This is a genomic window from Nocardiopsis mwathae, assembly GCF_014201195.1.
GTDB lineage: Bacteria > Actinomycetota > Actinomycetes > Streptosporangiales > Streptosporangiaceae > Nocardiopsis_C > Nocardiopsis_C mwathae.
In genome coordinates, this window is the sequence record NZ_JACHDS010000001.1 from 2417804 (window position 1) to 2648489 (window position 230686).

Genomic DNA, 230686 nt, shown 5'->3' on the forward strand with positions numbered 1-230686 from the left:
TCGATGCGCACGATGCCGCTCTCCCGGGCCGCGTCCAGTGCCCGCGCCACCTTGAACCGGCTGAGCCCGAACTCCTTGGCGATCTCCACCTTGGAGTGCCCGTCCAGGTAAAAACGTCGCGCGATCGCGGCCACCTGGACCAGTTCCGCCGGGCCCCGCGCGGGGGCGCCTTCCCCGCCCACCGGGGGGATCTCGCCTTCGACCGACTGCCGCCCTGCCATCTCGCTCATGTGAGTCCGCCCATGCTCATAGGCAAACCATACATTGACATCGGCTTTCACATGTGTTTTACATGACATTAGACATATGAGAACACTACCGCTCACATGAGCATGAATCTCGGTGGGCGGACGGCAAGGAGCGACCGTGCGCGCAGCCATCATCGAGCAGCCTGGATCGATCACCGTCGGTGAGCGGCCCGACCCCGCACCGGGTACGGAGGGGGTCGTCGTCCGGGTCGGTGCGTGCGGCATCTGCGGCACCGACCTGCACATCGCCGACGGCGAGTTCCCGCCCAGCCCCTACCCGCTGGTCCCCGGGCACGAGTTCGCCGGTGAGATCGTCGCCGTCGGCGCCGACGCGCCCGGCGGACTCCGCGTCGGCGACCGGGTCGCCGTCGACCCCTCGCTCTTCTGCGGGCACTGCGACTACTGCCGGGCCGGACGCGGCAACCTCTGCGCCGACTGGGGCGCCACCGGCGACACCGTGGACGGGGCGTTCGCCGAATACGTCGCCGTCCCCGCCGCCAACTGCTACCGGATGCCCGAAGCGATGGGCTTCCGCGAGGGCGCGCTGGTCGAGCCGCTGTCGTGTGCGGTGCACGGCGTCCGCCGCATCGGCGTGAGCGCGGGCGAGCGGTTCCTGCTCGTCGGCGCGGGGACCATGGGCCTGCTGCTGCAGCAGCTGCTCCAGCACAGCGGCGCCCGCGTCACCATGGTCGACCGCAACGCCGAGCGGCTGAAGATCGCCGCCGACCTCGGCGCGCACGCGGTGGCCACGGACACCGCCGACCTCCACGACGAGCTCTTCGACGCCGCCGTGGACGTCACCGGCGCCCCGCCCGCGATCGAGGCCGCGTTCAACGCGCTGCGGCGCGGCGGGCGCCTGCTCATCTTCGGCGTCGCCGCCGACGACGCCCGCGTCAACCTCTCGCCGTTCCGCATCTACAACGACGAGATCACCGTGGTCGGCTCGATGGCCGTGCTGAACAGCTTCGGCGCGGCCCTGGATCTGCTGGCCGCGGGCGTGGTCCGCACCGCGCCGCTGCTCAGCCACGCCCTGCCGCTGGAGGACTTCCCCGCCGCACTGGACCTGACGCGGTCGGGTGCGGGGGTCAAGGTGCAGGTCGTCCCCGACGTCACCGCGGCGCGCCGGTAGCGCGAGCCGCCGCGACCGGGCCGGAAGGAATGCCACGTGAAGCACAGCGATCCGCGCACCGCCGCCCGCGGCCTCCTGCCCGCCGCCGCGCTCACCGCCGGAGCCCTGCTGCTCACCGGCTGCGCCGGGGCCGGTGCCGTGGCCGACCGCAACGGCGAGAGCTCGATCGTCATCGCGATCGTCGCCAACCCGCAGATGCAGGACGCCATCTCGCTGCAGTCGCGGTTCGAGGCCGAGAACCCCGGTGTCAAGGCGAACTTCGTGTCGCTTCCGGAGAACGAGGCGCGCGCCAAGATCACCACCTCGGTCGCGGCGGGCGGCGGCGAGTTCGACGCGGTCATGATCAGCAACTACGAGACCGCGCAGTGGGCGGAGTTCGGCTGGCTGGAGAACCTCGGCCCCTACATGGAGCGGACCGAGGGCTATGACGCCGACGACTTCATCCCCTCCATCCGCGAGGACCTGTCGTATGAGGGCGACATGTACTCGGTGCCGTTCTACGGCGAGACGTCGTTCGTCGCCTACCGCGAGGACCTGTTCGAGCAGGCCGGGGTCGAGATGCCGGACGACCCCACCTGGCCGGAGATCGCCGATCTCGCCGCCGCCCTGGACGGCGTCGAGCCCGGCGTCGCGGGCATCTGCATGCGCGGGCTGGCCGGGTGGGGCGAAGTCCTGGCCCCGTTCAACAGCCTGCTGCACACCTTCGGCGGACGCTGGTACGACGAGGACTGGAACGCCCGACTGGACTCCGCGAAGTTCCGCGAGGCCGCCGAGTTCTACGTGGACCTGGCCCGCGAGCACGGCCAGCCAGGCGCGGCCAACAGCGGCTTCGGCGACTGCCTGAACCGCTACAGCCAGGGCAGGGCGGCGATGTTCATCGACTCCACGTCGATGGTGAGCACCGTCGAGGACGCGGACGCCAGCACCGTCGTCGGCAGGAGCGGGTACGTGCCCGCGCCGGTACTCGACACCGACCAGGGCGGCTGGCTCTACACCTGGTCACTGGCGATCCCCGCGTCATCCGAGCACAAGGACGAGGCGTGGGCCTTCCTGTCCTGGATGACCGACAAGGACTACATCCGGCTGGTCGGCGAGGAGTACGGCTGGCAGCGGGTGCCCCCGGGCAACCGGCTGTCCACGTTCGACATCCCCGAGTACCAGGAGGTCGCCGGGGCCTACGCCGACCCGATGCTGCGCGGTATCGAGGGCCTCGACCCCGCGGACCCCACCGTGGACCCCGTTCCCTACTCCGGCATCGGATTCCTGGCGATCCCCGAGTTCCAGGACCTCGGAACGCGTGTCAGCCAGCAGCTGAGCGCGGCCATCGCCGGGCGCATCAGCGTGGAGGAGGCGCTGGAGCAGAGCCAGCGCTACGCCCAGGTCGTGGGCGACGGCTATAAGGAGGAGGGCCGATGAGCCCGACGACGCACGCGGCCGCCCGCCTGGACCCGCGGTCGGCGGAGCGGGCCCGCGGCTGGGCCCGGCGCGCCCCGCTGATGCCGGCGCTGATCTTCATGATCGTGGTCACCCAGCTGCCGTTCCTGTTCACGATCTTCTACTCCACGCAGTCCTGGAACCTGGTGCGCCCCGGTTCCCGGGAGTTCATCGGGCTGGCCAACTACGCGGCGGTGCTGACCGACGCCACGTTCCTCACCGCCGCGCTCAACACCGTGCTGATCACGGCGTCGTGCGTGCTGGTCTCGATGGCGCTGGGCATCGGCCTGGCCTTGCTGCTGGACCGCGGGTTCCAGGGGCGCGGGGTGGTGCGCACGCTGCTGATCACCCCGTTCCTCATCCTGCCGGTGGCCACGGCGCTGCTGTGGAAGCACATCATGTTCGAGCCGGTGTTCGGGCTGGTCAACTTCGTCCTGTCCCCGTTCGGGGCGGGGAACGTGGACTGGGCTGCCCAGCACCCGGTCATCGCGGTGGTCACCGCCATGGTGTGGCAGTGGACGCCGTTCATGATGCTGCTGGTGCTGGCCGGGCTGCAGAGCCAGGGCCGCGACGTCATCGAGGCCGGGGAGGTCGACGGCGCGAACCGCTGGCAGATGTTCACCGCCATCACCCTGCCGCACCTGCGCCGCTACATCGAGCTGGGCGTGCTGCTCGGGTCGATCTACGTGGTCAACACCTTCGACACGATCTACATGATGACCCAGGGCGGGCCCGGGACGGCCAGCGCCAACCTGCCCTTCTACATCTACCAGCGCACGTTCCTCGGTTTCGACATCGGCCAGTCCGCCGCCATGGGCGTCATCGTCGTCGTCGGCACCGTCATCGTGGCCATGCTCGCGCTGCGGTTGATCTTCCGGTCGTTCATGGCCGGCCAGGAGGCGATGTCGTGACCACCGCAGCTCCCACCGGACCCGCGGCGTCGGCGAGCCGTGCCGGGGGCGGGCGGGCCGGGACCACCGGGGTTCCGCGCCGTGTCGGCCGCCCGCGCGCCCGACGGCGCAAGAGCGGCGCCCGCGGCATCGCATTGACCGCGCTGACCTGGGGCATCGCCCTGCTGTTCGTCTCACCCGCGCTGTGGATGGTGCTGACCGCCTTCAAGCAGGAGGGCGATGCCGCCACCGACCCGCCCACGGTGCTGTTCGAGCCGACCCTGGAGCGGTTCGGCGGTGTGGTCGACTCCGGCATCCTGCCCTACCTCGCCAACTCGATGGTCGCCACGCTGGTCTCGACGTCGCTGGTGCTGCTGCTGGGGGTACCGGCCGCCTACGCGCTGTCGATCCGCCCGATCAAACGCACCCAGGACGCGCTGTTCTTCTTCATCTCGACGAAGATGCTGCCGGTGGTGGCGGTGGTGGTCCCGCTGTACGTCGCCGCGGCGCAGGTGCGGATGCTCGACAACGTCTGGACGCTGGTGGTGCTCTACACCGCGATGAACCTGCCGATCGCGGTGTGGATGCTGCGCTCGTTCTTCCTGGAGGTACCCAAGGGCATCGTCGAGGCGGCGCAGATGGAGGGAGCGGGGCTGCCCCGGGTGCTGTGGTCGGTGATGCTGCCGGTGATGGCGCCCGGCATCGCCGCGACCGCGCTGATCTGCATGATCTTCTCGTGGAACGAGTTCTTCTTCGCGGTGAACCTGACCGCGGTGCAGGCGGCCACGGCGCCGGTGTTCATGGTCGGCTTCATCACCAGTGAGGGGTTGTTCCTGGCCCAGCTGTCGGCCGCGGCCACCCTGGTGTCGCTGCCGATCGTGGTGGTCGGCTGGATCGCCCAGCGCCAGCTGGTCCGGGGTCTGTCGATGGGCGCGGTGAAGTAGCCGACCCGCGGCCGCGCCCCTGTGGGCGCGGCCGCCCGGTTCAGCCCCGCACGGCCCCGGTCCCGGTCCGCCCGGCCGGGGCCGGGCCGCAGCAGCCGGCCTCCTCGGTGGGGTCGGGCTCCTCGGTGAGTCCCGAGCCGCTGCACACGCCGGTTTCGGGGAGGGTCAGCTCGACGCGCGCGGCCGCCTCGTGGTCGCCGGCGATCCGCGCGGCGATGCTGCGCACCTGCTCGAACCCGGTCAGGGCGAGGAAGGTGGGGGCACGGCCGTAGGACTTCATGCCCGCCAGGTAGAAGCCGGGCTCGGGGTGGGCGAGCTCCTCGGCCCCGTGTGGGTAGACCGTGCCGCAGGAGTGCATGTTGGGGTCGATGAGGGGGGCCAGCCCGACCGGTGCCTGCAGGGCGGGGTCGAGGCCGAGCCGGACCTCGGAGAGCCAGGACAGGTCGGGGCGGAAGCCGGTCAGGGCCACGACCTCGTCGACGGGGCCGAGCTCCCGCCCGCTGTCGTCGGCCAGCACCACGCGGCCGCCCTCGCACCGCACCGCGGCGGTCCGGAAACCGGTGGCCAGCTCGATGCGCCCGGCGTCGACCGCCGCCTTGGCGCGAATGCCCAGCGCGCCGCGGGCCGCCAGCCGGTCGGCCTCCCCACCGCCGAACGCGTCGCCGACCTCACCCCTGCGCAGCACCCAGAGGACCCGCGTGCCCGGCTCGGCCTCGGCCAGCTCCGACAGCGCCACGAGTGTCGTCAGCGCGGAGTGGCCGCGCCCGACGACGGCGGTGCGGCGGCCCCCGTAGCGCCGCCGGGCCTCGGCGTCGGCGAGGTCGGGGATGCGGTGGGAGATGCCGTCGGAGACGGAGGCGTCGAGCTCCCCGAGAGCGGGCAGCCCGTCGGCGCCGAGCGGGTTGGGGGTGGTCCAGGTTCCGGAGGCGTCGATGACGGCGCGGGCGAGGATCCGCTCCTCGGCCCCGTCGGCCCCGCGGATGTGAACGGTGAACGGCTGCTCCGAGCGCCCGGCGTCGACGACCCGGTCGCGGCCGCGCCGCGCCACGCCGATGGCCTCGGTGCCGAACCGGAGGCGGACGCGGCCCCGGTTTCCCAGGGCGTCGGCCAGGGGGCGCAGGTAGGTCCGCACCCACTCGGCGCCGGTGGGGTAGGCCGCGTCGGCCGGGCGCTGCCGACCCTCTGCGGCGAGGATCTTCTCGGCGGCGGGGGCGATGAGGTCGCGCCAGGAGGAGAAGAGGCGGACGTGGCCCCATTCGCCGACCGCCGCCCCGGCGGTCGCGCCCTTTTCCAGGACCAGGACGGGCAGGCCGCGCTGCTCCAGTTCGGCCGCTGCGGCCAGCCCCACCGGGCCCGCGCCGATCACCGCGACCGGCAATCCGTCGACCATGGCACACCTTTCCATCGATGAATGTCGATTGAGTTGGACTTTATCGACATCCATCGATTGATGCAACCATCGATCGTGGTCGATAATGAGGCCATGACCGTGACGACGCCCGCGCCCGACGCCCCCGCCCTCGACCCCGCCGACGCCGCGACCTATGCCTCCTGGTTCGCCTGCCTGGCCGAACCCACGCGCGTCCGGCTCCTGCACGCCATCGCCTCGCGCCCCGGAACGAGCAGCGTCGGGGAGCTGGCCGACAGCCTGGGCATCGGCCAGCCGACCGTCTCCCACCACCTGCGCAAGCTCGCCGACGTCGGCTTCGTCACCCTGGCCAAGGAGGGCACCTCGACCCGGGTCGCGGTCAACCCCGCCTGCTGCACCGGGCTCCCGCACGCGGCCGACGCCGTCATGGGCATGGTGGCCGCACGCCCCTGCTGCCCCGGCGACCTGCCGGACGACGTGACGGTGCGCGCGATGGAGCCCGGCGACATGGACGCGGTGCGCCGCATCTTCGCGGAGGGCATCGCGACCGGCGAGGCCACCTTCGAGACCGAGGTCCCCGACGCCGCGACACTCGACGCGACATGGCTGGCCGACCACCGGTGGGTGGCCGAGATCGACGGGGCGGTGGTCGGGTGGGCCGCGGCCGGCCGGGTCTCGAACCGGGAGGTCTACTCAGGCGTCGCCGAGACCTCGCTCTACGTGGACGAGGCGGAGCGCGGACGCGGTGTCGGCAAGGCGCTGATCCACCGGCAGGTCACCGAGGCCGACCGGCAGGGCCTGTGGACCCTGCAGTGCTCGGTCTTCCCGGAGAACAAGGCCGGCCTCGCCCTGCACCACTCGGCCGGGTTCCGAACGCTGGGAGTGCGCGAACGCATCGCCCGGCACCGCGGCCGGTGGCGCGACACGGTCCTGCTGGAACGCCGACGCCCCGACGGTGAGGTGTGCGGCGGCCGGGACTGAGCCGACCGCCCACCGCGCGGGCGGCCGTGCCGGTCTCCGCGGTCGGAGCGGTCAGAGTTCCGCGGCGATGCGGGCCACGATCTCGGCGGCGGGGGCCTCGGCGGCCGAGCGGAAGCCGATGCCCGCCCAGAGGTGGAGGGTGTCGGCGTCCCCGGCCTTGGCGGCGGCGGCGCGCATCGGTCCGGTCAGGTAGTGGACCTGCGGATAGGCGCCGGGAGCCGCCTCGCCGTGGGTGCGCAGGAAGCGGTTGACGATGCCTCGGGCGCGGCGGCCGCTGAAGGCGCGGGTGATGGCGGTCTCGGAGAAGCGGGCGTCGGCCAGGGCCTGCTTGTGGGTCGCGCTGGCGCCGCACTCGTGGCAGCGGAGGAACGCCGTACCGAGCTGGGCGGCGACGGCGCCACGGGACAGGACGGCGCGGACTCCCTCGGGGCCGGTGATGCCGCCCGCCGCGACGAGGGGGACGTCGACGGCCGCGCGCACCTCGGTGAGGAGGTCGAGCAGCGGCACGGTCCGCTCCTGGTCGTCGACGAACGAGCCCTGGTGCCCGCCCGCCTCGGCGCCCTGCACGCACAGGGCGTCCGCCCCGGCCTCGACGGCGATGCGGGCCTCGGCCGGGGTGGTGACGGTGACGACGACGGCGCTGCCGGCCGCCCGCAGCAGGGCGATGTCACGCGCCTCGGGGCAGCCGAAGGTGAAACTCACCACGGGGACGGGCGAGGCGAGGAGGGCGTCCAGTTTCGCCGAGTAGTCGTCATCCCGCCACTCGGCCGGTCCGGGCGCGGCGCCCAGTCGCTCGGCCTCGGGGGCGATCCGCTCCCGGTAGGCGGCGACCTGCGTCTCGGGGACGGCGCTGCCGCGGTCGGGCATGAAGATGTTGACCCCGAAGTCGCGCGAGGTCAGCGTGCGCGTCTTCGCGATCTGCTCGGCCATCGACTCGGCGGTCCGGTACCCGGCGGCGAGGAAGCCGATCCCGCCCGCCCCGTTGACCGCCGCGACCAGCTCCGGCGTGCTGGCGCCGCCCGCCATGGGAGCCGCCACGACCGGAACGCCGATCCCATCGAAAATGCCCACTGTCCACTCCCCCGCGACCGTCGAACGGACCATTGCGAAAAGTAAGCATCAGACTCCCATACCCCCCGGACCGCCGATGGCGGGGGTCCGCTCCCGGCACCCCGCGCGGGTCGGCGGGCCTTCGGCCCGGCACGCCCCGTCGACGCGAACCGTGGTATGACAGAGTTCACGGCCGCAAACAGTGACAACCGAAGTTAACAGTGATTACTCTTGGAGGTGTCAGCGGACCGAGCCGCGCCCCCGGCGCGGAGAGAAGGCGGAGATCCCCATGATCGACACCGCACTCCTTACCACCGTCATCTGGATCACCCTCGTCGGCATCGGGCTGACCTTCGCGATCGGCCTCGCGGTCATCGCCGACCAGGCGATGCGCCACCGCGAGGCACGCGCAGACCGCACCGCACCGCTCCCGGCGGGGACCCGGGAGAACGGAACGCAGCCCCGTCACGCGGCGGACACGGCCGGTGGGGCGGCCGTGGACCGGGCCGCGGCGGAGAAGCAGCCGGTCTGAGGTGGAGCGGCCGGGTCGGCCGAGTCGGCCGACTCGGCGCCACCGGCCCGATGATGACGGCGCCCTCCTCCGGGGGCACCCGCGGCAGCGGGGCTCCACGGGGGAGGGCGCCGTAGGTCGTACGCGCCTCTTCGCTACAGGTCGTCGCTCTGGCCGGTCAGGACCGTAGCGGCCAGGAGGACCGGATCGACGTTGCCTCCCGAGACGACGGCGACCGTGTTCCCCGCCGGGGCGCGCCCCGACAGCACGGCCGCGGCGGCCAGGGCGCCACTGGGCTCCGCCACCACACGGGCCCGCCGTGCGATCCGGCCCATCGCCGCCCGGATCTCCTCCTCGGTGACGGTGAGGATGTCGTCCAGGCGTTCCCGCAGGTGGGCGAATGTCCGGTCGGACAGCCCCACGCGCACGCCGTCGGCGGCGGTCCGGGCGGTGCGCTCCGGCGACCAGGCGATCCGGCGGCCGACGGCCAGGCTCTCCGCGGCGTCGGCAGCCAACTCGGGTTCCACACCGATCACCGCGGCGTCCGGCTTCAGCTCTTTGACCGCGGTGGCCACCCCCGAGGCCAGCCCCCCGCCGCCGACCGGGAGCAGCACCGTGTCCACGGCCGGCAGGTCCTCCAGGATCTCCAGGCCGACGGTGCCCTGCCCGGCGATCACGGCGTCGTCGTCGAAGGGCGGAATCAGTGTCAGGCCGCGCTCCCCGGCCAGCCGCCGCGCGGTCTCCGACCGCTGCGCGGGGGTCACGATGACCACCTCGGCGCCGAGCTCCCGCATCGCGTCCGTCTTCACCTGCGGCGCGCCCTCGGGCACGACGACGACGCAGGCGACCCCGACGGCGCGGGCCGCGTACGCCAGGGCGCGGCCGTGGTTGCCCGACGAGTGGGTCACGACCCCGGCGGCGCGGGCCTCGTCGTCCAGGAGCGACAGCGCGTTCGTGGCGCCGCGGATCTTGAAGGACCCGACGGGTTGCAGGTTCTCCGCCTTCAGCCAGAGCGGCGGGCCGCCGCGCACCACGGGCATCGGCAGCAGCGGGGTACGCATGACGCCCCGCCCGCCCGCACCGTCCGCACCGTCCGCACCTCCGGTGCCGCTGACCGCGCCGCGCGGTGCGATGCGGTCGGCGGCGGCACGGATGTCGTCCAGGGCGATGAGCCCGGTCTCGACGTACTCGGTTCTCTCCATGCCCAACGGTATTCCCACACCGCACGCGTCCGATGACGGCCCGCGTGGCATGATCGTGGTCTGATGCGTACTGACCTGACTCCCGAAGACCTGCCCGGCCGCGCCTTCTACCGGCTGCTCACGGCGGTGGTCGTTCCGCGCCCCATCGCCTGGATCTCTACGACGTCGGCATCCGGGGTGGACAACCTGGCCCCGCACTCGTTCTTCACCGTCTCCTCGGTGGAGCCGCCGATCGTGCAGTTCACCTCGGTGGGCCGCAAGGACCACCTGCGCAACGTCGAGGAGACCGGCGAGTTCGTGGTGAACTTCGCCCCGGAGCACCTGCAGCGGGAGATCAACGCCACCGCCACCGACTACCCGCCGGAGGTCAGCGAGTTCGACGCGGTCGGCGTCACCCGCGAGCCCAGCAGCGCGGTCAAGCCCCCGCGGGTGGCCGCCTCCCCGGTGGCGCTGGAGTGCCGACTGCACTCCACCCTCCTCTTCGGCGACTCCACGGTGGTCTTCGGGCGGGTCGTGCACGCAGCGGTCGACGCCGACGTCCTCACCGGCGGGCACCCCGAGGTCGCCCGCTTGCGGCCGATCGCGCGGCTCGGCAAGGACGAGTGGGGCACCCTGGGTGAGGTCACCTCGCTGCCGCGGGTCCCCTATGCGGACCTTCCCGTCGGCGCCCCGGAGGCCGACCGGGGCTGATGCGGTGCGGGCGGTGCGGGCGGTGCGGGCGGTGCGGATGGCCGACGCCCGCGCACCGCCCGGACCGTCCCGGTTTCACCCGGAATTGGTAAATATTGCTTTCGATTCCCCCGAGTCACCCTGACGACCCCTGGCCGCCACCCCCGCACCGGCGATAACGTTCCGGCTGGGGTGGTGCCGCGGTTCCCCCTCCCCGCGGCACCACCTTCCGCTCCGCCTCGGCCGGCGCGGCACGCTAGAGGAAGTTGACGCCCTGCGCCAGCGGCAGCTCGTCGGAGTAGTTCACCGTGTTGGTCGCCCGGCGCATGTAGGCCCGCCACGCATCCGAACCGGACTCGCGGCCGCCCCCGGTGTCCTTCTCCCCGCCGAAGGCCCCGCCGATCTCCGCACCCGACGTGCCGATGTTGACGTTGACGATGCCGCAGTCCGACGCGGCGAGGAAGCGCTCGGCCTCCCGCTGGTCGGACGTGAAGATGGCGCTCGACAACCCCTGCGTGACACCGTTGTGCAGCTCGACGGCCTCCTCCAAGGTGCGGTAGGTCAGCACGTAGAGGATGGGCGCGAAGGTCTCCTCCCGCACGATCTCGCTCTGCTCCGGCATCCGCACGACCGCCGGCTCCACGTAGTAGGCGTCGGGAGCGTCCTTCTCCAGGCACCGGTCCCCACCGGTGAGGACCCGCCCGCCGTCGGCGACCGCCCGGTCGAGCGCGGCGCGCAGCGCGGTGTGCGCGCGCTCGCCGATGAGCGGGCCCACCAGCGTCTCCTCGTCGAACGGGTCGCCGATACGCGGGCGCAGCTGCCCGTAGGCGGCCACGATCCGTTCGGTGAGCCGGTCGGCGACGTCCTCGTGCGCGATGATCCGGCGCAGCGTGGTGCAGCGCTGCCCCGCCGTCCCCGCCGCCGCGAACACGGTCCCCCGCACGGCCAGGTCGAGGTCGGCCGACGGGGCGATGACCGCCGCGTTGTTGCCCCCGAGTTCGAGCAGGCACCGCCCCATGCGGGCGGCGACGCGCGGCCCGACCTGCTTGCCCATCGCCACCGACCCGGTCGCCGACACCAGGGCCACGCGCGGGTCGTCGACGATCTGCTCGCCGACCTCCCGCTCCCCCAGCACGACCCGGTGCACCCCTTCGGGGGCGCCCACGTCCGCGCAGGCGCGGCGGAGCAGGCCGTGGCAGGCGAGCGCGGTCAGCGGGCTCAGCTCGGAGGGCTTCCACACGATGGTGTTGCCGCATACGAGAGCGACCGCGGTGTTCCACGACCACACCGCCACCGGGAAGTTGAACGCGGTGATGATCCCGACGACACCCAGCGGGTGCCAGGTCTCCATGAGTCGGTGCCCGGGGCGTTCGGAGGGCATCGTGCGCCCGTAGAGCTGGCGGGAGAGACCGACCGCGAAGTCGCAGATGTCGATCATCTCCTGGACCTCGCCGGCCGCCTCGGACCTGATCTTCCCGGCCTCGATGGTGACGAGGTCGGCGAGGTCGTCCTTGTGCTCGCGCAGCAGCTCCCCCAGCCGGCGTACGAGGTTTCCGCGCTGCGGGGCGGGGGTGTCGCGCCAGACGGCGCGGAACGTCTCCTGCGCGGCGCCGATGGCCTGGTCCGTCTCGGCCGCGGTGGCGTAGGCGATGTCAAAGAGGGGGTCACCGGTGATGGGTGTGCGTGCGCTGTGACCGGTGGGGGCCGACGCGATGTACCCCGAAGCGCCACAGCGCTCCAGGGCGGCCTTCGCGCGTTCGGTGAGCCGGGCGGTGGTGGGGAGGGTGCTCATCATCGTCTCTCTCCGTTGAGAGGATCGGGTCATGGTGCGGGAGTCATCTTCCCTTCCCCGTGCCGGATTAACCGCCCGTCCGCACGCCCGCGCCCGGTCGAGGCGCCGACCAGGGGCGGGGTGCGTATCCGGGGTGGTCAGTCCCGCATGCCCAGGTGCGGCTGCGGGCCGGTACCGGTCAGCCGGGGCTGCGGCCCGGTCGCGACCGTCCGGCCGCGTGCGAAGGGGACGGCCTGCTCCGCCGGGCGCGATGCGGATCCGTTCGGGGACGGACGGCGCATCAGGCCGACGGCCAGCAGCTGCCAGGCGGTGTAGGCCACCGTGTAGACGGCGACGGCGGCCGCCAGGACCACGGCCGCATCCACCGCGGTCATCGCGAGCTTGGCCCACACCAGCTCACCTTCGGCCTGCCACCGGTTGAGCCGGAAGGCCTCGGCGGGAACACGCGCCGCATCGACGACGGCCAGCCCCACGACCAGCGCCATACCGCTCCACACCGGAAGCCGCCACCACCGCGGCAGGCCGACCGTCGGCTCGTCCTCGACGGGAACGGCGCGCAGCATCCACGCCACGATCCAGACGGCCATCGCCACCCCCAGCACGACGCTCAGGCCGTCCTGCACCACCTGCTGGCGGGACACGCCGCCGACCACCGCCTCGGTCGACGGCCACGGCACGACGTCGCCGTGCGTGATGCCGTCGAGCAGGATGTGGGTGACCGCGCCGAGGAACACCGACAAGGCGGCCCACCCCAGGGTCCGCCCGTCCCATCGGAACCCGCGCGCCGGGCCGGCGAGTCGACGTCGGGCCCAGCCGGGCGCCAGCGCCACCAGGGGACGTTTGAGCAGCGCCTGGAAGACGACGAAGACGGCCATTCCCAGCAGGGACCCCAGCAGCAGGTCGGAGATCTGGTAGCCGAGCCCGTCGAGCACCGCCGGCACCGCGACCGGAACGAACTTCCCGAAATCCGGCGACATCGCACCGATCGCCAGCGCGGACGGCAGCAGCCGATCCCGTGACATCGGAATCGCCACAGCGGCGTGGCACAGCGTGAACGGCACCGTAGATCTCCTTCTTCGCACATGGCCGCGAATCGGACGCACGGCGCCCGCGTGCCCCCTCCGCGGGCGCCGTGCGTCCCTGACACGACCCCTATCGCCGCGCCCCGGTGGACCGGTTCCCGCACGGGATGCGATCCGGGTCATACTTCCGACTTCCGCTACCGACGCGGCGCCCGGTGCCGGGTGCGGGCGCCGGGGCCGCGCGGGGTAAACTCCGCACCGGCCGCAGGCCCGACCGCGCCGCCGGTGACGCGTGCGAGGAACCCGAGTGCGAAAGGCCGCCCCAGTGAATGCCACCGAGCCCACCGTCGAGGAGAGCCGAGCCGAGCTGGACGCGCCGCAGCTGCTGCTGCGCCGCTCCGGATTCGGCGCCGCGGCTCCCCTGTTCTCCGCCGATCTGGCCGGAGCCGGGAGCCTCGACGTCGCAGAGCAGGTGGTCACGTCGCACGGACGCCGCCTGTGGTCGGAAGCGGTGCGGGAGAGCGGCGACGTCATCGACGACCGTCCGCTGTACTGGGCGCGGCTCACGCTCAGTGCGCGGCTGCGGTCCTGGCAGCCCGAGTTCACGCTCGACGAGCGCGAGCGCGGCGCGCTGCTGACCCGGCTCGAACACGCCTCGCGCGGCCACGACGACCTCGTCTTCGCCCCCGGAGACCGGCAGCTGCGCGTCATCGTCACCGGGTTCGACCCGTTCGACCTCGACACCGACGTCCGCGCGTCCAACCCCTCCGGTGTCGCCGCCCTCACCCTGCACGACGCGACCTTCGACATCGGCGGGTACACGGCCGTGGTGCGCACGGCCCTGTTCCCGGTACGGTGGCGCGATTTCACCGACGGCATGGTCGAGCGCGTCCTCCTCCCCCACTACACCGCCGACCCGGGCAGCTCGGCCGCGGCCGACGCCGTCATCACGGTCAGCCAGGGCCGCGAGGGCCGCTTCGACCTGGAGGCCCACAACGCGGCCTGGCGCGGCGGGCGTGCCGACAACGAGGGCCGCACCGCGCCCGGCCCCGTTCCGCTGGGTGCGGAGGCGCCGCGCGTGGACCCGCGGCCGGAATGGAGCACCTCGTCCCTGCCCCGGCGGGCCATCGTCGCCCAGGCCACCGGGCGCTTCCCCGTGCACGACAACACCGCGGTCACCGAGATCCCGGCCGGCGAGGGGCCGGAGGGATCGACCGTGCACCGCCCGAACGGCCCCACCCCGGGCTCGTGGGCACGGGGCGGCGGAGGCGGCGACTACCTCTCCAACGAGATCGCCTACCGCAACACGCTGCTGCGCGACGCCATCGGCCGCCCCCTCCCGGCCGGGCACGTGCACACCCCGGCGCTGCACCCCGGCAGTGCCGACCCGGCCACGCTGACCGACCCTGCCTTCGAGCGCGACCGCGCCGACATCGTCGGGCAGCTGCGCGCGATCATCGCCGCCGCGCTTCGCCCCACCGCCCAGGGGTGATCCGGTTCCGCTCCGGTGGACAGGGGCACACGGCCGGAAGCGGTCACCGCCGCCCGGTGCCGCCCTCCCCCTCGGCCTCCCCGTCCATCAGGCCGCTGCGGTAGGCCCACGCCGCGATCTCCACGCGGTTGCGGGCGTGCAGCTTTCCCTGGACACTCGCAAGGTGGGTCTTGACCGTACTCAGCGAGACGAACAGGCGCTCGGCGACCTCGACGTTGGTCAGGCCCTCGGCGACCGCGCGGACGATGTCGACCTCGCGGTCGGTCAGCCCCCGCTCGCGCGGGTCGGCGCCGCCGCGGGCCGCGGCACCGCTCTGCCGGGCGAAGTGGCGCAGCAGCCGGACGGTGATCCGCGGTGAGACGAGGGCGTCGCCGCGCGCCGCCGCGCGCACGGCCTCGATCAGCAGGGGCGGCCCCGCGTCCTTGAGGAGGAAGCCGACCGCGCCGCCCGCCAGCGCGGCGTGCACGTATTCATCAAGGTCGAATGTGGTGACCACGACGACCTTGAGCGGGTCGGGCACGCCGGGGCCGGCCAGCCGCCGGGTGACCTCCAGCCCGTCGATTCCCGGCATGCGGATGTCCATCAGGCACACGTCGGGGCGGACCTCGCGGGCCAGCCGCAGCGCCTCGATACCGTCTCCGGCCTCGGCCACCACCTCGATACCGTCCTCGGCGTCGAGGATGTACCGGAACCCCGTCCGCACCATGCTCTGGTCGTCGGCCAGCAGCACTCTGATCGTCATGTCTCCCCTTGTGCACCATCCCCCGGGGCCGGTCGGAGGTCGCCCGCACCGGTGGGCAGTTCGGCGCGCACGGTCCATCCCGGGCCGCCGTCGGTGGCCGGCCCGGCGGTACAGGTGCCGCCGAGCAGTCGGGCACGCTCGGCCATGCCGATCAGACCGTACCCCCCGCCGTCGCCGAACGGCGAACCGCCGCCCCCGCCGTCATCGCGCACCTCCAGTCGGACGCGCCCCTCGGAGGTGTCGGCGGTGACCCGGATGCGCGTGGCGTCGGGGGCGTAGCGGCGGGCGTTGGTGACCGCCTCCTGGGCGATGCGGGCCACGGCCGTTCCGACATCGGGCGCCAGTCGTGCCAGGTCCCCGGCCATCCGCACCTCCACGGGCGGACCGCCGCCGTCGCCGGCCCCCTCCAGTGCCCGCAGCGCCGCCGGGAGGTCCGGTGCGTCCAGCGGTGCGGCCCCCTCCCGCAGCGCGCCGACGAGGCGCCGCATCGCGGTCAGCGCCTGGGCCCCGGCCGACTCGATTTCGGGCAGCGCCTTGACCACCGTCTCCGGGTTGCGCGCCCCGATGTGCTGGAGCGCCTGGGCCTGCACCACGATGCCGGTGACCTGGTGCGCCACGACGTCGTGCAGGTCGCGGGCGAGTGCGATGCGCTCCTCACGGCGGACTTCGGCGATGTGCCGCTCATGCTGGGCCGAACGCCACCGCAGGTAGAAGCCGGGCGCGAGCATCAGCAGCACGGCCGTCGTCGACACGGTGGGGTCGAAGTCCACGATCTCGCCACCCTGCAGCGCCGCCGCGAGCTGCCCGCTGCGCAGCGTGTCGGCGAACAGGCTCGACACCGCCAGGAGGCCCGCCCCGGCGATGGCCCAGGGGCGGCAGCGCAGCGCCACCAGGGTCAGCAGCAGGAACAGCGCCATGCCCTCACTGGCGCCGAAGGCGTAGCCGAACAGTCCTTTGGGCCCCGGTGCCAGGGCGGCGGACGTCGCGAGCATCACCGCGATGCCCGCCAGCGCGCTCAGGCCGGTGCGCCGGGGGCCGGTGGTGTGCGGCACGGCGCTCAGTGCGATCAGGCTCATCACCCCGCCCGAGGCGACGTGCAGGTAGTCCCGGTAGGAGGGCGGCGGGCCGACCCAGTCGGGCTCCCGGTTCGGCAGCCCCAGTGCCAACCCGAGGTCGCCGACCCACACCGCACCGAGCACTCCGAGCGCGCCGAGCACCAGAACGGTGTCCAGCCCCCGTGACCGCTCGCCTCGCGCCACCCGCCGCAGCGCCCCCCTCACCGTGCCTCGCATAACGCCAGGTTAGGGGTGTTCCCCCGGCACACGCCTCAGCCGATCGGCCCAGGATCGGCCAGACGGTTCCCGCCACCACGTCTTTCGCCGAACCCCTGCGGACGTGTCCGCCACGCTCTACGTCGAGTAGCTCGGGATTCAGGAGACGGAGCGGCCGTGTTCCACACCCTGCAGATGCACATCCGATTCGCCCCCGACCTCCGACCGCCCGGATCTGCGACGGCGGAGAGGTTCGACCTGTTCGTCGATCGTGTCGGCGACGCGCTCTGGGCGTTGGAGCACGCCGATTCCGCGGTCGCCGACCCTGACACCGGCGCCGATCCGGCCGAGCGCTCGCTGGTGGTCGGCATGCGGATCAGCGCGGCCACTCTCCAGGATGCCCACGAGGTCCTTCTCGCACATGTGCGCCACGTTGTGTCCATCGCTGAGCGGAGGGGCGGCGCAACGGTCGGCTTCCGCGCCGAGAGGAGGCCGGCCGTCCGGGACATCGGCCTCGTCTCGGCGTAGGTCGTCACTGGTCCGTCGGATGCCGACCGGCGCAGGCCCGCGCCTGTTCGGACTTGGCTGCACCTCAGGATGCGGCGAGTACCCAATAGAGGATCATGGCGAACGAAATCAGCAAACCTACGCCGAATGCGATCCACGCCGCCAGGGTGCATTTGCGCGCGGAGCCGGGGCTGCTGCTCGCGGTCGCCAGGCCGATGATCGCGAGGACGACCCCGACGATGCCGAGCGGCCAGCACAAGAGGATCCCGACGACGTTGGCGATGAGCGCGGCCACCGCTGAACCGATGCTCGCAGGAGGCTCGCCCAGTGGGTGGCCGCCGGGGCCGAAGCCGGGGGGCGGCGGAGGCATACCCGGCCCGCCCGGCGGAGGCATGCCCGGGCCACCGGGCCCTGGAGGCGGGGGCAGCTGCCAGCCGCCGTTGGGTGGTCCTCCCGGTCCGGGACCGTACGTCATGGCATTCCTCTTCTTCGTCATTCCACTTCGACCGGCCGATCGTGCTTCGATGGCCGGGAACGAACCGGACCGCGCCGACTCGGTGTCGACGCGGCCGCGAGTTTTGCGAGGATTGCAGAGAATTACCGGATTGTCACCTTGCCGACGTCGACTCCAGCCCCATGTCCTTCTCGGCGCGGAGCCGGTCGGCGATGGCGGTGATCTGGTCGACCGTGCCGTTCATCAAGGTGGCCGCGTGCTCGGTGACGGTCTCGATCGGCCAGTTCCACCAGGCCGCTTCCACCAAGCGGGCGGCGTCCCGCTCGCTGTAGCGCCGCTTGACGACGCGGGCGGGGCTGCCACCGACGACGGTGTAGGGCTCGACGTCGCGGCTGACCACGGCTCCGGCCGCGACGATGGCGCCGTCACCGATGGTGACGCCCGGCATGACCATGGCGTCGCGCCCGATCCACACGTCGTTGCCGACCACCGTGTCCCCCTTGGAGGGGTGGTTGGCCAGGAACGTGTCCACCGTGGCGTCCTGCCAGGCGCCGGAGAACATGGTGAACGGGAAGGCCGAAGGCCCGCTGCTCATGTGGTCGGCGTACAGCAGGAACCGGCTGCCCGCCGCGATCGCGCAGAAGCGGCCGATGACCAGCCGGGCCGACCCGAACGCGTAGAGCATCCGGTCCTCCTCGAAGGTGCCGGGGTCCTCCGACGCGTCGTAGTAGGTGTACTCCCCCACGTCCAGCAGGTCGGAGGTGACCGTCGGCCGGATGAAGACGCAACGGCGCTCTCCCTCGGCGAGCGGGAAGGGGTCGGCCGGGTTCGGTGCGGTCATGTGGTGTGGTGCTCCTTGCCGTCGTTCGTCGATGTCGTTTCCGCGGTGGCAGGGGGCGGGCGCCGGGAACCGCCCGGCGCCCGCCGCGCGGTCAGCGCGCCGTGATCCGCTCACGCACCCTGCCGCCGTCGAGCCGCAGCTCCGGGCCGTCCCAGCCGCGGCGCAGCCAGCGGTCGTGGCTGGCCACGACGACCGCGCCGGGGGCGCTGCCCAACGCCTCCTCCAGCTCCCCGGCGAGGCGCAGCGAGATGTGGTTGGTGGGCTCGTCGAGCAGTAGGACGTTGGGGGCGTTGCCGACCAGCAGGGCCAGGGCCAGGCGGCGGCGCTGCCCCACGCTCAGCTGCCCGACCGGGCGGTCGACGTCGCGCTCGGCGACCAGGCCCAGCTCGCCGAGCGGCGGGACCCCGGTCCGCCCGGCGGTCATCGCCGCGTAGTAGCGGCGCGGCGTCAGGTCGGGCCGCTGGTAGTGCACGTCCTGTTCGAGGAGGGCCGCGGTGGTGCCGCGGCGCCACTGGACGCTCCCCCGCGCCGGGGCGATCCGGCGCGCCAGCACCTGCAGCAGCGTCGACTTGCCCGCCCCGTTGGGCCCGGTGACCAGCAGCCGCCCGTCGGCCGGAAGGTCGAGGTGGTCCAGGGCCAGGCGCCCCGGAACCTCGATTCCGCGGGCGATGAGCGCGTTGCCGCCGGCGGCGGATTCGCCGGTCAGCGCCGAGTCGAAGCCGAGCGGCCGGGGCGGCTTGGCCACCTGGTCGCGCTCCAGTTCGGTCAGCCTCCGCTCGGCGTTGCGGACCCGGCGCGAGATCTGCTTCTGAACGGCCTCTCCCATCCCGTCGTAGTCCATCTTGTTGCCGTCCTTCATCGGCCGGAACTGCCCGACCTTCCGGGCGGTGGAGTGCACGGAGCGGCGCAGGCGGCGCAGCTCCTCCTGTTCGGCGCGGTGCTGCTGCTCCCAGCGCTCCCGCTCGACCCGCTTCTCCCGCAGGTAGAAGGTGTAGGCACCGCCGTAGTAGGTCGGGCCGCTGCGGGAGGGGTCGAGGTCGAGGATGCCGGTGCACACTTCGTCCAGGAACAACCGGTCGTGGCTGGTCACCACCACCGCGCCGGGCATGCCGCGCAGGTAGCGCTCCAGGAACTCCACGGCGGCGTCGTCCAGGTGGTTGGTGGGCTCGTCCAGTAGCAGCGCTCGGGGCCGCCGGATGAGCAGCGCGGCCAGTCCCAGCCGGGTGCGCTGCCCGCCGGACATCTCCGCCAGGCGCCGTCCGGGTTCGAGCGCGTCGAGCCCGAGCCCGGCCAGGACGAGGCCGGCCCTGCGGTCGGCGTCCCAGACCTCCTGCGCCTCGGCCCGTTCGAGGGCCTCGGCGTAGGCGGCGAAGACGGCCGTATCGCCCGGGCGGTCGTTCATGTCGGCGGCCAGCCGGGCCAGCCGGTCCTCGACGGCTCGGCTGGGGGCCAGCGCCTCCTCGACCACCTCGGCGAGCGACATGCGGCCGGGGTAGGGCACCTCCTGGTGCAGGAAGCCGGTGTCGGAGGGCCGGGCGACCGCGCCGCCGTCAGGGTCCTCGATTCCTGCGAGCAGCCGCAGCAGCGTGGACTTGCCGGCGCCGTTCTCCCCGACGAGGCCGAGGCGCTGCCCGGGCGCGACGTCCAAGCAGACGCCGTCGAACACCGGCTCGTTGCCGTAGGCCTTGGCCAGGTCGCGGGCGTGGAGCAGCGGCGCGGGGCCGGCGTCGGCGGGGGTGGCGGTGGAGCGGTGGGTCTGCGTGGTCTGCAAGGGCGACCACCTCCTGTCCTGGTCGAAGGCGGAGGCGGGCCTCGGTACGTGAAGGCGCGGCGGTGCACCCCGGAGGAGTGGAAGAAGAGCGCGCTACACGAAAAAAGACACCGAGGCCGCACCGAAGGATCTTCGGGCTGCCCGCCGGGCACCGGCTCCAGCCCCTGGCCGCTGAGGACCGGGCGAGCCGCCGCGGACGCGGGCGTGGTCTCGATGTCAGTTACGCACGAAGAGGAGGTTAGGTGGAATTCGCCCAGAACGCAAGTTTTCTCCCACCGCTACCGCGCCCCTCCCCGATGGCCTCGGGGAGGGGCGGCATGGGTCAGGAGGTTCCGGGGGCGTGCTCCCGCAGCTCCCCGAGGAATCCCTCGACCGTGGTCACCGGGGCCCTCCAGCCCAGCTCCTCGGCCAGGCGCAGCATCTGCGGCGGCTCGACGCGTGCTTGGGTGAGCTTCTCCGCCTGGGTGAACACCACGTCGGCGGTGCCGTCGGCGATCACCCGGCCCTGCGCCATGACCACGACCCGGTCGAAGTTCTCCGCGACGAAGTCCATGTCGTGGCTGACCGCGAGCACGGTGATGCCGCGCTCGTGCAGCTCACCGATGATCCGCGCGATCTGGGTGACCGCGACGTGGTCCTGGCCGGTGGTGGGCTCGTCGAGGACGATCACGGGGGTGTCCATGGCCAGGACGGACGCCAGGGCGACGCGCTTCCGCTCGGCCGGGGACAGGTGGTAGGGGTGGTGCTCGGCGTGGTCGGCGATGCCGGTGGCCGCCATGGCCGCATCGGCGAGCCGGTGCACCTCCTCCTCGCTCTTGCCGAGGTTGCGCGGCCCGAACTCGACGTCTGCGCGGACCGTCTTGGCGAACAGCTGGTCGGCCGGGTTCTGGAAGACGTAGCCGACGTGCGCCGACAGCTGCGCGATGCTCCGCCCGGCGGTGTCCTCGCCGCCGATGCGGATCGTGCCGCCCGAGGGCGTGTAAATGCCGTTGAGGTGGCGGGACAGGGTGGTCTTGCCGGCCCCGTTCTGGCCGATGATCGCGACGCGCTCGCCGCTCGCGACCTCCAGGTTCACCCCGTTGAGCGCGGTGACGCCGCTGGGGTAGGTGTACACCAGGTCGGCGATGCTGATGGCGGTCATTCCTGCTCCCCCTTGATCGCCGCACGGAACCCTTCTGCCGCGCCGTCCAGCGTCACGGGCAGCGCCCGCTCCTCCGGCCACGCACCGTCGCGGCGGGCCTCGGTGGCAGCCACGGTGAAGCGGGTGCGCCCGATGCCCCACTCGTCCATGCGCGGGTCGGTGAGAATGTCGGCGGGCGCGCCCTCGGCGACGATGCGGCCGTCGGCCACCACGTGCAGCTCGTCGGCGTGCTCGGCGAGCAGCTCCAGCTTGTGCTCGACCAGCAGGACCGTCATGCCGGTGGCGCGGATGGCGGCCAGCGCTTCGACGACCATGCGGGAGCCGCCGGGGTCGAGCTGGGAGGTGGGCTCGTCGAGGATGAGCACGTCGGGACGCATGACCAGCATGGAGGCGACCGCGACGACCTGCTGCTGCCCGCCGGAGAGCTCGTAGGGCGAGCGGTCGGCGAGGTGGGTGATCCGCAGCCGCTCCAGCACGTCGGAGACCCGGGCGCACATCTCGTCGCGCTCGATGCCGAGGTTCTCGCAGCCGAAGGCGATCTCTTCGCGGACACTGAAGCGCGCACCGGAGATCTGGTTGAACGGGTCCTGCTGGACCAGCCCGACCCGGGTGACCAGCTCGGGCAGCGGGGTGTCGGCCACGGTGAGGCCGCCGACGGTCACACTGCCGGTGTGCTCGCCGCCCTGGGCGTGCGGGATGAACCCGGCGGCGGCCATCGCCAGCGTCGACTTGCCCGACCCGCTGGCCCCGATGAGCCCGTGGAACCGGCCCGGGCGGACCTCCATCGAGATGTCGTGCAGGACCGGCGCCTCGCTGGTCGGGTAGGCGTAGGTGAAGTCGCGGAAGGTGATCATCCTAGAGGACCCCCAACGTGTGCAGGGCGATCGCGAGGACCGCGAGCAGGATCATCGCCCAGCGGGCCGCACGCTGCGCGGCGCTGTCGGGGACGATGGTGAATGCGGTGGGCCGCTGCGGCGACCCGAAGGCGCGCGACTCCATTGCGATGGAGCGGTTCTCCACGTCGGTGAGCGCGCCGAGGAGCAGCGGGCCCATCAGCGGGACGAGCCTGCGGGCGCGGGTGAGCGCCCCACCGGAGCCCAGGTCGAGCCCGCGCGCCTGCTGGGCCTGCATGATGGCTCCGGCGCGGGCCTGGAAGGACGGGATGATCTGCATGGTCGCCGAGATGACGTAGGCGATCTTGGGCGGAAGCCCGGCCTGCTGCATGGCCGACATCAGCGTGCCCGGGTGGGTCGTCAGCAGCAGCACGATGAACGCGCTCACCATGACGAGCAGCCGCAGCGCGGTGGTCCCGGCGAAGACGAGGCCCTCGGTCTTGACCGCGAGCGGGCCGAGCTCGACGAGGACGGTCCCGGGCTCGGGGTAGGTCAGCCCCTGCAGCAGGAAGAGGATGACCAGGAACGGCGCGAAGAAGCCGAGGACGAGCTTGACGAAGCGCTTGGCGACTCCGGCCAGGACCGCGGCCGGAACCTCCAGAAGGAGGAAGAGCAGCGCCGGCCACCACAGGTTGTCGACGCCGAAGGCGGCGATCGTGACGGCGGCGACGAAGGCCAGCTTGGTGACCGGGTTGAGCCGGTGGATCCAGGTCGTGCCGTCCTGGTAGAAGCTGAGCGTCTGGCTCACGACCGTCCTCCTTCCTCGTCCTTGGCTGCGGTGGTGCCGGTGGTGCCGGGCGCGGCGCCGTCCGTGCCGGCGGCGGTGGGCGCGGTGGCGGCGATCGACGCCGGGACCGGGGCGCGGTCGCGGTCGTCGAGCACGTCGACCGTGCGGGCTCTGGCCAGTACCGAGGCGCTGCGCGGCGCGAACACCGAGTTCTCGCGGGCGAACGGGAATCGCTGGGAGAACCGGCTGGGCAGCGCGCGCAGGATGATCACCGCGACGAGGAACGCGATCGACTTGTCCAGCGGGTCGACCGTGAGGCCCTGGGCGATGGACGCGCCGAGCGTGTCCAGGCCGAGGGTCTGGAAGACCGCGACGATGGCCGAGCGTCCGGCCGAGGCGTTGGCGCCGCCGAAGATGAAGGCGGAGATGGGGCCGGAGACGAACGCGGCCACGACGCCGGTCGCCACACCGGCGGCGACGGCCGTCGGCACCCGGCGGGTCCACCCCCAGCGGGCGAACAGCCCGGCCAGCAGGCCGATGACGACCTGGGTGGTGGAGTACGGCAGGGATGCGGGGCTGATGCTGATACCCCAGATGACGTTGCTCAGCGCGCCGGTGGCGGCACCGGCCGCCGGGCCCGCCAGCAGCCCCACGAGCACGGTGCCGATGGAGTCGAGGTAGAGGGGCAGGCCGACCATGTTGTTGATCTGGCCGGCCACGATGTTGATCGCGATCGCGATGGGCAGCAGCGTCACCGTGGAGGTGGGCATGCGCGCCATGGCACCGGCGATGATGAGCCCCGAGCCGATGAGGTACCCGACGAGCGCGATGAGCGCGGCCGGACCCACGCCGGCCCCGCCCACAAGGCTTTCGGGCTGCCACACCACCAGGTACAGGTAGGTGGCGATGATGACGGCCGATCCCGCCGTGATCAGCATCCACGGTGGATAGCGCCGCGTGGTCGGCATATTGCTCATGGGTTCCCCTGGTCCGTATCCCCTGGTGCACGGCGAAGGAGAGATCGGGGCGGTGTCGGAGGCGGCGGCATCCCGGCGGAAACCGAAGGCCGCGTAACAAACTTCGCTTTGATCTCGTGCTGTCACAAAAGACAACATTTCGCCGGATCGACCTTACCGGCCCGGCGGGGGTAGCCCGACCACGCGCGATCAGACGACGCGCTCTTTCACCAGTTCGTTGCACTTGCGCCCATCACGTCGTATTTTCACTTTACGGGGTTAAGAGGTGACTTTCTGTGCCTACGACTCCGCGGCACCTTCACCCATCCATCCCACAACCCGATCCCTGGACGGGGCCATGTTCGTGTCCGAGCACGCATCGACCGGTATCCGACGCCTTCTCACCGCGGGCATGGCCCTGCCGCTGCTCACGGCGGCCGGGTGCGCCGCCGGCGGCGACGCCGAGACCGCCAGGCCGCTCACGGTGCAGCCCGAGTGGATCGACGGCCTGAGAGTCGACGAGCGGTCGCTGGACCACGAGGGCCTGCGGATCAGCACGGCCCACCCGGTCGTCCCGGGAGCCCGGCCGTTCAGCACCGAGATCCGCACGACCATGGCCGAGGAGCAGACCGCGTTCATCACCGCGCGCAACGGGGACGACGAGGCCAGCCTGGAGCAGGAGGCGGAGTTCCTGGTGGCCGCCAACGACGTGCTGGGCGCCCGCATCACCACCCGCCGCGACGGCGGCGGGGACCGGCCCGGAGTCTCGGCCACCACCCGCTGGTACGACGCGTCCTCCGGCGAGGTCCTACCGTGGACCGCCCTGTTCGGCGGCGCCGAGGCCGTCGACGCGGCGGCCGCGGAGGTCGCCCGGCTGCTGCACGAGGAGGAGGGCGTCGAACTCGACGACCAGCCCGAGGGGTTGGGCGCGGCCGCCGTCGCCGCCTCCCCCGCGGAACCGCCGTCCGAGCCGATCGACCTCCCCGCGGAGGAGGCCTGGGACCTGGCCGAGGAGCTGGACGGCTCGCCGTTGGAGAACATCGGCTTCGCCGACACCGGCGCCCTCGTGGTGGAGTTCCCGGGCGCGGGCGGACCGGCGGACGGCGGGGAGGGGGGCGGCGAGCGCGCGGTCGCCCTCGACGCCGACACGGCCCGGCCGCTGCTCTCCGCCTTCGGCGAGCGCGCGATGGAGGCCGCCACCACCGAGGAGAAGAAGGTCGACCTCGGGCGGCCCGGCGCCGACGGCGACCCGGCCCACACGCTGGACTGCGACCGCGTCCCCTGCGTGGCCCTCACCTTCGACGACGGGCCCGGCGAACACACCGAACGGCTCCTGGACGAGCTGGCCGCCTTCTCCGCCAAGGCCACCTTCTTCGTCCTGGGTTCCGCCACCGAGGAGATGCCGGAGGTGGTCGCCCGCACCGCCGAAGAGGGGCACGAGGTCGCCAGCCACACCTGGAACCACGACGACCTCACCGCCGCGTCCGGCTCCGCCGTCGCCGCCGACCTCAAGCGGACGGCCGAGGCCATCGAGAAGGCGGCGGGCTCGGCACCGCGCAGCATGCGCCCGCCCTACGGGGCCGTCGACGACGCCACGCTCAAGGCCATCGACCACCCGGTGATCATGTGGGACGTCGACACCTTCGACTGGCGCCACCGCGACACCGCAAAGATCATCAGGACCGCCGACAAGGAGACCGGGCCCGGCAGCATCGTGCTCCTCCACGACATCCACGAGCCCACCGTGGACGCCGTCCCCGAGGTACTGCGCCGCCTGCACGGGCGGGGCTACCACTTCGTCACCGTCGCCGAGCTGTTCGCCGACACGGAGCTGAAGCCGGGCACGGTCTACCGGCGCCGGGGCTGACCCGGCACCGACCGGTCGCGCAGGACCCTGGTTCTCCGCCGCCCGGCACCGCCGCATTGACATTCGATGTGATCTGGTTCACTCTGCGGTTCGTCGAACCGGTGACGACGAGACGAGGAGACGCCGATGACGGACGGCTACCGCACCTTCGGCCATGGCGACCACAGGGTTATGGCCCTCAACGGCTGGTTCGGCTCGGCCGAGGCGTGGCGCCCGCTGCTCCCGCACCTCGATCCCCAGGCGTTCTCCTTCGTGTGCATGGACTACCGGGGCTACGGTGCACGCAAGGGCGTCGCCGGAGAGTACTCGCTGGCCGAAGCCGCACGGGACGCCCTGGCGCTCGCCGACGACCTGGGCTGGGAGCGGTTCTCCGTCATCGGGCACTCCATGGGCGGCAGCGTGATGCAGCGGATCCTCGCCGAGGCACCGGAGCGGGTCTGCGCCCTGGTGGGCGTCTCACCCGTCCCGGCCAGCGGCATCCCCTTCGACGCGCAGTCCTGGAAGTTGTTCACCGGTGCGGTGGACGACCCGCTCGACCGGCGCACGATCATCGACTTCACCACCGGTGGCCGACTCACCGGCGTGTGGCTGGACGCGATGGTCGAGCACTCCGTGGCCAACTCCGAGAAAGCGGCGTTCGCCGCCTATCTGGAGGCCTGGGCGCGCACCGACTTCCACGCCTCGATCGCCGGGAGCCCGGTCCCCATCAAGGCGATCGTGGGCGAGCACGACCCCGCCATCAGTGCGGAGGTGGTGCGCTCCACCTTCGAGAAGTGGTATCCGAACCTTGAGGTCGACGTCCTCGCCAACGCCGGTCACTACGCGGTCGACGAGACGCCGATCGCGCTGGCCACCAGCATCGAGCGGTTCCTGGCGGAGGTGCGGTGACCGCGCGCGGGCCCGCGCCGCCTTCCGTCGGCCGCTCACCCGGCTGCACGCCGCCTGGACCGACGCGCCCGTGGCCCGGCTGACGACGGACCTCACCGAGGGCAGGCGATACGCCGGTCCGCCGGACGCCGCGGTCCTCAGCGGCGGCGCCCCCGCTCAGGACCGCGCCTGGACGGGGGCGAGCGGGTCGCCGGAGCCGGTGGTGCCGGGGATCGGCATCGCGAAGGAATAGGGGGCCCACGGGCCCGACACCACGACCCGCACGTCCCGGGGGGCACCGGCCCGCAGCCGCTCGGCGATCCGCAGCACCCGCGGGGTGCGTTCGGCCGGGACGAGGTAGGAGGCGTTCATGACGGTCGTTCCGCCGGCGGCGGAGAGCGGGGCGTCCAGCGGGGGGTGGTCCTCGCGCGCCTCGGCGAGTCCGCCCACCAGGTCGTCGACGCGCCGGGCCAGGGCGACGGCCGCGTGCCAGGGCTCGTCATGGATCGCGTGGGGTGCGCGCCCTCGGCGGGCATCGTACGGGCGGCGCGGCGCGGACGGGGAGGACGCTCCGGCGTTCGGGCGCGGTCCGGGCGCCCCCGGCGACCGGGTGGCGATCCGGACGCGCCACTCGACGCGGCCGCTCAGCCGGGCCAGGATCGCGGTGAACCGCCCGTGCTCCGCGCGCAGGAGCTCGCGGACGTGCTCGGCGCTCTCGCGGACGGTGGCCAGTGCCAGCGGGATCACGGCGGCGTGCTGGGAGACCTCGTCGACGACGCGGTGGTGGGCGCGGGCGACGGACTCCAGCCAGTCAACGTCGGCCAGGCGGGCCCGGAACGCCGCCTCGCCGTAGGCGCTCAGGGGAACGGTGCTGACAGCGGCCGCGAGGTCGCCCTCGGCCACCAGGCCCACCGGGCGGCCGTCGACGCCGCGGGCGCCACCCAGTCCGGTCTGCGGAAACGGCCGCGCGACCGCATAGACGTATACCGAGTTCCTTTCCTCCACGAGTCCATTCCTCTCCTTCAGTACGGGGGTGTTCGTCTACCTATGTCCGATGCCGCGCCAGCCCGCTGTGTTCGCGGGAACACGTGGCCGCCCTGCGCCACGCGCAGCCGAGCGACAGTCATCCCATCATCGGATCTCTCTTTTCCCGTCTCGCCTTCGCCGGTCGCGCGGGGATCGACCGGACCACGGCGGGCACCGCGTCGACATCCCCGAGGTCTGCGGAAGGGGTGGGAAAGCCGGAGCGGAGGTCAGGAGTCGGGGGTGCCGGTGCGCTCGTGGTAGGTGCTGCGGGTGCGTTCGGTGTGGTCGCGCATCAGGCGCGCCGCCGCATCCTCGTCGCCCGACTCCACCGCGTCGACGAGCCGGTCGTGCTCGTCCCACGAGGAGCCGCCGCGAGTGCGGGCGACCGGAGTGTAGTACCAGCGCACTCTGCGGTCGACCTGGGCCGCGAGTTCGGCCAGGACCGCGTTCCCGGATGCTTCGGCGAGTGCGCGGTGGAAGTCGGCGTTGGCGGCGACCACCGCCTCGACGTCGTCGGCCGCGAGTGCGGACCGGCCGACGGCGATCAGCTCGCGCAGCCGCGCGACCTGGTCCGGTTCGGCGTGGTGCGCGGCCAAGCGGGCCGCCTCGGCCTCCAGCAGCGCGCGGACGGCCAGCAGCTGGTCGGCCTCGCTCTGTGTCGGGGTGTGCACGAACGCGCCGTAACCGGGCCGCAGGTCGACCCAGCCCTCGTTGCTGAGGCGCTGCAGGGCCTCGCGCACCGGCTGCCGGGAGACGCCCAGCTGCCCCGCGAGCTCGGTCTCGACCAGGTGCTGGCCCGGGGGCAGGCGGCGCGCGGCGATCAGGTCGAGGATCGCCTCGTAGACGGTCTGCCGGAGCGGCGCCGGACGCTGGACGGGAGCCGCGGCCACGGCCTTCAGCACCTGCTTGGTCATGGAGCCGCCCTTCGACGCGGGGATCTGCTCGACGGTGGTCGACAGTATACGAAGATCCCTCCGGCGCTCGCCCCGTCGCGCGGCGCCGGGCCGCCGGATGCGCGCGGCGCGGGTCCGTGGCAGGCTCGGAGGTAGGTGGCGGAACACAAGGGTGAGGAAGCCGGAGGCGCAGCGGCATGGGACGCGTGACGACTCGTGAGAAGCTCCTGCGGGTCAGGGACGGCGCGGTCAGCGAACGCGTCGACACCCTGGTCGTGGAGGAGCCGCTGGAGGTGCGGCTGGACGGCGAACCGCTCACCGTCACCATGCGCACCCCCGGCCACGACTTCGACCTGGCCGCCGGTTTCCTGGTGAGCGAGGGGGTGGTGGCGCGCTCCTCCGACATCGCCGCCATCCGCTACTGCGCCGGGGCCGCCGAGGACGGCGCCAACACCTACAACATCCTGGACGTGGCGGTGGCGGCGGGCGTCGCCCTGCCCGAAGCCTCGCTGCAGCGGAACTTCTACACCACGTCCTCCTGCGGACTGTGCGGGAAGGCCAGCCTGGAGGCGGTGCGCACCACGAGCCGCTGGACGGTGGCCGACGACCCGGTGCGGATCGACCACCGGGCGTTCGCCGCGATGCCGGAGCGGCTGCGCGCGGCGCAGCGGGTGTTCGACCGCACCGGCGGCCTGCACGCCGCCGGGCTGTTCGACGCCGCGGGCGAGCTGCTCGCCCTGCGCGAGGACGTCGGACGACACAACGCGGTCGACAAGCTCGTCGGGTGGGCGGTGCGCGAGGACCGGCTGCCGCTGCGTGGCACGGCGCTCATGGTGTCGGGTCGCGCCTCGTTCGAGCTCGCCCAGAAGGCGGTGATGGCCGGCATACCGGTCCTCGCCGCGGTGTCGGCTCCCTCGTCGCTGGCCGTCGGCCTCGCGGCCGACGCGGGCCTGACCCTGGTGGGTTTCCTCCGCGGCGCGTCGATGAACGTCTACGCGGGGCGCCACCGCGTCGTCGTGGAGAGGGACGCCGCGGCGCAGGCGCCCGCGACCGCGCGGACATGACGCCGGGCATGCCGCGGGCGGGCGCGCCTCAGCCCTTCCGTGCCTTGGCCGCGGCCTTGGCGCTCTTCTTGTACGCGCGGACCTCGGCCAGGGTCTGCTCGTCCAGGACATCGGCGATGGAGCGGCGCGCCTCCTCTTCGCCGTAGGGGCCTGCGGCCTCGCGCCACCCCGCGGCCTGGAGCCCGAACTGCTTGCCGAGCAGCGCCAGGAAGATGCGCGCCTTCTGGTCCCCGTAACCGGGCAGGGCCTTGAGCCGGCGCAGCACCTCGCGGCCGTCCGGGTCGCCCTCGGTCCACAGCCGCTCGGGGCGGCCGTCGTAGGACTCCACGAAGTACCGGCAGAGCGCCTGGATCCGCTTGGCCATCGAACCGGGGAAGCGGTGCACGGCGGGGGTCTGCGCGCACATCGCCGCGAACTGCTCGGGGTCGGCCTCGGCGATGGCCCGGATGTCCAGCCCGCCCATCCGGTCCGCGATCTTCTTCGGGCCGGCGAACGCCGTCTCCATCGGCACCTGCTGGTCGAGCAGCATGCCGATGAGGAGTGCCAGCGGGTCCCCCGCCAGCAGCTCGTCGGCTCCGGGTTCTCCGGCCAGGTACAACCTGCGTGTCATGCCTCCGATCCTCCCACGTCAGCGGCGAGATCGGCGCGAAGCCACCGCTCGACCTCCAGGACGTGCATGGTGGCGGCGGCGCGGGCGGCGTCGGGGTCGCGGGCCTGCAGGGCGCGGAAGATGCGTTCGTGGTCCTCGCGCAGGCGGGCGGTGATCCCGGCCGCACGGTGGCCCCGCCAGACGCGGGCGTTGAAGGTGCGCGAGGACAGGCCGTCGTTGATCGCGGCCAGGGTGGCGTTGCCGGTGATCTCCACGATGGCCTGGTGGAAGGTGAGGTCGGCCGAGGCCGTGCCGGCTTCGGCATCGGCGGCGTCGCCGCCGTCACCGCCCGCGTCCATACGGTCGAGGATCCCGCGGAGGCGGCGGAGCTGGGCGTCGTCGGCGCGGGCCGCGGCCAGCGCGGTCGCCGCGGGTTCGAGCATGCGGCGCACCTGCAGGACCTCGATCAGGGTTTCCCCCTGGGAGACCTCGGCGAGGACGGAGAACGTCTCCAGGAGGTCGGCGGGGCGCAGCGCGGTGACGTAGACGCCGGCGCCGTGCCGCGCCTCCAGCACGCCCAGTGTGGTCAGGGCGCGGATGGCCTCGCGCATGGAGCTGCGCGACACCCCCAGGTCGGCCGCGAGGTCCCGCTCGGTGGGCAGCCGGTCGCCGGGGGCGAGGGTGCCGTCGGCGATGCGCGCCTTGATCCGGTCGACCGCGCGCTGCGTCACGGGCACGCTGCGCCCGGCCGCATCGGACGCGCCGGGCACGGCCGGCGGAGTCGCGTCCGGTGCGGCGTCGGGGATGGTCACGCGTCGTCCTCCAGGTCATCGACGGGCCGGGCGGCGACCGGATGGCCACCTGGACACCGGGCCGCATGGATCCTCCCATCTTGACACCTCTCCCCTCGCACGCGTACAAGTGATCCGACCAATCAGATCCAGTGTGTCGCTTCCCATAAGTGATCACCAGGAGAACGACAATTGTCGGTACTCACGAACGCGATAGTCATCAGACCAATCATCGTGGGCGTGGAGCACGAGTCGTACGGGAGCAACGTGAAGTTCTTGAGGATCGGACCCCCGGGTGCCGAGCGGCCGGCGGTGCTCGGCGCTGACGGCACCCCGCTCGACCTGTCCGCGATCACCCCCGACATCGACGGCGCCTTCCTCTCCGGCGGCGGCGTCGAGCGCGCCCGGGCCGCACTCACCGCCGGGCACCTGCGGCCCGCGGCACCACCGCAGGCAGCGGGCGGGGCCGGGCGGCGTGTCGGCGCCCCGGTGGCCACCCCGGGCAAGATCATCGGAATCGGGCTGAACTACACCGACCACGCCGCCCGGACGGGAGCCGCACCACCGACCGAACCGATCGTCTTCATCAAGCCCAGCGACACGGTCGTGGGACCGGACGACGACGTCCTCATCCCCCGCGGCAGCAGCAAGACCGACCACGAGGTCGAACTGGCCGTCGTCATCGGGCGTACCGCCCGCTACCTGGCGGACTGCGATGAGGCGGCCGGTGCCATCGCCGGGTACACCATCGCCAACGACGTCACCGAGCGCGAGTTCCAGTTCGAACGCGGCGGGCAGTGGGACAAGGGAAAGTCGTGCGAGACGTTCACGCCGCTGGGCCCCTGGCTGGTCACGCCCGACGAGGTCGGCGACGTCACGTCCCTGGGGCTGCGTCTCACGGTCAACGGCACCGCCGCCCAGGAGGGCACCACACGGGACATGATCTTCGGTGTCCACCACCTCGTCCGGTACCTGAGCCGGTTCATGGCGCTGCGCCCGGGCGACGTCGTCATCACCGGCACCCCGGCCGGTGTCGCGATGGGCAGCCCCGACCGCTCCTTCCTGCGCCCGGGCGACGTCATGGAACTGGAGGTCGACGGCCTGGGGCGGCAGCGCCAGCGCCTCGTGGCGGCCTGAGCCGCCCCTCCGCCACGGAGCCCACGGAGGAGGACACCACGCATGCGGATCGCCCTGTTCATCACCTGCCTCAACGACACCCTGTACCCCGACACCGGGCGGGCGGTGGTCCGGCTGCTGGAGCGGCTCGGCCACGAGGTGGTCTTTCCCGAGTCGCAGACCTGCTGCGGCCAGATGCACTACAACACCGGCTACCGGCGCGACGCGCAGCGGCTCGCGGTCCGGTTCGCCGAGACGTTCGGCGACGCCGACGCCGTGCTGGCGCCCTCCGGGTCGTGCGCGGCCATGGTGCGCGACATCCACCCGCGGCTGGGCCGCCCCGGCAGCCCGCTGGAGCGCGCGGCGTCCCGGCTCGCGCCCCGCGTCCACGACCTCTCCGAACTGCTGGTCGACGTGCTGGGGGTGACCGACGTCGGCGCCTACTTCCCGCACACCGTCACCTACCACCCCACCTGTCACGGCCTGCGCATGCTCGGGCTGGGCGACCGCCCGTACGCGCTGCTGCGCGCGGTGCGCGGGCTGAAGCTGGTCGACCTGCCCGAGGCACACGAGTGCTGCGGGTTCGGCGGTACGTTCGCGGTGAAGAACCCCGACGTGTCGGCCGCCATGGGCACCGACAAGGCCCGCAACGTCGCCGCGACCGGCGCCGAGGTGCTGTGCGCGGTCGACAACTCCTGCCTGATGCACATCGGCGGCACCCTCGACCGGCAGCGGGCCGGAGTCAGGGTCCTCCACCTCGCCGAGATCCTCGCCTCCACGGAACAGGAGCCCACCCGGCTATGAGCCGCACGTTCATCGGTATGCCGGCGTTCCCCCGGGCCGCCCGCACCGCCACCGCCGACGCCCAGCTCCGGCACAATCTCCGTGCGGCCACGCGCACCATCCGCGGCAAGCGGGCGGCGGCCGTGGGCGAACTCGACGACTGGGCGGCGCTGCGCGCCGCCGGAAAGGCCGTCAAGGAGCGCACACTGCGCCACCTCGACCGCTATCTGGAACAGCTGGAGGCGTCGGTGACGGCGGCGGGCGGCCACGTGCACTGGGCCGCCGACGCGGCCGAGGCCAACCGCATCGTCGCCGACCTGGTGCAGGCGACGGGCCACAGCGAGGTGGTGAAGGTCAAGTCGATGGCCACCCAGGAGATCGGGCTCAACGACGCGCTGCGGGAGGCGGGCATCACCGCCTACGAGACCGACCTGGCCGAACTCATCGTGCAGCTCGGCGACGACCTGCCCTCACACATCCTGGTCCCGGCCATCCACCGCGACCGGGCCGAGATCCGCGAGATCTTCCTGCGCCGCATGGCCGGGTGGGGGGTTCCCGCGCCCGAGGGGCTGACGGACGACCCGCGCGCGCTGGCCGAGGCGGCACGGGTGCACCTGCGCGAGAAGTTCCTGAACGCGCGGGTCGCCGTCTCCGGGGCGAACTTCGCCGTCGCCGAGACCGGCACCCTCGTCGTCCTGGAGTCGGAGGGCAACGGGCGGATGTGCCTGACGCTGCCCGAGACGCTGATCTCGGTGGTCGGCATTGAGAAGACCATACCGACCTGGGCCGACCTGGACGTCTTCCTGCGGACCCTGCCGAGGTCCGCCACCGGGGAGCGGATGAACCCCTACACCTCCACTTGGACCGGCGTCACGCCGGGCGACGGACCGCAGGAGTTCCACCTGGTGCTGCTGGACAACGGGCGGACCGACGTGCTCGCCGACGAGGTGGGGCGCCAGGCGCTGCGCTGCATCCGCTGCTCGGCGTGCCTCAACATCTGCCCGGTCTATGAGCGCACGGGCGGACACGCCTACGGCTCCGTCTACCCCGGACCCATCGGCGCGATCCTCACCCCGCAGCTGCGGGGTACGGGCGGGGAGCCCGAGGCGTCGCTGCCCTATGCCTCATCGCTGTGCGGCGCCTGCTACGAGGTGTGCCCCGTGGCCATCGACATTCCGGAGGTCCTGGTGCACCTGCGCGAACGGGTGGCCTCCGCCGGAGGCGCCGGGCACCGCGTCGAGAAGGCCGCCATGGCCGCGGCCGGGTGGGTGCTCGGCGACGGCCGCCGGCTGGGCGCCGCGCAGCGGGCGGCGGCCGCGGCGCGCTCCCTGGTTCCCCGGCGGCTTCCCGGCCCCGCGGGCGCCTGGACCGACACCCGGGACCTCCCCGCGGTTCCCGGGGAGTCGTTCCGGCGGTGGTGGCGCGACCGCAGGGTGGGCGGCGCCGATACGGAGGCGGAGTCATGAGCGGATCACGCGAGCGGATCCTGGCCCGGGTACGCGCCGCGCTGGCCGATGTCCCGGCCGGTGAGCGGCCGGCCGACGTCGAGGTACCGCGCATCGATGCGCGGCCCGCCGGGCGCGGAGGGCTCGACGTGCTGGTCGACCGCCTGAGCGACTACCGCGCTCTCGTGCACCGGGTCGCCCCCGAGGAACTGCCCGGTGCCGTGGCCGCCGCACTGCGCCGCCGGGGTGCCCGCCGGGTCGTGGTGCCCTCCGACCTGCCGCCGCGGTGGACCGGGGCGTGGGCCGACACGGATTCCGGCGGCACGTCCCCGGCGGGGGCGCGGGTCCTCCGAGACGCGGGGACCGGCATCGCGGCCCTGGACGCGGTCGACGGGGTGGTCACCGGCTGCGCCGTGGCGATCGCGGAGACCGGCACGATCGTCCTCGACTGCGGCGAGGCCCAGGGGCGCCGTGCGCTCACCCTGGTCCCCGACTACCACCTGTGCGTGGTCCGCGCCGACCAGGTGGTCGACGACGTTCCCCGGGCCGTCTCCCTGCTCGACCCGCGCCGCCCGCTCACCTGGATCAGCGGGCCGTCGGCCACCAGCGACATCGAGCTCGACCGGGTCGAGGGCGTGCACGGCCCCCGCACCCTGGAGGTCCTCATCGTCGGCTGAGGGGCGCCCGGACGGCCGACGGCGGCCGCCCTCCCCTGCCTAGCGGGGTGTGCGGCCGCCGTTCACGTGCCGTCGCGGGAGCGCACCGGGCGGGTCGGCCGTCGGAAGCGGATCGTCGCTCAGGCCGCGGTATCGATGCGCTTGGCGGCGAGCCGGCTCTCGTTGGGCCAGCGCACGTTCCACGCCCAGCCGAGTTTCTCGAACATCCAGATCACCCGGGCGCTCGGGTCGATCTGGCCCTTGAGCACGCCGTGGCGGGCGCAGGTGGGGTCGGAGTGGTGCAGGTTGTGCCACGACTCGCCGAAGGACAGGATGGCCAGCCACCACACGTTGCGGGACTTGTCGCGGACCTCGAAGTGCTCCTCGCCGAAGGCGTGGCAGATGGAGTTGATGGCCCAGGTCACGTGCTGGAGAAGGAAGAGCCGGACCAGGGCGCCCCAGAAGAAGGCGGTCAGCGCGCCCCACCACGACATCGTCACCAGGCCGCCGATGAGCGCGGGGAGGAAGAGCGAGACGCCCGCGATCGGCAGGAAGAGCCGGGAGATGCGCGCGACGTCCTTGTCGGCGAGCAGGTCGGGGCAGAAGCGCTGGACCGAGGTCCGCTCACTGGCGAACAGCCAGCCGAACTGGGCGTAGACGAGGCCCTTGCCCAGGGCCTTCCAGTCGCTGCCGAAGCGCCACGGCGAGTGCGGGTCGCCTTCGCGGTCGGCGTACTTGTGGTGGCGGCGGTGGTCGGCCACCCAGTTGATGACCGGCCCCTCGATGGCGAGGGTCCCGGCCACGGCCAGCGCGATGCGCAGCGGGCGGTTGGCCTTGAAGGAGCCGTGGGTGAAGTAGCGGTGGTACCCGACGGTGATACCGAGGCCGGAGATGATGTAGGCGACCACGAAGATCGAGACGTCGACCCAGGTCAGACCCCATCCCCAGGCGAAGGGGACGGCCGCGACCACCGCGAGGATCGGGAGCCCGATGTACACGCCCAAGAGGAACTTCGCGCCCGGACCCTTCGGGGCGTACTCCACATCGCGTTCCAGCTGGGACGTTCGTCGATCCGCTGTCGCAACGGCGGTTTGGGACTCTCCCATGGGGGTCGACTCTCCTTCAGACGGCTGTGTGAACCTACGCCACCATAACCTACGGCCCCGTAGGTTACGCAAGCGAAGGTAAGTAAAGCCTTAGCGGTGATCCGGCGACCGGGACGAGGCGGCACGAACTGGGCGAATGCGCGACGGTTCGCGGCCTCGCCGTCACCGCCCACCGGCTCTCGGAAACGTGTCCACTCGCCCGCTAACCTGAGCCATGCGCTACATCGACGCGGTGGGCACCACCCGCCGCTACTCCAAGATCGGGTTGGGTACCTGGCAGTTCGGCTCGCGGGAGTGGGGCTACGGCCCCGAGTACGACGGGGCCGAGGCGGCGCGGATCGTACGGCGGGCGCTGGAGCTCGGCGTGACCGTGTTCGACACCGCAGAGCTCTACGGCTTCGGCCGCAGCGAGCGCATTCTCGGCGCCGCCCTGCGCACGGCGCTGGAGCAGACCGGGACCTCGCGCGAGGACATCGTCGTGGCCAGCAAGATCCTGCCGGTCCTCCCGGTGTCACCGGTGGTGCAGCAGCGCGGGGTGGCCAGCTGCGCGCGGCTGGGGCTCGGCCCGATCGACCTGTACCAGGTCCACCGTCCCCACCCGCTCGTCCACGACGCCAGCACGATGCGCGGCATGCGGGCGCTGCGCGAGGCCGGGGTGATCCGCGACGTGGGGGTCAGCAACCACCCGGTGGCCCGGTGGCGGCGCGCCGAGGCCGAACTCGGCTCCCCCGTGCTCACCGACCAGGTGCACTACAGTCTGCTCGCCCGCACCCCCGAGCGGCGGGTCATCCCCTATGCCGAGCGCGCCGGGCGGATCGTGATGGCCTACAGTCCGCTCGCCCAGGGCCTGCTGACCGGCAAGTTCGACGCGCACAACCGGCCCGCCCGCGGCATCCGTGCGATGAACCCGCTGTTCCTGCCCGAGAACCTGGACCGGGTCCGCCCGCTGCTCGGCCTGCTGCGCGACATCGCCGACGCCCACGGGGCCACCCCGGCCCAGGTCGCACTCGCCTGGACGATCCGCCACCCGGCGGTGATGGCGATCCCCGGCGCCTCCGGCGTCGAGCAGCTGGAGTCCAACGCCGCCGCCGCCGAGCTCGACCTGACCCCCTCCGAGACCGACGCGCTCTCCGAAGCCTCCCGGGGGCTGGGCGACCTCGACCGGGTACGGGAGCTGCCCCGCCTGCTCCGCGACCGCCTCTCGCGCCGGCCCCGAGGCCGGTGACCTCGGCAGGAGGGTTCGCCTCCCGGCGGCCCCGATTCCGCCTCCTCCTTCGAGATCGACGTCCGAGATCAACGGGGGCCGGGGGTCGCGACGACCGTGAAGGAGGCGCCGGGCAGGTGCAGCACCGCGCCGGACTCACCCAGGAGGCCGGGCGGCGCACCTCCGCGTGCGAGCGCCCCGTTCACCGCCGAGAGCAGGACGTCGCGGACCGGGGCGTCCAGGGCCACCTCGGCCGCGACCGGGCGCAGGTTGCAGGCCAGCCGCAGCCGACCTCGGCGCAGCACCAGCAGGCGGCCGTCCTCGGAGGCGTCCACACCGAACCGGTCCAGCCGCGGGTCGGCCAGCTCGGGATGGCCGCGGCGGAGCGCGATCAGCGCCCTGTACACCTCCAGGACCTCGCGGTGCGGTGCTGCGGCGCGCTCGGCCCACCGCAGCACCGACCGGTCGCGGGTGGCCGGGTCCATGGGGTCGGGCACCTCCGCGGCACCCCACCCGTGGGCGGCGAACTCACGGCGGCGCCCCTCCCGCACCCCGTCGGCCAGTTCCGCGTCGGGGAACGAGGCGAAGAAGCACCACGGGCTGGACGCGGCCCACTCCTCCCCCATGAACAGCATCGGCGTGTAGGGCGAGCACAGCACGATGGCGGCCCCGCACGTCAGCGGGCCCGGCGGCACGGACGCGGCCAGGCGGTCGCCGCACGCCCGGTTGCCGACCTGGTCGTGGGTCTGCAGGTAGGCGAGGAAGCGGTGGCCCGGAACGCACCCGGCCGCCACGCCCACCGGGGCACCGTGGGTGCGCCCGCGGAACGCGGAGTAGGTGCCGTCGTGGAAGAACACGCGGCGCAGGGTGCGGGCGGGGGCGTCGGGCACGGCGAAGTCGGCGTAGTAGCCGTGGTCCTCCCCCGTGAGGGCGGTGTGCAGGGCGTGGTGCAGGTCGTCGGACCACTGCGCGGTCATGCCGTGCCCGCCGGCCTCGCGGGAGGTGACGGTGCGCGGGTCGTTGAGGTCGGACTCGGCGATCAGCGCGAGGGGGCGGCGCAGCCCGGCGGCCAGGGCGTCGACCTCGGCGGACAGCTCGGCGAGCAGGTGGACGGCGCGGCGGTCGCGTAGGGCGTGCACGGCGTCCAGGCGCAGGCCGTCGAGGTGGTAGTGGCGCAGGAGCCCGGTGACGGTGTCCAGTACGTAGCGCCGAACCTCGTCGGAGCCGGCACCGTCGAGGTTGAGCGACGGCCCCCACGGGGTCCGGCCGTCGAAGTACGGGCCGAAGCGGGGCAGGTAGGCGCCCGAGGGGCCGAGGTGGTTGACGACCACGTCGAGCAGGACGCCCAGGCCGCGGGCGTGGCAGGCGTCGACGAAGCGCTTGAAGCCGTCCGGCCCGCCATAGGGCTCGTGTACGGCGCCCCACAGGACCCCGTCGTACCCCCAGCCGTGGGTACCGTCGAAGGCGTTGACCGGCATCACCTCGACCAGGTCGACGCCGAGGTCGGCAAGGTGGTCGAGGCGGCCGATCGCGGCGTCGAAGGTGCCTTCGGGGGTGAAGGTGCCGATGTGCAGCTCGTAGAGGACGGAGCCGGGCAGCGCTCTGCCGGTCCAGGCGGCGTCGTTCCAGGGGAACTCGGCGTGGTCGTGGCGGCGGGAGGGCCCGTGGACGCCGTGCGGCTGCCGCTGGGAGCGGGGGTCGGGCAACGGGGTGGGATCGTCGTCGAGGAGGAAGGCGTAGTCGGTGCCCGGCGCGGCACCCGGCACGTCGGCCTGCCACCACCCCTCCCCGGCGGGCGCCATCGGGTGGTCGGCGCCGCAGGCACGGACCCGCACGCGCTCGCACCCCGGCGCCCACACCGAGAACCGCTCCCACGCCTCACCCACGGCCTGTGCCTACCCGGTCCGGAGCGGCGCCACTCCGCTGTCAGGCGGGCCGGTGGACCGAGATGAGGAAAGACGCGGTGACGGGGGCGGGGTCGGGCAGGTCGGCGATGCGCCGTTCCAGCTCACCGGGTCCGAGGTGGCGCGCGCTGGGGCCCATGCCCACGGCGGTGGCGACGGCGGTGTGCGGCAGCCGCAGGGGGTGGTCGAGCTCTTCGCGGTGCGCGGGCGAGAAGTGGCCGCCGAGCGTCGAGGCCAACCGCTCCTCCTTGCGCGCGTCCACGGTGACCAGCCCCAGCGCCTCGATGAGTTCGCGCAGATGGCGACCGGTGGGGGTGACGACGATGAGCGCGCCGTCGGCGCGCAGGACGCGGTGGAACTCCGCGCCGCCGCGGGGCGCGAACACGTTGAGGAGCAGCCCGGCGGCGCCGGTGCGCAGCGGCAGGCCCCGCCAGGCGTCGCAGGCGGCGGCCCCGGCGCGCGGGTGGGCCTTGGCGGCGCGGCGCAGCGCGTACTTCGACACGTCCAGGGCCAGACCGGTGGCACCGGTGCACCGCTGAAGGACCTCGCGCAGGTAGTAGCCGGTCCCGGCGCCGACGTCGACGACGGGCCCGGGCGCGGCCTCCCCGCCGCCCGCGGCGCCGGGGAGGTGGTCGGCGGCCAGGTCGGCGAGCCGCCGGGCGAGCGGGGCATAGTGGCCGGCCTCCTGGAACTCCTGCCGGGCGCGGACCATCTCCTTGGAGTCACCGGTCCCGGTGGGCGGCCGACCGGTCAGCAGGCCGACGTACCCCTCGCGGGCGACGTCGAAGCCGTGGCCGCGGGCGCACGCGAGCGCGTTCCCGGCGGGGGCGAGCCCCTCCCCGCAGTGCGGGCAGGCGAGTGCGTCGAGAACGGGCGGGGGCATCCGCAGGCGGGTGCGGACATCGGGGTGTCCGCCGTCGGCGGGGTGCGGGGAGGGAGCGGGACTGGTCATGATCGCCGCCAGCCTATCCGCGTCGGCCGGTCGCCGGGGTCAGCGCACGCCCGGCGGTGGGCGCCCACGGTGGATCCGGGCGGCCGGACGGACGGGAGATCATCGGCGGTCGGCCTCCGCGTCGTCCGTCCGCCGGACGAGCAGGGCGACCGGGTAGGGGTCGAGTACATCGGCGAGGCGGGCGGCGGTGAAGCCGTCGGTGCGCTCGGGGGCCAGGTCGCGTCCGGTGAGCAGGTCGCGCCACAGTCCGGGGCCGCCCGGTAGGGGGACCGAGGTCGTGCGCCAGCCTCCCGCCGCGGCGAGGCGCAGCGGGAGGCGGGTGGCGATGGTGACGGCGTCGAGGCCGGGGCCGCGGGCGAAGGCCACGGCGTGGTCGGCGGCCGGCCCGGTCGGGCCGAGGGGGCGGTAGCCGCGCATCGGGTGGCCGCGGCGGAGCAGCAGCGCCTGCCGCACGACGTGGAGCTTGACGGCGCCCGCCGCGTCCACGGGCGGCAGCCAGCCGGACTCCAGGCGCTCCAGGATCATCGTGCGGGTGGCGAAGTCGACCGGCCGGCGGTTGTCGGGGTCGACCAGGGACAGGTCCCACAGCTCGGTGCCCTGGTAGACGTCGGGCACGCCCGGCGCGGTGAGCTGGACGAGCTTCTGCCCGAGCGCGTTGCTCCACCCTGCCGCGCGGATGCGCCCGACCAGCGCCGCCACATCGGCTGCCAGCGGCGCGTCCGACAGGACCCGCTCGGGCCAGGAGCCCACCTCCGCCTCGAAGGCGGGGTCGGGGTGCAGCCACGAGGTGCGCAGCTTGGCCTCGCGCGCCGCCTTGAGCAGGTAGCAGCGCAGCCGGGCCGCGCTGATCGGCCAGGCTCCCACCAGGGTCTGCCACGCCAGCAGGTTGAGCGAGGGCTCGCCGAGCCCGCACCGGGCGGTCCAGTCGCGGACGGCCGCCGCGAAGTCCTCGGGGATCTCGGTGAGCGCCGCCAGGCGCGCGCGGACGTCCTCGGAGCGCTTGGTGTCGTGGGTCGACAGCGTGGTCATGGCCGACGGCCAGGACGCCTCGCGGCGGGCGGCGGCGGTGTGGAACTCCGCGGGGCCGGTCCCGAAGCGGTCCGGGGCTCCGCCGACCTCGTTGAGCGCGATGAAGCGGGTGGCCCGGTAGCAGGCGGTGTCCTCGGTGCCCTTGGCGACGACCGCGCCGCTGGTCTGCTGGATCCGACGGGCGAGCTCCCCGCGGGGGTCGGCGCGCACGCGGGCGTCGATGCGGTCCAGTTCGCCGACGAGGTCGGGGCGGGCGCGTCGGGCGCGGTCCACCGCCAGGGCCCAGTCGGCCTCCCTCTCGGGGAGGTAGGAGCGGTAGCAGGGGAAGCGTGCCAGCAGCTCGGCGACGGCCTCCTCGGCCGACGCGACGGTGGCGGCGTGGTCGTCGCCCGCCCCCCGCGCGGCCTCCGCCGTGTCGCCGAGCAGGGCGGCGATGCGGCGCACTTCGGGCTGCAGCAGCGTGGCGGCGGCCTCGTACCGGCATCGCGCCTCCACCGCTCCGGTGTCGGCGGGGACGCCCAGGGCGTCGGCCAGCTCGGTGAGGGGGCGTTCCGCCGCCGGGTCGATGAACAGCCCGCCCACCTCGCGCAGCGCGTCGTACCCGGTGGTCCCGCCCACCGGCCAGGAGGCCGGCGGGGTCTCCCCCGGAGCGAGGATCTTCTCCACGACGATCCACCCGCCGAAAGCGTCGCGCAGCCGCCGCAGGTAGCCGCCGGGATCGCTGAGTCCGTCGACGTGGTCGACGCGCAGGCCGTCCACCTCGCCGCGCTCGGCCCAGCCCAGGATGCGGGCGTGGGTGGCGGTGAAGACGTCGGGGTCCTCCACGCGGACGGCGGCCAATCCGCTGATATCGAAGAACCGCCGGTAGCGCAGGTCGGTCGCGGCGCGGCGCCAGGACACCAGCCGGTAGTGCTGGCGCAGGTGCACCTCACCGGGGTCGTCGCCCGGGGCGAACGTGCCCGGGGCCAGGGGGAAGCGCTGGTCGGCGCAGCTCAGGCAGTCGTCGACGACGGTCAGCCCGCCCAGGGCGGCGGCGCCGTCGTCCCCGTCGTCGGGCAGGACGGGCAGCGGGAGCGGGCCGCTCGCCCAGTCGATGTCGAAGCAGCGGGCGTAGGGGGAGCCGGGGCCCAGGCGCAGCACGTCCCACCACCACGGGTTGGCGGCGGGCACCGCGACCGACATGTGGTTGGGCACGATGTCGACGACGAGGCCCAGGCCGAGCCGCCGCAGCCGGTCCACCAGTGCCGCCCGGCCCTCCTCACCGCCCAGTTCCGCCGAGACCCGCGCGGGGTCCACGACGTCGTACCCGTGCGGGGAGCCGGGGGCCGCGGCGAGGATCGGCGACACGTACACCGCCCCCACGCCGAGGCGGTGCAGGTAGTCGGCGAGGTCCGCGGCGTCGGCGAACGTCCGCCCGGGGCCGAGCTGCAACCGGTAGGTGGAGGCGAGTGTTCCCATCGCGGATTCTCATGCCCGCTCGGTGCTCCGATCATGCCGTGTCCGGGCGGCGCCGGGCGGCCCCGGCGTGTCGGCCGCTCCCCCACCGCCCACCCGGCCGACTAGGCTGGCGCTGGTCAGTACCGGGGCGCCGGCGTCCACCGCGCCCCACCCCGACCCACCGAAGGGCCTCGCCGTGCCGGACTCCACGCCGCTGCCGACCGTGCTGCTGCTGAACGGGCCGAACCTCAACCTGCTGGGCGAACGCGACCCGGAGCAGTACGGGAGCACATCGCTGGCCGACATCGAAGCGGGGGTGACCGCGCTGGGCAAGGAGCTCGGCGCCACGGTGGTCTGCGCGCAGAGCAACCACGAGGGCGACCTGGTCGAGCACATCCACGCCGCCCGCGACCTCGACGGCATCGTGTTCAACCCGGGGGCCTTCGCCCACTACAGCATCGCCCTGCGCGATGCCGTCGACGCCGTGGACACTCCGTGCGTGGAGGTGCACATCTCCAACGTGTACGCACGGGAGCCGTTCCGGCACCGGTCGGTGACGGCACCGGTGATGCAGGGGTACATCGCCGGATGCGGGGTGGCCGGCTACGAGCTGGGGCTGCGCGCCGTCCTGCGGCGGATCGAAGAGGCCCGGCCGACCGGCTCCTGATGGGGCGCCCCATTCCATCGGCGCGCCCCGCGGCGGAGCCGCGGCCACCGGGGTGAGTGGCACCACAGCGCCCCCGTTCGGCATCCGACGTCGCCTCTTGTTACATTGCTCGACGGCGGTCGATCACCGCTTCTTCCGGCAATCGCCATCGGATCGTTCTACGTGGGCACACTGGGTCGCCTGCACGTGACACTAGGGAGACTGACTCAACCGTGCTCCGGTCCACCTCGCGCAAGCTGTCCGCCACCGCGCTCGCCGGCGCCCTGGCGGTGACGGCAGGGTGCGGCAGCGACGAGGCGGTGCGCGGCGGTGAGCCGTTCCCCATGCCCGCCGACCTGGCCTGCTTCGACGGCAACATCTCCGGGGCGGGTTCCAGCGCCCAGGAGAACGCGATGCGGACCTGGGTCGCCGCTTACCAGACCAACTGCGAGGACGCGCAGGTCTTCTACGACGCCATCGGGTCGGGTGGCGGCCGCAGCCAGTTCATCGACGGGGCGGTCCACTTCGCCGGGTCCGACGCCGCGATCTCGCCCGAGGAGGTCGAGGAGGCGGCGCCGCGATGCGAGGGCTCCGATGCGATCAACATCCCGGCCTACGTGGTGCCGGTGGCGGTGGTGTTCAACCTGGAGGGCGTCGACTCGCTGAACCTGACGCCGCAGGTGATCGCCCGGATCTTCGACGGGAAGATCACCCGGTGGGACGACCCGGCGATCGCCGGGTCCAACCCCGGCGCGGACCTGCCCGACACCCGCATCACTCCGGTGTCGCGGTCCGACGAGTCAGGCACGACGGAGAACTTCACCGAGTACCTGCACGCCGCGGCCGGGGACGACTGGCCCTACGAGCCCGGTGGGCGCTGGCCGGTGCCCCCCGTGGAGGCGGCGCAGGGCAACAGCGGCATCGCCGACACGGTCAAGGGCGGCGAGGGGACGATCGGTTACGTCGAGGCCTCGCATGTCGGCCGCATGCACGCGGCCGCGGTCGGTGTCGGCGACGCGTTCGTGGAGCTGTCCCCGGAGTCGGCCGCGCGCGTGATCGCGGGGTCCGCGCAGCGTGCGGGCGGTAACCCGCTCGACCGCGCGATCGATATCGATTTCGCGACGACCGATGCCGAGGCGTACCCGATCGTGCTGGTCACCTACGAGATCGTCTGCCTGGAGTACGAGCGGGCCGAGGACGCCGAGCGGGTCCGCGACTTCCTGAGCTACGTCATCAGCCCGGAGGGCCAAGAGGCGGCGTCCAAGGAGACCGGATCGGCCCCGCTGCCCGAGGACATCCGTTCCGACCTGCAGGAATCGATCGACGCGATCAGCGGGTCCTGAGGCAGGGACTCGCGTCGGACGGGAAGAGGCCGCAACACGCGGCCTTTTCTTTTCAGCCGAAACCCTCACCTGATGTGGCTCGGTTGTGGCACAGTGTTATGGCTGTCCGCGGAACCGGGGTCCGCCCGATCCCGCTCGGCCGATGTCTTCCCCCATCGGCCGGGAGAGCGGGGGGACCCCGGACAGCCGCCGACCGCGACCGTCAGGCGCGCGGACGGCGCGGGATCCGCCCCGGCCCCAGGGCGCCGAGCAGCCGCCGCAGGACACGGCCCCGTCGCGCGGTCGGTGCGGCACTGCGATCGGGTGCCGCCCCGGGGCACTCGCCCGCCGACGCGCCCTCCGACTCCTCTGCCCGGTGGTCGCCCGCATCGCTCCGGCCGCCCGCCGGAGGCGGCGTGCCCACGCCGTCGTGTGCCGACCGGGGCGCGATCAGGTCCTCCAGTGACGCCTCGTCGGCGTGCATCCGGTACCGGCCGTGCACCTCGGCGACGACGTCGGCCATGGGTTCGCCCGGGGTGCGGACGCGCAGCGCCCGGGTGAGGGCGCGGGTGCGCCACAGCCTGATTCCGGCGCCGCGCGTCGGCGCGGACTCGGGGAACAGCTCCACCAGCCCGGCCCGGGAGCGTTCGGCGCGGGCGACGAGCCGCGCCAGCGTGTCGCGGCCCAGCCCCCAGGCGACGGGAACCTGCAGCAGGTAGGGCGCGGGAAAGCCGGTACGGGGTGCGACGGCGGAGAAGGAGACGCGGGGATCGGCCAGGTAGCGGGCCTGGACCAGGCGCAGGTCCAGGCGCGGGTGCTCGGGCGCGCCGCCGTGGACGCCGCCGTCCCAGTCGGCGACGAGGGTGACCCCGACGTCCTCCTCGCTGCCGTTCAGCAGCCGGTCCACACACGCGCTGACGGTCTCGTAGCGGGCACCGGCCACGTCGACCACGGCGCGGACCAGGGGGACGGGCCGGCCCGCGGTCGGCGGCGCGTGGCGCCGCACGCGGTCCCGGTGCGGGCGGGGGTGGGGCATGAGCGGGGCCAGCACGTCGGTCCGGAAGCGGGAGGAAGGTATCCGGGTGCGGGCGGGCGTGGCCTGGCCGATGTGCCAGGCGGGTGCGGCGTGCTCGGGCAGGAACAGCCCTCCCGCCTGCCACAGGCGGTAGGCGAACTCGGTGTCCTGGCCGAGGTCGAGCGCCGGGTCGACCCCGCCGGCCGCCTCGTACAGCGAGCGCCGCAGCGACGCGGCGGCGCCCACATAGGCCTGGAAGCCGAGGCGGTCGGCGCCGCGCAGGTCATCGCTGTGCTCCAGCAGCCGGTTCACCCCGGCGTGGTCCCGCGAACCGGCCAGCGCGGAGGACAGCCCGCCCGAGCGGGCGAGCCCGGCCAGCGCGGTGGGGTCCTCCGGGCCGCGGGGGCAGTGCAGCACCCGGCCCAGGGACACGCACTCGGCGTGCGCGTGCTGCCAGCGCACCAGGGCCTCGACGAAGCGCGGACCGACGACCATGTCGGGGTCCAGCCAGCAGATGACCGCGCCGGACGTGACGTGCGCCCCGTAGGCTCGGGCGTGCCCGGCACCGCTCCCGGTGGCGGGCGCGCGTTCGATCCGGCACCGCGCCGGCCGCAGCGGGGGCAGTGCGAGTGGCGGCCAGGTGCGGTCGTCGACCACCACGACCTCCAGGAGGCGGGCGGGGTAGGTCTGCCCGGCCAGCGCGGCGAGCGTCACCGCCAGTCGCGGGGACGGGCCGCGCGCGGGGATGACCACGCTGACGCTCAGCCGCGGCTCCCACGCCCCCAGCCGGGGCGGAGCCAGTGCCCCCCAGTCGTTCCGGAAGATCCGCGTGGGGACCTGCTCGGCGCGCCCGCGGTGGGTGACACCGTCAGCTCGCGACTCTATGTATTCGAATGACGACACAGCGTGACTATAGCTCCCGGTCACGCCCGAGCGCCACCGCAGGGCGGCCCTGGCCGACCACGCTGCACCGGTCGCCGACCGCTGGCGGCGCGAGCCCGACGCCGCGGGCGGGGTGGCGCGCTCCCACCCGGACACCCGGTTGGGACCGATGCGTGGCTGCCTTGCCATGATTCGATCCGTTTCGTACCGGCCGCCCCGGCCGATCGGCGGACGGATCGGCGACACCACGGCCGCACCTCCCCCACGGACCGGCCGCCATGGAGAGAATTCCATACGGAACCCGTGTCCGGCCCCCATGACCGGTGGGGCCGGACACGGCGTCGGCCCGGGCCGCCCCGCAGCCCGGCCGGACCGCGGGGCGGGGCTCACCCGGTGCGGCGCTCCCCGTCGCGCGCGGCCGGACCTCCGCAGGGCAGTCGGCCGCGTTCGAGGTCGGTCTCGATGTGCGTGCACAGCCACGCGTGCTGGGCGAAGACGACCCGCAGCGCCAGTGCCCGGTGCCAGGCACCGCAGGCGACGACGGCGCTCACCTCGACGACACCGGGGACGGCCGCCGGACGGACGACGGCTCCGCGGAGCCGGGCACGGTGCTCGGAGGAGGCGTAGCCGCCCGCACGGCGCACGAGGTGCTCGTAGGCGGTGGTGCAGAAGAGGTTGCGCAGGTGCCCCGGTGGGCGCTCTCCGGCCAGGACCTCGGCCGTGTGCTGGGCGAACCGGGACAGCTGGTGTGCGCGGCGCCGGTCGAGGGCGCCGTTCCGACGGACAACGGGACAGGGGTGTCGTGGCCGAGAGAGCTGAGGGGGCATCTGGGGGTTCCCTTTCCAGCCGTGGGTGCGTGGACGGGCCGCCGACCCGCCCACGCACTAGGGGCTCGCAGCCGCCCCTCCCAGCCACCCGGAATTCCAGCTTTTTCGGCGACGCCCGGCCCGGGGCGTTCCCTCCCTCCACCTGCGCACCACCGGCCCCGCCCCACCCCGCCGTTGCCCCGCGTCGGGTGCCACCCCATACTTCTGGTGTCAACCTCTCGGCCTTGAAGGAGCCCGCTGTCCGAAAAGGCCGGGATCGTCCGCTAGGAACCTGATGAATCACGGCTATTTCGACCTCCCCACCCCCATCGGGCTGGCCCACCGCGGCGGCTGGCTGACCGATGAGGCCGGTCGGATCCGCACCGAGCTGGAGAACACGGCGCTCGCCTTCCAGAACGCGATCGATCTGGGCTACCGCTACCTGGAGACCGACGTGCACGCCACCCGCGACGGCGTGCTGCTGGCGTTCCACGACGCCACCCTGGACCGCACGACGGACCGATCCGGGGCCATCGCCGATCTGCCCTACGACGAGGTCGCCCGCGCGCGGGTGGGCGGGAGCGAACCGGTGCCGGTACTGGAGGACCTGCTCGGGTCCTGGCCCGAGGCGCGGTTCAACATCGACATCAAGTCCGACGCCGCCGTCGAGCCGCTGGTCCGGGTGCTGCGCCGCACCTCGGCCTGGGAGCGGGTGTGCGTCGGCTCCTTCGACCAGCTGCGGCTGGACCGCGCCCGGCGGGCGTTCGACCGCCCGGTCGCCACCTCCTGCGGCCCGGTGGACGTCGCGCGCCTGCGGTTCGCCTCGTTCACCCCGCTGCTGGGCTGGCTGGCGCGGCGGGGCGTGGGCGCCGTGCAGATCCCACTGCGGGCGCGCGGCTTCCCGCTGGTGAGTCGGGACCTCATCGCCACGGCGCACCGGCTCGGCATGCAGGTGCACGTGTGGACGATCAACGACCCGACGCTGATGGCGCGCCTGCTGGACCTGGGAGTGGACGGCATCGTGACCGACAACATCACCACCCTGCGCGAGCTGCTGATCGAACGCGGAAACTGGCAGAATTCTGGTCATAGCGACAAATAGGACGGATGCCGCCCTCCCATGAACTCACCGCCCACCGCGCAGGTCCCGGGCAACGCCCCGTCCGCGGATCCCGCGCAACGACGCCGCGAGCAGTACGGCTGGTATGTCTACGACTGGGCCAACCAGGTGTTCATCACCTCGGTGGTCACGGTCCTCATCGGCCCCTACCTGAGCGGGCTGGCGTGCACCACGGCCGGCGCCCCGGACACCGCCACCTGCACAGGCGGCGCCTACTACGTCCACCCGCTGGGCGTCCAGCTGCACGCGAACGCGGTCTACCCGGCGGTCACCACCGTCGCGATCCTGATCCAGATCCTGCTGCTGCCGCTCATCGGCGCCCTGGCCGACCACACCAAGCACAAGAAGCGCTGGCTGTTCTGGCTGGCCTTCATCGGCTCCGTCGCCGTGTCCATGCTCTACTTCACGGGCGACGACTACGCGACGGCGTCCGCGCTGTTCCTCCTCGCCAACGTCGCCTATGGCGCCTCCCTGGTCGTCTACAACTCCTTTCTGCCGGAGATCGCCACACCCGACGAGCGCGACCGGGTCTCCACCACCGGCTGGGCCATCTCCTACCTCGGCGGTGCCCTGCTGCTCGCCGCGCACCTCGTCCTGGTGCTGCAGGCCGACTCCCTGGGCGTCACCGAGGGCGAGGCGGTGCGCATCGCGTTCGCGTCGGTCGGGATCTGGTGGGTCGGCTTCACCATCATCGCGCTCAAGCCGCTGCGCAACCGCTACGGCGAGCTCGCCGCCCACGCGGCCCGGCCCAACGTGCGCATCTCCACGGTGCAGCTCGTGCACACCGTCAAGGAGATGCGCAAGTACCCGCAGACGCTCCTCTTCCTGCTCGCGTTCATCTTCTTCAACGACGGGATCCAGGCCGCGGTCCGCTACGCCGCCCCCTTCGCCGCTCAGGACCTGCAGCTGGACCAGGGTGTGCTGATGGGGACCATCCTGATGATCCAGTTCGTGGCGTTCGGCGGAGCGCTGATCGTCGGGCTGATCGCGCGGCGCATCGGGGCCAAGAAGGCGGTGCTGGGCACCCTGAGCGTGTGGTGCGTGCTGGTGACGCTGGCCTACTTCCTCCCCGCCCAGCGCCCGCTGCTGTTCGTCGCCATGGGCATCGGCATCGCCCTGGTGCTGGGCGGCGTGCAGGCCCTGGCCCGCTCCATGTACTCCCAGCTCATCCCGCGCGGGCGGGAGGCCGAGTACTTCAGCCTCTACCAGATCAGCGACAAGGGGTCGACGTTCCTCGGATCGCTGGCCGTGACCATCGCCGTCACCCTGACCGGCGGCTACCGGGTCGCGATCTTCTCGCTGATCGTGTTCTTCCTGCTCGGCGGCTACCTGCTGTGGAAGACCGACATGCGGCGCGGTATCCGCGCCGTCGGCAACGAGATGCCCGCGCGCATCTGACCGGTGGCCGGGGCGTGGCCTGCGCGCACGCCCCGGCGCACCCTCCGCCTGCCGCGGAGGGCCTCGGCTACCGCCGGTGGCGCCGCTCCGAACGCAGGGCGTCACCGGCCGCGTCCAGTTCCGAGGCGACCGGCGCCCGCCGGAGCGTCACCTCCCCCTCCAGACCGGCCCACCGCCGGACCGCCGCCGTGGCCGCGGCCCCGTCACCGGGCGCCAGCCGCGCGATGTCGGCCCCGTGATTGGCCCGGGGCGCGACGAACCGCATCGTGTCGCGGGCCGCGGAGCGCACCCGGAAGGGCTCGGCACCCCACGGGTCGAACTCGCCGTCCACGAACAGCATGCGCTCGCTGCTCCTGTACACCCAGTGGTCGATGTCGGGCATGGCGCGCCGGTCGAAGGGCCGGATCGCGATGTCGTCGGGCACGTAGGTCGCCGCCCCGAACTGCCCGGGGTACCGCAGCAGGTCGTCGAGATGGCCGGTGGGCACGCTCGGCGACCCCAGCTGGGTCGCGGCCTGGTAGTAGTAGGTGATGTAGGGCTCGGTGCCCTGGTCGGTGTAGAAGCCGAACCCTCCGACGTCGTCGAGGAACGCCGCGATGTCGGCCGTGTCGGCCTCCGTGCCCGGGATGTCCGCGCACCGCTCGTCGCCCCGGTACTGCCAGAACGCCCACGGGGTGTCGAGGACGAGCATCTCGAAGGCGGCGTCGGCGCTCCCGATGGTCCGGTCGAAGGTCCACCCGTTGGCGGCCGCGAGCCCCTCGTAGTGTCCGACCAGCTCGTCGCGGCGCTCCAGCGACTCCCGCTGCACATCGGCCAGGCTCTGCTGGCACGCCGAGTCGGTCCCGACCGTGTCGAAGAACTCCAGGTAGGCGCTGTCCTCGTGGTTGCGGACGTCGTTGGGCGCGACGTAGGCGATCGTGCCGTCGATGTCATCGGGGTAGAAGCGGCGGTGGTAGACCGACGTCATCCCGCCCTTGGACGCGCCGGTGGACAGCCACGCCTCGGTGTAGATGTCGTCGAGGGCGCCGACGATGCGGTGGTGGTCGGTGGCGGCCTGCCTGATGTCCAGCTTCGACCAGTCGGCGGGGTCCGGCCGGGAGGGCTCGAAGAACCGCTGCTCGGTCGAGATCTGGTTGCCGTCGACGATGCGGGTGGGTTCGGCCCGGAACGGGAAGTCGGGGACGTTGTACCCGGTCGTGTGCAGCACCGTGGGCCGGTCCAGGCCGCGGTGCAGCAGGGTCAGGCGCTGCTCGAACGTCGCGCCGTCGGGGTCATCGTGGTCGGCGGGCTGCTCGTAGCCCAGCACGAAGAAGCGGAAGCCGGGCTCGGTGTCCCGCTCCTCCACGATCCTCAGGCCGGGGACGGCCTCCAGGCGTTGGACGATGCCGTCGTCGGAGGGCGCCGTGCCCGCGTCGGCGGGGTGGGGGTCGGCGCTCGCCGGCGCCAGGGACAGTACCAGTGCCGACGAAGTGAGCACGGCCAGGGTGGTGGCGCGCCACGACGCCGGGGGATGCTTTCGGGGGGTCACCCGGTCAACCTCCTGCGAACCGATGGGATGGGGGGTGGGGCTCAGTAGCGGGGTACGAAAGCGGCATCCGGTGATTCGGTTGTGTATCGACCGATTCAGTCGACGGACCGATCATTGGGGGGCCGCGCACCCCGCGTCAAGGGCCGGAAGCACCCGACCGCGGGCCCTGCACGGCCCGGAAAGCGGGCGCCCTGCGGCCCGGCGTGCACCGACGTCCGCGGCGAAGGGGTGATCCACTTCTCCGCTAGGCTGTCTCCGGGGAGAAACGCGCGCTCCGACGGCGTTGCGGCCGTTTCGGCGCGGCGCGCCGCACCCGGCTCAGGCGGGGACCGACCTCCGTGAACGGGGCCGCACCCCTGACATGTCACCGGCGGCACCGGAGGTAGGCGAAAATCATTGCCATGCGGTTCGGCATCCTCGGCCCCCTGGAAGCGCACTCCGGCGACGGGCAGCCCGTCACGATCAACGGTTCGCGGCTGCGCGGACTGCTGATCCTCCTGCTCCTGGAATCGGGCCAGGTGGTCGGTACCGAGCGGCTGATCGACGGCCTGTACGGCCACACCCCGCCGGAGGGCGCGGCCAACGCCCTGCAGTCGCTGGTGTCGCGGCTGCGCCGCGGACTGGCCGGTCCGGGCGGGGAGGGCCCCGCGATCGAGTTCCACCCGGCGGGCTACCGGCTCGCCGTCGACCCCGGTGCCGTCGACGCGCACCGCTTCGAACGGCTCGCCGCCGACGGCCGCGCTTCGCTGCGCACCGGGGACCACGCCCACGCCGCCGCCGTGCTGCGCGACGCCCTGGCCCTGTGGCGGGGGCCCGCCCTCGCCGACGCGGGGCCGACCCCGTTCGTCCGCGCCCAGGCCGAGCGGCTGGAGGAGCTGCGGCTGGCCGCCCGCGAAGACCTCAACGAGGCGGAACTGGAGCGCGGCGAGCACCGCGCCCTGCTCACCGAACTCCGCGACCTCGTGGCCGCCCACCCGCTGCGCGAGCGCCCGCGCGCCCAGCTCATCCGCGCCCTGTACGGGGCGGGCCGCCAGGCCGAGGCGCTGGCCGAGTTCGAGGACACCCGTCGGATGCTGGCCGAGGAGCTGGGCACCGACCCCTCCCCCGAGCTGGCCGAGCTGCACCTGGCCGTGCTGCGCGGCGACCCCGCCCTCAGCGCCCCGGCCGCCCCCGACCCCGAACCACCGCGGCAGCGGCTCCCGGCCCAGCTCACCAGCTTCGTCGGGCGCGAGGCCGAGCTGGAGCGCATCGACGCGCTCCTGGGCAGCCAGCGCCTGGTCACCCTCACCGGGCCGGGGGGCGTCGGCAAGACCCGGCTGGCCGTCGAGGCGGCGGCCCGCTACCCCGGCGAGGTGTACCTGGCCGAGCTGGCTCCGCTCGGTGACGGGGCCGACCTGCCCCTGGCGGTGCTCAGCGCGCTCGGCGCACGCGACACCGCACTGCCCACGCTGATGCCGGGCCGCCCCGGGCAGGCGCCCGACGCGCTGGGCCGGCTGACCGGGGTCGTGGCGCAGCGTCGGCTGCTGCTCATCCTGGACAACTGCGAACACCTGATCGGCGACGCCGCCCGGCTCGCCGACCGCATGCTGCGCGCCTGCCCGGGTGTGCGGATCCTGGCCACCAGCAGGGAGCCGCTGGGCCTCACCGCCGAGCGGCTGTGCCCGGTGCCCCAGCTGGCCTCCCCTCCGGCCGACAGCGCGCCGTCGGCGGCCCTGGACTACCCGGCGGTGCGGCTGTTCGCCGACCGGGCCGCCGCCGTGCGCCCCGACTTCACCGTGGAGGACGGCACCGCCGAGGCCGTGCTGCGGATCTGCTCGGCCCTCGACGGCCTGCCACTGGCCCTGGAGCTGGCCGCGGCGCGGCTGCGCTCACTGCCGGCCACCGAGGTGGCGGCGCGCATCGGCGACCGCTTCGGGCTGCTGTCCCGGGGCGACCGCGCCGCCCAGCCCCGCCACCAGACGCTGCGCGCCGTCGTCGCCTGGAGCTGGGACCTGCTGGGCACCGACGAGCGCCGACTGGCCCGGCGGCTCACCGTCTTCTCCGGTGGGGCCACACTGGAGGCGGCCGCGGGGGTCTGCGGGATCCCCGAGTCCGAAGTCGTCGACCTGCTGACCGGGCTGGCGGAGAAGTCGCTGGTGGAGACTTCCGGCGGGCGCTACCGGATGCTGGAGACCATTCGCGCGTTCTGCGCCGAGCGGTTGGAGGAGGCCGGTGAGCGCGACCGCTTCCGGAGCGCGCACGCCCGGTACTTCCTCGACTTGGCCGAGACCGCCGAGCCGCACCTGCACCGCGCCGAACAGGTGGACTGGCTGCCGCGACTCGCCGCCGAGCAGGAGAACCTGCACGGGGCGCTGCGCTGGGCGGTGGAGTCCGGCGACCTGGACGCCGGGCTGCGCTTCGTCGGCGCGCTGTCGGCCTACTGGTGGCTGCGCGGGCTGCGCGGCCAGGCGGGTCCGCTGTCCGGTGAGGTCCTGGGAGCGATCCCGGCCCCGCCCGGATCGGCTCCGTCCCCGACGGACGGCCGCGCCGAGGAGTACGTGCTGTGCGTCATCAACGCCGCCGCGGGAGGGCTGGACGCGCGCGAGCTGGAGCCCCACCTTGCGGTGGCCGAGGCGGTGGTCCGCGACACCCCCCGCCCGCTGCGGCTGCCCCTGATCGACATGCTGTGGTCGGTGGCCAGCGGCGCCCCCGAGCGGCAGTTCGACATCGCCCCCCTGATGCGCGACAACCTGGAGGCGCCCGACCCGTGGACGCGGGCCATCGCCCACGTCCAGCTCGGCTACGCCGCGTTCGCCGGGGACGTGGCCGAGGAGGCCGAGCGCGCCTTCACCGCCGGCCTGGAGGGTTTCCGCGGGCTCGGCGACCGCTGGGGGATGGTGCTGGCGCTGACCGGGCTGGCCGGGCTGGCGGAGCTGCGCGGTGACAGCGAGCGGTGCATCGCGCACGCCGACGAGGCGCTGGCCATGACCGAGGCACTGGGCGCCACCGAGGACACCGCCGAGATCCTGACCCTGCGCGGCTCCGGCCGGGCGGCCATGGGCGACCTGGACGGCGCCGAGGCCGACCACCAGCACGCGGCGGAGATCGCCCGCCGCGCCGGTATCCCCGAGGCCCTGGCCGGGGCCTACCGCCGGCTCGCGGAGGTGGCGCTGCGGCGCGGCGATCCGGCCGAGGCACGGCGGCTGTGCAGCGCCGCGCTGGCCGAGTGCCGCGCCGGGTCGAGCGCGGTGATCGAGACGCGGGCGCTCATCCACGTCACCCTGGGCGGGATCGCCGCCGCGGAAGGGGACACCGCCCGTGCCCGGTCCGTCTACCGGCAGGCGCTGGAGGCCATCCCCGGTGCCCGGATATCCGCCCCGGTGGCCGACGGGCTGGCCGCCGCCGCGCTGAAGGACGGCGACGCCGAGACCGCGGCGGTGCTCCTGGGAACGGCGGCCGCCCTGCGCGGTGCTCCCGGCTCGGTCCCCCCGGACAGCCGGGCCGTGGCCGAACGGTGCCGTACCGCCCTGGGCGACACCGCCTTCGACAAGGCCCGCTCCCGCGGCGCCTCGATATCCCTCGGCGAGGCCCTGACCCTCGTCGGAGCGGCCCCCTCCGGCTCCGCCCATCGCTGACCCCTGTCGTCGTCCGCGGTGAAGCGCACCGACCACATGCGGTCTTCCGGCGCGCTTCACCGCGGACGACGACAGGGCGGGTCGGCCGTGTGCGCGGGCGGTCAGCGGGCCCGACGGCGCGGTCAGCGGGAGGTGCGCGGGCGGTCAGCGGGGGTCGCCACGGTGGGAGCATGGACACAACCGCGACAACCACGACCTCCGGTTCCGGCCAGCGGGCCGGACGCAAGGAATGGATCGGGCTCATCCTGCTGGTGCTGCCCGGCATGCTCGTCTCCATGGACATGTCCGTGCTCTACATGGCCCTGCCATGGCTCGGCGCCGACCTGCGGCCGAGCAGCACGGAGATGCTGTGGATCATCGACATCTACGGCTTCCTGCTGGCCGGGCTGCTGATCACCATGGGCACGCTGGGCGACCGCATCGGCCGGCGCCGGGTACTGATGGCCGGCGCCGTGCTGTTCGCCATCGGGTCGCTCGCCGCGGCCTACTCGACCAGCCCCGAGATGCTCATCGCCGCCCGCGCGCTGCTCGGTATCGGTGGTGCGACGCTGGCGCCGTCCACGCTCTCGCTGATCCGCAACATGTTCCACGACCCCCGGCAGCGCCGCACCGCGATCGGCGTGTGGACCGCCGGGTTCAGCGGCGGCGCCATGCTGGGGCCGATCGTCGGCGGCCTGCTCATGGAGGTCTTCTGGTGGGGCTCGGTCTTCCTCATCAACCTCCCGGCGATGGCCCTGGTCCTCCTCCTGGCCCCCTTCATGGTCCCCGAGTACCGCGACCCCAAGGCCGGGAAGTTCGACCTTCTCAGTGCGGTGCTGTCGCTGGCCGCCGTACTCCCGGTGATCTTCGGCATGAAGATGATCGCCACGCACGGATTCGCGTGGACCTACGTGCTCTCCCTCGTCGTCGGCATCGCCCTGGGCGCGGCGTTCCTCCGCCGCCAGCGCACGGTCGACCACCCCATGATCGATCTGGACCTGTTCCGCTCCCGCGCGTTCAGCGCCTCCCTCGGCGCGGTCACGCTCGCCATGTTCGCGATGTTCGGCGTCATGTTCTTCATGTCGCAGTACCTGCAGCTCGTGCTCGGCCTGCGGCCGCTGATGGCCGCGCTGTGGACCATGCCCTCGCTGCTGGGCATGATGGTCGGCGTCACCGTCGCCACCATCGTGGTGCGCTTCGTCCGGCCCGGCCACGTCGTCGGCTCCGGCCTCGCGCTGGCCGCGGTGGGTGTGCTGGTCATCACCGGCATCAGTGCGGAGTCCGGCCTGGTGTACATCGTCATCGGCGGCATCCTGATGTCCGCCGGCCTGGGCGCGGTGACCGCTCTGATCACCGACCTGATCGTGAGCTCGGCACCACCGGAGCGGGCGGGTGCGGCCTCGGCGCTCTCCGAGACCGCCAACGAGTTCGGCGGCGCGGTCGGCATCGCCGTCCTGGGAAGCATCGGCACGGCCGTCTACCGCTCGCACGTCAGCGCCGACGCGCCGACCGGGCTGCCGGACGCGGCCCTGGACGCCGCCCGTGACACCTTGGCCGGTGCGGCGGGTGTGGCCGCCGAGCTGCCCTCGGCCGCGGCCCAGGAGCTGCTGGGGGTCGCCCGCGAGGCCTTCACCCACGGGATCCACGCGAGTTCCTACGCCGGTGCCGGGGTATTGATGGTGACGGCGGTGCTCGCGGCCGTCCTGCTGCGGCACACCCGCCCGCACGGCGACGGCGGCTCGGCGGCGGATGCGGCCGAGGAGGCGCCCGACCCGCAGGGCGGCGACGCCCACGGGGCCGGGACCGGTCCGGCCGACGTCCGCACCGGGGGCACCGGGGGGAGCTCGGGCCCGGCCGCCGCGGCACCGCGATCCGGGGCCTGACCCGGCCCCGGTCACCACGGCAACGGGGAGGAACACATGGTGCTCTTCGGCAGGGAACACGTCGAGCGCTACCAGGCGAGCGACGGCGAGGAAGGACACGACTGGTTGAAGGGCACCACCGTCCTTCTCCTGACCACGACCGGGCGGAGAACGGGCAAGAGCCGCACGACCCCGCTCATCTACCGCACCGACGGACCGGACTTCGTGGTCGTCGCCTCCAACGGCGGTGCCCCGGACTCCCCCTCCTGGTACAAGAACCTCACGACCCATCCGGAGGTCGGGGTCCAGGTGAAGGGGGACCGGTTCACCGCACGCGCGCGCACCGCCTCGGAGGCGGAGAAGGAACGCCTGTGGCCGCGCATGGCCGCGGTGTGGCCCGACTACGACGAGTACCAGGCCAAGACCGACCGTCCGATCCCGGTCGTCATCCTGCAGCGCACGGCGTGAGGCAGGCCCCGCCCGCGCGTTCCCGGCACGTCGGGAATGCGCGGGCGGGTCTGTTTTGTTCCTGTGCCGGACGGGCAGAACCGGGGAGAACAGAGCGTGAACACATCCCCGGACGGCACACCACCACCCCCCGGCAAAGATTCGCCAAAGCATCGGCCGACCAGGGGCGATGTGCCGTAACGCGGAGGACGCGCGGGGCGGGAGAATAGCCCCGTCGTGACACTGAGCGATAGGTTGGTCACGGAAGACCGAACATTATCGCACGGTTGGATCACCGCTGTCAGGGGAATCTTGACACGGACCAACGCGTTACACCCACGGAGACCGCTAGAGCGCCTGGAGGCACCCACACGATGGCCGAGCGAGCACTTCGCGGCACACGACTCGGGGCGACCAGCTACGAGAACGACCGCAACACCGACCTGGCACCTCGCCAAGAGGTCACCTACGACTGCCCCCGGGGCCATCGCTTCTCCGTCACCTTCGCCACCGAGGCCGAGACCCCGGCGAACTGGGAGTGCCGCTTCTGCGGCGACAACGCCCTGATGGTGAACGGGGAGGAGCCGCAGGAGAAGAAGGCGAAGCCGGCACGTACGCACTGGGACATGCTGCTGGAACGCCGGAGCATGGAGGACCTGGAGGAGGTCCTCGCCGAGCGCCTCGCCCTGCTGCGCGCCCGCCGCAAGGAGGAGCAGGAGCACCTGGAGGCGATGGCCGAGCAGCGCCAGACCGCCTGACGCACGCGCCCGCACATTCGACGAGGGGCGGTGGCCCGAACGTGGCCACCGCCCCTCGTCGTGCGCGCGCCCCGAGCACGGGCGCTTCGCCCCCTCAGTCGGCCTCGGTCCCCTGCGACGGACCGGCCGTCGCACGCGGCAGCTCCGCCTCACCCGACCAGCCCGCGCCGAACGGCTCGGCGGTGGCGCCGATGAGGTCGGCGATGGAGTCCAGGACCCGCGTCGGCCGGTAGGGGAACAGGTCGGCGGTCCGGGCGTCGGAGATGCCCGAGAGGACCAGCAGCGTGTGCAGCCCGGCCTCCAGTCCCGACCGCACGTCGGTGTCCATCCGGTCGCCGATCATCAGCGTGTTCTCCGAGTGCGCGCCCAGCGCGCGCAGGGCCGAGCGCATCATCAGCGGGTTGGGTTTGCCCACGTAGTAGGGGGCACGCCCGGTGGCACGCTCGATGAGCGCCGCGACCGCGCCGGTCGCCGGCAGCGACCCTTCCCGGCTGGGGCCCTTCTCGTCGGGGTTGGTGGCGATGAACCGGGCGCCGCCCTCCACGAGCCGGATCGCGCGTGTTATCGCCTCGAAGCTGTAGGTGCGGGTCTCCCCCAGCACCACGTAGTCCGGGTCGCGGTCGGTCAGCACGTAGCCGATGCTGTGCAGGGCGGTCGTCAGCCCGGACTCCCCCACCACGAACGCCGAGCCGCCGGGGCGCTGCTGCTGGAGGAAGCGGGCGGTGGCCAGCGCGGAGGTCCAGATGGACTCCTCAGGGATGTCCAGACCCGTGCGCAGCAGGCGTGCCCGCAGGTCGCGCGGGGTGTAGATGGAGTTATTGGTCAGCACCATAAAGCCGATGCCTTTGTCCCGAAGCTCGGAGACGAATGTATCGGCGCCGGGGACGAGGTGCTCCTCGTGTACGAGCACGCCGTCCATGTCCATGAGGTAATTCCACCGGGTTTGTTTGCTCACGGGTCTGATTGTCCCGCGATCATGCGCATGACCGCCACCCCGGACACCCCGTTGAGCGGGAACGATGGCACCGGACCACGCCCACTCGGGGCCTCAGGCGCCCCGGAAGTCCCGGTTTCGGTCCCGATCGGGTCGCCTCAGTCGCGCCGGGTGAGCCCGTCCCCCTCGCCCTCGCCGGTACCGGGCTCGTCGTCCTCGACGATGCGGCCCGGAACGACCCGGCCGGTACCCGGACGCTGCCCGGGAACGTGTTCGCCGCCCGGCGCGAAGGTGCCGTCGACGGTCACGCCCATCCGGCGGATCCTGCGCTCCGCCCATGCGACGAAGGCCCAGCGCAGCGCGGGCCGGGTGAACGGCAGCGCGAGCACGGCGCCCACCGCGCCGGTGATGAACCCGGGGGTGACCAGCAGGATGCCGCCGACCATCACCATCAGCATGTCCAGCAGCCCGCCCTGCGGCGCCTTGCCCGTGCGCATGGCCTCATCGGCGTCACGGTAGGCCTTGGTCCCCGCCCCGCGCAGCGCCAGCACGCCCGAAACGCTCAGCAGGAACAGCGCGGCGATCGTCCACGGCACACCGATCTGCGACCCGACCAGGATCATCAGCCAGATCTCCAGGAAGGGCAGCGCCATCAGCGCGAGAACGATCAGCAGCGGCATGGGTACCTTCCTCGACAGCACACGGTTCCCTCGCCACAACGTCCCGTCCCGCGGGATCGTTCCCACCACGGAGTCCCGGGCCCCGCGGTCTCACCGGGTGTCGGAGGCGGTCCCGTCCCGCTCCCCGCCGTGGCCGCGGGCGCGACCGCGGGCGCGGCGCGCACCGACCGCCGCGGCGATCACCGCGGCCGCCGCGATGGCGCTCAGCACCGCCTCGGGCAGCGCGCCGAGCCGGGCCGCCGGGGTGAGTCCCGACATCGCCGTGAGCTCCGCCACGTGCACGGCCGGCGCGTTCTCCGGCGAGCGGTAGGTGACGGTGCCGTCGGGCTCGACCACGGCGCTGATACCGCTGGTCGAGGCGACCACCGCGGGCCGCCCGTGCTCGACGGCGCGCAGCTGGGTGATGGCCAGCTGCTGGTCGGACTGGCCGGTGAAGTTGTAGTTGGCGTTGTTGGTGGGGACCGCGATGATCTGGCCCCCGGCCTCCACCGCCTCGCGCACCGGCCGGTCGAAGGCGACGTCGAAACAGATGGCGGTGGCCAGCGTGGTGCCGCCCAGCGCCACCGCGCCCGGCTCGGTGCCGGGGACCGCGTCGCTGCCGATCTTCTCCAGCCGGGAGATGAACCCGGTGAAGAAGTCGCGGTAGGGGATGTACTCGCCGAAGGGGACGAGGAAGCGCTTGGTGTAGTAGTCGCCGGGCCCGTCCTCGGGGTCCCACACCACGCTGCGGATCTCGCGCTTGGCGCCGTCGTCGTAGAAGCGTGTCAGCCCGAAGAGCAGGGGCGCGTCGACGTCCTGGGCGGCCGCGGAGATGAGTGCGGCGGCCCGGGGGTCGTTGTAGACGTCGATGTCGGCGGAGTTCTCAGGGAGGATCACCAGGTCGGGCTGGTCGACCTCGCCCGCGCGCACCCGGCGGGCGAGTTCGTGCACGCCGTCGACGTGGTTCTGCAGCACCTGCATGCGCTCGCCGAGGATGTCCATGGTGCCCACACGCGGGACGTTGCCCTGGACGAGCGCCACGGTCGCGGTGTGGTCGCGGGCGGGGGCACCGACCATCGGGGCGGCCATGCCCGCGGCGCCGATGGCGAGTGCCGCGGCCAGCCCCGCCGCCAAAGGCGGGACGGCGCGCCACGGCCCGCCCTCCCGGCGGGCGCGCGCGGCGCGCAGGAGCCCGGCCAGCAGGACCGTTCCGGCCAGCGCCACCATGAACGTCACCAGCGCCGAGGAGCCCCATGCGGCGTACCCGCTGAAGGGGGTGTCGGGCTGGGCGAAGGCGAGTTTGCCCCAGGGGAAGCCGCCCAGGGGGAACCGGGCGCGCACCGCCTCCTGCAGCACCCACAGCGCGGCGGTCCACACCGGCCAGGCGCGCAGCCGGGCCGCGCAGGCGATCCCCATGGCCATGGGGATGTAGTACGCGGTCTCGGCGGCGGCGATCAGCAGCCAGACGTCGGTGCCGAAGACGTCCTGCCACTTGATGAGCGGGACCATCAGCGACGCGCCGGACAGCAGGCCGAGCCAGGCGGCACGGCGCATCCGCACGCCGAGGACGGCGAGTGTCAGCAGCGCGGCGCTGAACGGCCCCAGCCACCACAGTCCGTAGGGCGGGAGGGCGAGCAGCTGGGCCAGTCCGGACCCCACCGCGGCCAGTATGCGCACGGCGAGGCGGATGCGGTCCCGGTGTGCGGTGGCCCGCGCACCTCCGGCGTCCCCGGCCCGTCCTGTGTCGGACTCCGCCGGTTCCTGCCGGATGCCCTCAGCCACCACGCGGCTCGCCCTCTCCACCTACGTGTAAGGGGGACGCGGAAAAGGCCCGGGACCACCCTTCGGACCGGATCCGTCTCGTCGGCGGCGAGCGCGGAGACCGTTGTCTACTGGATGTCCGGGCCTTTTCCGGGTCCAACCCCCCGCCCGGTCGCGGAACCCCGATTCCCGCCGAACCTCCGACCGCACCTGGTGCGTGGTGCGACGTCCGGTAAGACGAGAAGCGGACCGGTCGACCGGTCCGTCCAGTGCTGGACTGGTCAGTAGATTACCCAGACTCCCGGCCCTCCGCTGCAACCCCCGCTGCCCGTGTCGGGCCTCGGTCCGCGCCCGCGGGCGCGAAGACCGGGCATTGCCGCCCAAGGCCGTCGAGCGCACGAAGTGACTGGAATCGGATAACCGCCGACAGGCTAACGCACCTGCCGAATCCGTGCCAGTCCAGCCGCTCCGCCCCTTGTACGAGCAGTGTATTCACCGTGGTAGGGGGACGCCGACCGGGCGGCGGGTCACCGCGCGGCCGGGGACCGCGGGAACCTCCGACGCCTCGGCCCCCACCTCCCCCGCGATCGGCATATCTCACATCATGGAACCTGGATGATCGAAATCCTGCAAACTCTCGACAGAAGATGCCCGTTTGGTGTTCACTTGAAGCAGCGATTCGAAAAGAATCGATCATCAACGCGAAGCAGCCGCTCGTTCCGGGCCTCCGGGCGGGCCACGAGCACGGGAGATGGTCGCCCATGGCGAAGATCGTCCTCGACGGCGTCGACAAGGTGTACTCGGGCAACGTCAAGGCCGTCGACGATCTCAACCTGGAGATCGACGACGGCGAGTTCATGGTCCTGGTCGGCCCGTCCGGCTGCGGCAAGTCCACCGCGCTGCGGATGATCGCCGGGCTGGAGGAGATCACCGACGGCGACCTGCACATCGGCGACCAGGTGGTCAACGACCTCCCGCCCAAGGACCGGGACATCGCCATGGTCTTCCAGAACTACGCGCTCTACCCGCACATGACGGTCGAGCAGAACCTCGCCTTCGGCCTGAAGCTGCGCAAGATCCCCAAGCCCGAGATCAAGCAGCGGGTCGACCAGGCCGCCGCCATGCTCGGGCTGGAGCCCTACCTCAAGCGCAAGCCCGCCGCGCTCTCCGGCGGCCAGCGCCAGCGCGTCGCGATGGGCCGGGCCATCGTCCGCGAACCCCAGGCCTTCCTGATGGACGAGCCGCTGTCCAACCTGGATGCCAAGCTCCGCGTCCAGATGCGGGCCTCCCTCAACCAGCTGCACGAGCGCCTGGGTGTGACCACCGTCTACGTCACCCACGACCAGGTCGAGGCGATGACGCTGGGCGACCGCGTCGCCGTGCTGCGCGACGGCCGCCTCCAGCAGGTCGACACCCCCAAGAACCTCTTCGACAACCCCGTCAACCTGTTCGTCGCCGGGTTCATCGGCTCACCCGCCATGAACTTCGTCCTGGCCGAGCTGCAGCAGGACGGCGACGGCGCGCAGCTGAAGTTCGCCGACCACACGCTGCCCGTGCCGCCCGCCGAGCTCGACGCCCGCCAGGGCCTGCGCGATTACCTGGGCCGCCAGATCATCCTCGGGCTGCGCCCCTCCGACTTCGAGGACGAGGCGATCTCCTCGCACGGTTCCGCGGCGATGACCGTCACCGCCGACGTCACCGAGGAGCTCGGCACCGAGATCAACGTCATCTTCACCGTGAACGCGCCGCCCGTGCAGCACGAGGACGCCGCGGCGCTGGCCGCCGACGCGGCCGGGGACGGTGAGGAGGCCGAGTCGGCCGCGCTGCCGCTGGGCGGGGACAAGACGCTGTTCACCGCCCGGGTCAGCCCGCGCAGCGGGGTCCGCCCCGGCCAGGCGGCCACGCTCAGCGTCGACGTCACCCAACTGCACTACTTCGACCGGGAGAGCGGGCTGGCCATCGGCCACCCCGCCAACCGCTGAGCCCGTCCCCACACGTACCGCCCGGCCCGGTAGGGTGCGCCGCCGCGTCCCGCCGGGCCGCGCCGTTCGCGCGCGGGGACGGGGCCGGCGCTATTTGACCGCGCCGGCCATGACGCCCTGCACGAAGTAGCGCTGGAAGGCGAAGAACACCACCAGGGGCACCACCATGGACAGGAACGCCCCGGAGGAGATGACGTCGATGTTGGCGCCGAACTGCCGCATCTCCGACTGCAGGGCCACGGTCATCGGCTGGTTGGCCGCGTCGGCGAACACCAGCGCCACCAGCAGGTCGTTCCACACCCACAGGAACTGGAAGATCCCCAGCGACGCGATGGCGGGGCCGCCCAGCGGGAGGATCACCCGGCGGAAGACGGTCAGCTCCCGGCCGCCGTCCATCCGGGCCGCCTCCAGCAGGTCACGCGGGATCGCGGCGAAAAAGTTGCGCAGCAGGAAGATGGCGAAGGGCAGCCCGAACCCCACGTGGAACAGCACCACGCCGGCGATCGAGCCGTAGATCCCCAGCGGGCCGTACACCTGCGCGATGGGGATCAGCGCCACCTGCAGCGGCACCACCAGCAGCCCGACCACGCCCAGGAAGAGCCAGTCACGGCCGGGGAACTCCATCCACGCGAACGCGTAGGCGGCCAGCGACGCGATCACCACGATCAGCACCGTGGCCGGGACCGTGATGAGGATCGTGTTGAAGAACGAGCCGACGAACGCCGCGTTGTCCAGCAGGCCCGCGTAGTTCTCCAGGGTGAGCCGCGTGGGCTCGGCCAGGACCGTCCACCACCCCGACGCGGCGTTGTCCTGCGGGGTGCGGAGGCTGGAGACGAACAGACCCAGCGTGGGCAGCAGCCAGAACAGGGCGATGAGCACCAGCAGCACCTGGACCGCGCCCGAGCTCACGCGGGCCACGATCCGCGCCGCCAGGGTCCGCTGCGGCCCGCCCTCGGCCGCAGCGCCGCCGCCCGGTGACGGGGGCGCCCCCGGCCCGCCCCGGCGCGTGTCCTCGCGTGTACTCATCGGCTCGCCTCCGATTCCGCCGGTCCCGCCCGGCCCGGCATCCTCACTGGTTCTCCCGCCGGAACCGCCGGATCTGGAACACCATCGCGGGGACCACCAGCGCGAGCAGGAACACCGCCAGCGCGCTGCCCAGCCCCTGGTCGTTCCCGCCGCCGAAGGACACCCGCCACATCTCCACGGCCAGCACGTTGGCGTCGCGCTGCACCGACCCGGGCGCGATGATGAACACCAGGTCGAAGATCTTCAGCACGTAGATCATGAGCGTGACGAACACGACCAGCAGCACCGGGGACAGCAGCGGCACGGTGACCCGGCGGAACACCTGCCACTCGGTGGCCCCGTCGACGCGGGCGGCCTCCAGCGCGTCGCGCGGGATCGCCGCGAGCCCGGCCGCGATCAGCACCATCGCGAACCCCGCCCACACCCACAGGTAGGCGCCGATGATCGACGGGGTGATGAGGGTGGGACCGAGCCAGGTGAGGCCGCGGTAGGGCTCGGTGAAGTTGTCCGCGGCGAGTCGCAGGGTGTAGGGGCCGTCCGTGTCCGGCCCGGTGATCTCGAACGTACCGTTTCCCTCGGTGAACGCCTCACCGACCACCTCGCCGTCGCGCAGCGCCTGCACCCGCATGTCGGGCAGGCCGAACTCGGTGGGGTCGATGACGCCCTCCTCACCGCCCCCACCGCGGGTGAAGTCGAGCCACACGGTCCCGGTCAGGCCGTCGGCGGCGGCCGGCGCCGGCGCCGCGGGCTTGGCGCCGCCGGGCAGGTCGTCGGCCTGCACGCCGACGAGCGGCAGCAGCACGCTCTCCCCCGGGCGCACCTCGCCGACGAGCTCATAGCCTCCCCCGGGCGCCTCGGTGAGCGGCGCCTCGGGGCGCGGGCGGGCGTCGGGGTAGACGGCGGACGGGGAGACCGTGTCCTGGACGGTGGTGATGATCGCGTTGGCAAGGCCCCGTTCGGGGTCCTGCTCGTAGACGAGCCGGAAGATCACGCCGGAGGCCAGGAAGGAGATGGCCATCGGCATGAACACGACGACCTTGAACGCCGTGGACCAGCGGATGCGTTCGGTCAGCACCGCGAAGACCAGGCCGGTGAAGGTCACCACGACGGGGGCCACCACGACCCAGATGACGTTGTTGCGCAGCGCGATGAACGTCTCCGGGTTGGTGAACATCGTGAGGTAGTTGCCGAGCCCGACGAACTCCAGTCCCGGGGCGTCCCACAGGCTCCGGTACACGGAGAAGAGGATGGGATAGACCATGTAGGCGCCGAGGAAGAGCAGCGCCGGCAGCAGGAAGACGAGGGCCCGCCATGGGGGCGGCCCCAGGCGGCCCGTGCCGCCGGGCGGCGGTTCGCTCCCGGGTGCGGGCGCCTCCGCCCCCGGCCCGCCCGGAGATGTTCCGGTCGTCGCCATCGAACCTCGCTTTCCGGCCGGCCGGCACCCCGAACCCCTGCGGCTGGGGCTCCTCTAGGACTCCGAGGCGGCCTTCTCCAGCGCCTCGGCCGCGGCCTCGGGGTCGGTGGTGCCGCGCAGCAGGTCCTGCAGGATCGACCACATGCCCCGGCCCTCGGTCGCGCCGAACCGGCTGGGCACCTGGTCGGAGAGGTCGTAGCGGACGTCGTCCCCGGCCGCGAGGATGGTCTCGGACAGGCCCCGGGTGAACTCGTCGGCATAGGCGTCGGCCGGAACCTCGGAGTTGGCCGACAGGTAGCCGCCGAGTCCGGCCCAGGTGGTCTGCGCCTCGGGCGAGGCCAGGTAGGCCATCAGCTCCCGGACGCCCTCGTCGTCGGTCATGGCCACGGCGATGTCGCCCCCCACGACCACGGGCGCCTCGTCGCCGACCGCGGGGAACGGGAACGCGACGGCGTCGCCGCCCACCGTGGCGCCCGCCTCCGCGGCGCTGGCGCCGACGAAGTCGCCCTCGAAGACCATGGCCGCGGCCTTCTGGCCGTAGACGTCGGATACGCAGGACGGGAAGTCGGTCTGCACGGCGCCCTTCCGGCCGCCCTTCATCATGTCGTCGTCGCCCCATACCTCGTCGAGCTTGGTGAGGGTGCGCACCACGGTGTCGTCGGTCCAGGGGATCTCGTGCTCGGCGAGCTTGTCGTAGTTCTCCGGCCCGGCCTCGGAGAGGTAGGCGTTCTCGAACCAGTCGGTGAGCGTCCAGCCCGAGGCACCGCACATCGCGAACGGGGTGATGCCGGCGTCGGAGAGAGTGGCGGCGGTGGTGCCGACGAGCTCGTCCCAGGTGTCCGGCGGTGTCACCCCGGCGTCGTCGAAGGCGTCGGGCCGGTACCAGATGATCGACTTGTGGGCGGCCTTGAGCAGCACGCCGTAGGGTTCGCCGTCGACGGACCCCAGGTCGCGCCAGTAGTCGGTGTAGTTGTCCTCCAGTGCGGTGGCCGCCTCACCGGTGAGGGGCTTGAGCGCGCCCTGCTCGGCGTACTCCCGGACCAGGCCGGGCTGCGGGAGGGCGGCGATGTCCGGCGGCTCCCCGGCCTCGATCTTGGGACCGAGGTAGGCGCCGGTGTCCTCACCGGTGGCCTCGTAGTTGACGGTGGCCCCGGTGTCCCGCTCGAAGGCGGCCAGGACCTCCTCGAAGTTCTTCTGCTCCGCGCCGGTCCACTTCGCGGCGACCGTCAGGGTGACGCCGTCGAGGTCCCCGGCCTCGCCGGTGGGGCCGGTGCCCGGACTGCATGCGGTCGCCGCCAGCAGCCCCCCGAGGGCGGCCGCGGCCAGGCCGCGGGTTCGCCACGGTCTGCGCGGGCTCGGTGCGTTCGACGTGTGCTCAGGCATGTGTGCCCTCCCTGTCACTGCTGCGGGACACCGGGTCCCCCCAGATGCCCGCACCCGTTTCGGGGTCGAAGAAGTACAGTCGCGCCGTGTCGACGCGGACCCGCACCGGCCGCCCCGTCGCGGTGGGCGAGCGCGGGCTGAAGCGTGCCGTGATGTCGGTTCCGGTTCCGGCCGCGGCATCGGCGTCCACATCCGCACCGACGTCGCGGGCGAGTTCGCGGGTGTCCTCGGTGACGACGGGCGGGGCGTCCAGGCGGAAGTGCACGAGGAGTTCGGAGCCCAGCGCCTCGACGAGATCGGTGGTGGAGTCCAGCACGGCCCCGTCGGCGTCGGCGGAGAGCTCGGCGTCCTCCATGTCCTCGGGCCGGATGCCGACCGCGATCTCGCGCCCCACGAAGGGGTCCAGGCCGCGTTCGCGCACGGTCGCGGCGGGCACGTCCAGCGTCTGCCCGCCCAGGACCAGCCGGGCACCGCCGTCCTCAGGGCCGCCGGATTCCAGCCGCCCCTGCAGCAGGTTCATCGCCGGGGAACCGATGAACCCGGCGACGAAGATGTTGGCGGGGCGCTCGTAGAGCTCCTGGGGCGGGGCGACCTGCTGCAGGACGCCCTTCTTCAGCACGGCGACGCGGTCGCCCAGCGTCATCGCCTCGACCTGGTCGTGGGTGACATAGACGGTGGTGACGCCGAGGTCACGCTGGATGCGGGAGATCTCCGCGCGCATCTGCACCCGCAGCTTGGCGTCCAGGTTGGACAGGGGCTCGTCCATCAGGAACGCCTTGGGGTTGCGGACGATGGCCCGGCCCATGGCCACCCGCTGGCGCTGCCCGCCCGAGAGGTTGCGGGGCCTGCGGTCGAGGTGCTCGGTGAGCCCCAGTGTCGCGGCGGCCTCCTCGACCCGGGCCTTGATCTCGGCTTTGGGACGTTTGCGCAGCTGCAGGCCGAAGCCGATGTTGTCCCGGACCGACAGGTGGGGGTAGAGGGCGTAGCTCTGGAAGACCATGGCGACGTCGCGGTCGCGGGCGGGGGTGCGGTTGACGACGCGGTCGCCGATGGTGAGGGTGCCGGCGGTGATCTCCTCCAGCCCGGCGACCATGCGCAGCGCGGTGCTCTTACCGCAGCCGGAGGGGCCGACGAGGACGAGGAACTCCCCGTCGCCGATGTCGAGGTCGAGGCCGCTCACCGCGCTGGTGCCGTCAGGGTAGGTCTTCGAGACCCCCGCCAGCTGGACTCTCGCCACGATCCGCCTCCATCGGCCTCACTATGGGCGCCCCGTGGGGGCGCGGGTCCGACCTCCGGGACACCGGCGAGTGCGACGTGTGCCCCGCTGGCTCCTGAACATGTCGTATCAGCGAATGTTCACACATAACAGAGGCCGGAATCCCCTGTTACCAATCCGTGTCGGGCAATCGGTTCCCCTGCTACAGGGGTGGTTGCCGCGCCGGGTACGGCAACCGTTCGCAGCGTGGACGGCATCGCTCGACGACGGGATCAGCACCGACCCGGCGCGGCCGGGCCGGTCATTCCCCCCTGGCGAGATGGCGGCCGATGACCAGGCGCTGGATCTGGTTGGTGCCCTCGACGATCTGCAGCACCTTCGCCTCGCGCATGAGCCGCTCGACCGGGAAGTCGCGGGTGTAGCCGTAGCCGCCGAGGACCTGGACGGCGTCGGTGGTCACCCGCATCGCGGTGTCGGTGGCGAACAGCTTGGCCATGGCGGCCTGCCGGCCGAAGGGCCGGCCGGCGTCGCGCCTGCGGGCGGCCGCGAGGTACAGCTCGCGGGCCGCCTCGACCCCGGTGGCCATGTCGGCGAGCATGAAGCTCAGGCCCTGGAACTCGACGATGGGCCGACCGAACTGCTCGCGCTCGCGCGCGTAGGCGAGGGCGGCGTCCAGGGCGGCCTGGGCGACCCCGACCGCGCAGGCGGCGATGCCCAGGCGCCCGGAGTCCAGGGCGGCGAGCGCGATGGGGAACCCCTGGCCCTCCGCACCGATGCGGGCGTCGGCCCCGACCTCGGCGCCGTCGAAGCGCATGACGGCGGTGGGCGACGCGCTCATCCCCATCTTCTTCTCCGGTGCGTCGGCGGAGACGCCGGGAGTGGCGGCGGGGACGTGGAAGCAGCTGATGCCCTGGCTTCCGGAGTCGGGGGCGCCGGTGCGGGCGAACAGCGTGTAGAAGTCGGCGTGCCCGCCGTGCGTGATCCACGACTTCGCCCCGTCGATCCGGTACCCGGAGTCGGTGGCCTGCGCGCGGGTGGACAGCGCGGCGGCATCCGACCCGGAGTGGGCCTCGGACAGGCAGTAGGCCCCGAGCAGCTCGCCGCCGAGCATGTCGGGCAGCAGCGCGGCACGCTGCTCCTCGGTGCCGTAGGCGGCCACCGGGAAGCAGGACAGCGTGTGCACGCTCAGCCCGAGCCCGACGGCCAGCCAGGAGGTGGCGAGCTCCTCGACGACCTGCAGGTAGACCTCGTAGGGCTGGTCCCCGCCGCCGTACTCGGAGGGGTAGGGAAGACCGAGGAGCCCCGAGCGGCCGAGCAGCGTGAAGAGGTCGCGGGGAAACGCGGCATTCTCCTCATCGGCCGCAACACGCCCCGAGAGCTCCTTGCTCGCCACTTCCCGAACAAGCTCCAGCAGGTCTGCTGCCTCCGACGTCGGAAGCGTGCGGTCCACGGCCATGTGTTCCTCTCCTACGCCACGGACGACCGAGCATTTAGTAGGTCGTCCAACTATATCGTGACGCAGAGCACCCTATCCCACGATACGTCCGAACCCGGCAGCACCCCAGAGTTCAGACAAGAGGCCGCAATTCAGTCAGCCGGGCACATGGGCCACGTCTCTCACAAGCGACGCTTATAGATCTCAGATCGGTGTCCGACCTCGACCACCCAGATGATCAACTCTCCGTTGTCGACCGTATAAATGACGCGATAGTCACCCACCCGCAGCCGCCGCCGCTCAGGCCGAGAGACCATAGAGGTCGAGTTGCAACCATATGGGTCCGCTTGCAACTCAGTGAGCTTGCGAAGGATGGTCATCGCGGGGCGCTTCGGGATCTTGCGGAGGTCGCGCCGAGCCTCCTCATGGAACCTGGTGCGGAAGGTGGTCACTCAGACCTCGCCAGGGTCTCAGCGATCACGTCCTCAAGCGGCACGCCGGGACCAGGGTCGGACATACGCTCGTCGACGATCCGGTTGAGGTGCTCCTCTTCCCACTGCAAGAACAGGCGCAACGCGTCGATGGGGATGATCGCCCCGACCTCCTTGCCTCGACGCGTGATGACCGTCGGGGACTCAGTGGAGTTCACGCGGTCGATAACTTCGGACAGGTGGTCACGTAGGTCGCGAATCGATTCGCTGGGGAGTCGCTCTTCCATGTACCGATAGTACCAACGGTACACATCCCTATGCGGCTCGAAAGAGTTCTTCGAGGCGCTCGGCTGACATATCCCAGGTCCACTCCTTCAACACGCGTTCCCGGCCGCGTTGGCCCATGGCCTTGGCGTAGTCCGGGTCGCTGAGGAGGCGGACGAGTTTGGTGGCGAGGGGGCGGGGTTCGCGGCCGTCGACGACGAAGCCGGTTTCGCCGTGGCGGACGGTGTCCGGGGCTCCGCCGGACGAGCCGACCAGCACGGGCAGCCCGCTCGCGGCCGCCTCCAAGAAGACGATGCCCAGGCCCTCCGCCTCCAGGCCCGCCTTCCGCGTGCGGCACGGCATGGCGAACACGTTCGCGGCCGCGTAGAACGACGGCATCTCGTCGTGGCCGTGGCTGCCGGCGAAGACCACCTCCTCGCCGACGCCCGCCCAGGAGGCGAGCCGGCGCAGGCGCTTCTCATCGGGGCCGCTCCCGACGACGACCAGGCGCGCGTTCGGGATCGCCTGGCGCACCCACGTCATCGCGCGGATCAGCGTGTCGACGCCCTTGCGCGGGACCAGGCGGCACGCGCACAGGATGACCGGCCCCTCCCCCAGCCCGTACCGCTCCCGGACCGGGGTCCCGTCGCCCTTCGCGGTGAACGCCTTCGGGTCGACGCCCGGGGCGAGTCGGGCCATCCGCTCGCGGTCCACCGGCCGCAACGCCCGCCCGATCTCGTCGCGGGTGAAGTCGCCCAGGTAGGTCATGACGTCGACCTTCTCCCCGATGCGCCGCAGCACCGAACTCGCCCCCGGCACCCGCGCCCACCACACCTCGTGGCCGTGCGACATCGCGATGATCCGCCGCGCGCCCGCGTCGCGCAGACCGCCCGCCAGCAGCCCCAGCGGCGCCGCCGCGCCCACCAGCACACGCTCGCACCCATGCTGGTCCAGCAGCTCGGCCGCCCGCCGCGCCACTCTTCGCGTCGGCAGCAGCATCCGCGAGGTGTCGCGGACCACCGGGAACGGCTGCTGCCCGTCGAAGCGGCGCTCCGCCTCCTCCTGCCCCTCGGTCCGCGAGGTATAGACGACCACGCCCCCGCCGTCCGCCCCGGGCATGCGCCGAGCCATCTCGTAGCAGAACGTCTCGATCCCGCCCCGACGTGGCGGGAAGTCGTTGGTGATGAGCAGAGTGCGCGGTTGCATGGGGCAAAGACCTACATTCCGGCCCGGAGACGGAAGGGAGACGGACTCGTCCGCGCGACGACGGCGAGCCATCCCGGACGATACCCCGTCCCACCCCCACCGAAGACCTGGCACATGGACGTTTCCCCGGTGATACCACGGGACATCACCACCGGCATGAGCGCTCCCCGAGACACCCCCGCGAACGACGAGTGGTGGCGCGACGCCGTCATCTACCAGATCTACCCGCGCAGCTTCGCCGACGGCGACGACAACGGCACCGGTGACCTGGCCGGCGCGACGCAGCGCCTCGGGCACCTCGCCGACCTGGGTGTCGACGCCGTGTGGCTGTCCCCTTTCTACCCGTCCCCCATGGCCGATGGCGGCTACGACGTGGCCGACCACCGCGATGTCGACCCGCGCTTCGGCTCCCTGCCCGACTTCGACGCCCTGGTGGAGGCCGCGCACGCGCGCGGGATCCGCGTCTACATCGACATCGTCCCGAACCACACCTCCTCGGCGCACCCCTGGTTCCAGGCGGCTCTGGCCGCTCCGAAAGGGTCGCCGGAGCGCGACCGCTACGTCTTCCGCGACGGCCGCGGCGCCGACGGCGACAGCCCGCCGAGCAACTGGGCGTCGCGGTTCGGCGGCCCGGCCTGGTCGCGGACGGCCGACGGGCAGTGGTACCTGCACCTGTTCCACCAGGACCAGCCGGACCTCGACTGGTCCTCCCCCGCGGTACGCGCGGAGTTCGAGGACATCCTGCGGTTCTGGTGCCGACGCGGCGTCGACGGTTTCCGGATCGATGTCGCCTACGCCATGGCCAAGGACCTCGACGAGCCGCTGCGCGACGTCGTCATGGTCCCGGCGCATGCCGATGAGGTCGCGGCCAACCCCGACCACCCGTTCCTCGACCGGCCCGAAGTGCGGGAGATCCACCGCGAGTGGCGGCGGGTCCTTGACTCCTTCACGCCGCCGCGCGTCGCCATCGGCGAGATCTGGCTGCCGACCGACCGGCGGGTGCGCTACCTGGGACCGGACAAGCTGCACCAGACGTTCGACTTCGACTTCCTGCTGTGCCCGTGGGACGCGGCGGCCTACCGCGAGGTGATCGACGAAGCGGTGCGCGGCGCGACCGCCGCAGGGAGCGTGCCCACGTGGGTGCTGGGCAACCACGACACCGTGCGTCCGGCCACGAGGTTCGCGCTGCCGCCGGGCACCGACCCCGTGGCCTGGTTGATGAGCGATGGCACCGAGCCGCCCGCCGACCCCGCCACAGGCCTGCGCCGCGCGCGGGCGGCGGCGCTGCTGAAGCTGGCACTGCCCGGTTCGGCCTACATCTACCAGGGTGAGGAGTTGGGCCTGCCGGAGGTCGCCGATCTCCCCCGCGACCGGCTGCAGGACCCGGTGTGGGAGCGCAGCGGGCACAGCGCCAAAGGCAGGGACGGCTGCCGGGTCCCCATCCCCTGGGAGAAGTCCGGCCCGTCACTCGGCTTCGGCCGCGCGACCGGGTGGCTCCCCCAACCCGAGGGGTGGGCGGAGCTGTCCGTGGCGGCCCAGACCGGAGACCCCGGTTCCACCCTGGAGATGTACCGCACGGCGCTGCGCGCCCGGCGCGCGCTCACGCATGACAGGGCGTTGGTCTGGGACCCCGTACTGAACACGGGCCACACCCTCGCCTTCCGCCGCGACGACCACCTGGTCATCGTCAACACCGGGAGCGCCCCGATCCCACTGCCCCGGGGCGAGGTCGTGGTCGCCAGCGCGGAGCTGCCGGGCGGCGATATCCCGGCGGACACGTCGGTCTGGCTTCGAACCGGGTGACCCGTTCACCCGGCGCCACCGTCCCTTCCAGGCCGCCTTTGCGCGGCCTGGACCACGGATTTGCCGTCGCTGGGGAGAGCCCGCGGCCGCTGCCGGGCAGGCTTCTCACCGACGTGTCCGCAGCTGGGAAGGAAGGTCCGCGATGTCCGAAGCCGTACTTCCTCCGCCCCTGGATCGCTTTTGGGCGGCGGTGAACAACGGAGACTCCCCGGGGTTTCTCGACTTCTTCGGTGCCGACGGGGTGGTCAACGACTGGGGCCGCGAGTTCAAGGGGCGCCACGAGATCTCCGGATGGAACGACCGGGAGTTCATCGGGGTGAACATGCGCTTCGACGCCCACAACGTGGAGCAGCGCGGCTCCGAGACCGTCGTCACCGGCCAGGTCACCAGTGACGGCTTCAACGGCCCGTCCACGTTCACCTTCGTCCTCGACGGCGACCAGATCAAGCTGATGCGGATCACCGCCTGAGGGTGACGAGTGCGCGCAAGCGGTGGTGCCCAACGGCCGCAGGCCCCAACACACCACCGGTGCAGCAAACGAGGAACCCGAAGGCGAGGAAAACACCGCCTGAGGGTGACGAGTGCGCGCAAGCGGTGGTGCCCAACGGCCGCAGGCCCCAACACACCACCGGTGCAGCAAACGAGGAACCCGCCTCCTCCGTTGATCTCGGGGATACTGGGGCGAAAATCGCCGCTGAGACCCCGTTATCTCCGAGATCGACGGAGGAGGCACCCCTGCGTGGTCAGCCCACCGACGAGTACGCCACGACACCGCGGCGGACGAGTTCGATGGCCTTGCGGGCGTTGCCGCGTACCTTGCTGTCCTCCGGGGCGGCGCCGGCGATCTGGCCGAGCATGTCGATCAGCTGCTTGGTGGTGCGCACGAAGTCCCCCGCCGGCATGTCGGCCTCCATCAGGATCCGGTCCAAGCGGTCGCCGCGCGCCCAGCGGTGGGTGATCCACACGAAGCCGAGGTCGGGGCGGCGCAGGAAGCCCACCTTGTGGCCGTACTCGACCTCGTGCAGCTCACCCCACAGCCGCTCCATCTCCTCCAGGACCTCGGCCGGGGCGCCGTCGGGCACGCGCGGGAACGGGTCGTCGTTGCGCCGCGACTCATACACCAGCGACGACACGCAGGTCGCCAGGTCCTGCGGGTCGAGTTCCTCCCACAGGCCGCGGCGCAGGCACTCGGCGATCAGCAGGTCGAGCTCGGAGTAGACCCGGGCGAGACGGCGCCCCTCCTCGGTGACGGTGTCGCCGTCGAGGTAGTGCAGGTCCTGCAGCACCCCGCACACACGGTCGAAGGTTCGGGCGATCACGTGTGAACGGCCCTCGACCCGGCGGCGCAGGCTCTCGGTCTCCTTCACCAGGCGGAAGTAGCGCTCGGCCCAGCGGGCGTGGTCCTCGCGGTCGGCGCAGCCGTGGCAGGGGTGGGCGCGCATCTCCCGGCGGATCCGGGTGATCTCGGGGTCCTCTCCCCCGCTGTCGCCCCGACCGCCCTTGGGGGGCCGCCCCTCCCCTCCGGTCTCGTTGAGGCGGTTGCGCAGCGACGAGGCGAGGTCGCGGCGGTCCTGCGCGGAGCGCGCGGAGAAGTTCTTCGGGATGCGCAGCCGCCCGGCAGGTTCCACCGGCACCGGGAAGTCGGCCGCGTTCACCCGCTTGACCTGCCGGTTGGAGGTCAGCACCAGCGGCGCGGGGACCTCGCCGCGGGTACCGGGGTCCAGTACCACGGCGAAGCCGGTGTGCCGCCCTGCGGGGACCCGGATGATGTCGCCCGGGCGCAGCCGCTCCAGACTGGCCACCGCCTCCTCTCGGCGCCGCGACGCCCGCCCCTTGGACGCCTGTGCCTCGCGGTCACTGAGGTCCCGGCGCAGCCGTGCGTAGTCCATGAAGTCGCCGAGGTGGCACTCGGCGGCCTTGGCGTAGCCCTCCAGCGCCTCCTCGTGCTTGCGCAGCTGCCGCACCAGGCCCACGACGGCGCGGTCGGCCTGGAACTGGGCGAAGGACGCCTCCAGCATGTTGCGGCTGCGCTCCCGGCCCACCTGGCCCACGAGGTTGACCGCCATGTTGTAGGACGGCTGGAAGCTGGAGTTCAGCGGGTAGGTGCGGGTGCTGGCCAGGCCCGCGACGGCCTCCGGGTCGGTGCCGGGCTGCCAGATGACCACCGCGTGCCCCTCGACGTCGATACCCCGCCGCCCGGCGCGCCCGGTGAGCTGGGTGTACTCCCCCGGGGTGAGCGCGGCATGGGTCTCGCCGTTCCACTTGTCCAGCTTCTCGATGACCACGGTGCGGGCCGGCATGTTGATGCCCAGCGCCAGCGTCTCGGTGGCGAACACCGCGCGGATCAGCCCGCGGGAGAACAGGGTCTCCACGACCTCCTTGAAGGTCGGCAGCAGGCCGGCGTGGTGGGCGGCCACACCATGCTCCAGTGCGCGCAGCCACTCGTGGTAGCCGAGGACGGCGAGGTCGGCGGGCGGGATGTCGGAGCACTGCCGCTCGGCGTACTCGCGGATCTCCTCGGCTTCCTCCGGGGTCGTCAGGGTGAGCCCGGAGGCCAGGCACTGGCGCACCGCGTCATCGCACCCGGCCCGGCTGAAGATGAACGTGATGGCGGGCAGCAGGCCATCGCGGTCCAGCTCGTCGATGATCTGCACCCGGCTGGGCGGCGCGAACTTGGCACGGGGCCGCGGCCCGCCGCGCGCCCGGTTCTGCGGGTGGCGGCGGCGGTGGGCGAGCTGGGTGATCCGGTCGTCCTCCTGGGCCAGTCGGATGAGCCGCGGGTTGATCCGCTGCTTCTCGCCGTTGAAGACGACCTCGACGCTCGGGCCGCCGTTCTCACGGCGGTCGCGCTTGCGCTTGCGCTTCCGGCCGCCGTCGCCGCCCGCACCGGCGCCGTCGCCTCCCTCGGCGGTCGCGTCCTCCAAGGGGACGAACAGGTCGTGGATGCGGTTGCCCGCCATCACGTGCTGCCACAGCGGTACCGGGCGCTTCTCGTCGACGATGACCGTGGTGTCGCCGCGCACCTGCTGCATCCACTCGCCGAACTCCTCGGCGTTGCTGACCGTAGCCGACAGCGCCGCGATCTGCACCGACTCCGGCAGGTGGATGATGACCTCCTCCCAGACCGCGCCGCGGAACCGGTCGGCGAGGTAGTGCACCTCGTCCATCACCACGTACCCGAGCCCGCCGAGCGTGTGCGACCCGGCGTAGAGCATGTTGCGCAGCACCTCGGTGGTCATGACCACGATCGGCGCCTCGCCGTTGACGCTGTTGTCCCCGGTGAGCAGGCCGACCCGTTCCTGGCCGTAGCGGCGCACCAGGTCGGTGTACTTCTGGTTGGACAGCGCCTTGATCGGAGTGGTGTAGAAGCACTTGGCGCCGTCGCGCAGCGCGAGGTGCACGGCGAACTCGCCGACGATGGTCTTGCCCGACCCGGTGGGCGCCGCCACCAGCACGCCGTGCCCCGACTCCAGCACCTTGCAGGCGCGGACCTGGAACGGGTCGAAGTCGAAGCCGTAGAGACCCTGGAACTCCTCGATCGTCCCGCTGGATTCGGCCTGGCGCCGACGGAATTCGGCGTAACGCGCGGCGTGCGTACTCATATCGATCAAGCCTATGGCGTAGAAACGGGTGGCGCGCACAGCCGGCCGGCGTGGTCCGCCGGTGACGGGCGCCCTACCGCCGGGCGGCGACGGGACCGGTCACGGAGGGGCTCCGGCCGGTCACCGCAGCACGCGCACCGATCCGGGCACCACCTCGCAGGTGACCGGCAGCTCACTCAGCCGCTCACCGTCGGCGTACCCGACCACCGGCCGGCCGGCGGGTCCGGCTGCGCTGATGGTGACGGTGCGCCCGCGCAGGACGGTGACCTCGTCCAGTCCGGTGTGGCTGCCGTCGAAGACCCGCGGGAAGAAGCGCAGGAACGACGCCCGGGGAACCGCGTGGACGAACACGACCTCCAGTCGGCCGTCGTCGGCCACCGCCTCCGGGCAGATGCGCATTCCGCCGCCGTAGGAGGTGGTGTTGCCGACCGCCACGAGCATCCCCTCGGCCTCCAGCCGCTGACCGTCGACCTCCACGGTGAAGGGGATCGGTGTGAACGACGACAGTTCGGCGGCGAGCCCGATGAGGTAGTTCGCCCGGCCCAGCCCGAACCGGAAGCCGTTCACCCGCTCGTTGACCCGCGAGTCGAAGCCGCAGGCGAGCACGCTCAGGTAGTGGCGGCCGCCGGCGCGCACGGTGTCGGCGTCGGCGGCGCCGCCGTCGAGGATCGCGGCGGCCGCGCCGGGGACGGTGCGGGGGACCTCGAAGGCGCGCGCGATGTCGTTGCCGGTTCCGGCCGGAACGATGCCGAGCGGGACATCGGTGCCCACGACGGCCTGCAGTGCGCCGTGGACGAGGCCGTCTCCGCCGACCACCGCCAGCGCGTCGGGTCCCGCCGCGACCGCCTCGCGGGCGAGCCGGACGCTATCGGCGGGGCTGCGGCCGATGTGGACGGTGACGTCGGCGCCGCGGCTCCGCAGCTCGCGCAGCAGGCGGGAGCCGACCACGGCGGAGCGGCCGCGGCCGGAAGCGGGGTTGACCAGGAGCGCGATCTGCTGAGCCATGGCGGTTCCGATCAGAGGTGTCACAGGGGCGTCGAGGACCCGGCCCGGGGCCGACCCACGGATGCCGCCGCCCAGCGGCCGCTTCCACCCACCGGCTCCGTTGCGGTACCTGCGTCCTCTATCTCTACCCGGCACGACCCGATCGGCGCTAGGGCATGCTCCACAGAACACGCCCCAAGGCGCGTTCCGCGGATCACGCTCTAGTCCGACGTCTCCGCCGGCTTCGCCGTGTCCTCTCCCCTGCCGGAGTCGGCGGAACCGGCGGTCCTGGTGTTGTTGGGTGAGGGGACCGCCGTCACGGGCACCTCGCCGCGCTGGATGGCCGCCTCCTCGGGCGTCAGATACTCCTCCGGGATGTCGAACTCGCCGTCTTTGGCGCCGAGCACGAACGCCTCCCACTCTGCGGGGGTGAAGAACAGGATGCCCTTCTCGGGGTTCTTTCCGTCGCGGACGGCACGGAAGCCGTCGTCGAACTTGGCGACCTCGACGATGGCGTCGGAGTCCTCACTGGACAGCGAGGATCGCATCCACACCGCGTCGGTGGTGTCGTGCCACTTCTCGTTGCCCATCGCCTCGGGCGGAAGCTCGCGCTCGGTCTGTCCGGCGGGCTTGTCGCTCATCGTGCTCGCCTCCTGCTTCTCGGAGTGTCTTCGGGCGGATTCCGCTGGGATCCGGCCGAAACCGGACCGGATCCGTGGAAGACCCTAGCGCTTCGGCACTCCCCGGGCGCCCTCTTCCTCATTCTCGCCCATGACGCCGTCCAGGTCGGAGATCTCGTCGTCGCCGAGGTCGGCCATGGGGTCGGCGGACCGGTTCCGCCGGTCGTTGATGTAGCAGAAGAGTTCCGCCAGCTCGAACAGGAGGATGATCGGGATCGCCAGCGCGAGCATGGAGATCGGCTCGGCCGGGGTGAGGACCGCGGCCAGCACGAACGAGAAGAAGATGATGACGCGGCGCCACTTGGCGATGGCCGCGTGCGGGAGCACGCCCATGAGGTTGAGCAGCGCCACCAGGAGCGGCAGCACGAACCCGACGCCGAACACCATCATCATCAGCAGCATGTAGCCGAGGTAGTTGTCGATGGTGATCATCGGCATCACATCGGCGGGCGCGAAGCCGAAGAGCACCTTCATCGCCAGCTCCGTGATGACGTAGGCGAGCGCGGCGCCGCAGAGGAACAGGATGACGGCCAGCGGCACGAAGACGTAGGTGAACTTCCGCTCCCGGCCGCGCATGGCCGGGGCGACGAAGGCCCAGATCTGGTAGAGCCAGAACGGGCTGGAGACCAGGATCCCGACGATCACCCAGACCTTGAACGCGACGAAGAACGCGTCGAAGACTCCGGTGAAGATGAGGTTGCAGGAGTCGCCGTCGACCGCCTGGGCCTCCGGCAGCGCGCAGTAGGGCGCCTTGAGGAACTCCCATACGGGCTTGTAGACCCAGTAGCCGAACGCGGTGCCGAGCGCGACGGCGATCATCGCCTTGACCAGTCGGTTGCGCAGTTCCCGCAGATGATCCATCAGCGGCATGCGCCCTTCCGGGTCCTTCATCCGCCGCTGTCGCCGCAGCTGCATCGCCCGTCTACGCTCCTCGAACCCTCAACACACGTGGTAACCGGCCCCACCCGCCGCACGCGGGCGCCGCCGGCCTTGGCTGGTCGCACTCTTCGGCCCTGGCGTTGGTCTCGGGAGAAGGCGCCGCCGCGGCGGCGCCTTCTCCCGAGACCAACGGGGGGTGTCAGGGATGGTGGGGGTGGATTCCGGTGCCGTGTTCACCGATTCCGGATCCGTCCCGCTGGACGGCGGCCGTTGCGGTCGGCCGTCCTGGTCGCTGCTCGTCGGTCCTAGTCGTTGTAGCTGCGGCGGACCGGTTCACCGTTCTCGTTCACGATCCGCTGGCCCGACGGAAGCTCCGGGTATCCGCCCGTGGCGGGCTGCGGACCGTTGCTCACCGGCCCCTGCTGGGGATCGTAGGCCTGCGGTGCGGGAGCCGCGGCCTGCTGACCCGGCTGCTGTGCGGACGCCGTCCGCTCACCCTGCTGATCGCCGGTGTCCTCGTCCATGAGGCCCTTGCTCTCGGCCTTGAGGATCCGGGCGCTGCGGCCCAGCGATCGGGCCAGCTCGGGCAGCTTCTTGGCACCGAACAGCACCAGTGCGATGAGCACCAGTAGTGCAATGGTCCTAGCATCCATCCCCATGGCTCAACCTCTCTTCGGGGCGCTACCTGCGCCATCGATGGTACGCGCAGTGCTCGCGTGCACCACGCGCACCTGCTCGCGGGCACGCTCGCCCGCGTCGCGCACTGCCGCGTAGCGGGGGGCGAGCTCGTCGCCGGTCCGCGCCAGCGCCGCACGCAGTCGCCGCATCTCCGTCAGCATCCGGACGACGAGGACCGCCACGACAGCCGTTCCGACCAGGGTCACCACCGCGAGGCCGACGAACACAAGCACCATTTCACCTTACTCCGTTACGTCCGAAATCCACCCGACACCCGGACGAACCCGGCATGGCCCCCGCCGGAACGCCCTGCCCCGCGCCCGTTCTGTGGTGTTCATCGCTTCCTCCTCCGATGATCTCGGGAGGAGGAGCGGAACGGCGACATCGCGGGTGCCGGGTCAGGGGTAGGCGGACAGGGCGCGCCGCGCGTCCTCGCGCACCCGCTCCGCCAGGTCGGCCGGGGCCACCACCCGAGCCTGCGGCCCCAGGCGCAGCGCAAGGCGGCATACCCAGGCCGGGGCCGGGGTCCGCAGGGTCGCCCGGAGCCGCCCGTCGGGCAGCTCCCGCACCGCCGAGCACAGGTAGTCCTCGGTCACCCAGCGGGCCGACGCGTCCAGGTCCAGCGTCACCCGCGCATCGTCGTCGGAGAGCTGCAGCACACCCCCGCTCAGGTCACGGCGGCGCGCCCGCGACGGCACCTCGGCCGGGTAGGGCAGCACCGTCAGGTCCAGCACCCGGTCGAGCCGGAACAGCCGCACGTCCTCGCGCAGGCGGCACCAGCCCTCCAGGAACGTGTGCCCGTCCTGCACCACCAGTCCCATCGGGTCGACGTCGCGCTCGGTCACCGCGTCCACATAGCCCGACAGGTAGCGCAGGTGCACCAGCTGGCCCGCCTTCAGCGCCTCGTCACAGCGGCGCTGCAGCTCGCGGACCTCCTCACTGAGCTCGATCCGCACCCCCACGGAGTCGACGAACCGGTCGGCGGCGGCCCCCGCGGCGGCACGCAGCTTCTCCCCGGCCCGCTTCAGCGCGTCGCTGCCGCCCATCCCCGGCAGCTCACCCAGCAGCTCGACCCCCACGACCAGGCTCGCCGCCTCGTCAGCGGTCAGGCGCAGCGGCTGGGCGATGGTGTCGGCGTTGCCGATGATGATCTCCCCGGTCGCCTCCGCCGCCTCCAGATCCACCTCGATCAGGTCGCCCGGCGTGTAGCCGGGCAGCCCGCACATCCACAGCAGGCTCAGGTCCTTGAGCACCTGGGCCTCTGTGAGTCCGAAGTGCTCGGCTACCTCGGGAACGCGCACATCGTGGCTGAGCGCGTAGGGCACCAGCATCAGCAGCCGGCGCAGCTGCTCGGCCGCCGAGCCCGTGCGGCGCGCCCCCGGCTCCGGCTCGGCGCCGCCCGGGGGCTCGGGCTGCGCCTCCGCGGGCTCCTGCCCGGCCACGGCCGACAGATGCCGCACCACCGCATCGCGCGCGTCCTCCGGCGCCTCGATGCGCACCCGGTCACCGAACCGGGCCACGGTGCCCACCAGCTGATCCAGGTCGGTGTAGGGGTAGTCCACCACGTCCCAGCGGTGGTGGCCCTGCTCGGCCGCGCCCGGGACGATGCGCAGGGCGCCGCGGCGCAGCTCGTGCCCGGAGTCGGCGTGCACACGCAGCCGCGCCACCCGCTCCGGCTCGGTCGGCTGGCCGCTGACCACCGACCGCACGTCCACTCCCTCGGGCACGCGCACCGGCGAGCCGCCGGCCAGCTGCCGTACCGGTCCGGTGATCCGGCCCAGCCGGAAGACGCGGCGGGCTTCGCGCTCCCGGTCATACCCGGCGACATACCAGTGGCCCCTGACGTTGACCACACCCCAGGGCTCCAGCTCCCGCCGGGCGGCGACCTGCTGCCCCGGCTTGCGGTAGTCGAACGCCACCGCACGGCCGTCCCGCACCGCCTGCCACATCGGCAGGAACGCCGGCTCGTCGGTGCCCAGGACCGGGGTGATCCCCGGCGCGGCGTCGGAGTCCACCGGGACCCCCGCCGCGCGTAGCTTCATGACCGCGTTCGCCGCCGCGTCGCCCAGCGCCGCGTGCCGCCACGCCCGCGCCGCCAGGCCGAGAACGGCCGCCTCGTCGGGAAGCAGCTCGATCTCCGGCAGTTCGTAGTCGGCCCGCGAGATGCGGTAGCCCTCCTCGTCGCTCCAGACGTCGCCGCCACCGGTCTCGATCGGGATGCCGCTCTCACGCAGCTCCTTCTTGTCCCGCTCGAACATCCGCTTGAACGCGGCGTCGCTCTCGGCCTCGGAGTACCCGGCGACCGTCGCCCGGATCTCCCGCGCGGTGAGGAACCGCCGCGTGGCCAGCAGGCAGATCACCAGGTTGAGCTGCCGTTCGGTCTTCCTCCGCGACATCGCCGCATCCTTTCTCCCGCGCCCGCAGGCCGTTCTCGCGCGTTGTCCCCGTACGCCTCTGGGGCATGACGGTACCGTGCCAAGCGTGATCAAATGGCGCGCAGGAGAAGTCACCGGTATCCGACGCACCTGGCCCGGGGCCGCCGAACTCGATGTCCGCATCACCGACGGCGACGCCACCAGCGACGACACCAGAGCAGCCGCGGACGAGGAGGGCGCTGAGATCCGGGAGGACATCGCACCGCGCACCTGCCGAGCGCTCGCCTACACCGACCTGGTCGGCCGCCCCGAGGTGGGTGACCGCGTCCTGCTCAACACCACGGCCCTGGACATGAGGCTGGGCACCGGCGGCTACGCCATGGTCATCGCACTGCCCGACCGCCTGCCGCCCGACCCGTCCCCCGCGCCGGGGCACCTGGTCAAAGCCCGCTACACGCCGCTGCAGACCACGGTACTCGGGGCCGACGAACAGGACTCGCCCCACCACGCCGCACTGCGCGACGCCGAGGGCATCGACGGCATGCCGGTGGTCACCGCCGACCTGCACTCGGCACTGCCCGCGATCCTCGCCGGAATCCACCACAGCCGCCCCGAAGCCCGCGTCGTCTACGTGATGCTCGACGGCGGCGCGCTGCCCGCCGCATTCTCCCGCTCCCTCGCCGACCTGCGCGCGGCCGGGCTGCTGGCGGCGACGGTCACGGTCGGCCAGGCGTTCGGCGGGGATCTGGAGACGGTGACCGTGCACACCGGGCTGCTGGCCGCCCGGCACATCCTCGGCGCCGACATCGCGATCGTGGCCCAGGGCCCCGGCAACCTCGGCACCGGCACACCGTGGGGTTTCTCCGGGGTCTCGACCGGTGAGGCGGTCAACGCCGCGGCCGTGCTCGGCGGCCATGCCGTCGCGTCCCTGCGCGTCAGCGAGGCCGACGCGCGCGAACGGCACCGGGGTGTCTCCCACCACAGCATCACCGCCTACGGGAGGGTGGCGCTGGCCCCGGCCGACGTCGTGGTCCCCCAGCTCCCGGGCGCGTTCGGCACGCGCGTACGCTCGGAGGCCGCCCCGCTGGCCGAGCGCCACCTGGTGGTCGAGGTCCCCATCGACGGCCTGAAACAGGCGCTGCACGACCTCCCCGTGCGCCTGTCCACCATGGGCCGCTCCCTGGACGCGGACGCGGCCTACTTCCTGACCGCGGCCGCAGCCGGACGCCACGCGGCCGGTCTCCTCGTGCCGCCCTGACCTCAGATCCGGTCCGGATGGCGGTTCAACGCCACGGAAGCGCGACGGCTCCCCGCGGGCGAACCGCGGGGAGCCGGCAGGAGAAGCTCGGTCGAGAGGAGTCGGCGCGCGGTCGGCGCGGAGCCGACTACCGGCCGCCGTCGTCCTCGTCGCTCTCGTCGTCGCTCTCGTCGTCGCCCTGCTCGTCGTCGCCCTTCTTGGCGTCGTCCGCGCCGTCCTCCGGCTCGGCCTGGGGCGGCGGGGTGCTGTCGACGGCGCCGAGGATGTCGACGACGAAGACGAGTGTGCCCGCGGGAGAGCCGGTCTGCGCGGCGTCCTTGCCGTAGGCGAGGTCCTCCGGGATCACCAGCATCACGCGGCTGCCGACCTTCTTGCCCTCCAGGCCCTGGTCCCAGCCCTTGATGACCTGCTCCAAGCCGATCGCGAAGGTGAAGGGGATGCCGCCGCGGTCCCAGGTGGAGTCGAAGACCTTGCCGTCGTCCCAGCGGGCGCCGGTGTACTGGACGACGACCTGCTGCTCCTTGGCGACCTCGGGGCCGTCGCCCTCGACGAGGTCGACCGTCTCCAGCTTCTTCGGCGGGTCGGTGTCCTCGGGGATGGTGATCTCGGGTTTGCCCGGCCCGGAGTCCGGCGATGTGGGCAGGCCGTCGCCACCGTCCGTGGTCTGCTTGCCCGGGACGACGTCGCCCTTGCCGTAGCGCTTCTCGACGTCGACGACCGACACCGAGTCGCCGGGCTCCGGCTCGGGCTGGCCCATCGCCGCCGCCTCGTCGGGGTCCTGGCCGGGGAAGACGAACACGACGCGGCTGCCGACCGGCTGGTTCACCAGGTCCTTGCGCAGCTCGTCGCTCATCTCCTCCATCTTGAGGAGCACCGGAGCACCGGCCTCATACGAGGACTGGGTCTGCTCCGCCTCCCCCTTGCCGGTCCACTGGTAGTCGACGATCTGGACTTGCAGGAGGTCGTCCTGGCGGATCAGCGCCCCCTCTCCGGGGCCCTTCTCGACCAGCCCGGACAGCTGCTCACCCGGGGGTGCCTTGTCCCCGAAGTCGACCTCGGGTGCCGTGCCGACCTCGCCGGTGACGGTGGGCAGCCGGGCGTCCTTCTGGTCGGCGTCCGACTGGAGGAAGGCGGGGGTCTTCCACTCCTCAGGGATCGACGCACAGCTGGTCATCGCCAGCAGCACGGCTGAGAACGGCACCGCAAGGGCGGCGGCACGTCGTCGCATAGGTCACTACCTCAATAATCCGGCTCGGGTCCCCGACACACTATCGAAAGGGCAATAGTGCCGTCTCCGGGTGAGAGCCCGGTAAGAGGCGGGCGTCCCCGACCGCCCGCCGAGGGGATCACATCCCGGCGATGAGCTTCTCCACGCGCTCGTCCACCGCCTTGAACGGGTCCTTGCACAACACGGTGCGCTGCGCCTGGTCGTTGAGCTTGAGGTGGACCCAGTCGACGGTGAAGTCGCGCCGCTTCTCCTGTGCCCGGCGGATGAACTCGCCGCGCAGCCGCGCCCGGGTGGTCTGGGGCGGGATCGACTTGGCGGCGAAGATCTTCAGGTCGCCGATCACGCGGTCCATCTGGCCCTTGCGCTGCAGCAGGTAGAACAGGCCGCGGTCGCGGTGGATGTCGTGGTAGGTCAGGTCCAGCTGGGCGACGCGCGGCGACGACAGCGACAGGCCGTGCTTGGCGCGGTAACGCTCCAGCAGCTTGTACTTGGCGACCCAGTCGATCTCGCGCGACACCAGGTCGAGGTTCTGCGTCTCGACCGCTTCCAGAGTGCGCTGCCACAGTTCCAGCACCCGCTTGCCGGTGGCGTCGGTGCCGTTGCGGTCGACGTAGACCTGCACCTTCTCCAGGTACTCGCGCTGGATCTCCAGTGCGCTGGCCTCGCGCCCGTTGGCCAGCCGCACCTTGCGCCGACCGGTCATGTCGTGGCTGACCTCGCGGATCGCCCGGATGGGGTTCTCCAGGGTGTAGTCGCGCATGACCACACCGGTCTCGATCATCCGCAGCACAAGGTCGGTGGAGGCGAGCTTGAGCAGCGTGGTGGTCTCGCTCATGTTGGAGTCGCCGACGATGACGTGCAGCCGCCGGAAGCGCTCGGCGTCGGCGTGCGGCTCGTCGCGGGTGTTGATGATCGGCCGGGAGCGCGTGGTCGCCGAGGACACGCCCTCCCAGATGTGCTCGGCGCGCTGGCTCACGCAGTACAGCGCGCCGCGCGGCGTCTGCAGCACCTTCCCGGCGCCGCAGACGATCTGCCGTGTCACCAGGAACGGGATGAGGATGTCGGCGAGCCGGCCGAACTCGCCGTGCCGCCCGACGAGGTAGTTCTCGTGGCAGCCGTAGGAGTTGCCCGCGGAGTCCGTGTTGTTCTTGAAGAGGTAGATCTCGCCCGCGATCCCCTCTTCGTGCAGCCGCTGCTCGGCGTCGACCTGCAGGCCCTCCAGGATCCGCTCCCCGGCCTTGTCGTGGGCGACGAGGTCGGCGAGGTCGTCGCACTCGGGGGTGGCGTACTCCGGGTGGCTGCCGACGTCCAGGTAGAGGCGCGCTCCGTTGCGGAGGAAGACGTTGCTGCTGCGTCCCCAGGAGACGACCCGCCGGAACAGGTAGCGCGCCACCTCGTCCGGGGACAGCCGCCGCTGCCCGCGGAAGGTGCAGGTGACGCCGTACTCGTTCTCCAAGCCAAAGATCCGACGTTCCATGCGGTCTCACCCGTCTCCCGTCCATGGCCACAGCGGTCGGCGAACGCCGCGGTAGCGCAACGACTCCACCCTATTTATCGGCCGCGGAGCGGCCCCGGAAACGACCGGTGGGCGAGCTCCGTGCGGACGGACTCGGGTCCGCGGGACGGGCTGTGGTCCCCGTCCCCGCCGACCCGGCGTCCGTCAGTGCCCGTCACCGCCCGTCCGGTGTCCGTGCAGTGTCCGTCAGGAGGCGTCGCCCTCCCCGGACGCCTCGGTGGTACCGGAGGAGCCGCCCTTCTCCGCCTCCTGGGCGGCGTGGCCCTCGTCGATGAGGCGGGTCAGCCGCTCCCCCTGGATCCGGCGGAACTTGCGGTGCTCGCGCGCCCGCTCCAGGATCGCGACCTCCAGGCTCCCGGCCTCCAGTTCGCGCTGCTCGCCGTTCTCGTGCTTGAGCGCCTGCATCGCCGAGACCAGGGCGGTGGACAGCGGCGCGCCCTTGTCGAATCGCTCCTTGAGCGCGCTGCTGACCCGGTCGGCCGAGCCGCCCATGGCCAAGAACCCGCGCTCGTCGACGACCGAGCCGTCGAAGGTGATGCGGTAGATCTGGTCGCTTTCGGAGTCGTCGCCCACCTCGGCGACGACGATCTCCACCTCGGCCGGCTTGTTGCTCTCGCTGAACACCGACCCCAGCACCTGGGCGTAGGTGTTGGCCAACTGGCGGCCGTTGACATCGCTGCGGTCGTAGGCGTAGCCGCGCACGTCGGCGAAGCGGACGCCCATCAGGCGCAGGTTCTCGAACTCGTTGTACCGGCCGACTGCGGCGAACGCGATGCGGTCGTAGAGCTCGCTGATCTTGTGCAGGGTCCGGGACATGTTGTCCGCCACGAACAGGATGCCGCCGTCGTACTGCAGTACCACGGCGCTGCGGCCACGCGCGATTCCCTTGCGCGCGTAGTCCGCCTTGTCCTTCATGCTCTGTTCGGGCGAGACGTAGAACGGCATCGTCACCGCAGATCGTTCCTTTGCTCAGGTCGTCGGGGTCGGGGCGCCGGTGCGCCGCCGGCGGTTCGGCGTCGGGGCATCAGCGCAGCGGCGCGGTCGGTCCGTCGGGGTGCTCCGCGCGCCCCTCGACGACCCGTGTGGCCAGTCGCTCGATTTCGTCGGCCGGGAGCCGCGCGTGGCCGTCCTCGGTGATCACGTCGACCAGGGGGTAGATCTTGCGGTGCACGTCCGGCCCGCCGGTTGCGGCGTCGTCGTCGGCGGCGTCGTACAGCGACTGGATCGCCGCGTAGACGGCGTCCTCCTGGCTGTAGTCCTCGCGGTAGAGCTTCTTCAGCGAGCCCTTGGCGTACACGGAGCCGGACCCGATGGAGTGGTAGCGGTGCTCCTCGTAGCGGCCGCCGACGGGGTCGTAGCTGAAGATCCGCCCCTCCCCGCATGCCTGGTCGTAGCCGACGAGCAGCGGGACCACGACGAATCCCTGCAGCGCCATCCCGAGGTTGCCGCGGATCATGGTGGCCAGGCGGTTGGCCTTGCCCTCCAGGGAGAGGGAGCGGCCCTCCATCTTCTCGTAGTGCTCCAGCTCGACCTGGAACAGCTTGGCCAGCTCGATGCCGATGCCCGCCGCCCCGGCGATCGCCACGGCGGAGAACTCGTCGCTGCGGAAGAGCTTGTCCATATCGCGGTTGGCGATGACGTTGCCCGAGGTGGCCCTGCGGTCACCGGCCAGCACCACGCCTCCGGGATAGGTCAGCGCGACGATGGTGGTGGCGTCCGGCGTGAGATGCGAACCGGTGCCCTGGGGAAGCTCCCGCCGCCCCGGCAGCAGGTCGGGGGCGACCTGGCCGAGGAACTCGGAGAAGGAGGAGGTTCCCGGATTCATGAACGCGGCGGGCAACCGTCCACCGAACTCGAACGCTTCAGACACGCGACTCCCTTCCGTCGCGTCCCGCCCGTCGACCGGGGGCAGGCGGGGCGCATGGGGTATTTCCATCTACCGTTGACCCTACTGACGCCGTGGCACCGGCGTGCGTGCGGATCTTGACTTCCGCTGTCAGCGAACCGGATCGGGCCTGCGGTGCGCCGGTGCCCCCGCCGCGCTCGGCGCGGATCGGCCGACCCACCCGGACCGACCGGCCGCCCGTACCGGCGCCGTACCGGCGCCGTGGCGGCGATGGACGCCGACGGCGCCTACTCTCCGCCCTTCTGCACGAACTGCCGCACGAAGTCCTCGCTGTTGGCCTCCAGGACCTCGTCGATCTCGTCGAGGATGTCGTCGACCTCCTCGTCCAGCTTCTCGTTGCGCTCCTGGACGTCGGTGCCGGCCTCGACCTCTTCGACGTCCTCGTCGCGCCGGCTCGCGTGCTTCTGCCCGCCGGTGTCCTTCGTCGCCATCGGATCAACCTCCTCGATCGCGGGACTCTCGCCCTTATCTTGGCCCAACGGGCCCCGACTCAACCTTGATCGTGATGCCCGTTGTGTGCACGTTACCCATTGGAATCCCGTACATCCGTACGAACACCGATGCCCCGGGCGAGATTCCGCACCCCGGCGGGACGGACAGCGATCGATCCCACACTCCGGACATCCGACACTGGCCGCATCCGGCCAGTTTGCAAGGGTTGAAATCGCAACGAATGTCAGCGTTTGACCCCATACGTTCGTATGACCGCTGGTCGTCGCACATGCCCTCACCAGTGGTTTTCATGCTGAGATGGGATGAACGGATCGTCCTCTCATATTCATAATTTTTGTTTCCTTTTCAACCCTGTTGTTGAAGCGTCCACCGTCTTATAGTCCCAATCGCCTACCGAATACCCGGTAGGCGCGCGCCGGTGACCCTCCCACAAGGACGGTCCCCGACGTCAGGTTCGACGCCACATCGCCGGCAACGGCGTCGGCCCTGCCTTGTTCAACCAGACCAGCAAGGAGCAGGGAACGTGCGAACATCCCCCATCTTCAGCGCACTGGGCGCGACAGCCCTCACCCTCGGCCTCATCGCCTCCCCCGCGGCGGCGTCCGCCGAAGCCTCCACTGACTCCCCCGACACCGCCCCCCGCGGTGGCGACACCCAGAGCGAAGCACTGATGAACGACCTCGGCCTGTCCTCCCTCGCCGAGGCCCAGAAGCTGATGGCCGACGAGGCCGAGGCCCGCGACCTCGAAGACACCGTCCGGGAGAAGGCCGGCGACGCGTTCGGCGGCGCCGTCTTCGACCAGGACAGCGGCAAGCTGACGGTCTCGGTGACCGACGCCTCCGCCGCCAAGGGGCTGGAAGCGCTCGGCGTGGAGACCCGCGTGGTCGCGCACGGCGAGGACGCCCTCGACGAGGTCGTCGAGGAGCTCAACGACGCCGAGTCCGCTGCCTCCGACGCGGTGACCGGCTGGTACGCCGACCTGCAGGACGACAGCGTCGTCATCACGGTGCTGCCCGGCGAGACCAAGTCGGCCCACGAGCTCATCGCCGCCGCCGACGTCGACGCCGACACCGTGCGCGTCGAGGAGAGCGACGAGCGGCCCGAGACCTACGCCAACATCGTCGGCGGCGTCGCCTACCACTTCGGCGGGCGCTGCTCGGTCGGCCACGCCGCCGTCGACAGCCAGGGACGCCCCGGGTTCACCACCGCCGGGCACTGCGGGCGCGTGGGCACCAACATCACGCTGGGCAACGGCCGGGGCGTCGTCGCCAACAGCATCTTCCCCAACCGTGACATGGCCTTCGTCCGGGCGACCTCGAACCTGACCCCGACCCCGCTGGTGTCGCGGTACCAGGCCGGTGGGACCGTGCGGGTGACCGGCCACCGGGAGGCCAACATCGGCGCCTCCATCTGCCGCTCCGGCTCCACCACCGGCTGGCGCTGCGGCACCATCCAGGCCAAGAACCAGACGGTCCGCTACTCGCAGGGCGCGGTCCACGGGATGACCCGGACCAACGCGTGCGCCGAGCCCGGTGACTCCGGCGGCTCCTGGGTCAGCGGTGACCAGGCCCAGGGCATGACCTCCGGCGGCTCGGGCAACTGCCGGACCGGCGGCGTCGTCTTCTACCAGCCGCTGAACCCGACCCTGTCGCAGTTCAACCTGCGCCTCTTCACCGGCTGACCCGACCGATCGCACCCGATCGGGGTGATCGCCCCCTCCCCCGGGTCCGGTCGCGCACCGGCCCGGGGCCTTCGGCCCCTCCAGGGGACAGGCCCCGCCGACCGCCGCCACGGCGGTCGGCGGGGCTCGGCCTCATCGATTCGTGGGCCGCCCCTCAGCGGCGGCCGCCGGTGAGCACGGCGACCAGGTCGGCGGCCGTCGGGCAGCGGTCCAGGAGCGCCCCCACGTGCTCCTTGGTGCCGCGCAGCGGCTCCAAGGTCGGGACGCGCTGGAGGGAGTCGTAGCCCGGCAGGTCGAAGATGACCGAGTCCCAGGAGGCCGCCGCCACCGAGTCCGCGTACTGGGCCAGGCAGCGGCCGCGGAAGTAGGCCCGGGTGTCCTCCGGCGGCTCGGTGATGGAGCGCTCCACATCGGCGTCGTCGAGCAGGCGCTCCATCCGTCCGCGCGCCGCCAGCCGGTTGTACAGGCCCCGCTCCGGGCGCACGTCGGAGTACTGCAGGTCGACGAGCTCCAGCCGGTGGTGGCCCCAGTCCAGGCCGTCGCGGCTGCGGTAGCCCTCCAGCAGCTTGAGCTTGGCCACCCAGTCGAGCTCCTCGGCCAGCTGCATGGGGTCCTCGGTCAGCCGGTCGAGGGTCGACTCCCAGCGGTCGAGCACGTCGGCGGTGTCGGCGTCGACGTCGGTGCCGTAGCGGTCCTGGACGTACTTGCGGGCCTGGTCGAGGTACTCGCGCTGGATCTGGACGGCGGTCATCCGGCGGCCGTCGCGCAGCCGCGCGGTGTGCGTGAGCCCGGGGTCGTGGGAGAAGGCGCGCAGGTCGGCGACGGGGGTGTCCAGGGTCAGGTCGACGCTGATGAACCCGTCCTCGATCATGGCGAGCACGATGGAGGTGGTGCCGAGCTTGAGGTAGGTGGAGACCTCGCTCATGTTGGCGTCGCCGATGATCACGTGCAGGCGGCGGTACTTGTCGGGGTCGGCGTGCGGCTCGTCGCGCGTGTTGATGATGGGGCGCTTCAGGGTGGTCTCCAGGCCCACCTCGACCTCGAAGAAGTCGGCGCGCTGGCTGATCTGGAAGCCGTTGTCGCGGCCGTCGGCGCCGATACCCACACGCCCGGCCCCGCAGATGACCTGGCGGGAGACGAAGAAGGGGATGAGGTGCCGGACGATGTCGCCGAACGCGGTGGCCCGGCGCATCAGGTAGTTCTCGTGGCAGCCGTAGGAGGCGCCCTTGTTGTCGGTGTTGTTCTTGTAGAGCTGGATGGGGTCGACCCCGGGGATGGCGCCGGCCCGCCGGGCGGCGTCGGCCATCACCCGCTCGCCGGCCTTGTCCCACAGCACGGCGTCGAGGGGGTTGGTGACCTCGGGCGCGGAGTACTCGGGGTGGGCGTGGTCGACGTACAACCGCGCGCCGTTGGTGAGGATGACGTTGGCCAGCCCGAGATCCTCATCGGTCAGCTGGGTGGGGTCGGCCACCTCCCGAGCCAGGTCGAAGCCGCGCGCGTCGCGCAGCGGATTCTCCTCCTCGAAGTCCCACCGGGCCTTGCGGGCCCGGGCGGCAGAGGCCGCCAGGTAGGCGTTGACCACCTGCGTAGAGGACACCATCGCGTTGGCTCCGGGATTGCCGGGTACGGAGATGCCGTACTCGGTCTCGATGCCCATTATCCGCCGAACACTCATGATGAGAGGTTATCCACCGTCGGGTCATCTTGAACTCCGCGTAGCGAATTGTGGCCCAACGGCCGCCTTCTTATGCGACTTATGGCACCCGGGTGCCCGGTGGGAAAGGAGATGTCGCACCCCGCCCGACCCGGGTGGCCGCGTGTCGCTTCCCGGCCGCGGTTCGGCGCGCCGAACCGCGGATCCGCGGGCACGCCAGCAGCCCGCCGGGGGCTCCGGCGGGCTGCTGCGCCGCGTCGTTACAGGTACTGGCCGGTGTTGGCCACCGTGTCGATGGACCGGCCGGAATCCGCGCCCTTCTTGCCGGACACCAGGGTCCGGATGTAGACGATGCGCTCGCCCTTCTTACCGGAGATGCGCGCCCAGTCGTCGGGGTTGGTGGTGTTGGGCAGGTCCTCGTTCTCGCTGAACTCGTCCACGCAGGCCTGCATGAGGTGGGAGACCCGCAGGCCCTTGGCCTGGTGGTCGATGAAGTCCTTGATCGCCATCTTCTTGGCCCGGTCGACGATGTTCTCGATCATCGCGCCGGAGTTGAAGTCCTTGAAGTACAGGACCTCCTTGTCACCGTTGGCGTAGGTGACCTCCAGGAAGCGGTTCTCCTCGGTCTCGGTGTACATCCGCTCGACCACGCGCTGGATCATCGCGTCGACCGTCGCGGAGGTCGACCCGCCGTGCTCGGCCAGGTCGTCCTCGTGGAGGGGCAGCGTGGTGGTGATGTACTTGGAGAAGATGTCGCGCGCGGCCTCGGCGTCGGGCCGCTCGATCTTGATCTTGACATCGAGGCGGCCGGGCCGCAGGATCGCCGGGTCGATCATGTCCTCGCGGTTGGAGGCACCGATGACGATGACGTTCTCCAGGCCCTCCACACCGTCGATCTCGCTGAGCAGCTGGGGGACGATGGTGTTCTCGACATCGCTGGACACACCCGACCCGCGGGTACGGAAGATGGAGTCCATCTCGTCGAAGAACACGATGACCGGCGTGCCCTCGCCGGCCTTCTCACGGGCACGCTGGAAGACCAGGCGGATGTGCCGCTCGGTCTCGCCCACGTACTTGTTGAGCAGCTCGGGACCCTTGATGTTGAGGAAGAAGCTCTTGCCGACGTCGTGGCCGGTCTTCTCCGCGACCTGCTTGGCCAGCGAGTTGGCGACGGCCTTGGCGATGAGGGTCTTGCCGCAGCCGGGGGGACCGTAGAGCAGCACGCCCTTGGGCGGGCGCAGCTGGTGCTCGTAGAAGAGGTCCTTGTGCAGGTAGGGCAGCTCGACGGCGTCGCGGATCATCTCGATCTGGCCGCTGAGCCCGCCGATGTCGGTGTAGGAGATGTCGGGGACCTCTTCGAGGATGAGCTCCTCGACCTCCGACTTGGGGATGCGCTCGTAGACGTAGCCGGACCGCGGCTCCAGCAGCAGGGAGTCGCCCGGACGGACCGGTTCGTCGCGCAGCGGCTCGGCGAGCCGGACGATCCGCTCCTCGTCGTGGTTGGAGATCACCAGAGCACGGTCGCCCTCAAGGAACTCCTTGAGCATGACGACCTCGCCCACGGTCTCGAACGACTGCGCCTCGACGACGTTGAAGGCCTCGTTGAGCATGACCTCCTGGCCGGGGCGCAGCTCCTCGATGTCGACCGAGGGGCTGACGTTCACGCGCATCTTGCGGCCGTTGGTGAAGATCTCGACCGTCTCGTCGTCGCGCGTCTCCAGGAAGATCCCGAACCCGGACGGCGGCTGCGCGAGCCGGTCGACCTCCTCCTTCAGCGCCACGATCTGGTCGCGCGCTTCCTTCAGGGTCGCCACAAGGCGTTCGTTCTGACCGTTGGCCGCGGCGAGGTTCGCCTGCGCCTCGCGGAGCCGGTCTTCCAACAGCCGCACGTGGCGGGGGGAGTCCGCGAGCTTGCGCCGGACTACGCTGAGTTCCTTTTCCAAATAGGAGACCTGAGCGGTGAGTTCCGCGACTTCACGGTCGCGCTCCGTCTGACGCTCGTCGTCGCGTTCGGCCACGTCCGCCACCTCCCTATGAAGAGGACGACTACTCGGAACCCTACCTACCCGTGGACTGTTCCTAACCTCCGGCGTCCGGCCAGTGTGGAAGGCCTCACTTTTTGATCTTGTAAACCCCTAGGTCACCCTGGTAAGTCCGCGCGCGCCGTAATGAGAAAGTAACGTTCGCACCCAGGTCCGCGGCCTGATCCGGCCACCGGAGCGCGGCCGCGGCGCCGAGGCCGCGGCCGCGCGCGCCGGACGGCTCCGCCTACTCGACGTCGCCGCCCCGCCCGTCGGCGACGGTCTCCGCGCCCTCCCCCGCCTCCGCGTCGGCCGACGCGCCGCCCTGACGGGCGCCGCGTGCCTTCCGGTAGTCCTCGCCGTAGGCGCCCTTGGCCGGCCGGCGCCGACGGTCCGGCGCCTCCGCCCCGTCGGCCAGGCGGCGGGCGGTCACCAGGAAGCCGGTGTGGCCGATCATCTTGTGGTCCGGGCGCACGGCCAGCCCCTCCACGTGCCAGTTGCGCATCATGGTCTCCCAGGCGTGCGGCTCGTAGAAGGCCCCGTGCTCGCGCAGCTCCTCCACGACACGCGAGAGCTGCGTGGTGGTGGCGACGTAGGCGCACAGCACGCCGCCGGGGATGAGCGCCTCGGCGACGGCGTCCAGGCACTCCCACGGCGCGAGCATGTCCAGGATGACCCGGTCGACGTCGGTGTCGGCGATCGACTCGGCCAGGTCGCCGACGGTGAGATTCCAGGCCGGGTGCGGGCCGCCGAAGTAGCGCTCCACGTTGTTGCGGGCGATCTCGGCGAAGTCCTCGCGGCGCTCGTAGGAGGAGACCATGCCGTCCTCGCCGACGGCGCGCAGCAGCCAGCACGACAGCGACCCCGACCCGGCGCCGGCCTCGATGACCCGGGCGCCGCGGAAGATGTCGGCCTGCGCGACGATCTGCGCGGCGTCCTTCGGGTAGACGATGGTGGCGCCGCGCTTCATCGACAGTGTGAAGTCGCTGAGCAGCGGGCGCAGCGCGACGTAGGCGGTCCCGGAGGTGGAGCGCACCACGCTGCCCTCGGGCCTGCCGATCAGGTCGTCGTGGTCCAACCGCCCCCGGTGGGTGTGGAACGCCGTGCCGGCGCGCAGGATGATGGTGTGCATCCGCCCCTTGGGGTCGGTCAACTGCACGCTGTCGCCGTCTTCGAAGGGTCCGCGGCGGCCGTGGATGCCGGTCACTGGTGCTCGTCTCTCCCACGTCGTGGATCGTCTGGTCAGGGCAGTCGTCCAGGGTATCCGCCGTTTCCCCGCACCCGCGCCATGTACGGGCCGCCGGAGGATCACCGTGCGGCCGGATCCGGCCGCACGGTGATCCTCCGGCAGGATCGGGAAGGGAAGAGGGAGGAAGACCGGGCTCCGCGGCCGCGGGGCCGGCGCAGCGCGTCGGGTCGCACGGGGGAAAGGGCGGTAGACGATGACGGGCCACGTGCCCCGGGTCGGGCTGGGGATCGACATCGGTGGGAGCGGCATCAAGGGCGCCCCGGTGGATCTGGACACCGGTGGGTTCGTGGTGGACCGGGTGAAGATCGCGACGCCGCGGCCCGCGACCCCCGAGGCGGTGGCCAAGGTCGTCGCCGAGATCGCCGCGTCGTTCCCGCAGCACGTCGCGGCGGACCGCCCACTGGGGGCCACCTTCCCCGCGGTGGTCCGGCACGGGGTCGCCCTCAGCGCGGCCAACGTGGACGCCTCGTGGATCGGCGTGAACGTGGAGCACCTGCTGAGCGAGGTGACGGGGCGGCGCGTGCGCGTGGTCAACGACGCCGACGCCGCGGCCGTGGCCGAGCACCGCTACGGGGCGGCGCGCGACACCGAGGGTGTCGTGCTGCTGACGACGCTGGGTACCGGGATCGGCACGGCGCTGCTGGTGGACGGCCGCCTGGTGCCCAACACCGAGTTCGGCCACCTGGAGATCGACGGGCAGGACGCCGAGACCCGGGCGGCCTCCAGCGCCAAGGACCGCGATGGCCTCACCTATGCCGAATGGGCCACCGAGCGCCTGCAGCGCTACTACTCGGTGGTCGAGGACCTGCTGTCGCCGGACCTGATCGTGGTCGGCGGCGGGGTCAGCCGCAAGGCCGACAGGTTCCTGCCACTGCTGCACCTGCGCGCACCGATCGTGGCGGCGCGGCTGCGCAACACGGCGGGCATCGTCGGCGCGGCCGTGCTCGCCGCCGAGCGGTTCGGCGACGGCGGCTGACGCCCCGGCGACGGAGCCGGACCGGCCGCGGACCGCACACGGGGCCTGGGGCGTGTTCGGCGGTGTCCTTCCCCATCGCCGGGGCGCGGGTCGGGCCGAGGTAGAGGGGTCCCCGGCCCGCCACGGCACCGACCGCGGACGTCCCCGGTGCGGGCGGCAGCACGGCGCGCTGGATGCGGCATGCGGGACCGAAGACGATCGCGTCGGCCGCCCCGATGACCCCGTCCATTCCGCGCCTCCGGCCCGCAGGAGCACAGCTCGACCGTGAGACCGCCGAGCACCCGGAGCCGGCCCCGCCTCGGCGTCCGAGGCGGGGCCGCGCCCGACCGCACCGGGCGTGCCCTGCGGAGAGGCTCAACGGTCATCGGCGCTCCGACTCCGAACCGAGATCGACTCGATCCCCCGGTGACGTCCGCCCCTCAACTGTGCACCGGAACCCCGCCCCCGAGCCGCCGCTATGCGCCCCGCGCATTGCCCCATTTTTCCTCCTCATAGCCACGGAGGGGGGTGCACCCGCCTAATCTAGGCTCATGCCTCAGCGTGACGGCGTACTCGCGCCGGAGTTCTGGTCCCGCTCCGCACTGGCCACCGCGCTGGCCACATGCGACATGGCGGTCATCGTCGAGGAGGTCCGGCTCGCCCGCGGATGGTCCCAGGGTGAGCTGGCACGGGTCGTGGGCTACTCGCAGAGCTGGGTCTCCCGCGTGGTCAACGGGCAGCAGTCGCTGACCGTCGACCAGGTCCGCGAGATCGCGGAGCGGCTCGACGTCCCCATCCACTTGCTCCGGTTCACGCGCAAGGCTGCATCGGGGAGGGGGGCGGATCCGACGAGACGCAGAGACTTCGGGCGGGTCGTCGCCGCCACGGCGGTGACACTGCCCGCCATGGCGGCGGGCCCGACGGCGCCCGCCGCGCCTTGGCCCGATATCGACCTCGGCGAGAACACCGCGGCCGCGCTGCGCGCCATCACCGGCGCCCAGCGGCGGCTCGACGCCGCGGCCCCCGCCCGCGACCTGGCCGGAGCGGCAGGCTCCCACCTGGACCTGATCACCCGCACCCTGGAGCGGGCCGAGCACACGCCCTTCGCGCCGCAGATCGCCGCGGCGGCGAGCGAGGCCGCGGGGTTCACCGCCTGGCTCCACACCGACATGGGCGACGCCGGGACCGCGCGCCGCCACTACCGCGCCGCCATCGTCCACGCCCGGCACTCCGACGACCGCCTGCTGACCGCCTACATGATCGGCAGCCTCGCCGCGTTCGAGATCGACACCGGCGATCCCGAGCTGGGGCTGGCCCTGACCCGAGAGGCCGGGCGGCAGCTCGGCCCCGACGCCCACCCCACCGCCTGCGCCTGGCTGGCATGCGTACGTGCGCTGGGCCGCTCCGCGCTCGGAGCGGCCTCGGCGGCCTCCCGCGACATCGCCGCGGCCGAGGCAGGGGTGGACCGGGTCGACAACAGCGACCCGCCCTGGCCCTGGGTGTTCGCCTTCGACCACGCCAAGGTCGCCGGCTACCGGGCGCTGGCGGGGGTGCGGCTGCGCCGTCCGCACGAGGCGCGTGCGGCCTTCGGCGAGGCTTTCGGCGGTGCCCGGCCCACGGGCAAGCAGGGTGCGGTGCTGCAGGTCGAGCTCGCGTCGGCGCACGCCGACGCCGGGGACGTCGACGAGGCCTTCCGCCTGGCCGCCGAGGCGCTCGGCACCGGAGTGCGGATGCACTCCGAGCGGGTGATCGGCCGGGTCCGCCGGTTCCGCCGCGCCTACCGCGGTCCGTGTGCCCGCAGCGTGCGGGAGTTCGACGCGCAGCTCACCGGCCTGCTCTCGGCCTAGCGACGGGTTCCGTCGGCCGCCGGGCCGGCCTTCGCGGCCGCTTCCTCTCCGGGGCGCGACGCCACCGTGTGCGAGGTTGAAGTAGAAACCGTTGAACAGGCGGGTAGTTCCCCTTCACACGGCACCGGACTCCGGGGAGGGGTTCACGATGACCTTGCGACGCATCGCCATCACGGGTCACCGGGGGCTTCCCCCGGACGTGGCGCAGGCCGTCGACACCGCGCTGCGCGACCACCTCGCGCCGTTCGACGGGGACATGGTGGGGATGTCCTGCCTGGCCGACGGTGCCGATGCGATCTTCGCCCGCGCGGTCGTGGACGCGGGGGCACCGCTGGAGGTGGTCGTCCCGGCCGAGGCCTACCGCGATGCCCTGCCGGCCGAGCACCACCCCGAGTACGACGCGCTGCTGCGACGGGCGGTGCTGGTGCACCGCCTCCCCCACCTGGAGTCGACGCCCGAGGCGCACATGGACGCGGGGCGCCACATGGTGGACCACTGCGACGAGCTGGTGGCGGTCTGGGACGGCGGGCCGTCACGCGGTGAGGGCGGAACCGCCGACGTCGTCGGCTACGCCAACGCCCAGGAGTGCCCGGTAGTGGTGGTCTGGCCCCAGGGCGCCCGACGGTGATGCCTGCCTTCCCGGGACGACCCCGGACACCGATCGGGCGAAACGGACACCGTGCGACGTGTGCCCGTCACCGTCGTCGGGGTCAGCGCCGGAAGGCGGCCTCCACGTCGCGGACGCGCAGCACCCCGTGGACCGAGCCGTCCTCCTCGACCAGCAGGTAGTCGGGAACCGGGTGGCGGCGCAGCTCACCCAGCAGCTCCTCGCCGTCCAGATCGGCGCCGATGACCGAGGCGGAGGTGATCGCGCGCGCGACGCTGGCCACCGGCACCCAGGGAAGGCGCGTGTCGGGGACGGCGGCGGCGGCGTCCTCGTCGACGATCGAGGTGGGGGTGCCCGCGGCGTCGACGACCAGGATCGCCCCGGCGTCGGCCTCCTGCATCCGGCGCCGCGCTTCGGCCAGCGGGGTGTCGGCCGCCACCGCGACGGGGCGCCGGGCCAGCAGCCGGGCGCGCAGCCGCGGGATGCGTTCGCGGAGCCGTGCCGTGCGCAGCGCCGATCCGGCGCCCATCCAGATGAAGGCGCCCAGCAGGACGCCCCACAGCACCGCGAACACGCTCGGGGTGGTCTGCTGCCACCAGGCGAAGAGGAACGGCAGGCTCACGACGACCGCGGCGAGCAGCCGGCCGCCCCACGCCGCGACCACGGTTCCGGCGGTGGGCCGACGCGTCGCCTGCCACACGGCGGCGCGCACCAGCCGCCCGCCGTCCAGCGGCAGCCCCGGCAGCAGGTTGAACAGGCCGACCAGCAGGTTGGCGACCCACAGCTGCCACAGCAGCACACCGACGATGGTGAACGGGTCGACCAGGCCGTAGGCGACGTAGCCGAGCCCCGCCAGCACCAGCGACAGCAGCGGCCCGGAGAAGGCGACCCAGAACTCCTGGCGCGCGGTGGGCGCCTCGCGCTCGATCTCGGAGACGCCGCCGAGCATGTAGAGGGTGATCCGGCGGACCGGCAGCCCGTACATGCGGGCGACCACGGAGTGCGCCAGCTCGTGCACGAGCACCGAGGCGTACAGCAGCACCGCGAAGACGAAGGCCACCGCGTAGGAGAGCCCGCCCAGCGCCAGGGTGCGGTCGACCACCGGCTGGTAGAGCACGGTGATGATCACGGCGATGACGATCCACGAGGGGGTCACGTAGACGGGGATGCCGAAGGGCCGTCCCATGAGCAGCCCCGCGCTGCGGGCGGAGGGGCGGGAGCCGTTCTCCGGCGGGGTGGGGGTCGTCGCACTGCCGTGTTCGGTCACGCTGCCCAGGCTACGCGGTGCGCGCGTGCCCCGCGCCCGGGCGCTCCCGCATAGGCTGGTGCGCCATGGACGCCCCGCACTCCGCACCGCTCGTCGCCGCCCTGTCCCCGTCGCGCGCCGCCGACTTCCTGCAGTGCCCGCTGCTGTTCCGGTTCCGCGTCATCGACCGGCTCCCGGAGAAGCCGAGCGCCGCGGCGCTGCGCGGCACACTCGTCCACTCCGTGCTGGAGCGGCTCTTCGAACTGCCCGCCGAGACCCGCACGCCGCGAACCGCCCTGTCGCTGGTGCGGCCGCAGTGGGAGCGACTGCGCGGGCAGCGCCCCGAGAGCGGCGAGCTGTTCTCCTCCGATGAGGAGACCGAGGCGTGGCTGCAGGAGGCGGGCACGCTGCTGAACCGCTACTTCGAGATGGAGCGGCCCGAGCTGCTGGAGCCGCGCGAGCGCGAGCTGCGCCTGGAGGTCACCCTGGAGTCGGGGCTGCGGCTGCGCGGCTACGTCGACCGCCTGGACGTGGCGCCCACCGGCCAGATCCGCGTCGTGGACTACAAGACCGGCAAGACCCCGAAACCGCGCTTCGAGGACAAGGCGAAGTTCCAGATCTTCTTCTACGCCGTGATGCTCTGGCGCGAACTCGGCGAGATCCCCACCCGCCTGCAGCTGATGTACCTGGGCGACGGCGGCGTGCGCTGGTATGAGCCGACGCGGGAGGAGCTGCTGGCCGCCGAGGCGGAGATCCTGACCATCTGGCGCGAGATCGAGACGACCGCCCGGTCGGGGCTGTGGGCCCCGCGGCGCAGCAAGCTGTGCGGCTGGTGCGACCACCGGGACGTGTGCCCGGAGTTCGGCGGCACACCCCCGCCGCTGCCGACGGCCCCGGCCGGCTCCGCGGCTCCCGCGCCTCAACCGCCGCCGTAGGCCACCCGTCGCAGAGGGTGGCCCGGGAGCACGGAGTGTGAGGGGACTTCATCCTGGCGTAGGAGGCCAATATCCCCCGGCCGGAGGTCGGTCCGACCCCGGGACCGCGTCTAGCGTGGGAGGGGTGACCGACCCGACGCCCCCGCACCCCGCACCCACGCTGCCGTGGGACCGCTGGCGTCCGGTGTCCCGTGAGCGCGGAACCGACATCGTCATCGTGCTCATCCTCATCATGCTCAACACCGCCATCCTGCCGCTGGTGGTGGCGGACCCCGAGATCGCCCACTACTGGCCGCACCGCACCGGCGGCCTGATCACGGGGGCCGTGCTGGCGGCGGTGCTGCTGGTCCGCCGCAGCCATCCGCTGCTCGCGATGTCGATCCTGATCGTCGGCGGCATCGGCGCCGACTACGCGGGGATGTTCGCCTGGGGGTCGGCCACCCCCGGCCTCGCGGTGGCCGTGTACTCGACCTCGCGCTACCAGGAGCTGAGTCGCGCGCTGCTGAGCCCCGTACTGGGGGTGGCGCTCTACCTGGTGGCCATCGGGCTCACGCCGATGGAATCGCTGACGATCCCGGTGTGGATCGACTTCGCGTTCTACATGAGCATCCTGGTGGCGGTCTGGTGGCTGGGGCGGCTGGTCCGCATGCGTGTCGACGACATGCGGGAGCTCAAGGCCCGGGCCGAGCGGCTGGAGCGGGCGCGCGACGCCCACACCCGCGCGGTGCTCGCCGAGGAGCGCTCCCGCATCGCCCGCGAGCTGCACGACGTCGTCGCCCACCACATCAGCGTGATGACCGTTCAGGCCACCGCCGGGCAGCGGGTGATGGAGCGCTCCCCGAGCCGCGCGCGCCAGGCCCTGATCGACATCGAGGAGACCGGGCGGCTGGCGCTGTCGGAGATGCGCAGGATCGTCGGTGTGCTGCGGACGCCCACGGACGAGGCCGACCGTTCGCCGCGGCCGGGCGTCGACGGGCTGCGCGACCTGGTCAAGCAGGTACGCGAGATGGGCATGGAGGTCGAGCTGGGCATCGAGGGCGAGCTGCCCGACCTGGCTCCGGGGCTGGACCTCACCCTGTACCGGGTGGTGCAGGAGTCGCTGACCAACGTGCTCAAGCACGCCGGGGAGCAGGCCGCGGCGACCGTGTCGCTCGTCTTCGAGCGGCGCACCGTCACCGTGACCGTCACCGACGACGGGGCGGGGCCCGCGCCCGACGAGCGCACCGCCGACGAACCCGGGCACGGCCTGGTGGGGATGCGCGAGCGGGTCGCGCTGTACGGCGGGGAGCTGCGCGCCGGCCCCCGCCCCGGCGGCGGGTTCGAGGTGCGCGCCCGGGTGCCCGTCGAGGCCGGATCCGGTCGTTGACCGGTCCCGGGGTCCGCACCCCTCGGGTGATCGGGAACAATCATCACATGCCCATCAGTGTCCTGCTCGTCGACGACCAGCCGCTTCTCCGCACCGGTTTCCGGCTCATCCTCGAATCCGAACCCGAGATCTCCGTCGTCGGCGAAGCCTCCGACGGCCACGAGGCCGTCGCCGCGGCCAAGCGGCTGCTACCCGACGTGGTCCTGATGGACATCCGGATGCCCGGCAAGGACGGCATCGACGCCACCCGGGAGATCCTGCGCTGGTCGCACGAGACCGGGCGGGAGATCCGCGTGCTCGTGCTGACCACCTTCGACCTGGACGAGTACGTTGTGGAGGCGCTGCGGGCCGGGGCCAGCGGATTCCTACTCAAGGACGTGCCGCCGGACGACCTGGTGGGCGCGATCCGGGTGGTGTCCGACGGCGCCGCGATCGTCGCCCCGACGATCACCCGGCGACTGCTGGACCGCTTCGCCGACAAGCTGCCCTCGACGCGGGAGCAGCCCGCCCCGCGGCTGGACCACCTGACCGAGCGCGAGCGCGAGGTGCTGCGCCTGCTCGCCCGCGGCCTGTCCAACGCGGAGATCGCCCGCCGCCTGGTCGTCAGCGAGACAACGGTGAAGACGCACGTGGGCAACGTTTTGACCAAGCTCGATCTGCGCGACCGGGTCCAGGCCGTCGTCCACGCCTACGAGACCGGGATCATCCGCCCAGGTGAGAGCGATGACTGAGGGAGCGGCGGCGGTGGCGTCACCGGGCTGTTCGGATAGCCTGTGATACCGGGCCCGCAACCCGTCCACCGCCGCGCGGCGCGACGGCATCCCGATCACCGGGCGCCGGTTCTTCCACCGCATCCACATCCACGCACACACCGCGATACGACGTCCGGGGCGGCATCCCGGCGGTGTTCGCCGTGCGAGCGTGCCCGGTGCGGCACCGGGTGACCGACCTCACCCGCCCTGCGGTGGTATGCGCGGCCAACCACGACCGGAGACGCGGCGTCCCATCCGTGACCCCGGTCCCGCCGCCGTACCGACCCCGGCGGCACGCCGCCCCGCTGAGGAGTTGTCGAAGGTCTCCGATGGCCGAGAACCCGCAGAAGCCGACGTCGCTGAACGAGAACAACCTGCTGGCCCGTCTTCGGGACTGGCGCGCCGCCCGCGAGCCGGAGCTCCACGGCGACGGCCTCGACGATGACATCATCGAGCTGCCGGACCCGCGCGCCATCGACCTGGTGCTGCGCGTCGGCGAGCTGCTGCTGGCCAGTGGCGAGAGCACCGAGGCCGTCAGCGAGGCGATGCTGAGCCTGTCCGTGGCCTTCGAGCTGCCGCGGACGGAGGTCTCGGTGACGTTCACGGCCATCACCATCTCCGCCCACCCCGGCGGCGACCACCCGCCGGTCACCGGCGAACGGGTGGTCCGGCGGCGCACACTGGACTACTTCCGGGTCAACGAGCTGCACACGCTGGTGCAGGACGCGGCGCTGGGGCAGGTGGAGCTGGAGGGCGCGATCGCGCGGCTGCGCGCCATCAAGCGCTCCCGCCCGCCCTACCCCAACTGGCTGATCATCGTCGGTTTCGGGTTGATCGCCTCCAGCGCCAGCCTCATGGTCGGCGGCCAGTTCATCGTGGCCGCGGCGGCGTTCCTGGCGACGGTGCTGGGCGACCGCGCCTCCGCTTTCCTGGCCAAGCGCGGGGTCGCGGAGTTCTACCAGATGACCGCGGCGTCCGTGGTCGCCTCCAGCATCGGCGTCGCGCTGCTGTGGATCAGCGCGGAACTCGACCTCGGGCTGCACGCCGGGGCGATCATCACCGGTAACATCATGGCCCTGCTGCCCGGGCGCCCCCTGGTCTCCAGCCTGCAGGACGGGATCAGCGGCGCCTACGTGTCGGCGTCGGCGCGGCTGCTGGAGGTCTTCTTCACGCTCGGTGCGATCGTGTCGGGTGTGGGTGCCGTCGCCTATACGGCGGTGCGGCTGGGCGTCGACATGGACCTGGAGAACCTGCCTTCCGCCGGCACCAGCATGGACGTGATGGTGCTCGTCGGTGCGGCCGGGATCGCGATGGCTTTCGCGGTGTCGCTGACCGTGCCTCCGCGCATGCTGCCGGCGATCGGCGCCATGGGCGTGTTGATCTGGGTGATCTACGCAGGACTGCGCACCGTGTCGGGTGCCCCGCCCATCATCGGCACCGTGGCCGGGGCGATGGTGATCGGAATCGTCGGGCACTGGCTGTCGCGGCGCACGCGGCGGCCGGTGCTGCCCTACGTCATTCCGGCGATCGCGCCCCTGCTGCCGGGAAGCATCCTGTACCGCGGGCTGCTGCACATGACCATGGGCGACGCGGTGACAGGCCTGCTGGGGCTGGCCGAGGCGGTGGCGATCGGCCTGGCCCTGGGCGCCGGGGTCAACCTCGGCGGCGAGCTCATCCGCGCCTTCTACCGCGGTGGCCTGGCGGGAGCGGGGCGGCGCAGCCGTCCCGCCGCCCGCAGAACGCGCGGCGGCTACTGACCTTCCGACCGCGGTGCCCCTCGGCCCCGCCGGTGGCGCTAGTTTGGCTTCATGAACGCCCGTCCCGCCGGCAGCGAGCAGCCCCTCCCCTCCCCCGTCCGTCCGTCGGCGGGGGCCATCGACCCGGCCGCGGCGACATGGCCGCGCGGCGGCGGGCCGCCGTCGGTCGAGGAGGCACGCGCCCTGCAGGACCTCCTGGCGCCGCGGGTACGCGCGCAGCCCGTGGACGTGGAGCGGGTCGGGCTGGTCGCGGGGCTGGACGTCAGCTACACCGAAGGGCGGCTGGTGGCGGCCGCGGTGGTGCTGTCGGCCGAGACCCTGGAGGTGGTCGACGCGGCGACGGTGGCCACGGCTCCCCGCTTCCCGTATGTTCCCGGGCTGTTCGCGTTCCGCGAGCTGCCGCCGCTGCTCGACGCGATCGACCGGTTGGGGACCGCGCCGGACGTGTTCGTCTGCGACGGGTTCGGCCTGGCCCACCCGCGCCGCTTCGGCCTCGCCTGCCACCTGGGGGTGCTGCTGGACCGGCCGACCCTCGGGGTCGGCAAGACGCCGTTCGTCGGGCGGGCCGAGCCTCCGGGGCAGCAGCGCGGGTCGTGGTCGCCGCTGGTCGACGGGGACGAGGTGGTGGGCCGGGCGCTGCGCACCCGCACGGGGGTGAAACCGGTCTACGTCTCCATCGGCCACCGCATCGACCTGGACAGCGCGACCGAGCTGGTGCTGCGGACGGCGCCGAACTACCGGATCCCCGAACCGGTCCGCCATGCCGACCGGCTGTCTCGGGACGACCCGGGGGCCTGACCCCGCGGGTGTCCCGTGCGGCGCACGGGGAGGATCCGATGCCGACCGCGGCGCCGGGGTTCCACCGGATCGGACCGTGGCCACACCTGGCCGCTGCCGCACCGACCTGGGGTTTCGTGCGTCTCACCAGGTATAAGCGCAAGATGCCGCGGGCCGCAGACCACTAGCGTGCGATCGGTGCATCTCGCGGCGAAACACGGATAACAGACCGGAGGCGCACGATGTGCCAGCACACACCCACCTGCCCCTCGTTCGACGACGTCGACCGCGAGGCCGCGCGCGTGCTCGCCGGCCACCCGGAACAGGGCTGGAGCCTGCTGTGCAACGGTGTGGTCATCTTCGAGGACACCGGCGAGCTGCTGCCCGACGGCGGTGTGATCGCCCCGCACCGCCCCACCGACGCACCCGCCGCGGCCTGACCGCCGACCCGTCTTCCCCGCGCGTCTCGGTGACGGCGAGGGACCGGTGGCGCCCGCGACCGGGGCCGACCGCGAGCCGCGACGACCACCGGCGGCAGAGGGATCGCCCGTTCACGCCACGTGGCGGGTGATCCACTCCACCACGGCCCCGGCCACGCCCTCCGGGTCCTTGGCCAGGTCGTGGCGTTCCCCCGGCCGGACCAGCAGGGTGGTGGCATCGGCAGCGTCGGGGACACCGAACGGGTCCCGGTCACCGTTGACCACGAGCACGGGGACACCCGCACCGCGCAGTTCCGCCGCTCGCGACCGCTCCGGCCGACCCGGCGGGTGCAGCGGGAACGCAAGTGCCACCACCGCCGCGGCCCCGAGGTCCGCGGCCGTCCGGCAGGCGACGCGGGCGCCGTTGCTGCGGCCGCCCAGCACCAGCGGCACGCCGCCGAACTCCGGCCGCTCGGTCAGGGCCGCCACCACCGCCCGCCACGCCTCGTCCTGCGATTCTGTCTTCGCCCCCGGCATCTTCCGTCCGGCCACCCGGTAGGCCTGGGTGACCCGCGCGACGGCGCCGCCGGCCTTCAGCGCGGCGCCGCGGACCGCCAGGATGTCGGGGGCGTCGACGCCGCCGCCGGCGCCGTGCGTGACCACCAGCAGGTAGCGGGCGCGCCCGCCGGGAGTATCGAGGTCGATCCGGGCCGGTCCCCGGGGTGTGGCGATCTCCATCGGGCCTTCATCGGTTCGCGGGTCGGTTGCATCGGTCGTTCATCGTGCCGCGGTCAGTCCCGGTCGGCGTGGTCCGGCCAGCCCTCCGGGAGGACGTCGGTGTCGGATCCCGCCGCCCGGCGCAGCCGCTCCCGAAAGTCGTCGTGGAGCGATCGCCCCCACACGTACTCACCGGGTGAGCGGACCGTCTCCTGAAGAGTCCGCCGGAGCGCCGCCGCCCGTGTCTCGTCGTCGACGAGGGGCATCGCCAGCCGAGAGTACATCCGGTCGACGGCGTAGAAGAGCTCGCCGGCGAGCATCGGGGTGCTGCCCTGGGCGACGGCCGCTTCCAGGTAAGGGTCCCACCACGCCACGGTGTCACCGGCCGCGGCCCGGTCGGCGCTCTCCTCCGCCGCGGTGTCGGCGTGCGGGTCCAGGAAGCCGCGGCGCAGCCGCGCGCGCACGTCCGCGGCGGTCGCGGCGTCACGGTGCGTCAGGCCCGTCTCCCAGGCCCGCTCGGCCGCCTCGGTGTCGCCGCGCACGGCGAGCAGCCGGGCCAGCAATTCGACGGCGGCCGCAGCGGTTCCCGGTTCACCGGTGGCCGCCTCGTCGTCGCGGGAGGCGTCGACGACCGCACCGAACTCGCCGATCGCGCGCTCCACGTGTACCGCGCCGAGCAGCAGGCGCAGCGCAGGGTGGTCCTCGGCCGCCAGCCCGTGCCGGATGACCTCTGCCGCCATGTCGACGTCGCCGCGGGCCAGGAGCCGCTCACCGTAGTCGTGGGCGGCTTGCGCCGCCAGACCGCGGTCCGGGCCGTCGAGCACCCGGCCCCAGTGGCCGGCGGCGGTCTCCGGGTCCCCGCGTCCCTCGGCGATCCTGGCGAGCCCGTAGTGGGCGGCCGGGGTGTAGCGGTCGTTCCCTGCGGCGAGCACGTCGTGCCACGCTTCCTCGGCCTGCTCGGCCGCGTCCTCCTCCTCATAGGACAGGGCGAGGTGGTAGGCGGCGCGCGGGGCGTACTCGGGGTGGCCGGTGTCGACGGCGATCCGGGCGGCTTCACGGGCGGTGCCGATGTCGCCGAGGGTGTGCCGGACCACCGCGAGGCCGAGCGCGGCCATGGGGCGGTGGTGGTGCGAGTCGCCGTCCAAAACCTGCGTGTAGAGCTGGGCGGCGCGTTTGAGGTGGCCGCTTTCGGCCAGATCGCGCGCCTGGTCGCACAGGTTCCCGAACTCGGTCTCCGATCGGTCTGCGGCGGCTTCGAATGTGGAGGTTCTGGACGTCACGGTCATGGAACGTCGCTTTCCGCACGAGGGGATGTGGCCCTCGGGCCGCCGAAGGCGCAGCCGATTCGGGCCTTGTCGTTCGGAGACTAACGTGTCGGAGCGGGTGTGCGGACGAATCGGCCCGGGTTGGCCGGGGTGAGACAGCAGAACCACGGCCTTTACGATGTAGATTCGTAGACGGCGTCCCTTTCCGGGACCTCCCTGCGCCCGGATCCCGAGCGATCACGCTGCCCCGCCTGGCGGCCGAACGCGGCGTGGCGCCGGCACCCGCTGCGGGTGCCGGCGCCACGCCGACGAGCTCCCCGGATCGGCCCCGGAGCCGTGGACCCTAGACCTCGAAGGCCTCGGGCGGCGGGCAGGCGCAGACCAGGTTGCGGTCGCCGTAGGCCTGGTCGATGCGCCCGACCGGCGACCAGTACTTGTTCAGCCTCAGCTCCGGCACGGGGTAGCCGCCCTCACCGCGGGAGTAGGCGTGCTTCCAGTCGTCGACGGTGAGCGCCTCGGCGGTGTGCGGGGCGTTCTTCAACGGGTTGTCCTCGGCGTCGTAGCTGCCGTCGGCTACCCGGTCGATCTCACCGCGGACGGCGATCATCGCATCGATGAAGCGGTCGAGCTCTTCGAGGTTCTCGCTCTCCGTGGGCTCCACCATCAGCGTCCCGGCCACCGGGAACGACATCGTCGGGGCGTGGAAGCCGTAGTCGATGAGCCGCTTGGCCACGTCCTCGTTGGTGATGCCGGTCTTCTTGGCCAGGTCGCGGATGTCGATGATGCACTCGTGGGCGACGAGCCCGCCCTTTCCCGTGTAGAGCACCGGGTAGTGGGGCTCCAGCCTCTTGGCCACGTAGTTGGCGCTGAGCACCGCCACCTCGGTGGCCGAGCGCAGCCCCTGCTCGCCCATCATCCGGATGTAGGCCCAGGAGATCGGCAGGATCCCGGCCGAGCCGAACGGTGCCGCCGAGACCGGGCCGACGCCGGTGTGCGGCCCCGCGTCGGGCTGGCCGGGGTGGTTGGGCAGGAACCCGGCCAGGTGCGAGCGCACCGCCACCGGGCCGACCCCCGGACCGCCGCCCCCGTGCGGGATGCAGAAGGTCTTGTGCAGGTTGAGGTGGCTGACGTCGGCGCCGAACTCACCGGGCTTGGCCCAGCCGAGCAGCGCGTTGAGGTTGGCCCCGTCGACGTAGACCTGCCCCCCGGCCTCGTGCACCAGGCGGCACACCTCGGTGATGGTGTCCTCGTAGACGCCGTGCGTGGAGGGGTAGGTCACCATCAGCGCGGCCAGCTCGCCGCCGTGCCTGTCGATCTTGGCGCGCAGGTCGCCCAGGTCGACGTTGCCGCCCGCGTCGCACGCCACGACGGCCACCCGCATGCCCGCCATCACCGCGCTGGCCGCGTTGGTGCCGTGGGCGGAGCTGGGGATCAGACAGACGTCGCGCCGGGCCTCGCCGCGGTCGCGGTGGTAGCCGCGGATGGCCAGCAGCCCGGCGAGCTCCCCCTGCGAACCGGCATTGGGCTGCAGCGACACTGCGTCATACCCGGTGACCTCGGCGAGCCACTTCTCCAGGTCGCGCACCAGGGCGACGGTTCCGGCCGCCTGCTCCAGGGGAGCGAAGGGGTGCAGCCCGGCGAACTCCGGCCAGGTGATCGACTCCATCTCGGCGGTGGCGTTGAGCTTCATCGTGCACGAGCCCAGCGGGATCATGCTGCGGTCCAGCGCGAGGTCCTTGTCGGCCAGCCGCCGCATGTAGCGCAGCAGCGAGGTCTCGCTGCGGTGGGTGCTGAAGACCGGATGGTCGAGGTAGTCCACGCCGCGGCGCAGCCCCTCCGGCAGGGCGACGGCCGCCCTCTGGTCCGCGCCGCCGCCCTCCTTGCCGCCGAACGCCGCGAGCACCGCGGCCAGGTCGTCGCCGGTGGTGGTCTCGTCACAGGAGATGCCGACGACGTCGTCGGAGACGCGCAGCAGGTTCACGCCGTTGTCGCGGGCGGCCGCGACGACGCCGTCGGCGCCGCCCCGCACCCGCACCCGCAGGGTGTCGAAGAAGTCGGAGTGCAGCACCTCGAAGCCGCGGGCGCGCAGCCCTTCGGCGAGCCGCACGGTGCCGCGGTGCACGTCCTCGGCGATCGCGCGCAGCCCCTGCGGGCCGTGGTAGACGGCGTACATCCCGGCCATGACGGCCAGCAGGACCTGGGCCGTGCAGATGTTGCTGGTGGCCTTCTCCCTGCGGATGTGCTGCTCGCGGGTCTGCAGGGCGAGGCGGTAGGCGGGCTTGCCCGCGTTGTCCACCGATACGCCGACGAGGCGGCCGGGCAGCTGGCGCTGCAGGCCCTCGCGCACCGACATGTAGCCGGCGTGCGGTCCGCCGAAGCCCATGGGGACACCGAACCGCTGGGTGGACCCGACGGCGATGTCGGCGCCCAGCTCCCCGGGGCTGCGCAGCATGGTCAGGGCGAGGATGTCGGCGGCCACGACGGCCTGGGCGCCGCGCTCGTGCGCGGCCTCGATGACGGGCCGCGGGTCGCGCACGGCACCGCTCGCGGCGGGGTACTGCACGAGCACGCCGAACGCCTCGACGTCGGGCAGGCCCTCGGCCAGGTCGGCGACGACGATGTCGATGCCGAGCGGCTCGGCGCGGGTGCGCAGCACCGACAGCGTCTGCGGGAACACGTCGGAGTCGACGATGAAGGCGGCGGCCTTGCCGCGGGTCGCACGCCGGGCGAGCGTCATGGCCTCGCCGGCTGCGGTCGCCTCGTCCAGCAGCGACGCCCCGGAGACCGGGAGCCCGGTGAGGTCACCGACCATCGTCTGGAAGTTCAGCAGCGCTTCGAGGCGCCCCTGGGAGATCTCGGGCTGGTAAGGGGTGTAGGCCGTGTACCAGGCGGGGTTCTCCAGGATGTTGCGCAGGATCACCGGCGGGGTGATCGTGCCGTAGTAGCCGCGCCCGATCATCGAGGTGAGGACCTGGTTGCGGTCGGCGAGGGCGCGCAGCTCGGCCAGCGCGGCGGTCTCACCGGCGGCCTCGGGGAGCCGCAGCGGGGCGGGGCCGCCCGGCGTGCTGAGGATGCTCTCCGGGACGGCCGCGGCCATCAGCTCGGCGGTGGAGCCGAAGCCCACCGTTGCGAGCATGTGCTCGATTTCCACGGGGTCCGGGCCGATGTGCCGGTCGGCGAAGACGCGCGCGGGCGCTCCCCCCGTGGCGTTCTCATGGGTGGGCTGCTCCGGCATGGAGACCTCCTGGTCGCAGTAGCCGATCTCGCGGCTGCTCCTATGTGGTCTCCCCCTCTGTCACGCGGGACCGCGCAGTGCGCGGCGCAGGCGGCAGAAGCGCCTGCCGCTCCAGAGTGGCCTCCTCCACGCGGTCCCTGGTGCCTGAGAGGTTACTGGGGAGTATTGCCCCGTCGGCGCCCCTGTCGGGGGTCTCTCCCGCGTGGTATCTACGGTCCGGTCCTGTGCTGTTGTGCGGTGTGTTGTACGGGCCCTTCCGGTGGACGGCGCCCACGGGCACCACGCACCGGCCGACTCACGGACGGAGTCCATCGGGCGTGTCCGTGCGGACCCTGACGGCGGACCGTGAGTACGGTACCCCTGCGTTCCCTCAAACCGTACTAAACCGTGGCGAGTCGCGCAGCGCTGCCCCTCCCTGGTCGCGGCCGACGGCCTACGGGCGCCCCTGGACCGCGGGCGCCACCGGCGTCCCGGCAGCGTACCGGGGGTGGGCCGGGGACGGGCGAACCGGGCCTCCCTGCCGCCCCGGGCGCGCGACCGGGGCCGATTCAGCCGATGCGGCGCTCGCGGCGGCGGCGCGCGAGTTCGTCGCCCGGGTGGGCGTCCGCGGGCTGCGGCAGGTGCTCACCGGGAAGTTCGCTCAGGCGGCCCTCGACCTCGCGCCAGACCCGGCCCAGGGCGATCCCGAACACGCCCTGCCCCCGCTGGAGCAGCTCGACGACCTCGTCGGGCGTGGTGCACTCGTACACGCTGATGCCGTCGCTCATCAGGGTGATCTGGGCGATGTCGGCCGTATCGCGGCGCCGGAGGTGCTCCACGGCGGTCCGGATCTGCTGCACGGAGATGCCCGTGTCGATCAGGCGTTTGACGACCTTGAGGATGAGGATGTCGCGCACACTGTAGAGGGGCGGTCCGCCGCGCCCGTCGTCCTGGCGCACGCTCGGACCCACCAGCCCGGTTCTCGCCCAGTAGTCGAGCTGGCGGTAGGTGATTCCGGCGGCCGCACATGCCGTTGGGCCGCGATAGCCGACGTCCATAGGCAGCGCCACCACGTCCTCTTCACACAGCAGGCCCTGCTCCCCGGCCCGCCGCAGCGCTGAGCGCGTGAGACCGGAGGCTTGCCGCTTGCCGCTCGTAACCGCCACCGCCGAACCTCCGGCTCCTCGGCCCACGGCGGTTTGACAGGGGGTCGAAGGGTGCGCCGCGGGTTCCTTCGACAATGAAGGTAAGCCGGTCGGATGGACAGCGTCAACGACACCCATCGGCGCGTCGTGGAACCTCTTCGGCTGTTCTGTGCCGCCCCCGCCGCCCATCCGCAACCGGCCGCGGAACAGCCCCACCGACAGCCGGCGCGGGCGGTGGGACCGGGGCCGCATGCCGCCGGGTCACTCCGCGGGCGTGCCGATCCGCACGCGGTTGCCGTCCGGGTCACTCAGTTCGACCTCGCGCGCCCAGGGCCGGTCCTCCGGGCGCATGCCGAACTCCGCGGCGACAGCGTCCACCTCGCGGATCCGCAGGTACACCAGCGTGTCGGGGCGGGCGTCGCCCGTGTGCTCCGATAGGAACAGCCGAGCCCGGCCCCGGGCGACCTCGACGAACGCGGGGGATCCCGGTTCGAAGCGATGTTCCCACTCCATGGCGAAGCCCAGCCGCCCGTACCACGCGGCCGACGCCGCGGCGTCGGCGACACGCAGGATCGGGATGACCTCTTCGTCCGTCCGGCGCATGCCTACCTCCCTGTCGGTGGCGGCCCGCCCGCCGCGGATGCCGCCGGCGGTCGTCCGCCGATGACCATCGTCCCGGAGCCCACCGACAGAACGCGGCACGGCCGCCGCGTGCCGCCGACCGGGTCCGCTGCCTCTCCGCTACCCGCGACCCGCGGCCGGCGGCGCCGATTCGGGGGCTGCCGATCTATCGGTGTCGATGTTTCTCCTGGTCAGCGGCGTGTCGCGGTCAACCGGCCATCGAACGCCAGATCGAAGGCGTTCAGCGGCTTCTTCCACCTGGCGCTCCACTTCGCCCGCCCGGTCCCCTTCGGGTCCAGGCTCATCAACGCCAGATAGACGCACTTGAGCGCGGCCTGCTCGCTGGGGAAGTGCCCGCGCGCCTTGACCGCGCGGCGGATCCGGGCGTTGATCGACTCGATCGCGTTGGTGGTGCAGATGACGCGGCGGATCTCCACATCGAACGCGAGGAACGGCACCATCTCGGCCCAGGCGTCCTCCCACAGCCTGACGATCCCGGGATACTTCGGCCCCCAGGCCTCGCAGAACTCCGCGAAGCGCTCCAGGGCGGCCTCCTCGGTGGCCGCCGTGTAGACCGGCCGCAGGTCCCGGGCGACCTTCTCCCGATCCGCGCGGGAGGCATACCGGAAGCTGTTGCGCAGCAGGTGGACGATGCAGGTCTGCACCACGGTGCGCGGCCAGGCCGACTCCACCGCCTCGCCCATGCCCTTCAGCCCGTCGGCCACCGGCATCAGCACATCGGCCACACCGCGGTTCTTCAGCTCGGTGAACACGTGGGCCCGGTACTCGGCGCCCTCGCCGCCGTCTCCGGCCCACAGCCCCAGGATGTCGCGCTCGCCCTCGGCGGTGACCCCCAGCACCACATGGACCGGGCGGTCGGCGACCTGGCCGTCGCGGATCTCGACGTTGATCGCATCGACGAACAGCACCGGGTAGACCGCGTCCAGGGGGCGGTTTGGCCACTCGGCCATGTGCTCCATGGCGGCGTCGGTGATGGCCGAGACGGTCCGCTCGGAGACCTCGGCACCGTAGACCTCGGCCAGGTGGGCGCAGATCTCGCCGTGGGTCGGACCCTTGGCGCTCAGGGACAGGACGATGCCGTTGACGCCGTTGAGCCGGCGCCGGCGCTTCTTGACGATGGCCGGGGTGAAGGAATTGTCGCGGTCGCGGGGCACCTCGACCTCCACCGGGCCGGCCTCTGCTATCCGGCACTGGCTTTCGATCGGGTGAAGCCGCGGTCAGCCCCGATGTTCTGGTCGCGACGCGACTACCGGAGCCCGTATTCCGGTGGCCGATTCCGGACACAGACCCCCTATCGCGTTGGGTACTTCCCGTTACTAACGTGTGCGTTTCGAGCAGCCCGACCCGAAAGGGCTCCGATGCGCAGAAACCTGATCAAGCGGGCCGCGATGATCGCGGTAATCGCCGTCGCGATGCTGGCAAGTCCCCCGCTGATGGCGGGAACGGCAATGGCCGCGGACGGTCAGTGGCGTTTCCATAGCCAGCAGCGGACCGCGATCGGATGCGACCAAACCGGGCGCGCCTACGTCAACCAGCACTCGGGTGCCCACCGATGGCTCTGCCAGCGGGCACTCAACACGCAAGGACAGGTGGTGTGGCTGCTGTTCATCTACTACCGCTGATGTACGCAGCACCCCGCTGACCGGCCATAGGGCGCATGCGTCGCTCTCCGCTCAGGGAAGCGCCGCGCACATTCGAGACCGACTTGTCACCAGCCGCGGTCGGAGGGCTGGAACCCCGACCGCGACCTCCTCGGCCCGCGGTCCGCGGCACGCAGGCGCTACGAGCACCGGCTTTCCGTCGCCGACCGGGACGGGGAGAGGTCATTCAGGAGAACCGCTGGACATGCTCGCCTGCTGCCTCTCGTCGAAGAGGCCGCCGGCGCCGAGGATGAAACGGCGCCCGCGTGGTCTCCTCGACGCGCCCCGAATCGAGGGACGACGCCGCACATCATGGACTACTCGTCGATCCCCTCGACCCGGGGTCACTCCCGGGGGCGATGCGTCGCTGGAACGCTGGGCGCCGGTCGTCCCGGGGCTGCGGACCGCCCACGGGTCGCGGCACTCACACCGGACACTCCTGGAGGAGCCGCGGACGCCTGCGCCGCTCATGGACGAGCGCATGGGATACTCGGCCTCCTCAGCGCGGGCCCGCTGCTCCCCCGCACACACCCACCATGCGCGAAGAGCTCTGTGACGCTCTGAGCGACGCCTGGGAGGGTTCTCTGCGGGAACGGGCGGAAGTTGGACCCGCACTCGCCTGTGCCGGTCCTGGACACGCTTCTGGAGCCGTACCGGGCACCCTCCCGGCCGTCCTGCTTCGGATCTGCATCGGACCGGCGCCCCAGACGTCTCCGTTCCTCACGCCGGAAAATCTCGTAAGTCCTTGTCCACCTGCTGAAACGCAGCCCTAGGTGGTGCGGCCGAAGTCCTCGGGGGTGATCTGGTCGAGGAACTCGCGGAACTTCTCGACCTCGTCCTCCTGCTCGTCGGGGATCGGCACCCCGGCCTCGTCGACGACGTCGTCGTGCGCATAGATCGGCGCGCCGGTGCGCAGGGCGAGCGCGATGGAGTCCGATGGCCGCGCGCTCACCTCGACACCGTTGGAGAAGACGAGGTCGGCGTAGAAGATGCCATCGCTCAGGGAGGTGATGTTGACCGTGGTCAGGCTGGCGTCGAGCGCGTCGAGGACGTCCCGGAACAGGTCGTGGGTCAACGGCCGTGCGGGGACGACGCCCTGCTGCGCCAGCGCGATCGCGGTGGCCTCCACCGCCCCGATCCAGATCGGAAGGTAGCGTTCTCCGTCGGATTCCTTGAGCAGGACGATCGGCTGGTTCGAGGGCATCTCGACCCGGACGCCGACGACCTCCATGTGCTTCACTGCGGCTCCGTCCCACGACTCGTCGTGCCGGATGGGCACTCGCCAGGATGTGCTCTGATCCGTGCTCTTATCCGTCTTTTCACGGTACACCGCGACAGCGGAGATCTCCGATGCGGACCCGGGGCCGAAGGCGGCCGCGGGCCGGGCGGTCAGGCCGACACGATCCGAGGATCCCCCGTCAAACGCACCATCGGTGACGGTTAGAAGTAAGGCTCTCCGGTCAGAGGGCGGTGCAAACCTGCCGCGGCCCGCCCGCGGGCCGCACGTCGGGAGTGGACGGGGCCGCGGCTGCGGCCGCGGAACGGCGCCGCGGGCGTGTTCAGCGGCGCGGCTTGGTCAGCAGTACCAGCCGGAACTTGCCGATCTGCACCTCGTCGCCGCCACCGAGTTCCGCCTCGTCGATCCGCTCGCGGTTGACGTAGGTGCCGTTCAGGCTGCCGACATCGCGCACGCCGAACCCGTCCCCGCGGCGGAAGAACTCCACGTGCCGACGGGAGACGGTGACGTCGTCGAGGAAGATGTCGCTGTTGGGGTGGCGGCCGGCCGTCGTGACGTCGCTGTCCAGCAGGAAGCGGCTGCCGGCGTTGGGGCCGCGCTTGACGACCAGCAGCGCCGTGCCGGGAGGGAGCGCGTCGACGTTGGCGGGGTCCGTGGGAGGCTCGTCGCCCGCGTCGATCTCGGCCTCAAGGGCCTGGATCCCCGAGATGGAGATCGTGGACGTGGTCTCACCGACGGAGTCGCGGCGCTCGCCGGCGCGAGGAGCCTCCTGTCCCGCCGCACGGATGGGGGTACCACAGAAGGAGCAGAAGCGGGCATCATCCGCAACGGCGTGACCGCACTGCGTGCAGTAAACGCTCGACATAGGTCGGCTCGGCCTCCTACCGCACGGGGCGGTGCTTGATTCGGCTGGTCGTCGTCTCGGTGCCGGGTGATCGGACTGCCCTCTCACCCAACACTGGTAACGCCGCGGTACCGGCGTCGGGTTCCCGGCTCACCTCGCGCTTCCTTACAAGGCTTCATCCCCCGCGATCCCTTGGCCCCACACTCCCGTTCGGCACGGCCGTGCGGGGGACACTCGACTCTAAACCATATTCGCGGTTCCAAGGAGTCGTCAGTGCCCCGGTCCGCGGCGGTCGTCAGCCGCCCCCGCGCCGCATGCGGGCTTTACGGGCAGCGGCGCGGGGAACCGGGCGGAGCGGCCCGGGGCGGCCCGGGGCGGATGAACCGCCCGTGAACGGCAGGAGGACCCCGCCGGTGTGATAGGGCGCGCCCCGGGGCGCCGGGGCCGTTCACGCCCGGCTGAGCCGCCCGTGGGACCCGTCGAAGTGGCCCCACGGGCGGGCAGGGCCGCCGCGGCCCTGGTGGTCGCCGTCTCCGGTGCGCGGCGTCCCGGCCGCGTCGCCGCGCGGGGACTCCGGCCGATCCGCACACCCGGACCCTCAGCCCTCGGCCCGCTCCACCACGGCGGCCCACTCGTCCAGCAGCCGCTGCGCGGTGTCGGAGTCGGGGCCCTCGGCCCACAGGTGGGTGACGGCTTCGGCGGTGTCGGGCAGGATGAGCGCCCATCCGCCGCCGGGCTCCAGGACCCGGACGCCGTCGGTGGTGTCGACCTCCCGCTCGCCGGCGGCCTCCACGACGGCGCGCATGACGCTGCCCTTGACCGCCCACGGCGTGGGTACCGACCGGCGCAGCAGGTGCGCCTGCGGGATGCGGCGGTCGATCTGGCTGAGTGACATGCGGGTGCGCGCCACCAGCCCGAGCAGGCGGACGAACGCGCCGATCCCGTCGGTCGTGCGGGAGAACTCGGGCAGCAGGTAGCCACCGCGCCCGTCGGCGGCGAAGATGATGTCGTCGGCCTTGGCGGCCTTGGTGAGCTCGTCGGTGGACGTCGGCGTCCACTGCACCTCGGCCCCGTGGTAGGAGGCCACCTGCTCGGCCACCCGGGTGGTGGTCACGGGCAGCGCGACCCGGCCTCCCCCGCGCTCGGCGGCCACCAGGTCGAGCACGACCAGCAGGGCGCGGTCGTTGTCGACCAGCTCGCCGTTCTCGTCCACGAGGGACAGCCGCTCGGCCACCGGGTCGAACCGGACGCCGAAGTCGGCGCCGGAGGACTTCACCAGGTCGCCCAGCCGCTGCAGGTCGCGCATCTGCTTGGCCAGGGTGTCGGTGGGCGAGCCCTCGTCCAGCCGGTTGTTGACGGTCAGGACGTCGACTCCGATCCGGCCGAGCAGGGACGGCAGGATGAGGGAGGCCGAGCCTCCGGCGCAGTCGACGACGACCTTCAGCTCCGCTTCGGCGACGCCGCCGGTGTCGATGCGCCGCAGCAGCTCGTGGGAGTAGGTCTCCACACCCCGGGAGGGGAAGGACAGCTCGGCGATCTCGCCGGGGAAGGCCCGGCGGTACTCGGCTCGGGAGAACACCCGCTCAAGCTTGCGCTGGGCCGCCGGGGACAGGTCGGCACCGCGCTCGTCGAGGAAGATGATGTCGACCGACTGCGGGTCGCCGGGCGTGGTCCGCAGGCTGATGCCGCCGGCCACTCCGCTCTGCGAGGTGTGGAAGCGCGCCACCGGCAGCGGCACCACCTCCAGGTCGCGGACGTCGATCGCGGCGGCGGTGAGCGCGCTGATCACCGCGCGCTTGAGCGTGCGCGCCGCCCGGGAGACGTCCCGGGAGGTGATGACCACCGAGCCCTTCTTCAGCGTGGTGGCATACGCGCTGGCCAGCCGGACCGCGAGCTCGGGCGTGATCTCGACGTTGATCAGTCCGGAGACGCCCCGGGGGCCGAACAGGGAGCGCTGGCCGCGCGACTCCCAGATGACGTTGGCGTTGACGACCGCCCCGGCCTCGATGGTCTTGAACGGGTAGACCTTGATGTCGTTGGACAGGTACGCCTCGGACTCGATGACGCACTCCTCACCGACGACGGCGCCCTCCTCGACCCGGGCGCCCGACATCACGTCGGTGTTCTTCCCGATGACGCAGCCGCGCATATTGGCGCTGCTGCCGATGTAGACGTTGTCGTGCACCACGGCGCGGTGCAGGAACGCCTCCGAGCGCACCACCACGTTGCTGCCCAGGACGGTGAACTCGCGCAGCTCGGCGCCGGCCTCGACCTTGGCGTAGTCGCCGATGTAGAGCGGGCCCTTGAGCACGGCCTCGGGGTCGACCTCGGCTCCCTCGGCCACCCACACACCCGGGGACACCTCGAAGCCCTCGATGTCGACGTCGACCTTGCCGGAGAGCACGTCGGCCTGGGAGCGCAGGTAGCTCTCGTGGGTGCCCACGTCCTCCCAGTAGCCCTCGGCGATGTAACCGTACAGCGGGGCGCCGTCCTTGAGCAGCTTCGGGAAGACGTCGCCAGACCAGTCGACGACCTCGCCGGCGGCGACGTGGTCGAGGACCTCGGGCTCCATGATGTAGATGCCGGTGTTCACCGTGTCGGAGAAGACCTGGCCCCAGGTGGGCTTCTCCAGGAAGCGCTGGATGCGTCCCTGGTCGTCGACGATGATGATGCCGAATTCCAGGGGGTTGGGGACCCGTTTGAGGCCGATGGTGACCATGGCGCCGTTCTCCCGGTGGAAGCGGACCATGTCGGAGAGGTCGATATCGGTGAGCGCATCGCCGGAGATGACGATGAACGGCTCGCCGCGCAGGTGGTCCTCGGCGTTCTTGACGCTGCCGGCGGTCCCGAGGGGGACCTCCTCGGCGACGTAGCTCAGGTTCATCCCGAGCTCCTCGCCGTCGCCGAAGTAGTTGCGGATCAGGGTGGCGAGGAACTGGACGGTGACGACCGTGTCCTCGATCCCGTGCCGCCGGAGCAGACGCAGCACGTGCTCCATGATCGGCTTGTTGACGACGGGCAGCAGGGGTTTGGGCTGATTCGCGGTCATCGGCCGAAGGCGGGTTCCCTCACCTCCGGCCATCACAACGGCCTTCACCGGGGCCACCCCCAGACCCCTGTCGAATGGCGGCGAATAGCCCCTGGGCGTGCATTCATGGTGGGGATGTCGCTCCCTTCCTGTCGCTGAACGGTGGCCCGGAGTCATCAGGGCGACGCGGAGCACGCGCGGCCTCGTCGGGTTGCGCACGGGTCTCCTCGTCCGCCCGATCGCCGGGCGCACTACCGGAGTCGCCGGTCGTGGCCGCCGTTCGCGGCGCGGGCGCGACGCCCGCCGCCGACGATCGGTCGGCCCGTCGGGTCTGCCCGATCAAACGCAGACCCTGCACTGCGTAGAGCAGTCCGGCCCACCAGTAGATAGCCGTTCCCCAGATCGCGAACGCCCAACCCACAATTTTCGCCACATCACCGACAATTCCGCCATAACCGGCGATGAACAGCAGGGGGAATGAGTAAAGAAGGCAAAGTGTCGCCGCCTTTCCGGCGAAATTCACCGGAAGCGGTCCGTAGCCGTAGTGCCGCAGCACCGGAAGCGCGAGCACGATGAGGACGTCGCGCACGACCAGGATCGCCATGAGCCACCAGGGCACGATGCCGCGGACCACCAGGCCGAGCAGCGCGGCGAAGATGTAGAGGCGGTCGGCCATGGGGTCCAGCAGTGCGCCCAGTCGGCTCACCTGGTTCCACGCCCGCGCGATCTTGCCGTCGAGCCAGTCGGAGATCCCGGCGAACGCGAGCACGCCCAGCGCCCACAGGTCCGCCTGCGGCACCAGGATCAGCCACAGGAAGACAGGGACCCCGATCAGCCGCAGCACGCTCAACAGATTCGGGACCGTCCAGATCCGGTCGCCCGCCGGAGTCGATTGGATCGCCACCCCACCTCCCGAAGTACCCAGAAGACGAGCCTACCTGGGACGGGGGTACTCCACGTGTGTGCCCCGTGCCACTCTGCACGGCCGCCACCTCCGGCGGCGCCTCGGACAGCGGCACGACGACGGCCGCCATCAGGGATGACCGGAACCCACCGCAATATCCGACATACGGGATCAGCGGTGGAATACGGCACCGAGGAGGCCGACCGTGCATCCGGAATCCCCTCCGGGCGCGGGGTGCCCCGGGACCGGGGTGTGGGAGAAGGATCACGGGCCGCGGCCCCGAGCCGACGGCCGCACCGGCCGCGGCGGGGCGTGGCCGGTCAGCCGCACGGCGCGGCGATACGGGCGGCCAGCGCCCGCAGGCGCTCCGGGCCGGTCGGCTCCTCGGCCGCCAGCGGCAGTTCGACGACGCCCTGCCCGGCGAAGCGGCGCCGGGCGGCGGCCAGCACCCGCTCGTCGGCGTCGGCCGGAACCTGGTTGATCACGGCCGGACCCAGCCGGAACCCCGCCCCGGCGAGCCGGTCGGCGGCGCGCTCGGTCTCGGCCAGCACCATGCGTCTGGGCACCAGCACCAGCCGCACGCACGCGTCGCCGCGCAGGCGCTCGGCGGCGCGCTCCAGGCGCAGGCGGCGCTCGTGCAGTCGGCGCAGGAGCGGGTCCTCGGCGGCGTCGCCCTGCTCCCGGGCGCCGACCACGTCGGCGGCGAAGCGGTCGGCGTCCAGGGCGCGCTCACGCTGCCGCGCCAGACCGCGCACCCAGGGGGTGAGCAGCGCGGGAAGGTCGAGCATACGCAGCAGGTGGCCGGTGGGGGCGCTGTCCACGACGAGCCGGTCCCACTCCCCCGGCACCTGGTCCATGGCGTCGATGAGCAGGTCGGCGAGGGCCGACTCGACCATGCCGGGCCCCGCCGCGGCGTGCGCGAGGTGGCGGCGCACCGCGGGCATGATCTCGCGGGGCAGCGCGGCGTGCGCGTCCTCGGTGACCTGCTCGACGCGGCGCCGGACCGCGGCCTCGGCGTCCGGCTCCGCCGCCCACAGCCCGTCTGCCACCCGCCGCGGCCGGTCCCCCAACCGGGTCTCCAGGGCGTCGCCCAGCGAGTGGGCGGGGTCGGTGGAGATCACCAGGGTGCGGCGGCCCGCGTCGGAGTGCGCCAGGGCGGCGGCAGCGGCCATGGTCGTCTTGCCCACACCGCCCTTGCCGCCGAAGAAGGTGATCGGCGCGTCGGCGGCGTGCACGCCCACGCCCGCACCCGCCCCGCGTCGTGCGTCGGTGCCCACGCTCCCCCGCCCTCTCTCCTCCACCCGCCCGGTCCGCCCCTCAGCAGCACACCCGGGCGTCGCCGAACTCCTCACTCCCCGTGCGCCGATGCCATTCATGCAGGTCGGCGACCATGTAGGGGATCAGCTCAAGGGTTTCATAGGCCACCGGGTTGTCCACCCCGAGCGTGTCGAGCATGAGCAGCGCCCGCAGGGTGTCCTGCTGCCTGCGGGCCTCCCGGCGCCGCGCATATCCCCAGCGGGCGTCGAACACGGCGTCGTGGGCGGCCTCGAAGCGGCGCCATGCGGCGATCGCACCCCGCCAGGCCGCCGCGGCACGACCGCCCGGCGTGGCGCCCCGGGGTGCCCCGCCGGGGTCGGGGGCGGCCGCCGACGCCACTACCTCTCCTCACCCTCGGCGGAGCCCTCGGACGCGGTCGCGTCGGCTCCGGTGACGGCCGCACCACCGGCCGCGGAGGCCGTCCGCTGCGCCCAGGCCGCGCGAAGGGCCATCGCGGCTTCGACGACCATCCAGATGGCCAGGCCGAAGATGGCGGCGTCGAGCGGGGCGAGGAGGAAGACCTGCAGCGGATCGTCGGAGGTGGCGAAGCCGATGAGCTGGATGATCAGCGCCCAGGAGGTCATGATCACCAGGAACACCAGCGGGATGAGGATGACGATCGGATTGCGGCCGTTCTTGGTGACCCACACCGCGATGACCGAGAGCGCCAGCCCCGCGGTGAGCTGGTTGGTGGTGCCGAACAGCAGCCAGAGCGTACCCAGCGCGAAGTCGCCGGGCACCATGGCCAGGCAGATCGGGATGACGACGGCGACCAGTGTGGCGAGCGTGATGTTGCGGGCCAGCGGCTTGAAGCCGACGATTTCGGAGATCTCCTGGATGATGTAGCGCTGCAGGCGCACTGCGGTGTCCAGGCTCGTGGCGGCGAAGCTGACCACGACCACGGTGGCGAAGACCAGGCCGACGTTGAGCGGGACGCCGAGGTTCCCGGCGAAGTTCGCCACGCCCTCGGTGAACTTCCCGGCGGGGCCGTCCTGGGCGGAGCCCCAGTCGGCGTAGAGGACGTTCCACTGAGCGGCGGGGTCGGCGGCCAGGACGACCACACCGGCGGTGCAGGCCAGGATCGAGCACAGCGCGAGGGTGCCCTCGCCGAGCGAGCTGAGGTAGCCGACGTAGCGGGCGTCGGTCTCCTTGTCGAGCTGCTTGGCGGTGGTCCCGGAGGAGACCAGGCTGTGGAAGCCGGACACCGCGCCGCAGGCGATGGTGATGAACAGCAGCGGGAACCACGACGGCGAGTCGGCCGGAACGTCGTTGACGACGGGGGCGGCGATAGTGTTCATCCCGATGATCACCCCGAGGATGATCACGCCCAGCGCGAGCACCATCTGCTGCTGGTTGATGTAGTCGCGCGGCTGGAGCAGCAGCCACACCGGCAGGCGGGACGCGAAGAAGGTGTAGGTGAAGATCAGCACCACCCACACCGTCAGCGGCTCGACCCCGACCGCCTGCGCCAGCGGGTCCACGGTGATCGGGAACCGCTCTCCCAGCGGGATGCAGGCGTAGACGACGGCCAGCGCGACCAGTGACGGCAGCAGGGCGGCGGTGCGGCGGCGGTAGACGAACTGGCCGACGCCGATCGCCAGCGGAATGGTCACCAGCACCGACAGCACGGCCTCCGGGGTGCTGATGAACAGCCCGGAGATGACCACGGCGAACACCGCGTTCACCATCGTCACCAGGAAGAAGATGATCAGCAGGAAGAGGATGCGGGCCCGCTTGCCGATGACGTCGCGGGCCAGGGTGCCGATGCTGCGGCCCTTGTGCCGGACCGAGACCACGATCGACCCGAAGTCGTGCGCGCCCGATGCGAAGATCGTGCCGAGGACCACCCACAGCAGCGCCGGCCCCCACCCCCAGAACACCGCGATGGCCGGGCCGACGATGGGCGCCGCTCCGGCCACCGAGATGAAGTGGTGGGCGAAGACGATGTGCTTGTTCGTGGGCACGAAGTCGACGCCGTCGGCGTAGCGGTGCGCCGGCGTGACGAACGCGGGGTCCAGCGCGTAGACGTGTTCGGCGAGGTAGGCGGAGTAGTACCGGTAGCCCAGCGCGAAGACCGCCAGGACGGCCAGCAACACGACGACTGCGGGCATTCAGGCTCCTCACGAGGTCGGCCGCGGATCGGCACCGGGCCGGAAACGCGGCCGGGGCGGCCGCCCGTTGCCCGAAAGATGATCTCCTGCATCAGCTGGGTGATATGCATCGGTTAAGCTCCGCCTGAACCTAGCATGAGACTTTCCTCACCTAAAGGTCACATTGTGCGTGAGTTGATCACGGTTTGGCGGCGGTCCACGGCCGCCGAGCTGTGCTGGATCGCCCCGGACGGACCCACCGGGATCCCGGTCGTGCCGCTGCTCTGGGACGACCGCCCGTGCGTCGCGCTGCCGCTGGCCCACCTCGCCGCGGTCGACACCATGACCTCGGGCACGGCCGCGTTCGCCGTCACCGGGGAGCGGCCCGGCGGCGCACCCGCCATGGTGGCCGCGGGACGCGTCGACATCCGCTTCGATCTGGAGGGCGAGGGCTTCGTCGACCACCTGCTGGACCAGGAGGCCGTCAAGTACCCGCCGACCCGGCTTCGGTCGGACAGCATGATGGCGCGCCGCGAGAACTGGTGGTGGCTGGCGCGTGTCCTGATCACCCTTGCCGATGTGGAGAACGTCCGCGAGCTCCCCGGCCGCTCCCGCCCGGAGGACGCCCTCCTCGTCCGTCCCGACGAGCGCGGCACCCATGGCCGGGGCCCCCGCCCCGACCTGCCCCGCGTCGACGTCGTCACCGCCCGGGAGTGGCCGCAGGACCCCGGTGCGACGGCCGACCTGTGGGAGCGCGGTGGCTCCCCCCTGGAAGGCGCGGGCGAGCCCGCGTTCGCCTTCTCCCATGCCCACAGCCCCGATCGCGAACGCTGGGAGCGCTGGCACCGCACCGGAACCCTCATCGGCGAGGAACTGCGCGTCGCCGCCGGTGCCGGCGGCCCCACCGCCGGACTCCGCCCCTTCGGCGTCATCGAACGCTTCCGCAACCACCGGGACGTCGCCCGGCGATGCCGCCGCGGCATCGCCGCGGCGGAGTCGCGCTTGGTCGACAGCCCGTGACCCCCACCGCCTCCCCCCGTAGCATCGGGTCCATGGCGCTCACCATCCGCCCGGCCGTCGCCGCCGACCTGCCCGGCCTACTGGCGCTCTACCGTGAGCTGAACCCGGACGACCCGCCGCTGCCGCAGGACTCCGCCGACCGGATCTGGGCGGACATCGCCGTCCAGCGGGGCCGCACCGTCCTTGTCGCCGACCAGGAGGGGACACCGGTCGGCACGGCCGACTGTACGGTCCTGCCCAACCTCACCCGCGGCGGACGCTCGATCCTCCTCGTGGAGAACGTCGTCGTGGCCGCCGCCCACCGCCGACGCGGCATCGGCCGACGGCTCATGGGCTCCGTCGTTCGGCTCGCCGAGTCCAACGGCTGCTACAAGGTGCAGCTTCTGGCCGCCGACGAGGCGGAAGCACACCTCTTCTACCGGTCGTGCGGCTTCGGTTCGACCGCTCCGGGGTTCCGCCGCTATCTTGCGCGCCCGTGATCGGCGCCGCAGATCGGACCGGTGGTGCCCCCGACGCTCGGCGGCGGAATCGGGCGTCCCCGTCTCGAAGACACGGCCGCCCCGCGGCCGGCGGGCGGCGCGGGGCGGTGGGTCGGGGCCGCTCGGCGGGCGGGACGGGTCAGACCTTGCGCCACCTGGGGATCCAGGCGCCGTCCTCGACCTCGTAGTCGCCGAACAGCGCCGGGGCCTCCTGCTTGAGGACATCGCCGATCTTGCCGAACAGGAGGCGGATCTCCTCTTCGGCGCCGGGGGCGGTACGCGCCTCCAGGGTGTGGCGCAGCGTGCGGACGTTGGCGGTCCACACCAGCCCGGTGGCCACGCCCTCGGGTGCGAAGCGGCGCATGAAGGAGGTCTTGTGCTTCTTCTCCGCGAACTTCACGCCCTCGTCGTCCAGCCCGAAGTGCTCGGCCATCCAGTACTGGAACTCCTCCATCTGGGCGAGCATGTCGGTGGCGCGCTTCATCAGCTCCGGGTCGTCCTGTGCCCAGTCGGGGAACCAGAAGGGGAGGTCGGTGAGGCGCACGAAGCGCAGCGACTCCTGGGAGATGGCCACGCCGGGGCGGTGCCGGATGAGCTCGTGGGTCAGCACGCGACTCACGTTGTGCAGCACGAAGCTGAAGCTGACGTGCTCCAGCACCGAGCCGTGCAGGCTGGCCAGGATGTTGCCCAGGTACTTGTCCTGGTCGGTGCGGACCCGCGTGACGTTGGGGTTGAGACCCGGCTCCCAGGAGCGGTAGCACAGGCGTCCGGCGAACTCCGCGAGGTTCTGGGGGTCGTTGAGCGCGGAGTCCATGTCCCCGCGGTCCAGCCGCTCCAGCCAGCTCTGCCCGCCGACGTCGGCCAGGTAGCGGGCGACCTCGTCGTAGTCCAGCTGCGGACGCGCGACCAGGTGGACTTCAGGCTCGACCCTCTTCACAGGATTCTCTTCCTCATTCGTCTCGGCTCCGTCCCCGTGCACACGGACAGGACCGCGATCGTCGGCGGGACTCGGCTTTCGAGAGTCCCGTCTCATCAGATCACGGCCGGTCAGCACGGGTAAAGGGGGTGCTCGGCCGACGGCGGCCACAGCTTCCCCGACCTTACACGGCACCGGCGACCGTCGCGTCGGGGCACCACCGCGGCCGGGACCCACCGGCTCGGCTCTGCCGGGCGTCCGCCCGGCCGCGGGCCCTTACTCGTCCCGCACGTAGGGCAGGACGGCGTCCGGCCCGGCATACGCGCCGCCCTGCGGCCCACCGTGCCAGAAGGGGTCGTCGTCGGGGAAGCCCGCGGCGAACCGCGCGGCGTCGTCCACCGGCCGGTAGCCGAGCTCGCTCTCCCCACCGGCGAGGTCCCAGAAGCGCCGGGCGTTGGCCGAGACCGCGTAGGCGGCGACGAAGCTCACGTTGGGCGCGGTGAGCGCGGCCCGCACGAATCCGGCGCAGTCGCGCGGGCTGAGCCAGGTGGCCAGGTGCCGGGTCTCGGTCGGCTCCTCCTCGAACGAGCCGAGGCGCAGCGCCACGACCTCCAGACCGAAGGTGTCGGCGTACATCTGCCCGAGCGCCTCGGACGCGACCTTGCTCACGCCGTACAGCCCGTCGGGCCGGGGCGGCTCGTCGGGGAAGACGTGGTGGTGGATCGGGTAGTTGCCGGTGACCCTGTTGCTGGACGCGAGCACGACGCGCCGCACACCGGCGCGCCGTGCCGCCTCCAGGACGTTGAAGGTCCCCTGGACGTTGGTGTCGAGCAGGTCGGCGAAGGGGGCCTCGCCCGAAAGCCCGGCCAGGTGCACCACCGCCTCGGCGCCCTCGAAGGATCTGGCCAGGGCGCCGAGGTCGGCGATGTCCGCCTTGAGGGCCGTCTCGTTCGCGCCGTCCGCGGTGACGGATTCGCGGTCGACGAGAACGACGTGTTCGGCGTCCCGGTGGAGAGCGGCGCGCACGGTGGGGCCCACACGGCCCGCCACTCCGGTGATCACGACCCTGCCAAGTTTCGCTTCCATGCCCTGGTCCATGCGAGGAGCCTATGAGGCATCGGCGCTTTCTTCACGCGACGCGCAAGATGACACCCCGTTCACTACCCTGTGCGCACATTGCATCACTCAGCGCACCATTCGAAGGGCCCGCTCGACGATCTCCTCCCCCACCGCCGCGGTGAGGATCGACTCCGGATGGAACTGCACCGCCCACCGCCTGGCACTCCGGTTCTCGATGGCCATGACCACCGTCTCCGGGCCGCCCTCCACGACCGCGGTGACGTCGTAGCCCTTCACCTGGTCGGGCGTGGTGTAGGTGGAGTGGTAGCGCGCGGCGGTGAACTCTCCGTTCTCCCCCAGCCCCGCCAGCAGGTCACCGCCCGTGACGCGGACCCGCCCCGGCTTGCCGTGCACCGGTTCCTTCAGCGTGCGCAGCTCGCCTCCGGCGTGCTCCACCATCGCCTGCAACCCCAGGCAGACGCCGAGGACCGGGAGGCCGCGCCGGTCCAGCGCGTCGAGTAGCCGGTCGGTGTCGAAGTCCTCGGGCAGGCCGGGTCCGGGCGAGAGGACGACGAGGTCGGGCGCGAGCTCGTCGAGCAGCGCCGGGTCGAATCCGTGCCGCACGGTGGTGACCTCGGCGCCGTGGCGGCGCACGTAGTCGGCCAGAGTGTTGACGAAGGAGTCCTCGTGGTCCACGAGCAGCACCGTCATCCCGGCGCCGGCGGGTGCGGCGGCGCCCCGGCCGGCCGCGGCGGTGTCGCCCACCGCTGTGCCCGCGCCGTTGCGCGCGTCGTCCAGAGCCAGGGTCTCCAGCAGTGCCCGAGCCTTGAGGAAGGTCTCACGCTCCTCGGCGTCGGGGTCGGAGTCGTACAGCAGGGTGGCACCGACCCGGACGGTCGCCACCCCGTCGGTGATGTGCGCGGTCCGCAGGGTCAGTCCGGTGTTCATCGACCCGTCGAAGCCGATGACGCCCACGGCGCCGCCGTACCACCGGCGCGGCGTGGTCTCGTGCTGTTCGATGAAGCGCATCGCCCAGGTCTTGGGCGCCCCCGTGACGGTCACGGCCCACATGTGGGTGAGGAACGCGTCCAGTGCGTCGAACTCGGGGCGCAGCGTGCCCTCGATGTGGTCGACGGTGTGGATGAGCCTGCTGTACATCTCGATCTGCCGGCGGCCGATGACGCGGACGCTGCCGGGCTCGCACACGCGGGACTTGTCGTTGCGGTCGACGTCGGTGCACATGGTCAGCTCGGACTCCTCCTTGGCGGAGGAGAGGAGTTCGCGGATGTTCTCGGCGTCGCCGAGCGCATCGGCGCCGCGCTTGATGGTGCCGGAGATCGGGCACGTCTCCACCCGCTGCCCTTGGCCGGGTTCGCCGGTGACGCGGACGAACATCTCGGGTGAGGCGCCCACGAGGTACTCACCCTCGCCCAGGTTGAAGAAGAACTCGTAGGGGGCGGGGTTGCGTTCGCGCAGGTGCTCGTAGAAGCGGGCAGGGGACTCGCAGACACCGTAGGTGCGGTGCCCCGGCACGACCTCGAAGAGGTCGCCGCGGACGAACTTCTCCTTGGCCTTGGCCACGATCCGGGCGTAGGAACCGGGCTCGGGCTGCGGTGGGACCGCCGCAGTGACCACGGCGGGGGTCTCCTCGGTGACGCGGGGCAGGCCGTCGGTGCTGGCGCCCTGCGGCGCGTCGGCGGCGGGCACGGTGAAGTCGTAGGTGTAGCGGAAGCACGTCTCGCGCTTGCGGTCGCGCACGATGACGGTGTCGGGCAGGTGGAGCACGAGGTCCCGGTCCTCGGGGTCGCGCTCCAGGACCCGCTCGATCGGCTCGAACTGGAAGGCCAGATCGTAGCCGAACGCACCGTAGAGGCCGAGATGGGGGTCGTCGTCGGCCGAGAACACGGCGACGATGGACCGCAGGGCGGAGAAGACGCTGGGCCGGCGGCTGCGCTGCTCCTCGGTGAAGAACCCGGAGGGCTCGGGGATCTCGACCTCGGCCGTGCCCCGGTCGTCGTCCACGGCGGCGGGGGCGTGCTCGTTCAGGGCGCGCACGATCACGGGCAGCAACACGCGCCCCCGGGCGTTGAGCGCGGTGGCGGTGACGCGCCGCCCCCGGGCGGCCACCTCCAGGCAGGGGTCGACGTATCCGAGGTGCCAGCGGCTGTAACGGCCCGGGTACTCCATGCCGGAGGAGAGCACCCCGCCGCGGCGGTGCTCGACGGCCGCGACCAGTTCGGTCAGGGCTGCGGGGTCGCAGGACGTGGTGTGGCGGCGGACGGTGATGCCGCCCGCGGTCCGGTAGGAGGTGGAACTCGCGTCCAAGGCCGTCCCTTTCGCGCTGGGCTGGTGGTATGAGCCGCGCGGACCCCGGCCGAAACGAGAAGGACGACCGCCGGTCCGGGCGGTCGCTGGTCAGGTCTGATCGTGGGTATGCGAACCAGATGCGCCGCCTAGGGGCGGCGCCACCACTGATGACGGGTGAGTCCGCTACGCATGCCTGTGAGTGTAGCGCGTCACGCGCGGGTCGGTGCTGAGCGGGGGCGGGACGGCGTGGATGCGGAGTACGCGTCCAGGCGGAGAGCACGCGGAAGTGCTAGCCTGAACAGCTCGGCACAATAAAAAGTCCCAAAAATAGGAGTGTACCAAAGAGATGGGCATTCGTCAATCCGACGACGCAGACGCGCAGGCCGGAGCCCTGCACGACGAGCAGGCCTATGTCTCCCGCCTCTACCACCGGCTCGACGCGCTGCGCCGGCACACCCACAACGCCCTTCGTGCGGCCCACACCCAGGGCGGCGGCGGATACGCGGCCCTCACGGAACGCGAGGTCCGGTCCGACGAACACGCCCGCCGCCTCAGGGAGCTCTCCGAGGTCGAGGAAGGGCTGTGCTTCGGCCGCATCGACCACCGCGGCGACCGGGACGGCGACCCCGGCGACACCCTCTACATCGGCCGGATCGGGCTACGCGACGAGGAACACGCCACGATCCTGGTCGACTGGCGCGCGCCCGCCGCCCGCCCCTTCTACGCGGCCACCCCCGCCACCCCCGGCGACCTCGTCCGCCGGCGCCACCTGCACACCCGGGACCGCAGGGTGGTCGGCATCGACGACGAGGTGTTCGACCTCGACGGGCTCAGTGACGGCGACCGCCGCTCCCTCGTCGGCGAGGCCGCACTTCTCGCGGGGTTGCGCCGCGGCCGCACCGGCAGGATGAACGACATCGTCGCCACCATCCAGTCCGAGCAGGACCGCGTCATCCGCTCCGATCTGCAGGGGGTACTGGTGGTGCAGGGCGGCCCCGGCACCGGCAAGACCGTGGCCGCGCTGCACCGCGCCGCCTACCTCCTCTACACACACCGGGAGACGCTGCGGCGGCGCGGTGTGCTGGTCGTCGGCCCCAACCCCACCTTCCTGCGCTACATCGGCCGGGTCCTGCCGTCGCTCGGGGAGAGCGACGTGGTGCTGTCCACCGTCGGCGATCTCTACCCGGGGGTGCGCGCCGGAGCGGTGGACACCGCTGCCGCCGCCGTCGTCAAAGGCGCGGCGTCCATGGCCGACCTGGTGCGCGCGGCGGTCGCCGACCGCCAGCGGGTCCCCTCCGCGGCGGGACCCGCCGCATCGGTCCCCGGCCGGACCGGGCCGGACGATGTGGCCGAGCACGAGAGCGACCTGGAGATCGAGGTCGACGGCATGGCGCTGCGCGTCGGCCACGCCGACTGCCGGGCCCTGCGGGACCGAGCGCGATCGCTCGGACTGCCGCACAATGTGGCGCGCAAGTACTTCGTCACCCAGATGCTGCGGCAGCTGGCGCTCGACCAGGCCGATCTGCTGGACCCGAAGTGGGATCCGGTCGAGGACCCCGACGAGCCCGCCTACCACGACGAGGCCGAGCTGGACCACATGAGCACAGGGCTGTGGCAGCAGGACGCGGTGCGCCGAGGACTCGACGAGCTGTGGCCGCTCCTCACCCCGCAGCGGCTCGTGGAAGAGCTGTTCGCCGACGACGCGGCGCTCGCCCGGGCCGGGGCCGCCGCCGGGCTGGCGGAGGCCGAGTGGAGGACGCTGCGCCGACCTCCCGGAAGCCCGTGGACGGTCGGTGACATCCCCCTCCTCGACGAGGCCGCAGAGCTGCTCGGCGAGGACGACACCGAGGCACGCGCCCGCCGGCGGCGCGCCGAGCGGGACCGCGCCGACGCGGAACGCTACGCCCAGGGAGTACTGGAGTTCACCGGCCTGTTCGAGGACGGCATGATGGAGGCGGGGAAGCTGGCCGAACGGCACCACGACTCCGGTCCACCGCTCAGCACAGCCGAGCGTGCCCGGGCCGACCGCTCATGGGCCTATGGGCACGTGATCGTGGACGAGGCCCAGGAGCTGTCGGCGATGGCGTGGCGCATGGTCATGCGCCGGATCCCGACCCGGTCCCTGACGGTCGTCGGCGACATCGCGCAGACCGGCGACCCGGCCGGAGCCCGATCCTGGGAGACGATGCTGGCACCGTATGTCCATGGCCGCCTCCACGTGGAGCACCTGCTGGTCAACTACCGGACACCGGCCCGGATCATGGCGGTCGCGGCCGACGTGCTGGCGGAGGTCGCCCCCGGTCAGAGCGCGCCGGAATCCGTCCGCGACGACGGCGACATGCCGCGCGCGGTGCACGTGGGCGGTACGGGGGCCGCCGGAGCGACACTGGCCGAGGCCCTGCCGAGGCTGGTCGCCACGGATCTCGCGGCGATGGGCGACGGACGGCTCGCCGTCATCGTCCCCGACGCCCGCCACACCGAAGTCGCGGCCCTCCTACCGGACGCGGCGGCGGACGCGACCCCGGAGGCACTGGAATCTCCCGCCGCCGTGCTCACCGCCACCCGCTCCAAGGGCCTGGAGTTCGACGCCGTCATCGTCGTCGAGCCCGGCGCCATCCTGGAGCAGTCCCCCAAGGGCGGCCAGGACCTGTACGTCGCCCTGACCCGGGCGACCCGCAGGTTGACCGTGGTCCACGAGGGGCCGCTGCCGGAGATGCTGGGGCGGATGGGAACACCGTCACCCACCTTCTCGTGGGATCGATGACCCCGGGAACGTCCGGAACATCGCCCTGGCGAGCCGGGAGTGCCCCCTGAGCACCGGCCCGAGCCAGCGGTGTTCCACGCTCCAGCGAAGGTTGTCCTCGGTACGCCGGGTGTCGGGGTGCCCCTTCCCCAGCAGCCGCCGCTGCGATTCGATGATCTCCGAGAACTCGCGAGCCGCAGCGGCGGTATCCCCGTTGGCCATGGCGTTGAGCGCGGCATCATGGCGGACCGCCATCGCCTCACGGCGTTCTCCGCTCCTATGTGCGCCCCCGTTGAGTCGGATGAGCTCGCGGTAGAGGTCCTCGGCGAGGTCATATCGGTGGACGGCCGACAGCGTCGCGGCGAGAACCCGCATGGCACGTCGCGGGTAGGGATGGGCGTCCGGGAGTCGGCCCCGGTGCTCGCGTATGAGTTCACGCAGCTCATCGCAGGACGTCCGCACATCGATGCGCCACATGTCAGTGGTGAGGCGGGCGATCCGGACCTCTCGTCGCTCGGTCTCGAACGCGCTCGCCGTCCCGTCCTTCGGCCCCGCACACGCGGAGCGATACTCGGTCTCGGCTTCACGGAAGTGGCAGGCGGCGGCATCCTTGCGCCCGAACTCCCGTTCCAACCACCCCGACCCCAATCGGGCTCGCATGCGGATCTTCCGGGAGACGATGTCGGATCGTGCCCCCTGGAGGCGCAACAGCAACGTGAGCGCGGCCGTCTCCGCGGCGGGATCCCGGCCCCGGTCATCCTCCAGCAGCCGCAGCACCGCCGCACCGACACGTGCGTCGGCGCAGAGGGAGTCCGTCGGCACCCCGACCATGGCGGCGGCCGATACCGGGTCGGCGAGGCACGCCTCCAGTTCGACGGCGCCACGCCCCGGGTCCTCCCCCATCCCCGCGATTCCGACGGCGTCCCCGGCAAGCCTGGCCCACGCGGGTTTTCCGCCCAACCGAGGGACGATGCGCCGAAGGACGTCCGGGGCGGCCCGGGCGGCCCGCGGAGCTCGATCGGTGATGATCTCCAGCATGTGATGAGAGGCGAGTGGGCCGATGTCGTGCACGCGAGCCCGGGGCCACCTGTGGTGCTCTTCGGCCTGCGTCGTGACGAGGAGGGTGCCCGTGGCGGTGTCGCGGATCCACCCCTCGGCGATGAGCCGATCGATGTCGTCCGAGCCGGGCAGGACGATCAGCCAGGGCCTACCCGTGTGTTCCAGGCTGCTCCACACCCACCCCGCGACGGCAGCGGGGTCCGCGCTGTGCACACGCATGGCCTCGGATTCCAGCGCGGGCCGCAGCAGGATCACCGTGCGCAGCATCGCGTCGCTCAGGGCCTCGCGGCGGACCCAGAAGACGCGCCTTCCCCGCCTCCTCGCCCACGTGGTGACCTCACCTGCGAGGACGTCCTTTCCGATGCCGGGCCCACCTCGCAGAACGTGGACACCGCAGGACCGCGTGTCCATCCCTGAGACCACGTCGCCCAGAAGATCCCGGCGCCCGCGCATCCCGCCCAGGTCGGCCGGGACACTGACATCGACGTCGGCCAGGAAGCCCTGCGTGCCCGGGGGGTCCTTCGGGCCGCCGCCGTCGAGGTTGACGTCGCCGTGGAGGGACAGGTGGTCGGCCTGGAAGGCGATGCCCGAGTTCCTGTCCACGTGGTTGCGGCTGGATTCGGTCATCCTGATCCTTCCGAGGAGCTGGGGGCGGGAGGGTGGGGCACATCGACACCACCGGATCCGGGCCGCTCCCGTCAACGGTCCGGTGCGGCCGTACCCGGCCACGGTCGGCCTCGTCCTTCCCCCTCCCGCGCTCCCTCACGTCTCCGAAGGCGGGGGTTGGACGGCGGCATCCGGCCCGAAGCGCTCGACGTAGTGGGCGAACACGGGCCGCCACTGCCGTTCGAGCGCCGTCTTGCGCTCCGGTTCGTCCTCCAGGGATCCCGCGAGGTGCTCGCCGAGGATGTCCAGGCACACGTGCCACCCGGTGGCGTCGCGTGCGGCGGTGCTGACGTCGTCGAACGTGAAGCAGAAGGTGAGCACGGTGCCGCCGGTTCCGTTCGGCTCCAGGACGTAGCGCAGGTTCTCGGCGGCCCATGTGTATTCGAGCAGCGCCGGCGGGTCGAAGTGGAGGAATTCCCCGAGCATGGCCGATTCCTCGGCGCCGAAGGCCTCGCCCGTGGGGAAGACGTAGCGGATCTTGGCACCGACCGCCCGCTCGCCCTCGATGGCGGCGGGGAACCACACCGCGAGCGGTTCGGGCTCGACGAGGGCCCGCCACACCCGGTCCCGCGGCTGTGGGAACTCCCGGGTGACAGTGACTCGCCACTGGTTGCCGGTCTGGTCGAGACTGGCGTACATGCGGTCCCCCCGAAGTGTGCGCGGGCCGGCGGCCCCGGCGGCCCCGGCGGCGACGGTCGGTCGTGGTCGGAGCGGGCGTGTGGCGGCCCGCACGCTGATCATGTCCCCACCGCCACAGCGTCTACACCCGTCACGGCGGCGGTAGCGGCACCTGGTTTCCGGTGATGGCGCCGACGACGGCGTCGGTGAGGTCCTCGATGATGTTCTCGTCGTCCACCTCCGGGTGCTCCAGCCACCACTCCCCCGCCGCCTGGACCATACCCACGACCGCGTGCGCGACGACCTGGGCGCGCAGCGGGTCGTGCACGTGCCCCTCGGCGATCAGCACGTCGGCGAGCTCCTCGCCCATGCGCCGCACCATCATCCCCAGGTCGCCGCGGGTGCGCGGGTCCTCCGCGGTGGCACGGTCCATCAGGAATCGGTACAGGTTGAGGTTGCGGGCGATCATCTGCAGGTAGGCGCCGACCGTGGCCCGGGCGCGCGACCGCAGGGTGGATCCGCCGTGCAGTTCGGCGCGGATGCGTTCGATGAGCGGGTCGACGTGGCGCTCGGCCAGCGCGCGGTACAGCCCGCTCTTGTCTCCGAAATGGCGGTAGAGGATCGGCTTGCTGATGCCCGCCTCGGCCGCGATGGCCGACATCGGGGCGTCCGGGCCGTCGCGCTGGATCACCTCGTCGGCGGCGTCCAGGATGGCGCGGCGGCGCTCCGGGTTTCGGCCGCGCGCGGCGGGCTTGGTCTGCTGTGCGGATTGAGGGGCCACATCGTTCACGGTAGCCGGAAACGCGGGAACGGTCCTCCATCTCCGCCGTCATTCCTGCGGGCGGGTGCCCGCTCCGGCCATGGCCGGAGCGGGCACCCGGTCCCGGTATCGCGCCGCCGCGCCCGGGTCACACCGTCGCCCGTAATCCGGGGATGCGTTTGAAGACGACGGTGATGGCCAGGCTCAGCAGGAGGACGGCGACGGTGTACTCGCCCGCCCGGACGAGCATGGCCGCCACACCGTCGGGCATGCCGAAGAGGTCGCGCAGCGTGAACAGGACCATCACGTGGACGAGGAACACCCCGAAGCTCACGTCGGAGACGGCACGCAGCCGGCGGCGCCACGCGTGCGCGGCGGCGCCCGTGCCCGTCAGGAACCGGTCGCCCGCTGCGCGGAACAGCAGGTAGGCGGCGATGGACATGACCAGGACCGTGGGCGAGAGGTAGTCGTAGAGGTACACGGCCGAGGTGCCCCACTCGCCGTACGCGCGGGCGATGAGCCCGGCACCCATCGCCGTTGCGGCGGTGCCCAGCAGCAGTGCCACGGCCGCGCCCCACGTCCGCCCGCGGGTCATCGTGACGTCGCGCAGCAGGTAGCCGATGACGTAGTAGCCGACGAACGGGAGGAACCGCGTGACGGCGTTGGCCTCACCCGTCCCGTCCAGCCCGGCGATGGCCTGGTCGGCCATGCCGATCACCGACATCAGGCCGGCGAACCACCACACCGTGGGGACGGTCGCGTGTTCGACGAACACCCGCAGGAACGGGGTGAGCAGGTAGAGACCGGCCAGGACGAAGAGGAAGTACAGGTGGATGGAGGGCGTCCCGGACAGGATCTCGCCGGCCGCCTGGCCCGGGGTGATACCCGTACGGTAGGCCTCCCACGCCAGGTAGGCGGCGACCCACACGACCAGCGGGATGCCGATACGCGAGAAGCGGCGCCGGTAGAAGACCGACAGCCGCTCCTCGCGGGGGCGCAGCAGCAGCGCGCCGCTGATCATGATGAAGACCGGGACGCACCATCGGAATGATGCGTCCACGGCGTTGGCGGCCCACCAGGTGGCGGTGCCCAGGTCGGTGTAGCGCGTGGTGACGACGGGCGCGAACACGTGCACGGCCACGACGGCGAGCATCGCACTGACACGCGCGAGGTCGAGCCATGCGGTGGCGGGTGGGGTGGCGGGGGCGGCCGACGCCGTGGTCGGGGGACGAGCGGCGGCGCCGGGGGCGCCGCCGGGGCCGGAGCGTTCGGTGGTGGGAACCATGGGCGGGGGTGCCGCTCCTCTCCGTCATCGGCCGAGAATCCCCACTACTGATATCAGTTCGTTATCGAACTCTCAATCCATTCTCAGGAAACCTCAGGCCACCGCATGGGAGCGGAGCATGATCCAGGTGGCCCGGGCCCGGGCGACGACCTCGCCGTCCGGGCCGTAGACCGTGCTGGCGGTAAAGACCTTGCGGCCCTCCGCACCCAGCAGCCGCCCCATCACGACGTGTGGTCGGCCGACGCGCGGCGACCGGGCGACCGTCGCCGCCATGCGGCCGAGCACGATCGGGCGTTCGCTGACATCGCTGGACCACCCGCCCGGGCAGTCCAGTGCCGCCCACACGACTTCGGTGGGCACGGTGTCCCGCGGGGTGCCGTCGGCACCGCGTACCGCCAGGGAGGGGTCGGGGGTCCAGGAGCAGGCGACGGTGGTGGGATGTTCGTCGTCGACGGGGCCGGCGAACAGCCGCAGCCCGTCGCCGGGCGCGCGTTCGGTCCCGCAGGTGAAGCAGGTGGGGAAGGGATGCCCGGACGACCCGCGGAAACGGCGCTGGGCCTGCTCCGCCTTGGCTCGGGACACCGGGGGGACGGCTTCCGCGGGCTCCTCCGCCGGTTCGGCCACGGCGACGAGGTCGCCACCGTCCATCAGGCGCAGTCCGCCGCCGTCGTCGGGTTCCACCGTCATGGGGGTGCCCAGCGGCGGGGGCTTGCGCAGTGTCACCTGGACGCCGGAAGCACCCGGGGCTTCCAGGCGAGCGGCGAGAAGCCCGCTGATGTATCCCCCGTTGGCGGAGTCGGCAGGCCCGTTGAACCGGGGATCGACGATGAGATCGGCGAGTTCCGCGGGGCCGCGCGTCCCGGAGGAACCGCCCGGGCCCGCCGTGGACGCGTCCGCTGAGGCGCCATTGCCTGTGCTGTCGCTCATAGGGGTCAGAATAGGAGATAACCGTCACACTGGACACGGCCGCCCCCTGGGAACGGGAAGGTCGGTTCCATCACCCGGATTCCCTCGTCCCTCGGCCGAAAAAATCGCCGCGGGCCGCCGGCCGCGATGACACCCACTTCCTCCTCAACCGGACCCGAAACGTACAAAGGCGCGGCCTGAAGCGCGCGCCTTTTCCGAATCGCCGGACCGATTACGGTTTACGTGCAATGCCCCCGTAGATGATCCGCTGGTACGGTTCCAGCTCCTCATAGGAGGGCACCTCGCGGTCCAGGTCCTCCGGGAACCACCGCTGCGGGTGGTCCAGGCCGGGCTCGACCAGCGGCAGGCCGAGGAAGTGGGCGTGGATCGCCTCCTTGGGGCGGATCCACCCGTTCTTCAGCGTCTTCAGACCCGCGGCCTCGATTTCGCGCTGGATCTGCTCCCCCGTGTCGACGAAGTCGGAGATGAACAGGTGGCTTCCGGAGGGGACCCCGTCCATCAGCACGGTCAGCCAGTCGTGCGGGCGTTCGTCGTCGTGGAAGTGCATCAGCAGCCCGAAGACCATCACCGCGATCGGCCGGTCGAAGTCGAGCAGGCCGCGGACGTCCTCATGGTTCAGGATGGTGTGCGGCTCCCGCAGGTCGGCTGTGACCACCGTCGTGGTGTTGTTGGTGGCCAGCAGCGCCCGCCCATGCGCCAGGACGATCGGGTCGATGTCCACGTAGACGACGCGGGCGTCGGGGTTGATCTCCTGCGCGGCCTCGTGGGTGTTCTTGACCGTGGGCAGCCCGCTGCCCACGTCGAGGAACTGGTCGATCCCGGCGGTGCGCGCCAGGTACTGCACGCCCTTGATCAGCATGTCGCGGTTGTCCTGGGCGACCAGCCCCGACTCGGGGACGTGTTCCAGCCAGACGACGGCCGCGTCACGGTCGACCTGGAAATTGTCCTTTCCACCCAGAAGCGCGTCGTAAACACGTGCGATGGTCGGCTGGGACATATCGAGCTGGGGGATATCCGGGTCGTTGCCGGAGGCCGGCTGCCCTTCGGTGGTGGTCATCGGCGAGGCCTTTGCGTGCTCGGGGAATCATTCGGTGAACATCGTACGACGGCGGAAATCCACCTCACCGGGGAATCCACAAATCTTTTGGCAAATCAGCCCCTTCGGACCTGCGGCGACCCTACCGATTCCCGTGCCGGTGCGCGGCGGGCGTCCCGGGCCTCGCCGACACCGCAGCCGTCCGGTGGCCGACCTCGTGCCCCCAAGGGCCGGGAACCGGCCCCGACCGGGACGGCGGCACACCGCCGTCGACCGCCCACGGGCGCCGCCCCCTCCCGCGGGGCGCGGCGCGGCCTCGATACGTCCCCGGCGTCAGCCGATCAGCAGCGCGATGATGGCCACGGCGAGCAGCGCGTCGAAGACGGCGCAGAACTCGGCAAGGGGGCGCGCGACCACCCGGTCGGCGCGCCAGTGCACGACGTCCCAGACGGCGTGGCCGATCAGGGCGGCGGCCACCAGGGCGCCCGCGAGCTGAGGGCCGCCGTACTGGGCGGCGACCACCACGGTGACGACGGCCAGTGCCTGCGGTAGTTGGAGCCGGAACAGCCCCGGCCGACGAAGCTGGCCGCGGACCAGCCCGACGGCCGTGGCGGCGATCGCGACCGAGGCCAGGGCCAACCACGGCTCGATCCCGAGGAGGCGGGCACCGGCGCCGAGCACGAGCAGCACGGCCAGCACCGCCCACACCGCGCCGGGGCGGTCGAGGACGGCCGTCACCAGGTAGGTCAGTCCTGCGACGACCAGGATCAGCTCACCGCCCTCGATGCTGCCCTCTCCGGCGAGTGCGGCGGCGAGCACGATACCCAGCACGGTCGGCCAGCGGCGGGCGATGGCGGCCGCGGCCCGCGCGGCGGGTGTCCGCACAGGCCCGGGCCGGTCGGCAGGGGTGGCTGTCGCCTTGCTCCGATTCATGCCTTCGATCCTGCGGCGCAACCGCAGGGCCGGCCCAGGCCCCGGCCCGGAGACGTCCGGAATCTTGGGGTGCCTGTCCCCTCCGCCTATGCTCGGACCGTGACTCCTCCCACCGCTGAAGCGGCGGGCTTCTCCTGTCTGCGCTCAGGCGACAGGAAGGACCAGCCCGGCCCTGATACCGACGTTGATCGCCCCAACGCGGTCGGCGTGCTCTGTGTATCCGCACCGAACGCAACGGAACTTGTCCTGTGTCCTGCGGTTGTCCGCGCTGGTGTGCCCGCACGCTTCGCGCGGGCAGGTGCGCGACGTGTCGCGGGGATCGACCGGGACCAGCACGCGACCGGCGCTTTCAGCCTTGTACGCGAGGATGCCCAGGAACACCCCCCAACCCGCATCGAGGATGCTCTTGTTCAGCCCGGCCTTGGCAGCGGCACCATTGGGCAGGTGGCGGCCGTCGGAGCCGGGCTTGGCCTTCGGGGCGCGGGTCACGCCCGCGATGTTCAGGTCTTCGTGCGCGATCGCGTCGAAACGCCGCACCAGGTCAAGCGCTGCCTTGTGGTGGTGGTCGAGGCGCTGGCGCCGGACCTTCGCGTGCAGCCGCGCCACCTTGGCCTGCGCGGCCCTGTGCGTGCGGGTCCGGTTACCGGCCCTGATGCGCTTGGGGAACTGGTCGAGTTCGCGTTGCGCAGCGGCCAGTTCGTCAGCCGAGGACTGCAGGAACCTGGGGTTGGCGACGTGCTCACCCCCGCTTGTGGTGACGAACGACGCCACCCCCATGTCGATCCCGGCCACCTGGCCGGTTTGCTCGGCCGATTCGACCGGTACCCGGTCGCATGCCAGTACCACGAACCACCGGTTGCCTTCGCGCTTGACCGACACGGTTTTGACGCGCCCCGTGACGGGCCGGTGCTGGTGGACGCGGACGTGTCCAATGCCTTGGAACCGGACGCGCCTGACCCGGTCGGTGGGGGTGGAGTCCCAGCGGCACCCGTCGCCGTCCTTGGGAAAGTCCACGGTGTCGAAGTGGCCGGCGCCTTTGAACCTCGGGTAGCCCGGTTCCTGCCCGGCCTTCACTCGGCGGAAGAACGCTTTGAACGCCTTGTCGAGGCGCCGGAGGGTGGCCTGCTGGGAGGAGAACGACCAGCACCCCTGCCGCTGCGGATCGAACGCCCGGATCTCCTTGAGCTGTCCGGACTGGTCGCCGTATGTGATCTTCGTCTGCGAGGGGTGGGCGTAGGCGTCGCGTCGTTCCTGCAGCGCGGCGTTGTACAGGGTGCAGTGGTCGCGCAGCATCCGGGTGAGCGCCGCCTGCTGCCGCTTGGTGGGTCGGAGGAGGAACTTGTAAGCGCGGTTCACGCGTCTGCCTCCTTCTCTCTCAACCCGGGGTCTTCCGGCGTCCGACAAGCTACCGGGCCGGTGAGACAAGCAAGGCCGGACCGCCTAGCGGCGGTTCGGCTTTCCATGTCCCGCTACGCGGGAAACCTGATTCCCCCAACGGCTGAAGCCGGTGGTCCCCTCAGGAGGCTTTGATGGACGCGCGATCCGTCGTGGTGGTCGGGTATGCGGGCGCGGAGCTGCTGGACATCGCCGCCATCACCACCAGCCTGGAGATGGCCAACCGCATCGGCCGCCCGGACGCGCCCTACCGGATCTCCGTCGCCGCTCCCGGAGGGCGGCCCATCGCGTGCGCCAGCGGGCTCGTCCTCCGCGCCCAGCTACCGCTGACCGCGGCGCTCGGCCCGCTCGACACGCTGGTCGTCTCGGGAGGGCCGGGGCACGCGCGCGCCGCGGCCGACCCGGTGATCGTCGGGCACGTGCGGCGGCTGGCCGGGCAGAGCCGCCGGGTCTCCTCCGTGTGCACGGGCGCGAGCCTGCTGGCCGCCGCCGGCCTGCTGGACGGCAGGCGGGCCACCACCCACTGGCAGTACGCCGACCACCTGGCCGCGGAGTACCCGGCCGTCACCGTGGACGCCGAGCCGATCTACATCCGCGACGGGAACGTCTCCACCGCCGCGGGGGTCACCAGCGCCCTGGACCTGATGCTCGCGTTCATCGAGGAGGACCACGGCGCCGAACTGGCGCGCGAGGTCGCGCGTGCGCTGGTCACCTACCTGCAGCGGCCAGGTGACCAGGCCCAGATCTCCATGTTCACCGCCGCGCCCCACGCCGAGCACGACCTCGTGCGCCGCGTGGCCGGGTACATCGGCGCGCACCTCGACGGCGATCTCACCACGGCCGCCCTCGCCAAGGTGGCGGGGGTGAGCCCCCGCCACCTGACCCGCCTCTTCCTGGCGCATCTCGGGCACCCGCCGGGCCGGTTCGTCCGGCGGGCCCGCACCGAGGCCGCCGCGCGGCTACTCTCCACCACCGCCCTCCCGGTGGCGCGTGTGGCGGCCCGCTGCGGATTCGGCTCGGCGGAGTCGCTGCGCCAGGCCTTCGTCCGGCACTACGGGGTCCCCCCGTCGGAACACCGCGCGGCCGACGGCCGCGTTTCACCCCGCTGACCGGCGCACGGTGCGCCCGCGGCAGGCCACAGCCCCCGCTCTCGCTCCGGCGCCCTCCGACAGCCCGACGGGGCCGCTACCTCACCGGCAGGCCGGTGACGGCGCGGCCGATGATGAGGCGCTGGATCTCGCTGGCGCCCTCGAAGATGGTGAAGATGGCGGCGTCGCGGTGCCAGCGTTCCACGGGGTAGTCCCTCGTGTAGCCGTTCCCGCCGAGGATGCGGATGGCCTCCTGGGTGACCCAGGTGGCGGTCTCGGCGGCGAAGAGTTTGCACATGGAGCCCTCGGCCTGGGCGAAGTCCTTGTCCTGGCGGGCCATCCAGGACGCACGCCAGACCAGGAGGCGGGCGGCGTCGATGCGGGTGGCCATGTCGGCGAGGGTGAAGGCGATGGCCTGGTTGTCGCCGATCGGCCGGCCGAACTGCTCGCGCTGGGTGGCGTAGTCGCGGGCGTACTCGTAGGCGGCGCGGGCGCAGCCCACGGCCATGGCGCCGACGGACGGGCGCGACTTCTCGAAGGTCTTCATCGCCGCTTGGCCGCCTGCTCTCCGGCCCTCGCGGACCCGGGCGAGGCGCTCGTCGAGCTTCTCCTTGCCGCCGAGCAGGCAGCCCCCGGGGACGCGGACATCGTCCAGGACGACCTCGGCGGTGTGGGAGGCGCGGATTCCGTGCTTTGCGAACTTCTGCCCCTGGGACAGCCCGGGGGTGGAGGGCGGGACGATGAAGCTGGCCTGGCCGCGTGAGCCCAGTGCGGGGTCGACGGAGGCGACGATGACATGGATGTCGGCGATCCCGCCGTTGGTGGCCCAGGTCTTGGTGCCGTTGAGCACCCACTCGTCCTTGGCCTCGTCGTAGACGGCGCGGGTGCGGATGGCGCTGACGTCGCTCCCGGCGTCGGGCTCGGAGGAGCAGAACGCGCCGAGCTTGATGTCCTCGGCGGTGCCGAACATCTGCGGCACCCACTCGAAGAGCTGCTCCTGGGTGCCGTTGCCCGCGACGGCCACGGCGGCAAGCCCGGTTCCGGTGAGGGCCAGGGCGATGCCGGGGTCACCCCAGTACAGCTCCTCGAAGGCGACGGGAATGCCGATGCCGCTGGGCTCCAGCCACTGGTCGGCGAAGAAGTCCAGGGAGTACAGCCCGATCTTGGCCGCCTCCTGGAGGATCGGCCAGGGCGTCTCCTCGCGCTCGTCCCATTCGGCCGCGGCCGGGCGGATCACGTCGCGGGCGAAGCCGTGCGCCCAGTCGCGCACGTCGCGGATGTCCTCGCTCATTTCCAGGCTGAACCCGGTCACGGCCTGGGCGGTGGTGTCGTCCGTCATGTGCACACGTCCTTCGTTGCTCCCTCGGCGGTCGCCGGGGCGGAGAGGGGGTCGGTGGTGGTCGTCGGGTGCTGCCGCGGCATGGCCGTGCGCGGCGCCGCAGGGTCGCCACGCCAATGTGTTACCAACGGTAACACTTGGCTCGTCGGGCACACAACGGCCATCCCTCCGTTTCTCGGGACGAATCATGTTCGGGGGCGGTAGGGCGGACCGGGGATGCGGAGGCGTTCGGAGGGCGGTGTACCCGCCGAGGGCCCGGCACTACAGCCAGCCGCGCCGGGTCGCCTGCCAGATCAGCTGGTGGCGCGTGCGGACACCCATGAGGGCGCTGAGCCGGCTGATCCGCCGCTGCACCGTACGCACGCTCACGCCCAGCTGGTTGGCCATCGCCCGGTCGGTGCACCCCGACAGCATGAGCGAGAGCAGGCGGCGCGCCTCCACATCCGAGCCCGCCACCGGGCCCGTGCCGCCCCCCTGCTCCGGTTCCTCCCGCACCGGGTAGGGGACCGCCGACACCCAGATGGTCTCGAAGATCCAGCCGAGCGCGTCCAGCAGTCCGCTGGGCCGCACGATGATCACCGACGGCTCCTCCAACCCGGTGGTGACCGTCGGTAGGAAGGCCGCGCGGTCGTCGGCGATGCTGAGCTTCATCGGGATGTCGGCCGCCACCCGGATCTCCTCGCCCAGCTCGCACCACTCCGCCAGGCGCAGCTGCTCCTCGGGCTCGTCCAGCAGCGACCGGTCGTAGACCACGCGGTGGCGCACCCCGGCGGCCATCGAGGAGCGGGCGACATCGTTGTCGGCGGCGCTCACCACCATCGGCGGTCCGGTGACCAGGGCACGGACCTCCTTCGCGGCGCCCTGGTGGATTCGGCGGTAGCTCTCGGTGACCGCCTCCCGGCCGGTGACGGTTTCGAGGATCTCCTCCGGGTCGTGCAACGCGGCCCGCGCCCTGTAGTCCTCGATCAGCCGGGCCACCTCGGCCTGGGTCCGGTACAGCTGGGCCTGGCGCCGGATCAGCAGGGGGTTGAGCGCGGCGTCGGGCGGGGCCACGCGCAGCGGCGGCGCCCCCTCGGGTGCGCGGCCCAACAGCCCCTTGTCGGCCAGGCGGCCCAGCGCGGCCTCGACCCGGCCCGCGCCGATGCCGAGTCGTGCGGCGAGTTCGCCCGGAGTGCCGGCCGGGGAGCGGAGCAGCGCGAGGTAGACCTTCTCCTCGTCCCCTGTGAAGCCGATCATCTCCAGCATCCGCCACCCCTCGCCCGGTCGCCGTCCTCGGCCCGGCCGCGCGGGCCGGGCATGCATGGGACTGTACGCACCGGCCGCACGGGCGAAAGCCGGGGGGCGGCGGGGCGGCGGACCGGGTGTTCCCGTCCGCCGCGCCGCCGCCGGGGGTCAGCCGGCCGGGGTGATGCTCACACCCAGCTCATAGGGGTTGTCCGCGACGGGCGAGCTGCTCGCCGCGTCCAGCGCCAGATCCCAGATGCCGGGTGTCGGGTTGTTGTAGGTGCGCGTGAGCGCGTTGCAGTTCCCCGTCTCGGGCAGGTTGGTGTAGCAGTGCCCGGTGACGTTCTCCCCGCTCGGGCCGAGCGGGCTGAACGCGGTCCAGCGGATGCGGCTCCGGTCGGCCACACCGGACAGCTCGACGGTGAGCGCACGCGTCCCCGGCGGGACCGCGACGAACCGGCTGCCCGCCTCGGCGCGGGCCACCTCGCCCTGGGCCGTCCAGGACGTGTCGCCGCCGCCCAGCTCGACGTCGGGCGTGATCACGGTGAGCATGACCGTGTGCTCGACACCCCGGGTGCGGGGGTTGTCCAGCTGCAGGATCGCGCTGTTGGCCCCGGCCTGCGGAGTGGCCGTGACCTTGAGCGCGGTCTCCTCGCCCTTGCCGAGCTTGATGTGGCGGGGGGCGGAGAAGACGCCGTCGTCGCCGATCACCCTGACCCGGTACTGCTGCACCGCGTCGCCGCCGGTGTCGCGGGTGATGTTCAGCTCGTAGTCGGCGCTCTCCCCGGCCTTCTGCCCGCCGTCGGCGGGCAGGCACCGGTTGTACAGGCCATGGCCGTGGCCGGGCTTGACCAGCCGGTCGGACTGCGCGGTGCACACGGGCGCGGTGACCGTCAGGCTCTCGGTGGCCAGTCCCCTGCGCAGCAGCTTCCAGGCGGCGGGGATGTCGATCTGCCCGTGCCCCTGCTCGATGGCGGTCAGGTCGGCGGAGAACCGCGCGCTGCTCCGCAGCGCGGTGCGCAGCTGCTCCGGCGCCACCTCCTGCCTGCTGTTCTTCGCGGCCGACAAGAGCAGCGCCGCGCCTCCGGCCGCTTGCGGGGAGGACATGGAGGTGCCGTTCTTCATCCCGTAACCGGGCGGCAGCTCGTACCCGGCGTCGGCGACGGGGTCGCCCTTCTTGAAGGTGGGGATGGGGGCGATGGCCGCGCCGGGCGCGGTGATGTCGGGCTTGAACCCGCCGTCCTCGCGCGGACCGCGCGAGGAGAACGCGAAGATCCCGTGGTCGTAGTCGACGGCGCGGCCGTAGTTGGCCCTCCACGTCGCTCCGGACACCGCGGCGCCCACGCTCATCACGTCACCGGCGACCGACGGGTCGCCGACGGTGTTGATGCCCGCGCCGGAGTTCCCGGCCGAGATGAACATCTGCACGCCGGTCTCGGCGATCAGCCGGTCGTACAGCAGCGCGCGGGCGTTCTGGCCGTCGTTGAGCGCGGGCAGCCCGCCGATGGACATGTTGATGACGTCGACGCCGTGGTCGGTGGCGAGCGCCACCATGCCGTCGGTGAGGGCCGCCGAGGAGCAACCGCGGTCGTGGCAGGCACGCATCGACACGACCTTGGCGCCGGGCGCCGCGCCGTTCATCTTCCCGTCGAACAGCCGGTGCCCCGCGGCGATCCCGGCCACGTGGGTGCCGTGCCCGTTGGTGTCGAGGCCGATGTGCACGGTGCCGCCGTAGACGTCGGGCAGGGTCGAGACGACGAACGCGGGGGCCTCGTTGATCGGGGTGTCGGGGTCATCGGTGCCGAACTTGCGGAAGTCCCCGGTCTTCCCGAAGTCGCCGATCGGCTTCTCGTCGGTGAAGTCGCCGTTCTGGTCCAGGTCGACCAGGACCGTGCCGTCGTCGGGCCGGTACAGCACGCCCCAGGCGCCGCTGTCGGCCCCGGCGACGTCGAAGTCGAGCTGGCCGAAGCGCCACTCGCCCTCCGGCGCGGTCCAGGTGCGGCCGCGGCTGTCGAAGGTCGGCCCGGTGACGGACGTCGTCAGGACGAACATCGGGTCGTAGATGAGGTCGATGAGGTTGGTCGGGTCGGTCGCGTTGACCCAGTCGACGATCTTGTCCTCACCGGTGGTCGTCGTCTGGAGTGCGGGGTGCTCCAGGTCGACGCCGGTGTCCAGGACCCCGATGGTGACGCCGCGCCCGTCGGCCTTCGGGTTGTCCTTCCGGAAGTCGATGGCGCCGGTCTCGTTGGTCGGCATGTAGGGGTTGTCGTCGGGGGTCTCGGCCGACGGCCCGCCGTCGGTGCCGGCGGCGGGAGCGCCCTGCTCCTCGGGGGTCGGGTCGGGCAGCGGGAGCAGCTCGTCGACGTCGATGGCCACGACGTCGTCGATCGCCTCGACCTTGGCCACGTCGTCGAAGCCGACGTTGACCTTGAGGTAGCCGATCTCCTCCTCGACGCCGGTGACGTCGGCCCCGAAGGACTCCAACTCGCCGCGGACGGCGTCGGCGCGGCCCTCGGTGGTGGCGACGATCAGCGTCGCGAAGTCGCTCCGGGTGGACCGGGGCAGGATCCAGGGCTGCTTCTCGTACTCCTCCAGCAGCGCCCGGCCGTGGTCGCCGATCTTGTCGGAACGTGTCTCGGCCGAGGCCGCCGCGGGTGCGGAGAGTGCGGTGAGTCCTCCGGCCACCAGGGCGCCCACGGCCAGCAGGGCGAAGGGGGCGGAGCGGGGGGATCCGGGTTTTCGGGGGGCAGGGGGAATCGTGGGGGAATTCTGCTGCATGCCTCTTCCCAGTGGAGTTCGGGGGTCGGAAGCGGGCTGACAGCGCTAACGTTGCAGCAGAGAGTGATCAACCGGTAGATGTCCGCCATGGCGTACATACGTCATGGCGCGAACCGGACAAGCGGACGGCCCCACCGGGCGCGGCGGTCACGCGGACGGCCGGCGGGTCAGGGCGGACCCTGCCCCACCGGCCGTCGGTCACCGGCGTCCGGCGCCGCGCGTCATTCGGCGGCGTGACGCTCCAGGAAGGTGTAGACGTCGGTCTCGTCGACGCCGGGGAAGGTCCCCGACGGCAGGGCCGAGAGCACGTGGGAGTGGGCGCGCGCCGACGGCCACACGTTGCCCTCCCACCGGGAGGCCAGCTCGGAGGGCGGCCGCACGCAGCACTCGCCGGTGGGGCAGTTGGACTGGGTGCGGTTGGTGGTCTCGCGCCCGCGGAACCAGCGGGATTCCTTGTAGGGGACGCCCAGCGTGATCGCGAAGTTGCGCTCTCGGCTGGGGTCGACGTGCGCGACGCACCAGTGGGTGCCGTTGGGCTTGTCGGTGTACTGGTAGTAGATGGAGTAGCGGTCGGGCGAGGCGAAGACCTGGCGCCCGGACCAGTACCGGCACATCCTCTGGCCTTCGATGGCCCCGGTGTCGTCGGTCGGGAAGATCAGCCCGTCGTTCTCGTAGGCCTTGTAGATGATCCCGGTCTCGTCGTTGCGGATGAAGTGGCAGACCAGGTCGAGGTGGCGGTAGGCGAGGTTGGTGAACCGGTGCGCGGCCATCTCGTAGGACACCGAGAAGACGTCGCGCAGGTCCTCCACCGACAGGTCGCGCGCCTGCTTGGCGTCCTGCAGGTAGGGCACCGCGGTGGACTCGGGGATGAGGACGGCCGCGGCGAAGTAGTTGGCTTCGACTCGCTGGCGCAGGAAGTCGGCGAAGTCGCGCGGCTGGCTGTGGCCGAGCACGAAGTGGCCGAGCGTCTGCAGCAGGATGGTGCGCGGGCTGTGCATGCCCAGTGACTCGCGCTTGAGGTAGAGCCTCCGGTTGCGGGTGTCGGTGATCGAACGCACCGAGCGGGGCAGGTCCTGCACGTAGCGCAGGGTGAACCCGTGGTGGGTGACGATCGACAGGATCTGGCCCTGGGAAAGGGCACCCCCGCTGTAGCCGACGGCCTCCAGCGTGTCCTGCGCGGTCTTCTCGATGTTCTCGAAGTAGTTGCCGCGCTCGCGCATCTGGCGCCGCAGGTCGGCGTTGGCCCGCCGGGCCTCCTCCGGGCTGGCGGTGGGCTTGTTGTTGCGCCGCTTGAGCTCGTCGTAGAGGCCGACGATGTGCTCCAGCACGTCGTTGGGAACGCGCTTGCCGACCTTCAGGTGCGGCAGGTTGAGCGACTGGTAGACGGGGTCGCGCTGTGCCTCCTCCACCGCGATCTCCAGCTGGGCGCGGCGGCTCGGGGGCTGCCGGGAGAGGAGTTCCTCCACGGAGACACCGAGCGCCTGGGCAAGCGAGGTGAGCAGGGAGAGCTTGGGCTCGCGCTTGCCGTTCTCCAGCAGCGACAGCTGGGATGGCGCCCGCCCCACGCGTTCTCCCAGGTCAGCGAGGGTCATCTTGCGACTGCGGCGCAGATGACGGAGCCTCTGACCGAAGGTGACGAGATCCAGGTCACCCGGCAAAGACGGTATTTCTTCGTTCCCAAAGTACGCCATGCGTTCATACTACGGAAAGAATCAACGTTCTTCACACAACTTCGCCTCGAAAAACCCTGGAACTTTGCTCAGAATCATAGTTACCGGCGGGGAACATGACGCCGGGGGCGCCGCATCGGCCCCCCGCACCGTGTCTCCAGCCGGGGCACTTTTCCAGGGGACGAACCGAAGGCGAGACAGACCATGAGCATCACCGGTCGGCAACAGGTTGCTGCGGAGGCGCTGCAGCAGGAATGGAAGAACGACCCGCGCTGGGCCGGCATCGAGCGCACGTACTCCGCCGAAGACGTGATCCGCCTCCGCGGCTCGGTCACCGAAGAGCACACACTGGCCCGGCTCGGCGCCCAGCGCCTCTGGGACCTGCTGCACAGCGAGGACTACGTCAACTCGCTGGGCGCACTCACCGGTAACCAGGCGGTCCAGCAGGTCCGCGCCGGTCTCAAGGCCATCTACCTCTCCGGGTGGCAGGTCGCGGCCGACGCCAACCTCTCCGGGCACACCTACCCCGACCAGAGCCTCTACCCCGCCAACTCGGTCCCGGCGGTCGTCCGCCGCATCAACAACGCCCTGCTGCGCGCCGACCAGATCACCTGGTCGGAGGGTGACGAGGGCGCGCCGCACTGGCTCGCGCCGATCGTCGCCGACGCCGAGGCCGGGTTCGGCGGCGTGCTCAACGCCTTCGAGCTGATGAAGGGCATGATCACGGCCGGCGCCGCGGGTGTCCACTGGGAGGACCAGCTCGCCTCCGAGAAGAAGTGCGGCCACCTGGGCGGCAAGGTCCTCATCCCGACCGGCCAGCACATCAAGACGCTGAACTCCGCCCGCCTGGCCGCCGACGTCGCCGGTGTCCCGTCCCTGGTCATCGCGCGTACCGACGCGCAGGCCGCGACGCTGATCACCAGCGACATCGACGAGCGCGACCGCCCCTTCGTCACCGGCGAGCGCACGGGCGAGGGCTTCTACCGGGTCCGCAACGGCCTGGAGGCCTGTGTGGCCCGCGGCCTGGCCTACGCCCCCCACGCCGACCTGCTGTGGATGGAGACCTCCACGCCGGACCTGGAGGTCGCCCGCCAGTTCGCCGAGCGGATCAAGGCCGAGTACCCCGACCAGATGCTCGCCTACAACTGCTCGCCGTCCTTCAACTGGAAGCGGCACCTGGACGACGCCACCATCGCCAAGTTCCAGCGCGAGCTCGGCCACATGGGCTACAAGTTCCAGTTCATCACGCTGGCCGGCTTCCACTCGCTCAACTACTCGATGTTCCACCTGGCCAAGGGCTACTCCGAGACCGGGATGAGCGCCTACGTCGAGCTGCAGGAGAACGAGTTCGGCGCCGAGGCGCAGGGCTACACCGCCACCCGCCACCAGCGCGAGGTCGGCACCGGCTACTTCGACCAGGTGAGCACCGCCATCACCCCGGACGCCTCCACCACCGCCCTCACCGGCTCTACCGAGGAAGACCAGTTCTCAGCGGCTCACTGAGGCAACAGGTCTTCGTTTCCCTGATGGCCGCCCGCCCCGCTTTCGTGGCTGGGGCGCGGCGGGTCGGCCGTCGCCCGCCGCCGGTCTCGCGGAATCCGTGTCACTCGCGAGACCGGCGGCTTCCTGCTGCCCGCGGCCCGGCCCGGCCTGAGACGGTGGCATGATCGGGCGCATGGCCGATCCCACCTTCGACCCGCGGCCGGCCGCGCCCGGCGACGACTCCGCGCGCCCGGCCCCCGCGGCGGTGCCGCCGCGACCCGCCGCGCCGACGCCCCGGCTCCTGGGCTGGGAGGTCGCGTGTGTCCTGGCCCTGTCGCTGGGCGCCGCCGCTGTCTCCTCGATGATCTCCTTCGCCGGGCTGCTGACCGCGCCGGAGTCGCTGCCCGACCAGACGGCGAGCCTCATCGGGTCCCGGGCCGCGGAGGAACGCCCGTGGCTGGACCTCTCCCGGCAGCTGTTCTCGCTCGCCTTCGCCCTGGCCCCGGTGCTGCTGGTGGTCCACCTGCTGCACCGGTCGCGGGAGTCGGCGGCGACGATCGGCTTCGATGTGCGCCGCCCCGGCCGGGACCTGGGGTCAGGCGCGGCGCTGGCGGCGCTGATCGGGCTCGGCGGGCTCGCCGTCTACCTGGTCTCCTGGCGGCTCGGGCTCACCGTGACGGTGGCGCCGAGCGCCCTCAACGAGCACTGGTGGCAGCTTCCGGTACTCGTCCTGCAGGCCGTCAAGAACGGGGTGCTGGAGGAGGTCATCGTGGTGGGCTACCTGATGCTGCGGCTCCGGCAGCTGGGGTGGTCCCCGGTGAGCGCGGTGCTGGCCAGCTCGCTGCTGCGCGCGACCTACCACCTCTACCAGGGGGTGGGGATGTTCTTCGGCAACCTCGTCATGGGCCTGGTGTTCTGCTGGTTCTACCAGCGCTACGGCCGGGTGATGCCGCTGGTCGTCGCGCACGCGCTGATCGACATCGTCGCGTTCGTCGGGTCGGTCTACCTCATCGGGCGGGTCGACTGGCTGCCGAGTCCCGGGTGAGCTGGTCCTCCAGGTAGAGCGGACGGCCCAGCAGCAGGCCCACGACCAGGTTGACCGTGATGATGCCGAAGACCATCGCCAGGGGCGCGTGCCAGCCGCCGGAGGTGTGGTGCAGCAGGCCGAACAGGAACGGTCCCAGTCCGCCCATGAGGTAGCCGAGGCTCTGGCTGGCCGCCGACAGCGCCGCGGTGGCCGGGGCGGTGCGGGTGCGCACCGCGAAGAAGGTCAGTGCGAGGGTGAAGGCGCCCATTCCCAGGCCGATGAAGGTCGTCCACACCCAGATCCCCTTGATCGGCGAGAACCACATGCCGACCAGGCCGATGACATAGGCGACATAGAAGAACACCACGAAGCCGCGGTGGTCGCGGACACGCGCCATGAGCCCGGGCAGCACCAGCGAGCACGGGACCGCCAGGGCGGTGAGATACGACAGCAGGAGCCCGGCGTTGGCGGCGTCCATCCCCTGGTCGCGCAGCATCTGGGCGAACCAGCCGAAGAGGATGTAGGCGACGGTGGACTGGGTGCCGAAGTACAGGACGCTCTGCCGGCCCATGCGGGTGCGCAGTACCCGGCCCAGGCCCAGCGCTTCGGCGGGGTCGGTCCGCGGTGGCTCGTGGCGCAGCACCAGCAGCCACGGGAGCACGGCGACCAGGGCGTAGACGGCATAGGAGCCCAGCGCGATGCGCCAGCTGCCCGAGGCCTGTTCGAGGGGGACCGTGGCGGCGGCGGCGAGGGTGGTGCCCAGCGCCAGGGTCGTCGTGTAGAGCGTGGTCATCGCCCCGACGCGGTCGGGGAAGTGCTGCTTGACCAGGGTCGGCAGCAGCACGTTGCCGACGGCTCCGCCGGACAGGGCGATGGCGCTGAGGATGAGGAACAGCCAGGGGTCGGCCGAGAAGGCGCGGGCGCCCAGGCCGGCACCGAGCGCGACCAGCGCGCCGACCAGGACGTGGTGTTCGCCGAAGCGGCGGATCAGGGTGGGCGCGAGCGCGCCGAACACCGCGAAGCACAGCACCGGGAGCGTGGTCAGGACGCCCGCGAGCGTGCCGGACATGCCCAGTCCCCCGGTGACCTCGTCGAGCAGGGGGCCGACACTGGTGATGGCGGTGCGCAGGTTCAGGGCGGCCAGCCCGACCCCCACGATCAAGAGCCACGCCACGGAGCGGGGGCGCACCCGCCGTGGCACGGAGGGAGGTAGGTCGGAGGTTTCCGAACCGATGACCGTGGCGCTTGTCACACGACTCTCACATTCATAGGATGACAGGATCTGCTTCATGAGCGTAACGCATTGGCCGGGCCGGACTATTTCCTCCTCGGAACTGGTCTAAGCTCCGGCTTTAACCGACCGCACATCCGACCGGCCTCCCCCCATGGCGGCCGTCACCTTCCCAGGAGGTAACCGCGTGCCCCTCGCCTCGACCCGTCGGACCGGCCTTGTCGACCAGGTCATCAGCCAATTACGAGCCCAGATCGACTCCGGGGAGTGGCGCGTGGGCGATCGCATCCCCACCGAATCCGAACTCTCCGAGCAGCTGGAGGTCGGGCGGAACACCGTCCGCGAGGCGGTCCGGGCACTCGCGCACGCAGGCCTGCTGGAGATCCGCCAGGGGGCCGGTACCTTCATCCGCGCCTCCAGCGAACTGGGCGGCGCGCTCCGCCGCCGCCTGGAGCGGTCGGAACTGCGGGAGAACCTCGAAGTCCGGCGCGCCCTGGAGATGGAGGCGGCCCGCCTGGCGGCCGTCCGGCGCACGGACGAGGACCTGGCCGACATCGACCGCGCCATGGCCCTGCGGGACGCCGCCTGGCGCGAGAAGGACATGGGGGCCTTCGTCGAAGCCGACTTCACCTTCCACCGCGCCATCGTCAACGCGACGCACAACACGCTGCTCGTCGACCTCTACGACGACATCGCCCAGGCAGTGTACGAGAGCATCGCGCACACGGCCTACGCCCAGCCCGAGAGCGACGAAGGGATCGACCATGCGGGCCTGACCGAGGCCGTACGCGCCTCCGACCCGGACCTCGCGCTGCGCGAGGCCGCCTGCTACCTGGACGAGCTCATGGCGCGCGCCGGAGAGGACTGAGGCCTCCGGCCCCGGGCTCTGCCCGCCGCACGGCCCGTCGCCCGCGAGCGGCGCGCCCGCCGGCAGGGCATCCAGCGGCCCCGGTGCCCGCGTGCGCTTCCGGCCCGGCCACACCCCGTCATTGGCCGGACCGGGCGCCGTGGAACCGGGGCCGTGCTGTGCCGTACCGCGCCGCCCCGTGACGTGGCACGCCTATCCCGACGAGAAACGGGGCGGGGTCCGCGGACCCCGCCCCGTCTGCGGTCATGGCGGTGCCGCGCCCCCGGTCGTCCCGGCGCAGGGGCGGCCGCCGCCTCAGCGCCGCCCCGGGGCGGCGGGACGAGGGCCGTCCGCGGCCGGGGCCCCGGGCCAGGGGGCGCTGCCGTTGGCGCGCCCGCCCTCCCACCCGACGACGCGCGAGGGATCGAGATCGAGGAGGTCCAGGGTGCTGCGCCCGGCACAGAGCGCGTCGAGGACCTCCTGATCGTGGGAGACCGACTCCACGGCCTTGGCGACGATGGCGGTGGCCCGGCCCCGGGGCAGGCACACCACCCCGTCGTCGTCGGCGGCGATCCAGTCGCCCCGGCGGACCGGGACCGGCACGCCGCCGGAGTTCATCACGATCTCCTGGCCGACCACTCCCCCGGCCTCGCGGCCGGGCTCGCGGACGGACACGCCCGCGCTCATGACCGGCAGCCCGGCCCGGGCGATGCCCGCGACGTCCCGTACGCACCCGTCGACGACGATGCCGGTGACCTCGCGCATCCTGGCCGCCACGGCGAGAATCGCGTCGATGTAGCCGTATTCGGGTTCCCCCGCGGCATCGATCACCAGCACCGTCCCAGGGCGTGCCTGGGCCACGGCCACGTGGATGGCGAGGTTGTCCCCGGGGGCGCAGCGGACCGGCAGGGCCGGGGCCGCGAACGCCGTCTCGGGCCATACGGGGAAGAGGTGCGAGCCGAGGGGCCGGGCCCCGCACCGGGTCAGCGCCGCTGTGCCCACCGCCGTCAAGGTATCCGCAAGCGCCACGTCTGCCTCCCATTACACCGCGCCTGGACGGGTCGCCGCGCAGCGCAGCGCGCTGCGCGGTTGAATACGACCCGACCCCCTCATACTCACGGGTAACTTCAGCGTGATGCAAGACATACCGGTCGAAAATGAGCAAAAAAAGCTACCGGCGGTTACACGTGCTCTCCTGGGCCTCCTCCACAACCAGCCCCGCTACGGCGTCCAGGGCGGCCCGCGCGGCACCGACGTCGTGCACCCGGAAGACCCGCGCCCCGGCCCAGGCCGAGACCGCCAGCGTGGCCAGCGTGCCCGCCAGCCGGTCGGTCAGCGGCGCGTCCAGCGTCTCCCCGATGAAGTCCTTGTGGGAGACCGCCACCAGCACCGGCCGGCGGGTGGCCGCCAGCTCGCCCAGGCGGCGGGTCAGCTCAAGCGAGTGGTAGGTGTTCTTGCCGAAGTCGTGGGTGGGGTCGACCAGGATCCGGGCGCGGTCCACCCCCAGGGCCTCGGCGCGCTCGGCCAGCCCCGTCACGGTCGCGACGACGTCGGCCATCACGTCGGTGTAGGCGACCCGGTGCGGGTCGGTCCGCGGCTCCAGCCCGCCGCTGTGGCTGCACACCAGGCCCACGTCGAACTCCGCCGCCACCAGCGCCAGGTCCGGGTCGGCCCCGGCCCAGGTGTCGTTGATGAGGTCGGCGCCGACCGCGGCGCACTCCCGTCCGACGCGGGCGCGCCAGGTATCGACCGAGATGATCACCTCCGGGTGGCGCTCACGCAGCGCCGCGACGAACGGCACGGTGCGGCGGATCTCCTCCTCCGGTGGGACGTGCTCGCCGTAGCCGGCCTTGACACCGCCCACGTCGATGATGTCGGCGCCCTGCCGGACGGCCACGTCGGCGGCGCGCAGGGCGGCGTCGAAGGCGAAGGTCGCGCCGCGGTCGTAGAAGGAGTCGGGGGTGCGGTTGACGACCCCCATCACCGCGAAACGCCCCGGCCCGAACTCGCGCCCGCGCAGCCGCAGTACCGCCCCCGGCGGCGCCGGTGCCCCCATGTCCCGACTCCTCCCGCACCTCGACCGCATCATCACCGCCCCGACGGCACCGGATGCCGACGCCCGTGCGCCTACACCGACACGGGATCGCCCGAGCGCGCTCCCTGCACCCCCTGTGCTCCCTGGGAGCCGTGGGCGGTCAGGCCCCGCTCCTCCTCGCCCGCCACCGGGACCGCCGGGGCCCCGGTGTCGCCGCGGCGGCGCTCCTTGGCGACGGACAGGTGCTCCCAGGTCTCCACGTGGGCGACGTCCGGGTTGGAGCGGATCGCCTCCACCGACTCGACCAGCGAGTTCCGGTCGGCGGCGGTGACAGCGCCCACGATGTCGTAGCGCCCGAACCCCGTCGCCAGGAAGGACACGCCCGACAGCGTACCGAGGCGCACCGCGGTCGCGCTCGCGTCACCCCGACAGCGCACGCCGAACCCGAGCTGCTCGTCGGCGCCCACCACCGAAGGCTCGACGAGCGCGGTGACGTGCACCACCCCGGCGTCGATGAGCCGCACCACGCGCGAGCGCGCGGCCGCCTGCGACAGTCCGACCTGGCGTGCCAGCTCGGCGTATGAGGCACGGCCGTCGCGCTGCAGATGGCGGACGAGCCGCCAGTCGAGCGGGTCGATGACGATATCCCGCAGCGTACGGACGCTGCTGTAGGCGTCCTTGATGACCGAGTCGGCCCGGAACACCTCCACGCTGGTCACGCCCGGCAGGGCGCGCAGCGCCGCGAGCTCGCCGGCCAGTGCCTCGTCGTCGCGTACCCGCAGGTCGGCGACGAGCGGGAAGCGCCCGGCCGTCTGCGCGGCGAACGTCACCGCGTCCCGGGGCGCCAGCTCCCGCAGGACCGGGCCGACAGGCCCGGAAACACTGAATGAAACCTGTCCCAACACCTCCATGCCGAGGACACCCGCATGCAGCACCCCGACGATCCGGATCGCCCCGGACCCGACCAGCTGCCGGACCCGGGCCCGTACGGCCGTCCGCGAGAGTCCGACTCCGTCCGCGAGTGCCTGGTAAGTAGCTCTTCCATCCCCCTGAAGCGCCCTCATGAGCGCGACATCGACCGCATCGAGCACGATGGCATGCCTTTCGTTCCCATGACGGCGCCCTTTCCCCCCGGACACCGCCCCCTCCTGCGGCCAGATCATGGCAGTTGGAGCGTCACTTAACTACTGATCACGAAAGAAACAACGACGACTTTGCCGCGCCACACGCGGAGAACGGGACATTCGCCCACTCTGAATGACATCTTGGACATCAGCCGCACATGGCCACGAGGTACGTCCGTGTACGAACAACTCCGGCAAAGCGAGACACTGTATCTCCGGACCGTCGCCACCCAGCGACGTGCAGGGAGGCGACGCCCCCATCCGGTGGGCGACCTGAAGAAGGGATGACGATGGCAGCAGGACGGCAGGAAGAGAGCGGCAGCCGCCCTGCGGGCACCGGACCCGCGCTGTTGTGGACCCTGGCCTCGGCTGTCGTCCCCGGGATCGCGCACCTGCGGACCGGGTGGAGAAAAGCCGGGTGGACGATCCTCGGCGGCTACCTCACCCTGGTCGCCGCCGCCGTCCTGGGCGCCCTGGCCGCCCACGGCGACCTCACGATGAGCGCCGCGATCGCCGTGCAGGGGCGGTGGCTGCTCACCGCCGCCGGCATCTCCTTCGTCATCGCCGTGCTGTGGATGACCGTGATCATCCACTCCTGGGTCATCACCCGCCCCGAGTCACCCGGACTGCCCGCGCGCCTGGCCGGGGGCACGCTGGTGCTGGTGCTCTGCCTGATGGTCGCCACCCCCGCCGCAGCGGTCATGTACGGCACCCACACCGCCTACGACGCGATCTCCTCGGTGTTCGGCCCGGAGCCCGACGCCCACGACGAGATCGCCAACCGGTGGGGCGACCACCAGGCCCGCGTCAACGTCCTGCTGATCGGCTCCGACTCCGGGGGCAACCGCTACGGCGTGCGCACCGACTCGATGATGGTGGCCAGTATCGACGTCGAGTACGGTGACGTCGTCCTCATCGGCCTCCCGCGCAACCTGGAGAACACCCAGTTCCCGCCGGGAACCGCGCTCGCGGAGCGCTACCCGCCGCCGCACGGCTACACCGACCTGCTCAACGAGGTCTACCAGACCGTCGCCGAGGAGCCCCAGGAGCTCGCCTTCGACCCCACGGCCGACGACCCCGCCGCCGACACGCTCAAGGGAGTCATCGGCTACCTACTCGACATCGACCTCGACTACTACGCGCTGGTCGACATGAAGGGCTTCGAGGGCCTCATCGACGCCATCGGCGGCATCCGGGTGCACATCGACGAGCCGATCCCCTACGGCCAGGAGGGCGCCGTGCTGGAGCCCGGCAGCCGCCTGCTCACCGGCAACGAGGCACTGTGGTACGGCCGCAGCCGCATCGACAGCGACGACTACGCCCGCATGGGGCGCCAGGGCTGCCTGGTCAAGTACGTCGCCGAGCAGGCCGAGCCGACCAAGATCCTGACCAGCTTCCAGAAGCTCGCCGGCGCCGCCAAGAAGACGCTGAGGACCGACATCCCGCAGTCGCGGGTACCCGCCTTCATCGCACTCGCCGACCTGGTCAAGGAAGAGGGCGACATGCGCACGCTGCAGCTGTCGCCGCCGCAGGTCAACACCGCCTACCCGGACTGGAAGGAGATCCAGCGGCTGGTCGCCGACGCCATCCAGGAGCAGGAGGACCGGCAGGGCCCGGAGGCGGACGTGAAGGAGCCCGAGGACGCGCCGTCCCCGACCCCCGGCGGCGCCTCGCCGACCGGCGGACAGGACGCCGACCCCACCCACAGGAACGACAACGAGGTCGGCGGGTCCACCGAGTGGCAGGACTACACCGGGCTGCCCGAACCGTCACCGACCACACCCGGCCGCCAGGTGGGCGACGACGCCGTCTCGCTGGACTCGCTGTGCCCCTGAACCCGCTCCCGTGACCGGGCCGACCCCGGGTCGACCCGCCGGCGCGGCGGAACCTTTCGCCGGACGCGGGCGTCGGACCACCCGACGCCCGCGTTTCCGGCGTCTCTTCCACACCCCCTTATCCCCCGAGGAGTGAACGAGCAAGTGCGAACCCCCCTGAAGACAGCGGCCTGCGCGGTCGCCCTGGCGGCCCTGCTGAGCGGCTGCGGCATGTTCGGCGGTGACGACGGCGGCGACGGCGGCGGAACGAAGAACGACGGGCAGGCCGCCCAGGAGCCGGGGTCGGCTCCCGAGGCCGAGGACGTCGTCGGCGAAGCGACGTTCACCACGAAGTACGGCTCCGACGCGAAGTTCGAGATCCACGCGCTGCGGGTGCGCGGCGAGCTGCTGCAGATGGACTTCAGCATCGCGCCGGAGCGGCCGAAGACCGACAACAGCAGGCTGAACCTGTACAGCCAGTTCGGCAACGTCTCCGAATTCGCCTACCTCGTCGACACCCGGAACCTGCGCCGGCACTCCATCGTCCGCGACGGCGGCAACGACCGCCTCGCCCCCGACATCGTCAAGACGAGTCTCTCCTACGACGCGCCCACCCGGCTGAGCATCATCTTCGCCGCACCCGAAGAGGACACCGAGGCGATGGACGTCTACTTCTACGAGTTCCCGCCGATCATGAACGTGCCCGTGACCCGGTCCGAGGGGGATTCCTGATGCGCGCAGGAGCCACGGCCCGCGCCACCCTGGCGGCCGCCTCCGCACTGGTCCTGAGCGTCGCCCTCGCCGGGACCGCTTCGGCGGACGCCCCGCCCGACTTCGGCGACCTCAACCCGAACGACATCGCGCGCAGCACGCTGGAGGACTCCGTCTCCGACATCTCCCCGTCCGGGTACGTGACGGACATCGACCCGTCACGCTACGTCGAGGAGCTGGAGCAGGAGGAGGTCGAGGGTTCCACCACCACGGTCACGATCTCCGCCGACGTGCTCTTCGAGTTCGACGAGGCGACGCTGAACAAGGGCGCGGAGAAGCAGCTGACAAGCGTCGCCCAGCGGCTCCGGAACGTCACGGGAACGGTCGGGGTCGTCGGGCACTCCGACGGCATCGGCGATGACGCCTACAACGAGAAGCTCTCCGAGGACCGCGCCGAGGCCGTCAAGAAGGCGCTGGAGGACGAACTCGGCTCCGGCGGCCCCGACATCGAGGCCAGCGGCAGGGGCTCGGCCGAACCCGTCGCCGAGGAGACCGGCTCCGACGGGGAGGACGATCCCGCGGCCCGCGCGCAGAACCGGCGCGTGGAGATCAGCTTCGAAGGCTCCTGACCACCCCGTCGAACACGACGCAACCGCCCCGCGCCTGGTTCAGGGCTGGAAGTGCCCGTACCGGCCGCGGTGGTACAGCAGCGGGCGGCCCCCCTCTGCCGCCCGGACCTCGGCGGCGGCCACCCGGCCCACCACCAGCCAGTGGTCGCCCACGGCCAGCAGGTCGTGGCGGCGGCACAGGATGTGGCCCACCGCACCCTCGATCAGCGGGAGCCCCTCCGGCCCGGACCGCCACCGGGTGGGCGGGGCGAACCGGTCGACGCCCTTGGTCGCGAAGCGGTGCGCGACCTCCCGCTGGTCGGCGGCCAGCAGGTTGACCGCGAAGGCCGACGCGTCCCGGATCCCGGGCCAGGTGCCCGACCGGGCGTCGATGTAGAAGGACACCAGCGGCGGGTCCAGGCTCACGCTCGTGAACGACGTCGCGGTCACGCCGACCCGGCCATCCGCCGGGGCCGCGGTCACCACCACGACCCCCGCGGCGTGCGAGCCCAGCGCGCGGCGGAACGTCCCGGCGTCCACCGCCGCGTCCCGGGGCAGCGGCTCAGGCGCACCCGCGCCGTCCGGCCCGCCCGTCGTTCCCGCTCCCCCGCCTGTCACCGGCGAAATCCGCACGCACGCCTCCATCTCGGCCTCTGTTGCCACCCGGGCCTTCTCGTACCGCCCCACGGGCAGACTCAGCCGTCCATACCGTATGCCCGCTCCGATACCGACCGCCACGACAGACCTCACATACGTGGCCGGATACGGCCAATCCAGCACCTTTTCGTTGATCGGCATGATCACGCGTGTGACGCTCACGGTGGTGTACCCGACGAGGGGAGCCCCATGAGCGCCGGGCAGCTGTGGCTACTGATCGGATTGGGCGCTTTCCACGGCGTCAACCCGGCGATGGGGTGGCTCCTCGCCGCGGGCCGGGGCTTACAGGAGCGGAGCAGGTCGGCGGTGCTGTGGGCGCTTCCCGCCCTCGCCGCCGGCCACGCGGCCTCGATCGGGATCGTCGTCGTCATCATCGCGGTCACCGGCTCCCTGGTCGTCTCACGGTGGTTTCCCGTGATCGGCGGTGCCGTGGTGGTCGCGGCCGGGCTGTGGGTGCTGCTCGCACGGCACCGCTTCCACTGGCGGGACGTGCGGATGTCGCTCTGGCAGCTCACCGGGTGGTCGTTCCTGATGGCGTCCATGCACGGGGCCGGGCTGATGCTGCTCCCGGTGCTGGCGGGCGACCTCGGCGAGGGCCGTTCCTCCGAGCACGGCCATCACGGCCACGCTCCCGGCCCCGACGCGCAGGCGGACCGGTCGGGCCTGGGGGAGGACGGCGGCCCGCCCGTGAACGACGCCCCCGCCGGCACCGCCGCGGACGCCGCGGCGGCTCCCGGGGGGTGGAGCCTGGTGGACATGACGATGGTGGGCGTGTTCGCCACCGGTGTCCACACCGCGGCGATGCTCGCCGCGGCCGGGATCTGCGCGCTGATCGCCTACGACTTCGTCGGGGTCCACGCCATGCGGCTGCGCTGGGTCACCATGGACCGCGTCTGGGCCGTGGTCCTCCTCGTCGGCGGCGCGTTCGTCCTGTGGACGGCCATGTAGACCGGGTCGGCGGCACCGTGTCCGCGCCCGCTACAGTCGGCCGCATGGGAGAGGGAACCGACCGCGGGCGCCGGGTGCCGCCGGGAGCGGTGGCGGCGGTGCTGGCCCTGCTCGCCGTCGGCGCGCTGGTGGCCGCGGGGCCATGGCTGCTGGACCGTGCCGGGCTGGACGAGACGGCGCTGCCGTGGGGCCCGCCGTGCTCGGTACGGACCGATGAGGGCACCGTGGCACTCTCCCGCGAGGACGCCCGGCTGGCGACGACCGCCGTCGCCCTGGAGGCGCGCGGTGCCCGGGCGCCCGACACCTCCGGAATCGACACGGCCGTGCTGCACCGCCTGGCCGAAGGGCCGCCCGACTCCCCCGGGCCGGTCCTGACCTGCCGAGTCGCCCCCGACTCCGGTCTCCGCGCCGAGGAGCTCACCGATTCGGGGCTGACCCCGCGAGCCGAGAACGTCCGCGAGGCGATGGCCGAGGTGTTCGGTGAACAGAGTCTGGGCGGGTTCGAACCGGGCGGGGTGAGCGACGGCCACGGTGCCGACTCCGCGCACTACGACGGGCGCGCCATCGACGTCTTCTACCGCCCGGTCAGCGAGGAGAACCGCCGCGACGGCTGGCTGCTCGCCCACTGGCTGGTGGCCCACGCCGAGGAGCTGCACCTCGCCAACGTCATCTTCGACGACAAGATCTGGAACGCGCGCGGCTCGTCGGGCGGATGGTGGAACTACGACTCCCCCGACCCCGACGACGAGATCCTGCGCCACCTCGACCACGTGCACGTCGACGTGCGGCGCGGCACGGCCCCGGACTGACCCGGTCGGCCGCCGAAGCGGGGTGGCCACCGGAGCGACGCCGCGGACATCCCGTGACAGGGTATCGGGATGCGTGTCTCCCCCTGGTTCTCGACCCGTTCGGGCGTTAGGTTGGGGAACCGTGCCTGATATCGACCCGGATTTCCTCGCCCTTCCGCTCCGCGGGGCGGCCGACGCGGCGCTGCAGCGCGCCCGCGACCTCGGCGCCGACCACGCGGACTTCCGACTGGAACGCGTCCGGAACCGCGCGATCTCGCTCAGCGACGGCCACGTGGAGACCGCCTCGGACTCCGACACGCTCGGGTTCGCGGTGCGCGTCATCCACGGCGGCGTGTGGGGGTTCGCCGCGGGCACCGACCTGACAGCCGAGGCGGCGGCGGCCGTCGCCGCCCGCGCCGTCGAGGTCGCCAGGGTGGCCGCGGCCGTCACCACCGAACGCATCGAGCTCGCCCCCGAACCCGCCCACACCGACGTCACCTGGGTGTCCTCCTATGAGGTCGACCCGTTCGACATCCCCGTCCGGGAGCAGACCTCGCTCCTGGCCGCCTGGAGCCGCCGACTCCTGGAGGACTCCCGCGTCGACCACGTGGACGCCACCCTCCTGCAGGCCAAGGAGCAGAAGTTCTACGCCGACACCGCCGGCACGGTCACCACGCAGCAGCGGGTGCGGATCGCCCCGGAGGTCGAGGTGCTGGCCACCCGCGACGGCCTGCTGGACAGCATGAGGACCCTGTCCGCTCCCGCGGCCCGCGGCTGGGAGTACATGCCCACCGTCGAGGCCGAACTGTCCGAGCTTCCGGCGCTGCTGGCCGAGAAACTGGCCGCACCCAGCGTCGACGCGGGCCGCTACGACCTGGTCATCGACCCCTCCCAGCTGTGGTTGACGATCCACGAGTCGATCGGACACGCCACCGAGCTGGACCGCGCACTCGGCTATGAGGCCGCCTACGCCGGGACCTCGTTCGCGACCGTCGACCGACTCGGCTCGCTGCGCTACGGCTCCGAGATCATGAACGTCACCGGTGACCGGACCGCAAAGTACGGGCTGGCCAGCATCGGCTACGACGACGAGGGCGTGACCACCTCCTCCTTCGACCTGGTGCGCGACGGGGTGCTCGTCGGCTACCAGCGCGACCGCCGCATCTCCGCGCTGCAGGGCTACCCCGCCTCCAACGGGTGCGCCTTCGCCGACTCACCGTCGACCATGCCGATCCAGCGCATGGCCAACGTGTCGCTGGCGCCGGCGAAGAACGGGCCCACCACCGAGGAGCTGATCTCCGGGGTGGAGCGGGGCATCTACATCGTGGGCGACCGCAGCTGGTCGATCGACATGCAGCGGTACAACTTCCAGTTCACCGGACAGCGCTTCTACCGGATCGAGAACGGCCGCCTGGCGGGGATGCTGCGGGACGTCGCCTACCAGGCGAGCACCACCGACTTCTGGAACTCGATGGCGGCGCTGGGCGGCCCGCAGACCTACGTCCTGGGCGGCACGTTCCGGTGCGGGAAGGGGCAGCCGGGCCAGGTGGCCGCGGTCGGCCACGGCTGCCCGAGCGCGCTGTTCACCGATGTACGGATCCTCAACACGGTGCAGGAGGCCGGAAAGTGAACCGATCGCCGTCGACGGCCCAGGAGGTCGTGGAGCGGGCGCTGGAGCTCTCCCGCAGCGACGCCTGCATGGTGCTGGTCGAGGAGCGCAGCACCGCCAACCTGCGCTGGGCCGGAAACTCCCTGACGACCAACGGCGTCACCGAGGGCCGGACCGTGACCGTGATCGCGCTGACCGAGGGCACGCACGGCACCTCGGTGGGCGTGATGGCGCGCAGCGGGCTGCGCACGGCCCCCGGCGGGGGCGCCGCCCTGCCCGGGGCACCGGACGAGCTGGAGGACCTGGTCCGGGCGGCCGAGGCGGCCGGCCGCGAGGCGGTCCCGGACCAGGACGCCCAGCCGCTGCTCACCCCTGGCGAGGCGGGCACCGGCGATGACTGGGACGCGGCGCCCGAGCGCACCGATATCTCGGTATTCTCCGAGGTCGCGCCGGGGCTGGGCCGGGAGTTCGCGCGGTTCGGCGCGCTCGGCCACCTGCTCTACGGGTACGCCGAGCACGTCGTGACCTCGACGTTCCTGGGCACGTCGACCGGCCTGCGGCTGCGCCACGACCAGCCCACCGGCACGGTGGATCTCAATGCGAAGTCGGCGGCGCCGGGAGTCTCCGGCGGGCACTCGGCGTGGACCGGGCAGGCCACCCGCGACTTCGCCGACGTCGACGCCGAAGCACTGGGTGCGGAGCTGAGCCGGCGGATGGAGTGGGCCGGCAACCGGGTCGACCTGCCCGCGGGCCGGTACGAGACGCTGCTGCCGCCATCGGCGGTCGCCGACCTGATGACCGAGCTGTACGTGGTCAACGGGGGGCGCGACGCCACCGAGGGCCGCACGGTGTTCTCCGCGCCCGGCCCCACCGGGGGCGGGACGCGAATCGGCGAGCGCCTGGCGCGGCTGCCGGTGAACCTGTTCAGCGACCCGGCCGCGCCGGGACTGGAGTGCGCGCCGTTCGTGCTGGCCGACGCTCCGGGGCGGCGCATGACGGCGTTCGACAACGGGCTACCGCTGCGGCGCACGGAGTGGATCTCCGGCGGCGAGGTGGCCGCGCTGAGCCAGACCCGGCACTCGGCCGGGCTGACCGGGGCGCCGACGACCGGGCACATCGACAACCTCGTGCTGGAGCTGCCGGGAGCGTCGGCGACGCTGGACGACATGGTCGCCGAGACCGAGCGCGGGCTGCTGCTGACGTGCCTGTGGTACATCCGGGTCGTCGACCCGCAGACGCTGCTGATGACCGGCCTCACCCGCGACGGCGTCTACCTGGTGGAGGACGGGAAGGTCACCGGCGCGGTGAACAACTTCCGGTTCAACGAGTCGCCGGTGAGCCTGCTGGAGCGGGTCACCGAGGCCGGGGCGACGACGCGGGTGCTTCCGCGCGAGATGGGCGACTACTTCTCGCGGACGGCCATGCCGCCGCTGCGGATCCCGGACTTCAACATGTCCACGGTCAGCCAGGCCTCCTGACCCGGGTTCCCTGAGGCGGCCCGAGCGGGCCGTGAGCGTGTCCGCCGCGCCGCACGGGCGCGGCGGACACGGCCGGGGAGGGGCGCGACGCCCGGGTCAGTCCTCGATCCGGAAGCCCACTTTCAGCCCCACCTGGAAGTGCGCGATGGCGCCGTCCTCAAGGTGGCCGCGGATCTCGGTCACCTCGAACCAGTCAAGTCCTCGCAAGGTCGCCGAAGCCCGGTCGATTCCATTGCGGATGGCCTGTTCCAGCCCAGTCGAGGACGTTCCGACGATCTCGGTGACCCGATAGGTGTGATCGGTCATGGCACCGCATCCCCTTTCTGTGTGTCATCTGGCACATTTCCCCCAGCGGTTCGGCTCAATCAGCGCCTTCGGCAACCGCTGAATCTGCTTTGACCAGGGGTAGACCGACGATTTGCCGGTTTTTGACAACCGATTTCGGGATCACTGGGACGCGTGAAGGTTAGTTTCCGGTTGCCGATGTAAGCCCTTGTTTCTGCGGGACTCTCCCGAGATAACGTCGTAACAGACTCTTGACGTACTGGGGGGACTGGCGGTGTACATTGGGATTCAGCGCTTCGGTCCCCCGTCGAAGCGCTTGGCCGGTGTTTCGAGCCCCCGTCGGAACACCGTGCGCGACGTCGGGTGGTTTGCCCCCGTAGCCACCCGGCGTCGCTTTTTCATTGCCCGCGACGCGGCCTTGACCCGTCGCCGAACCGAACCTGACCGAACCCTGACCGGCCCGCGGCCGGACGAGCGCGGGGGTAAACGATGAGTATCGACGACGAGCCGGTGCAGTGCTCGCGCAAGGGGTGCCGCGCCCCGCCGACCTGGGTCCTGGTGTGGAACAACCCCAAGATCCACACCCCTGACCGCCGCAAGACCTGGACGGCCTGCGCGGAGCACCGCGACTACCTGTCGAAGTTCCTGGACATCCGCGGGTTCCTCCGCGAGGCCGTCCCGTTCTCCGAGTTCGAGGGGTGAATCAGGGCTCGGGCGCGCGCCAGGTCCTCGGGGGTGTCGCAGTCGCTCAGCGCCGGGTCACCCGGCTCGGGCACGGCGACCGGAGCCGGATTCAGGGGGCCCAGCAGGCCCCGCAGTGACCGCCCGGTGTAGGCGGCGAGCGCCGTACGCAGGACGGCGGTGTCCCAGAATCCCACCAACCACTGCCGCTGCCCGGCGGCGTCGACGAACACGGCCCCGCTGCGCCCGGACGCGGCGCGGCGCAGGCGGCCGATGTGCTCGGGCCGAAGGAAGGGCAGGTCCGCGCCGAGCAGCGCGCAGGAGGCGGCCTCGACCTCGGCGAGTCCGGCGCGCAGCGCCGGGACCGGGCCGCCGCCCGGCGGGTCCTCACGGACGTAGCGGGCGCGAGGGCGGGGGCGCCGCGGGCCCACGACGACGATCCGCCGCGCGTCGGGCACGGACGCCGCCACACGCTCCAGCAGCGTCGCCCCGCCGACGTCCATCCCGGGCTTGTCGGCGCCGCCCATGCGCCGTGCCGCGCCCCCGGCGAGGATCACCGCGTCGAAGGGATGGTCGGGTACGGACATCGGGCGCTCCCTGGGCCGGTGCGTGCCGGATGGGGCACGGCGGTCGGCGGCCGACCGCTCACTTCCAGGATCCCAGACCCGCCCCCGCTGCCCGGCGCCGCGCCCCCCTACCGCACCTCCGCGTCTCGGCGGCCGCCGTCGGGGGCGCCACCACGCTGGGGTCGGCCTGGATGCGTGTCACGCCCAGGGGCCGGACCAGCGCGCGCAGCGCCGATTCGGCCATTCGGATCCACTCCTGGCCGGGTCCCATCGCCGCGCGCAGCCGCTCGGGGGTCGTGAACTCGATCGCGACGCGCTCGCCGGTGCCCAGCCGCGCCAGCCGCACGCACTCGACGCCGTGCGTGGCGTGGACCGGTACGCACACCGTGGTGCCGGGGGCGCATGGTCCGCCCGGTGGTGAGGATGGTGGCAGGTCATCCCGATCCGGTACTACTCGCCGTCCCATCGGTGGAACGCCTCCTCGGAGTATGGCTCGACCCCATCGAAGGGGACCCGTGCTCACGCTAGAAGTCCCCGCCCGGAACGACCGGCCCGTTAACGCGGGCGCAACACACCGGCCCGACATGTTGACGGCGCGCTAACGCGGCCGTGACCCGCGCCACCGTCCCGTCACGGCGCCGACGACGACAGGGCGCGGTGACCGGCTCCGGCCAAGATCTCGATCGGCGGGCGGTCGCTGTGCTTCCCTTTCCACTCGGACGGCCGGCATGGACATTCGTCCAGATCCACTGGATCCACCCGCGGGTTCCGCACCGTCCCGGGCGGGCTCCCCCTGTTCGGCGGAGCCCCGACGCCCGGCCCCGCGTCCCGTGGCCGGCCGCGGCGCCGAGATTCCGGTCACCCTACGAACGAGGAATCCCCTTGACACGCAGATCCGACGCGCGACGGCCGACCGCCGCCGCGACCCTTCTCGCCATCGTCGCGGCGGTGCTCGCCGCACCCGCACAGCCCGCGACGGCGCAGCCGGCGCCACCGCGGGCAGCGGGGATCGCATGGGCCCCCTGCCCCGACGAGGTGATCTCGACCGTCGCCGAGGACGAGCGCGACCTCTACAGTTGCGGAAGCTTCCCCGTGCCCCTCGACCACGCGCGGCCCGGCGGAGAGACGATCGTCATCAAGCTGGTGCGGCGCGCCGCGGCCGACCCGGACCGCAGGATCGGCCCGCTGTTCGCCGCCTTCGGCGGCCCCGGGCTGTCCGGTGCGTTCGTCTCCGTCAACGCCCCGCACCTGTTCCAGGACGACGTCCTCGACCGCTTCGACGTCATCGGCCTGGTCCCCCGCGGCTCGCTCCTGCACTGCTTCGACTCCGGCGAACACGAGGCCGACGTCCGCGGCCGCATGGCGTCCGTCCCCGTGACCGGCGACGAGGTCTCCTCGGCCCTGGCCGCCCGAGCCGAGTACGCCGAAGCATGCGGGAACAACGGCGGCGAGCTGATCGAGCACCTCTCCACCGCCAACGCCGCCCGCGACCTCGACCTGCTCCGCGCGGCGCAGGGCGAGGAGCGGATCACGCTCCTGGCGATCTCCTACGGGACGCTGATCGGGGCGACCTACGTCAACCTCTACCCGCAGCACGTGCGCGCCGCGGTCCTGGTCAGCCCGGTCGACGCTGAGCTGCGCACCACCCGGCCGCTCGCCTACGACCGGCAGCGCGCCCAGGGCACGGAGGACGCGCTGGACCGCCTGCTGCGGGAGTGCGCCGAGGCCGGGGAGGCGTGCTCCTTCGGCGAGGGCGACCCGCACGCGAAGTTCGACCGGGTCCGGGACCGACTGCGCGAAGGGCCGCTCGAACTCGGCGGTGGCGACGTGGCCACCCTGGAGTCGCTGACCGGGATGGCGACCTACATGGTGGTGCGCTTCTCCGGCATGGACCCCACGCCCATCGACACCTTCTTCGCGCACCTGCAGGCGATCTACGACGCGGTCGAGCGCGAGGGGGCGGGTGTCGATGCCGCCGCCCTGGAGGCGGCCCCGACGCCCTCTCCGGCCGTGTCCCCGGCCGGAGCCGCGGCGCGGACGGGAGGTGCGGGGGATGCCGCGGACTACGCCGACAACGCGGACTCCTTCTACGGGACCAACTGCGCGGACCGCCCCTACCCCCGCACTCCCGGAGTCGTCCCCCGCCTCGCCGACCGGTGGGAGAAGGAGGCCCCGACCTTCGGGCGGGCGCAGGCGTTCGAGCAGCTGCCGGTGTGCGCGCTGTGGCCGGTCCGGCCCACGGACGCCTACCACGGGCCGTGGGACACCGAAACGGACGCCCCCGTCGTGGTCCTCGGCAACCACTTCGACGGGCCGACTCCGTTCACCTTCGCCGAGCGGATGGCCGACCGCCTCGGTGACGGCCGCCTGATCGGGGTAGCGGACTTCGGCCACCTCCCCCTGGGCACCAGCGAATGCGCGGACGACGCGGTGACCGCCTACCTGACCTCGCTGGAGGTCCCCGACGAAGAAGGGCTGACCTGCGCCCCCGACGCGGGCCTCTGGTAGCGCTCCGCCGTCCGGCGGGCGGCCGCGCACCCGCCGCTCGCTCCGGTCCGCCGTCCGGCGGCGGCCCGGACAGGGGGTGCGGTCGACGGGCGCTCAGATGAGCTGCCTTCTCGCCGCCCACACCACCGCTTCGATCGGGGTGTCGACACCCAGCTCGTCGCAGATGCCGCGCAGGCGCCGGCGCAGTCGCCGGGCGGTCAGTCCCAACCGCCGGGCGGCGACCTCCGTGGTCGCACCCGTGGCGATCTCGGCGAGCAGGGCGATCTCCTCGTCGGTGACCACGGGGGCCCCGGTCGGCGCCCCCTCCTTCTCCCGCCTGCCCGGACCGCCTCCGCCGCCGGTCGACCCACCGCCGCCTCCGTCCTCCTTGCGGGACGAGGACGGACGGACGGCGATCACGATCGCCGGCTGCTCGGAGTCGGACGGGGCGCGGCGGTAGGCGCCCGTGTCGCGGCCGAGCGCTTCGAGCAGCTGCTCTGCGAAGCTACCCATCGGCTTCCCCTGTCGTCCTCCGGTCCGCGGCACTTCGAGCATCGCCGTCGGCCGCCTCCCGCGTCAAGCGCGCCGACCGGCTGAGCTGTTCGACGATGTAGGGCGCAGCCACCCCCACCGCGACGGCTCCGAACGCACCGCTCACCTGGTCCCCCAGTCCGGCGGCCGCGGCGAGCCCGGTGCCGATGCTCAGCCGGATGACAACCGACACCGGCCAGGGCCCGAACGACGGTTCCCCGGGGTAGCGCCACGGCCGGCAGCGCGTCCGCTGCACGGCGCCGTTGAACTGGAGGCCTTCGATGGCGAACGCCCCGAACAGGCCCCACAGGGCGAAGGACAGCGTGGTCACCGGCGGCACCACGGCCCCGGCTTCGACGGCCGCCACCGAGGGGTGGAATGCAGTCCCGTACGAATGCCGCGGCTCCGCTCCTGCTCGACTGCCGATCCCGTCCCGCACCGCGGGGGCACGGGGTCGTGCCGCATCCGCGGCGGCCGCGCCGACCGTGCGGCCGTCCCGGCACCCTGCCCGCTGTGTACCTCCCCCACGCGGCCTTCCCACCCGGTGTCCGGCGACAGCGCCGCGCACGGAGAAGGGGGCTCGGGGAGCAGGCTCCCCGAGCCCCCGCGCGGGCCTCACCTTCGGCGCCGCGGTCTCGGTGGCGGGCGCCGCCGCGGACGGCTACCCCTTGACGCAGATGACCTGGCGCAGGTGGGCGACGACCTCCACGAGGTCGGTCTGGGCCTCGATCACCTCGGACAGGTCCTTGTACGCCGCGGGGATCTCGTCGATGACGCCGGCGTCCTTGCGGCACTCCACGCCCCGGGTCTGCTCGACCAGGTCGTCGCGGGTAAAGGTCTTCTTGGCCCTGGTCCGGCTCATCCTGCGGCCCGCGCCGTGCGACGCCGAGTTGAACGAGGCCGGGTTGCCCAGCCCGCGCACGATGTAGGTGCCGGTCGCCATGCTGCCGGGGATGAGTTTTTAGGGGTACACATGTTCTTCGAGCTTGCCCCGGGACGTCCAATCCGCAATCCAGCTGGGCTGAACACCGTCATCGTAGCCTCGGACCGGCCTGCCTAACCTGTCCTCTGCTTGGAGCCACCGACTAGTGGACGACCCCCGGTCCCGGAAGACGGTGCCGCCCTCAAGAAGGACGGACCGTGGCAACCAACTTCGCGAGCGCCCACGCAGCGACCGCCCCCCTCCCTCACGTCATCGACCCCGGCTTAGCCACCGCAATCGTTGCGGCGGCCTTCGCTGCTATAGCGGCCTGGGCCACATACCTGTGGCGAACCCGAGCAGCCCGCACGTCCACACGCAACACCGTTGCTGCCTGGTGTAAGCGAGTAGCGCCTCGCAGAGAGCCCAAGAACCCGCAACTCCTCGCTGAGGAACTAGCAACGTCCCGCAAGCTGGAACAAACCCGGCGAAACCACGACGTGCAAAGCCGACGCGCTGCCGCAGATCACAGGCTCGCTCTCGACACCATCGACGAGGACATTGCCGATGCCCGCGAGCAGCGGTCACTCTCCGCCCTCTACCGCACCGCATCCGTTTCGGGGGCGCGGGCGCGAATGAGGGCGCAGATCAACGAGTCAGCTGAAGCCCGCGGGCTGCGGGTCGCGGCCGTTCGCCGCTGGACACTTCGTGTCGGAATTGTGATCACGTGTGCCTTTGGTGTGTGGTCGACCTCCGGGGTGCACAGCGGCGTCACAGCCCTCTTGGCGTTGGAGGGCGGATCCGTCGGTTGGTGGGCCGCTTGGCTGGTAGAGCCTGCGCTCACAGCTGTGGTCGCGTTGATCATTGTGGTGCGCTCGGTGCTTCGCGCCTCGGGCGGGGACACCGACACGCGGGCTACCCGAATCATGTGGGGTGCTCTATCGCTCAGCGTCGTGTTGAACGCCGCTGGGGATTGGCCCACCGAGTTCAGTGCGGCCACCGTGGGCGCTCTGGTAGCGCATTCCGTAGGGCCGGTCGGGGCGGCGGGCACAGCTCACCTGATCAGCATCATTGACGACTACGTGGCGTGCGCTCGCCCGTGGGACGACGCGCCGAGCGTTGAGCAGATCGAGCTGGGCTGCCCTGTGCAAAGCAAGGATGTGCCTCCCGCTGACGCGGAGAACTCCTCACGGGCCGGCGTGCTCGCCACAGAAGTACCGGTCGGAGATCTCCCCGGTTGGGAACCATGGGATGGCCCCGACCCGGAAGGCGACGCGTTCTGGGAGGCCATCACAGAACCCGCGCCGCAGAGGCCTTCCGAAGGCTCTGGTGCACCGGTCCGCTCGTCCTTCCCCCAGCCGCATGACCCGTTTCTGGACGCAGTGGACGAGTGCCGGTTCGCGATCGTCACGACAGGGCGGCCGATCTCAGAGCGGAAGCTGGCCGACAAGTACCGCAAGCCAGATGGGGCTCCGATGGGGCGACGATGGGCCCGACGAGTCCGAGCAAGAGCTGCGGTGGAGGCTACGGAACTATGCGGGGGAAGCCGCCTCCCCGGCGACGTAAAGGATTCAACATGCCTGCCGAAGGCTGAACACGCCGCCGCAGACCGGGCATAACGGGAGAAAACAGGTTGCTGTTCCGTCGCGCTTCTGGCTTCATGCAGGGGCGCGGGAGTTGGGCCGCCGCGCGACCGTCGACCCCGTTGTGAAAGGGAGGTGGCCCCATGCCGTACACCGAAGCTCCGGGTGCGCGTGTTCCGATCCGGATGTGGGCCGACCCACGGACGGTCGAGGACGCGGCCATGGACCAGCTCCGCAACGTCACGCGGCTGCCCTGGGTGCACGGGCTGGCCGTGATGCCCGACGTGCACTACGGGAAGGGCGCCACCGTCGGCTCGGTCATCGCCATGCGCGACGCGGTGTCCCCGGCCGCCGTCGGCGTCGACATCGGCTGCGGCATGACCGCCGTCCGGACGTCGCTGACCGCCGACGAGCTCCCCGACGACCTCCGCCGCCTCCGCTCGGAGCTGGAGAAGGCCGTCCCGGTCGGCTTCCAGATGCACAAGTCCCCGGTCGACCCGCGCCGCATCCACGGGCTCAAGACCGGCGACTGGGCGAAGTTCTGGGACCGCTTCGACCGGCTGGCCCCCGCGGTGCAGGACCGGCGCCGGCGCGCCGAGCACCAGCTGGGCACGCTCGGCGGCGGCAACCACTTCCTCGAGGTCTGCCTGGACGACGAGGGAGTGGTGTGGATCGTCCTGCACTCCGGCTCCCGCAACATCGGCAAGGAGCTGGCCGAGCACCACATCGAGCGGGCACGGAAGCTGCCGCACAACCAGGACCTGCCCGACCGCGACCTCGCGGTGTTCGTCTCCGGTACCCCGGAGATGGACGCCTACCGGCGCGACCTGTTCTGGGCACAGGACTATGCGCGCCGCAACCGCGACGTGATGATGGGCCTGGCCTGCGACGTCATGCGCAAGGCGTTCCCGCGGGTGCGCTTCGGGCAGTGGATCTCCTGCCACCACAACTACGTGGCCGAGGAGAGCTACGACGGCGTCGACGTGCTGGTCACCCGCAAGGGCGCGATCCGCGCCGGACAGGGGGACGTCGGGATTGTTCCTGGAAGTATGGCGAGCGGCACCTACATCGTGCGCGGGCTGGGCAACCCGGCGTCGTTCAACTCGGCGTCGCACGGCGCGGGCCGCAGGATGAGCCGGACCAGGGCCAAGAAGACCTTTACCCGCGACGACCTGGTCGAGCAGACCCGGGGCGTGGAGTGCCGCAAGGACGCCGGTGTCATCGATGAGATCCCCGCGGCGTACAAGGACCTGTCCGAGGTGATGGCGGCGCAGACGGATCTGGTTGAGGTGGTGGCCCACTTGCGTCAGGTCATCTGTGTCAAGGGGTGATGTTGTAGCTGGGCGGTCTGGTGTCGCTGGGTCGCTTGATGGCTGCGCCATCGCTTGGCTGGGTTCGTCCCGGTCTTGGGGTGGTGCAGCTTGTGGTTGCGGCGGGGCGGGCGTTGGCGGTGTTGGGGGGTGTTTTCAGTTGTGCGCTGGGGGTGGCCGGTTTTGGCCGGTTTCGCTGACACTGCGGTATCGGCCGGTTACCGTCGCCCTATGAGTGATGATCCCCCCGGCCCGGACGACCTCGCCGCGCTCGCCAGGCCCGCGTGGGCGGACACGTTCCGAACAGTGCCGCGCGAGCACTTCATCCCCGATGCCGCCCACGCCTCCTACATGGGAGACGAACCCAGCCACTGGATCGACTGTCACACCGGCCCTAAGACGTGGAAGAAAGCCGTCTACTCCGACACCACCATCCTCACCCAGGTCGACGACGGACAGGCTCCCCTCACCGAGGAGAGTGCGACGACGAGCATCAACCCGTCGTCGTCCAATACCGCCCCCAGCTTGGTCGCCCAGTTCCTCGAACTGCTCGACCCCTACCCGGGCGACCGGGTCCTGGAAATCGGGACCGGGACCGGGTGGACCGCCGCACTCCTGTCGGCGCGCCAAGGCGCGGAGAACGTGTACTCGGTCGAGGTGGACGAACATGTCGCCGAGCAGGCCGCCGCGAACGTGAAGCGCGCCGGATACGCTCCGCACCTGAGGGTCGGGGACGGGGCGCAGGGGTGGCCCGAGGAGGCGCCCTTCGACCGGGTGCACGTCACCTGCGGTGTGCGGGAGATCCCGTATGCGTGGGTGGAGCAGACCCGCCCCGGCGGCGTGATCGTCGCGCCGTGGACCCCTGTCCAGGCGGTGGGGCACAAGCTGGTGCTGACGGCCGCCGGTGATGTGGCTGTCGGCCGGCCTCGGGGTCGGGCGGGGTTCATGATGATGCGCTCGCAGCGGGCCGGGTACCCCACGCCCGTCGGGGAACGGCGGGAGTCCGTGGCGACGGTCGATCCGATGCGGATCAGCCGGGCCGGTCCCGGGTTGGAGATGGCGGTGGCGGCGTTCATGCCGGGTGTGGCTGTGAACGGGCTGGGGAGCGGTGATGACCGCGTCGGCCTGCGGCACCCCGCCACCGGTTCCTACGCGCTGGCGGTTCGCTCCGACTGCGGTGTGAAGGCGAGGGTCGGTGAGCACGGCCCGCGTTCGCTGTGGCCGGAGTTCGAGAACGCCTATCTGGAGTGGCTGAGTTGGGGCTCCCCGGGCCTCGACCGGTTCGGCGTTGCTGTGACGTCGGAGGGACAGTCCATCTGGCTGGACCATCCGGACAACCCGATCGGGAAGGTGTGACCAGCATGGGCAAGCACGGCGGAGTTGACTGCTCGATGTGCAACGGGACGGGCAAGGTGACCGTCAGCCGGGACGGAACGCAGGAGGAGCGGCCGTGTTCGGGGTGCAGGGGTACCGGCAAGGTGTAGCAGTTCCGGATGTCTCCCCCGGCGGGTAGCGTGACGATGTCGCGACATAGAAGGGGCTCCACGCCAGTTGCGCGGGCGTGGAGCCCCCTTCTTGCGATCTCAGACGCCGCTACAGCTTCTCCTCGCGCACAGCCGCCAGAAACACGGACTGCTCACGCGCACCGAAGCTCAAGAAGCCAAGGCCAGGGTGCTGAGAGTCCCGCAGGTCAGCCCCGTGCTCATGCTCCCGCGTCTCGACGCAGTTGGTGCCGCCTGAGCTGTATGTGGACTTATGCCACATGCTGTTCATCATCCAACCTCTTTATTTCCTGCTGAAGCGCCTTAAGCGTCTCGCTCACCGCCCAGGCTTCGCTTTGCAGCCTGCCGAAGAGCAGCCGGTAGTGTTCCACATCAACCATGTTGGTGATGAACTGGCCGTAGTGGATCGACTCGGCATAGACCACCGGCTTCGGGTGACCGGTGACCACCGCGAAGGACCCTGAGTTTCCCGGGTGGGTCGGGCTGGCCGCTCGTACTGCCTGAAGCGTCAGCCGTCCCCGCTGGACCAGGTCCTCCAGGAACCGCAGTTGCCCCAGCATGACAGCCGCGGAACCGTACCGCCGCCACAGTACGGTCTCGTCCACGACACACCACATGATCGGGTGGGCCGCCTTGACTACGCGCTGGCTCTCCGCTGCACGCTGGGTTGCCTTGGCAGCGACTTCGTCCTCGGTCAACCAAGGGACACCGTTGCGGATGACCGCCTGAGCGTACTCCTCAGTCTGCAGGTACCCGGGGAACGAGATCATCTGATATTCGAAGACGGACGCGCCCTCGCGGACCAGCTGGGAAAACTCACTCAGCCAGGCTTGGCGGCCGTTGCCCGTCAGGTCTTCCCAAAGCCGGTCGAGCTGACCATACCCCAACTTTTCGTCGAGCTTGGACCGGATATCTCCCTTCAGCGGGGCCTCTCCTCGCTCGATCGCGGAGACGAGGCTCTTACTGCATCCCACGCGGTGGGCAAGCGACGCTTGCGTCATTCCAGCATCGTTGCGCAGGCGCCTCACTTCATTCCCGTAGCGCCTGCGGATACGTTCATCCTCATCGATGGACATAGGACCATTTCAGCACACATCCACGGTATGTCTAGATGTTTTCCAGAAATTTCCAGGGACCGTGGAACGCCTCCAGGAAAGTCACATGCACCTTCACCTGGGGCTCTCCAGATGCAATGCTGCCCGCATGACAGACACCTGGAAACCGACGCACATCCCCACAAGTCGGATGTTCGACTCATCACCGACGAGTTACGGCGTTTCCATCCACGGGCGCCCTGCTGATGCAAGGCGGCACAGCATCGGGAAAAACCCGCACCCTTTCCCAAGGGAGTGCTCCCGAATAAACGCATTCCGGGTGGCTCCATGCGCAGGCGCAACATCGTTTCGCACCAGTCTGCGGAAACCGCAGAAATAAGCAGACCCCCGCGACGGTGACGGCCGTCCGAGGGCATGGCCCCGCCCAGCTGAGGTAGGCGAGAACATGCGACAGCGTAGCAACCACGCATTTCCCACGACACTGACCACCCGGGCGCGGGGTGATCGCTGATGGGTACCGCGAACCCCACCGCCACAGACGCGTTCACGAACGCCCGGACGGAAGCGTTCACCACCGGCTTCGAGCTGAAGCGATACCGAACCGAAGGCAGTTACCGGTACGAGCTCCGCAACGCCCGCACCAAGCAACTGCACCCGTTCAACCACCTAAGCGAGGTAATCAGCTTCCTCCAGCACCCGGAGCTCCCACACCGCACCGACCCCCGCACCTACGCCCTGGACCTGCCGGGCGAGGAACAATCCGCAGGCCAAGCCCGCGAGTTCGTCCACCGCAAAGCCCGAGGCATCGGTACGGCCAGCCGGCCGATCCGGCAGGTGACAGGTGAGCTCGTCGCCAACGCGCTCCGGCACAGCCGCTCCGGCCAGGCCGAGGGGTGTATCGCCCTGCGCCTCACCCTCCACCCCGAGAAGGTCCGGGTGGAGGTCACCGACGACGGCCCCGCCGCACCCGGGGACGTTCCCCAGGTTCAGCTATTCGACCCGGACCGCCAGAGCGGGCGCGGCCTGATGCTCGTCGAGGCGTTCACTCTGGGCCGGTGGGGTTTCCACCGCCGACCGGACGGGGGCACCACCGTGTGGGCGGAGGTCCCCCGATGACACGCCCCCAACTCTTCGACCACACACAACGCGACACCGCCGCCAAGCTCCAACAGAAAGCCGCAGACCACTGGGTCGTGATGTGGGGAACCGGATCCCAGCTGTACTGGGCGTTCCTGAGCGGCCACCCCGAGCCGCTGGTGCTGTCCCACCGCGACATCGACGAACTGAAACAGGAAATGCACACCGCCCTGCTGCAACGCACACGCCGAACCCCGGCTGTGCACCCCCATGACCGGCTGCCGGACCCCGAACCCCCTCCACGGGCCGGCAGCCCCGAAACGCCAGGGGTGTCCGGACCCCTGGCGCAGCCCCGCCGGCTGTGCGGACCCGACAACGGTCTTCCCGGGTGATCGCACGCCCGCGGCGGCGGCCCGGCCGCAAAGGCGCGGTCGGGCCTATCCCCCTCGTGCGGGCCGCCCACGCACCTTCCCCGGTGGGCGGCCCCACCACGAACCCCTCGTTCGACCGACACCCAAAAAATGCGAGGAAATACCTGATGCTGCAAACCCGCCCCTCCCCCGCCTTCGGGCTGCGGACTTACCGCAAACACCCGCACACCACCGACCTGGCCATCCACCCCGGCACGCAAGGACTGACCGTCACCCAGGAGTCGGCCGTCGACAGCGTCGCCCACGCCCTGGACCTTGAGGTCGGCGCGCCGGTCATCGCCAGAACCGGCGTGTACTGGCGGGCGAATACCCCGGTGCAGTCCCTGCGGACCTACTTCCCCACCGGTGTGCGGCGTTTAGGCGAGCCCTCGCGGGTGACCGAGGAGGCCACCGTGCGGTTGGCGACGCCGCGGGAGCAGGCCGAGCTCGATCTGGGGGCGCTGTCCCCGGTGATGGCGCTGCGGCGCATCGCCTACGCCACTACGGGGCGGCCGGTCGAGCTGACGGTGTGCGTGCTGGTGCCCGGCTATGCCGCTGTGTACCAGCTCGACGTGTGAGGCGGGCCGTGGGGCCGGTTCCGCGGGGGGCGGCCCCACGGCCGAAAGGCGGCGCGGCGGCGGGGAGACCCCGCACGTGGGTGGGTTGTCCTCCGCTGTCGTGCCTTCCACGCATCAGCGGCCGGGGAAGCGCAGCCGCACGGCCACCGACACCCTCTCTGCTGATGCCCGCTGGGCCGCACCCCTCGCGTGCGGGCTGCGGCCCAGCGCCCCCGGCACCGCCAGCACCAGCCACTTCCGCCTTCGAACACCCCAGGAGACACGAGCCATGGCGACCGACGAACGCCCTCCGATACTCGTTCTGGGAACCTCCGAACGCGTCGGGTCGAACTGGGTCCTCGACTCCCTGCGACACGCCACCATCCAGCACAACGAACCCCTTCGCCAGCAGCTCGGGAGGCAGCACCCACTCGCTCCCCTGACCACGGCCGCGGCAACGAGCACCGCCGTGCGCACTCCGGTCGCCGCATACTGGGTCGATTCCTTCAAACGGAGCAAGTACCGCAACGGCCGCCACGTCATCAAAGAGACCAACCTGTACTTCACAGCGGCACCGTTCCTCGCGCTGTTCCCGGACTCACCCGTTGTGGTGCTCTCCCGGTCCCCACTGGGGGTGGCCAGCTCCTTTACGCGCGGCGCCCTTTGGGATCGGTGGGACTACGGAAGCATCTACCGCCGTGTCGCGGCCTTGGCCCACGAGGACGACCACCGCGGCTGGTCGCAGCTCGTACCCGATGACGACCCGTGCCCGCCCGTCGCGCTTACGCGCCTGATCACGTTGAACGCGGCGCTGCTGGCCGAAGCCCTCGGCGACCGCGAGCACGCGCATGTGGCCTACGAAGCCGCGGTCCTCGACTGGCAAACCGCCACGCGCCCCTTGGCCGACCTGGCTGAGGAATTCGACTCTGCGCGTCCGTTCCCCTCGCAGGAAGCACCCTCCTGTGACGGCACGTTCGCGACGACGACGAACAAGGACCGCTTGGTCGCGCGTCTACGCCCTGGAACCGGCGACGTGGTGGCATCCGAGACGGCACGATGTCTGGGGCTACTCCGCAGCATCGTCTCGCCCCAGTCGTCCGAAACGGTTGGGCACTGGCTTGCCGGGGCCGATTCCTACACAATGGCCGCCTTCAACCGCGCCACAGCCACCACCCCGGCGCCGCCGGCCACTGTCCACAGGGCAGGAACCGAACCGGTCTATGTGCCCGCGACTCCCCCCGGCATCCAGTGGCGGAACCTGCTGGTCTCCAACGCCGAGATGTGCGTCTTTCTCAACCGGCTGAGCGATGCGGGCGTGAAGACCACCCTGCACGGGGTGCACCTCGTCGCGATCCCCATGCCGCATGAACGCGGCGGCCGACTCCACTGCACGGAGCAGGGTTGGCGGGTGAGCCGTGGATACGAACGGCATCCGGCCTACTGGATCACCTGGATCGGAGCCGCCGCCTACGCCCTCTGGGACGGGGCCCGGCTCCCGACCAGCAACGAACTGGACGCCCTCACCGAAGGCGCTCACCCCCGCAACGCCGAGTACCGGGTGGGCGACGTGACCCCCGCCCAGGAGTCCGGACTAGGGCCGAAAGCTGTACACCACCGGGTCGGCAACCTTCGGGTGTGGTGCTCCGACGGGCCGGACGACGGACCGGACTGGGCGCCCATAACGCGGTACCGGCACGGCGCCGCGTGGAACACACCCGCGTCGCGCCAGGAGGTGACGAGTCGACGTTCCCGGCACCTGCTCGGAGCTTCGCGAGGTGTCGGTGTACGGCTGGCCCGCGACACCGCTGCCCCTGACCGCTGTCCGCTGGATGAGATCGCCGACCGCATAAGCCGGTGGCTCGCCCTGTTGGGCGACCGGACGCGCCCTCTGGCGGAGCTCGACCAGGAGGCCATCACCCTCCTGTCATAGTCCGATGGCCGACTTCGGCCCCATGTAGGACCCGGCGCCGGGGAACCCGTTCTTGACCAGTTCGGCGAACCGCTCGCTGAATCCGAGTTGCGGCAGGTCCCCGGTCTTGACGAATTCCACTCCGCGAATCGGGCGGGTGTCGATTCCCTCGGCGATTTCACCAAGTGCCCCGCCCACCCTTCGCACCTCGAAAGTCATGTGTATGACGTGAAGCCCCTTTTCCGGAACGATGTGGTCGCACACGTAAAGCAGACGGCCGACTTCAACGTCGATCCCGGTTTCTTCTCGCATTTCGCGAACGAGGGCGCCGCCAAGTGTCTCGCCCTCCTCGACCCGGCCACCGGGCAGGCTCCATCTGCGGGGACCGTCGGTGTCCTGGTCCAGCAGCAATACCTGCCCGTCCTCCACAAGGAGGCCCGTCACACGTGTATCCATACCGGCACCCTAGCGAACAGGAGAAATCTATGCCATCGATCAGCGGAAAACAGCATTCAGTGATGATCGCGGCTGGTGGACTGGGGACAAGGCGAGCGAACTGGTCCCGCTTCCTACCGAAGGAGTACTTCCCAGTCCAGGGAAAGCCGGGCATCGCACTCCTCATGGAGGAAATCGCGGAGTTGGGAAAGGTCCGGGCTGTCATGGTGCACCACCCCTACTACTCCCAGTTCGCAGCATGGGCGACCCGCGTACTGAACATGCCCTCCGACTACGACCACGTCGCCGGCACCGCGCCCGAGGCGCAGCGCTGGCCCGGGGTGAGCCTGGAGCTGATCGCCCAGAGCGGACCCTATGGCGACATCACGTCCGTGCTCAACGCCGATGACCACCTCAGCCACCCCGACGATCTCTACGTCATGTACGCCGACAACCTCTACCCTCGCGCACAGCCCGTGATGCACCTGAGTGGAATGGAAGCCGGGACCGCGGTGATCGCGCGCCCCTACACGCGCTCCGAGGCTGCGCAACGCGGCGTCATCGTCTGCGACAGCGACCGCATGATCCGATTGGTGGAGAAGCCGGACGACCGGGCAGCCCGCGCCCTCGAAGCCCGCTACCGGGATCGTCGGCAGTGCTCCGGCCTCTAGGCCGGAGGTGAAGCCGACTCGCCCGCGTAGCGGGGCACGAAGCGTCGAACCGCCGCTAGGCGGTCCGGCGCCCCATCCGCTAGACCGGGCGGTTCTGCTGCTCGATGTACTGGCGCAATACCGATATAGGTGCGCCGCCCACCGAACCGGCGAAATACGACCCCGCCCACAGCTTGTTCGCCCGCCAGTAGTGCCGCACCAGGTCAGGGAATTCCTGGCGCAACCTACGAGAGCTGACGCCCTTCAAGCTGTTGACCAGCTTCGACAGCGCGACCTTCGGAGGAAAGTTCACCAGCAGGTGCACGTGGTTGGCTTCCCCGTTGAACTCGCGTAGTTCGGTCTCGAAGTCCGCGCACACGTCCCGCATGATCTCTTCCATGCGGCTCAGGTGGTGGTCTCCGAACACGGGGTGCCGGTACTTCGTCACGAAAACCAAGTGTGCGTGCAGGACGAAAGCGCAGTGTCTGCCTGTCCTGATGTCCGCGTAGTCGCCCATAGCCCAACCGTAATACAGTGTCCGCTATGCAGCTCCGGTACCAGTTCCGCGTGTACCCGAGCGCCCCGCAGAGAACCAAGCTGGCGAAGGCGTTCGGGTGCGCTCGCGTCGTCTTCAACGACGCCCTCCGCGCCCGCCAGGACGCCTACAACAGCGGAGCCAAGCGCCCCACCGCTGCGGAACTGTCGAAGCGGTTCATCACCGAGGCGAAGAAGACCAAGGAGCGCAACTGGCTGGATGACGTCTCGGCCGTGGTGCTCCAGCAGTCCCTGAGGGACCTGGAGACGGCGTATTCCAACTTCTTCGCGTCGAAGAAGGGCACCCGCAGCGGTCCGAAGACGGGGCCGCCGACGTTCAAGAAGAAGACCAGCCGCCAAGCGGTCAGGTTCACCAGGAACGCCCGGTTCGCCATCACCGCGGACGGCAGGCTCCGCTTGCCGAAGATCGGCGACGTGAAAGTGAGATGGTCCCGCACCCTGCCGTCCGAACCGTCGTCGGTGACCGTGATCAAGGACGCCTCCGGGCGGTACTTTTGTTCGTTCGTGGTCGAGACCGAGGACAAGCCGCTCCCGGAACTCGACCTGGACGAGACCGAGACCGGTATCGATCTCGGACTGTCCACGTACGCGGTCCTGCGGGGACGCAAGATCACGGCCCCGAAGTTCTTCCGACGTGCCGAGCGCAAGCTCAAGCGGGCACAGCGCAAACTGTCCCGAGCACAGAAGGGATCGAAGAACCGGCGCAAGGCCAAGCTGGCCCTCGCCGAAGTCCATGCCCGCGTTGCTGACCAGCGGCGCGACTTCATCGAACAGCACACCACCAGGATCGCGAGCGAGAGCCAAGCCGTGTACCTGGAGGACCTGAACGTGAAGGGCATGGGCAAGGGCAGGCGCGCCAGATCCGTCCGCGATCAGTCGCTGGGAAGGTTCGCCCGCACCCTGGAAGCCAAGTGCGCGAGATACGGGCGCGGATTCGCCAAGGTCGACCGGTGGTTCCCGTCCACTCAGCTCTGTTCGGCCTGCGGGTCGATCGAAGGCCCCAAGGGACTGGAAGGGCTCAAGGTCCGGTTGTGGACGTGCTCATGCGGAGCCGCCCACGACCGGGACGAAAACGCTGAACTCAACATCCGCCGCGAAGGGCGGAGCATCGTGGCCGAGGGACGCCCGGACACGTAAAACGCCTCGTGGAGCCCGTGTAAGACCCGGAAATCCGGGCGGTGGGTGATGAAGCAGGAACCACTAGGCACGTGCTGGAAACAGCGGCGGCACGGTGGGAATCCCCTCCCTTCAGGGAGGGGAGCGTCAAGGCATCGACAACCTCGCACTCATGACGGGACGCGCGCGGGTCAGCCGCTCATTCCTCGACTTCCTGCACGCCCACCGGCACCCCGGCGGAGAGCCGAAGCTCTCACTGGCCCTGTCCGCCTTCGCCAAGACGGCACCGGTCAGAGTCCGGCGGGTCGACACTCCTGTGACCGACCTCGGGGCGCCTCTCCCGAGCGCCGAGTGACAGGAACAAGCAAGTGCGCCCCACCTTCTCGGCGGCTTTGGGGTGACAGCGGCCGCCCCCGGGGCGGGGTGTGTGATCCGGCCCCGACCTAACCCGACGAATTCCCCCTGGCGCCCCGCCAGCGCGGAGAGCGTGAACCCCGGCGCCCGGCCGCACACCGCCACCGCCCTGGCCGGCGGGCGGGCGGATGCGGGCCCACCACAACCACCCCGCGGCCCGCAGCGGGTCTGGCGACGACCCCCGAACACCTTTTCTAATCGAACACCCGTACCCACCGACGAGTGTGTTGGAGCGTGGACATGCCGCGGCAGCGCCGCCGTCGTAAGAAGCCCGCCCCCGCTGTTCAGCTACCCGAGCTCGCTGCCAGCCGGTACTACCCGTGGCTGGCCGACCTGGAGAAAGTGTCGGCCTGGAAGATCGCGGCCCGGCTGCCCTCCCTCATCCGCACCACCCTGGCCTGGAGCTGGAAGGCCAGCCGCCGCGACACCGCCGCCGCCCTGGCCCTCAACACCGCCGCCGCGCTCCTCCTGCCCACGCTGATCAGCGAAATCTGGGGCAGCTCACCGTCCCTGCGGGACCTGCTGACGGCGGCCTCCATCCCCACGGACGCGGGTGCGGGGGGTACCGATCCCGGCTTCGAGCAACAGACCCTCATGTGACCTGCAACGATCGGCCTCCACAACCCCCATGGGGCCTCTACCGTGGTCGGATGCGAAACGATCACCGGCGCGGCGCCGTGGCCATCATCACCAACCCCCGCGGTGACCTCCTGCCCCACCTGCGCGACGACATACCTGCCGTTTGCTGGTCCGGCTACTGGTCGCGACCCGGAAGGCGGGAGGAGCCCCGGAAGACGTAGATGGAGATGGAGACCGCGCTGCGCGAGGACAAGGAAGAGACCGGTATCACCCCCGGCACCATCCTCGACATCGCGGTCCCCTGTCGGAGCCGGGGACGGTGCCGCCGCGTGGTTCGCGCCGCCTGGGACGGTCACGAGGACTAGCTCATCCTCGGCGAGGTCCAGGCCTTCAGGTTCGTAGCGCTGGACGAGCTTCTGCAGAAGAGGCCACTGCTGATCCGCCACATTGTCGGCGAGCTTATGGAGACCGATGCCGCTCGATGAATGGATATCGCGTTTGCGGCGCGTGGCAACGGACGCCGATTGCCTACTGACAGGTCATAGCAGCACCCCGGCTGCGGACCGGTCGTCCACATCTCGCCCCTCAGCGTCTGTGACCTGCGTCTGGAGCGCTTCGCGGCGGCCCCGGCCGGCGCCCCGTTGCCCAGATGAGCAACTTGGCTCGTCTATGGCGCGTAATAACTCGCAACGACGTGATTAATCCGCGCTGAGCGTGGCTCTTACACCACAATTCGGTCATAACGTGACACGTTACTCATATGCTATTTTTTCCTACGCATCAGACTTACGCGAGAACTTCAAGACCTTGCGCGTCGTGGGAGATAGCCTCACCAATCCCCTCGCCCGAATTTCATCGGATTGGCGTCTTTACTCAGGGGGTTGCCGATTAATAACTCCTCGCCCTGCGAGAGCGGTGGCCCTCTACGATCCGGCTGTGACAGAGCGCATCGAGAAGGTTCTCGCGAGTGTGTTGGCCAAGCTGCTGCCCTACTTGGACGAGCGCCAGAAGCGTCTGGTCGCCGGGGCGGCCGCACGCGTAGTCGGCCACGGCGGCATCCGTACCGTGGCCCGCGCGGCGCAGATGGCGGAAACCACTGTCGCGCGGGGCGCACGCGAACTCCACACCGGGCCGGAACCGGACGGACGCACCCGAAGCCTGGGAGCGGGCCGCAAACCGCTACGCGAGGCCGACCCCGGCCTGGTGCCCGCGCTGCTGGCCCTGGTCGAACCCGACCAGCGCGGCGACCCCGAATCCCCTCTGCGCTGGACCACGAAGTCGACCTACAAGCTGGCCGCCGAGCTGACCAGGCAGGGCCACCCGGTGGGCCCCGACACCGTCGCGGCCCTGCTCAAAGCCGAAGGCTTCTCCCTCCAGGGCACCACGCGCACCACCGAGGGCGCCCGCCACCCCGACCGCGACGCCCAGTTCCGCTACATCAACGACCAGGCCACCCGACACCTCGCGGACGGACAGCCGGTGGTCAGCGTCGACACCAAGAAAAAGGAAGTGCTCGGCGACTACGCCGTGGCCGGCCGCGAATGGCACCGCTCCGGCGAGCCGGTCCAGGTCCGCGCCCACGACTTCCCGGAGAAGAACGCCACCAAGGCGGTGCCCTACGGGGTCTACGACATCGGAGCCGACACCGGCTGGGTGGGGGTGGGCTGCGACGGCGACACCGCCGCGTTCGCCGTGGCCACCCTGCGTCGCTGGTGGGACGCCGAAGGGCGCCACCGCTACCCCGACGCAACCCGCCTGCTCATCACTGCGGACGCGGGTGGATCCAACGGCTACCGGGTGCGGGCCTGGAAGAAGCGCCTGGCCGATTTCGCCCACGCCGCAGGCCTGGAGGTGACGGTGTGCCACTTCCCGCCCGGCACCTCCAAGTGGAACAAAATCGAGCACCGGCTGTTCTCCGCGATCAGCACCAACTGGCGCGGCAGGCCGCTGACCAGCCACGAAGTCGTCGTCAACACCATCGCCGCGACCACCACCCGCACCGGGCTGAGAGTGCGCGCCGAGCTCGACACCGGCAGCTATCCCACCGGCGAGACGGTGCCCGAGGAGGTCATGGAGCGGTTGCCGCTGGACCCCCATGGCTGGCACCCGAAATGGAACTACACCCTGCGTCCCGAGCCACCCGCCCCGCTGCCCGAGGCGCCCGGTCCGGATGCGGCCTTCGGCCGCTTCCCCGCGATGGACCGGGCCCCGTCCTGGCTGGGCCACCCGACCCTGACCGGCCTGGAGCCCGGGGCCTTCGGCGAACTCCACGACCGGTATCTCGCGCATGTGGACGCGCACCCGACCGCAGTCCTGCCTGGCAAGCGCCACGCGTTCGGAACCGGCAGCCGCAAGCTCTCCTCCACCGACCGTCTCACCATCGCGCTCGTCGCGCTTCGGTGGCGTCCGCCCCGCGCGGTCCTGGCCGGGCTCCTGGGCGTCTCCGCTGCCACGGTCTCCCACACCGTGCGCGAGGTCACCGCCGACCTGCAGGCCCTGGGCCACACCGTGCCATCGGGGCCGATTCCCGTCCGCACCACCGAAGACCTCGCCGCTCTCGTCAACCAGCCCGCCCTGTGATCACCAACTTATTAATCGGCAACCCCCAGGGGTCGTTCAAGTTCCTGAAGGGTCGGGTTCGTAACCGATCCCGAATAAAGGCAGTGCTCGTTCGGGTAGGTCCCGGATCGCGCGGACGGTCTTGGCGATGTTGTCCGCTCCCATCACCTTCAGGACACCGATCGCCAGGTTGCGCAGCGCCGCCATCGCGCGGGGAGCACTGCCGGTGTGAACCGTGGAGGCGTCCTCACCGAACACGGTGTCGCGGATGTGGTGGCTGGAGTTCTCGATCGCCCAGTGCCCCCGCAGATAGCGGGCCAGCTCAGCGGAGGTGGCCTGGTGGGCGTCCAGGCTGGTGACGGCGTAGGCGGTCTCCCTGGTCTGGGGCTTTCCCGCCGGCTTCCTGCGTCGGTGCAGCCGGATGGCGAGCCTGGCGCAGGGGAAGGCGATTCCTCCGAGGATCTCGGGGACGCCCATCGTCTTGACCGAGCGGGACTCGCGGCGGCCGTGCCCGGTTTCGGAGCGGGTGCGGGCGATGGGCGCGTCGTTCCACGGCAGGCCCTTGACCTGGGCGTACAGGGTGGGCTGGTTGGCCTTGACCACGGCCACGTAGTGCGCGCCTTTGTCCTCCACCAGCCATTTCAGGTGGTCCTTGACGGTGTGCAGGGCATCGGAGGTGACCACGGCGCCGGCCAGGTCCAGGTCCTGCAGCAGGGGGCGGAAGTGGCGGGTCTCGCCTGTTTTGGAACCGACCTCGGTCTGGGCGAGGGTGGCGGGGCGGTGGTGGGTGAGGGCGGAGAGCAGGTGGCGCCGCGGCTGGTCGAGGCGGGCCGATCCTTTCAGCGCCTTGCCGTCCACAGCGATCGCACCGGCTGCGGGTGGCGGTGGGTCGGCGGTGCCGGTGCTGTGGTCGGTGGCGGTGCGGTGCCGGTGGGCGAGGTAGGCGCCGATGGCCGTGTCCAGGGCGTGGGCGTCGATGCGGGTCAGGACGCGGTCGATGGTGGGGGCTGAGGGGGAGCGCCGCCAGGTGAAGGGGTGGGGGCGTATGCCGATGGCTTCCAGGAGGTGCTGTGGGGCGCGTTGTCCCCATTCGGCGATTTCATCGATGCTCTTGGCTCCGGAGATCGCGGCGCAGGCGCAGATGGTCAGGATGGCGGTCAGGGGGTACCAGCGGCCGCGGCGGGAGCGGGGGTCGGGGACGGTGTCGAGGTAGGGGCGCAGGTCGCAGATGGCGTCGGTGTCAAGGGTTCCCAGTTTCGCGAGTACGGCGGGGATCGGGGATGATGGCAGGGCAGGCACGGAAAGCCTTCATGGTCATTTGGCTTGGTCACCACAATGATCACGAAGACCGTGCCTGCTTGCGTGTTCGGTCGAACCCGCCCCGATCCGGGCGATCGACACCACATCGGAACTTGAACGAGCCCTGGTCTTTACTGAAATTAGATCGAGACCAAACCTCCGCGCCATTGACACTACCTTCGCGGATGAGCCAACATTTGAGTTCGGCGAGCGAAGTTTCCCAAGACACTCCGCATCAGAAATCCGAGTGTCGGCGAGAATCGCTCCTTCATAAACTAGAATCGCCTTAGGAACATCGATGTGGCGACGCGGCCGTGGGGGTGCCATCCCATCGGGTCGGCGCCCATTGGCAAATCTTTTGGCACGCCAACTTACCGCGCGGCAAGGCGCAATCCGCCTCACGCGCTGACTCCGGAATCAAAGCGGTCACAGGATACCGACCGTAGGCGTTAGTGCAACGCGACAGACCTTGGCTGAAATGGAACCTTGCAAACAAAGCCATAGAAAGAATCAGGGCAGCAAGGCAGAGTTAGTGCAAGAATTAAACTACTGTAATCTCTGGCAAGCACTAGTTCTTTCATTCCCCTGCCCGCCTACAGGCGACACATGGGGAGATCAATTTCAGTCCGCCAGCGCCGACTCCGGTGGATGCCGAATGTTGAGACTTAACGAGGAGGCAAATATGATAAACGTGGCGAGCGGGCGTACTGCTGCTGTACTTGCAGTACTGGGTGTTGCCAGTTCTCTCACAGCGACACCAGCGTCATCCGATCGACTACCTACTGACGGAAAAAGTCAGCAAGTCGGTAATCCCGATAGTATCGTGTCATCTTCGTTCCCCAAGAAACTCCATGATTCCGCGATTTACCCCATCAAGGATACACAGAGGGAGGATCGAAATAATGGTGACGCTCAGGACCAAGAATGCGCACACGAAGCGGCCTACACGCTAGCTCGATCAGAGGAATCAAGCAAAGAAGATCAGTGTCCAGCGGTACCACCCCAAACATTCGTCGGATACAAAGGTAAATGCCTCGATGTTGACGGCCCGGTCGAGCGCGGGGCAAAACTTGTCATGAACACGTGCGTTGGAGCGGCGTCACAGAAATGGGTCGTCAGCCCCGCAGAGGATACGCACAGTGGGCAGTTCAGAATCGTCCGCCCAGAGTCCGCCAACCTTTGTGTAACAACACATGACGTCGGCGGTCAGTACCAGCTCGACAGCTGTACTGACGGCAATCGTTTTAACGCGCGCATGGACGGAACTGTCTATGATTTTAGCAGTTCAACCACCAGTTCCTACTGTCTCGACGTCCAAGGGGCCGCAACTTCCGACCAGACGCCGGTAATCTCCTACAGCTGCCATGGAAACGAAAATCAACAGTGGGGTTATCCTTCTAATCCTATCCGCGGGCTTGCTAGCAAGTGCATTGACGGAAATAGCGCAAACGAGGATAGAAAACCTGTTCTCCTCTACACGTGCAATGATCAGCCGTGGCAGAAGTGGCGAGTGCTCGCAACGGGACAGATCGTCACGCAAGACGGGTCCGGGAACTCAAGATGCATGGATGTTCGAGATGTGGGTACAGCGGACGAAACAAAGGTTCAGATGTACACGTGCCGGAAGCTTTGGGATCCACTCTGGGTAGCGCAGCAGTGGGCCCCCAAGCAGGACGGTTCCCTCTTCAACCCCAACTCGAAGAAATGTCTACATGTCCCTGGGTCAGCGACAGCAGACGTCACGGAGCTGCAGATATACACCTGCAACGCCACTGCTGCGCAGGCATGGTCTCCCAACCCGCAGCCCATCGTTAACAAGGACTCAGGCAAGTGCCTGGACATCAAGGGGGGGCAGGGGGGAACAGTCGACAATAACACGGACGTTATTCTCTACGACTGCAACTCAGGTGTGAACCAGAAATGGGTATTCCAGTTTGATGGAACCATCCGTTCACTTAGCAAGTGCCTGGACGTCTTTAACGGAGCTAGTTCAGCAGATAGTCGACTAGTTGCATACGACTGCAATGGGTCATTCTCACAGAGCTTCAGCGAGAGAGTGATCAACGGCACCCCCTATCTGATAAACATGAATTCGGATATGTGCATCGGTCGCCGCAACGCCAGCTCTGTAGACGGAACCAATATCGTCCTTGCTGAGTGCAACCAGACCAGTCAACAGCAGTGGGACATCCAGAGCCGCGGTTGGCGCTGATGCAACTGAGTTGGGGTTTAAACCGCCACAGCTCTTCATCTCAACTCTGATATGTCAAATTTGGAGCCATTATGGCTGACATGATGAGATCACCCGGAAAACCTAGAAGGGGCCTCTGGATAGCGACACTCGCAATCCTCACAGCAACTCTGGCGATCGCAACCTCGCAACCGTCGAGTGCAAGCACCGCGGCCCCAATCGTAGAACATGCGAACCAGCAGACTTTCAGCGCCACGACCTGGAACATGCAGGGCTCCTCGGACCCGTCCGGAACCAAGTGGCAAAGCGTCAGTACCTTGGCCCGCAGCGTAGACATCGTCGCCCTCCAAGAGGCTGGTACGCGGCCGGCCACTGCCGAATTCGTTCGTGATCACCCGATCCAGGACCAGGTGGGTCAGGATTGGACCGTCAACGAATACCAATGGAACCTCGGAACTGCCACCAGGCCGCAGTATTACCGACTTTACTGGCTCAACGTGGGGCGCTTGCGTGTGAACCTTGCGCTTGTCGTTGCCCCTGAGCTTCCAGTTGTCCAGGTTCGAGTAGTGCATCCCCTGACAGGAGCGGGCGAGCGGCCAGCGCTAGGTGTAGAAATCGGCCGCGGACCCGCCGGCGATGCCAACAATATGACATTCTACACATTTCACGCTGTATCTAATGGAGGATACAATGCGGAAAGTATGATCATGCAGGTGGAGTGCAACACGACGACACGCTGGGCTGTACTGGGAGACTTTAATCGCAATCCCGACTCCACTACACCATCAGGGCAGCCATGGCTCAGACCCGGCACAGGGGTCGTGTGTCCGCCGAACTCCAACACCCACCCTGCCACGAATCCACGAAATCGACTCGACTTTATGGTAAGGAACGCGACGGCGCCTCAACTCACCGGTAACGTGCAAGACCCGCGTGCATCTGACCATCTGGCAGTGACGTACTCCGGAATTTAACCACCATACGGTTGGCGGGATATACCCAATTACCGCTGGCCTCGTAAGCGTCGCTTCCGCCACACGCGAATTGGATACCTACCGGGGGCGGGCCGTGCAACTGGCTGTGCGGCTCCGTGAGGCCCACACGAACGGTGAGGACCACCCCGCGTTCCCGATCTACCGGGTGGTTGAATTCCTGCGGGCCCAGTCCCACGCAGGCACCTCCGTGACTGGCCTGCCCGTCATGCGGCGACATCAGCAACATCATGCTGGCGTGGGACGGGCTCATGCTCTGGCCTCGTTGTTTCACGGGGGTGACCTGCTGCGCGAATGTCCGTGATGCCGGTCTTGTTCCCGCTCGGGACACGTGTCGCGCAGGACCGGTCAGCGGCCGTCGCGCCGCGCGCCGGGCCCCACCATCCCGGAACCTCTCGGAACTCCACCTCTCCATGCTCGCGGGGACGGCGGATCAGGTTCTGGCCGGCGGGGGCAGAGCGCGGATCGCTGCGAACGCGGCGGCGATCTGAGCCGCCCACGGCCAGGTCGCGTCGACCTTCAACCGGCGTCTGCGCTGGCCGTGCACCAGCCGGGCCGCCACGTGCAGCAGCTGGAGCCGCATGGTCTTGGGGGCAGCCGCCGCCAGCTCGCCGGAAAGAGCGAGGAGCTGGAGCCAGGCCCGCAGATCAGCGGCGATCGCTACCGCGCACAGCCAGGCGGCGTTGACGTGGGCGTGGCGGGAGGGCAGCCTGCCCAGTCCGCAGGCTTTGGAGTCGCGGATGCGCTGTTCCACCGTGGCGTGGTGGCGGTGCCGGGCATCGAGGAACGCGGTCTGCCCGCGCGCGGTGTTGGTGGAAAACGCCTGGTAGCACTGCCCGGTGCGTTTCTCGTAGTCGGTGGCGCCGCGTTCGTAGCGCGGGTGCAGGGGTTCTGTGCGCACGATGACCCGGTGGCCCTCGGGCCAGTCGTGCAGGTCGCCGAGCAGGCCGGTGATGTCGGCCACGAAGCCGCCCTGGCGTGCCTGCCCGTCGGCGCCTGTGGCGGCCTCCCACAGCCCGAGCCGGTCCAGGGCCTCGATCGCGGCCTGCTCGCGTTCGCCGACGGGCCATCCGGCTGAGTACTCCCAGGTGTAGCAGGGGCTGGTGCGGCCCCCGGCCGAGGCGATCCAGCCCAGCAGGTCTTTGGAGGCGCCGGCCCCGTCCAGGCGGAGGAGCACCCGGCGCCGGTAGGAGCCGGGGACCTGGTCCACTGCGGCGTGGAGGACGGCGATGTTGTCGCCGGGGTGGTTGGGGGCGGCTGAGCCCTCGCGCAGGTCCGCGACCAGCATCTCGTGGGTGTTGGCGCAGTAGGCGGTGAGGGGGTGGTGGCCGTAGGTGCCTTTGAAGGTGCCGCGGGCGCCTTGTTTGGCGGAGGCCGATTCGATGATGGTGGCGTCGGAGTCGATCACGGTCACCCCGGTGAGCGGGGCGCCGTCGATCCGGACCTGGGGGAAGCCGTCGGGGCGCTGGTCGAGCAGGTTCCACACGTGGCGGCGCACGGCGGCCCGGGCGCGGGCGATGCGCGCCAGGCGGCGGGGGCCGGTGGCATCCAGCATGCGCCAGGTGGTCGCTATGGAGGCGGTGGGGCCGATGACCGGGCGGTGGTGGTCGAGCAGCGAGATGTCGCGGATGTTGGTGGCGCCCAGGGTGATGGCGCAGGCCAGGTCGGCCATGATCTGGCCGCGGTCCCAGGAGCGTGGCCGTGTCGGCTTCAGGGCGGTGGACAGGGCGGTGGTCAGCCCGGTGCGTTGGGCCAGGAGTCGTAGGTGCGGGCCGCCGACGTGGCCGACGATGTTCTTTCCCTCCGGAACCACGCACAGGCCGTCGGGCCACTCGGTATCGTGCACGCAGAAGGTGCTCCTCGCTGCTTTGGGTTCGACTCTCGACAAGCCGTATCCAAGCAGGTCAGGGGCGCCTTCGCTGCGTTTTCAGATGATTCGTTCCCTCATGGCGCCGACCCCAGTGAAACACCTGGGCTGGGGGACATGCCCCGAGGGCCACCGGTGGGCGCCACGCTATCCTGGCGGGCCCCTGACAGCTGAGGCTTACAACGCGCTGCAGGCCTCTCTGGACGGTTAGGTCCACCCGGCTGTCCGGCGGGCCCGGCACAGCCTTCTCGCGGGGCACTCTGAGCCTCCCCTACCCGATGGTCATCCCCCGGCCAGGGGTTGCCCGAGTCACACAAGAAGATCATCCTTGGCAAATGGAGGCAAATGACCACGGCGAGCACCGCCACACCCACATCGGCACCACCCCCGCCGGAGGCAGCCTCTACGCCCCCGGGCTCGACCTCACCGACCTCGACACCGCCGCCCTGGTACGCGACCGCACCGCCACGTTCGACCGGTTCATCGCCCACGTCGAATCCGGATGGCGCCCCGGCCTCGACCGCAGAGACCAGGAACGAGCGGCCCAGGCCGGGGACGACCTGATGGAGTGCCGCCTGATCGACCGCGCCGGAATCGACCCCCGCGAGGAAGGCCTCACCTCCCGCCGGGTCGGGCGCGGTGAACGCGAGTACACGCTGCGCCTGTACCGCGACGGCCGGATGCACACTGCCCGCGACGTGCTGCCTGACCACCTTGGCGAGGAGCAGGTGTGGCTGCACATGGTGCATCTGCTGCACAGCGGTGAAGCCACCTGATCCCACAGCCTCCCGCCCGCTGCCCGCGCCCTTCGACCTGCCGATACGCTCTCCACTATGGGAGCGTGGCGGGAACGACCGGACAACTGGCCATGGGGCGTGCCGACCACCGACACCCCGGGGTTCGTCGACCACGCCGTGCACTGGCTGGCCGAGCACGCCATTCCGGCCCGTGTCGGAGTGCTCGCGGGCGAGATCTACGCGTCCCCACGCGCCACGGCCCGGACGGGGTGGCGGTTCCTGTCCGCGACGGCGCAGGCGTTCGAACGGGAGGCGGCCACGTTGCGGCGGGAGCTTCGCGACGTCGGCCTGGACCCCGGTGTGGTGGACGAGGTCGTGGCGATCGCCGCCCGCGATGCGGCGCGTGGCCGCGCCCGTGTGGCGGAGCTCGAAGCGATCGGGCCGCACCTTCCCTAGCGTCTGACCGCCGCCCTGTCACCTCAGCGACACCATTACCCCCGAACCCGCACATCCGCCCTACCGCAAGGCCGCTACCGGGCACCAACGCCGGGCCCGCCTGGGACGGTGCCCTGCACCTCGGGCGGTGAATACCGCCACCCATAGCCGTAGTGGTGACGGAGGTACCGGTTGCGGGTCGCGGTGCGCGACAGGCCCACCAGGCGCGCGGTGCGCGTGTAGGACAGCCCTACCTCGTCGATGAGGCGGACGATCTCGCTGGTGGACACGTCGGGACGCGGGCGGCTGCCTCGGCGGCGCAGGCTCACACCTTCAGCCCGCAGGTGGTCGCGCACCACGGACGGTTCCCGGTCGAACGCGTGCCCGATCTCGTAGGAGGTGTAGCCGCTCCGGTAAAGCTCGGCCATCGCCCGGCGCTGCTGCTCGCTGATCCCCACTGATGCCTGCCTTTCGCATGCGGCACAGCCCGGCCGGTTTGGCCGGGGCTTCAACGTGGACAGCTTGGCGAGCTGTGGAGTCAGGAAGTCAGCGTAGCGAACCTGGTGCGGTGTGCCCGAGCAGCTGGGGCCGATGTCGGGGTGTGAGCGGACTGTCCACAGCCACAGAATCCGCTTGGCGGTCTGGGTCGCTCCCCGGCGATGGTGGAAGCTCACCGACACGGGGAGGGCTCTTGTACCAGGTATGGGACGCCGACCGGGGCGAGCTGGTGAGCTCCGGACACGACACACCGGAATCCGCGGCCGCGCTGATCGAACGGGTCCTGGCCGACGTCGCCCGCCACGCCCACCTCGGGCACGGCGACATCGCCCTGTGCCTGGAGGTACGCGACACCGCTGGGGAGGCCGTGACCCTGCACACTTGCGGGGATATCTTTCAGTCACCTGCCCGGCAGAGCGACCTCTAGCCGCTGATTTCTACTGCCCGGCTCACTCACCGTTCCTCCTCTCCAGCAAGAAGCGGATTGCAGATAGAGATAATCTCGCTACGGGAGTCGTTGGCGGCTATGATGATACGGTTCACACGCTTGCTGTACTCCCCGCTGCGCATGGCGTTTGCCCAGGCGCGATAGGCGTCCGCTGAGCCGCTGAGAATCCGCGAAAGCTCATCGTCGTCGGCGTGCTCGGCTGCCTCATCGAACTTCTCCGCGGCGAGGTCGATGTCCTCGCCATACGTTCCACTCCTGATACTCCCGCCAGGCCCAACCGCGGACCGGGTGAGTTCGCTATCCGCGTCGCTCCACATCTCACACGCTTCCTTGTCCGCGATCCCTCCGTCCACCATGCGGGCTAGTTCCTCGAAGTTCGTTATTCCGAAAAACGCGAGGACCGCTAAGAGCATGCCCACAGCTCCGATCCAAATCTCGGCGCCGCTGGACTTGGCGTTGCTGGTGTTGTCATCGCTCACGTCGTCTCCTTGTGCCTGCGGAGGCCACGGTTCGTCTTGCTCCGGCGCCACGAACGGCGAGGGGCTGCCTGAAAGCGCGGTGGGGTGCCGGGCCAGGAGAACGCCCCAGGAGTGATTTCCATGGATTGTGTGTAGCCGCAGGGGTTGTCCCGGTGGAAGCGTCCGGGCGGCTTTGAAACTGACCGGTTTCGGCCGCTTAATCCTGTGGTTCCTCGACCTCCTTGGACAGGTGCAGGTCAGGGTGCGCCGGTGAAAAGGGAGTGGCGAGTTGGCCACAGTTGGCTTGCTCTTACACACTGGGGCCATGTGCGGTAGGTACGTGAGCGCCCGCAACGACCACGAGCTGAAGCTGTTCTACGCCGTCCAGCACCGCGTGGGCGAGGAGTTGGCGCCGTCGTGGAACGTCGCGCCCACGCAGACGGTGCGCATCATCCGCGACCACCAGGACGACGGCCAGGTGGTGCGGGAGCTGCGCAACGCCCGTTGGGGGCTGCTCCCCGCGTGGGCGAAAGACCGCAAAATGGGTTCCCGGCTCATCAACGCGCGCAGCGAAACCGTCACCGAGAAGCCCGCGTTCCGGTCGGCCGCGCGGAGGCGCCGGTGCGTGGTTCCCGCCGAGGGGTACTACGAGTGGACGGCGGCCAACGGCGGGCCCAAGACCCCTTACTACCTGCACCGTGCGGACAACGAAGTGCTGTCGTTCGCCGGGCTGTACGAGCTGTGGCCCGAGCCCGACATCCCCGACGAGGACGACCCCGCGAAGTGGGTGTGGACCTGCACCATCCTCACCCGGCCGGCACCCGAACCGTTGGCGTACATCCATGACCGGACCCCGGTGATCCTGTCTGAGGGCATGGTGTGTGATTGGCTCGACCCGGCGATCACTGGCAAGGCGGAGGTGCGGGGCATGGTCGATGCGATCCCCGATCCTGAGCTGGCGGCGCATGTCGTCGACCGGCGTGTGGGAAGGCCGAGCAGCAACGACCCGAGGCTGATCGAGGCGGTCAGGTGAGCAGCGACGACCCGCAGCACGGTGGTGTGGAGCAGCGCGGACCGTGGGCGCGGCACGCCACGACTTCCTTGCTCACCACCCGGCGGCTTGCGGTGTGGCGCGACGAAGTCACCCTCCCGGACGGCTCCCCGGGCGCCTACGACTGGGTGGAGGCCCCGGACCTCGTGCGGGTCGCCGCCGTCGACGACGACGGGATGGTGGTTCTGGTCGAGCAGCACCACTACCTGGCCGGGAACATGCTGCAATTCCCCGGGGGCGCCGTCGACCCCGGCGAGTCTCCTCGGGCCGCTGCTGAGCGGGAGCTCCGGGAGGAGACGGGGCTTCACGGCGGGGCGTGGACGCACGAGGGTGAGGTTTACCCCCTGCCCGGACTGTCTCCGCTCAGGGTGCACCTGTGGTCAGTGCAGGGGGCTTCACCAGGGCCGACAGCCCTGGAGGGCGGTGAGGCCGACCTGAGGGTGGTGCGCCTGCCGCTGACGCAAGCCGTGGGGGACGACCGGGTGCGGTGCGCGGCGAGCCTAGCGCTTCTCCACTCCCTCGCCGCCCGGCACACCCGCTAACCCGCAACCACCGGGGGGTGCAACCCCAGGTCGGCCCCCGTGATCTCAGAAAGCCGACCGACGATCCGCCCCAGGGGTTCGGACAGCGCGGCGAGGTCGGCGCGGCACGCCGAAGCGTGACCCCACGCGGTTTCGTGGTCGGCCGGTGGGGTTCCTGCGGGGCGGGTGCGCTCATGGGCGGCCAGCAGCGGCTCCCACCGGTCCAGGACCGGCTCGACGAGCGCGCACAGCTCGATAGCGGCCGGGAGCAGCCGCACCATGGGGGCCGCGGACGCGGCTGGGAGTTCGGCTTCACGCAGGGCCGCACGGGTCTCCCCCACCACCGTGCGCAGGCAAGCAAGAGTCTCGCCCACGGGCCGCGTGGTGGAGCCGAGGCGTACTGTGTCGACGCGGGTGGCCAGCTCGACCTGGATCTTCCACGCGGGGGCGATGTCGGGTGCGGTCTGTCGCATGCTGCCTATCGTCGCAGAGGCTGACATCACCCGCCGTCTCCGCTTCACCACGGCTGGTCGACGGTGGGCGCCGTCGCGAAATCGGACACGTGCAGGCTCGCATCCTCACCCTTCTGCGACTCGACGCCCCCCAGGTGCCAGCCCTCAGCGGGCGGCCATCGCCTCACATCGGGGGGGGGTAGCCTGCGGGGCTGGGGCGGCTAGCGTGTCCTGTCATGGAGCAGGAAAAACTCACCGCGGAGCAGGCCGCCGCGAAAGCGGGCGTCAAGCTGAAAACGTGGCATGCCTACGTGTCGCGGGGCCAGGCGCCGCAGCCGGACGGCCGCATGGGGCGCACCCCGTGGTGGTGGGCGTCCACGGTCGATGAGTGGATCGAGAACCGGGCGGGCCAGGGGGCGCGTACCGACCTGTCCTGACATGTGTGCTTTGTGACCGGGGTGGCCGGATGCGGCCACACGGCTAACTTTACAGTCTGAAACTGTAAAGTTTGGGACATCCCCCCGCTCCCGCCCCACTCCCCGGAAGGACCACGATGCCCTCTCCCACCGACCGCTCCCCCACCCTCACCCGGGTCGTCTACCTCCGCGGAGCCGGAAACAGCGGCCAGATCTGGGACCGCGTCCGCCACGCCATGTGGAACCGCGGCTGGGCCACCGTCGTCCACCGCAGCAACGCCTGGCACCTCGACCGAGGCGGGGTCCCCGTGGTCATGTGCGACTTCTCCTGCGACCTTGACCGCACCCCCAGCCCGTGGTTCGGCTACGACCGCTACTGCGAGATCGGGCTCGTCCGCGCCCGGTACTGCCCCGACATCGTGTACACCACCCTCGGCGCCGAACTGCCCGCCGCAGAACAGGCGCGACTGGCCCGCGACCCCAACATCGGCAGCACGGTCCTCAACACCCGCGTGCGGGTCCGCTCCGAGGCGATGGAACTGGTCTGGCTCAACCACACCGCCCCCGACCGGCCCTACCGCGACGCCCGGCCCGACGAGCTCAGCAGCGAAGCGAACGGCCTCAACGAGGTCTTTGACGAGGAGCAGTTGGCCGACTGGGTCACCGCCGCGTTCGCTGCCGGAAAGACACTGCCCGCTCCCCCGCTACACACCCCTGAGACGGCATCCGAGGGGCAGGCATGACCGGTTACTCCTCCAACACCTACACCGCCCCCATCGACCTGTCCCACCTCGACCCCCACGAACCCGCCGCCCACCTGCGCTACGCGTTCCTCGGCCGCGTCTCCACCCGCGACCAGCAGGACCCGGCCACCTCCATCCCCGGCCAGCTCGCCCGCGCCCGCACCGCCCTGCCCCCAGGAGACGACTTCATCGCGTGGTACTGGGACGTCGAATCCGGCGCCCTGCCCCTAGACCAGCGCGGGCAAGGCGACTACACCGGTATCGACGTCGGCGTCCCCCGCACCGGCGGCGTCGCCGAATGCCTCGCCGACGCCCACCGCGATGTGTTCGACGCCGTCGTCGTGGACGAGATCTCCCGGCCCGCCCGCGACATGCTCGCCTCCCTGACCCTGGAGGAAGAACTCGACCGGGCCGGCATCACCTACCGGGTGGCGGCCGAACCTCCCGGCATGGACCAAGGCGCCCGCTCGACCCGCTACATCCTGCGGCACACCAGCCGCATGACCGCCGCCTGGTACCGGCTGCAAATGCAGGAGTTCACCGAGCGCGGGCAGCGCGAGCACGCCCGCCGCGGGTTCGCCCACGGCAAACCGCCCTACGGGTATGTGGACCGTTTCGTTGAACCGGACCGCCCGCTGAAAGGAGGGCTGTTCGAGCGGCGCACCCCCCGCGTGCTCGTGCTCGACCCCGACGAACGCAAACCGGCCGCCGTCGCGCAGATGTTCCGATGGCGGACCGGGGAGGACCGGCCGGTGTCGCTGGAGGACATCACCGGCCGCCTCAACGCCGACCCCGACCGGTTCCCGCCGCCAGGCGAGGTGGGGTGGAGGTTGCAGACCGTGCGCGCCCTGCTGATGAACCCGAAGTACACCGGCTACATGGTGTACAACCGCAAGGGCACCCGCACCAACGGGCACCGGTACAAGCCCTACCGGGAATGGGTGTGGTCGGCGGAGCCGGTGCATCCGGCGATCGTGCCGCTGGAGACCTGGGTGCGCGCCCAGGAGGTTTCGGCCAAGCACAACCGCCGCCAGCAGGGCACCGGGTGGGTGCAGGAGGCGCTGGGCGTGTTCGGGTTCGACCCGACGCGTGTGGCCTCCTCCAAGGCCCACACCCTGTATGAGGTCAACGGTGCCCGGTTCGCCGTGCCCCGGCGGCCGGTCCCCGAGCCGGTTGCCGAAGCTCTCATCGAGTCGCTGGCCGGGCATTTGTGGTCCGCCGGGCCGGTGCGGCCGCCCGCCCCGACCCCGGGAGGCGCGACGGTGCTGGTGTGTGAGGCCGAGCGTGTGGGCGGCTCCTGGGTGGGTGCGGCCCCGGCCGGGTGGGCCTGGACCTACGCCCCGTCGCTGGATGAGTTGACGCGGCGAGCTGCGGACGCGGCGGCGCTGGCTCTGGGCGCCGACCCTGCGCATGTAGCGGTGGGTTTGGATGTGCACGCCCCCGGGGTGGACGAGCTGGAGCAGGCCCGGCAGGCCGAGCAGGAGGCGTTGGCGTGGGCGGTGCGGAGCCTGCGGGAGTCCGGGGCGTCGTGGAAGGACATCGCCCGGGTGACCGGTACGACCCAGGCCCGCGCGAAATCAGCGCTGGTCAGCGGAAACGTGGAGGACTTTCAATGAGCGCACGACATGGCAAGCCGCAGACCATGACGATCAGGGTCGAGGCCACCATCACAGTGGATGCCGAACGCGCACACCTGTGGGCCCTCACCCACGGGGAGCAGGGACGCGAGGGGTACCTCCGCCTGTTCGCGGCTGACCTCTCCGAAGCCCCGGCGCTAGTAGAGACCGGGGCCAGGCTGATGTGGCACCGGCTCGGCGGCAAGGTGCCCGAACCGGTCGAGCTGGCGGCCCTCAACGGCCGCACGGTGCGCGACCAGGTGCGATTCGACCGCGACGCCGCCTTCTTCTGAGGCCACGCTTCGGGCCGACCACATCCGAAGATCCGATCGGTGAGAGCGTTCATATCACCGCTCCATGCGGGGGTGGGGCACCCTTCAGGCTATCCAGCCGCGCCACACCCACCGGCGCGGGTCAGCCGGGGGCGGGTCGGGTTCGTAGACCGCCCGCGCCCCCGGATCACCCCCCGGGGCCTTGTGGTCATCGTCCACGACCAGGTAGGCGCCTGGGTCCGGGTCCTCATAGATCGCCGCGTGCTGCATCTGCTGGACGGACCCGTCCATCGGCCCGCCGATGAGTTCCACATCCACCCAGTTACTCATGGACGCCAGCCTGCCGTATGCGGCGCGCGCCTCGCGGCCCGTTATTCCGCCTGGGCCCCGTCTGGCGCAGGTGGTGATGCAGCGGGCGCCCGACGAGCTGAAAGGGAGAGTGGCGGGGGTGCGTTCGCCGCCGGGTCGGGCGGCAAAGCGGTCTCCGCGCCGGTGGCCGGGGTGTTCAGGTGGCACTGGCCGTGCTTAGGCCACAAAAAAACGGCGCCCCTCCCGCCGAAACGGAAGGGGCGCCAGAGTTTCACACTAGGCCGTGGAAAAACACCCGATACCGGGTGTGCTACCGCAAGGGCTTCACAGCGGAAGCCCGACCGTGAACCGCGCCGGGCGCGGCTCCGGGACCGGGGTGGGGTCCGGCACCGGCCCGACCCACCCTTCATCCGACACCGCCAGGTGCGACACCCACAAGGGCGGGAACCGGCGGCCCAGCTGGTAGTCCATGGCCGCTCGGGTCTCCGGCCCCGGAATGCCGTCATCCGGGCTGATGCCGTACTTGGCCTGGAACTTCTTCACCGCGAAATAGGTGCCGTTGCCGAAATCCCCGTCAGCCCCGGCCGGGCCGATGTCATACCCCAGGTCCTGGAGCTCGCGCTGAAGGTCGCGCACCTCGGTACCCTGGTCACCCCAGTACAGGGTGCGGCGGCGCAGGTACCGGTACCCAGTGAGCCCCATCGGCCCCGACAGGCCCTGGCCCCAGGTCATGGTGTGCACGTCGGTGGTGGCGTGCCCTTCGAACACCCGCAGCTCGGTGCGGCTGCCGTCAGAGTGGAGTTCCAGGCGCAGCCACGCACCGGGCGGGTGGCGGGCGCCGGTATGGGTCGCCGGGTCGGCGTCGGCCGCGATGTCGTACTTCTGCAACCTCGCATAGAAGTTCCCGGGGGCGGTCTGGTAAGTGAGCAGGCCTGTCTTCCCGAACGCGGCGTGCCACCGCACTTCGCTGGCGCCGTGCCCCGCCTCCTGGGTGGGCGGGTGCCACAGGTACCAGCGCACCCACCACTCACCCTTCGGTAGCGGGATGAGTAGTTGCGGGGTATCACCGCGGTGCCGCCCAGAGTCGACCCGGATCGAAGGACGCCCGTAGATGGTGCGGGCATCGTCGTAGGTCGCGCGCGACGGCGCGGTGATCGTGACCGTGCCGGAGGCCGCGGAGTCCGCGAGCGTCTGGTTGGAGGGCCGGGTGCCCGGCTGCCCGGCCAGGGTGTTGTCAACGAGGAGCGTCACCGGATCGTCACCTGCACCGTCAGGTCCTCAGCCTCCGCCTCCTCGGGCACATCGACCTCGACCGTGACGCCGGTGCCGTCCGACACCTCCACCTGCGGGCGAATGAGCGCCCACGGCTCTTCGGGGGTGATGGTGACCGACGCCGCCACAGCCCCGCCCCGGGTGTCGGGGTCGAGCAGGACCACGCGGACGCCGATGGTCCCCTCCGTGATGGTGGCCTGAGCCCGGAGGACGATGATGGTCTGGTTGCGGCCCTCCAGGTTGTGGTACGGGTGCGGGGAGCGCCGGGATTCCAGCGGGCCGCCCATGTGCCACATCATCGGGTGGGCGGTGGCCACATAATCCCCGCCGCCGTCGTCTCCCCCGGTGGTGTTTTCCAGGGCGGTAATGCGGGTGTTGAGCTTGGTGACGTCTGCCGGCCAGTCGGTGGACGCGAGCAGGTGACGCGAGTGCTCCCCGGCGTCGCCGCTGCTGGTGTCGGGGGCTTGGCCGACGAGCACCCGTTTCACCTCGTCCGGGGCGCGGAATCGGGGGACGGCGCCGCTGCTGTCCGCTGTGATTTCCGCGACGGGTTCTCCCCGGTGGTCCATGAGGTCGGTTAACCGGTCGCCGGTGTCGGGGTCCCACACCCACAGTCGGGCGCCGGGGATGAGGACGGCGGTGGCCCCGAGGGTGTCGGGGCCGACCTGGACCTGTTGGCCGGGGGCGACCACGAAGTCTGCGGGGGTGCCGCCGAACTGGTACCGCACGGGCCTCCCTTCGTTCAGCGGGGGCGGCCCCACGGTGCGCGGGGCCGCCCGGGTGGGTTTAGGCGCGGTGCGTGGCGCCGCCGGTTGCGGCCGGTGCGGTCTTGTCTCCCTCGACGAGGCGCTGGACGTATGTCGCGATCGCGGTCAGCACGGCCGACCCGGCCACCGGGGCGAGGCTGGCGTAGTCGATGACCTCCCCGGCAGACACGGTGTTGAGGATGACGGTGGCCAGGGCGACCAGGACGACGGAGACGGCGCCCTGGGCCATGGTGCGGCCCGAGCGGGTACGAGCGTCGGCGTGGACGTGCTTAGCGGGCAAAGGTGGTCCTCCAATGGGTTGGTGGTGCGCCCGGACCAGGACAGTCCAGGCGGAACCGACGCCCCTGGACCATCGGGCGGCCCAGGGGCGTGGTCCATGCGGTCCGCCCCAGGTGGGGCGGGGTGGTACGGGCTAGTGGGGTGCGAGGAACACGACCGGCCCGGTCGAGCAGAGGATCATGTCGCTGCCCGCCCACACGGTGCAGGCGGCAGTAATCCCGGCCGCGAACCCCGCGGCGAACAGCAGGAGGCGGCCGGCGGGCCGGTTCGGGTGGCGGGTCACGTGACGGGGGCGGTCCATGCGGCGTCCCATGTGGCCCGGCCGATCAGCGCGTCGACGCCCAGCCCCTTCTCGGCCTGGAACTGGCGGGCCACGCGTGCGGTGCGGGGCCCGTAGAGCCCGTCCGCGTTGCCGATGCCGACCCAGCCCCGGTCGAGCATGCGCTGCTGCCACCGCCGCAGGTCAGAACGGTGGGAGTAGAACCCGGACACCTGCCAGTTCGGGCCGGACTTGGGGCCAAACGCCCACCGGTGCGGGAGCGGGAAGGTCGGGGCCTTGCCGGTGGGCGGCGTACCGCCACTGCCGCCCGGGGTGCCGCCGCTCCCGGTGATCTTGCGGGCGCGGGCGACGATCTCATCGAGCTGGGCGACGATCTTCGGGCCGGGGCAGGAGGTGTGTCCGCCCCACGCGGAGCCGCCCATGCCGTGCCAGCCCAGACCCCGGCCTGAGGTGGAGTTGGTGCGCTGGAGCGGGATGCCGTGGGTGCGGTGCGCCCACGCGAGGATTTCGGCGTTGCGGTCAAGCTGGGCGTCGGTCAGCCGGTCACCCCCCTTGCCTTCGTTCTCGATCGAGATGCAGAAGCTGTTACCTGCGGCCTGCGCCCACGCCCTGTTCGCGGTGTCCACCCACTGGTACAGGGCACCGTTCTTACCGGTCCCGAAGTGGGAGGAGGCGCGGGCGCGGGACTGCCGGAACCAGGAGTCGGTTCCGGTGAGCGTGCCCTCCATGATGTGCACGACGACGATCCGCGGGGAGATCCCGCCGCCGCTGTAGTTGACGGGGATAGGGCGCCACGTGGCGCCCGGCATGCGAGCCAAGCGAGGTCCTTCCGGTTGAGGGCATGAAAAAAGCCCGCACGATGGCGGGCGTTGGGGTGGGGGTGCTCTAGATACTTGGTGGGCTTCAGCTGGTCACATCAACTCCTTTGGGTGTGAGTATGTGGCGACCACGCTGTGTAAACCCCGTCAGTCGCGCCAGATGACCACGGCCATGTCCATCAGCTGGTTGAGCTCCCGCTCGATCTGCTCGCGCGAGCGCTGGTCGCGCACCACCTGCGAGACGGTGACCGGGTTTCCCCTGATCATGCGCGTGAGGTGGTAGACCGGGTACCCGTCCTGGATGGTCCAGGAGAGCCCCTTCTCCGTCGGAACGGACGATCCGGAGTGGTCGACCTGGGCCGCCGCGACTTCGGGCTCCCCCCCGTCGAGGACCGCCCGCACCGAACCGGGCGCCCATCCCAGCGTCTCTTCCAGACGGCGGATGGTGAGGTCCCGCGGGAAGCTGCGCCCGCGGCGAATATCACGCAGCGCCTGCTCCGAGGTGCCGGCCCGGACCGCGACGTCCTTCCAACGCAGACCCAGCTCCAGGCGGCGGTCGTCCATGGCCTGATCGAGCAGGTCGTACCTGGGGTCGGCGGGGGGCGGGGTGTGCTGTTCCATGACCCAAGTTTATGCCAACTTGCAGCTAGCTAGGAACAACTTTGGCCTAGTTTGCTCTTCCTGGTGGCCCGAAGCACATCCCCGCTTCCCCCCACCAGGCGACGCCGTGACCCCCCATCACCCATCCACGTGCCGAAGCGGCGAGTGTTCACCGTCCGCCTCCTTCCACATCGTCGACCCGTGTCGTAAGCCGGTGAACCGCGTCCTCGGTGCGCTTCACGGCGTCTTTCAGGCTGCCGCCGTTGTTGTGCTGCACCTCGTGGCGGACCTCCTCCACCCGTTCCTCCAGTGCGGCGACGCGTTCCATCAGCCCTGGGCGCGCCTCGACTCCCGCGCGCTCGGGCTCTCCGGCGAGGTCGTCCACCAGGTGCACGACCCTGCGCACCATCCGGCCGACCCGGCGGGCTCCCATCGCGAACGCCCCGACTGCGGCCACGGCCCCGGCTGCGGCGGCGTACCACGGCTCGATGCCATTGATCCATGCGGGCAAACCGCCCCTCCTCTCCAGAGTCAGAGCGAGTACTGCCACGAGTCGAAACTGACCCACGCCGGGCGGTGGTCGGACTGGCGGCGGATGATGATCTGCCCCGGCAGCCACGACGTCGCACCGCTCGACGCGATCGTCAGATTGACGCTGTGCGACCCGCCCGCCGCCGCCACGTGCCGCGTGTACCCGCCCGGCCGCGCCACCGCTGGCACACGGGCGATGTAGGTCTCATCGGGCATCGTCCCGCCGTTGGTACGGGCGATCATGCCGCGCAGCTCCACCCGGTCTGGGGCGATCATCCTCCACCCGGGCGTGTACCCGGAGTTGTGCCACTTCGTGTACCCCCTCCGCAACTCCAGGGGCTTCCACGGTGTGGGGTAGGCGGCGTCGACAAGGGTGCGGTACACCGGCTCCGACTGGCCGGAGGAGTGAAGAAGCTGCCCGTCATACACCCGCAGGCGGCTGGTGTCGGTCTCCCAGATCAGCGCCCCCACGTGCGGGTGGCGCGGCCGCGAATCCGAGGTGCAGGGGATCGCCCCATACGGGACGGTCCACTCCCGCACCCCCTGATCCACCCCGCCCCCGGCCACCACCGTGGAGCCCCCCGCGATGCTGATGTGGGCCAGGCCGACCTCCCACCGCCCATCCGGTTGCCGAACAGGCATAGGGCGGGAACCGCCCGGGGTACCCTCGACCACGGCCAGCCCCACGGTTCCGGTGTCCGGGTCGGCCCGGATGGCCACCAGGTCGGTGCGCGGCGCCGACGAGGTGTTCGGGGTGACGGGGCGCTGGATAGGGGCGGTGTTGCGGTACCAGTACCCGCCGACCAGGGCATAGCCCGGGTGGATCGTGACCAGGGCGGTGCCGTCAGCGGTCACCTCGAACCGGTCGGCGTGGTCGGCCGGTTCGCCGGTGCCCCACGCCCCGTGGACGACCCCGGACGGGGCGAACTGCCTGAACCAGCGGGCGAGGTCGACGGCGCGGTCGATGGGTGAGTCGGGCATGACGCCGTACTGCTCGGCCACAGAGAGCCTTTCTATGCTGCTTGGAGTCGGTCCACGTCCTGCCGGAGCCGCCGCAGCGCCCGGTACACCTTGGGAATGTGGATGGGGTCGCCGACGATCGGGGTGATGGTCTGCCCGTGGTCGGGGGTGCGCCGGTAGACGACCTCGCGGATCACGTCCTGCACCGGGCCGCGGTCGGTCAGGAACGTCACCCGGTCGCCGAGGTCGACGTCCCTCCCCCACTGGATGCCCTCGGTGCCCAGCAGCTCGAACGCGACGGTTTGGGTGCCGGCGGCTTCGGCGAACCGCTCGTCGGCGAGCTGCCGTGTGGCTTCGTCGGGTGGCCGCCACTGGTCGTCGTCTTCGGATTCGGGTTTTTCGGCGAGGTCACGCTGGTCGACGAATTCTTCGAGGCGCAGGTTCGGGAACAGCGGGGAGGTTCGGGAGTACTCGAAGAGGAGCCGGTCCTTGCCCTCCCCGCCGCACCCGTAGACCAGGTGGGTGACCTCGGGCGGGGTGAGCTCGTAGGTGTAGCTGCTGACGTTGCCGAGCTCCACCCCGAACGCCACATCTGAGGTGAGGTCGCGCGGCTCGTAGTACTCGAACACCAGCTCTGTTGCGTGTTGGAGGATGCGCCACCCCACCCCCGCCCCGTTCGCGACGGCGAAAAGGTGCTCGTGCAGGTCGGTGAACCGCTCCGCGCTGGCCAGCCGGGGGCCGCGGCCCTGCGATACGGGGACCGTCAGGCCGGGGTGGCGTCGGGTGCGAAGGGCGGCGGGACCGGCGTGGCGGGACAGGACGGTGCTGATGACGGTCTCAGCCGGGCCGCGGATGGTTTCCCGGTCGGTGGGGTGTTTGACGCCCTTCGGGGTGATGGGGGCCAGGTGGGACGGGTAGATGACGCGGCGGAAACCGGTGGTGTCGCAGGCCCCGGTTGCGGTGATAGTGCCCGCGCCGGTGGGGTTGGTGGTTCCGGCGTCCTGGGTGCCGGTTTCGTCGGTGATGTGGGTGATGGGGCCGGAGAACACCACTCGGCCGTCGACCTCGAAACTGATGCCTTCCCCTGTGTCGAGAAGTTCGGCCGACGGGGTGCCTGCTGCGACGGCGATCTTCCATGACCCGGCTGCGAGGTGACGGGCGTGGATTTCGAGGTCGTGCTCGTCGTCGATCTCACCAGTGAAGTCACGGTCGTGATTGCGGACGCGGATGGCCCATTCCTCCCGCACCTCTTCCCCTCTCCATTGTTCGGCTTGGGATTTCACGCGGGAGGTCTCGGGAGGTCCAACTCAGCTGAAAGTTACGGAGGTAGGCATGCGCACGCAAGAAACGCTTGGTGGCCTGCATACATGGCGTTTGTCCGATGCGTACTCAGGCCGAGCCAACTTGCTTCAGTAGAGAACACCCCGAGAAGTCGCACCTGAACTTTCGGACATGACCGTGTAAATCCCCGAGCCAGGGGGATATTCCACTGAAGCACGGTGCATGCGCTGGTTAAATTCAGAAGTGGGCCATCGGGTATTCTCGTCCCACCTGATCCCTCCAAGTTTCGCCGTGTAGACTTCCACGCCACCTGACGACAGATCCGCCCCTAGAAAATCGTTTGCCGACTCTTCAATCAAGCGAACAGCGGAACTCAAATCATTATACATACCCTTAACCTCCTGCCGAGAAATACGTGCAGAAAGCGCAGAAAAGTAAAGTTTATCTTCGTACCACCCAAGGACCATCACAATCCTTGAAACTGCACGCCATCCATCCTCAAGTTGTATCCCGAGCCCTCTCTTGGCAACCACTTCGCGCATTTTACCCACCGCTTCATTGCGGCCATACCTCAACCGAAGAAGATGATGAGGGACCGGACGGCCTCGATTTGTTTTTCCGCGTAGAATGTAGTCATCAGACACAAGAATCGCCCTACTTCGAACTGAGCCCAGAAAATCGAGGACGTCAGCGAGGACATCTGAAAGCTGGAGAATTACAGCACGAAACACAAGTCGTTGAATCGGCGAAACTCGGCGCAATATGCTCGCCGCTGATGTTAGCGAACCATGGATACTTCGCTTCGCCAGTTCCTCTTGCACCTGACCTGCAACCTCCGCCGCTGTTAGGCGGTTCATAGCCCGACTGCAGACCAGGCCCACAGGGAGAGGCACAGAGCGACCTGAGGTATGTGGTCGCCGAAATCCCGGAGACCGCAGAGAGAACGCGGCCAGCACCCGCCCCAGGAAGCTCTCAGCATTCAGGGTCATTCCGCACCTCCCTCACCTATTTTCCTCTGACGCCCTTCTGTTGAACGAGGATGCTGAACCTCATGCCTTGTGTTTATTCCCCCCTCAGGGCTCTCCGGCACGTCACCTGGCGGACACACATCGGGTTGGCTACTGCCATCCAAATGGCTGATTTGCTGCGCTGTATCGACGAGGCCGTTCATAGCCGCGCGTCCGACGTTCCTCACCGCGAGTGGCACCAGGGTGGCCAGCAGTTGCGCAGCTGAGAGCGCCCCCAAGCCCACCAGAAAGGCAACGAGCGGGTTCATGGACTGCGGGAACGTTGCCCCGATCGCACCTGCGACCACACTGCTGACGAAGAGCCCGAGGCCCACTGCCACAAAGTAGGCGCCTGCCCCTGGAGCTGGAAGGCGTTCCTCTCCCGGCCTCACGTCCGGCAGCCTCTGGGATGGGTTTAGGGGGTCCGCTCTCACCTTCCAGGGTGCCTGGCCATGCCACATGATCGATCTAATGGCGACGAGAGCATGCGAAACACCACCTCCCCCTAGCCCCCAGATGGCTACCCAGTACCAATCCATGCGTAAAGGTTAGGTTGGATTGGCCCCCTCGTGAGGAATTTCTAGGAAATTCACCAGCGCGCACCATGCGTCAGCACGTAGCAGCGATTGGTGTGTAGCGGAGAACAAGTCGGGAATTATCGGACATCTGTCCCGTCTCGGCATCGATGGTGTTGTCTCCTGGCCGTAGCGGCCACAGCGTTGAACCGGGCTGGGTGAGGTAACGGTAGGCGTTGGCCCCGTCCAACCGCACGGACTTGCGGCGGGGCCGGGTGTCGATGACCAGCGTCTCCCCCTCACCGATGGCACGGTCGATCTCCAGCCACTTCCCCGTCGTCCGGTTGGCCAGCCGCACCCCCGGCCCCAGCGGGCCCTTGAGTTCCCACACCGGCCAGGTGCGCACCCCTCCCTCGATGCGGATGGGCATGCCGGGGCCGATCGCGGTGGAGTCGCGGACACGCACCGGCAGGATCGGCAACCAGGTGCCGTCGTCGCCGGTGGGGCCTCGGTAGATGAGTTCCACCGGATCCAGCTCCCAGTACGGTTGCTCGCACCTGAACTTCAGCCCGAGCGTGGCCCAGGTGAGGCCTTCGTGGTCGCGGCCCATGTCGCCCTCCGCGCCGCCCTCGTAGTGGGCTGTGATGCGGCGCCGGGTGCCGTCGAACTCGGTGACAGTGATCGTCCCGGCCCCACCCCCGTGGGCGGGGAACGGGTCGAGATCCCTGGCGAGGGCGCGGCGCCGGTCGATGATGTCGCGGCGTGATTCCCCGTGGACCCTGATAGGGAGGAAGACCTCCCGGGGCAGTGCGCGCACCCCGGCCACCTGGTCGCCGTCGAGCACCCCGGACTCGCGCCTGTAGTACTCGTACTCCGGCATGCCCAGCCCGCGGGCACCGTCGAGCAGCGTGCACCCGCCTGCCCAGTCGGAGAGCACCGTCACCCGCCCGGCGGCCGATGTCCAGGTGATGCGGGTGGTGTAGTCGACGGGCCGAACCCACCCGGGTGGCCTGCCCCCACCGCCGGTCTCGGGGGGTGGGGGCAGGTAGATGATCGGCACGCTCTCACCTCACTGTCGGGTGCAGGGCCTCGTAGTCCCGCAACGCGGTGACGACCTGGCGGGCCGTGGACCGGGGCGCCCGGGTTTCGGTGATGTGGAAGGTGTGGCCCTCCCGGGCGGCCGGCTCCCTGTTCCGGTCGGCTCGGATGTCGGCCCACTGCTCCCGGGTGAGCACCGGCTCCGGGCCACCAGTGGCATTGGCCACCAGGTTCAGCCCCGGGGGCAGCCACCCGCCGTCGTCATACAGCGTCGGCACACCTATCGACGCGCGCAGCGCCTGGGTGAGCAGCGGCGTCGTCGCCGCCGTGTTGTCCGCGCGGTCCTGGAGGAGGAAGTCCTTCCAGTCGATGATGCCGCCAGTGGCCATGGCCTTGGGCCGCAGGATCGCGGTGGCGGAGTTGACGTACCCCTTGTTGATGCGGACCGCGTTCGACTCGTTGCCGCCCACCGTGGTGTTGCGGTCGACCACGATGTTGATGTGGCCGTTTCCGCGGTAGGTGGCGAGGTCACCGGTCCGCCGCTCGCTCAACGGAACATGCTTCATTCCCCCGTTGAACGATGCGACGGCTGCCGACCAGATGTTGTTGTACCGGTCGGCGACCTTCGCGTCCTTGATGATCTTGGACACGAACATGGCGCACCACGGCAGGCCGTTCATTCCGAACGCCCGGGTGAACTCGTTGGAGTAGTCCGAGCCGCCGAAGTTGCCGACCTTGGACTTCGCGAGCTTGATCATGCTGCCGAAGTCGCCGCCGAGCTTCGGCTCGATGACCTTGCCCAACCAGGAGGTCAGGCCGCTGATCATCGACTTGGGTAGTTTCGCCACGGCGTCGCCGAAGCGGCCCATGCGGCCGCCGCCGATCGCCGCCAGGGTCTCCCCCACCAGCGGGTCCAACGCGGCCTTGGCGGTCTTTTTCAGCCCGCCGGTGAACCCGTCCGTGGCGGCCCTGGCGAAGCTGCCGATGCGGTCGAGGATGCCGCCGTTGGCGAACGCCTGGTGGGGGACCATCCCGGACAGGGCGTTGCGCACCCCGGCGGTGCCTCCGCTGCGGGCGGCCGAGTTGATCGCGTTGACCCACCCGGGACCCACAGCTGCGGTGAATTCGGGGCGCATGACGGATTCGCCGCCGGACAGGTCGAGAATTCCGCCTGTCGGTGAGAAGAACCGGTGCACGTCCTTGCCGGGGGTGTACCCTGGAAGTGTGCCGCCGTCAGCGAATGCCATCCGAGAGAGCTTGTCCATTTTGACAAGCCCAGCGACCTTGTTCCAAACCGCTCGGATACCGTTGTTATAGACGGTGTCCACAACGAATTGGACCGGTTTCTTCGTGGCAGACCGGATCTTATCCCAAGCAGTCTTGATGCCCTGCTGCGCCCGTTCGAAAGCCCTGATGCTCTTCGCGCGGAAATCCTCGAACACCTTGACTGTTCGGTCGCGGAGTGATGACGCCCGCTGCGCCACCCAATCCCGAAGTGTCGCGACCAGCTGAGCGGGTTTATCCCGCACCGCAGTGAAGATCGAAACTGTTTTGTTCCGCAAGTCCGCGTAGGTGGAAACCGCCCGGTCACGAAGCGACACCGCGCGCTGAACGACCTGGTCACGCATGCCCTGCACACGGCTGATCGCGTCATCGCGCAAACCGGTGAAGAGCCCGACCACGCGGTTCTTCAGATCGACCGCTGTCTGCACCATGTCATCGCGAAGTTCAGCGAACTTCGAACCGACTTCGGAGACCTTGGAAGAGATCGCCTGACCGACCAGCGACATCAGCCCGGTGAACTTCTCAGTCAGCCATTTACCGAGCTCGAAGACAATGACACCGAGAACATAGAGAACAGCGGCCGCCACCCCGAGCAGAAGCGCGGGGATACCAGCGACGACCACCGCGACCGCGATCCCCAGGCCAGCGAGGATCTTCGGCCCCCACTCGGCCAGCCAATCGACGATATTCGCCGCGTTATCAACAGCGGAACTGAGTTTCGCGGGAAGTTCTTTCGCCCACTCAACAGCGGAATCCGCTAGCCCACGCAGTTTCTCAAGCGCTTTGTCTTTAAGCCCGTCGACCCATTCGACAATGGCGCCTGTGTCGATCGCTTCGCTGATCTTTCCGGGGATCGACTTGACCCGATCGACAATGGACTGCGCGAACCCAGTCAGGTGCTCGTGGGCTTTGCCGGGCAGCTCCTTCAGCCACTCCAGCGCCGCGTCGCCGATCTCCGAGACACGCGGCCCGACCCGCCCTGGGAGCTCGGTGGCCCACGCGATGATGTCGTCGCCCAGCCCGGTCAGCCACCCGGCGATGTCCTGCCCTATGCGGGTGAGGTTGTCCAGGTCGAGGATCCCGGCCAGCAGATCCATGAGCCCCTGGCCGAGGTCGACCATGGCGTCGTAGAACCGGGCGGGCAGGTCGCCGGCCCACGCCACCAGGTCGTCGCCGCGGGCTTTGAGCCAGTCAGCGGCCTGCGCACCGGCGTCCTGCAACGCGGTGACAATCTCGGAGAAGCTGGGCGGGTCGGTGAAGACGCCGACCAGGGCGTCCCACCCGTCGACGAGGGCGTCCCACGCCGCAGACGAGGCGTCGACGACCCAGTCCCAGCCCGCGACGATGGCATCCCAGGTGACCTGGCACGCCCACACCACGGGTTGGAGGACCGACATGATCGCCGCGCCCATGGCGTTGAGCCCGTCGCGGAACCACTCGCAGTGCTGGTAGGCCTCGTAGATGGCCACCCCGAGCAGCACCAGGCCGGTGATGATCAGCCCGACCGGGTGGGCATTCCAGGCGACATTCAACGCCCACTGGGCCGCGGTCCACGCCAGGGTGGTGCCGCGAACGATCTTGACCCACGTGTTGTAGGCCTTCATGCCGAGGACGCTGCGGCCCTGGGCGGTGGCCTGCTGGTTCCACAGGAGGGTTTGGGAGCGGATGGCCGCGCTCAGCCGGGTGGCCAGCGGGGCGCCTGTGGCCATCGCAGTGTTGATGTTGGTCCAGCCGCGCCGGAAGTTCCCGAGCGTGGTCGCGGCCGCGGCGGCAGCCCCCGCTGTGCGGTTGATGCCGGTCGTCAGCAGCCCGACCGTGGTCACGACTTTGCCGCCGACCCACACCATGGGGCCGATCGCGGCCACGACCATGCCGATCGTGGTGGCGGTGGACAGCAGCTCGGGGTTGGTGTGCGCCAGGTCTTGGAGTCCGACCGTCAGCCACTTCACCCGGTCGGTGGCCTGCTCCAGCATCCCGGAGTCGCCGATCGCGATCAGCAGGCCCTCCAGGGCGGATTTCAGTTCCGCTAGGGCCCCGTTGAGGCCCTGCATCTGGATGTCGGCGATGTCCTGGGCAGTGCCCCCGGCGCCCTCCAGCTCGGTGGTGAGATCCGAAAGCGCCCCGGAACCCTGCTCCAGCAGCGCGGACATGCCCGGCCCGGCCTCCAGGCCGAAAATGGTGAGCATGTCGGCCGTGGAGGCCCCCGAATGCTCCAGTTGGCCGATGATGTCGACCAAAGGAAGCATCTGCCCGGTGGAGTCAGCGACAGACACTCCGAGCTCGTCAAGGGTGTCCTTGACCGCGCCGGTCGGCTTCAGGAGGCGGCTGATCGCCCCGCGCAGCACGGTCCCGGCCTGTTCGCCCTGGATACCGGCGTTGCCGAGCAGGCCGACCGCAGCCGAAACCTCTTCGAACTGCAATCCGGCGGACTTAGCGACCGGGCCGATGTACTTGAACGAGTCGCCGAGCATCCGCATGTTGACGTTCGAGGACGTGAACGTCTTGGCGAGGACATCGTTGACCCTGGTCAGGTCGCTGGCGGCGAACCCGTACCCGGTGAGGATGTTGGAGGCGATGTCGGCCGCGTCCGCCAGGTCCAGCTGGCCGGCTGCCGCCAAGTCCAACGTTCCGGGAAGGGCGGTGAGGATGTCGTTGGCGTCGAACCCCGCCATGGCCAGGTAGCCCATGGCGTCGGCGGCCTGGGAGGCCGAGTACTGGGTGGACGCGCCGAGCTGCTGGGCCAGGCCCCTCAGCTGGGAGAACTGGTCGCCAGTGGCACCGGAAACCGCGCGGACGCGGTTCATGGACGACTCGAAGTCCCCGGCGGTGGACAGCATCACCCCGGAGGCCGCCACCAGCGGGACCGTCATCCTGGTCGTGGCCGACCGGCCGACCGCCGCCATCTCGTCCCCGGCCGACCGCCACGCCCGCCCCGCCTCGGCGACACCTTCGGAGGAAGCGGCGGTGATCGCCCCACCCACAGCCCCGGACAGGGCGGAGGTGATCGCGGGACCGGCCTTGGCGATGACACCGCCGAGGTCGCGGGTCGAGCGGGCCAGCGCTGCCGACAGGGCGGCCCCACCTGCCGACCCGGCGCGGGTGCCCTGGGCCGACATGGCGGCCGGGAGGGTGCGCTCGGTGGACTGGGCGACGGCCTGGACTGCGGCGCGGGTGGCGGCCTGGGTGGAGGCGGTCAGGGCGGCCCCCATGGACCGGTCCACCGCACGGGCCGCCGAGGACGACAGGGTTTCCCCGGCGCGCGCCCCGGCCGCCCCCATCGCTGAGGGCATGGCGGTGGTGGCGGCGCGCCCGGCCGCCTTCGCGGTCTTCTCCCCCGCCTCGCTGGCGGCCTTGGCGGCGGTGCGGGACACTTCCCGGCCAGCGGCGTCGGTGATGCCTGATCCGAGGCGGGTGCCGGTGGTGGTGGCGGCTTTCGCGGCGGCGCGGGTCGCCTCGGCCCCCAGCCGTTTGGAGAAGTCGCGCATGGACGGCAGGACGTTGAGCCAGACGGCGCCGACAGTGGAGGCCACCCCCGCACCTCCCCTTTTCCTACTGGTCGTGGTTGCGGGAGTGGGCGGGGGTGAGCCGGGCCACCATCGCCTCATAGCCGTCGCGCAGCGCCTGCGCCTGCTCCTCGCGGGCAGCCTGCTCGGCCTCGTCCGTGGGGCGCGGCACCGGATCGGGGCGTTTGATCGCCCGCGGATTCTTCGCGTTGACCGCGGCGGTCAGGGTGGCGTGCTCCCGCACCGCGTCCGTGATCGCCGCCAGCAGGTAGGTGTCATCCGACCAGGTGTGGCCGCGCGCTGACCGGTGCAGCGCGGAGTCCGGCGGCAGGTGCTCCACCAGGACACGCAACTGCCGCAGGGTGATCTCACCCCGGAAGTACTCGGCTACCGCGTCGCGGTGGTACTCGGCGATGAGCGCCGCCTCCACCGCCTCGGGGTGGTCGCCCAGGAGGTCTAGGACCGTGTAGGGCGCCCGTCCACCAGCTCGTCCTGAAGGCTGGCGTTGACATCGAGGAAGACCAGCATGACGTCAGCGTCACGATGCTCGGGGTGGGCGATGAACTGCTCGTACTGGTCGCCCAGGATCGCGCGGGCCTTGTCGGAGGTGGTCTTGGCGGCGTCGAAGGCCTCGCTCCACTCGTCGTCGGCGAACAGCGGGTGCGGGAAAGCGTAGGTTTCCCCGTCCTCACCGTCGAAAGCGACCTTGGCCTCGTCGTCCAGGCCCAGGGTTTCGGTGTACTTGCGGCGCACCGCGGCGAGGGTGCGGCGGGTCTTGCGGTTCTTCTCAGCCACTCACGGGCTCCAATCGTCTACTTCTTCTTGGGGATGGCGGGTTCCAGGTCCGCCGACTCCGGCGAGATGTGCAGGGTCTCGGGATCGGGCTCGGTGACGGTCACCTCGGCGGTGGCCTCCAGGCCCCTATAGGTGGCGGTGATCGTCGCCTCACCGGGGGCCACGGCGGTGGCCGTCCCGGTCTTGTCCACGGTGGCCACACTGGTGTCCGAGCTGGACCAGTCCGCGTCAGCGGTGACATCACCGTGGTTGGTGGTGGCGGTGAACTGGCGGGTGGAAGCCATAGGTGTCCCCTCCAGGGGTGGTGTGCGGTTGGTGGTCGCCCAGCCCACTCACACGGTGAGCCGGACCTCGCGGGGCGCCACCCTCAGGAAGAAGGGTCCGGCCGCCCACCAGCGAGTTCACGCCACCCGGGGCCATCCAGCCAATTCAGGACGTCCGTGCCGAACACCGGGTCCATGTAGGCCTTGACAGTGGTCTCATAGCCGGTCGCGTCAGAGCGCGACTCCTGGGCGCCGCCCACGTCGGTCACCGCGCCGCGCGGGAACAGGCGCGCCCGGACACGCTCCTGGCCGGTGGTCTTCGACCGGTCAGAAGCGAGGAACAACCACCGCCGGTCAACGGTCGGCGGAACAGCGGGCTTGGCCCACCGCAGCGGCTTGCCCAGGTCAGTGCCCAGTTCGTCGAACTGCAACCCCTCGTACAGGGCGATGGACACCGGGCTGGTTTCGAGCATGGTGAACTTCGCTGTCTGGGTGTCGCTGTTGATGTCGTCGCGCACCGAGGTCGCTTCCTGGGCGGCCTTGGTCTCGGCCAGGTCCCGGTCCCGGTCATGCGTGGTGCCGTCCTCACCGGTGTAGCCCACCGGGTACCAGCCCTCGGGCAGCGGCTCCAGCTCCCCCGTGTCCGGATCGAACAGCTGGTCAGGCACAGGGGTGGTGTAAGAGGCGACGAACACCGCGGTGAACAGGCCCTTGAAAACGAGGTCCTTGTTGACGGTGTAGAGGCTCGCCACGTCGGGCAAAGCGGATCTCCTTGCTGTGAGTCACCCCCGCGGCGGTGTGGCAGGCACGCAGGGGTCAAGCGGTTTAGGGGCTCAGCCATCAGAGCGGGACGCGAGCCGAACGATCTGGAACGTGCGGTACAACTCGGGGTCGGGGTGGGTGGCTTGGCCGGGGCCTGAGTGCAGCCGCACGTCGTCGACCAGCACGTTTTGGTAGAAGCGGGTTGATAGCGCCACCAGCTCCTCGGTGGCGGCGCGGGTGGTCGCCCACACCACTTCGGGGTCGGTGTCCAACGCGTCGAGCTCGAACAGGACCGTGGTCTCCCCCGCATGGGTGCTCTGGCCTCCGGGGGCGCGGCGCACCCGCACCACCGGCAACTCCTCCCGCAGCCGCTCGGCGGCCGGGAGTTTCGTGCACACCCGCACCTCGGGCAGGCGCTCGGCCAGCCACGCGACCACCAGGGCGGTGAAATCCAGGCTCAGAGCACCCTCCCTGAGGCTTTGAGCAACGACAGGAGGCGGGCACGCGCCGCCCCGTCCGCATCCGCGGCAGGTTCGGCGCGCACCTGCGCCTCGGGGCGGCCACGGCCCTTGCCCTGGGGTCGGACGCTCTCCGCGACGGTGATCTCCGCCTTCAGGCCGGAGCCGGCCGACAGGGTGCGGGCGTTGGCCGCGATGTCCTCCGCCCGTTTCCGCAGGGCGTCGCGGACGCCTTTGGACCGCATCGCCTCACCGATGCCCGCATAATCGGGCTGGAAGTAGGCGTTGCCCACGCGTCACCCCCTGACATGGCGAAGGTGGATCGCGGTGTGGGTGAGCCGCCCGGTGGGTGAGCGCTGCTGTTCGGGGCGGCCGTGCACCTCGGCGACGATCCCCCGGTGTTCGAAGGCGTCGGTGGGGTGCACATTGGTGAATCCGCGGATGTAGAGGCGAAAGTGAGCGGTCACCGTGTCCCGCGTGGTGGTCTCGTCTTCGGAGGAGTCCACGGTCTGCCAGCACACCCCGTGCAGCGGCACGCGCTCGTCGATGTAGACGTCGTTGCCGTACTGGTCCCGCCCGTCGAGGCGGCGCCGCACCCACGTCACGGTGTCGGACCACAGCAGGCTCACGGGCGCGCCCCCAGCCGGTACCGGTCTAGGGCGGCTTCGTCGAGCGGGTCAAGGGCGGTCGCCTGGGCGTAGCGCACGGTGAGCCGGTCCACCGTCTCCGAGACCACACCGGCGGGGACCGACGCGGCGCGCGCCGCCAACCCCACCGCCAGGGCGGCGAGGTTGTCCGGCACCGGGTCATACCCGGCCGTGTAGTCCACGGTGATGCGGCCGAACCCCTGCGGCCACCCATGCGGGTGGTGAAGCTGGGCGTAGCGGTGCGACACCCGGTACCCGGCCACTGGCTTCCCGTCGACGCGGACCTCGTGGACCTGGCGCAGCCGCATCGTGTGCAGGGTCAGCACCCGCCCGCCGTGGCCGTCATACTCCTCACCGTCCACGGTGTGCCGTTCGATCGGCCACCCGCAGCAATCGACGATGTTCTGGCAGGCTGCGGCCAGGAGGGCGGGGGCGTGCGGCGGGGGCGGCACGTCACTGTGCCGCCCCCAATCCTCCAGGGTGGCCAACATCAGTTGCCTCCCCGCTTCGTGTGCGGGGCGCGGGCCTTGTTGTGCGCAGGCTCCGCGCTCCCCTGCACCTCCTGGTCGCCGTGGTCCGGGTCGAGGAGCTTGCGGCGGCGCGCCTCCCTCTCGGTCAGCTGCACCTTCGTGCGGTACCCGTTCATTTCGACCTCGTAGGTGGCCAGCGGTCCAGGGTTGGTCATGGTGTTCACCCCCTCCCCCAACGAGATGACGCTCGGCGCGGCGCCGGGTGTGCCGCAGGAGGCATGTCCCGCCCCGCACACCGGACACCGGCCTTTCTGCTGCCGGACGAACACCGGCTACTACTTCTTCTTGGCGGCGTCTTCGAGGGCCTTGACCCTCTCTGCCAGCGCCTCCAGGTCGGCCCCGGCCGCGTACCCGGGGTGCTCATGGTCGCCGGGCGGGAAACTCGACGGCTTGGACTCGATGTCCTCCCACTCGACAGGGCCACCGGCCCCGCCACCGGAGGGGACCAGGCCCTCCAGATCCTCCGGCTTCTCCGCGCTGCGCAGGCGGGCCTGGAACTCGCTCATGTGGCTCATATGGGGAACCTCCGCATCACTACCGCAAACCTATGATCTGCGACACACCAATCTTCGGAACCGAACTTGAAACACGGGAACACCAGGGCTTTTAAATGAGGATCAAAACAGCACCACCAATACACCGAAGAAGCATGCACATAGAATCACCCCTGGCGGACAACTCCCACCAGGGAAACCCTCCACACAGAAAGGACACCCATTGCTGAAAAGCGCAAAGAAATCAGCATCCGCAATCCTCGCCACCGCCAGCATGGCGACCGTCGCACTTATCGCAACAGCCCCGGCGGCCGCAGCCCACAACGGACCGATCACCGTCGCAAGTGGCTTGAGTGAAAAGCGGTGCAACACCTTGCAGGGGATATACACCCGCTTCGAGCCCCGGTACAAATTCGGCTGCGTCCGAACCTTCCCCGACTACAAGCTCGTAAGGTTCGCGAAATGATCCGCCCAGAGGAAACTCCGGAATGATCTAGAGACCTCAAATCATGCGGGCACCGCCGGAGCCTACGCAAGGCCGCCGGCGGTGCCCTGCCCGCCGGGCTAAGCGGCCAGTTCCACCTTCACGAACGCACTGGGCTGGATCACCGCGAACGCCACACGGCACTCCGCGAGAATGGCGACCATGTTCCGGACAAAAAAGTCCGCATGCGAATCAGTGACGGTGATAGAGGCGTCCTCGCGGTCGTACAGGATCGCCTTCTGCCAATCCCCCACGAACAGCTGGCCCTGCGGCACCGCCTCGTTCTCCACCACCGGCAGGTTCCACAAGGTGCCGGTGCCCCCGGCCGCCACCGGGCCGCCCAGCACATAGCGTCCCTCGTTGTCCTTGATCAGGTCCATCGCCTCAAGGTCGAGCGGGTTGCCCACAATGCCATTGGCCCGCGCGCGAGCGCCCAGCCGAGCCATCGTCTTCGCGCGTCGAATCGCCTCGATATTGGACCGCACAGGGTCACCCTTGCCCGGGTCGACGTTCAGGACCTGGACGCCGTCGGTGTTGGCGATACCGCGCAGATTCTCCGAACCGCTGTCATCACCGGAAATGATCTGCCGGTCGATCTCATCTTCCAGGCCGTAGCGCAGGAGGGCGTCGACCAGGGTGCGCACCTGGGCGGCGTCACTGATCGCGCGTCTGGTCATGGCGAACCAGTGGGCGATGGTCTTCACACCCGTCGAGCTCTGCCGGGTGGTGAATCCGGACAGCGGCTTCACGCCAGTGTTCGGCCCCGCCTCCTTCGGGGTTTCCACCTGCTGGGACTCGGCCACGAACCGGGCGTTCAGCGACACCGCGTCGATGTAGGTGTACTCGACCGTGTCGCTCGTGGTGGTCGCCGAGGCCACCAGCTCCCGCATCGTCAGCGGCCGCATGAACGGGTCCAGCCCGAGCTGGAGGCCCCGGTAGTCCGGTCGGACGAACCCGCCCGCGCTACTTCGGTCCGAACCGGTCAGCAACAGGTCCTTGTAGCCCACCGGGCGGGAATTGATGCGCTGCTGGGTCCCGAAGTGCGCGCCCGACTTGGACGCCAGCATCTCCTGGAACTCCGCAGAGTCCACGAAATGCTCACCCAGGGACTTACCGCCCAGGTCGGCGCTCTTGCCTCCCCGTGGCGGGCGCTGGCCACCGTTTGAAGGGCTGTACCCGACGCCTTCCAGATCCTTGATCGCTTCCCGGAGCGCGTTGTCGCCCCGGCGAGCCTTCACCTGCTGAGCGACGTCTCGGGCCTTCGCGAGGTGCTGGTGGGCGGCGGCCCGCTCGTCCTCGGTCATGTCGCGGCCCGCGTGTTCGGCTGCGTCCGCGATGTCACTGGCGGCCTTCAGGGACGCCTTCAGCTGCCCCTCAAGGTCGTCCAGGGTGTGGGTGTGCGCCATCTGCGCTGTTCCTCGTTCCTGGGTTGGAGCGAGGCGGCACCGACGGCCGGGCACACCCCCGATGGGGGTGGCGGGGCTGGTGTGGCCTGCATGGTCTGCTTGCTTAAAGGTGGGCGGCTCAGGCCGCCAGGTCGGGCAGGTCGCGGGTCAGCTCGTCCAAGGCGGCGCGCACCGCACCGGCCGCGGTCGCCCCGCCAGGCTCGGCCGACTTGCCGCGCGGGTCGTCGTCGGCGGGTCGCGGGGAAACGGCGGCCGGCAGGTGGGCGATGGTCTCGGTGAGCGTCTTGACCTGCTCGGCCAGGCCGGTGAGGAGGCGGTGGGTCTCCTCGGCCCCTGCTGTGCCCGCCCCCGGTCCAGCCACGGGTTCGGGTGTGGTGTGAGCGAGCTTCGCTGTGATCGCCTCGGTGACGATCTCGCGGACCCGCTCCTCACTCACCCCGGCCGGGGTCTTCACCGATTCGAGGCGTGTCGACTGGTTCGCCCCCACAAGGCACGGGCCGACCTCGAACAGCTTGAGCTCGTTCAGCGCGTAGTGGCCAGGGGCACCGTCCTTGCCCTCCACGTACTCGCCTCCGCCCTCGGGCACCTCATAGCCGAAACTGAACTGGGTGACCCTGCGGCCCTTGAGGAGCTTGTAGATCTTGGCGGCCTTGGGTTCGTCCAGGTCCAGGCGCGCCTTGACCCACAGCCCTTCCGGGGTTTCCTTTGCGTCCTCGACCACGCCGATGTGGGAGTCAGGGTCGGCCCAGTTGTGCGACCAGATCACCGGGATCGGATCGCCCTTCAGGGTCCACTCGGCGAGGGTCTTCTCAAAGGCCCCCGGGCTGATCTTGTCGCCTACAGAGTCGACGTTGTACGCGGCGACGATCGCCTCGAACACGCCGTCCTCGGTTCCTTCGTGCGTGCCCGCGGCTTTGATCGTCACCGGGGCGGACTTCGTGCGCATCATCGTGCGGGGTTACTCCTCGTCCGGCTCCATGACGCCGGTGATACTCAGTTGGCACTTGCACTTCGCGGCTTCTTTGGCGGGCAGCACCGAATCCCCAGGCCACCGGGCGCCGTTGCTGAATTTCGCGTCGATCGGCACGGTCTGCCCGTTGAGGCGTGAGTGGGTAGCTCGCGGGTTCCTGGTGGTGGTGCGCCATGTCTTGCGCGCTGAGGACCCGAACACCTTGCGGGCTTCGTTCACGCGCGTGTACCCGGCGACGTGCATGGTCTGCCGAGCCGCCAACTCCGCCGCACGCGAGGTAGACCAGGCAGCGAACAGCGCCTTCAGCGCCTTCGGCGGGTCGTCGCCCTCCAACGCTGCCTCGACCTGGCGCCGCGACGTCTCCGTGCTCGCTTCGGCCTGGCCTTGGGCGTTTTCCATCAGCCACTCGACCGCGTCCGACGAGTCGAAGTCGGAACTGTCGGGGTCGGTCCCCATCTCTTCCAGGGCCGCACTCGCTGAGGCCGACGCGGTGGACACGTTGATCCCTGACAGCACCAGCGCGAGTTCGTCCTGCCACCGGCCCCAGTTCACAGCATCGGCCGCGTCCTTCGTCAGTGGCCGGCTGGCCTTGGCGGCCCCCAGCAGGCTCGACAGGGACCGGGCCTGGCGGCCGAAAAACGCCGACAGCTCCCGTTCGGCGCGGGTCACCGCCCGCTCAGGCGCACCCGCCTTCACGTGGATGGTGCGCGTCTTGCTGCGGTCGTCATCCCGCACGGAGGGGTCCGGCGCCGAATCCCTCGGGGACGCCTGCCCGCCCTTGGCCACGTTCAACGGGGTCACGAGCTCGTCCCCGCCGTCGAGCGCAGGCAGGTTGTTGCGGGCACGGACCTCGTTCACCGTCATCCACGGGGCTCCCGCGCTGGTGGACGCTGCCGCGGCCTGCTCCTCGAACGACCCGCGCAGCTTCTCCTGAATGTTGAACTCCAGGTACAAGTCGCCGAACTCATCAGCCAGCTGCGCCTCAAACGCCTCATCGATCTGGGTGAGCAACGGCCCCAACGTGTCCTGGTACAAGTGCTCATGCTGCGCCCGAATGTTCGAGAACGTGGCGTGGTCCAGAATCCCGACCAGCGGCGGCGGGACGAAATACGCGGCCGCGACCTCTTCACGCGTGAGCTTGCGGGCCTCGATGTACTGCGCGGCACGCGGGTCCAACCCGGCCGGCACATACGTCATGCCGTCCTCTAGGACCGGCACCCCGCCAGCCCCGGGACCATCACCGGTGTACAAGTCGGCGAACTCGCGTTTGAAGCGTTCGCGGGCCTCATCCGACCAGTCGCGCCCGCCTTTCGGCACCGGCCGTTGGATGAACCCGGAGGTGCGGGCGCCGTTACGCCACATCTGCTGGCGGTGCCGGTTGGCCTCGTGCTCCTCGATGAGCACGCTCCGCAGAGACTCCAACGGCGAGGTGCCGCCCCACAAAGAGTCTGTGGCGTACCCGTGCAGGTGGATCACATCCCCCGCGGGGACCTCCGACCCGCCCGCGATGCGGTAAGCGTGCGGGGCGATCCACGACCCCCCTTCCGGGGCGACCCACGCGGCGGGAACCGGGATCAAGCCGACCACGGAACCGCTGCCATCCCGGACCTTCACGACGAACGCTGCGTCGTAGATGCACAGGTCTGCCACTACACGGAACATCAACCCGAAACGGGTCAGCTTCGTCTGCGGCAGCGGGCGGGCCAGCAGCTTCGCCAGAGGGTGGTCGGTGACGCGTTCCCGGTCGGTGTCTGAGACCCGCCGGTACACGTGCAGCCCGAGCTGGGCGATGTTGCGCGCAAGAAACGCGACGACGGTGCGCACCTGGGGCTGTCGGCGGTAGATCTCCCCGTACTCCACCCACTCGGCGCCGAGCTGCATGGAGCTCGGCAACTGGTAGCCGCCGGGGCCGCGCACCAGATCCAGCTTCCCACCAGACACGATCATGCTCACGACGGGTCCACCACCTGCCAAAACCTGATGCGGGACCGCTCTAGGACGATCGCCCCGTCGCACGGGGTGGGGGTGGCGCCGGGCTCCAACCGTTCGGCCTGGCGGAGCTCCACCAGCGGCCCGGCCTTGCGGTACAGCACCCCGCGGAACCCGGTGTCGTCGTCGAGGGTGATGACGACGCTGCGGCGGGACAGCAAGCGGAGCCACGCGAACAATGCGGGCCACCCCCCTATCTGTGGGTCGGCCCGCGCACGGGGGCGGGGCAGGGTCAAGCGACTGTGAGGCCGCGGTCCTCGTAGGCCGAGCTGGGAGCGGCGTCCTCGCCCCGCAGCGTCCAAGCGGCCGCGGCCATCGCGGCCGTGGGTACCGCATCGATCCGCTTCGCGGACTTGTCCCGCTCGGGCTTGTCCGGCCGGATCAGGTCCGGGTTGTACGGGGCGCGCCGCACCTCCACCGAGTCGAAGCAGAACGACGCGACGGGGTTTCCGTGGTGCTGGAACCGGCCGGTCTTCACCAGCGCCATGATCTCGGTGAGACCAGGAGTCATCCGGTCGTAGGTGTTCTTGTACGCGGCCACTTCGCCGACCTCCGGGTCGAGCCCGACAGCGTCAGCGACCTTGTTGATGACCGGCCACATCGACCACTCATCGGCATCCAGACCACGAAACGCGAAGTGATCGCCGTCGTCAGCGATGTCGGCCAGGATGCGGTCGTAGTCCTGGATGTTGCCCTCGGTGACCGTCAACCAGCCCTCTTGTGCCCACCGAGTGAACGCCCCGTCGTTCTCGTCGTCCAGGCGCGGCAGCGCGTCCTCAGGAAGCCAGAACCGCCACACCACGTCAACCGGCCCGCCGGGCTCCTCCGGAGGCAGGAGCACACACCACGCGGTGAGGTCGAACTTCGCCGACAGGTCCAGCCCGCCCCACGCCTCGCGGCCGACCAGATCCTCACGCGCTTGGTGCGGGTGGCTCCACACGTCCCCCCTGCACGCGTCGTATGAGTGCATCGGCATCCACCGTGTCGCCTGCCGCACCCACTGGTTCAGCCGGAACTGGCGAAACGCGTTCTCCTTCTCCGGGGCGTTGCGCGCGTCATTGGCAGCCTGCCGGAACTTCTCCACCGACAAGAAGTCCCCCAGGGCGGGGTTGGCGATCTTCCAGGTCTCCTCATCCCACGGGTCCGCGTCATCCGGGGTGTTACGCAGGTAGACGAACGTGTGCGGCGACCGCTCCGGCCGGTCCGAGATACGCTGCATCTCGTTGTGCATGTTCGCCGCGAAACTCGCCGGGTCGTTGCCCGCAGTCGTCGCGGCGATCATCAAAGGTTGCTTGCGCGCCCCGGACCCCATGCCGGTCTCCATCGCATCCCACAGGTCCCGCTTGCGCCACGCCAGAATCTCGTCGGCGGCGACACCGTGGGGGTTGTACCCCAGGGCACCGGCGGCGTCAGCGGCGATCACCTGGTAGAACGACGCGGTTTTCGGGTCGACGATCCGCTTGTTGGTCTCCTTGATTCGCAGACGCCTCGACAGCACCGGCGACAGCTGCACCATGCGGGACGCCACGTTGAACACCAGGGACGCCTGATCCCGGTCGCGGGCGCACCCATAGAGCTCAGCCTCCTCCTCGTTGTCGGCGACCAGCAGGTACAGCATGATCGCGGCGAGGAGTTCAGAGTTGTGCGTCGGCGTTAATGACCGGCCGGCGAGGAACACACTTGAAGGGTGCTCGATGGCGATGCAAACTGCTTCGGCCGGTTCCACCTGGTCCACTGCGGTGATGGCATTGGTGGAGGAGCGCGTAGGCCGGTGGGGGCGCGTAGCCAACAAGCGGGCCTTGCGGGTCAGGTGGAACGGGGCCTCATCGGCGTAGGCCGTCCATGCCACCCGCCAGCGCGGCCCGCAGTCACGTCCGTTCAAGCGCGCCCGGCTCTCCTTGATCGTGGCCTTCCACCCCAACGATCGGGCGAGCACCAGCACCGCGTCGGCAAGCCGGTACTGCGTCGAGACGAACTCGACCCGGGGGGTGTTCGGGCCGGTGTTGACCGATCCGTCGGTGTCCATCAGTCCCCGCAGCAACTCCAGGCGCTGGGAGCGTGAAGCGGTCAGGTAGGCGTCAGGCACGTGCTTGTTGCCCAACAGTCCGAGTGCGCGCAGCCGCGCGTTCAGTGTCGCCCCGCCGTTGCCCCGGCCCAGGCGGCGTCCGTCCGACAGTGTCCACGCATACGGGCCGCCCGCTTCGCGTTTCACGGGCTGCCCCAGGGCGCGGATCCGCTCGATGATCTCCGCATCGGCGCACGTCAACGCCGCCCGGTGGGTATTGCCGTCGCCCAACCAGCACCCCAGCAGGTACGGCTCGATGGGCAGCGGTGTCTCGGGGCGTTGCAGCGCCTGGGGGACGTCCACGCTGTAACGGCGGTCGCCCCGCCGACCGTAGGTGAAGGTTTCGGCGAGCTCACGCGTGGCCACTACGCGCTGAACATTCAGCCTGCGGTCGTTGACCCACCACTTGTGCTCATCGCTCGCAACGAGCTCCGCACCGTCAGCGAACCGGACCTTGTAGGTCGGCCTGGTGTGCCGTTCGCTGACCCACAGCACCCTCGTCAACTCACCGTCAGCGGCATGCACCTCATCGCCCGGCCGCAGTTGCCCCATCGTCGTCCAACCCGCCCGGGTGAGGATCGGGGTGTCCACCGCCAGGGCCTTGCCGTTCTTCCTGGCGATCTCGATCCAGGCCGCGTTGTACCGGCGGACATAGGCCCCGTGCTCGCTGGACCAGGTGACCGTCCCCATGAGGGGGCGGATGATGTCGTCGCTCTGCCAGCCGGTGAGGAGGAACGGCTTGCGCGCGTAGGTGCCCTTGGTGTGGACGAGGACTTCCTCCACGAACCCCGTCGCGTGGTCGGCGCGCGGGACACAGAAGTGGCTGGTGGTCTCTCGGCACGTGGTCCCGTCGTGGGTCCACCCACACACCTGGTTAGGAGAGGAACCGCTCGGCGCCACCGGGTTTCCCCTCCTCCTCGATGCTCAGTCCGCCCCGGTCGGACGGGTTGAGACCGAACCGGCCCCCCAAGCGGGTCATCACGTCGGTGGTGTCCCGCCAGATCTGGAACCACGGGTTCTTGACCTCCGAGCCCCGGTAGCCCTCGATGACCTCGCCCATCGCGTCCAGCTGGGCCGCGGCGCGCGCGTGGCGGGCGACGGCATCGCAGTAGGAAGCGAAGGTGTCAGCGTCCCACGGGGTGAGGACGCGTGCGGCCACCAGCCCGGGGGCCAGGCGCTCCCACACCGCACGGGCGCCCGGGGATAGGTAGCCGGGGGGCGCGACATCTGTCTGTTCGGGGGTGGGTTCGCGGGTGTTGATGCGGCTGGTACGGTCGCCGTCGATGACGGCCAAGCCCCGGGGTTTGCGGGGGCGTCCGCCCTTCTCGTTGGGCACAGAGCACCCCCTCCGGGGGATTGTGCAGAAGTCGGGAGTTTCGGTTTTTTGACAGCGACGTCACCCGCGCGCCCGCCCAGACCCAGCCCTTCAGCGATTGCGACCCCCCTACCCCCTCCCCCACGGGGGTGCCAGGGAGATCCGGGGGAGGACTCCGGGTGCGGCGGGAGTGGTGGTGCTGGTCCGCGTTGGGTGGGCGGGGGTGGTGTGGTGCGGTCCCCGGGGGTGCCGCTGCTCGTTGCCGGGTGCCCGGTGGTGGTTCGGCCGGTCCGCTGGGTGTGGTGTCGCGGGTGCGTGTGGTGCGGTGCCGGTGGAGGGTTCTGCACGGTTCGGTTCGCGGTTCGTTGTTCGCGGCGTTGTTCGTCGTCGCGGTTGTCGCGGTTCAGTTCCGGGGCGACGTGGTTTGTGGTTCGCCGTGTGGCGAGTGCGAGGCGGAGCCGGCCGCGGAGTGTGGCGCGTTCCCATTGGGTGGTGGGGTTGAGCTCGTTGTGGTGCGACGTGTCCGAGTTCGTTGTGTGGTTGCCGCGGATCTGGTTGATGATCCACCAGCGGCGGCATGTGCCGCATCGCCACAGGGTTCCGGGGTCGCCGTCGGGTTCGTGGATCGTGATGATGTGGCGGGTCCATGGCCCGAAGAGCTTTGTGGCGGGGCGGGTGGTGGTCCGGGTCGGGGGTGTGCACACGTGGCGGCGGGGCATGGAACGCTCCTGGTCGGCGTGGGCGGGGGTGGCGGTGTTCGGGGGTGCCGTCCCCCTCATGGGGTGCGGGGGTTACCAGGGGGCTCCCCGGTGCCCCCCCCCGGGGGGTCACTGGCTGCGTGGCGCGGTTCTCAGTGCTCGCCACTCGCCGCTTCAACGTCGTTGGCGCGCAGCCACCACGGGAGACTCCGCTCTCGCCTGCCGTTGACGCCAGTTCCCGTGGTGAACCAGTCCCACACGTAGGCGGAGCGCATCGGGGTTGCGCACCCGGTTACGCGGAGGGGGCGGTCCCGGTCGACGTTCGTTGGCAGGAGGAGGGCGTTGGGTGTGGTGTTCAGGGCCGTGGCCAGGGCAGCGAGCTCGTCGACCGTTACCTTGCGTTGGGCCTTTTCGATCTTGGTGATCGCGGTTGCCTGGAGTGGTACGCCGAGGCGGGTGAGTTCGTCGGCCAGGGCTTCGGTGGTCTTCCCCTGGTTGGCGCGGTGTTCGCGGACAGCGCGGGCGGCATGGGCTCCGGTGGGCCCGATGGGTGTGTGGATGCGGGTGGTCACCAGGGGGCTCCCTTCCACCAGCCGCCGGGTTGATGTCGGGCGCTTTCGGAGCTATGACAGCTATGACATAGGCCCCGCCCGTACTCGGGGTCGTTGGGGTTGAGGCCCATCTGGGTGAGGGTTTTGCGGTCCAGGGGGTAGTGGTCGGCTTCGGTGGCGGGGGCGCGTCGGCAGACCACGCAGATGCGGTCGCGGGTGAGGACGCCTTGCCGGAAGCGTTGGCGGTGGGCGCGTCCGTAGCCCTGGCGGTGGGAGTTGCCGCGGCGTTGGCGGAGGTCACGGTTGGCGCGGGTGCGGCACTGGGTGCAGGTGGGTTTACCGGGGCGGGACATGTTGCGGCAGCCGGGGGTTTTACAGGGCTGTTGGGGGCGGGAGGGCAACGGGGACGTCCCCCTCAACAGCTTCTCGGGTATCAGCGGCGCTGGGACTGATGACGCAGTACATTTACGCCATGTTCTTCATGAGCGGATGGTTCTCCTGGTGGGACACTGCGGCATACGGACCCAACATCGCGGGCGGATTAGCGGGTGGGTTGGTGGGAGGTTTGATCGCGTTGGCGATCGCCTTGCTCGTGTCAAAACGAGAGGTTAAACAGTACGAAAATCAGCGAATCGCCACCCGGATAGATGCGCTACGGCGTAGTATCGTGGACGAATTCGCTATCGCATGTGACAGGCTCCTAAACTCCTCACCAGCCGAGTGTGAGTCTGCTTTCTACCGAGCCAACCATGCAGCCACCGAGGTTCTTCTTGCTCTCAGGGAGATTAGACCCGAGACGCAGAATTTTCAATGGTTCGATCAAGAGTGGAAATCGGTCCACGAAATCTATGAACGTCAGCTGATCCTCGCAAGGGTTGTTGCGAAAGATGCGCGCACTCCCGTTGTTGTGGAGCCTTTGAAGTCTGACGAGCTGGACAGGGCAACAGGATCCTTGACCCGTTTGACGAATGCCTGCCACCGGTGGGCGCTTCAGCCAGTCGAGCGGTGGAGCCCACCCAGAGACCCCAAGGCAGACGAAATCGAGCGTTCGTGATGCGCTGTCATTTTCTAGCAGTTGCCAAGCAAAGCACTCGAAAGACTCCACCTAGGTTACGTGGGTAGAGTAGGGTCCACCCACGCCTGTTGGGCTCGGTTGAACCAAGCCTCAGCACCAGCCAGAGTCTCATCGACGCTGTTTCCTGCGAGATAGCTTCTGTATTCCGCCTCGCCAGCTTTGTGTTTCTTTTCCGCCACAGGGAGTTCACAAAGCGGCCGCCACTTGATGGCGCAGGCATATGCTTCACCGAACTCCCCCTGGCCGAATCCCCGGCCTTCCACACCGAACCGGAAGGTCATGTCTTGCGCAATAAGCGCCCGCTGGTGACCACACCTATTACGGGCGTAAACAACTCCCACAATCGCTTCCCCCCGCTCCCCAAAATTTTTCCGAAGAG

Annotated in this window: 212 protein-coding genes, 2 pseudogenes and 1 riboswitch (1 of these 215 only partly in view); of the genes and pseudogenes, 82 read left to right on the forward strand and 132 right to left on the reverse strand. The window is 71.0% G+C overall.

Annotated elements, in window-relative coordinates; genetic code table 11:
- On the reverse strand, positions 1–143 hold the beginning of the coding sequence (locus HNR23_RS10180) for a sugar-binding transcriptional regulator (protein WP_184080154.1). Its footprint begins 772 nt before the window's first position; 143 of the gene's 915 nt are visible here — the first part of the coding sequence; its start codon is at positions 141–143; its stop codon lies beyond the left edge, outside the window.
- A 223-nt stretch (positions 144–366) separates the two neighbouring features.
- Between HNR23_RS10180 and HNR23_RS10185 the strand changes: the two genes are divergently transcribed.
- Genes HNR23_RS10185 through HNR23_RS10200 form a run of 4 tightly spaced genes read left to right on the forward strand, consistent with a single transcriptional unit; the run spans position 367 to position 4645 of the window.
- Positions 367–1377, forward strand: a complete 1011-nt coding sequence (locus HNR23_RS10185; RefSeq protein ID WP_184075306.1) for an alcohol dehydrogenase catalytic domain-containing protein — start codon at positions 367–369, stop codon at positions 1375–1377.
- Positions 1378–1413: 36 nt separating this feature from the next.
- Positions 1414–2793 (forward strand): ABC transporter substrate-binding protein, encoded by a 1380-nt coding sequence (locus HNR23_RS10190; protein ID WP_394353761.1) that lies wholly within the window; start codon positions 1414–1416, stop codon positions 2791–2793.
- Positions 2790–3722: a carbohydrate ABC transporter permease gene (locus HNR23_RS10195; protein WP_184075308.1), complete on the forward strand. Its 933-nt coding sequence runs from the start codon at positions 2790–2792 to the stop codon at positions 3720–3722. The genes HNR23_RS10190 and HNR23_RS10195 overlap by 4 nt, the downstream gene beginning before the upstream one ends.
- Positions 3719–4645, forward strand: coding sequence for a carbohydrate ABC transporter permease (locus tag HNR23_RS10200; protein ID WP_184075310.1), 927 nt, complete (start codon positions 3719–3721; stop codon positions 4643–4645). Before HNR23_RS10195 ends, HNR23_RS10200 begins: the two co-directional genes overlap by 4 nt.
- A gap of 40 nt (positions 4646–4685) precedes the next feature.
- Here HNR23_RS10200 and HNR23_RS10205 read toward each other — a convergent pair whose 3' ends face one another.
- Positions 4686–6035, reverse strand: coding sequence for an FAD-dependent oxidoreductase (locus tag HNR23_RS10205; RefSeq protein ID WP_184075312.1), 1350 nt, complete (start codon positions 6033–6035; stop codon positions 4686–4688).
- 93 nt (positions 6036–6128) lie between these two features.
- Between HNR23_RS10205 and HNR23_RS10210 the strand changes: the two genes are divergently transcribed.
- Positions 6129–6995 carry a helix-turn-helix domain-containing GNAT family N-acetyltransferase gene (locus tag HNR23_RS10210; protein ID WP_184075314.1) on the forward strand — a complete coding sequence of 289 codons (867 nt, stop codon included), beginning with the start codon at positions 6129–6131 and terminating at the stop codon, positions 6993–6995.
- A gap of 51 nt (positions 6996–7046) precedes the next feature.
- Here the strand turns inward: HNR23_RS10210 and HNR23_RS10215 are convergent, their stop codons facing one another.
- Positions 7047–8066 (reverse strand): NAD(P)H-dependent flavin oxidoreductase, encoded by a 1020-nt coding sequence (locus HNR23_RS10215; RefSeq protein WP_343070507.1) that lies wholly within the window; start codon positions 8064–8066, stop codon positions 7047–7049.
- 268 nt (positions 8067–8334) lie between these two features.
- On the opposite strand from HNR23_RS10215, the gene HNR23_RS10220 reads away from it, so the two are divergent.
- The gene (locus HNR23_RS10220) at positions 8335–8577 is read left to right on the forward strand and encodes a hypothetical protein (protein WP_184075324.1); all 243 of its coding nucleotides are present in this window, start codon (positions 8335–8337) and stop codon (positions 8575–8577) included.
- Positions 8578–8711: 134 nt separating this feature from the next.
- Here HNR23_RS10220 and HNR23_RS10225 read toward each other — a convergent pair whose 3' ends face one another.
- Positions 8712–9758 (reverse strand): threonine ammonia-lyase, encoded by a 1047-nt coding sequence (locus HNR23_RS10225; protein ID WP_184075326.1) that lies wholly within the window; start codon positions 9756–9758, stop codon positions 8712–8714.
- Positions 9759–9821: 63 nt separating this feature from the next.
- Here HNR23_RS10225 and HNR23_RS10230 point away from each other — a divergent pair, with 63 nt between their 5' ends.
- Positions 9822–10448: a flavin reductase family protein gene (locus HNR23_RS10230; protein ID WP_184075328.1), complete on the forward strand. Its 627-nt coding sequence runs from the start codon at positions 9822–9824 to the stop codon at positions 10446–10448.
- Positions 10449–10683: 235 nt separating this feature from the next.
- On the opposite strand, the gene amaB is transcribed toward HNR23_RS10230, so the two are convergent.
- Both amaB and HNR23_RS10240 read right to left on the reverse strand, forming a co-directional pair.
- Complete coding sequence (gene amaB, locus HNR23_RS10235) at positions 10684–12222, reverse strand: L-piperidine-6-carboxylate dehydrogenase (protein ID WP_394353762.1); 1539 nt, start codon at positions 12220–12222, stop codon at positions 10684–10686.
- 134 nt (positions 12223–12356) lie between these two features.
- Positions 12357–13280 carry a DUF4184 family protein gene (locus tag HNR23_RS10240; protein WP_184075329.1) on the reverse strand — a complete coding sequence of 308 codons (924 nt, stop codon included), beginning with the start codon at positions 13278–13280 and terminating at the stop codon, positions 12357–12359.
- 286 nt (positions 13281–13566) lie between these two features.
- Between HNR23_RS10240 and HNR23_RS10245 the strand changes: the two genes are divergently transcribed.
- On the forward strand, positions 13567–14733 hold the full coding sequence (locus HNR23_RS10245; protein WP_184075331.1) for a pyroglutamyl peptidase: 1167 nt from the start codon (positions 13567–13569) through the stop codon (positions 14731–14733).
- A gap of 43 nt (positions 14734–14776) precedes the next feature.
- Here HNR23_RS10245 and HNR23_RS10250 read toward each other — a convergent pair whose 3' ends face one another.
- Together HNR23_RS10250 and HNR23_RS10255 are read right to left on the reverse strand one after the other, a co-directional pair.
- Positions 14777–15475 (reverse strand): response regulator, encoded by a 699-nt coding sequence (locus tag HNR23_RS10250; RefSeq protein ID WP_184075333.1) that lies wholly within the window; start codon positions 15473–15475, stop codon positions 14777–14779.
- Complete coding sequence (locus HNR23_RS10255; RefSeq protein ID WP_246421688.1) at positions 15472–16767, reverse strand: sensor histidine kinase; 1296 nt, start codon at positions 16765–16767, stop codon at positions 15472–15474. The genes HNR23_RS10250 and HNR23_RS10255 overlap by 4 nt, the downstream gene beginning before the upstream one ends.
- A gap of 156 nt (positions 16768–16923) precedes the next feature.
- Here HNR23_RS10255 and HNR23_RS10260 point away from each other — a divergent pair, with 156 nt between their 5' ends.
- Positions 16924–17274 carry a hypothetical protein gene (locus tag HNR23_RS10260; RefSeq protein WP_184075335.1) on the forward strand — a complete coding sequence of 117 codons (351 nt, stop codon included), beginning with the start codon at positions 16924–16926 and terminating at the stop codon, positions 17272–17274.
- A 64-nt stretch (positions 17275–17338) separates the two neighbouring features.
- Here the strand turns inward: HNR23_RS10260 and HNR23_RS10265 are convergent, their stop codons facing one another.
- From HNR23_RS10265 to HNR23_RS10295, 7 genes are all read right to left on the reverse strand, one after another.
- On the reverse strand, positions 17339–17548 hold the full coding sequence (locus HNR23_RS10265) for a hypothetical protein (RefSeq protein WP_343070508.1): 210 nt from the start codon (positions 17546–17548) through the stop codon (positions 17339–17341).
- A gap of 313 nt (positions 17549–17861) precedes the next feature.
- Entirely contained in the window at positions 17862–18548 is a 687-nt protein-coding gene (locus tag HNR23_RS27195; protein WP_184075337.1) for a CatB-related O-acetyltransferase, read from the reverse strand.
- A 91-nt stretch (positions 18549–18639) separates the two neighbouring features.
- A complete protein-coding gene (locus tag HNR23_RS10275) occupies positions 18640–20319 on the reverse strand; it encodes an ABC-F family ATP-binding cassette domain-containing protein (protein WP_184075339.1) in 1680 nt (559 codons plus the stop codon).
- Positions 20320–20641: 322 nt separating this feature from the next.
- Positions 20642–21460 (reverse strand): energy-coupling factor ABC transporter ATP-binding protein, encoded by an 819-nt coding sequence (locus HNR23_RS10280; protein ID WP_184075341.1) that lies wholly within the window; start codon positions 21458–21460, stop codon positions 20642–20644.
- Positions 21457–22314 (reverse strand): energy-coupling factor ABC transporter ATP-binding protein, encoded by an 858-nt coding sequence (locus tag HNR23_RS10285; protein WP_184075343.1) that lies wholly within the window; start codon positions 22312–22314, stop codon positions 21457–21459. Before HNR23_RS10285 ends, HNR23_RS10280 begins: the two co-directional genes overlap by 4 nt.
- A gap of 1 nt (position 22315) precedes the next feature.
- On the reverse strand, positions 22316–23101 hold the full coding sequence (locus HNR23_RS10290; RefSeq protein ID WP_184075345.1) for a CbiQ family ECF transporter T component: 786 nt from the start codon (positions 23099–23101) through the stop codon (positions 22316–22318).
- Complete coding sequence (locus HNR23_RS10295; RefSeq protein ID WP_246421693.1) at positions 23098–24057, reverse strand: histidine kinase; 960 nt, start codon at positions 24055–24057, stop codon at positions 23098–23100. The genes HNR23_RS10290 and HNR23_RS10295 overlap by 4 nt, the downstream gene beginning before the upstream one ends.
- Positions 24058–24400: 343 nt before the next feature.
- On the opposite strand from HNR23_RS10295, the gene HNR23_RS10300 reads away from it, so the two are divergent.
- Together HNR23_RS10300 and HNR23_RS10305 are read left to right on the forward strand one after the other, a co-directional pair.
- Positions 24401–25903, forward strand: coding sequence for a polysaccharide deacetylase family protein (locus HNR23_RS10300; RefSeq protein ID WP_343070509.1), 1503 nt, complete (start codon positions 24401–24403; stop codon positions 25901–25903).
- A 126-nt stretch (positions 25904–26029) separates the two neighbouring features.
- Positions 26030–26791, forward strand: a complete 762-nt coding sequence (locus HNR23_RS10305) for an alpha/beta fold hydrolase (RefSeq protein ID WP_184075349.1) — start codon at positions 26030–26032, stop codon at positions 26789–26791.
- Positions 26792–26947: 156 nt separating this feature from the next.
- On the opposite strand, the gene HNR23_RS10310 is transcribed toward HNR23_RS10305, so the two are convergent.
- Complete coding sequence (locus HNR23_RS10310; RefSeq protein WP_184075351.1) at positions 26948–27775, reverse strand: GvpL/GvpF family gas vesicle protein; 828 nt, start codon at positions 27773–27775, stop codon at positions 26948–26950.
- Between the two features lie 248 nt (positions 27776–28023).
- On the reverse strand, positions 28024–28710 hold the full coding sequence (locus HNR23_RS10315; RefSeq protein ID WP_184075353.1) for a GntR family transcriptional regulator: 687 nt from the start codon (positions 28708–28710) through the stop codon (positions 28024–28026).
- Between the two features lie 176 nt (positions 28711–28886).
- Here HNR23_RS10315 and fdhD point away from each other — a divergent pair, with 176 nt between their 5' ends.
- Entirely contained in the window at positions 28887–29753 is an 867-nt protein-coding gene (fdhD, locus tag HNR23_RS10320) for a formate dehydrogenase accessory sulfurtransferase FdhD (RefSeq protein WP_184075354.1), read from the forward strand.
- A 28-nt stretch (positions 29754–29781) separates the two neighbouring features.
- Here the strand turns inward: fdhD and HNR23_RS10325 are convergent, their stop codons facing one another.
- The gene (locus HNR23_RS10325; protein WP_184075356.1) at positions 29782–30363 is read right to left on the reverse strand and encodes an HhH-GPD-type base excision DNA repair protein; all 582 of its coding nucleotides are present in this window, start codon (positions 30361–30363) and stop codon (positions 29782–29784) included.
- Complete coding sequence (locus tag HNR23_RS10330; protein WP_394353818.1) at positions 30360–31148, reverse strand: FadR/GntR family transcriptional regulator; 789 nt, start codon at positions 31146–31148, stop codon at positions 30360–30362. Before HNR23_RS10330 ends, HNR23_RS10325 begins: the two co-directional genes overlap by 4 nt.
- 252 nt (positions 31149–31400) lie before the next feature.
- On the opposite strand from HNR23_RS10330, the gene HNR23_RS10335 reads away from it, so the two are divergent.
- The 4 genes from HNR23_RS10335 to HNR23_RS10350 are packed head-to-tail and all read left to right on the forward strand — an operon-like array spanning position 31401 to position 35154.
- Positions 31401–32270 (forward strand): fumarylacetoacetate hydrolase family protein, encoded by an 870-nt coding sequence (locus tag HNR23_RS10335; protein WP_184080166.1) that lies wholly within the window; start codon positions 31401–31403, stop codon positions 32268–32270.
- Positions 32271–32312: 42 nt separating this feature from the next.
- Positions 32313–33053 carry a (Fe-S)-binding protein gene (locus HNR23_RS10340; RefSeq protein ID WP_184075360.1) on the forward strand — a complete coding sequence of 247 codons (741 nt, stop codon included), beginning with the start codon at positions 32313–32315 and terminating at the stop codon, positions 33051–33053.
- Positions 33050–34498, forward strand: a complete 1449-nt coding sequence (locus tag HNR23_RS10345) for a lactate utilization protein B (RefSeq protein WP_184075362.1) — start codon at positions 33050–33052, stop codon at positions 34496–34498. Before HNR23_RS10340 ends, HNR23_RS10345 begins: the two co-directional genes overlap by 4 nt.
- Positions 34495–35154, forward strand: a complete 660-nt coding sequence (locus HNR23_RS10350) for a LutC/YkgG family protein (protein WP_184075364.1) — start codon at positions 34495–34497, stop codon at positions 35152–35154. The genes HNR23_RS10345 and HNR23_RS10350 overlap by 4 nt, the downstream gene beginning before the upstream one ends.
- 119 nt (positions 35155–35273) lie before the next feature.
- On the opposite strand, the gene HNR23_RS10355 is transcribed toward HNR23_RS10350, so the two are convergent.
- Complete coding sequence (locus tag HNR23_RS10355) at positions 35274–36239, reverse strand: acyl-CoA desaturase (protein ID WP_184075366.1); 966 nt, start codon at positions 36237–36239, stop codon at positions 35274–35276.
- Between the two features lie 214 nt (positions 36240–36453).
- Between HNR23_RS10355 and HNR23_RS10360 the strand changes: the two genes are divergently transcribed.
- A complete protein-coding gene (locus HNR23_RS10360) occupies positions 36454–37464 on the forward strand; it encodes an aldo/keto reductase (protein ID WP_184075367.1) in 1011 nt (336 codons plus the stop codon).
- Positions 37465–37532: 68 nt separating this feature from the next.
- Here HNR23_RS10360 and treZ read toward each other — a convergent pair whose 3' ends face one another.
- The 3 genes from treZ to treY all read right to left on the reverse strand — a co-directional run bounded on the left by treZ (position 37533) and on the right by treY (position 42786).
- Complete coding sequence (gene treZ / locus HNR23_RS10365) at positions 37533–39329, reverse strand: malto-oligosyltrehalose trehalohydrolase (RefSeq protein WP_184075369.1); 1797 nt, start codon at positions 39327–39329, stop codon at positions 37533–37535.
- 40 nt (positions 39330–39369) lie between these two features.
- Positions 39370–40230 carry a putative RNA methyltransferase gene (locus HNR23_RS10370; protein WP_184080168.1) on the reverse strand — a complete coding sequence of 287 codons (861 nt, stop codon included), beginning with the start codon at positions 40228–40230 and terminating at the stop codon, positions 39370–39372.
- A 168-nt stretch (positions 40231–40398) separates the two neighbouring features.
- Entirely contained in the window at positions 40399–42786 is a 2388-nt protein-coding gene (gene treY / locus HNR23_RS10375; protein WP_184075371.1) for a malto-oligosyltrehalose synthase, read from the reverse strand.
- A gap of 175 nt (positions 42787–42961) precedes the next feature.
- On the opposite strand from treY, the gene aroQ reads away from it, so the two are divergent.
- On the forward strand, positions 42962–43432 hold the full coding sequence (gene aroQ / locus HNR23_RS10380; protein WP_184075373.1) for a type II 3-dehydroquinate dehydratase: 471 nt from the start codon (positions 42962–42964) through the stop codon (positions 43430–43432).
- Between the two features lie 212 nt (positions 43433–43644).
- The gene (gene pstS, locus HNR23_RS10385; RefSeq protein ID WP_184075375.1) at positions 43645–44754 is read left to right on the forward strand and encodes a phosphate ABC transporter substrate-binding protein PstS; all 1110 of its coding nucleotides are present in this window, start codon (positions 43645–43647) and stop codon (positions 44752–44754) included.
- 202 nt (positions 44755–44956) lie between these two features.
- On the opposite strand, the gene HNR23_RS10390 is transcribed toward pstS, so the two are convergent.
- Together HNR23_RS10390 and HNR23_RS10395 are read right to left on the reverse strand one after the other, a co-directional pair.
- Positions 44957–46651 carry a glycosyltransferase gene (locus HNR23_RS10390; protein WP_343070510.1) on the reverse strand — a complete coding sequence of 565 codons (1695 nt, stop codon included), beginning with the start codon at positions 46649–46651 and terminating at the stop codon, positions 44957–44959.
- Between the two features lie 365 nt (positions 46652–47016).
- Complete coding sequence (locus HNR23_RS10395) at positions 47017–47457, reverse strand: Rv3235 family protein (RefSeq protein WP_246421703.1); 441 nt, start codon at positions 47455–47457, stop codon at positions 47017–47019.
- A gap of 274 nt (positions 47458–47731) precedes the next feature.
- Between HNR23_RS10395 and HNR23_RS10400 the strand changes: the two genes are divergently transcribed.
- Both HNR23_RS10400 and HNR23_RS10405 read left to right on the forward strand, forming a co-directional pair.
- Positions 47732–48538 (forward strand): glycerophosphodiester phosphodiesterase, encoded by an 807-nt coding sequence (locus HNR23_RS10400; RefSeq protein ID WP_184075379.1) that lies wholly within the window; start codon positions 47732–47734, stop codon positions 48536–48538.
- Positions 48539–48556: 18 nt separating this feature from the next.
- The gene (locus HNR23_RS10405; RefSeq protein WP_184075381.1) at positions 48557–49954 is read left to right on the forward strand and encodes an MFS transporter; all 1398 of its coding nucleotides are present in this window, start codon (positions 48557–48559) and stop codon (positions 49952–49954) included.
- Positions 49955–50021: 67 nt separating this feature from the next.
- On the opposite strand, the gene HNR23_RS10410 is transcribed toward HNR23_RS10405, so the two are convergent.
- On the reverse strand, positions 50022–51482 hold the full coding sequence (locus HNR23_RS10410; RefSeq protein WP_184075383.1) for a S28 family serine protease: 1461 nt from the start codon (positions 51480–51482) through the stop codon (positions 50022–50024).
- 401 nt (positions 51483–51883) lie between these two features.
- Here HNR23_RS10410 and HNR23_RS10415 point away from each other — a divergent pair, with 401 nt between their 5' ends.
- From HNR23_RS10415 to HNR23_RS10430, 4 genes are all read left to right on the forward strand, one after another.
- On the forward strand, positions 51884–55096 hold the full coding sequence (locus HNR23_RS10415) for a BTAD domain-containing putative transcriptional regulator (protein ID WP_184075384.1): 3213 nt from the start codon (positions 51884–51886) through the stop codon (positions 55094–55096).
- Between the two features lie 170 nt (positions 55097–55266).
- Complete coding sequence (locus HNR23_RS10420) at positions 55267–56958, forward strand: MFS transporter (RefSeq protein ID WP_184075385.1); 1692 nt, start codon at positions 55267–55269, stop codon at positions 56956–56958.
- Positions 56959–56997: 39 nt separating this feature from the next.
- A complete protein-coding gene (locus HNR23_RS10425) occupies positions 56998–57405 on the forward strand; it encodes a nitroreductase/quinone reductase family protein (protein WP_184080171.1) in 408 nt (135 codons plus the stop codon).
- 353 nt (positions 57406–57758) lie between these two features.
- Positions 57759–58142, forward strand: a complete 384-nt coding sequence (locus HNR23_RS10430; protein ID WP_184075386.1) for an RNA polymerase-binding protein RbpA — start codon at positions 57759–57761, stop codon at positions 58140–58142.
- A 94-nt stretch (positions 58143–58236) separates the two neighbouring features.
- Here HNR23_RS10430 and HNR23_RS10435 read toward each other — a convergent pair whose 3' ends face one another.
- The 3 genes from HNR23_RS10435 to lnt form a co-directional block, all read right to left on the reverse strand.
- Complete coding sequence (locus HNR23_RS10435) at positions 58237–59067, reverse strand: HAD-IIA family hydrolase (RefSeq protein ID WP_184080172.1); 831 nt, start codon at positions 59065–59067, stop codon at positions 58237–58239.
- Positions 59068–59234: 167 nt separating this feature from the next.
- The gene (locus HNR23_RS10440) at positions 59235–59756 is read right to left on the reverse strand and encodes an FxsA family protein (RefSeq protein WP_184075387.1); all 522 of its coding nucleotides are present in this window, start codon (positions 59754–59756) and stop codon (positions 59235–59237) included.
- 90 nt (positions 59757–59846) lie between these two features.
- Positions 59847–61520 (reverse strand): apolipoprotein N-acyltransferase, encoded by a 1674-nt coding sequence (lnt, locus tag HNR23_RS10445; RefSeq protein WP_184075388.1) that lies wholly within the window; start codon positions 61518–61520, stop codon positions 59847–59849.
- 737 nt (positions 61521–62257) lie between these two features.
- Between lnt and HNR23_RS10450 the strand changes: the two genes are divergently transcribed.
- Positions 62258–63478: an ABC transporter ATP-binding protein gene (locus HNR23_RS10450; protein WP_184075389.1), complete on the forward strand. Its 1221-nt coding sequence runs from the start codon at positions 62258–62260 to the stop codon at positions 63476–63478.
- 90 nt (positions 63479–63568) lie between these two features.
- Here HNR23_RS10450 and HNR23_RS10455 read toward each other — a convergent pair whose 3' ends face one another.
- From HNR23_RS10455 to HNR23_RS10490, 8 genes are all read right to left on the reverse strand, one after another.
- Positions 63569–64504 (reverse strand): carbohydrate ABC transporter permease, encoded by a 936-nt coding sequence (locus HNR23_RS10455; protein ID WP_184075390.1) that lies wholly within the window; start codon positions 64502–64504, stop codon positions 63569–63571.
- Positions 64505–64547: 43 nt separating this feature from the next.
- Positions 64548–65918 carry a carbohydrate ABC transporter permease gene (locus HNR23_RS10460; protein ID WP_184075391.1) on the reverse strand — a complete coding sequence of 457 codons (1371 nt, stop codon included), beginning with the start codon at positions 65916–65918 and terminating at the stop codon, positions 64548–64550.
- 54 nt (positions 65919–65972) lie between these two features.
- On the reverse strand, positions 65973–67301 hold the full coding sequence (locus HNR23_RS10465) for an ABC transporter substrate-binding protein (protein WP_184075392.1): 1329 nt from the start codon (positions 67299–67301) through the stop codon (positions 65973–65975).
- Positions 67294–68538 (reverse strand): sn-glycerol-3-phosphate ABC transporter ATP-binding protein UgpC, encoded by a 1245-nt coding sequence (locus HNR23_RS10470; RefSeq protein ID WP_184075393.1) that lies wholly within the window; start codon positions 68536–68538, stop codon positions 67294–67296. The genes HNR23_RS10465 and HNR23_RS10470 overlap by 8 nt, the downstream gene beginning before the upstream one ends.
- Before the next feature lie 280 nt (positions 68539–68818).
- Complete coding sequence (locus tag HNR23_RS10475) at positions 68819–69973, reverse strand: acyl-CoA dehydrogenase family protein (protein WP_184075394.1); 1155 nt, start codon at positions 69971–69973, stop codon at positions 68819–68821.
- 161 nt (positions 69974–70134) lie between these two features.
- Positions 70135–70404, reverse strand: coding sequence for a type II toxin-antitoxin system mRNA interferase toxin, RelE/StbE family (locus tag HNR23_RS10480; protein ID WP_184075395.1), 270 nt, complete (start codon positions 70402–70404; stop codon positions 70135–70137).
- The gene (locus HNR23_RS10485) at positions 70401–70670 is read right to left on the reverse strand and encodes a type II toxin-antitoxin system Phd/YefM family antitoxin (RefSeq protein ID WP_184075396.1); all 270 of its coding nucleotides are present in this window, start codon (positions 70668–70670) and stop codon (positions 70401–70403) included. The genes HNR23_RS10480 and HNR23_RS10485 overlap by 4 nt, the downstream gene beginning before the upstream one ends.
- A 28-nt stretch (positions 70671–70698) precedes the next feature.
- Positions 70699–71853, reverse strand: coding sequence for a glycosyltransferase family 4 protein (locus HNR23_RS10490; RefSeq protein ID WP_184075397.1), 1155 nt, complete (start codon positions 71851–71853; stop codon positions 70699–70701).
- A 156-nt stretch (positions 71854–72009) separates the two neighbouring features.
- On the opposite strand from HNR23_RS10490, the gene HNR23_RS10495 reads away from it, so the two are divergent.
- Together HNR23_RS10495 and HNR23_RS10500 are read left to right on the forward strand one after the other, a co-directional pair.
- Positions 72010–73656, forward strand: coding sequence for a glycoside hydrolase family 13 protein (locus tag HNR23_RS10495; RefSeq protein WP_184075398.1), 1647 nt, complete (start codon positions 72010–72012; stop codon positions 73654–73656).
- Between the two features lie 142 nt (positions 73657–73798).
- Positions 73799–74125, forward strand: a complete 327-nt coding sequence (locus HNR23_RS10500) for a nuclear transport factor 2 family protein (protein ID WP_184075399.1) — start codon at positions 73799–73801, stop codon at positions 74123–74125.
- Between the two features lie 274 nt (positions 74126–74399).
- Here HNR23_RS10500 and HNR23_RS10505 read toward each other — a convergent pair whose 3' ends face one another.
- From HNR23_RS10505 to HNR23_RS10535, 7 genes are all read right to left on the reverse strand, one after another.
- Positions 74400–77258 (reverse strand): DEAD/DEAH box helicase, encoded by a 2859-nt coding sequence (locus HNR23_RS10505; protein WP_184075400.1) that lies wholly within the window; start codon positions 77256–77258, stop codon positions 74400–74402.
- 120 nt (positions 77259–77378) lie between these two features.
- Positions 77379–78263, reverse strand: coding sequence for a diacylglycerol/lipid kinase family protein (locus HNR23_RS10510; RefSeq protein ID WP_184075401.1), 885 nt, complete (start codon positions 78261–78263; stop codon positions 77379–77381).
- A gap of 200 nt (positions 78264–78463) precedes the next feature.
- Positions 78464–78883: a DUF397 domain-containing protein gene (locus HNR23_RS10515; protein ID WP_184075402.1), complete on the reverse strand. Its 420-nt coding sequence runs from the start codon at positions 78881–78883 to the stop codon at positions 78464–78466.
- Positions 78884–78967: 84 nt separating this feature from the next.
- Positions 78968–79792, reverse strand: a complete 825-nt coding sequence (gene tatC / locus HNR23_RS10520) for a twin-arginine translocase subunit TatC (protein ID WP_184080173.1) — start codon at positions 79790–79792, stop codon at positions 78968–78970.
- Positions 79793–80106: 314 nt separating this feature from the next.
- Positions 80107–80454 carry a twin-arginine translocase TatA/TatE family subunit gene (locus tag HNR23_RS10525; protein ID WP_184080174.1) on the reverse strand — a complete coding sequence of 116 codons (348 nt, stop codon included), beginning with the start codon at positions 80452–80454 and terminating at the stop codon, positions 80107–80109.
- A 9-nt stretch (positions 80455–80463) separates the two neighbouring features.
- A complete protein-coding gene (locus HNR23_RS10530) occupies positions 80464–80715 on the reverse strand; it encodes a hypothetical protein (protein ID WP_184075403.1) in 252 nt (83 codons plus the stop codon).
- Positions 80716–80877: 162 nt separating this feature from the next.
- Positions 80878–82875, reverse strand: a complete 1998-nt coding sequence (locus HNR23_RS10535; RefSeq protein WP_184075404.1) for a helix-turn-helix transcriptional regulator — start codon at positions 82873–82875, stop codon at positions 80878–80880.
- An 85-nt stretch (positions 82876–82960) separates the two neighbouring features.
- Between HNR23_RS10535 and HNR23_RS10540 the strand changes: the two genes are divergently transcribed.
- A complete protein-coding gene (locus tag HNR23_RS10540; protein ID WP_184075405.1) occupies positions 82961–84112 on the forward strand; it encodes a DUF3866 family protein in 1152 nt (383 codons plus the stop codon).
- Positions 84113–84239: 127 nt separating this feature from the next.
- Here the strand turns inward: HNR23_RS10540 and HNR23_RS10545 are convergent, their stop codons facing one another.
- From HNR23_RS10545 to HNR23_RS10565, 5 genes are all read right to left on the reverse strand, one after another.
- Complete coding sequence (locus HNR23_RS10545; protein WP_184075406.1) at positions 84240–85340, reverse strand: FKBP-type peptidyl-prolyl cis-trans isomerase; 1101 nt, start codon at positions 85338–85340, stop codon at positions 84240–84242.
- 118 nt (positions 85341–85458) lie between these two features.
- Positions 85459–86817, reverse strand: a complete 1359-nt coding sequence (pafA, locus tag HNR23_RS10550; protein WP_184075407.1) for a Pup--protein ligase — start codon at positions 86815–86817, stop codon at positions 85459–85461.
- A gap of 225 nt (positions 86818–87042) precedes the next feature.
- Entirely contained in the window at positions 87043–87801 is a 759-nt protein-coding gene (prcA, locus tag HNR23_RS10555) for a proteasome subunit alpha (protein WP_184080175.1), read from the reverse strand.
- Positions 87802–87880: 79 nt separating this feature from the next.
- Positions 87881–88726, reverse strand: coding sequence for a proteasome subunit beta (gene prcB, locus HNR23_RS10560; protein ID WP_184075408.1), 846 nt, complete (start codon positions 88724–88726; stop codon positions 87881–87883).
- A 263-nt stretch (positions 88727–88989) separates the two neighbouring features.
- A complete protein-coding gene (locus HNR23_RS10565; protein ID WP_184075409.1) occupies positions 88990–89193 on the reverse strand; it encodes a ubiquitin-like protein Pup in 204 nt (67 codons plus the stop codon).
- A gap of 545 nt (positions 89194–89738) precedes the next feature.
- On the opposite strand from HNR23_RS10565, the gene HNR23_RS10570 reads away from it, so the two are divergent.
- Positions 89739–90896, forward strand: a complete 1158-nt coding sequence (locus tag HNR23_RS10570) for an alpha-lytic protease prodomain-containing protein (RefSeq protein WP_184075410.1) — start codon at positions 89739–89741, stop codon at positions 90894–90896.
- A gap of 154 nt (positions 90897–91050) precedes the next feature.
- Here HNR23_RS10570 and dop read toward each other — a convergent pair whose 3' ends face one another.
- From dop to HNR23_RS10585, 3 genes are all read right to left on the reverse strand, one after another.
- Positions 91051–92571: a depupylase/deamidase Dop gene (dop, locus tag HNR23_RS10575; RefSeq protein ID WP_343070511.1), complete on the reverse strand. Its 1521-nt coding sequence runs from the start codon at positions 92569–92571 to the stop codon at positions 91051–91053.
- 239 nt (positions 92572–92810) lie between these two features.
- A complete protein-coding gene (arc, locus tag HNR23_RS10580; RefSeq protein ID WP_184075411.1) occupies positions 92811–94577 on the reverse strand; it encodes a proteasome ATPase in 1767 nt (588 codons plus the stop codon).
- A gap of 241 nt (positions 94578–94818) precedes the next feature.
- Positions 94819–95778 carry a tRNA (adenine-N1)-methyltransferase gene (locus HNR23_RS10585; protein ID WP_184075412.1) on the reverse strand — a complete coding sequence of 320 codons (960 nt, stop codon included), beginning with the start codon at positions 95776–95778 and terminating at the stop codon, positions 94819–94821.
- A 235-nt stretch (positions 95779–96013) separates the two neighbouring features.
- On the opposite strand from HNR23_RS10585, the gene ppgK reads away from it, so the two are divergent.
- From ppgK to HNR23_RS10600, 3 genes are all read left to right on the forward strand, one after another.
- Positions 96014–96796 (forward strand): polyphosphate--glucose phosphotransferase, encoded by a 783-nt coding sequence (ppgK, locus tag HNR23_RS10590; RefSeq protein WP_184075413.1) that lies wholly within the window; start codon positions 96014–96016, stop codon positions 96794–96796.
- Positions 96797–97326: 530 nt separating this feature from the next.
- Positions 97327–98622, forward strand: a complete 1296-nt coding sequence (locus tag HNR23_RS10595) for a helix-turn-helix domain-containing protein (RefSeq protein ID WP_184075414.1) — start codon at positions 97327–97329, stop codon at positions 98620–98622.
- Positions 98623–98776: 154 nt separating this feature from the next.
- Entirely contained in the window at positions 98777–99250 is a 474-nt protein-coding gene (locus HNR23_RS10600; RefSeq protein ID WP_184080177.1) for a hypothetical protein, read from the forward strand.
- Between the two features lie 82 nt (positions 99251–99332).
- On the opposite strand, the gene HNR23_RS10605 is transcribed toward HNR23_RS10600, so the two are convergent.
- Positions 99333–100496 (reverse strand): site-2 protease family protein, encoded by a 1164-nt coding sequence (locus HNR23_RS10605; protein WP_184075415.1) that lies wholly within the window; start codon positions 100494–100496, stop codon positions 99333–99335.
- Positions 100497–100561: 65 nt separating this feature from the next.
- Between HNR23_RS10605 and HNR23_RS10610 the strand changes: the two genes are divergently transcribed.
- From HNR23_RS10610 to HNR23_RS10635, 6 genes are all read left to right on the forward strand, one after another.
- Complete coding sequence (locus tag HNR23_RS10610; protein ID WP_184075416.1) at positions 100562–101410, forward strand: RecB family exonuclease; 849 nt, start codon at positions 100562–100564, stop codon at positions 101408–101410.
- Positions 101411–101534: 124 nt separating this feature from the next.
- Positions 101535–102776, forward strand: coding sequence for a sensor histidine kinase (locus tag HNR23_RS10615; RefSeq protein WP_343070512.1), 1242 nt, complete (start codon positions 101535–101537; stop codon positions 102774–102776).
- A 47-nt stretch (positions 102777–102823) separates the two neighbouring features.
- A complete protein-coding gene (locus HNR23_RS10620) occupies positions 102824–103507 on the forward strand; it encodes a response regulator (protein WP_184075417.1) in 684 nt (227 codons plus the stop codon).
- Between the two features lie 350 nt (positions 103508–103857).
- Positions 103858–105285, forward strand: a complete 1428-nt coding sequence (locus HNR23_RS10625) for a threonine/serine exporter family protein (RefSeq protein WP_184075418.1) — start codon at positions 103858–103860, stop codon at positions 105283–105285.
- Between the two features lie 51 nt (positions 105286–105336).
- Positions 105337–106083 carry an endonuclease V gene (locus tag HNR23_RS10630; protein WP_184075419.1) on the forward strand — a complete coding sequence of 249 codons (747 nt, stop codon included), beginning with the start codon at positions 105337–105339 and terminating at the stop codon, positions 106081–106083.
- Between the two features lie 221 nt (positions 106084–106304).
- Positions 106305–106502, forward strand: a complete 198-nt coding sequence (locus tag HNR23_RS10635) for a DUF5999 family protein (RefSeq protein WP_184075420.1) — start codon at positions 106305–106307, stop codon at positions 106500–106502.
- Between the two features lie 111 nt (positions 106503–106613).
- On the opposite strand, the gene HNR23_RS10640 is transcribed toward HNR23_RS10635, so the two are convergent.
- The 6 genes and pseudogenes from HNR23_RS10640 to HNR23_RS10665 all read right to left on the reverse strand — a co-directional run.
- Entirely contained in the window at positions 106614–107219 is a 606-nt protein-coding gene (locus tag HNR23_RS10640; protein ID WP_184075421.1) for an alpha/beta hydrolase family protein, read from the reverse strand.
- A gap of 53 nt (positions 107220–107272) precedes the next feature.
- Entirely contained in the window at positions 107273–108484 is a 1212-nt protein-coding gene (locus tag HNR23_RS10645) for a tetratricopeptide repeat protein (RefSeq protein WP_184075422.1), read from the reverse strand.
- A 322-nt stretch (positions 108485–108806) separates the two neighbouring features.
- Positions 108807–111698, reverse strand: a complete 2892-nt coding sequence (gene gcvP, locus HNR23_RS10650) for an aminomethyl-transferring glycine dehydrogenase (RefSeq protein WP_184075423.1) — start codon at positions 111696–111698, stop codon at positions 108807–108809.
- A 121-nt stretch (positions 111699–111819) separates the two neighbouring features.
- A riboswitch (glycine riboswitch) is annotated at positions 111820–111909 on the reverse strand.
- 337 nt (positions 111910–112246) lie between these two features.
- Positions 112247–112843 (reverse strand): MerR family transcriptional regulator, encoded by a 597-nt coding sequence (locus HNR23_RS10655; protein WP_184075424.1) that lies wholly within the window; start codon positions 112841–112843, stop codon positions 112247–112249.
- 240 nt (positions 112844–113083) lie between these two features.
- Positions 113084–113425: a glyoxalase superfamily protein gene (locus HNR23_RS10660; RefSeq protein WP_184075425.1), complete on the reverse strand. Its 342-nt coding sequence runs from the start codon at positions 113423–113425 to the stop codon at positions 113084–113086.
- Between the two features lie 209 nt (positions 113426–113634).
- Positions 113635–114642, reverse strand: a pseudogene (locus tag HNR23_RS10665) (IS256 family transposase); the annotation flags it as partial.
- A 180-nt stretch (positions 114643–114822) separates the two neighbouring features.
- Here HNR23_RS10665 and HNR23_RS10670 point away from each other — a divergent pair.
- A complete protein-coding gene (locus tag HNR23_RS10670) occupies positions 114823–115086 on the forward strand; it encodes a hypothetical protein (protein ID WP_184075426.1) in 264 nt (87 codons plus the stop codon).
- Positions 115087–115873: 787 nt separating this feature from the next.
- On the opposite strand, the gene HNR23_RS10675 is transcribed toward HNR23_RS10670, so the two are convergent.
- The 7 genes from HNR23_RS10675 to HNR23_RS10705 all read right to left on the reverse strand — a co-directional run bounded on the left by HNR23_RS10675 (position 115874) and on the right by HNR23_RS10705 (position 124545).
- Complete coding sequence (locus HNR23_RS10675) at positions 115874–116344, reverse strand: bifunctional nuclease domain-containing protein (protein WP_184075427.1); 471 nt, start codon at positions 116342–116344, stop codon at positions 115874–115876.
- A gap of 319 nt (positions 116345–116663) precedes the next feature.
- On the reverse strand, positions 116664–117206 hold the full coding sequence (locus HNR23_RS10680; RefSeq protein WP_184075428.1) for an FHA domain-containing protein: 543 nt from the start codon (positions 117204–117206) through the stop codon (positions 116664–116666).
- Between the two features lie 577 nt (positions 117207–117783).
- Positions 117784–120282, reverse strand: a complete 2499-nt coding sequence (locus HNR23_RS10685; RefSeq protein WP_184075429.1) for a sugar phosphate nucleotidyltransferase — start codon at positions 120280–120282, stop codon at positions 117784–117786.
- Positions 120283–120337: 55 nt separating this feature from the next.
- A complete protein-coding gene (locus HNR23_RS10690; RefSeq protein ID WP_394353819.1) occupies positions 120338–121111 on the reverse strand; it encodes a CDP-alcohol phosphatidyltransferase family protein in 774 nt (257 codons plus the stop codon).
- A 326-nt stretch (positions 121112–121437) separates the two neighbouring features.
- Entirely contained in the window at positions 121438–122394 is a 957-nt protein-coding gene (locus HNR23_RS10695; RefSeq protein WP_343070513.1) for an ArsA family ATPase, read from the reverse strand.
- A 40-nt stretch (positions 122395–122434) separates the two neighbouring features.
- Complete coding sequence (locus HNR23_RS10700) at positions 122435–122773, reverse strand: cory-CC-star protein (RefSeq protein ID WP_394353764.1); 339 nt, start codon at positions 122771–122773, stop codon at positions 122435–122437.
- Positions 122773–124545, reverse strand: coding sequence for a carbon starvation CstA family protein (locus HNR23_RS10705; protein ID WP_184075432.1), 1773 nt, complete (start codon positions 124543–124545; stop codon positions 122773–122775). Before HNR23_RS10705 ends, HNR23_RS10700 begins: the two co-directional genes overlap by 1 nt.
- 165 nt (positions 124546–124710) lie before the next feature.
- On the opposite strand from HNR23_RS10705, the gene HNR23_RS10710 reads away from it, so the two are divergent.
- Positions 124711–125544: a hypothetical protein gene (locus tag HNR23_RS10710; protein ID WP_184075433.1), complete on the forward strand. Its 834-nt coding sequence runs from the start codon at positions 124711–124713 to the stop codon at positions 125542–125544.
- Between the two features lie 32 nt (positions 125545–125576).
- Complete coding sequence (locus HNR23_RS10715) at positions 125577–126023, forward strand: GNAT family N-acetyltransferase (RefSeq protein ID WP_184075434.1); 447 nt, start codon at positions 125577–125579, stop codon at positions 126021–126023.
- 139 nt (positions 126024–126162) lie between these two features.
- Here HNR23_RS10715 and thyX read toward each other — a convergent pair whose 3' ends face one another.
- The 3 genes from thyX to HNR23_RS10730 all read right to left on the reverse strand — a co-directional run bounded on the left by thyX (position 126163) and on the right by HNR23_RS10730 (position 130323).
- Entirely contained in the window at positions 126163–126960 is a 798-nt protein-coding gene (gene thyX, locus HNR23_RS10720; protein WP_184075435.1) for an FAD-dependent thymidylate synthase, read from the reverse strand.
- 255 nt (positions 126961–127215) lie between these two features.
- On the reverse strand, positions 127216–128025 hold the full coding sequence (locus HNR23_RS10725) for an NAD-dependent epimerase/dehydratase family protein (RefSeq protein WP_246421705.1): 810 nt from the start codon (positions 128023–128025) through the stop codon (positions 127216–127218).
- A 99-nt stretch (positions 128026–128124) separates the two neighbouring features.
- Positions 128125–130323 (reverse strand): anthranilate synthase component I, encoded by a 2199-nt coding sequence (locus HNR23_RS10730; RefSeq protein ID WP_184075437.1) that lies wholly within the window; start codon positions 130321–130323, stop codon positions 128125–128127.
- A 328-nt stretch (positions 130324–130651) separates the two neighbouring features.
- Here HNR23_RS10730 and HNR23_RS10735 point away from each other — a divergent pair, with 328 nt between their 5' ends.
- Positions 130652–133069 (forward strand): HelD family protein, encoded by a 2418-nt coding sequence (locus HNR23_RS10735; protein ID WP_184075438.1) that lies wholly within the window; start codon positions 130652–130654, stop codon positions 133067–133069.
- Here HNR23_RS10735 and HNR23_RS10740 read toward each other — a convergent pair.
- The 8 genes from HNR23_RS10740 to HNR23_RS10775 form a co-directional block, all read right to left on the reverse strand.
- On the reverse strand, positions 133043–134734 hold the full coding sequence (locus HNR23_RS10740; RefSeq protein ID WP_184075439.1) for a tetratricopeptide repeat protein: 1692 nt from the start codon (positions 134732–134734) through the stop codon (positions 133043–133045). The two genes, HNR23_RS10735 and HNR23_RS10740, sit on opposite strands and share 27 nt — an antisense overlap.
- Positions 134735–134869: 135 nt before the next feature.
- Positions 134870–135412 carry an SRPBCC domain-containing protein gene (locus tag HNR23_RS10745; RefSeq protein WP_184075440.1) on the reverse strand — a complete coding sequence of 181 codons (543 nt, stop codon included), beginning with the start codon at positions 135410–135412 and terminating at the stop codon, positions 134870–134872.
- Positions 135413–135542: 130 nt separating this feature from the next.
- Positions 135543–136172, reverse strand: coding sequence for a TetR family transcriptional regulator (locus tag HNR23_RS10750; RefSeq protein ID WP_184075441.1), 630 nt, complete (start codon positions 136170–136172; stop codon positions 135543–135545).
- 127 nt (positions 136173–136299) lie between these two features.
- Positions 136300–137436 (reverse strand): acyltransferase, encoded by a 1137-nt coding sequence (locus tag HNR23_RS10755; protein WP_184075442.1) that lies wholly within the window; start codon positions 137434–137436, stop codon positions 136300–136302.
- A 93-nt stretch (positions 137437–137529) separates the two neighbouring features.
- Positions 137530–138363, reverse strand: a complete 834-nt coding sequence (locus HNR23_RS10760; protein ID WP_221308085.1) for a PaaI family thioesterase — start codon at positions 138361–138363, stop codon at positions 137530–137532.
- A gap of 211 nt (positions 138364–138574) precedes the next feature.
- Positions 138575–139420 carry an SAM-dependent methyltransferase gene (locus HNR23_RS10765; RefSeq protein WP_184075443.1) on the reverse strand — a complete coding sequence of 282 codons (846 nt, stop codon included), beginning with the start codon at positions 139418–139420 and terminating at the stop codon, positions 138575–138577.
- Between the two features lie 312 nt (positions 139421–139732).
- Positions 139733–140332 (reverse strand): hypothetical protein, encoded by a 600-nt coding sequence (locus tag HNR23_RS10770; RefSeq protein ID WP_184075444.1) that lies wholly within the window; start codon positions 140330–140332, stop codon positions 139733–139735.
- 144 nt (positions 140333–140476) lie between these two features.
- Positions 140477–141688 (reverse strand): RNA-guided endonuclease TnpB family protein, encoded by a 1212-nt coding sequence (locus HNR23_RS10775; protein WP_184075445.1) that lies wholly within the window; start codon positions 141686–141688, stop codon positions 140477–140479.
- 173 nt (positions 141689–141861) lie between these two features.
- Here HNR23_RS10775 and HNR23_RS10780 point away from each other — a divergent pair, with 173 nt between their 5' ends.
- Complete coding sequence (locus HNR23_RS10780; protein WP_184075446.1) at positions 141862–142836, forward strand: GlxA family transcriptional regulator; 975 nt, start codon at positions 141862–141864, stop codon at positions 142834–142836.
- Positions 142837–142912: 76 nt separating this feature from the next.
- On the opposite strand, the gene HNR23_RS10785 is transcribed toward HNR23_RS10780, so the two are convergent.
- From HNR23_RS10785 to HNR23_RS10800, 4 genes are all read right to left on the reverse strand, one after another.
- Positions 142913–144154, reverse strand: coding sequence for an acyl-CoA dehydrogenase family protein (locus tag HNR23_RS10785; RefSeq protein ID WP_184075447.1), 1242 nt, complete (start codon positions 144152–144154; stop codon positions 142913–142915).
- 261 nt (positions 144155–144415) lie between these two features.
- The gene (locus tag HNR23_RS10790) at positions 144416–145399 is read right to left on the reverse strand and encodes a helix-turn-helix domain-containing protein (RefSeq protein WP_184075448.1); all 984 of its coding nucleotides are present in this window, start codon (positions 145397–145399) and stop codon (positions 144416–144418) included.
- 147 nt (positions 145400–145546) lie between these two features.
- The gene (locus HNR23_RS10795) at positions 145547–148156 is read right to left on the reverse strand and encodes a S8 family serine peptidase (protein ID WP_184075449.1); all 2610 of its coding nucleotides are present in this window, start codon (positions 148154–148156) and stop codon (positions 145547–145549) included.
- Between the two features lie 221 nt (positions 148157–148377).
- Complete coding sequence (locus HNR23_RS10800; protein WP_184075450.1) at positions 148378–149814, reverse strand: XRE family transcriptional regulator; 1437 nt, start codon at positions 149812–149814, stop codon at positions 148378–148380.
- A gap of 216 nt (positions 149815–150030) precedes the next feature.
- On the opposite strand from HNR23_RS10800, the gene aceA reads away from it, so the two are divergent.
- Together aceA and HNR23_RS10810 are read left to right on the forward strand one after the other, a co-directional pair.
- Positions 150031–151329, forward strand: coding sequence for an isocitrate lyase (gene aceA, locus HNR23_RS10805; protein WP_184075451.1), 1299 nt, complete (start codon positions 150031–150033; stop codon positions 151327–151329).
- Positions 151330–151489: 160 nt separating this feature from the next.
- Positions 151490–152353, forward strand: a complete 864-nt coding sequence (locus HNR23_RS10810) for a CPBP family intramembrane glutamic endopeptidase (protein ID WP_394353765.1) — start codon at positions 151490–151492, stop codon at positions 152351–152353.
- On the opposite strand, the gene HNR23_RS10815 is transcribed toward HNR23_RS10810, so the two are convergent.
- Positions 152316–153509 (reverse strand): MFS transporter, encoded by a 1194-nt coding sequence (locus HNR23_RS10815; protein ID WP_343070514.1) that lies wholly within the window; start codon positions 153507–153509, stop codon positions 152316–152318. The genes HNR23_RS10810 and HNR23_RS10815 overlap by 38 nt on opposite strands.
- Before the next feature lie 244 nt (positions 153510–153753).
- Between HNR23_RS10815 and HNR23_RS10820 the strand changes: the two genes are divergently transcribed.
- Positions 153754–154434 (forward strand): FCD domain-containing protein, encoded by a 681-nt coding sequence (locus tag HNR23_RS10820; RefSeq protein ID WP_184075454.1) that lies wholly within the window; start codon positions 153754–153756, stop codon positions 154432–154434.
- A gap of 294 nt (positions 154435–154728) precedes the next feature.
- Here HNR23_RS10820 and HNR23_RS10825 read toward each other — a convergent pair whose 3' ends face one another.
- From HNR23_RS10825 to HNR23_RS10835, 3 genes are all read right to left on the reverse strand, one after another.
- Positions 154729–155442, reverse strand: coding sequence for an RraA family protein (locus HNR23_RS10825; protein WP_449406830.1), 714 nt, complete (start codon positions 155440–155442; stop codon positions 154729–154731).
- A 142-nt stretch (positions 155443–155584) separates the two neighbouring features.
- Entirely contained in the window at positions 155585–156469 is an 885-nt protein-coding gene (folP, locus tag HNR23_RS10830; protein WP_246421706.1) for a dihydropteroate synthase, read from the reverse strand.
- Positions 156470–156540: 71 nt separating this feature from the next.
- The gene (locus tag HNR23_RS10835) at positions 156541–157539 is read right to left on the reverse strand and encodes an AsnC family transcriptional regulator (RefSeq protein ID WP_184075456.1); all 999 of its coding nucleotides are present in this window, start codon (positions 157537–157539) and stop codon (positions 156541–156543) included.
- Positions 157540–157856: 317 nt separating this feature from the next.
- On the opposite strand from HNR23_RS10835, the gene HNR23_RS10840 reads away from it, so the two are divergent.
- The 3 genes from HNR23_RS10840 to HNR23_RS10850 all read left to right on the forward strand — a co-directional run bounded on the left by HNR23_RS10840 (position 157857) and on the right by HNR23_RS10850 (position 160726).
- Positions 157857–159407: an LCP family protein gene (locus HNR23_RS10840; protein WP_184075457.1), complete on the forward strand. Its 1551-nt coding sequence runs from the start codon at positions 157857–157859 to the stop codon at positions 159405–159407.
- Between the two features lie 144 nt (positions 159408–159551).
- Positions 159552–160118: a hypothetical protein gene (locus HNR23_RS10845; RefSeq protein ID WP_184075458.1), complete on the forward strand. Its 567-nt coding sequence runs from the start codon at positions 159552–159554 to the stop codon at positions 160116–160118.
- Complete coding sequence (locus tag HNR23_RS10850; RefSeq protein WP_184075459.1) at positions 160118–160726, forward strand: OmpA family protein; 609 nt, start codon at positions 160118–160120, stop codon at positions 160724–160726. Before HNR23_RS10845 ends, HNR23_RS10850 begins: the two co-directional genes overlap by 1 nt.
- Positions 160727–160765: 39 nt before the next feature.
- Here HNR23_RS10850 and HNR23_RS10855 read toward each other — a convergent pair whose 3' ends face one another.
- The gene (locus HNR23_RS10855; RefSeq protein WP_343070515.1) at positions 160766–161368 is read right to left on the reverse strand and encodes a flavin reductase family protein; all 603 of its coding nucleotides are present in this window, start codon (positions 161366–161368) and stop codon (positions 160766–160768) included.
- Between the two features lie 183 nt (positions 161369–161551).
- Between HNR23_RS10855 and HNR23_RS10860 the strand changes: the two genes are divergently transcribed.
- The 4 genes from HNR23_RS10860 to HNR23_RS10875 all read left to right on the forward strand — a co-directional run bounded on the left by HNR23_RS10860 (position 161552) and on the right by HNR23_RS10875 (position 166185).
- Positions 161552–162310 carry a cell wall anchor protein gene (locus tag HNR23_RS10860; RefSeq protein WP_184075460.1) on the forward strand — a complete coding sequence of 253 codons (759 nt, stop codon included), beginning with the start codon at positions 161552–161554 and terminating at the stop codon, positions 162308–162310.
- Between the two features lie 44 nt (positions 162311–162354).
- Positions 162355–163119, forward strand: a complete 765-nt coding sequence (locus HNR23_RS10865) for a hypothetical protein (RefSeq protein WP_221308089.1) — start codon at positions 162355–162357, stop codon at positions 163117–163119.
- Positions 163120–163240: 121 nt separating this feature from the next.
- The gene (locus HNR23_RS10870; RefSeq protein WP_184075461.1) at positions 163241–164728 is read left to right on the forward strand and encodes a metallopeptidase TldD-related protein; all 1488 of its coding nucleotides are present in this window, start codon (positions 163241–163243) and stop codon (positions 164726–164728) included.
- A 68-nt stretch (positions 164729–164796) separates the two neighbouring features.
- Entirely contained in the window at positions 164797–166185 is a 1389-nt protein-coding gene (locus HNR23_RS10875) for a metallopeptidase TldD-related protein (RefSeq protein WP_246422082.1), read from the forward strand.
- A 96-nt stretch (positions 166186–166281) separates the two neighbouring features.
- Here HNR23_RS10875 and HNR23_RS10880 read toward each other — a convergent pair whose 3' ends face one another.
- The gene (locus HNR23_RS10880) at positions 166282–166491 is read right to left on the reverse strand and encodes a dodecin (protein ID WP_184075463.1); all 210 of its coding nucleotides are present in this window, start codon (positions 166489–166491) and stop codon (positions 166282–166284) included.
- Positions 166492–166959: 468 nt separating this feature from the next.
- Here HNR23_RS10880 and HNR23_RS10885 point away from each other — a divergent pair, with 468 nt between their 5' ends.
- On the forward strand, positions 166960–167172 hold the full coding sequence (locus HNR23_RS10885; protein ID WP_184075464.1) for a hypothetical protein: 213 nt from the start codon (positions 166960–166962) through the stop codon (positions 167170–167172).
- On the opposite strand, the gene mobA is transcribed toward HNR23_RS10885, so the two are convergent.
- Both mobA and HNR23_RS10895 read right to left on the reverse strand, forming a co-directional pair.
- Positions 167100–167738: a molybdenum cofactor guanylyltransferase gene (mobA, locus tag HNR23_RS10890; protein ID WP_184075465.1), complete on the reverse strand. Its 639-nt coding sequence runs from the start codon at positions 167736–167738 to the stop codon at positions 167100–167102. The two genes, HNR23_RS10885 and mobA, sit on opposite strands and share 73 nt — an antisense overlap.
- A 58-nt stretch (positions 167739–167796) precedes the next feature.
- Positions 167797–168102 carry an SAV_915 family protein gene (locus tag HNR23_RS10895; protein WP_184075466.1) on the reverse strand — a complete coding sequence of 102 codons (306 nt, stop codon included), beginning with the start codon at positions 168100–168102 and terminating at the stop codon, positions 167797–167799.
- Positions 168103–168599: 497 nt separating this feature from the next.
- On the opposite strand from HNR23_RS10895, the gene HNR23_RS10900 reads away from it, so the two are divergent.
- Entirely contained in the window at positions 168600–170225 is a 1626-nt protein-coding gene (locus HNR23_RS10900) for an alpha/beta hydrolase (protein ID WP_184075467.1), read from the forward strand.
- 93 nt (positions 170226–170318) lie between these two features.
- Here HNR23_RS10900 and HNR23_RS27615 read toward each other — a convergent pair whose 3' ends face one another.
- From HNR23_RS27615 to HNR23_RS10915, 3 genes and pseudogenes are all read right to left on the reverse strand, one after another.
- The gene (locus HNR23_RS27615) at positions 170319–170624 is read right to left on the reverse strand and encodes a hypothetical protein (RefSeq protein WP_394353820.1); all 306 of its coding nucleotides are present in this window, start codon (positions 170622–170624) and stop codon (positions 170319–170321) included.
- A gap of 85 nt (positions 170625–170709) precedes the next feature.
- Positions 170710–171102 (reverse strand): hypothetical protein, encoded by a 393-nt coding sequence (locus HNR23_RS10910; protein ID WP_184075468.1) that lies wholly within the window; start codon positions 171100–171102, stop codon positions 170710–170712.
- A gap of 294 nt (positions 171103–171396) precedes the next feature.
- Positions 171397–171693, reverse strand: a pseudogene (locus tag HNR23_RS10915) (RtcB family protein); the annotation flags it as partial.
- A 1687-nt stretch (positions 171694–173380) separates the two neighbouring features.
- Between HNR23_RS10915 and HNR23_RS10920 the strand changes: the two are divergent.
- Both HNR23_RS10920 and HNR23_RS10925 read left to right on the forward strand, forming a co-directional pair.
- Positions 173381–174568: an RtcB family protein gene (locus tag HNR23_RS10920; protein ID WP_184075470.1), complete on the forward strand. Its 1188-nt coding sequence runs from the start codon at positions 173381–173383 to the stop codon at positions 174566–174568.
- A 210-nt stretch (positions 174569–174778) separates the two neighbouring features.
- Positions 174779–175903 carry a methyltransferase domain-containing protein gene (locus tag HNR23_RS10925; protein ID WP_184075471.1) on the forward strand — a complete coding sequence of 375 codons (1125 nt, stop codon included), beginning with the start codon at positions 174779–174781 and terminating at the stop codon, positions 175901–175903.
- A 237-nt stretch (positions 175904–176140) separates the two neighbouring features.
- On the opposite strand, the gene HNR23_RS10930 is transcribed toward HNR23_RS10925, so the two are convergent.
- Positions 176141–176323, reverse strand: a complete 183-nt coding sequence (locus HNR23_RS10930; protein ID WP_343070516.1) for a DUF397 domain-containing protein — start codon at positions 176321–176323, stop codon at positions 176141–176143.
- Complete coding sequence (locus HNR23_RS10935) at positions 176301–177125, reverse strand: helix-turn-helix domain-containing protein (protein ID WP_184075472.1); 825 nt, start codon at positions 177123–177125, stop codon at positions 176301–176303. Before HNR23_RS10935 ends, HNR23_RS10930 begins: the two co-directional genes overlap by 23 nt.
- 489 nt (positions 177126–177614) lie before the next feature.
- Between HNR23_RS10935 and HNR23_RS10940 the strand changes: the two genes are divergently transcribed.
- The 4 genes from HNR23_RS10940 to HNR23_RS10955 all read left to right on the forward strand — a co-directional run bounded on the left by HNR23_RS10940 (position 177615) and on the right by HNR23_RS10955 (position 181078).
- Positions 177615–178220 carry an ATP-binding protein gene (locus tag HNR23_RS10940; RefSeq protein WP_184075473.1) on the forward strand — a complete coding sequence of 202 codons (606 nt, stop codon included), beginning with the start codon at positions 177615–177617 and terminating at the stop codon, positions 178218–178220.
- Positions 178217–178573, forward strand: a complete 357-nt coding sequence (locus tag HNR23_RS10945; RefSeq protein ID WP_184075474.1) for a hypothetical protein — start codon at positions 178217–178219, stop codon at positions 178571–178573. Before HNR23_RS10940 ends, HNR23_RS10945 begins: the two co-directional genes overlap by 4 nt.
- A gap of 146 nt (positions 178574–178719) precedes the next feature.
- The gene (locus HNR23_RS10950) at positions 178720–179169 is read left to right on the forward strand and encodes a UTRA domain-containing protein (protein ID WP_184075475.1); all 450 of its coding nucleotides are present in this window, start codon (positions 178720–178722) and stop codon (positions 179167–179169) included.
- A gap of 100 nt (positions 179170–179269) precedes the next feature.
- Positions 179270–181078, forward strand: a complete 1809-nt coding sequence (locus HNR23_RS10955) for an SUMF1/EgtB/PvdO family nonheme iron enzyme (protein WP_343070517.1) — start codon at positions 179270–179272, stop codon at positions 181076–181078.
- On the opposite strand, the gene HNR23_RS10960 is transcribed toward HNR23_RS10955, so the two are convergent.
- A complete protein-coding gene (locus HNR23_RS10960) occupies positions 181073–181513 on the reverse strand; it encodes an NUDIX domain-containing protein (RefSeq protein ID WP_221308090.1) in 441 nt (146 codons plus the stop codon). The two genes, HNR23_RS10955 and HNR23_RS10960, sit on opposite strands and share 6 nt — an antisense overlap.
- A 62-nt stretch (positions 181514–181575) precedes the next feature.
- Here HNR23_RS10960 and HNR23_RS10965 point away from each other — a divergent pair, with 62 nt between their 5' ends.
- Positions 181576–182163: a sugar phosphate nucleotidyltransferase gene (locus HNR23_RS10965; protein WP_184075476.1), complete on the forward strand. Its 588-nt coding sequence runs from the start codon at positions 181576–181578 to the stop codon at positions 182161–182163.
- 79 nt (positions 182164–182242) lie between these two features.
- On the opposite strand, the gene tnpA is transcribed toward HNR23_RS10965, so the two are convergent.
- On the reverse strand, positions 182243–182659 hold the full coding sequence (tnpA, locus tag HNR23_RS10970) for an IS200/IS605 family transposase (RefSeq protein ID WP_184075477.1): 417 nt from the start codon (positions 182657–182659) through the stop codon (positions 182243–182245).
- Between the two features lie 26 nt (positions 182660–182685).
- On the opposite strand from tnpA, the gene HNR23_RS10975 reads away from it, so the two are divergent.
- From HNR23_RS10975 to HNR23_RS11000, 6 genes are all read left to right on the forward strand, one after another.
- Entirely contained in the window at positions 182686–183834 is a 1149-nt protein-coding gene (locus HNR23_RS10975; protein ID WP_184075478.1) for an RNA-guided endonuclease InsQ/TnpB family protein, read from the forward strand.
- A 151-nt stretch (positions 183835–183985) separates the two neighbouring features.
- Complete coding sequence (locus HNR23_RS10980; RefSeq protein ID WP_246421710.1) at positions 183986–184168, forward strand: hypothetical protein; 183 nt, start codon at positions 183986–183988, stop codon at positions 184166–184168.
- A gap of 299 nt (positions 184169–184467) precedes the next feature.
- Positions 184468–184827, forward strand: a complete 360-nt coding sequence (locus tag HNR23_RS10985; RefSeq protein ID WP_184075479.1) for a hypothetical protein — start codon at positions 184468–184470, stop codon at positions 184825–184827.
- A 50-nt stretch (positions 184828–184877) separates the two neighbouring features.
- A complete protein-coding gene (locus HNR23_RS10990) occupies positions 184878–185027 on the forward strand; it encodes an NUDIX hydrolase (RefSeq protein WP_184075480.1) in 150 nt (49 codons plus the stop codon).
- A complete protein-coding gene (locus HNR23_RS10995; RefSeq protein WP_184075481.1) occupies positions 185028–185171 on the forward strand; it encodes a hypothetical protein in 144 nt (47 codons plus the stop codon).
- A gap of 571 nt (positions 185172–185742) precedes the next feature.
- Positions 185743–187386 carry an ISAzo13 family transposase gene (locus tag HNR23_RS11000; protein ID WP_343070518.1) on the forward strand — a complete coding sequence of 548 codons (1644 nt, stop codon included), beginning with the start codon at positions 185743–185745 and terminating at the stop codon, positions 187384–187386.
- Between the two features lie 36 nt (positions 187387–187422).
- Here the strand turns inward: HNR23_RS11000 and HNR23_RS11005 are convergent, their stop codons facing one another.
- Positions 187423–188664, reverse strand: coding sequence for an ISAs1 family transposase (locus HNR23_RS11005; RefSeq protein ID WP_343070519.1), 1242 nt, complete (start codon positions 188662–188664; stop codon positions 187423–187425).
- A 655-nt stretch (positions 188665–189319) separates the two neighbouring features.
- On the opposite strand from HNR23_RS11005, the gene HNR23_RS11010 reads away from it, so the two are divergent.
- Together HNR23_RS11010 and HNR23_RS27620 are read left to right on the forward strand one after the other, a co-directional pair.
- Positions 189320–190876, forward strand: a complete 1557-nt coding sequence (locus HNR23_RS11010) for an RICIN domain-containing protein (protein WP_184075482.1) — start codon at positions 189320–189322, stop codon at positions 190874–190876.
- A gap of 245 nt (positions 190877–191121) precedes the next feature.
- On the forward strand, positions 191122–191829 hold the full coding sequence (locus HNR23_RS27620; RefSeq protein ID WP_394353821.1) for an endonuclease/exonuclease/phosphatase family protein: 708 nt from the start codon (positions 191122–191124) through the stop codon (positions 191827–191829).
- 451 nt (positions 191830–192280) lie between these two features.
- Here HNR23_RS27620 and HNR23_RS11015 read toward each other — a convergent pair whose 3' ends face one another.
- On the reverse strand, positions 192281–193693 hold the full coding sequence (locus HNR23_RS11015) for an IS1380 family transposase (protein WP_184075483.1): 1413 nt from the start codon (positions 193691–193693) through the stop codon (positions 192281–192283).
- Between the two features lie 356 nt (positions 193694–194049).
- On the opposite strand from HNR23_RS11015, the gene HNR23_RS11020 reads away from it, so the two are divergent.
- Complete coding sequence (locus tag HNR23_RS11020) at positions 194050–194490, forward strand: hypothetical protein (RefSeq protein WP_184075484.1); 441 nt, start codon at positions 194050–194052, stop codon at positions 194488–194490.
- Positions 194491–194547: 57 nt separating this feature from the next.
- Positions 194548–194907 (forward strand): hypothetical protein, encoded by a 360-nt coding sequence (locus HNR23_RS11025; RefSeq protein ID WP_184075485.1) that lies wholly within the window; start codon positions 194548–194550, stop codon positions 194905–194907.
- 74 nt (positions 194908–194981) lie between these two features.
- Here HNR23_RS11025 and HNR23_RS11030 read toward each other — a convergent pair whose 3' ends face one another.
- Positions 194982–195344 carry a hypothetical protein gene (locus HNR23_RS11030; protein ID WP_184075486.1) on the reverse strand — a complete coding sequence of 121 codons (363 nt, stop codon included), beginning with the start codon at positions 195342–195344 and terminating at the stop codon, positions 194982–194984.
- A gap of 233 nt (positions 195345–195577) precedes the next feature.
- Here HNR23_RS11030 and HNR23_RS11035 point away from each other — a divergent pair, with 233 nt between their 5' ends.
- Positions 195578–195811 (forward strand): hypothetical protein, encoded by a 234-nt coding sequence (locus HNR23_RS11035; protein WP_184075487.1) that lies wholly within the window; start codon positions 195578–195580, stop codon positions 195809–195811.
- A 26-nt stretch (positions 195812–195837) separates the two neighbouring features.
- Here the strand turns inward: HNR23_RS11035 and HNR23_RS11040 are convergent, their stop codons facing one another.
- Positions 195838–196311, reverse strand: a complete 474-nt coding sequence (locus tag HNR23_RS11040) for a hypothetical protein (RefSeq protein WP_184075488.1) — start codon at positions 196309–196311, stop codon at positions 195838–195840.
- Between the two features lie 304 nt (positions 196312–196615).
- Between HNR23_RS11040 and HNR23_RS11045 the strand changes: the two genes are divergently transcribed.
- On the forward strand, positions 196616–197323 hold the full coding sequence (locus HNR23_RS11045; protein WP_184075489.1) for an SOS response-associated peptidase: 708 nt from the start codon (positions 196616–196618) through the stop codon (positions 197321–197323).
- Positions 197320–197883: an NUDIX domain-containing protein gene (locus HNR23_RS26725; protein ID WP_184075490.1), complete on the forward strand. Its 564-nt coding sequence runs from the start codon at positions 197320–197322 to the stop codon at positions 197881–197883. The genes HNR23_RS11045 and HNR23_RS26725 overlap by 4 nt, the downstream gene beginning before the upstream one ends.
- Here the strand turns inward: HNR23_RS26725 and HNR23_RS11055 are convergent.
- The gene (locus tag HNR23_RS11055) at positions 197880–198335 is read right to left on the reverse strand and encodes a hypothetical protein (RefSeq protein WP_184075491.1); all 456 of its coding nucleotides are present in this window, start codon (positions 198333–198335) and stop codon (positions 197880–197882) included. The genes HNR23_RS26725 and HNR23_RS11055 overlap by 4 nt on opposite strands.
- A 215-nt stretch (positions 198336–198550) precedes the next feature.
- On the opposite strand from HNR23_RS11055, the gene HNR23_RS11060 reads away from it, so the two are divergent.
- The 4 genes from HNR23_RS11060 (at position 198551) to HNR23_RS11075 (ending at position 201382) form a co-directional block, all read left to right on the forward strand.
- Positions 198551–198751 carry a helix-turn-helix transcriptional regulator gene (locus tag HNR23_RS11060; protein ID WP_184075492.1) on the forward strand — a complete coding sequence of 67 codons (201 nt, stop codon included), beginning with the start codon at positions 198551–198553 and terminating at the stop codon, positions 198749–198751.
- Positions 198752–198867: 116 nt separating this feature from the next.
- Positions 198868–199473 (forward strand): hypothetical protein, encoded by a 606-nt coding sequence (locus tag HNR23_RS11065; protein ID WP_184075493.1) that lies wholly within the window; start codon positions 198868–198870, stop codon positions 199471–199473.
- A complete protein-coding gene (locus HNR23_RS11070) occupies positions 199470–201089 on the forward strand; it encodes a recombinase family protein (protein ID WP_184075494.1) in 1620 nt (539 codons plus the stop codon). Before HNR23_RS11065 ends, HNR23_RS11070 begins: the two co-directional genes overlap by 4 nt.
- A complete protein-coding gene (locus HNR23_RS11075) occupies positions 201086–201382 on the forward strand; it encodes a hypothetical protein (protein WP_184075495.1) in 297 nt (98 codons plus the stop codon). The genes HNR23_RS11070 and HNR23_RS11075 overlap by 4 nt, the downstream gene beginning before the upstream one ends.
- Before the next feature lie 84 nt (positions 201383–201466).
- On the opposite strand, the gene HNR23_RS11080 is transcribed toward HNR23_RS11075, so the two are convergent.
- The 23 genes from HNR23_RS11080 to HNR23_RS11190 all read right to left on the reverse strand — a co-directional run bounded on the left by HNR23_RS11080 (position 201467) and on the right by HNR23_RS11190 (position 219775).
- Complete coding sequence (locus tag HNR23_RS11080) at positions 201467–201691, reverse strand: hypothetical protein (RefSeq protein WP_184075496.1); 225 nt, start codon at positions 201689–201691, stop codon at positions 201467–201469.
- Between the two features lie 303 nt (positions 201692–201994).
- Positions 201995–202921, reverse strand: a complete 927-nt coding sequence (locus tag HNR23_RS27475) for a peptidoglycan-binding protein (protein WP_184075497.1) — start codon at positions 202919–202921, stop codon at positions 201995–201997.
- Positions 202918–203670, reverse strand: a complete 753-nt coding sequence (locus tag HNR23_RS11090; protein ID WP_184075498.1) for a hypothetical protein — start codon at positions 203668–203670, stop codon at positions 202918–202920. The genes HNR23_RS27475 and HNR23_RS11090 overlap by 4 nt, the downstream gene beginning before the upstream one ends.
- A 58-nt stretch (positions 203671–203728) precedes the next feature.
- Positions 203729–203989: a hypothetical protein gene (locus HNR23_RS11095; RefSeq protein ID WP_184075499.1), complete on the reverse strand. Its 261-nt coding sequence runs from the start codon at positions 203987–203989 to the stop codon at positions 203729–203731.
- Positions 203990–204121: 132 nt separating this feature from the next.
- Positions 204122–204271, reverse strand: coding sequence for a hypothetical protein (locus HNR23_RS11100; RefSeq protein WP_184075500.1), 150 nt, complete (start codon positions 204269–204271; stop codon positions 204122–204124).
- The gene (locus HNR23_RS26735) at positions 204268–205077 is read right to left on the reverse strand and encodes a peptidoglycan recognition protein family protein (RefSeq protein ID WP_246422086.1); all 810 of its coding nucleotides are present in this window, start codon (positions 205075–205077) and stop codon (positions 204268–204270) included. Before HNR23_RS26735 ends, HNR23_RS11100 begins: the two co-directional genes overlap by 4 nt.
- A 156-nt stretch (positions 205078–205233) precedes the next feature.
- Positions 205234–205707, reverse strand: a complete 474-nt coding sequence (locus HNR23_RS11110; RefSeq protein WP_246421713.1) for a helix-turn-helix domain-containing protein — start codon at positions 205705–205707, stop codon at positions 205234–205236.
- A 148-nt stretch (positions 205708–205855) separates the two neighbouring features.
- On the reverse strand, positions 205856–206197 hold the full coding sequence (locus HNR23_RS11115) for a hypothetical protein (protein ID WP_184075501.1): 342 nt from the start codon (positions 206195–206197) through the stop codon (positions 205856–205858).
- Between the two features lie 20 nt (positions 206198–206217).
- A complete protein-coding gene (locus HNR23_RS11120) occupies positions 206218–207219 on the reverse strand; it encodes a hypothetical protein (protein WP_184075502.1) in 1002 nt (333 codons plus the stop codon).
- A gap of 11 nt (positions 207220–207230) precedes the next feature.
- Entirely contained in the window at positions 207231–208424 is a 1194-nt protein-coding gene (locus tag HNR23_RS11125; RefSeq protein WP_184075503.1) for a Gp37-like protein, read from the reverse strand.
- A gap of 162 nt (positions 208425–208586) precedes the next feature.
- On the reverse strand, positions 208587–209315 hold the full coding sequence (locus HNR23_RS11130) for a hypothetical protein (protein WP_184075504.1): 729 nt from the start codon (positions 209313–209315) through the stop codon (positions 208587–208589).
- A gap of 759 nt (positions 209316–210074) precedes the next feature.
- A complete protein-coding gene (locus HNR23_RS11135; protein WP_184075505.1) occupies positions 210075–211040 on the reverse strand; it encodes a phage distal tail protein in 966 nt (321 codons plus the stop codon).
- A gap of 4 nt (positions 211041–211044) precedes the next feature.
- On the reverse strand, positions 211045–215832 hold the full coding sequence (locus HNR23_RS11140) for a phage tail tape measure protein (protein ID WP_184075506.1): 4788 nt from the start codon (positions 215830–215832) through the stop codon (positions 211045–211047).
- A 19-nt stretch (positions 215833–215851) separates the two neighbouring features.
- Entirely contained in the window at positions 215852–216235 is a 384-nt protein-coding gene (locus HNR23_RS11145) for a hypothetical protein (protein ID WP_184075507.1), read from the reverse strand.
- Between the two features lie 26 nt (positions 216236–216261).
- Positions 216262–216600, reverse strand: a complete 339-nt coding sequence (locus HNR23_RS11150) for a hypothetical protein (protein WP_184075508.1) — start codon at positions 216598–216600, stop codon at positions 216262–216264.
- A gap of 17 nt (positions 216601–216617) precedes the next feature.
- Positions 216618–216884, reverse strand: coding sequence for an Ig-like domain-containing protein (locus HNR23_RS11155; protein ID WP_184075509.1), 267 nt, complete (start codon positions 216882–216884; stop codon positions 216618–216620).
- An 83-nt stretch (positions 216885–216967) separates the two neighbouring features.
- Positions 216968–217615, reverse strand: coding sequence for a phage tail tube protein (locus tag HNR23_RS11160; RefSeq protein ID WP_449406844.1), 648 nt, complete (start codon positions 217613–217615; stop codon positions 216968–216970).
- A gap of 81 nt (positions 217616–217696) precedes the next feature.
- Positions 217697–218062, reverse strand: a complete 366-nt coding sequence (locus HNR23_RS11165) for a hypothetical protein (protein ID WP_184075511.1) — start codon at positions 218060–218062, stop codon at positions 217697–217699.
- Positions 218063–218082: 20 nt separating this feature from the next.
- Positions 218083–218376, reverse strand: coding sequence for a hypothetical protein (locus HNR23_RS11170; RefSeq protein ID WP_184075512.1), 294 nt, complete (start codon positions 218374–218376; stop codon positions 218083–218085).
- Positions 218377–218379: 3 nt separating this feature from the next.
- Positions 218380–218712 carry a hypothetical protein gene (locus HNR23_RS11175; protein ID WP_184075513.1) on the reverse strand — a complete coding sequence of 111 codons (333 nt, stop codon included), beginning with the start codon at positions 218710–218712 and terminating at the stop codon, positions 218380–218382.
- Positions 218709–219221: a hypothetical protein gene (locus tag HNR23_RS11180; RefSeq protein WP_184075514.1), complete on the reverse strand. Its 513-nt coding sequence runs from the start codon at positions 219219–219221 to the stop codon at positions 218709–218711. The genes HNR23_RS11175 and HNR23_RS11180 overlap by 4 nt, the downstream gene beginning before the upstream one ends.
- Complete coding sequence (locus tag HNR23_RS11185) at positions 219221–219415, reverse strand: hypothetical protein (protein ID WP_184075515.1); 195 nt, start codon at positions 219413–219415, stop codon at positions 219221–219223. The genes HNR23_RS11180 and HNR23_RS11185 overlap by 1 nt, the downstream gene beginning before the upstream one ends.
- A 120-nt stretch (positions 219416–219535) precedes the next feature.
- Entirely contained in the window at positions 219536–219775 is a 240-nt protein-coding gene (locus HNR23_RS11190) for a hypothetical protein (protein ID WP_184075516.1), read from the reverse strand.
- Positions 219776–219977: 202 nt separating this feature from the next.
- Here HNR23_RS11190 and HNR23_RS11195 point away from each other — a divergent pair, with 202 nt between their 5' ends.
- On the forward strand, positions 219978–220220 hold the full coding sequence (locus tag HNR23_RS11195) for a hypothetical protein (protein ID WP_184075517.1): 243 nt from the start codon (positions 219978–219980) through the stop codon (positions 220218–220220).
- Positions 220221–220318: 98 nt separating this feature from the next.
- Here HNR23_RS11195 and HNR23_RS11200 read toward each other — a convergent pair whose 3' ends face one another.
- The 8 genes from HNR23_RS11200 to HNR23_RS26315 form a co-directional block, all read right to left on the reverse strand.
- Positions 220319–221644: a phage major capsid protein gene (locus HNR23_RS11200; RefSeq protein WP_184075518.1), complete on the reverse strand. Its 1326-nt coding sequence runs from the start codon at positions 221642–221644 to the stop codon at positions 220319–220321.
- A 118-nt stretch (positions 221645–221762) separates the two neighbouring features.
- The gene (locus tag HNR23_RS11205) at positions 221763–222593 is read right to left on the reverse strand and encodes an HK97 family phage prohead protease (RefSeq protein WP_184075519.1); all 831 of its coding nucleotides are present in this window, start codon (positions 222591–222593) and stop codon (positions 221763–221765) included.
- Between the two features lie 9 nt (positions 222594–222602).
- Positions 222603–224561, reverse strand: a complete 1959-nt coding sequence (locus HNR23_RS11210; RefSeq protein ID WP_246422089.1) for a phage portal protein — start codon at positions 224559–224561, stop codon at positions 222603–222605.
- Between the two features lie 2 nt (positions 224562–224563).
- The gene (locus HNR23_RS11215; RefSeq protein ID WP_184075521.1) at positions 224564–224782 is read right to left on the reverse strand and encodes a hypothetical protein; all 219 of its coding nucleotides are present in this window, start codon (positions 224780–224782) and stop codon (positions 224564–224566) included.
- A gap of 53 nt (positions 224783–224835) precedes the next feature.
- Positions 224836–227568: a terminase TerL endonuclease subunit gene (locus tag HNR23_RS11220; protein WP_184075522.1), complete on the reverse strand. Its 2733-nt coding sequence runs from the start codon at positions 227566–227568 to the stop codon at positions 224836–224838.
- Complete coding sequence (locus HNR23_RS11225) at positions 227543–228004, reverse strand: phage terminase small subunit P27 family (protein ID WP_184075523.1); 462 nt, start codon at positions 228002–228004, stop codon at positions 227543–227545. Before HNR23_RS11225 ends, HNR23_RS11220 begins: the two co-directional genes overlap by 26 nt.
- Positions 228005–228833: 829 nt before the next feature.
- Entirely contained in the window at positions 228834–229253 is a 420-nt protein-coding gene (locus tag HNR23_RS11230) for a helix-turn-helix domain-containing protein (RefSeq protein WP_184075524.1), read from the reverse strand.
- Positions 229250–229585, reverse strand: coding sequence for a hypothetical protein (locus tag HNR23_RS26315; protein WP_221308091.1), 336 nt, complete (start codon positions 229583–229585; stop codon positions 229250–229252). The genes HNR23_RS11230 and HNR23_RS26315 overlap by 4 nt, the downstream gene beginning before the upstream one ends.
- A gap of 98 nt (positions 229586–229683) precedes the next feature.
- On the opposite strand from HNR23_RS26315, the gene HNR23_RS11240 reads away from it, so the two are divergent.
- Positions 229684–230286: a hypothetical protein gene (locus HNR23_RS11240; RefSeq protein ID WP_184075525.1), complete on the forward strand. Its 603-nt coding sequence runs from the start codon at positions 229684–229686 to the stop codon at positions 230284–230286.
- Positions 230287–230686 lie beyond the last annotated feature (400 nt).

What these genes read in the sequence shown, in the direction of transcription:
- HNR23_RS10195 (WP_184075308.1), top strand. Translation starts at nt 2,790, where the DNA reads ATGAGCCCGACGACGCACGCGGCCGCCCGCCTGGACCCGCGGTCGGCG.
- HNR23_RS10205 (WP_184075312.1), bottom strand. Translation starts at nt 6,035, where the DNA reads ATGGTCGACGGATTGCCGGTCGCGGTGATCGGCGCGGGCCCGGTGGGG.
- HNR23_RS10210 (WP_184075314.1), top strand. Translation starts at nt 6,129, where the DNA reads ATGACCGTGACGACGCCCGCGCCCGACGCCCCCGCCCTCGACCCCGCC.
- HNR23_RS10220 (WP_184075324.1), top strand. Translation starts at nt 8,335, where the DNA reads ATGATCGACACCGCACTCCTTACCACCGTCATCTGGATCACCCTCGTC.
- HNR23_RS10225 (WP_184075326.1), bottom strand. Translation starts at nt 9,758, where the DNA reads ATGGAGAGAACCGAGTACGTCGAGACCGGGCTCATCGCCCTGGACGAC.
- HNR23_RS10230 (WP_184075328.1), top strand. Translation starts at nt 9,822, where the DNA reads ATGCGTACTGACCTGACTCCCGAAGACCTGCCCGGCCGCGCCTTCTAC.
- amaB (WP_394353762.1), bottom strand. Translation starts at nt 12,222, where the DNA reads ATGATGAGCACCCTCCCCACCACCGCCCGGCTCACCGAACGCGCGAAG.
- HNR23_RS10250 (WP_184075333.1), bottom strand. Translation starts at nt 15,475, where the DNA reads ATGACGATCAGAGTGCTGCTGGCCGACGACCAGAGCATGGTGCGGACG.
- HNR23_RS10255 (WP_246421688.1), bottom strand. Translation starts at nt 16,767, where the DNA reads ATGCGAGGCACGGTGAGGGGGGCGCTGCGGCGGGTGGCGCGAGGCGAG.
- HNR23_RS27195 (WP_184075337.1), bottom strand. Translation starts at nt 18,548, where the DNA reads ATGACCGCACCGAACCCGGCCGACCCCTTCCCGCTCGCCGAGGGAGAG.
- HNR23_RS10280 (WP_184075341.1), bottom strand. Translation starts at nt 21,460, where the DNA reads ATGACCGCCATCAGCATCGCCGACCTGGTGTACACCTACCCCAGCGGC.
- HNR23_RS10285 (WP_184075343.1), bottom strand. Translation starts at nt 22,314, where the DNA reads ATGATCACCTTCCGCGACTTCACCTACGCCTACCCGACCAGCGAGGCG.
- HNR23_RS10295 (WP_246421693.1), bottom strand. Translation starts at nt 24,057, where the DNA reads ATGAGCAATATGCCGACCACGCGGCGCTATCCACCGTGGATGCTGATC.
- HNR23_RS10305 (WP_184075349.1), top strand. Translation starts at nt 26,030, where the DNA reads ATGACGGACGGCTACCGCACCTTCGGCCATGGCGACCACAGGGTTATG.
- HNR23_RS10315 (WP_184075353.1), bottom strand. Translation starts at nt 28,710, where the DNA reads ATGACCAAGCAGGTGCTGAAGGCCGTGGCCGCGGCTCCCGTCCAGCGT.
- fdhD (WP_184075354.1), top strand. Translation starts at nt 28,887, where the DNA reads ATGGGACGCGTGACGACTCGTGAGAAGCTCCTGCGGGTCAGGGACGGC.
- HNR23_RS10325 (WP_184075356.1), bottom strand. Translation starts at nt 30,363, where the DNA reads ATGACACGCAGGTTGTACCTGGCCGGAGAACCCGGAGCCGACGAGCTG.
- HNR23_RS10340 (WP_184075360.1), top strand. Translation starts at nt 32,313, where the DNA reads ATGCGGATCGCCCTGTTCATCACCTGCCTCAACGACACCCTGTACCCC.
- HNR23_RS10345 (WP_184075362.1), top strand. Translation starts at nt 33,050, where the DNA reads ATGAGCCGCACGTTCATCGGTATGCCGGCGTTCCCCCGGGCCGCCCGC.
- HNR23_RS10350 (WP_184075364.1), top strand. Translation starts at nt 34,495, where the DNA reads ATGAGCGGATCACGCGAGCGGATCCTGGCCCGGGTACGCGCCGCGCTG.
- HNR23_RS10355 (WP_184075366.1), bottom strand. Translation starts at nt 36,239, where the DNA reads ATGGGAGAGTCCCAAACCGCCGTTGCGACAGCGGATCGACGAACGTCC.
- HNR23_RS10360 (WP_184075367.1), top strand. Translation starts at nt 36,454, where the DNA reads ATGCGCTACATCGACGCGGTGGGCACCACCCGCCGCTACTCCAAGATC.
- HNR23_RS10370 (WP_184080168.1), bottom strand. Translation starts at nt 40,230, where the DNA reads ATGCCCCCGCCCGTTCTCGACGCACTCGCCTGCCCGCACTGCGGGGAG.
- treY (WP_184075371.1), bottom strand. Translation starts at nt 42,786, where the DNA reads ATGGGAACACTCGCCTCCACCTACCGGTTGCAGCTCGGCCCCGGGCGG.
- HNR23_RS10395 (WP_246421703.1), bottom strand. Translation starts at nt 47,457, where the DNA reads ATGCCCCCTCAGCTCTCTCGGCCACGACACCCCTGTCCCGTTGTCCGT.
- HNR23_RS10400 (WP_184075379.1), top strand. Translation starts at nt 47,732, where the DNA reads ATGAATCACGGCTATTTCGACCTCCCCACCCCCATCGGGCTGGCCCAC.
- HNR23_RS10405 (WP_184075381.1), top strand. Translation starts at nt 48,557, where the DNA reads ATGAACTCACCGCCCACCGCGCAGGTCCCGGGCAACGCCCCGTCCGCG.
- HNR23_RS10415 (WP_184075384.1), top strand. Translation starts at nt 51,884, where the DNA reads ATGCGGTTCGGCATCCTCGGCCCCCTGGAAGCGCACTCCGGCGACGGG.
- HNR23_RS10420 (WP_184075385.1), top strand. Translation starts at nt 55,267, where the DNA reads ATGGACACAACCGCGACAACCACGACCTCCGGTTCCGGCCAGCGGGCC.
- HNR23_RS10430 (WP_184075386.1), top strand. Translation starts at nt 57,759, where the DNA reads ATGGCCGAGCGAGCACTTCGCGGCACACGACTCGGGGCGACCAGCTAC.
- HNR23_RS10435 (WP_184080172.1), bottom strand. Translation starts at nt 59,067, where the DNA reads ATGGACATGGACGGCGTGCTCGTACACGAGGAGCACCTCGTCCCCGGC.
- HNR23_RS10440 (WP_184075387.1), bottom strand. Translation starts at nt 59,756, where the DNA reads ATGCCGCTGCTGATCGTTCTCGCGCTGATGGCGCTGCCCTTCCTGGAG.
- HNR23_RS10450 (WP_184075389.1), top strand. Translation starts at nt 62,258, where the DNA reads ATGGCGAAGATCGTCCTCGACGGCGTCGACAAGGTGTACTCGGGCAAC.
- HNR23_RS10455 (WP_184075390.1), bottom strand. Translation starts at nt 64,504, where the DNA reads ATGAGTACACGCGAGGACACGCGCCGGGGCGGGCCGGGGGCGCCCCCG.
- HNR23_RS10460 (WP_184075391.1), bottom strand. Translation starts at nt 65,918, where the DNA reads ATGGCGACGACCGGAACATCTCCGGGCGGGCCGGGGGCGGAGGCGCCC.
- HNR23_RS10465 (WP_184075392.1), bottom strand. Translation starts at nt 67,301, where the DNA reads ATGCCTGAGCACACGTCGAACGCACCGAGCCCGCGCAGACCGTGGCGA.
- HNR23_RS10475 (WP_184075394.1), bottom strand. Translation starts at nt 69,973, where the DNA reads ATGGCCGTGGACCGCACGCTTCCGACGTCGGAGGCAGCAGACCTGCTG.
- HNR23_RS10485 (WP_184075396.1), bottom strand. Translation starts at nt 70,670, where the DNA reads ATGGAAGAGCGACTCCCCAGCGAATCGATTCGCGACCTACGTGACCAC.
- HNR23_RS10490 (WP_184075397.1), bottom strand. Translation starts at nt 71,853, where the DNA reads ATGCAACCGCGCACTCTGCTCATCACCAACGACTTCCCGCCACGTCGG.
- HNR23_RS10495 (WP_184075398.1), top strand. Translation starts at nt 72,010, where the DNA reads ATGAGCGCTCCCCGAGACACCCCCGCGAACGACGAGTGGTGGCGCGAC.
- HNR23_RS10500 (WP_184075399.1), top strand. Translation starts at nt 73,799, where the DNA reads ATGTCCGAAGCCGTACTTCCTCCGCCCCTGGATCGCTTTTGGGCGGCG.
- HNR23_RS10505 (WP_184075400.1), bottom strand. Translation starts at nt 77,258, where the DNA reads ATGAGTACGCACGCCGCGCGTTACGCCGAATTCCGTCGGCGCCAGGCC.
- HNR23_RS10510 (WP_184075401.1), bottom strand. Translation starts at nt 78,263, where the DNA reads ATGGCTCAGCAGATCGCGCTCCTGGTCAACCCCGCTTCCGGCCGCGGC.
- HNR23_RS10515 (WP_184075402.1), bottom strand. Translation starts at nt 78,883, where the DNA reads ATGAGCGACAAGCCCGCCGGACAGACCGAGCGCGAGCTTCCGCCCGAG.
- tatC (WP_184080173.1), bottom strand. Translation starts at nt 79,792, where the DNA reads ATGCCGCTGATGGATCATCTGCGGGAACTGCGCAACCGACTGGTCAAG.
- HNR23_RS10525 (WP_184080174.1), bottom strand. Translation starts at nt 80,454, where the DNA reads ATGGATGCTAGGACCATTGCACTACTGGTGCTCATCGCACTGGTGCTG.
- HNR23_RS10530 (WP_184075403.1), bottom strand. Translation starts at nt 80,715, where the DNA reads ATGGTGCTTGTGTTCGTCGGCCTCGCGGTGGTGACCCTGGTCGGAACG.
- HNR23_RS10535 (WP_184075404.1), bottom strand. Translation starts at nt 82,875, where the DNA reads ATGTCGCGGAGGAAGACCGAACGGCAGCTCAACCTGGTGATCTGCCTG.
- HNR23_RS10545 (WP_184075406.1), bottom strand. Translation starts at nt 85,340, where the DNA reads ATGCGACGACGTGCCGCCGCCCTTGCGGTGCCGTTCTCAGCCGTGCTG.
- pafA (WP_184075407.1), bottom strand. Translation starts at nt 86,817, where the DNA reads ATGGAACGTCGGATCTTTGGCTTGGAGAACGAGTACGGCGTCACCTGC.
- prcA (WP_184080175.1), bottom strand. Translation starts at nt 87,801, where the DNA reads ATGCCGTTCTACGTCTCGCCCGAACAGAGCATGAAGGACAAGGCGGAC.
- HNR23_RS10565 (WP_184075409.1), bottom strand. Translation starts at nt 89,193, where the DNA reads ATGGCGACGAAGGACACCGGCGGGCAGAAGCACGCGAGCCGGCGCGAC.
- dop (WP_343070511.1), bottom strand. Translation starts at nt 92,571, where the DNA reads ATGAGTGTTCGGCGGATAATGGGCATCGAGACCGAGTACGGCATCTCC.
- ppgK (WP_184075413.1), top strand. Translation starts at nt 96,014, where the DNA reads ATGACGGGCCACGTGCCCCGGGTCGGGCTGGGGATCGACATCGGTGGG.
- HNR23_RS10595 (WP_184075414.1), top strand. Translation starts at nt 97,327, where the DNA reads ATGCCTCAGCGTGACGGCGTACTCGCGCCGGAGTTCTGGTCCCGCTCC.
- HNR23_RS10610 (WP_184075416.1), top strand. Translation starts at nt 100,562, where the DNA reads ATGGACGCCCCGCACTCCGCACCGCTCGTCGCCGCCCTGTCCCCGTCG.
- HNR23_RS10620 (WP_184075417.1), top strand. Translation starts at nt 102,824, where the DNA reads ATGCCCATCAGTGTCCTGCTCGTCGACGACCAGCCGCTTCTCCGCACC.
- HNR23_RS10625 (WP_184075418.1), top strand. Translation starts at nt 103,858, where the DNA reads ATGGCCGAGAACCCGCAGAAGCCGACGTCGCTGAACGAGAACAACCTG.
- HNR23_RS10630 (WP_184075419.1), top strand. Translation starts at nt 105,337, where the DNA reads ATGAACGCCCGTCCCGCCGGCAGCGAGCAGCCCCTCCCCTCCCCCGTC.
- HNR23_RS10635 (WP_184075420.1), top strand. Translation starts at nt 106,305, where the DNA reads ATGTGCCAGCACACACCCACCTGCCCCTCGTTCGACGACGTCGACCGC.
- HNR23_RS10640 (WP_184075421.1), bottom strand. Translation starts at nt 107,219, where the DNA reads ATGGAGATCGCCACACCCCGGGGACCGGCCCGGATCGACCTCGATACT.
- HNR23_RS10645 (WP_184075422.1), bottom strand. Translation starts at nt 108,484, where the DNA reads ATGACCGTGACGTCCAGAACCTCCACATTCGAAGCCGCCGCAGACCGA.
- gcvP (WP_184075423.1), bottom strand. Translation starts at nt 111,698, where the DNA reads ATGCCGGAGCAGCCCACCCATGAGAACGCCACGGGGGGAGCGCCCGCG.
- HNR23_RS10660 (WP_184075425.1), bottom strand. Translation starts at nt 113,425, where the DNA reads ATGCGCCGGACGGACGAAGAGGTCATCCCGATCCTGCGTGTCGCCGAC.
- HNR23_RS10670 (WP_184075426.1), top strand. Translation starts at nt 114,823, where the DNA reads ATGCGCAGAAACCTGATCAAGCGGGCCGCGATGATCGCGGTAATCGCC.
- HNR23_RS10680 (WP_184075428.1), bottom strand. Translation starts at nt 117,206, where the DNA reads ATGTCGAGCGTTTACTGCACGCAGTGCGGTCACGCCGTTGCGGATGAT.
- HNR23_RS10705 (WP_184075432.1), bottom strand. Translation starts at nt 124,545, where the DNA reads ATGCCCGCAGTCGTCGTGTTGCTGGCCGTCCTGGCGGTCTTCGCGCTG.
- HNR23_RS10715 (WP_184075434.1), top strand. Translation starts at nt 125,577, where the DNA reads ATGGCGCTCACCATCCGCCCGGCCGTCGCCGCCGACCTGCCCGGCCTA.
- HNR23_RS10725 (WP_246421705.1), bottom strand. Translation starts at nt 128,025, where the DNA reads ATGGAAGCGAAACTTGGCAGGGTCGTGATCACCGGAGTGGCGGGCCGT.
- HNR23_RS10735 (WP_184075438.1), top strand. Translation starts at nt 130,652, where the DNA reads ATGGGCATTCGTCAATCCGACGACGCAGACGCGCAGGCCGGAGCCCTG.
- HNR23_RS10740 (WP_184075439.1), bottom strand. Translation starts at nt 134,734, where the DNA reads ATGACCGAATCCAGCCGCAACCACGTGGACAGGAACTCGGGCATCGCC.
- HNR23_RS10745 (WP_184075440.1), bottom strand. Translation starts at nt 135,412, where the DNA reads ATGTACGCCAGTCTCGACCAGACCGGCAACCAGTGGCGAGTCACTGTC.
- HNR23_RS10755 (WP_184075442.1), bottom strand. Translation starts at nt 137,436, where the DNA reads ATGGTTCCCACCACCGAACGCTCCGGCCCCGGCGGCGCCCCCGGCGCC.
- HNR23_RS10760 (WP_221308085.1), bottom strand. Translation starts at nt 138,363, where the DNA reads ATGAGCGACAGCACAGGCAATGGCGCCTCAGCGGACGCGTCCACGGCG.
- HNR23_RS10765 (WP_184075443.1), bottom strand. Translation starts at nt 139,420, where the DNA reads ATGACCACCACCGAAGGGCAGCCGGCCTCCGGCAACGACCCGGATATC.
- HNR23_RS10770 (WP_184075444.1), bottom strand. Translation starts at nt 140,332, where the DNA reads ATGAATCGGAGCAAGGCGACAGCCACCCCTGCCGACCGGCCCGGGCCT.
- HNR23_RS10780 (WP_184075446.1), top strand. Translation starts at nt 141,862, where the DNA reads ATGGACGCGCGATCCGTCGTGGTGGTCGGGTATGCGGGCGCGGAGCTG.
- HNR23_RS10785 (WP_184075447.1), bottom strand. Translation starts at nt 144,154, where the DNA reads ATGACGGACGACACCACCGCCCAGGCCGTGACCGGGTTCAGCCTGGAA.
- HNR23_RS10790 (WP_184075448.1), bottom strand. Translation starts at nt 145,399, where the DNA reads ATGCTGGAGATGATCGGCTTCACAGGGGACGAGGAGAAGGTCTACCTC.
- HNR23_RS10795 (WP_184075449.1), bottom strand. Translation starts at nt 148,156, where the DNA reads ATGCAGCAGAATTCCCCCACGATTCCCCCTGCCCCCCGAAAACCCGGA.
- aceA (WP_184075451.1), top strand. Translation starts at nt 150,031, where the DNA reads ATGAGCATCACCGGTCGGCAACAGGTTGCTGCGGAGGCGCTGCAGCAG.
- HNR23_RS10810 (WP_394353765.1), top strand. Translation starts at nt 151,490, where the DNA reads ATGATCGGGCGCATGGCCGATCCCACCTTCGACCCGCGGCCGGCCGCG.
- folP (WP_246421706.1), bottom strand. Translation starts at nt 156,469, where the DNA reads ATGGGGGCACCGGCGCCGCCGGGGGCGGTACTGCGGCTGCGCGGGCGC.
- HNR23_RS10840 (WP_184075457.1), top strand. Translation starts at nt 157,857, where the DNA reads ATGACGATGGCAGCAGGACGGCAGGAAGAGAGCGGCAGCCGCCCTGCG.
- HNR23_RS10850 (WP_184075459.1), top strand. Translation starts at nt 160,118, where the DNA reads ATGCGCGCAGGAGCCACGGCCCGCGCCACCCTGGCGGCCGCCTCCGCA.
- HNR23_RS10860 (WP_184075460.1), top strand. Translation starts at nt 161,552, where the DNA reads ATGAGCGCCGGGCAGCTGTGGCTACTGATCGGATTGGGCGCTTTCCAC.
- HNR23_RS10865 (WP_221308089.1), top strand. Translation starts at nt 162,355, where the DNA reads ATGGGAGAGGGAACCGACCGCGGGCGCCGGGTGCCGCCGGGAGCGGTG.
- HNR23_RS10875 (WP_246422082.1), top strand. Translation starts at nt 164,797, where the DNA reads ATGGTGCTGGTCGAGGAGCGCAGCACCGCCAACCTGCGCTGGGCCGGA.
- HNR23_RS10880 (WP_184075463.1), bottom strand. Translation starts at nt 166,491, where the DNA reads ATGACCGATCACACCTATCGGGTCACCGAGATCGTCGGAACGTCCTCG.
- HNR23_RS10885 (WP_184075464.1), top strand. Translation starts at nt 166,960, where the DNA reads ATGAGTATCGACGACGAGCCGGTGCAGTGCTCGCGCAAGGGGTGCCGC.
- mobA (WP_184075465.1), bottom strand. Translation starts at nt 167,738, where the DNA reads ATGTCCGTACCCGACCATCCCTTCGACGCGGTGATCCTCGCCGGGGGC.
- HNR23_RS10920 (WP_184075470.1), top strand. Translation starts at nt 173,381, where the DNA reads ATGCCGTACACCGAAGCTCCGGGTGCGCGTGTTCCGATCCGGATGTGG.
- HNR23_RS10925 (WP_184075471.1), top strand. Translation starts at nt 174,779, where the DNA reads ATGAGTGATGATCCCCCCGGCCCGGACGACCTCGCCGCGCTCGCCAGG.
- HNR23_RS10930 (WP_343070516.1), bottom strand. Translation starts at nt 176,323, where the DNA reads ATGATGAACAGCATGTGGCATAAGTCCACATACAGCTCAGGCGGCACC.
- HNR23_RS10935 (WP_184075472.1), bottom strand. Translation starts at nt 177,125, where the DNA reads ATGTCCATCGATGAGGATGAACGTATCCGCAGGCGCTACGGGAATGAA.
- HNR23_RS10940 (WP_184075473.1), top strand. Translation starts at nt 177,615, where the DNA reads ATGGGTACCGCGAACCCCACCGCCACAGACGCGTTCACGAACGCCCGG.
- HNR23_RS10945 (WP_184075474.1), top strand. Translation starts at nt 178,217, where the DNA reads ATGACACGCCCCCAACTCTTCGACCACACACAACGCGACACCGCCGCC.
- HNR23_RS10950 (WP_184075475.1), top strand. Translation starts at nt 178,720, where the DNA reads ATGCTGCAAACCCGCCCCTCCCCCGCCTTCGGGCTGCGGACTTACCGC.
- HNR23_RS10960 (WP_221308090.1), bottom strand. Translation starts at nt 181,513, where the DNA reads ATGGATACACGTGTGACGGGCCTCCTTGTGGAGGACGGGCAGGTATTG.
- HNR23_RS10965 (WP_184075476.1), top strand. Translation starts at nt 181,576, where the DNA reads ATGATCGCGGCTGGTGGACTGGGGACAAGGCGAGCGAACTGGTCCCGC.
- tnpA (WP_184075477.1), bottom strand. Translation starts at nt 182,659, where the DNA reads ATGGGCGACTACGCGGACATCAGGACAGGCAGACACTGCGCTTTCGTC.
- HNR23_RS10975 (WP_184075478.1), top strand. Translation starts at nt 182,686, where the DNA reads ATGCAGCTCCGGTACCAGTTCCGCGTGTACCCGAGCGCCCCGCAGAGA.
- HNR23_RS10980 (WP_246421710.1), top strand. Translation starts at nt 183,986, where the DNA reads ATGACGGGACGCGCGCGGGTCAGCCGCTCATTCCTCGACTTCCTGCAC.
- HNR23_RS10985 (WP_184075479.1), top strand. Translation starts at nt 184,468, where the DNA reads ATGCCGCGGCAGCGCCGCCGTCGTAAGAAGCCCGCCCCCGCTGTTCAG.
- HNR23_RS10990 (WP_184075480.1), top strand. Translation starts at nt 184,878, where the DNA reads ATGCGAAACGATCACCGGCGCGGCGCCGTGGCCATCATCACCAACCCC.
- HNR23_RS10995 (WP_184075481.1), top strand. Translation starts at nt 185,028, where the DNA reads ATGGAGATGGAGACCGCGCTGCGCGAGGACAAGGAAGAGACCGGTATC.
- HNR23_RS11010 (WP_184075482.1), top strand. Translation starts at nt 189,320, where the DNA reads ATGTTGAGACTTAACGAGGAGGCAAATATGATAAACGTGGCGAGCGGG.
- HNR23_RS27620 (WP_394353821.1), top strand. Translation starts at nt 191,122, where the DNA reads ATGCAGGGCTCCTCGGACCCGTCCGGAACCAAGTGGCAAAGCGTCAGT.
- HNR23_RS11020 (WP_184075484.1), top strand. Translation starts at nt 194,050, where the DNA reads ATGGAGGCAAATGACCACGGCGAGCACCGCCACACCCACATCGGCACC.
- HNR23_RS11025 (WP_184075485.1), top strand. Translation starts at nt 194,548, where the DNA reads ATGGGAGCGTGGCGGGAACGACCGGACAACTGGCCATGGGGCGTGCCG.
- HNR23_RS11045 (WP_184075489.1), top strand. Translation starts at nt 196,616, where the DNA reads ATGTGCGGTAGGTACGTGAGCGCCCGCAACGACCACGAGCTGAAGCTG.
- HNR23_RS11055 (WP_184075491.1), bottom strand. Translation starts at nt 198,335, where the DNA reads ATGCGACAGACCGCACCCGACATCGCCCCCGCGTGGAAGATCCAGGTC.
- HNR23_RS11060 (WP_184075492.1), top strand. Translation starts at nt 198,551, where the DNA reads ATGGAGCAGGAAAAACTCACCGCGGAGCAGGCCGCCGCGAAAGCGGGC.
- HNR23_RS11065 (WP_184075493.1), top strand. Translation starts at nt 198,868, where the DNA reads ATGCCCTCTCCCACCGACCGCTCCCCCACCCTCACCCGGGTCGTCTAC.
- HNR23_RS11070 (WP_184075494.1), top strand. Translation starts at nt 199,470, where the DNA reads ATGACCGGTTACTCCTCCAACACCTACACCGCCCCCATCGACCTGTCC.
- HNR23_RS11075 (WP_184075495.1), top strand. Translation starts at nt 201,086, where the DNA reads ATGAGCGCACGACATGGCAAGCCGCAGACCATGACGATCAGGGTCGAG.
- HNR23_RS11080 (WP_184075496.1), bottom strand. Translation starts at nt 201,691, where the DNA reads ATGAGTAACTGGGTGGATGTGGAACTCATCGGCGGGCCGATGGACGGG.
- HNR23_RS26735 (WP_246422086.1), bottom strand. Translation starts at nt 205,077, where the DNA reads ATGCCGGGCGCCACGTGGCGCCCTATCCCCGTCAACTACAGCGGCGGC.
- HNR23_RS11110 (WP_246421713.1), bottom strand. Translation starts at nt 205,707, where the DNA reads ATGGAACAGCACACCCCGCCCCCCGCCGACCCCAGGTACGACCTGCTC.
- HNR23_RS11130 (WP_184075504.1), bottom strand. Translation starts at nt 209,315, where the DNA reads ATGAACCGCCTAACAGCGGCGGAGGTTGCAGGTCAGGTGCAAGAGGAA.
- HNR23_RS11155 (WP_184075509.1), bottom strand. Translation starts at nt 216,884, where the DNA reads ATGGCTTCCACCCGCCAGTTCACCGCCACCACCAACCACGGTGATGTC.
- HNR23_RS11180 (WP_184075514.1), bottom strand. Translation starts at nt 219,221, where the DNA reads ATGTTGGCCACCCTGGAGGATTGGGGGCGGCACAGTGACGTGCCGCCC.
- HNR23_RS11185 (WP_184075515.1), bottom strand. Translation starts at nt 219,415, where the DNA reads ATGACCAACCCTGGACCGCTGGCCACCTACGAGGTCGAAATGAACGGG.
- HNR23_RS11190 (WP_184075516.1), bottom strand. Translation starts at nt 219,775, where the DNA reads ATGAGCCACATGAGCGAGTTCCAGGCCCGCCTGCGCAGCGCGGAGAAG.
- HNR23_RS11200 (WP_184075518.1), bottom strand. Translation starts at nt 221,644, where the DNA reads ATGGCGCACACCCACACCCTGGACGACCTTGAGGGGCAGCTGAAGGCG.
- HNR23_RS11205 (WP_184075519.1), bottom strand. Translation starts at nt 222,593, where the DNA reads ATGATGCGCACGAAGTCCGCCCCGGTGACGATCAAAGCCGCGGGCACG.
- HNR23_RS11210 (WP_246422089.1), bottom strand. Translation starts at nt 224,561, where the DNA reads ATGATCGTGTCTGGTGGGAAGCTGGATCTGGTGCGCGGCCCCGGCGGC.
- HNR23_RS26315 (WP_221308091.1), bottom strand. Translation starts at nt 229,585, where the DNA reads ATGTCCCGCCCCGGTAAACCCACCTGCACCCAGTGCCGCACCCGCGCC.
- HNR23_RS11240 (WP_184075525.1), top strand. Translation starts at nt 229,684, where the DNA reads ATGACGCAGTACATTTACGCCATGTTCTTCATGAGCGGATGGTTCTCC.